At 72.4% G+C, this 229,385-nt stretch carries 200 protein-coding genes, 7 tRNA genes, 1 pseudogene and 1 riboswitch (2 of these 209 cut by a window edge); of the genes and pseudogenes, 126 read left to right on the forward strand and 82 right to left on the reverse strand.

The features are described from left to right. Positions 1-983, forward strand: the 3' portion of a protein-coding gene (locus tag CG736_RS09075; protein WP_100585684.1) for a valine--tRNA ligase. 1,657 nt of this gene lie to the left of the window's left edge; only the last 983 of its 2,640 coding nucleotides appear in the window; its start codon lies off the left edge, out of view; the stop codon is at positions 981-983. A gap of 276 nt (positions 984-1,259) precedes the next feature. Further along, positions 1,260-1,778, forward strand: coding sequence for a hypothetical protein (locus CG736_RS09080; protein WP_100585685.1), 519 nt, complete (start codon positions 1,260-1,262; stop codon positions 1,776-1,778). Between the two features lie 63 nt (positions 1,779-1,841). On the opposite strand, the gene CG736_RS09085 is transcribed toward CG736_RS09080, so the two are convergent. Beyond that, the gene (locus CG736_RS09085; protein ID WP_100585686.1) at positions 1,842-3,386 is read right to left on the reverse strand and encodes a chitinase; all 1,545 of its coding nucleotides are present in this window, start codon (positions 3,384-3,386) and stop codon (positions 1,842-1,844) included. A gap of 175 nt (positions 3,387-3,561) precedes the next feature. On the opposite strand from CG736_RS09085, the gene CG736_RS09090 reads away from it, so the two are divergent. From CG736_RS09090 to CG736_RS09185, 19 genes are all read left to right on the forward strand, one after another. Next, positions 3,562-4,956 carry a folylpolyglutamate synthase/dihydrofolate synthase family protein gene (locus CG736_RS09090; RefSeq protein WP_043913984.1) on the forward strand — a complete coding sequence of 465 codons (1,395 nt, stop codon included), beginning with the start codon at positions 3,562-3,564 and terminating at the stop codon, positions 4,954-4,956. Between the two features lie 6 nt (positions 4,957-4,962). Further along, the gene (locus tag CG736_RS09095; protein ID WP_100585687.1) at positions 4,963-5,319 is read left to right on the forward strand and encodes a DUF4233 domain-containing protein; all 357 of its coding nucleotides are present in this window, start codon (positions 4,963-4,965) and stop codon (positions 5,317-5,319) included. An 84-nt stretch (positions 5,320-5,403) separates the two neighbouring features. Beyond that, entirely contained in the window at positions 5,404-5,817 is a 414-nt protein-coding gene (ndk, locus tag CG736_RS09100) for a nucleoside-diphosphate kinase (RefSeq protein ID WP_043913981.1), read from the forward strand. Between the two features lie 335 nt (positions 5,818-6,152). Next, positions 6,153-7,178: a rod shape-determining protein gene (locus CG736_RS09110; RefSeq protein WP_043916362.1), complete on the forward strand. Its 1,026-nt coding sequence runs from the start codon at positions 6,153-6,155 to the stop codon at positions 7,176-7,178. 88 nt (positions 7,179-7,266) lie between these two features. Beyond that, positions 7,267-8,202 (forward strand): rod shape-determining protein MreC, encoded by a 936-nt coding sequence (gene mreC, locus CG736_RS09115; protein ID WP_043913979.1) that lies wholly within the window; start codon positions 7,267-7,269, stop codon positions 8,200-8,202. Continuing rightward, positions 8,202-8,849, forward strand: a complete 648-nt coding sequence (mreD, locus tag CG736_RS09120; protein WP_100585688.1) for a rod shape-determining protein MreD — start codon at positions 8,202-8,204, stop codon at positions 8,847-8,849. Before mreC ends, mreD begins: the two co-directional genes overlap by 1 nt. Before the next feature lie 22 nt (positions 8,850-8,871). Next, positions 8,872-11,106 carry a penicillin-binding protein 2 gene (mrdA, locus tag CG736_RS09125; RefSeq protein WP_100585689.1) on the forward strand — a complete coding sequence of 745 codons (2,235 nt, stop codon included), beginning with the start codon at positions 8,872-8,874 and terminating at the stop codon, positions 11,104-11,106. Next, positions 11,103-12,302 (forward strand): rod shape-determining protein RodA, encoded by a 1,200-nt coding sequence (gene rodA / locus CG736_RS09130; protein ID WP_100585690.1) that lies wholly within the window; start codon positions 11,103-11,105, stop codon positions 12,300-12,302. Before mrdA ends, rodA begins: the two co-directional genes overlap by 4 nt. A gap of 83 nt (positions 12,303-12,385) precedes the next feature. Continuing rightward, positions 12,386-14,314 carry a TIGR03960 family B12-binding radical SAM protein gene (locus CG736_RS09135; RefSeq protein WP_100585691.1) on the forward strand — a complete coding sequence of 643 codons (1,929 nt, stop codon included), beginning with the start codon at positions 12,386-12,388 and terminating at the stop codon, positions 14,312-14,314. A 281-nt stretch (positions 14,315-14,595) separates the two neighbouring features. Further along, positions 14,596-15,369, forward strand: a complete 774-nt coding sequence (locus CG736_RS09140; protein WP_043913969.1) for a TIGR03936 family radical SAM-associated protein — start codon at positions 14,596-14,598, stop codon at positions 15,367-15,369. Positions 15,370-15,732: 363 nt separating this feature from the next. Further along, positions 15,733-19,182, forward strand: coding sequence for an Rne/Rng family ribonuclease (locus tag CG736_RS09145; RefSeq protein WP_100585692.1), 3,450 nt, complete (start codon positions 15,733-15,735; stop codon positions 19,180-19,182). 237 nt (positions 19,183-19,419) lie between these two features. Then, positions 19,420-19,737, forward strand: coding sequence for a 50S ribosomal protein L21 (gene rplU, locus CG736_RS09150; RefSeq protein WP_043913967.1), 318 nt, complete (start codon positions 19,420-19,422; stop codon positions 19,735-19,737). Between the two features lie 39 nt (positions 19,738-19,776). Continuing rightward, positions 19,777-20,034, forward strand: a complete 258-nt coding sequence (gene rpmA / locus CG736_RS09155; protein ID WP_014135732.1) for a 50S ribosomal protein L27 — start codon at positions 19,777-19,779, stop codon at positions 20,032-20,034. 102 nt (positions 20,035-20,136) lie between these two features. After that, entirely contained in the window at positions 20,137-21,597 is a 1,461-nt protein-coding gene (gene obgE / locus CG736_RS09160; RefSeq protein WP_100585693.1) for a GTPase ObgE, read from the forward strand. 284 nt (positions 21,598-21,881) lie between these two features. Continuing rightward, complete coding sequence (gene proB / locus CG736_RS09165; protein WP_100585694.1) at positions 21,882-23,018, forward strand: glutamate 5-kinase; 1,137 nt, start codon at positions 21,882-21,884, stop codon at positions 23,016-23,018. A gap of 80 nt (positions 23,019-23,098) precedes the next feature. Continuing rightward, the gene (locus CG736_RS09170; protein WP_052509560.1) at positions 23,099-23,551 is read left to right on the forward strand and encodes a hypothetical protein; all 453 of its coding nucleotides are present in this window, start codon (positions 23,099-23,101) and stop codon (positions 23,549-23,551) included. Positions 23,552-23,625: 74 nt separating this feature from the next. Then, a complete protein-coding gene (locus CG736_RS09175; protein ID WP_100585695.1) occupies positions 23,626-24,933 on the forward strand; it encodes a glutamate-5-semialdehyde dehydrogenase in 1,308 nt (435 codons plus the stop codon). Between the two features lie 66 nt (positions 24,934-24,999). Beyond that, positions 25,000-25,569 (forward strand): hypothetical protein, encoded by a 570-nt coding sequence (locus CG736_RS09180; RefSeq protein ID WP_157815489.1) that lies wholly within the window; start codon positions 25,000-25,002, stop codon positions 25,567-25,569. 93 nt (positions 25,570-25,662) lie between these two features. Beyond that, positions 25,663-26,724 carry a hypothetical protein gene (locus tag CG736_RS09185; RefSeq protein WP_100585697.1) on the forward strand — a complete coding sequence of 354 codons (1,062 nt, stop codon included), beginning with the start codon at positions 25,663-25,665 and terminating at the stop codon, positions 26,722-26,724. Positions 26,725-26,736: 12 nt separating this feature from the next. Here the strand turns inward: CG736_RS09185 and CG736_RS09190 are convergent, their stop codons facing one another. Next, positions 26,737-27,804: a M48 family metallopeptidase gene (locus CG736_RS09190; protein ID WP_100585698.1), complete on the reverse strand. Its 1,068-nt coding sequence runs from the start codon at positions 27,802-27,804 to the stop codon at positions 26,737-26,739. Positions 27,805-28,017: 213 nt separating this feature from the next. On the opposite strand from CG736_RS09190, the gene CG736_RS09195 reads away from it, so the two are divergent. From CG736_RS09195 to CG736_RS09265, 15 genes are all read left to right on the forward strand, one after another. Beyond that, a complete protein-coding gene (locus tag CG736_RS09195; RefSeq protein WP_043913958.1) occupies positions 28,018-28,218 on the forward strand; it encodes a hypothetical protein in 201 nt (66 codons plus the stop codon). Positions 28,219-28,450: 232 nt separating this feature from the next. Next, positions 28,451-28,600, forward strand: coding sequence for a hypothetical protein (locus tag CG736_RS36985; RefSeq protein WP_167349406.1), 150 nt, complete (start codon positions 28,451-28,453; stop codon positions 28,598-28,600). A gap of 100 nt (positions 28,601-28,700) precedes the next feature. Further along, positions 28,701-29,366, forward strand: coding sequence for a nicotinate-nucleotide adenylyltransferase (gene nadD / locus CG736_RS09205; RefSeq protein WP_100585699.1), 666 nt, complete (start codon positions 28,701-28,703; stop codon positions 29,364-29,366). A 17-nt stretch (positions 29,367-29,383) separates the two neighbouring features. After that, a complete protein-coding gene (locus tag CG736_RS38545; RefSeq protein ID WP_100585700.1) occupies positions 29,384-31,543 on the forward strand; it encodes a LytR C-terminal domain-containing protein in 2,160 nt (719 codons plus the stop codon). Between the two features lie 137 nt (positions 31,544-31,680). Next, entirely contained in the window at positions 31,681-32,118 is a 438-nt protein-coding gene (gene rsfS / locus CG736_RS09215; protein WP_043913955.1) for a ribosome silencing factor, read from the forward strand. Continuing rightward, positions 32,115-32,762 (forward strand): histidine phosphatase family protein, encoded by a 648-nt coding sequence (locus tag CG736_RS09220; protein WP_232733923.1) that lies wholly within the window; start codon positions 32,115-32,117, stop codon positions 32,760-32,762. The genes rsfS and CG736_RS09220 overlap by 4 nt, the downstream gene beginning before the upstream one ends. A gap of 132 nt (positions 32,763-32,894) precedes the next feature. Beyond that, positions 32,895-32,967, forward strand: a tRNA-Ala gene (locus tag CG736_RS09225). 38 nt (positions 32,968-33,005) lie between these two features. Then, a tRNA-Ala gene (locus tag CG736_RS09230) sits at positions 33,006-33,078 on the forward strand. Between the two features lie 170 nt (positions 33,079-33,248). Beyond that, a tRNA-Ala gene (locus CG736_RS09235) sits at positions 33,249-33,321 on the forward strand. A 92-nt stretch (positions 33,322-33,413) separates the two neighbouring features. After that, complete coding sequence (locus tag CG736_RS09240; protein WP_100585701.1) at positions 33,414-34,706, forward strand: hypothetical protein; 1,293 nt, start codon at positions 33,414-33,416, stop codon at positions 34,704-34,706. Between the two features lie 387 nt (positions 34,707-35,093). Next, positions 35,094-37,967 (forward strand): leucine--tRNA ligase, encoded by a 2,874-nt coding sequence (gene leuS, locus CG736_RS09245; RefSeq protein ID WP_100585702.1) that lies wholly within the window; start codon positions 35,094-35,096, stop codon positions 37,965-37,967. 482 nt (positions 37,968-38,449) lie between these two features. After that, a complete protein-coding gene (locus CG736_RS09250; protein ID WP_100585703.1) occupies positions 38,450-39,229 on the forward strand; it encodes a hypothetical protein in 780 nt (259 codons plus the stop codon). Between the two features lie 117 nt (positions 39,230-39,346). Continuing rightward, positions 39,347-40,273 carry a DegV family protein gene (locus tag CG736_RS09255; protein ID WP_100585704.1) on the forward strand — a complete coding sequence of 309 codons (927 nt, stop codon included), beginning with the start codon at positions 39,347-39,349 and terminating at the stop codon, positions 40,271-40,273. A gap of 112 nt (positions 40,274-40,385) precedes the next feature. Next, positions 40,386-41,570 (forward strand): ComEA family DNA-binding protein, encoded by a 1,185-nt coding sequence (locus CG736_RS09260; protein ID WP_232733895.1) that lies wholly within the window; start codon positions 40,386-40,388, stop codon positions 41,568-41,570. A gap of 242 nt (positions 41,571-41,812) precedes the next feature. After that, positions 41,813-44,635, forward strand: coding sequence for a ComEC/Rec2 family competence protein (locus tag CG736_RS09265; RefSeq protein WP_100585706.1), 2,823 nt, complete (start codon positions 41,813-41,815; stop codon positions 44,633-44,635). 152 nt (positions 44,636-44,787) lie between these two features. Here CG736_RS09265 and CG736_RS09270 read toward each other — a convergent pair whose 3' ends face one another. Further along, positions 44,788-45,051 carry a hypothetical protein gene (locus CG736_RS09270; RefSeq protein ID WP_100585707.1) on the reverse strand — a complete coding sequence of 88 codons (264 nt, stop codon included), beginning with the start codon at positions 45,049-45,051 and terminating at the stop codon, positions 44,788-44,790. Between the two features lie 151 nt (positions 45,052-45,202). On the opposite strand from CG736_RS09270, the gene holA reads away from it, so the two are divergent. Next, positions 45,203-46,198, forward strand: coding sequence for a DNA polymerase III subunit delta (holA, locus tag CG736_RS09275; protein WP_100585708.1), 996 nt, complete (start codon positions 45,203-45,205; stop codon positions 46,196-46,198). Between the two features lie 75 nt (positions 46,199-46,273). On the opposite strand, the gene CG736_RS09280 is transcribed toward holA, so the two are convergent. From CG736_RS09280 to CG736_RS09290, 3 genes are all read right to left on the reverse strand, one after another. Then, a complete protein-coding gene (locus tag CG736_RS09280) occupies positions 46,274-47,098 on the reverse strand; it encodes a hypothetical protein (protein WP_157815490.1) in 825 nt (274 codons plus the stop codon). A 415-nt stretch (positions 47,099-47,513) separates the two neighbouring features. After that, positions 47,514-47,777 carry a 30S ribosomal protein S20 gene (gene rpsT / locus CG736_RS09285; RefSeq protein ID WP_100585710.1) on the reverse strand — a complete coding sequence of 88 codons (264 nt, stop codon included), beginning with the start codon at positions 47,775-47,777 and terminating at the stop codon, positions 47,514-47,516. Positions 47,778-47,941: 164 nt separating this feature from the next. Then, positions 47,942-48,247: an antibiotic biosynthesis monooxygenase gene (locus CG736_RS09290; protein ID WP_100585711.1), complete on the reverse strand. Its 306-nt coding sequence runs from the start codon at positions 48,245-48,247 to the stop codon at positions 47,942-47,944. A 103-nt stretch (positions 48,248-48,350) separates the two neighbouring features. On the opposite strand from CG736_RS09290, the gene lepA reads away from it, so the two are divergent. Further along, on the forward strand, positions 48,351-50,219 hold the full coding sequence (gene lepA, locus CG736_RS09295) for a translation elongation factor 4 (RefSeq protein ID WP_100585712.1): 1,869 nt from the start codon (positions 48,351-48,353) through the stop codon (positions 50,217-50,219). A 146-nt stretch (positions 50,220-50,365) separates the two neighbouring features. Here the strand turns inward: lepA and CG736_RS09300 are convergent, their stop codons facing one another. The 3 genes from CG736_RS09300 to CG736_RS09310 form a co-directional block, all read right to left on the reverse strand. Next, entirely contained in the window at positions 50,366-51,436 is a 1,071-nt protein-coding gene (locus CG736_RS09300) for an NAD(P)/FAD-dependent oxidoreductase (protein WP_232733896.1), read from the reverse strand. Positions 51,437-51,518: 82 nt separating this feature from the next. Then, positions 51,519-52,421 (reverse strand): RNA polymerase sigma factor SigJ, encoded by a 903-nt coding sequence (gene sigJ, locus CG736_RS09305; protein ID WP_100585713.1) that lies wholly within the window; start codon positions 52,419-52,421, stop codon positions 51,519-51,521. A 107-nt stretch (positions 52,422-52,528) separates the two neighbouring features. Continuing rightward, positions 52,529-53,077 carry a MarR family winged helix-turn-helix transcriptional regulator gene (locus CG736_RS09310; protein WP_100585714.1) on the reverse strand — a complete coding sequence of 183 codons (549 nt, stop codon included), beginning with the start codon at positions 53,075-53,077 and terminating at the stop codon, positions 52,529-52,531. 104 nt (positions 53,078-53,181) lie between these two features. On the opposite strand from CG736_RS09310, the gene CG736_RS09315 reads away from it, so the two are divergent. Further along, positions 53,182-54,282 (forward strand): EamA family transporter, encoded by a 1,101-nt coding sequence (locus CG736_RS09315; protein WP_100585715.1) that lies wholly within the window; start codon positions 53,182-53,184, stop codon positions 54,280-54,282. 7 nt (positions 54,283-54,289) lie between these two features. On the opposite strand, the gene CG736_RS09320 is transcribed toward CG736_RS09315, so the two are convergent. Both CG736_RS09320 and CG736_RS09325 read right to left on the reverse strand, forming a co-directional pair. After that, the gene (locus tag CG736_RS09320; protein WP_100586008.1) at positions 54,290-56,188 is read right to left on the reverse strand and encodes an ABC transporter ATP-binding protein; all 1,899 of its coding nucleotides are present in this window, start codon (positions 56,186-56,188) and stop codon (positions 54,290-54,292) included. 296 nt (positions 56,189-56,484) lie between these two features. Further along, complete coding sequence (locus CG736_RS09325; RefSeq protein WP_100585716.1) at positions 56,485-58,221, reverse strand: ABC transporter ATP-binding protein; 1,737 nt, start codon at positions 58,219-58,221, stop codon at positions 56,485-56,487. 275 nt (positions 58,222-58,496) lie between these two features. Between CG736_RS09325 and CG736_RS09330 the strand changes: the two genes are divergently transcribed. The 4 genes from CG736_RS09330 (at position 58,497) to CG736_RS09345 (ending at position 63,171) form a co-directional block, all read left to right on the forward strand. Then, positions 58,497-60,398 carry a long-chain fatty acid--CoA ligase gene (locus CG736_RS09330; RefSeq protein WP_100585717.1) on the forward strand — a complete coding sequence of 634 codons (1,902 nt, stop codon included), beginning with the start codon at positions 58,497-58,499 and terminating at the stop codon, positions 60,396-60,398. Positions 60,399-60,457: 59 nt separating this feature from the next. Continuing rightward, the gene (gene hemW / locus CG736_RS09335) at positions 60,458-61,687 is read left to right on the forward strand and encodes a radical SAM family heme chaperone HemW (protein ID WP_100585718.1); all 1,230 of its coding nucleotides are present in this window, start codon (positions 60,458-60,460) and stop codon (positions 61,685-61,687) included. Positions 61,688-61,855: 168 nt separating this feature from the next. Then, entirely contained in the window at positions 61,856-62,509 is a 654-nt protein-coding gene (locus CG736_RS09340; protein WP_100585719.1) for an RNA polymerase sigma factor, read from the forward strand. Further along, complete coding sequence (locus tag CG736_RS09345; protein ID WP_100585720.1) at positions 62,506-63,171, forward strand: hypothetical protein; 666 nt, start codon at positions 62,506-62,508, stop codon at positions 63,169-63,171. Before CG736_RS09340 ends, CG736_RS09345 begins: the two co-directional genes overlap by 4 nt. 7 nt (positions 63,172-63,178) lie before the next feature. Here CG736_RS09345 and CG736_RS09350 read toward each other — a convergent pair whose 3' ends face one another. From CG736_RS09350 to htpX, 3 genes are all read right to left on the reverse strand, one after another. After that, complete coding sequence (locus CG736_RS09350) at positions 63,179-64,012, reverse strand: DUF3097 domain-containing protein (protein WP_100585721.1); 834 nt, start codon at positions 64,010-64,012, stop codon at positions 63,179-63,181. Positions 64,013-64,078: 66 nt separating this feature from the next. Next, positions 64,079-64,666 (reverse strand): hypothetical protein, encoded by a 588-nt coding sequence (locus CG736_RS09355; RefSeq protein ID WP_043913931.1) that lies wholly within the window; start codon positions 64,664-64,666, stop codon positions 64,079-64,081. Positions 64,667-64,700: 34 nt separating this feature from the next. After that, positions 64,701-65,624 carry a zinc metalloprotease HtpX gene (htpX, locus tag CG736_RS09360; RefSeq protein ID WP_100585722.1) on the reverse strand — a complete coding sequence of 308 codons (924 nt, stop codon included), beginning with the start codon at positions 65,622-65,624 and terminating at the stop codon, positions 64,701-64,703. A 271-nt stretch (positions 65,625-65,895) separates the two neighbouring features. On the opposite strand from htpX, the gene hrcA reads away from it, so the two are divergent. The 16 genes from hrcA (at position 65,896) to CG736_RS09430 (ending at position 81,363) form a co-directional block, all read left to right on the forward strand. After that, on the forward strand, positions 65,896-66,969 hold the full coding sequence (hrcA, locus tag CG736_RS09365) for a heat-inducible transcriptional repressor HrcA (protein WP_043913928.1): 1,074 nt from the start codon (positions 65,896-65,898) through the stop codon (positions 66,967-66,969). 69 nt (positions 66,970-67,038) lie between these two features. Then, entirely contained in the window at positions 67,039-68,178 is a 1,140-nt protein-coding gene (gene dnaJ, locus CG736_RS09370) for a molecular chaperone DnaJ (protein WP_100585723.1), read from the forward strand. Positions 68,179-68,268: 90 nt separating this feature from the next. After that, a complete protein-coding gene (locus CG736_RS09375; protein WP_100585724.1) occupies positions 68,269-69,012 on the forward strand; it encodes a 16S rRNA (uracil(1498)-N(3))-methyltransferase in 744 nt (247 codons plus the stop codon). A gap of 211 nt (positions 69,013-69,223) precedes the next feature. After that, a complete protein-coding gene (locus CG736_RS09380; RefSeq protein ID WP_100585725.1) occupies positions 69,224-72,427 on the forward strand; it encodes a S41 family peptidase in 3,204 nt (1,067 codons plus the stop codon). 91 nt (positions 72,428-72,518) lie between these two features. Continuing rightward, entirely contained in the window at positions 72,519-72,872 is a 354-nt protein-coding gene (locus CG736_RS09385; protein ID WP_043913922.1) for an HIT domain-containing protein, read from the forward strand. Positions 72,873-72,875: 3 nt separating this feature from the next. Further along, positions 72,876-73,793, forward strand: a complete 918-nt coding sequence (locus CG736_RS09390) for a ribonuclease Z (protein WP_100585726.1) — start codon at positions 72,876-72,878, stop codon at positions 73,791-73,793. Positions 73,794-73,967: 174 nt separating this feature from the next. Beyond that, positions 73,968-75,071, forward strand: a complete 1,104-nt coding sequence (locus CG736_RS09395; protein ID WP_100585727.1) for a PhoH family protein — start codon at positions 73,968-73,970, stop codon at positions 75,069-75,071. A gap of 14 nt (positions 75,072-75,085) precedes the next feature. Beyond that, positions 75,086-75,580, forward strand: a complete 495-nt coding sequence (ybeY, locus tag CG736_RS09400; protein ID WP_043913920.1) for an rRNA maturation RNase YbeY — start codon at positions 75,086-75,088, stop codon at positions 75,578-75,580. A 13-nt stretch (positions 75,581-75,593) separates the two neighbouring features. Then, positions 75,594-76,922: a hemolysin family protein gene (locus CG736_RS09405; protein WP_198520417.1), complete on the forward strand. Its 1,329-nt coding sequence runs from the start codon at positions 75,594-75,596 to the stop codon at positions 76,920-76,922. A gap of 115 nt (positions 76,923-77,037) precedes the next feature. Further along, positions 77,038-77,277: a hypothetical protein gene (locus CG736_RS36050; RefSeq protein ID WP_157815491.1), complete on the forward strand. Its 240-nt coding sequence runs from the start codon at positions 77,038-77,040 to the stop codon at positions 77,275-77,277. Next, the gene (locus CG736_RS09410) at positions 77,277-77,816 is read left to right on the forward strand and encodes a DUF4383 domain-containing protein (protein WP_100585728.1); all 540 of its coding nucleotides are present in this window, start codon (positions 77,277-77,279) and stop codon (positions 77,814-77,816) included. The genes CG736_RS36050 and CG736_RS09410 overlap by 1 nt, the downstream gene beginning before the upstream one ends. An 84-nt stretch (positions 77,817-77,900) precedes the next feature. Then, the gene (locus CG736_RS09415; protein WP_100585729.1) at positions 77,901-78,887 is read left to right on the forward strand and encodes an aldo/keto reductase; all 987 of its coding nucleotides are present in this window, start codon (positions 77,901-77,903) and stop codon (positions 78,885-78,887) included. Positions 78,888-78,985: 98 nt separating this feature from the next. Then, positions 78,986-79,339 carry a cytidine deaminase gene (locus tag CG736_RS09420; RefSeq protein ID WP_100585730.1) on the forward strand — a complete coding sequence of 118 codons (354 nt, stop codon included), beginning with the start codon at positions 78,986-78,988 and terminating at the stop codon, positions 79,337-79,339. 96 nt (positions 79,340-79,435) lie between these two features. After that, positions 79,436-79,597 carry a hypothetical protein gene (locus CG736_RS36055; RefSeq protein WP_157815492.1) on the forward strand — a complete coding sequence of 54 codons (162 nt, stop codon included), beginning with the start codon at positions 79,436-79,438 and terminating at the stop codon, positions 79,595-79,597. 47 nt (positions 79,598-79,644) lie between these two features. Beyond that, complete coding sequence (gene era, locus CG736_RS09425) at positions 79,645-80,577, forward strand: GTPase Era (RefSeq protein WP_369880022.1); 933 nt, start codon at positions 79,645-79,647, stop codon at positions 80,575-80,577. Positions 80,578-80,649: 72 nt separating this feature from the next. Beyond that, positions 80,650-81,363: an alpha/beta fold hydrolase gene (locus CG736_RS09430; RefSeq protein ID WP_100585731.1), complete on the forward strand. Its 714-nt coding sequence runs from the start codon at positions 80,650-80,652 to the stop codon at positions 81,361-81,363. 36 nt (positions 81,364-81,399) lie between these two features. On the opposite strand, the gene CG736_RS09435 is transcribed toward CG736_RS09430, so the two are convergent. Then, entirely contained in the window at positions 81,400-81,666 is a 267-nt protein-coding gene (locus tag CG736_RS09435) for a protealysin inhibitor emfourin (protein ID WP_100585732.1), read from the reverse strand. 376 nt (positions 81,667-82,042) lie between these two features. Between CG736_RS09435 and leuA the strand changes: the two genes are divergently transcribed. The 4 genes from leuA (at position 82,043) to CG736_RS09455 (ending at position 86,595) form a co-directional block, all read left to right on the forward strand. After that, positions 82,043-83,827, forward strand: coding sequence for a 2-isopropylmalate synthase (gene leuA, locus CG736_RS09440; protein ID WP_100585733.1), 1,785 nt, complete (start codon positions 82,043-82,045; stop codon positions 83,825-83,827). A gap of 403 nt (positions 83,828-84,230) precedes the next feature. After that, positions 84,231-84,776 (forward strand): TerB family tellurite resistance protein, encoded by a 546-nt coding sequence (locus CG736_RS09445; RefSeq protein ID WP_369880024.1) that lies wholly within the window; start codon positions 84,231-84,233, stop codon positions 84,774-84,776. Between the two features lie 236 nt (positions 84,777-85,012). Continuing rightward, on the forward strand, positions 85,013-85,759 hold the full coding sequence (gene recO, locus CG736_RS09450; RefSeq protein WP_100585735.1) for a DNA repair protein RecO: 747 nt from the start codon (positions 85,013-85,015) through the stop codon (positions 85,757-85,759). Positions 85,760-85,761: 2 nt separating this feature from the next. Beyond that, positions 85,762-86,595 carry an isoprenyl transferase gene (locus CG736_RS09455; RefSeq protein WP_100585736.1) on the forward strand — a complete coding sequence of 278 codons (834 nt, stop codon included), beginning with the start codon at positions 85,762-85,764 and terminating at the stop codon, positions 86,593-86,595. Between the two features lie 118 nt (positions 86,596-86,713). Here the strand turns inward: CG736_RS09455 and CG736_RS09460 are convergent, their stop codons facing one another. From CG736_RS09460 to CG736_RS09475, 4 genes are all read right to left on the reverse strand, one after another. Further along, a complete protein-coding gene (locus tag CG736_RS09460) occupies positions 86,714-87,136 on the reverse strand; it encodes a Fur family transcriptional regulator (protein WP_043913902.1) in 423 nt (140 codons plus the stop codon). 35 nt (positions 87,137-87,171) lie between these two features. After that, positions 87,172-88,224, reverse strand: coding sequence for a metal ABC transporter permease (locus tag CG736_RS09465; protein WP_100585737.1), 1,053 nt, complete (start codon positions 88,222-88,224; stop codon positions 87,172-87,174). Next, complete coding sequence (locus CG736_RS09470; RefSeq protein ID WP_232733897.1) at positions 88,221-89,048, reverse strand: metal ABC transporter ATP-binding protein; 828 nt, start codon at positions 89,046-89,048, stop codon at positions 88,221-88,223. Before CG736_RS09470 ends, CG736_RS09465 begins: the two co-directional genes overlap by 4 nt. 149 nt (positions 89,049-89,197) lie before the next feature. After that, a complete protein-coding gene (locus tag CG736_RS09475; RefSeq protein ID WP_100585738.1) occupies positions 89,198-90,157 on the reverse strand; it encodes a metal ABC transporter substrate-binding protein in 960 nt (319 codons plus the stop codon). Between the two features lie 413 nt (positions 90,158-90,570). Between CG736_RS09475 and CG736_RS09480 the strand changes: the two genes are divergently transcribed. After that, entirely contained in the window at positions 90,571-91,953 is a 1,383-nt protein-coding gene (locus CG736_RS09480) for a glycine--tRNA ligase (RefSeq protein WP_043913898.1), read from the forward strand. Between the two features lie 191 nt (positions 91,954-92,144). On the opposite strand, the gene CG736_RS09485 is transcribed toward CG736_RS09480, so the two are convergent. The 3 genes from CG736_RS09485 to CG736_RS09500 form a co-directional block, all read right to left on the reverse strand. Then, a complete protein-coding gene (locus CG736_RS09485; RefSeq protein WP_157815493.1) occupies positions 92,145-92,879 on the reverse strand; it encodes a hypothetical protein in 735 nt (244 codons plus the stop codon). Positions 92,880-94,097: 1,218 nt separating this feature from the next. Continuing rightward, positions 94,098-94,673 carry an NADAR family protein gene (locus CG736_RS09495; RefSeq protein WP_100585741.1) on the reverse strand — a complete coding sequence of 192 codons (576 nt, stop codon included), beginning with the start codon at positions 94,671-94,673 and terminating at the stop codon, positions 94,098-94,100. Positions 94,674-94,796: 123 nt separating this feature from the next. After that, positions 94,797-96,230, reverse strand: coding sequence for an MFS transporter (locus CG736_RS09500; protein ID WP_100585742.1), 1,434 nt, complete (start codon positions 96,228-96,230; stop codon positions 94,797-94,799). A 101-nt stretch (positions 96,231-96,331) separates the two neighbouring features. Here CG736_RS09500 and CG736_RS09505 point away from each other — a divergent pair, with 101 nt between their 5' ends. Next, positions 96,332-97,183, forward strand: coding sequence for a helix-turn-helix transcriptional regulator (locus CG736_RS09505; RefSeq protein WP_100585743.1), 852 nt, complete (start codon positions 96,332-96,334; stop codon positions 97,181-97,183). A gap of 460 nt (positions 97,184-97,643) precedes the next feature. Here the strand turns inward: CG736_RS09505 and CG736_RS09510 are convergent, their stop codons facing one another. After that, positions 97,644-98,144: a hypothetical protein gene (locus CG736_RS09510; RefSeq protein WP_100585744.1), complete on the reverse strand. Its 501-nt coding sequence runs from the start codon at positions 98,142-98,144 to the stop codon at positions 97,644-97,646. Between the two features lie 135 nt (positions 98,145-98,279). On the opposite strand from CG736_RS09510, the gene CG736_RS09515 reads away from it, so the two are divergent. The 8 genes from CG736_RS09515 (at position 98,280) to CG736_RS09550 (ending at position 107,542) form a co-directional block, all read left to right on the forward strand. Then, a complete protein-coding gene (locus CG736_RS09515) occupies positions 98,280-99,551 on the forward strand; it encodes a sensor histidine kinase (protein WP_100585745.1) in 1,272 nt (423 codons plus the stop codon). Continuing rightward, the gene (locus CG736_RS09520; protein ID WP_043913889.1) at positions 99,539-100,186 is read left to right on the forward strand and encodes a response regulator transcription factor; all 648 of its coding nucleotides are present in this window, start codon (positions 99,539-99,541) and stop codon (positions 100,184-100,186) included. The genes CG736_RS09515 and CG736_RS09520 overlap by 13 nt, the downstream gene beginning before the upstream one ends. Positions 100,187-100,371: 185 nt before the next feature. Then, entirely contained in the window at positions 100,372-101,322 is a 951-nt protein-coding gene (locus CG736_RS09525) for a hypothetical protein (protein WP_100585746.1), read from the forward strand. A 94-nt stretch (positions 101,323-101,416) separates the two neighbouring features. Beyond that, a complete protein-coding gene (gene dusB / locus CG736_RS09530) occupies positions 101,417-102,523 on the forward strand; it encodes a tRNA dihydrouridine synthase DusB (protein WP_100586012.1) in 1,107 nt (368 codons plus the stop codon). Positions 102,524-103,089: 566 nt separating this feature from the next. Then, complete coding sequence (gene ppdK / locus CG736_RS09535) at positions 103,090-105,798, forward strand: pyruvate, phosphate dikinase (protein WP_100585747.1); 2,709 nt, start codon at positions 103,090-103,092, stop codon at positions 105,796-105,798. 271 nt (positions 105,799-106,069) lie between these two features. After that, a complete protein-coding gene (locus CG736_RS09540; RefSeq protein ID WP_100585748.1) occupies positions 106,070-106,585 on the forward strand; it encodes a ribonuclease in 516 nt (171 codons plus the stop codon). Positions 106,586-106,700: 115 nt separating this feature from the next. Beyond that, on the forward strand, positions 106,701-107,213 hold the full coding sequence (locus CG736_RS09545; protein WP_157815494.1) for a hypothetical protein: 513 nt from the start codon (positions 106,701-106,703) through the stop codon (positions 107,211-107,213). Further along, the gene (locus CG736_RS09550; RefSeq protein WP_100585750.1) at positions 107,210-107,542 is read left to right on the forward strand and encodes a transcriptional regulator; all 333 of its coding nucleotides are present in this window, start codon (positions 107,210-107,212) and stop codon (positions 107,540-107,542) included. Before CG736_RS09545 ends, CG736_RS09550 begins: the two co-directional genes overlap by 4 nt. Positions 107,543-107,769: 227 nt before the next feature. Here CG736_RS09550 and CG736_RS09555 read toward each other — a convergent pair whose 3' ends face one another. Next, a complete protein-coding gene (locus CG736_RS09555; RefSeq protein WP_100585751.1) occupies positions 107,770-108,525 on the reverse strand; it encodes a GNAT family N-acetyltransferase in 756 nt (251 codons plus the stop codon). Between the two features lie 651 nt (positions 108,526-109,176). Between CG736_RS09555 and CG736_RS09560 the strand changes: the two genes are divergently transcribed. The 3 genes from CG736_RS09560 to CG736_RS09570 all read left to right on the forward strand — a co-directional run bounded on the left by CG736_RS09560 (position 109,177) and on the right by CG736_RS09570 (position 113,207). Further along, positions 109,177-110,118 carry a PAC2 family protein gene (locus CG736_RS09560; RefSeq protein ID WP_100585752.1) on the forward strand — a complete coding sequence of 314 codons (942 nt, stop codon included), beginning with the start codon at positions 109,177-109,179 and terminating at the stop codon, positions 110,116-110,118. Then, positions 110,119-111,060, forward strand: coding sequence for an SGNH/GDSL hydrolase family protein (locus CG736_RS09565; RefSeq protein WP_232733898.1), 942 nt, complete (start codon positions 110,119-110,121; stop codon positions 111,058-111,060). Positions 111,061-111,281: 221 nt separating this feature from the next. Beyond that, positions 111,282-113,207: an SEL1-like repeat protein gene (locus tag CG736_RS09570; protein WP_157815495.1), complete on the forward strand. Its 1,926-nt coding sequence runs from the start codon at positions 111,282-111,284 to the stop codon at positions 113,205-113,207. 189 nt (positions 113,208-113,396) lie between these two features. Here the strand turns inward: CG736_RS09570 and CG736_RS09575 are convergent, their stop codons facing one another. Together CG736_RS09575 and CG736_RS09580 are read right to left on the reverse strand one after the other, a co-directional pair. Continuing rightward, the gene (locus CG736_RS09575) at positions 113,397-114,785 is read right to left on the reverse strand and encodes an MFS transporter (protein WP_100585754.1); all 1,389 of its coding nucleotides are present in this window, start codon (positions 114,783-114,785) and stop codon (positions 113,397-113,399) included. Then, entirely contained in the window at positions 114,782-115,405 is a 624-nt protein-coding gene (locus CG736_RS09580; RefSeq protein WP_100585755.1) for a helix-turn-helix domain-containing protein, read from the reverse strand. Before CG736_RS09580 ends, CG736_RS09575 begins: the two co-directional genes overlap by 4 nt. A 192-nt stretch (positions 115,406-115,597) precedes the next feature. Between CG736_RS09580 and CG736_RS09585 the strand changes: the two genes are divergently transcribed. The 3 genes from CG736_RS09585 to CG736_RS09595 all read left to right on the forward strand — a co-directional run bounded on the left by CG736_RS09585 (position 115,598) and on the right by CG736_RS09595 (position 120,289). Further along, entirely contained in the window at positions 115,598-116,872 is a 1,275-nt protein-coding gene (locus tag CG736_RS09585; RefSeq protein WP_100585756.1) for a deoxyguanosinetriphosphate triphosphohydrolase, read from the forward strand. Between the two features lie 65 nt (positions 116,873-116,937). Beyond that, positions 116,938-118,848 carry a DNA primase gene (gene dnaG, locus CG736_RS09590; RefSeq protein WP_100585757.1) on the forward strand — a complete coding sequence of 637 codons (1,911 nt, stop codon included), beginning with the start codon at positions 116,938-116,940 and terminating at the stop codon, positions 118,846-118,848. A gap of 208 nt (positions 118,849-119,056) precedes the next feature. Then, positions 119,057-120,289, forward strand: coding sequence for an RNA polymerase sigma factor (locus CG736_RS09595; RefSeq protein ID WP_100585758.1), 1,233 nt, complete (start codon positions 119,057-119,059; stop codon positions 120,287-120,289). A 31-nt stretch (positions 120,290-120,320) separates the two neighbouring features. Here CG736_RS09595 and CG736_RS09600 read toward each other — a convergent pair whose 3' ends face one another. From CG736_RS09600 to CG736_RS09610, 3 genes are all read right to left on the reverse strand, one after another. Then, positions 120,321-121,733 carry a glutamate decarboxylase gene (locus CG736_RS09600; protein ID WP_100585759.1) on the reverse strand — a complete coding sequence of 471 codons (1,413 nt, stop codon included), beginning with the start codon at positions 121,731-121,733 and terminating at the stop codon, positions 120,321-120,323. A 98-nt stretch (positions 121,734-121,831) separates the two neighbouring features. Next, positions 121,832-123,271, reverse strand: coding sequence for an FGGY family carbohydrate kinase (locus CG736_RS09605; protein ID WP_100585760.1), 1,440 nt, complete (start codon positions 123,269-123,271; stop codon positions 121,832-121,834). 142 nt (positions 123,272-123,413) lie between these two features. Continuing rightward, entirely contained in the window at positions 123,414-123,707 is a 294-nt protein-coding gene (locus CG736_RS09610; RefSeq protein ID WP_100585761.1) for a hypothetical protein, read from the reverse strand. A 301-nt stretch (positions 123,708-124,008) separates the two neighbouring features. Between CG736_RS09610 and CG736_RS09615 the strand changes: the two genes are divergently transcribed. Further along, positions 124,009-124,081, forward strand: a tRNA-Asn gene (locus CG736_RS09615). Positions 124,082-124,086: 5 nt separating this feature from the next. Then, positions 124,087-124,159, forward strand: a tRNA-Asn gene (locus CG736_RS09620). 152 nt (positions 124,160-124,311) lie between these two features. Here CG736_RS09620 and CG736_RS09625 read toward each other — a convergent pair. After that, on the reverse strand, positions 124,312-125,073 hold the full coding sequence (locus CG736_RS09625; protein WP_157815496.1) for a serine protease: 762 nt from the start codon (positions 125,071-125,073) through the stop codon (positions 124,312-124,314). A 700-nt stretch (positions 125,074-125,773) separates the two neighbouring features. Here CG736_RS09625 and CG736_RS09630 point away from each other — a divergent pair. Then, positions 125,774-125,847, forward strand: a tRNA-Ile gene (locus tag CG736_RS09630). Positions 125,848-126,309: 462 nt separating this feature from the next. On the opposite strand, the gene CG736_RS09635 is transcribed toward CG736_RS09630, so the two are convergent. Then, entirely contained in the window at positions 126,310-128,619 is a 2,310-nt protein-coding gene (locus CG736_RS09635) for a collagenase (protein WP_100585763.1), read from the reverse strand. Positions 128,620-129,049: 430 nt separating this feature from the next. Here CG736_RS09635 and CG736_RS09640 point away from each other — a divergent pair, with 430 nt between their 5' ends. Together CG736_RS09640 and CG736_RS09645 are read left to right on the forward strand one after the other, a co-directional pair. Beyond that, positions 129,050-129,676: an ankyrin repeat domain-containing protein gene (locus CG736_RS09640; RefSeq protein ID WP_100585764.1), complete on the forward strand. Its 627-nt coding sequence runs from the start codon at positions 129,050-129,052 to the stop codon at positions 129,674-129,676. Between the two features lie 254 nt (positions 129,677-129,930). Beyond that, positions 129,931-130,896, forward strand: a complete 966-nt coding sequence (locus tag CG736_RS09645) for a 1-aminocyclopropane-1-carboxylate deaminase/D-cysteine desulfhydrase (protein ID WP_100585765.1) — start codon at positions 129,931-129,933, stop codon at positions 130,894-130,896. On the opposite strand, the gene CG736_RS09650 is transcribed toward CG736_RS09645, so the two are convergent. Both CG736_RS09650 and CG736_RS09655 read right to left on the reverse strand, forming a co-directional pair. Then, positions 130,883-132,487, reverse strand: a complete 1,605-nt coding sequence (locus tag CG736_RS09650) for an LCP family protein (RefSeq protein WP_100585766.1) — start codon at positions 132,485-132,487, stop codon at positions 130,883-130,885. The genes CG736_RS09645 and CG736_RS09650 overlap by 14 nt on opposite strands. Before the next feature lie 228 nt (positions 132,488-132,715). After that, entirely contained in the window at positions 132,716-133,180 is a 465-nt protein-coding gene (locus CG736_RS09655) for a MarR family winged helix-turn-helix transcriptional regulator (protein ID WP_232733899.1), read from the reverse strand. Between the two features lie 94 nt (positions 133,181-133,274). On the opposite strand from CG736_RS09655, the gene CG736_RS09660 reads away from it, so the two are divergent. Beyond that, positions 133,275-134,294, forward strand: coding sequence for an NADP-dependent oxidoreductase (locus CG736_RS09660; protein WP_100585767.1), 1,020 nt, complete (start codon positions 133,275-133,277; stop codon positions 134,292-134,294). A gap of 291 nt (positions 134,295-134,585) precedes the next feature. After that, positions 134,586-135,080: a DUF3145 domain-containing protein gene (locus CG736_RS09665; RefSeq protein WP_100585768.1), complete on the forward strand. Its 495-nt coding sequence runs from the start codon at positions 134,586-134,588 to the stop codon at positions 135,078-135,080. A 67-nt stretch (positions 135,081-135,147) separates the two neighbouring features. On the opposite strand, the gene fabF is transcribed toward CG736_RS09665, so the two are convergent. From fabF to CG736_RS09690, 5 genes are all read right to left on the reverse strand, one after another. Continuing rightward, entirely contained in the window at positions 135,148-136,416 is a 1,269-nt protein-coding gene (gene fabF / locus CG736_RS09670) for a beta-ketoacyl-ACP synthase II (protein ID WP_043913836.1), read from the reverse strand. Positions 136,417-136,545: 129 nt separating this feature from the next. Continuing rightward, positions 136,546-136,788 (reverse strand): acyl carrier protein, encoded by a 243-nt coding sequence (locus tag CG736_RS09675; protein ID WP_073812203.1) that lies wholly within the window; start codon positions 136,786-136,788, stop codon positions 136,546-136,548. Positions 136,789-136,870: 82 nt separating this feature from the next. Then, the gene (locus CG736_RS09680; RefSeq protein WP_100585769.1) at positions 136,871-137,899 is read right to left on the reverse strand and encodes a beta-ketoacyl-ACP synthase III; all 1,029 of its coding nucleotides are present in this window, start codon (positions 137,897-137,899) and stop codon (positions 136,871-136,873) included. Beyond that, positions 137,896-138,834 carry an ACP S-malonyltransferase gene (locus tag CG736_RS09685; protein WP_100585770.1) on the reverse strand — a complete coding sequence of 313 codons (939 nt, stop codon included), beginning with the start codon at positions 138,832-138,834 and terminating at the stop codon, positions 137,896-137,898. The genes CG736_RS09680 and CG736_RS09685 overlap by 4 nt, the downstream gene beginning before the upstream one ends. 90 nt (positions 138,835-138,924) lie before the next feature. After that, entirely contained in the window at positions 138,925-140,121 is a 1,197-nt protein-coding gene (locus CG736_RS09690) for a CdaR family transcriptional regulator (RefSeq protein WP_043913828.1), read from the reverse strand. A 247-nt stretch (positions 140,122-140,368) separates the two neighbouring features. Between CG736_RS09690 and CG736_RS09695 the strand changes: the two genes are divergently transcribed. Next, on the forward strand, positions 140,369-141,193 hold the full coding sequence (locus CG736_RS09695; RefSeq protein WP_157815497.1) for a pirin family protein: 825 nt from the start codon (positions 140,369-140,371) through the stop codon (positions 141,191-141,193). Between the two features lie 11 nt (positions 141,194-141,204). Here CG736_RS09695 and CG736_RS09700 read toward each other — a convergent pair whose 3' ends face one another. Continuing rightward, positions 141,205-142,032, reverse strand: a complete 828-nt coding sequence (locus tag CG736_RS09700; protein WP_100585772.1) for a serine hydrolase — start codon at positions 142,030-142,032, stop codon at positions 141,205-141,207. Positions 142,033-142,146: 114 nt separating this feature from the next. Between CG736_RS09700 and CG736_RS09705 the strand changes: the two genes are divergently transcribed. Both CG736_RS09705 and CG736_RS09710 read left to right on the forward strand, forming a co-directional pair. Beyond that, entirely contained in the window at positions 142,147-142,659 is a 513-nt protein-coding gene (locus CG736_RS09705) for a MerR family transcriptional regulator (RefSeq protein WP_100585773.1), read from the forward strand. Beyond that, positions 142,656-143,666, forward strand: coding sequence for an aldo/keto reductase (locus CG736_RS09710; RefSeq protein WP_100585774.1), 1,011 nt, complete (start codon positions 142,656-142,658; stop codon positions 143,664-143,666). Before CG736_RS09705 ends, CG736_RS09710 begins: the two co-directional genes overlap by 4 nt. 7 nt (positions 143,667-143,673) lie before the next feature. Here CG736_RS09710 and CG736_RS09715 read toward each other — a convergent pair whose 3' ends face one another. The 7 genes from CG736_RS09715 to CG736_RS09745 all read right to left on the reverse strand — a co-directional run bounded on the left by CG736_RS09715 (position 143,674) and on the right by CG736_RS09745 (position 150,588). After that, positions 143,674-144,864, reverse strand: coding sequence for an alpha/beta hydrolase (locus CG736_RS09715; protein ID WP_100585775.1), 1,191 nt, complete (start codon positions 144,862-144,864; stop codon positions 143,674-143,676). Between the two features lie 144 nt (positions 144,865-145,008). After that, entirely contained in the window at positions 145,009-145,344 is a 336-nt protein-coding gene (locus CG736_RS09720) for an MmcQ/YjbR family DNA-binding protein (protein ID WP_100585776.1), read from the reverse strand. 67 nt (positions 145,345-145,411) lie between these two features. Further along, positions 145,412-146,620, reverse strand: a complete 1,209-nt coding sequence (locus CG736_RS09725) for an acyltransferase (RefSeq protein WP_100585777.1) — start codon at positions 146,618-146,620, stop codon at positions 145,412-145,414. A gap of 22 nt (positions 146,621-146,642) precedes the next feature. Beyond that, the gene (locus CG736_RS09730; protein ID WP_100585778.1) at positions 146,643-147,737 is read right to left on the reverse strand and encodes an alpha/beta hydrolase; all 1,095 of its coding nucleotides are present in this window, start codon (positions 147,735-147,737) and stop codon (positions 146,643-146,645) included. 138 nt (positions 147,738-147,875) lie between these two features. Beyond that, positions 147,876-148,550 carry a response regulator transcription factor gene (locus CG736_RS09735; RefSeq protein ID WP_100585779.1) on the reverse strand — a complete coding sequence of 225 codons (675 nt, stop codon included), beginning with the start codon at positions 148,548-148,550 and terminating at the stop codon, positions 147,876-147,878. Between the two features lie 24 nt (positions 148,551-148,574). Beyond that, positions 148,575-149,834: a sensor histidine kinase gene (locus tag CG736_RS09740; protein WP_232733900.1), complete on the reverse strand. Its 1,260-nt coding sequence runs from the start codon at positions 149,832-149,834 to the stop codon at positions 148,575-148,577. Positions 149,835-149,922: 88 nt separating this feature from the next. Beyond that, positions 149,923-150,588, reverse strand: coding sequence for a TetR/AcrR family transcriptional regulator (locus tag CG736_RS09745; protein WP_043913817.1), 666 nt, complete (start codon positions 150,586-150,588; stop codon positions 149,923-149,925). Positions 150,589-150,715: 127 nt separating this feature from the next. Between CG736_RS09745 and CG736_RS09750 the strand changes: the two genes are divergently transcribed. Then, the gene (locus tag CG736_RS09750; RefSeq protein ID WP_100585781.1) at positions 150,716-152,302 is read left to right on the forward strand and encodes an MFS transporter; all 1,587 of its coding nucleotides are present in this window, start codon (positions 150,716-150,718) and stop codon (positions 152,300-152,302) included. 209 nt (positions 152,303-152,511) lie between these two features. Here CG736_RS09750 and aceE read toward each other — a convergent pair whose 3' ends face one another. Continuing rightward, positions 152,512-155,262 (reverse strand): pyruvate dehydrogenase (acetyl-transferring), homodimeric type, encoded by a 2,751-nt coding sequence (aceE, locus tag CG736_RS09755; RefSeq protein ID WP_100585782.1) that lies wholly within the window; start codon positions 155,260-155,262, stop codon positions 152,512-152,514. 458 nt (positions 155,263-155,720) lie between these two features. Here aceE and CG736_RS09760 point away from each other — a divergent pair, with 458 nt between their 5' ends. The 3 genes from CG736_RS09760 to CG736_RS09770 all read left to right on the forward strand — a co-directional run bounded on the left by CG736_RS09760 (position 155,721) and on the right by CG736_RS09770 (position 157,512). Then, entirely contained in the window at positions 155,721-156,158 is a 438-nt protein-coding gene (locus CG736_RS09760) for a DUF3052 domain-containing protein (RefSeq protein ID WP_043913813.1), read from the forward strand. 193 nt (positions 156,159-156,351) lie between these two features. Further along, the gene (locus CG736_RS09765; RefSeq protein ID WP_043913812.1) at positions 156,352-156,810 is read left to right on the forward strand and encodes a peroxiredoxin; all 459 of its coding nucleotides are present in this window, start codon (positions 156,352-156,354) and stop codon (positions 156,808-156,810) included. 126 nt (positions 156,811-156,936) lie between these two features. Further along, positions 156,937-157,512: a TerD family protein gene (locus CG736_RS09770; RefSeq protein ID WP_043916337.1), complete on the forward strand. Its 576-nt coding sequence runs from the start codon at positions 156,937-156,939 to the stop codon at positions 157,510-157,512. 58 nt (positions 157,513-157,570) lie between these two features. Here the strand turns inward: CG736_RS09770 and CG736_RS09775 are convergent, their stop codons facing one another. Then, complete coding sequence (locus CG736_RS09775; protein WP_100585783.1) at positions 157,571-159,913, reverse strand: PQQ-binding-like beta-propeller repeat protein; 2,343 nt, start codon at positions 159,911-159,913, stop codon at positions 157,571-157,573. Between the two features lie 393 nt (positions 159,914-160,306). On the opposite strand from CG736_RS09775, the gene CG736_RS09780 reads away from it, so the two are divergent. After that, on the forward strand, positions 160,307-160,882 hold the full coding sequence (locus CG736_RS09780; RefSeq protein ID WP_043913808.1) for a TerD family protein: 576 nt from the start codon (positions 160,307-160,309) through the stop codon (positions 160,880-160,882). 48 nt (positions 160,883-160,930) lie between these two features. Further along, positions 160,931-162,019, forward strand: a complete 1,089-nt coding sequence (locus CG736_RS09785) for a DUF475 domain-containing protein (RefSeq protein ID WP_100585784.1) — start codon at positions 160,931-160,933, stop codon at positions 162,017-162,019. A 71-nt stretch (positions 162,020-162,090) separates the two neighbouring features. Here CG736_RS09785 and CG736_RS09790 read toward each other — a convergent pair whose 3' ends face one another. Then, positions 162,091-163,176, reverse strand: a complete 1,086-nt coding sequence (locus CG736_RS09790) for a DUF2637 domain-containing protein (protein WP_100585785.1) — start codon at positions 163,174-163,176, stop codon at positions 162,091-162,093. Between the two features lie 235 nt (positions 163,177-163,411). Between CG736_RS09790 and CG736_RS09795 the strand changes: the two genes are divergently transcribed. After that, positions 163,412-164,155 (forward strand): Tellurium resistance, encoded by a 744-nt coding sequence (locus tag CG736_RS09795; RefSeq protein ID WP_100585786.1) that lies wholly within the window; start codon positions 163,412-163,414, stop codon positions 164,153-164,155. Between the two features lie 4 nt (positions 164,156-164,159). On the opposite strand, the gene CG736_RS09800 is transcribed toward CG736_RS09795, so the two are convergent. Next, on the reverse strand, positions 164,160-165,182 hold the full coding sequence (locus CG736_RS09800) for a TerD family protein (RefSeq protein WP_100585787.1): 1,023 nt from the start codon (positions 165,180-165,182) through the stop codon (positions 164,160-164,162). Positions 165,183-165,517: 335 nt separating this feature from the next. Between CG736_RS09800 and CG736_RS09805 the strand changes: the two genes are divergently transcribed. From CG736_RS09805 to CG736_RS09815, 3 genes and pseudogenes are all read left to right on the forward strand, one after another. Beyond that, positions 165,518-166,699, forward strand: a complete 1,182-nt coding sequence (locus CG736_RS09805; RefSeq protein ID WP_100585788.1) for an HpcH/HpaI aldolase/citrate lyase family protein — start codon at positions 165,518-165,520, stop codon at positions 166,697-166,699. Between the two features lie 237 nt (positions 166,700-166,936). Beyond that, positions 166,937-169,471: pseudogene (locus CG736_RS37580) on the forward strand (phosphoribosyltransferase). A 30-nt stretch (positions 169,472-169,501) separates the two neighbouring features. Continuing rightward, the gene (locus tag CG736_RS09815; RefSeq protein ID WP_100585789.1) at positions 169,502-170,347 is read left to right on the forward strand and encodes an HAD family hydrolase; all 846 of its coding nucleotides are present in this window, start codon (positions 169,502-169,504) and stop codon (positions 170,345-170,347) included. Between the two features lie 22 nt (positions 170,348-170,369). On the opposite strand, the gene CG736_RS09820 is transcribed toward CG736_RS09815, so the two are convergent. Further along, complete coding sequence (locus CG736_RS09820) at positions 170,370-170,585, reverse strand: zinc ribbon domain-containing protein (protein ID WP_100585790.1); 216 nt, start codon at positions 170,583-170,585, stop codon at positions 170,370-170,372. A 59-nt stretch (positions 170,586-170,644) separates the two neighbouring features. Then, positions 170,645-171,898: a hypothetical protein gene (locus CG736_RS09825; protein ID WP_100585791.1), complete on the reverse strand. Its 1,254-nt coding sequence runs from the start codon at positions 171,896-171,898 to the stop codon at positions 170,645-170,647. A 181-nt stretch (positions 171,899-172,079) separates the two neighbouring features. Here CG736_RS09825 and CG736_RS09830 point away from each other — a divergent pair. Continuing rightward, positions 172,080-172,151: transfer RNA gene (locus CG736_RS09830), tRNA-Val, on the forward strand. Positions 172,152-172,501: 350 nt separating this feature from the next. Here CG736_RS09830 and CG736_RS09835 read toward each other — a convergent pair. Next, positions 172,502-173,152 (reverse strand): response regulator transcription factor, encoded by a 651-nt coding sequence (locus CG736_RS09835; protein ID WP_100585792.1) that lies wholly within the window; start codon positions 173,150-173,152, stop codon positions 172,502-172,504. After that, entirely contained in the window at positions 173,140-174,384 is a 1,245-nt protein-coding gene (locus CG736_RS09840) for a sensor histidine kinase (RefSeq protein WP_100585793.1), read from the reverse strand. The genes CG736_RS09835 and CG736_RS09840 overlap by 13 nt, the downstream gene beginning before the upstream one ends. A 328-nt stretch (positions 174,385-174,712) precedes the next feature. On the opposite strand from CG736_RS09840, the gene CG736_RS09845 reads away from it, so the two are divergent. The 3 genes from CG736_RS09845 to CG736_RS09855 are packed head-to-tail and all read left to right on the forward strand — an operon-like array spanning position 174,713 to position 177,044. Continuing rightward, a complete protein-coding gene (locus CG736_RS09845) occupies positions 174,713-175,774 on the forward strand; it encodes a hypothetical protein (RefSeq protein WP_100585794.1) in 1,062 nt (353 codons plus the stop codon). 53 nt (positions 175,775-175,827) lie between these two features. Next, the gene (locus CG736_RS09850; RefSeq protein WP_100585795.1) at positions 175,828-176,430 is read left to right on the forward strand and encodes a flavoprotein; all 603 of its coding nucleotides are present in this window, start codon (positions 175,828-175,830) and stop codon (positions 176,428-176,430) included. Then, positions 176,409-177,044 (forward strand): class IV adenylate cyclase, encoded by a 636-nt coding sequence (locus CG736_RS09855; protein ID WP_100585796.1) that lies wholly within the window; start codon positions 176,409-176,411, stop codon positions 177,042-177,044. Before CG736_RS09850 ends, CG736_RS09855 begins: the two co-directional genes overlap by 22 nt. Here the strand turns inward: CG736_RS09855 and CG736_RS09860 are convergent. After that, the gene (locus tag CG736_RS09860; RefSeq protein WP_100585797.1) at positions 176,990-178,336 is read right to left on the reverse strand and encodes an acyltransferase; all 1,347 of its coding nucleotides are present in this window, start codon (positions 178,334-178,336) and stop codon (positions 176,990-176,992) included. The two genes, CG736_RS09855 and CG736_RS09860, sit on opposite strands and share 55 nt — an antisense overlap. 338 nt (positions 178,337-178,674) lie before the next feature. Between CG736_RS09860 and CG736_RS09865 the strand changes: the two genes are divergently transcribed. After that, positions 178,675-180,240 (forward strand): APC family permease, encoded by a 1,566-nt coding sequence (locus tag CG736_RS09865; RefSeq protein WP_100585798.1) that lies wholly within the window; start codon positions 178,675-178,677, stop codon positions 180,238-180,240. Between the two features lie 170 nt (positions 180,241-180,410). On the opposite strand, the gene CG736_RS09870 is transcribed toward CG736_RS09865, so the two are convergent. Next, positions 180,411-181,061 carry an NAD(P)-dependent oxidoreductase gene (locus tag CG736_RS09870; RefSeq protein ID WP_100585799.1) on the reverse strand — a complete coding sequence of 217 codons (651 nt, stop codon included), beginning with the start codon at positions 181,059-181,061 and terminating at the stop codon, positions 180,411-180,413. A 433-nt stretch (positions 181,062-181,494) separates the two neighbouring features. Between CG736_RS09870 and CG736_RS09875 the strand changes: the two genes are divergently transcribed. Further along, the gene (locus CG736_RS09875; protein ID WP_100585800.1) at positions 181,495-182,310 is read left to right on the forward strand and encodes a serine protease; all 816 of its coding nucleotides are present in this window, start codon (positions 181,495-181,497) and stop codon (positions 182,308-182,310) included. A 63-nt stretch (positions 182,311-182,373) separates the two neighbouring features. On the opposite strand, the gene CG736_RS09880 is transcribed toward CG736_RS09875, so the two are convergent. After that, positions 182,374-183,789 (reverse strand): aldehyde dehydrogenase family protein, encoded by a 1,416-nt coding sequence (locus tag CG736_RS09880; protein ID WP_232733902.1) that lies wholly within the window; start codon positions 183,787-183,789, stop codon positions 182,374-182,376. A gap of 64 nt (positions 183,790-183,853) precedes the next feature. Here CG736_RS09880 and CG736_RS09885 point away from each other — a divergent pair, with 64 nt between their 5' ends. Continuing rightward, positions 183,854-184,516: a TetR/AcrR family transcriptional regulator gene (locus CG736_RS09885; RefSeq protein WP_100585802.1), complete on the forward strand. Its 663-nt coding sequence runs from the start codon at positions 183,854-183,856 to the stop codon at positions 184,514-184,516. 27 nt (positions 184,517-184,543) lie between these two features. Here CG736_RS09885 and CG736_RS09890 read toward each other — a convergent pair whose 3' ends face one another. After that, a complete protein-coding gene (locus CG736_RS09890) occupies positions 184,544-185,539 on the reverse strand; it encodes a TIGR01777 family oxidoreductase (protein WP_100585803.1) in 996 nt (331 codons plus the stop codon). A 108-nt stretch (positions 185,540-185,647) separates the two neighbouring features. Between CG736_RS09890 and CG736_RS09895 the strand changes: the two genes are divergently transcribed. From CG736_RS09895 to CG736_RS09905, 3 genes are all read left to right on the forward strand, one after another. Beyond that, positions 185,648-186,244: a TetR/AcrR family transcriptional regulator gene (locus CG736_RS09895; RefSeq protein WP_100585804.1), complete on the forward strand. Its 597-nt coding sequence runs from the start codon at positions 185,648-185,650 to the stop codon at positions 186,242-186,244. Next, positions 186,244-187,884, forward strand: a complete 1,641-nt coding sequence (locus tag CG736_RS09900) for an isovaleryl-CoA dehydrogenase (RefSeq protein WP_100585805.1) — start codon at positions 186,244-186,246, stop codon at positions 187,882-187,884. Before CG736_RS09895 ends, CG736_RS09900 begins: the two co-directional genes overlap by 1 nt. Before the next feature lie 92 nt (positions 187,885-187,976). Continuing rightward, entirely contained in the window at positions 187,977-188,462 is a 486-nt protein-coding gene (locus CG736_RS09905; protein ID WP_043913757.1) for a membrane protein, read from the forward strand. On the opposite strand, the gene CG736_RS09910 is transcribed toward CG736_RS09905, so the two are convergent. Then, a complete protein-coding gene (locus tag CG736_RS09910) occupies positions 188,431-188,667 on the reverse strand; it encodes a DUF2277 domain-containing protein (RefSeq protein WP_043913756.1) in 237 nt (78 codons plus the stop codon). The genes CG736_RS09905 and CG736_RS09910 overlap by 32 nt on opposite strands. Positions 188,668-188,826: 159 nt before the next feature. Then, positions 188,827-189,486 (reverse strand): 4'-phosphopantetheinyl transferase superfamily protein, encoded by a 660-nt coding sequence (locus CG736_RS09915; RefSeq protein ID WP_100585806.1) that lies wholly within the window; start codon positions 189,484-189,486, stop codon positions 188,827-188,829. A gap of 166 nt (positions 189,487-189,652) precedes the next feature. Here CG736_RS09915 and CG736_RS09920 point away from each other — a divergent pair, with 166 nt between their 5' ends. Next, the gene (locus CG736_RS09920; RefSeq protein WP_198520421.1) at positions 189,653-191,017 is read left to right on the forward strand and encodes a choice-of-anchor A family protein; all 1,365 of its coding nucleotides are present in this window, start codon (positions 189,653-189,655) and stop codon (positions 191,015-191,017) included. Positions 191,018-191,091: 74 nt separating this feature from the next. On the opposite strand, the gene kynU is transcribed toward CG736_RS09920, so the two are convergent. Both kynU and CG736_RS09930 read right to left on the reverse strand, forming a co-directional pair. Beyond that, the gene (gene kynU, locus CG736_RS09925; protein ID WP_100585808.1) at positions 191,092-192,336 is read right to left on the reverse strand and encodes a kynureninase; all 1,245 of its coding nucleotides are present in this window, start codon (positions 192,334-192,336) and stop codon (positions 191,092-191,094) included. Then, positions 192,333-193,160 carry a tryptophan 2,3-dioxygenase gene (locus CG736_RS09930; RefSeq protein ID WP_100585809.1) on the reverse strand — a complete coding sequence of 276 codons (828 nt, stop codon included), beginning with the start codon at positions 193,158-193,160 and terminating at the stop codon, positions 192,333-192,335. The genes kynU and CG736_RS09930 overlap by 4 nt, the downstream gene beginning before the upstream one ends. A 165-nt stretch (positions 193,161-193,325) precedes the next feature. On the opposite strand from CG736_RS09930, the gene CG736_RS09935 reads away from it, so the two are divergent. Continuing rightward, positions 193,326-193,760, forward strand: coding sequence for an Lrp/AsnC family transcriptional regulator (locus CG736_RS09935; RefSeq protein ID WP_043913751.1), 435 nt, complete (start codon positions 193,326-193,328; stop codon positions 193,758-193,760). Between the two features lie 7 nt (positions 193,761-193,767). On the opposite strand, the gene CG736_RS09940 is transcribed toward CG736_RS09935, so the two are convergent. Both CG736_RS09940 and CG736_RS09945 read right to left on the reverse strand, forming a co-directional pair. After that, positions 193,768-194,406 (reverse strand): MarC family protein, encoded by a 639-nt coding sequence (locus CG736_RS09940; RefSeq protein WP_100585810.1) that lies wholly within the window; start codon positions 194,404-194,406, stop codon positions 193,768-193,770. Positions 194,407-194,423: 17 nt separating this feature from the next. Continuing rightward, the gene (locus tag CG736_RS09945) at positions 194,424-194,741 is read right to left on the reverse strand and encodes a barstar family protein (protein ID WP_100585811.1); all 318 of its coding nucleotides are present in this window, start codon (positions 194,739-194,741) and stop codon (positions 194,424-194,426) included. 118 nt (positions 194,742-194,859) lie between these two features. Between CG736_RS09945 and CG736_RS09950 the strand changes: the two genes are divergently transcribed. From CG736_RS09950 to CG736_RS09960, 3 genes are all read left to right on the forward strand, one after another. After that, the gene (locus CG736_RS09950; protein ID WP_100585812.1) at positions 194,860-195,423 is read left to right on the forward strand and encodes a DoxX family protein; all 564 of its coding nucleotides are present in this window, start codon (positions 194,860-194,862) and stop codon (positions 195,421-195,423) included. 29 nt (positions 195,424-195,452) lie between these two features. Next, positions 195,453-195,983, forward strand: a complete 531-nt coding sequence (locus CG736_RS36060) for a hypothetical protein (RefSeq protein ID WP_157815498.1) — start codon at positions 195,453-195,455, stop codon at positions 195,981-195,983. 269 nt (positions 195,984-196,252) lie between these two features. Next, complete coding sequence (locus tag CG736_RS09960) at positions 196,253-198,052, forward strand: glycosyl hydrolase family 18 protein (RefSeq protein WP_100585814.1); 1,800 nt, start codon at positions 196,253-196,255, stop codon at positions 198,050-198,052. Between the two features lie 110 nt (positions 198,053-198,162). On the opposite strand, the gene CG736_RS09965 is transcribed toward CG736_RS09960, so the two are convergent. Next, complete coding sequence (locus CG736_RS09965) at positions 198,163-198,726, reverse strand: MarR family winged helix-turn-helix transcriptional regulator (protein WP_100585815.1); 564 nt, start codon at positions 198,724-198,726, stop codon at positions 198,163-198,165. A gap of 139 nt (positions 198,727-198,865) precedes the next feature. On the opposite strand from CG736_RS09965, the gene CG736_RS09970 reads away from it, so the two are divergent. Further along, on the forward strand, positions 198,866-200,140 hold the full coding sequence (locus CG736_RS09970; RefSeq protein WP_100585816.1) for an MFS transporter: 1,275 nt from the start codon (positions 198,866-198,868) through the stop codon (positions 200,138-200,140). An 82-nt stretch (positions 200,141-200,222) separates the two neighbouring features. On the opposite strand, the gene CG736_RS09975 is transcribed toward CG736_RS09970, so the two are convergent. Continuing rightward, the gene (locus CG736_RS09975) at positions 200,223-201,263 is read right to left on the reverse strand and encodes a MerR family transcriptional regulator (protein WP_232733903.1); all 1,041 of its coding nucleotides are present in this window, start codon (positions 201,261-201,263) and stop codon (positions 200,223-200,225) included. A 275-nt stretch (positions 201,264-201,538) separates the two neighbouring features. Here CG736_RS09975 and CG736_RS09980 point away from each other — a divergent pair, with 275 nt between their 5' ends. From CG736_RS09980 to CG736_RS09990, 3 genes are all read left to right on the forward strand, one after another. Next, on the forward strand, positions 201,539-203,122 hold the full coding sequence (locus CG736_RS09980; RefSeq protein WP_100585818.1) for a dolichyl-phosphate-mannose--protein mannosyltransferase: 1,584 nt from the start codon (positions 201,539-201,541) through the stop codon (positions 203,120-203,122). 15 nt (positions 203,123-203,137) lie between these two features. Further along, complete coding sequence (locus CG736_RS09985) at positions 203,138-203,935, forward strand: ABC transporter permease (RefSeq protein ID WP_100585819.1); 798 nt, start codon at positions 203,138-203,140, stop codon at positions 203,933-203,935. A gap of 218 nt (positions 203,936-204,153) precedes the next feature. Beyond that, positions 204,154-204,741 (forward strand): TMEM165/GDT1 family protein, encoded by a 588-nt coding sequence (locus CG736_RS09990; protein WP_100585820.1) that lies wholly within the window; start codon positions 204,154-204,156, stop codon positions 204,739-204,741. Positions 204,742-204,766: 25 nt separating this feature from the next. On the opposite strand, the gene CG736_RS09995 is transcribed toward CG736_RS09990, so the two are convergent. Further along, complete coding sequence (locus CG736_RS09995) at positions 204,767-206,107, reverse strand: peptidoglycan-binding domain-containing protein (RefSeq protein ID WP_100585821.1); 1,341 nt, start codon at positions 206,105-206,107, stop codon at positions 204,767-204,769. 127 nt (positions 206,108-206,234) lie between these two features. After that, positions 206,235-207,182, reverse strand: a complete 948-nt coding sequence (locus tag CG736_RS10000; RefSeq protein WP_100585822.1) for an AraC family transcriptional regulator — start codon at positions 207,180-207,182, stop codon at positions 206,235-206,237. Between the two features lie 132 nt (positions 207,183-207,314). On the opposite strand from CG736_RS10000, the gene CG736_RS10005 reads away from it, so the two are divergent. Beyond that, positions 207,315-207,812 (forward strand): DUF1772 domain-containing protein, encoded by a 498-nt coding sequence (locus tag CG736_RS10005; protein ID WP_100585823.1) that lies wholly within the window; start codon positions 207,315-207,317, stop codon positions 207,810-207,812. 7 nt (positions 207,813-207,819) lie between these two features. On the opposite strand, the gene CG736_RS10010 is transcribed toward CG736_RS10005, so the two are convergent. The 4 genes from CG736_RS10010 to CG736_RS10020 form a co-directional block, all read right to left on the reverse strand. After that, positions 207,820-208,968: a methyltransferase domain-containing protein gene (locus CG736_RS10010; protein WP_100585824.1), complete on the reverse strand. Its 1,149-nt coding sequence runs from the start codon at positions 208,966-208,968 to the stop codon at positions 207,820-207,822. A 1-nt stretch (position 208,969) separates the two neighbouring features. Next, complete coding sequence (locus CG736_RS37000; RefSeq protein ID WP_198520422.1) at positions 208,970-209,125, reverse strand: hypothetical protein; 156 nt, start codon at positions 209,123-209,125, stop codon at positions 208,970-208,972. A gap of 134 nt (positions 209,126-209,259) precedes the next feature. Next, on the reverse strand, positions 209,260-210,102 hold the full coding sequence (locus CG736_RS10015; protein WP_100585825.1) for a helix-turn-helix transcriptional regulator: 843 nt from the start codon (positions 210,100-210,102) through the stop codon (positions 209,260-209,262). Then, entirely contained in the window at positions 210,099-210,851 is a 753-nt protein-coding gene (locus tag CG736_RS10020; protein ID WP_100585826.1) for a DUF6879 family protein, read from the reverse strand. The genes CG736_RS10015 and CG736_RS10020 overlap by 4 nt, the downstream gene beginning before the upstream one ends. A 157-nt stretch (positions 210,852-211,008) precedes the next feature. Between CG736_RS10020 and CG736_RS10025 the strand changes: the two genes are divergently transcribed. From CG736_RS10025 to CG736_RS10035, 3 genes are all read left to right on the forward strand, one after another. After that, positions 211,009-211,641, forward strand: a complete 633-nt coding sequence (locus CG736_RS10025) for an RNA polymerase sigma factor (protein ID WP_198520423.1) — start codon at positions 211,009-211,011, stop codon at positions 211,639-211,641. After that, positions 211,638-212,693, forward strand: a complete 1,056-nt coding sequence (locus tag CG736_RS10030) for a CU044_5270 family protein (RefSeq protein ID WP_100585828.1) — start codon at positions 211,638-211,640, stop codon at positions 212,691-212,693. Before CG736_RS10025 ends, CG736_RS10030 begins: the two co-directional genes overlap by 4 nt. Positions 212,694-212,771: 78 nt before the next feature. Beyond that, a complete protein-coding gene (locus CG736_RS10035) occupies positions 212,772-213,086 on the forward strand; it encodes an antibiotic biosynthesis monooxygenase (protein WP_043913727.1) in 315 nt (104 codons plus the stop codon). Positions 213,087-213,122: 36 nt separating this feature from the next. Here CG736_RS10035 and CG736_RS10040 read toward each other — a convergent pair whose 3' ends face one another. Further along, positions 213,123-213,944 (reverse strand): MerR family transcriptional regulator, encoded by an 822-nt coding sequence (locus tag CG736_RS10040; RefSeq protein WP_157815499.1) that lies wholly within the window; start codon positions 213,942-213,944, stop codon positions 213,123-213,125. 206 nt (positions 213,945-214,150) lie between these two features. On the opposite strand from CG736_RS10040, the gene CG736_RS10045 reads away from it, so the two are divergent. Beyond that, entirely contained in the window at positions 214,151-215,623 is a 1,473-nt protein-coding gene (locus tag CG736_RS10045) for an alpha/beta hydrolase (protein ID WP_100585830.1), read from the forward strand. A gap of 27 nt (positions 215,624-215,650) precedes the next feature. Here the strand turns inward: CG736_RS10045 and CG736_RS10050 are convergent, their stop codons facing one another. The 6 genes from CG736_RS10050 to CG736_RS10075 form a co-directional block, all read right to left on the reverse strand. Then, on the reverse strand, positions 215,651-216,466 hold the full coding sequence (locus CG736_RS10050; protein ID WP_100585831.1) for an ECF transporter S component: 816 nt from the start codon (positions 216,464-216,466) through the stop codon (positions 215,651-215,653). Further along, entirely contained in the window at positions 216,463-218,064 is a 1,602-nt protein-coding gene (locus CG736_RS10055) for an ABC transporter ATP-binding protein (protein ID WP_100585832.1), read from the reverse strand. The genes CG736_RS10050 and CG736_RS10055 overlap by 4 nt, the downstream gene beginning before the upstream one ends. After that, entirely contained in the window at positions 218,061-219,200 is a 1,140-nt protein-coding gene (locus tag CG736_RS10060; protein ID WP_198520424.1) for an energy-coupling factor transporter transmembrane component T, read from the reverse strand. Before CG736_RS10060 ends, CG736_RS10055 begins: the two co-directional genes overlap by 4 nt. A 2-nt stretch (positions 219,201-219,202) precedes the next feature. Beyond that, positions 219,203-219,880, reverse strand: a complete 678-nt coding sequence (locus tag CG736_RS10065) for an SCO2322 family protein (RefSeq protein ID WP_100585833.1) — start codon at positions 219,878-219,880, stop codon at positions 219,203-219,205. After that, entirely contained in the window at positions 219,877-221,313 is a 1,437-nt protein-coding gene (locus CG736_RS38550; RefSeq protein WP_100585834.1) for a prenyltransferase/squalene oxidase repeat-containing protein, read from the reverse strand. Before CG736_RS38550 ends, CG736_RS10065 begins: the two co-directional genes overlap by 4 nt. 92 nt (positions 221,314-221,405) lie before the next feature. Then, positions 221,406-221,485: riboswitch (cobalamin riboswitch) on the reverse strand. A gap of 63 nt (positions 221,486-221,548) precedes the next feature. Next, positions 221,549-222,214, reverse strand: coding sequence for a TetR family transcriptional regulator (locus CG736_RS10075; protein ID WP_100585835.1), 666 nt, complete (start codon positions 222,212-222,214; stop codon positions 221,549-221,551). A gap of 267 nt (positions 222,215-222,481) precedes the next feature. Here CG736_RS10075 and CG736_RS10080 point away from each other — a divergent pair, with 267 nt between their 5' ends. The 3 genes from CG736_RS10080 to CG736_RS10090 all read left to right on the forward strand — a co-directional run bounded on the left by CG736_RS10080 (position 222,482) and on the right by CG736_RS10090 (position 225,682). After that, positions 222,482-223,801, forward strand: coding sequence for a glycosyltransferase family 4 protein (locus CG736_RS10080; protein ID WP_100585836.1), 1,320 nt, complete (start codon positions 222,482-222,484; stop codon positions 223,799-223,801). A 64-nt stretch (positions 223,802-223,865) separates the two neighbouring features. Then, positions 223,866-224,606 carry a class I SAM-dependent methyltransferase gene (locus tag CG736_RS10085; protein WP_100585837.1) on the forward strand — a complete coding sequence of 247 codons (741 nt, stop codon included), beginning with the start codon at positions 223,866-223,868 and terminating at the stop codon, positions 224,604-224,606. Beyond that, positions 224,603-225,682, forward strand: coding sequence for a prenyltransferase (locus tag CG736_RS10090; protein ID WP_198520425.1), 1,080 nt, complete (start codon positions 224,603-224,605; stop codon positions 225,680-225,682). The genes CG736_RS10085 and CG736_RS10090 overlap by 4 nt, the downstream gene beginning before the upstream one ends. 107 nt (positions 225,683-225,789) lie before the next feature. Here CG736_RS10090 and CG736_RS10095 read toward each other — a convergent pair whose 3' ends face one another. From CG736_RS10095 to CG736_RS10105, 3 genes are all read right to left on the reverse strand, one after another. Beyond that, positions 225,790-226,767, reverse strand: coding sequence for a DUF5336 domain-containing protein (locus CG736_RS10095; protein ID WP_198520426.1), 978 nt, complete (start codon positions 226,765-226,767; stop codon positions 225,790-225,792). A gap of 202 nt (positions 226,768-226,969) precedes the next feature. Beyond that, positions 226,970-227,950, reverse strand: coding sequence for an N-acetylmuramoyl-L-alanine amidase (locus CG736_RS10100; RefSeq protein WP_100585839.1), 981 nt, complete (start codon positions 227,948-227,950; stop codon positions 226,970-226,972). Positions 227,951-227,957: 7 nt separating this feature from the next. Continuing rightward, positions 227,958-229,385 carry the 3' portion of a hypothetical protein gene (locus CG736_RS10105; protein WP_157815500.1) on the reverse strand. The gene runs 135 nt beyond the window's last position, so the window shows 1,428 of its 1,563 coding nt (coding positions 136-1,563); the start codon falls outside the window, past its right edge; its stop codon occupies positions 227,958-227,960.

A 229,385-nucleotide genomic window follows, 5' to 3' on the forward strand; every position in this document is an offset into this window, starting at 1 on the left:
CCTACGGCGCCGACGCCGTCCGCTTCACGCTGGCCCGCGGCGCCAACCCCGGCGCCGACGTGCCGATCGGCGAGGACTGGGTCAAGGGCTCCCGGAACTTCTGCAACAAGATCTGGAACGCCACCCGCTTCGCGCTGATGAACGGCGCCACCGTCGAGGGCCCGCTGCCCGCGCCGGAGGAGATCACCGCCGCGGACCGCTGGATCCTGTCCCGGCTGAACGCCACCATCGCCGAAGTCGACGCGCTGTACGAGGACTTCGAGTTCGCGAAGGTCTCCGACACGCTGTTCCACTTCGCCTGGGACGAGGTCTTCGACTGGTACGTCGAGCTCTCCAAGACCACCCTGGGCAAGGGCGGCGCGCAGGCCGACCACGCCCGCCGGGTGCTCGGCGAGGTGCTGGACGTGACGCTGCGCCTGCTGCACCCGATCGTCCCGTTCGTCACCGACGCGCTGTGGACGACGCTCACCGGCGCCGAGTCGGTGGTGATCGCCGAGTGGCCGAAGGACTCCGGCTACCGGGATGCCGACGCCGAGTCGGAGATCGCGCAGCTCCAGCAGCTGATCGTGGAGATCCGCCGGTTCCGCGAGGCCCAGGGCCTGCGCGACACCCAGAAGGTCCCGGCGCAGCTGGAGCTGGCCGGCCACCGGCTGGAGGCGCACGAGGCGGCGATCCGCTCCCGGGTGCGGCTGACGCAGCCGGAGGAGGGCTTCCACGCCACCGCCTCGCTGCCGATCGCCGGCACCACCGTCTCGCTCGACCTGTCCGGCACCATCGACGTGGCGGCCGAACGCAAGCGCCTGCAGAAGGACTTGGCGGCGGCCGAGAAGGAGAAGGCGCAGAGCAACGGCAAGCTCGGCAACGAGGCCTTCCTGGCCAAGGCGCCGGACGAGGTGGTCGCCAAGATCCGCACCCGGCTGGCGGCCGCCGAGGCGGACATCGCCCGGATCACCGCCCAGCTCGCGGCGCTGCCGCAGGGCTGACCGCGCGTCAGGAAGGGTCGCCGCTCCCGCATCGCGCGGGCGGCGGCCCTTCGCCTTTCCCGAGTTGGCCCCGACGGCTTGTCAATTCCCTTGGCCGCGCGTCGTCGTAACGGTTTCGCTGCGGCTATTCGTCCGGTATTCCCGGCAATTGGCGCACTCCGCCAAAGGGAATACAACGGGTTGCCGCCCCCCGCGCGTTCAGCGAACTTCGCACATCGAATGTGTACGGTGGGCGGAGTTCCCATTCGGGCGGGGCATCGAACGGAGGGCAGACGCATGGTGGCGACCAGGGAGTTGGCCGACGAACTTCCGATGGAAGAGGTGGAGGCGGCCAAGGCCCGGGCGGCGACCCTCCTGCTGGCATTCCGGCACGGAAACCAGCTCGCCTTCGACACCGAACTCGACCTGCTGCTCGCCGAGGACGCCGAGCGCGAGACGACCACCCTGCTGGTGTGGATCGCCGCCGAGGCGGTCCGCAAGGCCTACGCCCCCGACGTGGCCGACCGGGTGCTGCGCGGCCTGGCCCGGCGCGCCCCGTACGGCGCCTGCGAGGTCGCGGTGGACGAGGAGGCGGCGAGCGCCGCGCTGCTGCTGGAGGCCGTCGCGGACGGGGACGTCGCCGCGGTCCGCGCCCTGGTGGCCGGCACGGCCGACACCACCTACCTGCTGGGCGGCCTGGTGCAGGCGGTGGCGATGATGCTGCCGCTGCTGCCGGACGGCGAGGCCGAGGAGATCGCCGCCGAACTGCGCCGCCGCCACGCCGCCCGACTGCCCACGCCCCGCGTCACGACGTGACGGATCGTCACTGCCGGGGCCCGGCGCGGAACCTCCCGCGCCGGGCCCGGTGCTGACCCGCCGTTACGGCATGGCGTGCAGGTGGGAGCCGACGGTGCCCGCGATGCCGCCGCCCGCGAGGGCGTCCCAGTTGGTGGACCAGGTCATCGCGCCGCCGATGCCCGGCCAGGTCTTCGACGGCTTGAAGGAACCGCAGTTGGTGCCGGCGGCCAGGCAGTCCAGGGCCGCGTTCACGGTCGCCGGGCTGGTGTAGCCGCCGCCGGCCGCGCTGGTCGAGGCGGGCACCCCGAGGCCGACCTGGCTGGGGTCGAGGCCGCCCTGCAACTGGATGCAGGCCAGGCCGGTGAGGAAGTTCTCGGTGCCCTGCGAGTACACGCCGCCGTCGCAGCCGAGCATCGCGCCGGAGTTGTAGTACTGCATGTTGACGATGGTCAGGATGTCCTTGGTGGCCAGCGCCAGCTTGAAGTACTCGGTGCCGGTGGACTGCATGTCGATGGTCTGCGGCGCCATGGTGAGCACGAACCCGGTCCCGACCTTGGCCGCCAGGGTGTGCAGCGCCTGCGCCATGTAGGTGGCGTTGACGCCGTTCTCCAGGTCGATGTCGATCCCGTCGAAACCGTAGGTCTGGATCAGGCTGTACGCGGAGTTGGCGAAGTTGCTCGCCGCGGCCGAACTCGCCACCGAGATCGTGCCGTTCTGCCCGCCGACCGAAATGATCACCTTCTTGCCGGCCGCGTGCTTGGCCGCGATGTCGGCCTTGAACTGGGCGTCGGTGTAGCCGTTCAGCTTCGAGGACAGCGCCGGGTCCAGGGTGAAGGAGATCGCGCCCTGGGTGCCGGTGGCGTCCGCGAAGGCCACCGCGATGATGTCGTACGCCGCCGGGACGTCACTGATCCGCTGCGGCGTCGCCCCGTTGTAGAAGTTCTGCCAGTAGCCGGTCAGCGTGTGCTTCTGCTTGGGCGGCTGCGTGGTGGTCGAGCTGCTCGGCGACGGCGACGAGGAGGTGGACGTCGACGGGGACGGCGAGGCGGAGTCGGACGGCTTCGGCGACACCGAGGACGAGCCGGAGGCGGACGGGCTGGGCGAGCCGGTGCCCGGGCCGACCATCGTCACCTTGTCCACCAGGTACGCGGACTGGCCGTACCAGCCGTGGAACCACACCTGCACCGAGGTGGTGGCGGCGCCCGTGGTGAAGGTGCTGCTGAGCGTGTTCCACCCGGTGTTGGAGCTCCAGGTGGACGGGTCGGTGCCGCCGGTGCCGGTGGCGCCCAGGAATACGTACGTGCCCTGCACCGCCGCGGACAGGGTGTACGTCGAGTTGGGCAGCACGGTGACCTGCTGGCTGCAGTTGGCGTAGTCCGAGCCGGCCGGGGCGCCCTGCAGGTCCCAGCCGGTGGCGGGGTTGTTCACCGCGGTGACGGTCGGGCCGCAGGTCCACGGAGCGATGTGGTTGCCGGCCGAGAAGTCGCCGTTCTGGATCACGTCCACGTTGGCGGCGGTGGCCGTGCCGGTGCCGGTCAGCACCATGCCGACCAGGGCCAGCGCGGCCGACAGCAGCCCGGCGAGCAGGGCCCGCGCGCCGCGCGGGTGTCGATGTGGTGCACGCATGCCATCTCCATGTGGGGGAGTGTCGATGGGGGTGCGGTGCGGGGGAGCCGAGGAGCGGGACGAGCGACTCACACGGTGGAGTAGACCAATTCCGGTGTCAAGAGGGCCCGGGCCGGTTCGCCGGCCTCCGGGGTGGCCGTCGGGGCCCGGCGTCGGGAGTCCTTAGACTGGCGGGGTGAGCGACAAGGCCGAGCCCAACCCCTACACCGTCCGTCCCGCCGACGCAGGCGGCACCGACTCCGAACTGCGCGCCGTCGAGGCGGAGCTGGCCACCCGCTGGCCGGAGAACAAGCTGGAGCCCTCGCTCGACCGGATCGAGGCGCTGATGGACATCCTGGGCCAGCCGCAGCGCTCCTACCCGTCCATCCACATCACCGGCACCAACGGCAAGACCTCCACCGCCCGGATGATCGAGCAGCTGCTCGGCGCCTTCGAACTGCGCACCGGCCGGTACACCTCCCCGCACGTGGAGTCCGTCACCGAGCGGATCAGCCTGGACGGGGCGCCGATCAGCCCGGAGAAGTTCGTCGAGACCTACCGCGACATCGAGCCGTACGTGCAGATGGTGGACGCGGCGCAGCCGGTCGCGATGTCCTTCTTCGAGGTGCTCACCGGCATGGCGTACGCGGCCTTCGCGGACGCCCCGGTGGACGTCGCGGTGGTCGAGGTCGGCATGGGCGGCTCCTGGGACGCCACCAACGTGATCGACGCCCAGGTGTCGGTGATCACCCCGATCGGCCTGGACCACACCGACAAGCTCGGCGACACCACCGGCAAGATCGCGGTCGAGAAGTCCGGGATCATCAAGCCGGGCGCGCTCGCCGTGGTAGCCCAGCAGCAGCTGGACGCCGCCGAGACCATCCTGCGCCACGCCGTCGAGGTGGACGCCACGGTGGCCCGCGAGGGCATGGAGTTCGGCGTGCTGCGCCGCGAGGTCGCGGTCGGCGGCCAGCTGGTCACCCTGCGCGGCCTCGGCGGCCACGAGTACCAGGACCTCTTCCTGCCGCTGCACGGCGACCACCAGGCGCAGAACGCGGCCCTCGCGCTGAGCGCCGTCGAGGCGTTCTTCGGCGTCGGCCAGGGCGGCGCCGAGCACCTGGACGAGGACAAGGTCCGGCAGGCGTTCTCCGGCGTCTCCTCCCCGGGCCGCCTGGAGGTGGTCCGCCGCAGCCCCACCGTGATCCTGGACGCCGCGCACAACCCGCACGGCGCGCAGGCCGCGGTCTCCGCGCTCGGCGAGGCGTTCGGCTTCACCAAGCTGGTCGGCGTGATCGGCACCAGCGGCGACAAGGACGTCACCGGCCTGCTGGAGGCCTTCGAGCCGATCCTGGCCGAGGTCGTCATCACCCAGAACTCCACCCACCGCGCGATGCCCGTCGACGAACTGGCCGCGCTGGCCGTCGAGGTGTTCGGCGAGGACCGGGTGCAGGTCGAGCCCCGACTGGACGACGCCATCGACGCCGCGGTCACCCTCGCCGAGGAGGAGGACCTCGGCGGCGCCGGCGTCCTGGTCACCGGCTCCGTCATCACGGTGGGCGAGGCGCGCCTGCTGTTCGGAAGGAAGAAGTAGCCGCCGATGCGCACCCTGTGCTCCTCCACCCTGATCGGCGAGGCACTGCTGATCATGTTCGCCGGCCTGGTCGCGATGAAGCTGACCGACGTCGGCACCGGCACCATCTGGGCGGTCAGCGGCGTCGCCATCCTGCTGTGCGTGCTGCTGTGCGGCGTGATCACCCGGCCCGGCGCGGTCTGGGTCGGCTGGGCGCTGCAACTCGGCGTGCTGGCCAGCGGCCTGGTGCTGCCGACGATGTACGCGTTCGGCGTGGTGTTCGGCGGCCTGTGGTGGTGCTCGGTGCACTACGGACGCAAGATCGACGAGTTCAAGGCGCAGCGCGCCGCGGCCGCCGAGGCGCCCGCCCCGGCCGCCGCCTGACCGGGCTGGGCGCGGGGGCGGCCTCCCGCCCGGGGTAGTGTCAGGTGCACACACCGCACCACCGACCTCCTCAGGAGCCGCCCCGTGTCCCAGCGCACTCTCGTCCTGCTCAAGCCCGACGCCGTCAAGCGCGGCCTGGCCGGCGAGATCATCAGCCGGATCGAGCGCAAGGCCGGCTGGCGCTTCGCTGCGATGGAGCTCCGTACCTTCGACCGCGGCACCCTGGAGCAGCACTACGCCGAGCACGTCGGCCGCCCGTTCTACGAGCCGCTGCTGGAGTTCATGACCTCCGGCCCGTCGATCGCGCTGATCGTCGAGGGCGAGAACGTGATCCCGGGCATCCGCGCGCTGGCCGGCGCCACCGACCCGCTGCAGGCGGGCGCGGGCACCATCCGCGGCGACTACGCGACGATCACCCGCGAGAACCTGATCCACGCCTCGGACTCCCCGGAGTCGGCCGAGCGCGAGATCAAGATCTTCTTCCCGGCCCACGTCTGAGGACGCAGGGCGAGGACCCGGTAGGAGTCCTGCACGACCCCGGTGCCCCTGCCTCGGCAGGGGCACTTCGCCCAACTGGGCGTTAATCCTCAAATCACGGAACCCTACTCTCCGACACGGCGTCCCAATGCCAGGAGAAGCCGATCCGGCCCCGGAGAATGGGCGGCACGCCGTACCCGCCGCTCGCACTGTTCGGCGTGATTACGATGGACCCCAACTCACGGGCGCGGAGCGGCTGCTCAGCCGCCGTCAGCCCGTCGGGCCCGCGCGGCGGCGCTCTCCCCCCGCCCTTGATCCACATTCGGGAAGGCACTCGACATCCCATGGCGAACAACCTGTCGTTCCTCGGCCGGGACCTGGCGATCGACCTCGGCACCGCGAACACACTGGTGTACGTCCGGGGCAAGGGCATCGTGCTGAACGAGCCGTCGGTGGTCGCGGTGAACACCAACACCGGCGGCATCCTCGCGGTGGGCGCCGAGGCCAAGCAGATGATCGGTCGCACCCCCGGCAACATCGTGGCGATCCGCCCGCTGAAGGACGGCGTGATCGCCGACTTCGAGATCACCGAGCGGATGCTGCGGTACTTCATCCTGAAGATCCACCGCCGCCGCTACCTGGCCCGCCCGCGGGTCGTGGTCTGCGTGCCGTCCGGCATCACCGGCGTCGAGCGCCGCGCCGTGGTGGAGGCCAGCATGCTGGCCGGCGCCCGCCAGGTGCACATCATCGAGGAGCCGATGGCCGCCGCGATCGGCGCCGGCCTGCCGGTGCACGAGCCGACCGGCAACATGGTCGTCGACATCGGCGGCGGCACCACCGAGGTCGCGGTGATCTCGCTCGGCGGCATCGTCACCGCCCAGTCGCTGCGGGTGGCGGGCGACGAGCTGGACAACGCGATCGTCCAGCACATCAAGAAGGAGTACAGCCTGCTGCTGGGCGAGCGCAGCGCCGAGCAGATCAAGATGTCGATCGGCTCCGCGTTCGGCCTGGAGGGCGAGAAGGACGAGCACGCCGAGATCCGCGGCCGCGATCTGGTCTCCGGCCTGCCGAAGACCGTGGTGATCTCCGCCGCCGAGGTCCGCGCGGCCATCGACGAGCCGGTGAACTCGATCATCGACGCGGTGAAGACCACCCTCGACCAGTGCCCGCCGGAGCTGGCCGGTGACGTGATGGACCGCGGCATCGTGCTCACCGGCGGCGGCGCCCTGCTGCGCGGCCTGGACGAGCGGCTGCGCCGGGAGACCGGCATGCCGGTGCACATCGCCGAGAACCCGCTCGACTCGGTCGCCCTGGGGGCGGGCAAGTGCGTCGAGGAGTTCGAGGCACTGCAGCAGGTACTCGACGCCCAGCCGCGTCGCTAGACAACTTTCCAACTGAAGAACAGACAGAGCTGACAGAGCTGATGGACCAGCAGATGGACAATCGGCACGAAGGGGCGGCACCAGCACCGTGAGGGACACCCGACAGAGTCGACTACTGCTGGTCCTCCTGGTCGCGCTCGCATTCGCCCTGATCACCGTCGACATCAAGGGCGGCCAGGACTCGCCGCTCGGCGCCCCGCGCCGGGCGGCGGCTTCCGTGCTCGGCCCGGTGGAGAACGCCGCGGCGGGCGCCGTCGACCCGGTCGCCGGATACATCCGGGCGATCCGCGACGCCAGCACCCACCAGCAGCGCCTGGACCAGATCACCCGGGAGAACACCGAGCTGCGCCAGAAGCTGGCCTCCTCGGACGCCGCGGCCGGCCGCACCAAGCAGCTGGACGACATGCTGCGCACCGCCGGCACCGGCGGCTACACCATCAAGGCCGCACAGGTGATCGCGGTCGGCGCCGCCCAGGGCTTCTCCTGGACCATCACCATCGACGCCGGCAGCGACGACGGCCTGACCCGCGACATGACCGTCATCGACGGCCAGGGCCTGGTCGGCCGGATCACCACCGTCGCCCCGACCACCGCCACCGTGCTGCTGGCCTCCGACCCCGGCTTCACCGCCGGCGTCCGGCTGGAGGGCAACAACGAGATCGGCTTCGCGGCCGGCCAGGGCGCCTCGCCGATGAAGATCGAGCTGCTCAACGGCCGCGCCCAGGTGAAGGCCGGCGACCGGCTGGTCACCTTCGGCTCGCAGAGCGGACGCCCGTTCGTCCCCGGCGTGCCGGTCGGCACCGTCAAGGAGGTGCAGGCCACCCCGGGCCAGCTCACCAAGACCGTCCTGGTCGAGCCGTACGTGCAGTTCACCCGCCTGGACCTGATCGGCGTGGTGGTCGTCCCGCCGCGCACCGACCCGCGGGACGCCGTGCTGCCGCCGGTCCCCGCCCCGTCCGCCGGCGCCGCGGGCAACCCGCAGGCGCCGATCGCCGCCGCACCGCCCACCACCGGGGGGAACTGATGTTTCGTCCGTCTCGGATCCTGCTGTCCGCCGTCCTGCTGGTGCTCGCCCTGGTGATCCAGGTCAGCGTCCTCGGCCGGCTCCAACTGCCCGGCGCCACCCCGGACCTGCTGATGCTGGTGGTGGTCGGCCTGGGCCTGGTGTACGGCTCGACCGGCGGCTGCCTGGCGGGCTTCTCCGCCGGCCTGCTGGCCGACCTCGCCCCGCCGTCCGACCACGCGGTCGGCCGGTACGCGCTGGTGCTCTGCCTGGTCGGCTACGGCGCCGGCCTGCTCCGCCCGGAGGGCGGCCGGCAGCGCTCCGCGCTCAGCGCGATCGGCGTGGTCGCGGTCGCCGCGGTGGTCTCCACCCTGCTGTACGCCACCGTCGGCGCCCTGGTCGGCGACACCGCGGCCCGGCACGTCGGCCTGACCGGTCTGGTGATCAGCGCCCTGCTGTACGACGTGCTGCTGGCCCCGTTCACGGTGCCGCTGGTGATGCTGATGGCCCGCCGCTTCGACGGCGACCGGGTGGTCAACGAGACGGTGCGCGGCGCGGACGGCGGCTCCGGCCTCGGCGCGCTGGCCCGCTACCGGACGACCCGCGATCCGTCGTCCACCGCGTCCTACAAGAAGAGGCGCGCGCTCGGCCTCGCCAAGCGCCCCTGAGTCCGGGACGGAGTCCGCACACGTGACGAACATTCCCGAGACCGGTCGCACCCGACGGGTGACGATCCGGCTGGTGGTGCTGCAGATCCTGGTGCTGTCGCTGCTGGCGACCCTCGGCGGCCGGCTGTGGTACCTGCAGATCCGCAACGGCAAGGAGTTCACCGCCAAGGCCGAGGGCAACCACATCCGCGAGGTGGTGGAGCCCGCGGTCCGCGGCGAGATCCTGGACGCCTCCGGACGGATCCTGGCCGGCAACGAGACCAAGCTGGTGGTGTCGGTGTCCCGCACCGCGCTGATGCAGCAGAAGGACCACGGCAAGGCGGTGCTGACCAGGCTCGCCGACGTCCTCGGCGTGCCCGCCGACGACGTGAAGAACAAGGTCCGGCTGTGCGACGCGAAGACCCCGCAGCCGTGCTGGAACGGCTCCCCGTACCAGCCGATCCCGGTCACCCAGCAGGCCACCACCCAGCAGGCGATGCAGATAATGGAGCGCCGCGAGGACTTCCCCGGCGTCACCGCCCAGCCGACCGCGCTGCGCCGCTACACCGGCGCGGAGGGCGCCAGCGCCGCCCAGATCCTCGGCTACCTGTCGCCGGTCACCGACGAGGAGGTCACCAAGACCGCCGACAAGTCCGGCCGCGAACGCCGCCTGCCGTCCGACCAGATCGGCCGGGCCGGCCTGGAGTCCGTCTACGACGACGACCTGCGCGGCACCACCGGCGTCGACCGGCTGGAGGTCGACAACCTCGGCCGGGTGATCGGCAGCGCCGGCACCACGCCCGCGCAGTCCGGCAACAACCTGGTCACCTCGATCGACGCCCGGGTGCAGAAGGTGGTCGAGGACCAGCTCAACCAGGCCATGGTCGAGGCCCGCAAGGTCTACGACAAGGAGACCAGCAAGAACTACGTCGCCGACTCCGGCGCGGCCGTGGTGATGGACGTGCACACCGGCCGGATCGTCGCGATGGCCAGCGCCCCCACCTACGACCCCAACCTGTGGGTCGGCGGCATCACCGCCAAGGACTACGAGGCGCTGAACAGCAAGGACTCCAACTACCCGCTGATCAACCGGGCCATACAGGGTCAGTCCGCCCCCGGCTCGACCTTCAAGGTGATCTCCACCACCGCCGCCGTGCAGGCCGGCTACGACCTCAACGGGCACTACCCGTGCCCGAAGTCGCTGACCATCGGCGGCCGCGAGTTCAAGAACTTCGAGTCCGAGCAGTTCGGCGACATCTCCCTGGAGAAGGCGCTCGAAGTCTCCTGCGACACCGTCTTCTACGGCCTGGCCTACGACCAGTGGATGAAGGACGGCGGCCTCAAGCCCAAGAAGGACGCCCCGGACTGGTTCTTCAAGACCGCCCACGAGTTCGGCCTCGGCGCCAAGACCGGCGTCGACCTGCCGGGCGAGGTGGCCGGCCGGGTCCCCGACCGGCAGTGGAAGCAGTCCTACTACGACGCCATGAAGCAGTCCTGGTGCGACCAGGCGGCCAAGGGCGGCCACGAGTACACCGACGAGATCGCCCGCGAGAACTGCGCGGACGGCAACCAGATGCGCGCCGGTGACATGGTCAACTTCGCCATCGGCCAGGGCGACACCCTGGTCACCCCGCTGCAGATGGCCCGGATCTACTCGGCGCTCGCCAACGGCGGCACCCTGTACCGGCCCACCGTGGGCAAGGCGATCGTCAGCCCCGACGGCACCCTGGTGCGCGACATCGCCCCGCACGAGGACGGCAAGATCCCCGCCCAGGGGCAGCTGCTCGAGTACATCGACCAGGCCACCGCCGGCGTCGTCACCGCCGGTACCGCCGCCTGGAAGTTCACCGGCGCCGGCTGGCCGCAGGGCAAGATCGAACTGCACGCCAAGACCGGCACCGCCGAGGTCGTCGGCAAGCAGACCACCTCCTGGCTGACCACCTACAGCAAGGACTACGCGGTGGTCATGACGATAAGCCAAGGTGGCACCGGCTCCGGCGGCTCCGGCGACTCGGTGCGCCGGATCTACCAGGCGCTGTACGGCGTCGACGACAAGGGCAACATCGACAACGCCAAGGCGCTGCTGCCCCGGCCGCAGGCCGAACTGCCCAAGTTCAACCCGGACGGCACCGCGATCGTCCCGACCGCGTACACCTACGAGGGCGACCGGACCTTCCTGGACCCGGCCCGCCCGGCCCAGGCCGACCCGGCCACCGCGGTGGCGCTGGCCGCGCTCGAACCCAACCGGGCCGGAAGCAACGGAAGGGGCCGGTCATGACCTCCTACGGCTCGTACCGCACCGTCCGGCTCTCGCCGCGGCGCTCGTCGCTGTCCCGGGCGCTGGCCAAGGACTCCCCGCTGCGCCGGCTCGACTGGATCATGATCCTGGCGGCGCTGGCGCTCTCCCTGATGGGCTCGCTGCTGGTCTGGTCCGCCACCCGCGGCCGCGACTCGCTGACCCACGGGGACCCGCAGTACTTCCTGTACCGGCACCTGACCAACCTGGTGATCGGCATCGGCCTGTGCGTCGCGGTGATCGCGCTGGGCACCCGGCGGCTGCGCACCGCGGTGCCGTTCGTCTACCTGGCCGTGGTCCTGATGCTGTTCGCGGTGCTCAGCCCGCTCGGCTCGACCATCAACGGCGCGCACTCCTGGATCCAGTTCGGCGGCGGATTCTCCATCCAGCCCGCCGAGTTCGCCAAGCTGGCGATCGTGCTGGGGATGGCCGTGCTGCTGTCCGCCCGGGTGGACGCCGGCGAGCGCGAGTACCCGCCCACCCGCAGCGTGCTGCAGGCGCTGGCCGTGGCGGCGTTCCCGATGGGCGTGGTCATGTTGATGCCCGACCTCGGCTCGGTGATGGTCATGGCCGTCACCACGCTCGGCGTGCTGACGGCCTCCGGCGCCGCCAACCGCTGGACGCTCGGCCTGCTGGCGGGAGGTGTGGCCGGCTCCCTCGCGGTGTGGAAGCTCGGCGTCCTCGACCAGTACCAGATCGACCGGTTCGCGGCCTTCGCCAACCCGGCGCTCGACCCGTCCGGCGTCGGCTACAACACGGCCCAGGCCCGGATCGCCATCGGCTCCGGCGGCCTGACCGGCATGGGCCTGTTCCACGGCACCCAGACCACCGGCCAGTTCGTGCCCGAGCAGCAGACCGACTTCGTGTTCAGCGTGGCCGGCGAGGAACTCGGCTTCATCGGCGCCCTGGTGATGATCGGTCTGCTCGGCGTCATCCTGTGGCGGGCCTGCCGGATAGCGCGTCAGGCTACCGACCTGTTCGGCACGATCCTGGCGGCCGGCGCGGTTACCTGGTTCGCCTTCCAGGCCTTCGAGAACATCGGCATGAACCTCGGCATCATGCCGGTCGCGGGCATCCCGCTGCCGTTCGTCTCCTACGGCGGCTCGTCGATGTTCGCGGTGTGGATCGCGATCGGACTGCTGCAGTCCGTCCGCTCGCAGCGGCCGATAGCGATCTGACCCTCCACGCGGCGAAACAGTGACCCTCGGGGCTCGGCTACCCTGAAGGGTCACTGCTTTTTCTGCCGTAAAGGTCCTTGCGCATGACTGTCGAATCGGTCTTCCCACGCCTGGAGGCCCTCCTCCCGCACGTCCAGAAGCCGATCCAGTACGTCGGTGGCGAGCTCAACTCGACCGTCAAGGACTGGGACGCCTGCGACGTCCGCTGGGCGCTGATGTACCCCGACGCCTACGAGGTCGGGCTCCCCAACCAGGGCACCATGATCCTCTACGAGGTGCTGAACGAGCGCGAGGGCGTCCTCGCCGAGCGCAGCTACAGCGTCTGGCCCGACCTCGAGGCCCTGATGCGCGAGCACGGCGTCCCGCAGTTCACGGTCGACGCGCACCGCCCGATCAAGGCCTTCGACGTGTTCGGCCTGTCGTTCTCCACCGAACTCGGCTACACCAACATGCTGACCGCGCTCGACCTGGCCGGCATCCCGCTGAACGCCGCGGACCGCACCATGGACGACCCGGTCGTGCTGGCCGGCGGCCACGCCGCGTTCAACCCCGAGCCGATCGCCGACTTCATCGACGCCGCCGTCATCGGCGACGGCGAGCAGGCCGTCCTCGACATCACCGACATCGTCCGCGCCTGGAAGGCCGAGGGGCGCCCCGGCGGCCGCGACGAACTGCTGCTGCGCCTCGCCAAGACCGGCGGCGTGTACATCCCGCGGTTCTACGACGTCGAGTACCTGCCGGACGGCCGGATCGGCCGCGTCGTCCCCAACCGCCCCGGCGTGCCGTGGCGGGTCTCCAAGCACACCGTCATGGACCTCGACGAGTGGCCCTACCCCAAGCAGCCGCTCGTCCCGCTCGCCGAGACCGTGCACGAGCGGATGTCCGTGGAGATCTTCCGCGGCTGCACCCGCGGCTGCCGTTTCTGCCAGGCCGGCATGATCACGCGCCCCGTGCGGGAGCGAAGCATCACCGGCATCGGCGAAATGGTCGAGCGCGGCCTGAAGGCCACCGGCTTCGAGGAGGTCGGCCTGCTCTCGCTGTCCTCCGCCGACCACTCCGAGATCGCCGACGTCACCAAGGGCCTCGCGGACCGCTACGCCGAGGACAAGATCGGTCTCTCGCTGCCCTCCACCCGGGTCGACGCCTTCAACATCGACCTCGCCAACGAGCTCTCCCGCAACGGCCGCCGCTCCGGCCTCACCTTCGCCCCCGAAGGCGGCTCCGAGCGGATCCGCAAGGTCATCAACAAGATGGTGTCCGAGGAGGACCTCATCAACACGGTGGCCACCGCGTACGGCAACGGCTGGCGCCAGGTGAAGCTGTACTTCATGTGCGGCCTGCCCACCGAGACCGACGAGGACGTCCTCCAGATCGGCGCGATGGCGAAGAACGTCATCGCCAAGGGCCGCGAGGTCACCGGCACCAACGACATCCGCTGCACCGTCTCCATCGGCGGCTTCGTCCCCAAGCCGCACACCCCCTTCCAGTGGGCCCCGCAGCTGTCCGCCGAAGCCACCGACGAGCGGCTCACCAAGCTCCGCGACTCCATCCGCGGCGACCGCAAGTTCGGCAAGAACATCGGCTTCCGCTACCACGACGGCAAGCCCGGCATCGTCGAAGGCCTGCTCTCCCGCGGCGACCGCCGCATCGGCGCCGTCATCCGCGCCGTCTACGAGGACGGCGGCCGCTTCGACGGCTGGCGCGAGCACTTCTCCTACGACCGCTGGATGGCCTCCGCCGAGAAGGGCCTGGCCGGCACCGGCGTCGACGTCGACTGGTACACCACCCGCGAGCGCACCTACGAGGAGGTCCTCCCCTGGGACCACCTCGACAGCGGCCTCGACAAGGACTGGCTCTGGGAGGACTGGCAGGACGCCCTCGAAGAGGTCGAGGTCGAGGACTGCCGCTGGACCCCGTGCTTCGACTGCGGCGTCTGCCCCCAGATGGACACCCACATCCAGGTCGGCCCCACCGGCAAGAAGCTCCTGCCCCTGACGGTCGTCAACAACTGACGTCCCCGAAGCGGAAGTTGGCCCCCGTCGCACTCGTTGCGGCGGGGGCCTCGCGCGCTGTGTGCGGCGGACCTCGCGGAGCGCGGCGGAGCCCGGTTCGGTCCGCTGGGCGTTCGGGGCGGGAGCAGGCCCGGCGCGGGTGGGGTGGGGTACCGCGTACCCTTGGAACGACAGAGTTCGGCCGGAGCCGCAAGCGGTGCGAGGCCGGACGGGGACACACTGACGAAGGACTGAGCTCCCTGGCACGCCGCACGCCCGACGGTCCGCCGCCCGCGCCGACGGTGCAGCGCATCCGTCTGCGCTACACCAAGCGCGGCCGTCTGCGCTTCACCAGCCACCGGGACTTCCAGCGGGCGTTCGAGCGCGCGCTCCGCCGCTCGGCCGTCCCGATGGCCTACTCCGCGGGCTTCACCCCGCACCCGAAGGTCTCCTACGCGAACGCTGCCCCGACCGGTACCGCCAGTGAGGCCGAGTACCTGGAGATCGGCCTCGCCGCTGCCCGCGACCCGGAGGCGCTGCGTCGCCAACTCGACGAGTCGCTGCCGCCCGGTCTGGACATCACCGACGCCGTCGAGGTCCGCACCAGCAACTTCGTCGAGCGGCTGGAGGCGTCCGAGTGGCTGCTGCGCCTGCCCGGCGTGGAGCCCGCGGAGGCCGAGCGGGCCGCCGGCGTCTTCCTGGCCGCCGAGGCGGTCGAGGTGCAGCGGATGACCAAGAACGGCCTGCGCACTTTCGATGCGCGCGCCGCCGTCGCCGCCATGGAACTGCTCCCGGAAGGCTCCGTGCAGGTCGGGATCGGTGACGACACACTCACCCAGGGTGCGGACGATGTTCGTACGGCTGCTCCCTGTGCGATACTGCGCCTGGTAGTACGACACGCCACACCCGCCGTACGACCCGACGACGTATTGTCCGGCCTCCGTTCGACGGCCGACCTCGCGCCGCCGGTCCCCGCAGAGGTGACCAGGCTGGCGCAGGGGCCGCTCGACGAGCAGACCGGCACGGTGACCGACCCGCTGGCGCTCGACCGCGCCGCGGCCGAGGTCGGCCGGTAGGCCGCCCCGCCGCGCGCATCCGCCGTCCGCCGAGTGGGCGGGAGCGCAGGCACGGAGCTCAGCTCCGGGCCTGCGGCTCCCCGGCCTCCGCGGCTCCCCAGGGGAGCGAGCGTCGTTGCGTGCAGGCCCGGCCACCTTCGGCCCGGCCGCTTGAAAACTGAGAAGACTGGTCAGACCAGAAGACTTTTCGACTTCCCGCGCCGTGCGGGGGTCGAGCGAGACTACGAGCCCCTGTGCGGCCTCGCGTCCGAACGACGGCACCGTGGGAGCCGGAACCGCCCGAAAGGCGCGGCCGGCTGGTGAAAGCGGTGGCACGTCGTGCCCGGATGCGGAGCCCGGGGGCCTGACGGGAGACACACCCGCATGCTCGAAAACACCGAACCGCAGTCCGCTGCGGCCGACAACACCGACGACGGCGCCTCCGCCGCCCCGCCGCGCCGCCGCCGCCGGGCGGTCTCCCGCCCGGCCGGCTCCCCGCAGGGCGCCGCCACCGAAGGCGCCGAGACCGTCGTCGCGGCCGCCCCGGCGAGCGCCGAGGAGCCGCCGGCCGCCGAGAAGCCCGCCCGGGCCCGGCGCACCCGCAAGCGCGCCGAGTCCCCGGCCGGTGCGCCGGAGACCGCCCCCGTCGCCGCCGAGCCGGTCGTCGAGGAGCCCGCCGCCGAACCGGCCGCGGAGGAGAAGCCCGCTCGTGCCCGCCGGGCGCGCAAGCGCGTCTCCGCGCCCGCCCAGAGCCCAGTCGCGGCCGAGGAGCCGGTCGTCGAGGAGCCCGCGGCCGAGGAACCGGCCGAAGAGCCGGTCGTCGAAGAGAAGCCCGCTCGTGCCCGCCGGGCGCGCAAGCGCGTCTCCGCGCCCGCCCAGAGCCCCGTGGTCGCCGAAGAGCCGGTCGTCGAGGAGGAGCCCGAGGCCGAGCCGGTCGTCGAGGAGCCGGTCGCCGAGCCTGTCGTCGAGGCCTCCGCCGAGCCGCCGCGCGCCCGCCGCCGTGCCGTCCGCCCCTCCACCGCGATCTTCCAGGCCCCGGTCTTCCAGGAGCCCGCGCCCACTGCCGCCGCCGCCAAGGCCGCGCCCGCCGCCAAGGCCGAGCCGGCCCAGGCCGCCGCGCCGCAGGTCGAGGACGAGGGCGAGGGCGACGACGAGTTCGAGTACAGCGGCGTCGGCCGCCGCCGCCGGGTGCGCACCCAGGTGCGCGTCCAGCAGGCCGCGAAGGGCGGCAGGGGCGCCAAGGCCGCCGCTCAGCCCGCCAAGGCCGCTGCCCAGCCCGCCAAGGCCGCGGAGCCGGTGAAGGCCGCTCCGCCGGCGAAGGTTGAGGCCCCGGCCGAGGTCGAGGCGCCCGCCGCCGGACCGGAGCAGGATTCGGAGTGGGAGGACGACCGTCCGTCCCGCCGTCGCCGTCGGGGTGGCCGCCGCCGCCGTCGCGGTGACGCCGAGGACGCGGGCGAGCCGACCGAGACCGTCGAGACCGAGGTCGAGGACGCCCACGAGGAGCCCGAGGCCCAGGACGGCCACGACGAGGACGATGACGAGGACGACCTGGCCGCCGGCCTGTCCTCCTCGCGCCGCCGCCGTCGCCGTCGCCGCCGCAGCGGCGAGGGCGGTGCCGACGCGGGGGAGACCACCGAGGACGGCGTGCGCACCGTGGTGAAGGTCCGCGAGCCGCGCCGCCGCTCCACCGAGCCCGCGTTCGACCCGGACGAGGTGCAGTCCATCAAGGGCTCCACCCGCCTGGAGGCCAAGAAGCAGCGCCGCCGCGAGGGCCGCGAGCTGGGCCGCCGCCGGGTGCCGATCATCACCGAGGCCGAGTTCCTGGCCCGCCGCGAGTCCGTCGAGCGGGTCATGGTGGTCCGCCAGACCGGTACCCGCACCCAGATCGGCGTGCTCGAGGACGGCGTGCTGGTCGAGCACTACGTCAACAAGGAGCAGGCCACCAGCTACGTCGGCAACGTGTACCTGGGCAAGGTGCAGAACGTGCTGCCGTCGATGGAGGCCGCGTTCGTCGACATCGGCAAGGGCCGCAACGCCGTGCTGTACGCCGGCGAGGTCAACTTCGGCGCGCTCGGCGGCCACAGCGGCCCGCGCCGGATCGAGTCGGTGCTGAAGTCCGGCCAGTCCGTGCTGGTGCAGGTCTCCAAGGACCCGATCGGCCACAAGGGCGCCCGCCTGACCAGCCAGATCTCGCTGCCCGGCCGCTACCTGGTGTACGTGCCCGAGGGCTCGATGACCGGCATCTCCCGCAAGCTGCCGGAGAACGAGCGGGCCCGCCTCAAGCAGATCCTCAAGAAGATCGTCCCGGACGACGCGGGCGTGATCGTCCGCACCGCCGCCGAGGGCGCCTCCGAGGAGGAGCTGACCCGCGACGTCCAGCGCCTGCAGACGCAGTGGGAGGAGATCCAGAAGAAGGCCGCCTCCGGCAACGCCCCGGCGCTGCTCTACGGCGAGCCCGACATGACGGTGCGCGTGGTCCGCGACATCTTCAACGAGGACTTCACCAAGGTCATCGTCAGCGGCGCGGACGCGTGGAGCACCATCCACGACTACGTCTCCAACGTGGCCCCCGACCTCACCGAGCGCCTGCAGAAGTGGACCTCGGACGTCGACGTGTTCGCCACGTACCGGATCGACGAGCAGCTGATGAAGGCGCTGGACCGCAAGGTCTGGCTGCCCTCCGGCGGCTCGCTGGTGATCGACCGGACCGAGGCGATGGTCGTCGTCGACGTCAACACCGGCAAGTTCGTCGGCCAGGGCGGCAACCTCGAGGAGACCGTCACCCGCAACAACATCGAGGCGGCCGAGGAGATCGTCCGCCAGCTGCGGCTGCGCGACCTCGGCGGCATCATCGTGATCGACTTCATCGACATGGTGCTGGAGTCCAACCGGGACCTGGTGCTGCGCCGCCTGCTGGAGTGCCTGGGCCGCGACCGGACCAAGCACCAGGTGGCCGAGGTCACCTCGCTCGGCCTGGTCCAGATGACCCGCAAGCGGGTCGGCCAGGGCCTGCTGGAGTCCTTCTCCGAGCCCTGCGTGCACTGCAACGGCCGCGGCGTGATCGTCCACATGGACCAGCCGCACAGCCACGGCGGCGGCGCCGCCGCGGCGACCACCACCACCGCTGCGGGCGAGGGCGGCGGCAAGCGCCGTCGCCGGGGCCGCGGCGGGGCCGGGCAGGCCGAGGCGGAGGCCGTCGAGACGGTCGAGAGCATCGAGCCGGTCGAGGCCGTCGAGGAGCCCGTCGTCGAGGTCGAGGTCGAGGAGATCGTCGAGCCGGTCGCGGTCGAGGAGCCCGTGGCGGCCGAGCCGGTCGTCGAGGAGAAGCCGAGCCTGGTGGAGATCCCGCCGGCCGCGGCGGCCCCGGCTCGCACCCGGCGCCGCGCGGTGCGCAAGGCCACCGCTCCGGCCGGAGCGTCCGGCGAGGCCGAGATCGTGGTGCTGCAGGCCCGCGCCGAGGCCGCGATGGAGGCCGCGCTGAGCGCCGCGGAGAAGTCCGCCGCCGAGCAGCCGGTCGCCGAGACCGCTGCCGAGGTGACGGTCGAGGCCGTGGCCGCGGTGGAGCCCGAGGCCGAGGTCGCCGTGGCGGTCGAGACCGAGGAGCCCGTCGAGGAGCCGGCGCCGAAGAAGCGGGCCCCCCGCAAGGCGGCCGCCAAGACGACGGCTGCCAAGACGACGGCCGCGAAGAAGACCACCACCGCCAAGAAGGCCGCGGCGAAGAAGACCACCACCGCGGCCGCCAAGAAGACCACCGCCCGCAAGACCGCCACCAAGCGGACGAGCGCGGCGGCCAAGAAGGCCGCGGCCGCCGAAGGTGACGGCGCCGCAGAGTGAGCCCCGGGGCCGGGACCACCACCGATCCGGTGGCGGTCCCGGCCCGCTGTACGGCCCGGTTTGTCTTCGGCTGGACCGGTCCGTATTCTTGACCCTCGGCGTGTTGACGCCATGCTCCTGAGCACCTCACCTCCTGGACGAGGGCCGGTTCCGGCCCTTTTCGGGGGAGGCGGCCTGTGTCCATACCCAGGCTGCTGGCATCCGGAGCTCCGACCGAGTTAGGAAAGTAGGTACCGCATGTACGCGATCGTTCGCGCCGGCGGCCGCCAGCACAAGGTTGCCGTGGGCGACGTGCTGGAGATCGACCGTATCGAAGCCAAGCCGGGTGACTCGGTCGAGCTCTCGACCATCCTCATCGTCGACGGTGAGTCCATCACCTCCGACCCGTGGGTGCTCGGTGGCGTGAAGGCCCACGCCGAGGTCGTCGACCAGACCAAGGGCGACAAGATCGTCATCCTGCGCTACAAGAACAAGACCGGCTACCGCCGTCGTCAGGGCCACCGCCAGAAGTACACCGCGGTGCGCATCACCAGCATCGACTCGGTCAGCAAGTAATCACACTTACTGCGGTCTTCCTAGAAAGGGGATAGCCAGATGGCACACAAGAAGGGTGCGAGTTCCACTCGCAACGGTCGTGACTCGAACGCTCAGCGCCTCGGCGTGAAGCGCTTCGGTGGTCAGGTCGTCTCCGCCGGCGAGATCATCGTTCGCCAGCGTGGCACCCACTTCCACCCGGGTGCGAACGTCGGCCGTGGCGGCGACGACACCCTGTTCGCCCTGACCGCCGGTGCCGTGCAGTTCGGCAACCGTCGCGGCCGCAAGGTCGTCAACATCGTGGCCGTCGAGGCCTGAGTCTGTACAGACTCGCTGTGAAGGGTGGGCCGGGACTATCCGGGCCCACCCTTCGTGCTTTACCAGCAGGACCATTTTTCTCATCGCACAGGAGGCAGACACATGACCACCTTCGTGGACCGCGTCGAACTGCACGTCGCCGCGGGTAACGGGGGCCACGGCTGCGCCTCCGTGCACCGTGAGAAGTTCAAGCCGCTCGGCGGCCCCGACGGGGGCAACGGCGGCGAGGGCGGCTCGGTGACGCTGGTGGTGGACTCGCAGGTCACCACCCTGCTCGAGTACCACCACTCGCCCAAGCGCAAGGCCACCAACGGCAAGCCCGGCGCCGGCGGCCACCGCACCGGCGCCGAGGGCCAGGGCCTGGTCCTGCCCGTCCCGGACGGCACCGTCGTCCTCGACCGCAGGGGCAACGTGCTGGCCGACCTGGTCGGCCACGGCACCACCTTCGTCGCCGCCCAGGGCGGCCGCGGCGGCCTCGGCAACGCCGCGCTGGCCTCCGCCCGCCGCAAGGCCCCCGGCTTCGCCCTGCTCGGCGAGCCCGGCGAGGCCCGCGACATCGTGATGGAGCTCAAGTCCGTCGCCGACGTCGCGCTGGTCGGCTACCCGAGCGCCGGCAAGTCCTCGCTGATCTCGGTGCTCTCCGCCGCGAAGCCGAAGATCGCCGACTACCCGTTCACCACCCTCGTCCCCAACCTCGGTGTGGTGACCGCCGGTTCGACCGTCTACACGATCGCCGACGTGCCCGGCCTGATCCCCGGCGCCAGCCAGGGCAAGGGCCTCGGCCTGGAGTTCCTGCGGCACGTCGAGCGCTGCGAGGTGCTCGTCCACGTCCTCGACTGCGCCACCCTGGAGCCGGGCCGCGACCCGCTCACCGACCTGGAGACCATCGAGGACGAACTCGCCCAGTACGGCGGCCTGGAGGACCGGCCGCGACTGGTCGCCCTCAACAAGATCGACGTCCCGGACGGCCAGGACATCGCCGACCTCACCCGCGCCTCGCTGGAGGAGCGCGGCTACCGGGTCTTCGAGGTCTCCGCGCTCGCCCACAAGGGCCTGCGCGAACTCTCCTACGCCCTCGCCGACATCGTCTCCGCCGCCCGCGCGGCCAAGCCGGTTCAGGAGAACACCCGCATCGTCATCCGGCCGACCGCCGTGGACGACGCCGGCTTCACCATCGAGGAAGAGGACGGCGCGTACCGCATCCGCGGCGTCAAGCCCGAACGCTGGGTCCGCCAGACCGACTTCGCCAACGACGAGGCCGTCGGCTACCTCGCCGACCGGCTCGCCCGCCTGGGCGTCGAGCAGGAACTCTGGAAGGTCGGCGCCAAGGAGGGCGACACCGTCATCATCGGCCCCGACGAGAACGCCGTGGTCTTCGACTGGGAGCCCACCATGGCCTCCGGCGCCGAGATGCTCGGCCGCCGCGGCGAGGACCACCGCTTCGAGACCCAGCGACCCGCCGTCGACCGCCGCCGCGAGAAGCAGCGCGGGCGCGATGCGGCGGAGCAGGAGTACCTGGACTTCGAGGCGCTCAGCTCCGGCCGCGAGGAGCTGGAGCAGTAAGGAGCGCACCTCCAGGGAGAGCGCATCCAGGGGCGCGGGGAACTGCGCGCAGCGGAAGGCACCCGTCAGCGAGATCGCGACGCAGGGCAACGACTTGCACGTGTTCGCGACCTTGCTGACGGTGCGTGGCCGCTCGCGCAGTTCCCGCGCCCCCGACTTTGCGCCCGCCTGCGCTTGCACCCACTTGCGTTCGCCCTGTCTCACGCCTTGCACCGATTTCGTACCACGCCTGCCGAATGGCTACATTGCGGGCGTACCTGCGTCATGTCGGAAGGGTCGGACTGATGGTGGATCAGTTGCTCCGCGAGGAGGTCGTCTCGGCGCGGCGGATCGTGGTGAAGGTCGGTTCGTCGTCGTTGACCACCGCCGCCGGCGGGCTGGACGCGGACCGGGTGGACGCCCTGGTGGACGCGCTGGCGAAGGTGCGGACGGGGAAGGACGCGCCGGAGATCGTGCTGGTCTCGTCCGGGGCGATCGCCGCCGGCCTGGCGCCGCTCGGGCTGGAGAAGCGGCCCAAGGACCTGGCCCGGCAGCAGGCGGCGGCCAGTGTCGGGCAGGGCCTGCTGGTGGCCCGCTACACGGCGTCGTTCGCGCGTTACGGGGTGCGGGTCGGGCAGGTGCTGCTGACCGCCGAGGACGCCAGTCGGCGGGCGCACTACCGGAACGCGTTCCGGACGCTGGAGCAGCTGTTGACGATGGGCGCGATGCCGATCGTCAACGAGAACGACACGGTGGCCACCGCCGAGATCCGGTTCGGCGACAACGACCGGCTGGCGGCGCTGGTGGCGCACCTGGTGCGGGCCGACCTGCTGGTGCTGCTGTCGGACGTGGACGGCCTGTACGACGGCGACCCGGCGAAGCCCGGCAGCAGCCGGCTCGACGTGGTGCGCGGCCCGGCGGACCTGGCGGGCGTGGAGGTCGGCAGCGCCGGCCGGGCGGGCGTCGGCACCGGCGGCATGGTGACCAAGGTGGAGGCGGCCCGGATCGCCACCGGTGCGGGCATCCCGGTGGTGCTGACGGCGGCCAGCCAGGCGGCCGACGCACTGGCGGGCCGGCGCACCGGCACGCTGTTCCTGCGGACCGGCAGCCGCTCCGCGGACCGGCTGCTGTGGCTGGAGCACGCCTCCACGCCGCGCGGCACGCTGACCCTGGACGACGGGGCGGTGGCGGCGGTGGTGCACGGTGGGAAGTCGCTTCTCCCGGCCGGAGTGACCGGGGTGGAGGGGGAGTTCGTCGCGGGTGATCCCGTCGACCTTCTTGGCGAAAACGGTCACATCGTCGCCCGCGGACTGGTCAACTTTGATGCGAGGGAGTTGCCCCGTCTGCTCGGTCGGTCCACGCGAGACCTGGCCCAGGAGCTCGGTGCCGCGTACGAACGCGAGGTCGTCCACCGTGACGACCTGGTGGTGCTGCGCGGCTGAGCGCTGGTGGCGGGGCCGGTACGGGGGGTGGGAGCAGCGGGCCGGGGGGCCCGCGCGACACGCTGAATGGGAGGCCGCCGGTGGTTCGCAGGCGGGAGGAAGCGCTGCCGGGACAGAAGTCCGAGCGGCGGCTCACCAGCATCGAGGGCGGCCGGGGCGTCGAGGAGCAGGAGGACGTGCAGGAGCCGGAGCAGGGCCGGCTGTGGCACGTGGTGCTGAGTGTGGCCGGGGCGGCGACGCCGTTGCCGGAGCTGCGGGCGGCGCTGGAGAAGCTGGCGCACGACCACTCCTTCTTCCTGACGGCCCGCTACGCCGCCGACCACGCCGAGGTCCGGTACTGGGAGGAGGCGCGGGACCTGCACGACGCGGCGGCGATCGCGCTGCGGCTGTGGGGCGAGCACAAGGCCAGTGCCAAGCTCCCGGCGTGGGAGATCGTCGGCCTGGAGGTGGTGGACCGCCCGACGTACCACAAGCGGGTCGCGGAGGGTTTCGGCGGCCCACTGCCGCAGCTGGGCGGGGTGTACCCGTACTGACCGGCCCGGGGAGCCGCGTCTCAGCGGGCGAAATGTTCCCCGGGGCGGGGTGGGTGTCTCGCTAGGCTTGGCGCATGAGCGACCTCACCGCCACTGCCGACAGCCCCGTCCTCGCCGCCGCGCGCCGTGCCCGGGAGGCGGCCGCCGCCCTGGCGCCAGTGCCGCGTTCGGTGAAGGACGCCGCGCTGCTGGCGATCGCGGACGCGCTGGTCGCCCGGGCCGGGGAGATCACCGCCGCCAATGCGGAGGACGTCGCCCGGGCCCGCGAGGCGGGCACCCCCGAGTCGGTGATCGACCGGCTGACGCTCACCGAGGAGCGGATCGCCGCCATCGCGTCCGACGTGCGCAGTGTGGTCGGCCTGCCCGACCCGGTGGGCGAGGTGGTGCGGGGCTACACCCTGCCGAACGGCCTCGACGTGCGCCAGGTGCGGGTGCCGCTCGGTGTGGTCGGCATCATCTACGAGGCCCGGCCGAACGTCACGGTGGACGCCGCGGCGCTCTGCCTGAAGTCAGGCAACGCGGTGCTGCTTCGCGGCTCGGGTTCGGCGTACCGCTCCAACACGGCGCTGGTGGAGGTGCTGCGCGCGGCGGTCGCCGGGGCGGGCCTGCCGGCCGACGTGATCCAGCTGGTGCCGGGGGAGAGCCGCGAGTCGGTGCAGCAGTTGATGCGCGCCCGCGGCCTGGTGGACGTGCTGATCCCGCGCGGCGGCGCCTCGCTGATCCGCACCGTGGTGGAGGGCTCCACCGTCCCGGTGATCGAGACCGGCACCGGCAACTGCCACGTGTACGTGGACGCGCAGACCGACCTGGCGATGGCCGTCGGCGTGCTGCTGAACTCCAAGGCCCAGCGGGTCAGCGTCTGCAACGCCGCCGAGACCCTGCTGGTGCACCAGGACGTCGCGGACGCCTTCCTGCCGTTGGCGCTGGCCGCCCTCGCCGAGGCGGGCGTCACCGTGCACGGCGACGACGCGGTGCTGAAGGCCGCCGAGGGCACCGCCGTGACGGCCGTCCCGGCGACCGAGGAGGACTGGGGCACCGAGTACCTGTCGCTGGACCTGGCGGCCGCCGTGGTGCCCTCGCTGGAGGCCGCCGTGGAGCACATCCGCCGCTGGTCCTCCGGCCACACCGAGGCGATCGTCACCACCTCGCAGGCCGCCGCCCGCCGCTTCACCCAGCTCGTCGACTCCACCACGGTGGCCGTCAACGCCTCGACCCGGTTCACCGACGGGAGTGAGTTCGGCTTCGGCGCGGAGATCGGCATCTCCACCCAGAAGCTGCACGCCCGCGGCCCGATGGGCCTGCCGGAGCTGACCAGCACCAAGTACATCGTCACCGGCGACGGCCACGTGCGCGGCGAGGCCCGGCAGACCGTCGGCGGCTGAGCGCCGGAGCAGACCCGATCGGCCCGACCCACAGACAAAAGCCCCGACCGGTAATACATTGAGTCCGTGGCTGAGGATGTGGGGGGCTCGCCGTACTCCGACGGCGCCGACCACGGTGGTGCGGACGACGAGTTCGCCACCGTGGTCTTCGACGAGAGCTTCGTCCGCTCCGCCGCCGTGCACGAGCCGAGCGCCCGGGAGCGGCAACTCGCCGCCGCCGAGACCAGGTTCGAGCCGGATCAGGCCGGAGCGGCCCGGAGCTACGAGTTCACCTCCGGGAGCGAGGTGCTGCCGTTGGAGCTGCGCCCGCTGCCCGGCGGACTGGACGACGACCGCTTCTACCCCGACCCGTGGTCGGGCGGCGACCGCCAGCACCGGCGCACCCGCCGCTCGCGGCTGCGGGCCTTCGACCCGCTGCGCGGCGGCATGGTCGCCCAGCAGCGCTGGCACCGGCCGGTGGCCTGGGTGCTGGCCCTGGTGATGGGGGTCGGCGTGGTCGCGCTGGCCGTCGCCGCCGTGTACCGGGGCGTCGGCGGCAGTCCGGAGTCGCCGGCCCGGCCGTCCAGCGGGACCAGCAGCCCCGGCACGACGCCTTCCGCGCGCCCGGTCGTGACGGTGGCCGTTCCGGCGGGCTGACCGTCCCGCGGGCTGCTGTCGATCACCCACCGTGGCAGTCTCGTTACCCTCTCACCTCTCGTCGCGGGCGGCGGGCGAGCCTACCCTGGTCACATGGGTGACCCGCGCGAGCCTCCCGAGGGCACGCCCGAGGGTGGTTCCAATGATGACGAGTTCCGATCCGTCGTCTTCGACGAATCGTTCGTGAAAGCTGCCCGGATCCAGGAGCTGTCCGCGCAGGAGCGGCTGGCCGGTGCGTTCGGACGGGCCACCCGGAGACGCGGCTGGGGCTGGTTCGGGTCGCTGCCCCGGCAGGCCGTGATCCTCCTGCTGCTGGTGACGATGGCGTTCGCCGCGGCCGTCTACTTCGGCATCAGCTCGCCGCACGGCCAGGTCGTGCCGCCCAGCGGCACCCAGCTGACCGCCGCCGTCACCCCGCTCAGCCCGCCCGGCACGGTCGGCGCCGTCCCCGACCCGGCCCACCCGTTCGCGGCGCTGCCACCCGGCTACGCCGACGGCCAGGCCGGCCTCGGCATGCCGCCCGCCTCGCCCACCTCGCACTTCGCCGGGACCGACGTGCAGCGCGCCCTGGACTCCGTCCAGCACTACCTGGTGGTCTCCGAGCTGACCCCCGCCACGTTGACCGCCAACGAGACCGGCCAGGTCCGCGAGCTGCTCACGTCCGGCGAACTCGCCCAGTACGACGCAAGCGTCAACACGCCGCGCGACGATCAGCAGCACGCCGCCACCGGCTGGATGGTCCGCTTCGACCCCGGGCAGATCGCGCTGGCCACCGACACCGTGAAGGTCACCGGCGCGGTCCAGGTCGGCGAGGCCGACTCCGGCACGCTGGAGATCACCGCCGACCACACCCTGGTCTACGCGCTGCGCCCGGCCGGCACCACCAGCGACCCCTCGGTCACCCTGTACGCGGTGCGCCGGGAGGTGCGGATCGACGTCGACCGGGCCGACCTGGACGCCGGCCGCGTCCGGGTGGTCGGCTCCACCGTCCAGGCCGGGCCCACCTCGTGCGGCACCGTGCAGAGCGACTACCTGCAGCCGATGCTGGCCACGGCGAGCGGCGTGCAGCCGAGCACCCCGCCCGCCGTGAACCCGACCGACCACAGCCGGCCGGCCTGGCAGACCTGCGGAGTGCTCGGGCCGATCACCCGCTGAAGCGCTCCCGGATCAGTCCTGCTGCTCGCCGCCGCTGCCGTTGCTCCCGTTGCTGCGGCCGGCCCCCGTGAAGGTGTCGCGGAGCTTGCCGCCGACCGTGCCCACGCCGTTGCCGAGGTCGCGCAGCAGGCCCATCAGCGGGTCCTTGCTCTCCTTCACCGACTGCGAGTACGAGTCGGCGGCGGCCTTCCACTGCGCGCCGATCGAGGTGTCCGGGTCGTCGCCGCGGCGCGGGTACGCGCCCGCCAGGATCGAGCGGTAATCCTCGCTCTCCGCCCACTTCTTCAGCTGCGCCACCCGCACCACCGCGAACGGGTGGGTCTGCGGCAGCACCTGCAGCAGCTTCAGCACGCTGTCGCGGAGGTCGCCCGCCTTGTCGTACTCGGCGGCCTGCTCCAGGAACGCGTCCACGTTCATCTCGGCCATGTTCGCGCCGCCGGCCAGCTTCATCAGGCCGCGCATCGACGCCTGCAGGTCCTGGCCGGCCAGCAGACCGGCCCGGTCGCTGGACAGCTCCGCCTTGCGGAACCACTCCTTGAGCGCGGTGATCACCGCCGTGATCGCCAGGTTGCCCAGCGGCAGCCAGCCGATCCGGGCCGCCAGGTTGGTGAGGATCAGCAGCATCGTCTGGTACACCGCGTGCCCCGACATCGCGTGACCGACCTCGTGGCCGATCACCGCGCGCAGCTCCTCCTCGTCCATCAGGTCGATCAGCCCGGTGGTCACCACGATCACCGGGGTGTCCATGCCGATGCAGTACGCGTTGACCTTCGGGTCCTGGGTCACGTACAGGTCCGGGACCTTCTCCAGGTCCAGCACGTACGCGGCGTCCCGCACCATGTCGTACAGCTCCGGGAACTGCCGCTCCGACGTCTTGACCGCCGTGGCCAGGAACAGCAGCCGCACGCTGCGCTCGGACACCAGCCCGGCCAGCTTCTTCAGGATGTCGTCGAAACCGCTCAGCCTGCGCAGTGCCACCAGCCCCGAGCGGTCCGCCGGGTGCTCCCAGGCGCGGGTGGAGATCTCCGGGAACCGCTGGCGGCGGCGGCTCGGCGCGTTGCCCTTGGTCATGTCGGTCATTGAGTACCCTCCTGGATCGACGCCGGCACCGGCTCCCGTGGCCGGCCCCCGCTGCTTTCCTCTTAACGTCGCTGTGTCCGTACTCGTCCCCGGACGTCACGGTACGCCGTCGGCCCGCAGTGCCCCCGGGCGGGCGTACGGGGCGGGGTGCGGAGCGGGAGCGGCGATAAACGGGTCTACCCTGGCTGTGCCGTACCGAAAAGGAGCCCCGTGATGTCCCCTGCCGACCTGGTCCAGCTCGCCGGACCGATCTCCAGCGAGAACGGCCCCGGCCTGTTCCTGAGGATCATCGTGATCGCCTCCTTCGTCGGAGTCGGCCTGCTGGTGTGGGCGATCGCCCGGGCGAGCCGCGACGGCGACAAGCGCGAGGCCGCGCGCGAGCAGGCCCGCGCCGAGGCCGCCGAGCAGAGCTGAACCCGGGGGCCGGGCAGGGTCTCGTACCGGGGCCGGGCCGGGCTGAACCGGAGCCGGTACCGCCTCGGGCGGCGGGCCCGGCGGCCGGGCCCGGGCCCGGGACGGCTCACGGACGGTCAGACGCGGTGGGCCGCCGCGCGGTTGCGTGTCAGGCCCCCGTACGATGAGCCCGCGGGCCGCACGGTCCGTGACCGCCTGGTCCTCACACCGAGCCGAGAAGGTCCCGCCGATCATGACCTCTGCTGCCCTGCCCACCCTCGTCCACCTCGCCGAGGAGGGCGGTAACCACGACAGCCTCAACCCCTTCCTGACGGGCGGCGCGGCGCTGGCCATCCTGCTCCTGCTGCTGTTCGTCACCACCCGCTTCAACCGCGACCGCTGACCCGGCCGCGCCGCCGTCCGCGGCGACCGGACACGGAGCGCCCGGGGCCCGCGAGCGGGCGGAATCCCCGGGACATCCGGGTCGCGTAAGGTGTGGCGCCATGAGAGAGCAGGTCGACACCTCCGGGACGGACACGGCGCCGGGCACTCCCGCGCCGGGCAGTGCGCCGCGCGGGCGACGCCGGCTGGGCGTGATGGGCGGCACCTTCGACCCCATCCACCACGGGCACCTGGTCGCCGCGAGCGAGGTGGCCAGTGCCTTCCACCTGGACGAGGTCGTCTTCGTCCCCACCGGCCAGCCCTGGCAGAAGTCCGACCGGGACGTCTCGCCGGCCGAGGACCGCTACCTGATGACGGTGATCGCCACCGCCGAGAACCCGCAGTTCTCGGTCAGCCGGATCGACATCGACCGCAACGGCCCCACCTACACCGTCGACACCCTCCGTGAGCTGCAGGCCCTGCACCCCGACGCCGAGCTCTTCTTCATCACCGGCGCCGACGCCCTCGCCCAGATCATCTCCTGGCGCTCCTCCGAGGAACTCTTCGACCTCGCCCACTTCATCGGCTGCACCAGGCCGGGCCATACTCTCTCCGACACCGGCCTGCCGGTCGGCGGCGTCTCGCTGGTCGAGGTGCCCGCCCTCGCCATCTCCTCCACCGACTGCCGGATGCGCGTCGCCAAGGGCGAACCCATCTGGTACCTGGTGCCGGACGGCGTGGTCCGTTACATCCACAAGCGGGCGCTGTACGCGTCGGCCCGGCCCTGATCCCCCGGAGGGAAGGCATGACCGGAACGTCCGACGACGAACAGTGGTACGGCCGCCAGCCCCAACCGCCCTACCAGCAGCAGCCCGGGTACTACCCCCCGCAGGGGTACGAGCAGCAGCCGGTCGAACAACAGCCTTACCAGCAGCAGTCGTTCGAGCAGCACGGCTACGACCAGGGCGGGTACGACGCATCGGGGTACGACGCAGCCGGGTACGACCAGAGCGGGTACGGCCAGGCCGGGTACGGGGGTGCCGGGTACGGGCAGCAGACCGGGCAGCACGGGCAGCAGGGGTACGGGCAATCGGGGTACGAGCAGCAGCAGTCGTACGGGCAGGCCGATCCGTACGGTGGGTACGACCAGCGGGGCGGGCAGCAGGCCGGGCAGCCCGGGGTGTACGCGCCGGACCCGTACGGCGGCGACCGCGGCGACCGGCCCGGGTACGGGCAGCAGGCCGGGTACGCGCAGCGCGGCGGCCATGAGACCCAGGCGTTCGAACAGGGCGGCTACGGGCAGCAGTTCGGCGGCCGGGAGGGGGCCGGGCAGTCGCCGGCCGGGGACGTCTACGGGCAGCAGACCCATGACTCCTACTACGGGCAGCAGCCCGCGCAGGGGTTCTACCAGCAGCAGTCGCAGTTGCCCGGGCAGACGCCGGGCACGCAGACGTCAGGCACGCAGACATCGGGCGGGCAGACGCCGGGCGGGCAGGTGCTCGACGGCCGGGTGCCGACGCAGGCCGGTGCCGCCGGGCGGGCGGTGCCGCCGGTGAGTCCGGTCGCGGCGCCGGCCGGAGCGGGGATGCCGCCCCGCGCGCGAGCGGCCGCGGCGCCGGTGCCGGAGACCGAGGCGGTGCCCGAGCCGTCCGAGATGGTCGGCGGGCGGGCGGCTGCCGCGGCGGCGGCCCGGGCCAAGGGCGCGGCCGACGACTCCTACACCACGGGCGAGTTCAACTTCGTCGACGAGGAGACGGAGGACTCCGAGGACGCCATCGACTGGCTGAAGTTCGCCGAGTCCCGCAGCGAGGTCCGCGCCGAGCGGCGCCGACGGCTGCGCAACCGGCTGATCGCGCTGCTGGTGGTGCTGGCAGTGCTGGCGGCCGGCGCGGTGGGCTACCTGTGGTGGTCCGGCAAGTTCGGCGACGACAACGACGCGAACAAGGCGGTCGGCGGTCGGTACGTCAACGTGGTGCACCTGATCGACCCGCAGGGCAAGATCACCACCGCGCTGCTGGTCGACGACCGGGACGGGCAGAAGGCGACCGTACTGCTGCTCCCCGACACCCTCCAGCTCCCGAGCAACGGCGACATCACGACCGTCGGCCAGGCCCCGACCGCGATCGGCGCCTCCGCCACCCGCGACGGCCTGTCCTCCGTGCTCGGCGCCAAGGTGGCCGGTACCTGGCGGCTGGACACCCCCTACCTGCAACTGCTGGTCGCCCAGCTCGGCGGCGTCCGGGTGGACACCAACGCCGAGGTGCGCGAGAACAACAAGCCGGACGGCAAGGTGATCGCCACGGTCGGCAAGGACGTTCTGCTGAGCGGCCGTGCCGCCGTCGACTACGCCACCCTGCAGGCCCCCGGCGAGACCCGGGACGCCCAACTCGCCCGCTTCGGTCAGGTGATGGCGGCCGTGATCAACACGATGCCGGTCACCATGGCGGACGCCACCGAGGACGTGCACCGGATGAACTCCGTCCCCGACCCGTCGCTGCCGGAGAGCGCGCTCGCCGGCGTCCTGGTCAACCTCTCCAAGCAGGCCAAGGCCGGCCACCTGTCCACCACGGTGCTCACCGCGAAGCCGGACGGCACCCTGGACGACGCCACCGCCGGCAAGCAGGTGAAGGACATCCTCGGCGGCGCCATCGGCAAGGCCAAGCGCACCGGCAACTCCACCCGCGTCACCGTGGTCGACGCTTCCGGCAGCGACACGGCAGCCGCAGCGAAGGTGGTCGTCACCAACGCGGGCATGGACCCGCTGCCGTCCACCGCGAAGGCTCCCGCGCAGGCGACCTCGGAGATCCGCTACACCGACGACGAGAAGAAGCCCGCGGCGCTCAGCCTGGCGACCAGCCTGGGTCTGCCGGACTCGGTGGTGAAGAAGGTCACCGATACGCAGAACGCGGACCTGGTGCTGATGCTCGGCAAGGACTACCAGCCGCCGCAGAAGTCCGTGCAGTAGCGCGGACGGTCGGACGGTCCGCCGCGCGGTCGGTCGTGCGGTCGGCGGTGCGGTCGGGGCCCCGGGGTGGAAATCACTCCGGGGCCCCGGCGTGTTCGTGAGATCCTGGGAAGGTATCCCCACAGCCNAAGAGCATCGTGACCGTCACCGACCGAAGCCAGGAACTGATCACCGTCGCCGCGCAGGCGGCGGCCGACAAGCTGGCGCACGACATCATCGCCTTCGACGTCAGCGAGGTGCTGTCGATCACCGACGCCTTCCTGATCGCCTCCGCCGCCAACGACCGCCAGGTCCGGGCGATCGCCGAGGAGATCGAGGACCAGCTGCGCGAGAAGCTCGACGCCAAGCCGGTGCGCCGCGAGGGCGAGCGCGAGGGCCGCTGGATCCTGCTCGACTACCTGGACATCGTGGTGCACGTCCAGCACTCCGAGGAGCGCTCCTTCTACTCGCTCGACCGCCTGTGGAAGGACTGCCCCGAACTGCCGATCCCCGCGGACGCGCTGGCGACCCGCAACCGGCCCGAGAACGCCGTCACCGACGCCGCCGGCAATGCCGTCTCCGGAGGCGACCTCTGAGCCGGTCGGCGGGGCGGCCGCGCATCGTCCTCTGGCGGCACGGTCAGACGTCCTGGAACCTCGAATCGCGGTTCCAGGGCACCACTGACGTCGATCTCACCGAACAGGGGCTGTTCCAGGCGCAGCGGGCGGCCCGGCTGCTCGCTGCGCTCCGCCCCGACCTGCTGATCTCCTCCGACCTGACGCGGGCTCGGCGCACCGCCGCCGAGCTGGCCGCGCTCACGGATCTGGAGGTGCACCACCACGAGGGTCTCCGCGAGACCTTCGCGGGGGAATGGCAGGGGCTCACCAACTCCGAGATCCGGGCGCGGTATCCGGAGCAGTACGAGGCCTGGGCCCGTGGTGAGCCGGTGCGGCGCGGTGGCGGTGAACTCGCCACCGAGGTGGCCGACCGGGCCGTTCCGGTGGTGCTGGACGCCGTCGGCAAGCTGCCCGAGGGCGGCACCCTGGTGGTGGTCAGTCACGGCGGCACCATCCGCACCATGATCGGCCGACTGCTCGGCATGGAGCCGCAGTTGTGGGAGCGCTTCGGCGGTCTCTCGAACTGCTGCTGGTCGGTGCTCGGCCAGGACGCGCGCGGCTGGCGGCTCCTCGAGCACAACGCGGGCACGCTTCCTCAGCCGGTCATCGGCGACGAGACCTGAGGCGTGACCGGGGGCGCGACTGGGGGGCCGCGCAACCCGGATTTCACAGTTCCGGCTCTGACCAGCTAGAGTCTTCCTCGTTCGCAGTGAGGAACGCAGACGGGAAACCGAAGGCGGGAGTCGCGGAACTGCGGGGCTATAGCTCAGTTGGTAGAGCGATTGCATGGCATGCAATAGGTCAGGAGTTCGATTCTCCTTAGCTCCACTCCGCACCGATGGTCCGTGAGTGGTCATCAGTGTTGCGGGGCTATAGCTCAGTTGGTAGAGCGATTGCATGGCATGCAATAGGTCAGGAGTTCGATTCTCCTTAGCTCCACAGCAGTTCCGCGAGGCCGCTACCCGAGACGGGTGGCGGCCTTCGGCGTTCCCGGGGCCGCCTGCGGAGCGCCCGGAACGGATTAGGGCCTGGACCGTCGACCGTGTACAGTTATCGGTGTCGCCAAGGGGAACCGCAAGGGAAACTGCAGGTGAAGGCAGTAACAGCATGGGGCTATAGCTCAGTTGGTAGAGCGATTGCATGGCATGCAATAGGTCAGGAGTTCGATTCTCCTTAGCTCCACAGTAATCCGAAGGCCGTCCCGCAAGGGGCGGCCTTCGGTCGTTCATCCGACTCCCCTGCCACGCGGGGCGCGGGGCCGCTACCGTCGTGCCATGGCCGATCTGGCGCGAAAACGGAACGACGAGCTCGCCCGGATACTCCACCAGCTGGGATGGAGCCCGGAGCGGCTGGCCCGCGAAGTGAACGCGGTGCTGCCGCCCGGCATGGCGATCAGCTCGACCGCGCCCTACAAGTGGCGCGACCGGGGCATGGTGCCGCGCTCGCCGCACGACCAGACCGTCTGCGAGGTCCTCGGCCGCTGCGTCGGCATCGCCGTCACCTACGAGCAGCTGTGGGGGCAGATGGGCTCCAACCGGGGCGCCAAGATGCTCTCGCCCCGGCTGCTGACGGATCCGTGGACCGCTGACACCGCGCAGACAGCGCTCCGCGAGGCCGGCGCGGACGGCGCCCCGGTCCGGCTCACCGACCTGTTCCGCGGCGACGAGCTGGAACAGGCGGCCCGGCACTGGGCCTCGCCGCCACCGCCCGTCACCGGCGGCGAGGGCGCGCTCCGGATCGCCCCCGAGCAACTGGCCGACCTGCGGCTCTCCTACGACTCCAAGCAGCGCCTGGAGCGTGCCTACGGCGGCGGACTGATCCTCGACCTCGCCAAGGCCGAACTCGCCATGGTGGGGAAGCTGCTGGAGCTCGGCAGCTACGACGAGCCGCTCGGCAGGGAACTGTACGGAGCCGCCAGCAGGCTGGCCCGGCTGGTCGGTTGGGCGAACTACGACATGGGCAACGACGCCGCCGCGCAGCGCGCCTTCGTCGCGGCCCTGCGCGCCGCCCACGTCTCCGGCGACCCGCGGCTCGGCGTCGGCGTAGTCGGCTGCCTCGCCGTCCAGGCGACCTACAACTCCGGAGGGCGGGGCCTGGACCCGGTGGCGATGCTGTCCACCGCGCTGCGCGCCGCCGACGACGTGCTGACACCCCGTGAGCGGGCCCTGCAACTCGGCCGGATCGCCCGGGCGCACGGCCGCAAGGGAGAGCAGATCAGCGCCGAGGCGGTCGCCGAGCGGGCGTTCCGGGTGCTGGAGGGGCTGGACGGACACGACCAGGAACGCGCCGACCTGGAGGGCATGATCGGCGAGGGCTTCCTGCTGCTCGGCGAGCACGAGCAGGCCCGGGGCCTGTTGCAGCGCGCGATCGAGGCGCTCACCGCGGAACGCGCCCGGGTCAAGGCGCTGCTGATGGTGCGCCTCGCCGACTCCTACCGCCGCACGGGCGAACGCGCGGAGGCCGAGGACATCGCCGACCGGGCCCGCCGGCTCGCCGCCGGCATGCAGTCCGCCCGAGTGGCGCGAGCGCTGCGGGACTTCGACTCCGCGATGCGCGCGGAGGCGTAGTGGCAGGTCGGACGGCCGGCTGGGCGGGGCGGGCAGTCGGTCGGGGGGAGCGGGTAGGGCGGGCAGCAGGTTGGAGGGAATGAGCAGTCGGTTGGAGGGAGCGGGCGGGGGAGTGGCCGGAGATCCGACTGTGGCTTTGGTCGTGGTCGAGGGGGTGACGGGAGATCCGGCCACGGCCGTGGTCGGGGGATTGACGCGGTGACGCGAAAGGGTGTTGAAGGGGTGCGGTACCCTGAGCCCATGCGAACTGTGCGCCTGCTTCTTAGCCGGCCGCGCTGACCAGGACCGGCTTGGGTGCCGGAGTCGGCGTGGCGTCCCCTCCTGCGGAGGGGTTTTCTGCTTTCTACGGCCTGTTCGCTGACTGATGACGATGGAGCCTGAAGGACCATGAGCGAGACGACCCCCGCTTCCGGCGCGGCCGAAGCCGCCACCGAGCCTTTCCGCTACGGCGCCGCGCTGGCCGCCGAGATCGAGTCCCGTTGGCAGGACCTGTGGGAGAAGGAGGGGACGTTCAACGCCCCCAACCCGACCGGCCCGCTGGCCGACGGGTCGGCCGTCGCCGCGAAGCCCCACAGCTTCATCATGGACATGTTCCCGTACCCGTCGGGCACCGGTCTGCACGTCGGCCACCCGCTGGGCTACATCGCCACCGACGTGTACGCCCGCTACCAGCGGATGACCGGCCACAACGTCCTGCACACCCTGGGCTACGACGCCTTCGGCCTGCCCGCCGAGCAGTACGCCGTGCAGCACGGCGTGCACCCGCGGGTGTCCACCGAGGACAACATCGCCAACATGCGCCGCCAGCTGCGCCGGCTGGGCCTGGGCCACGACTCGCGCCGGTCGATCTCCACGATCGACCCCGAGTACTACCGCTGGACGCAGTGGATCTTCCTGCAGATCTTCAACGCCTGGTACGACGAGGCGGCCGGCAAGGCCCGCCCGATCTCCGAGCTGGTCGCCCAGTTCGAGTCCGGCGAGCGCGAGGTGCCGGGCGGCCGTGCCTGGGCCGAGCTGACCGGCGTCGAGCGCGACGAACTGCTGGGCGACTACCGGCTGGCGTACTCCAAGGAGGTGCCGGTCAACTGGTGCCCCGGTCTGGGCACCGTGCTGGCCAACGAGGAGGTCACTGCGGACGGCCGCTCCGAGCGCGGCAACTTCCCGGTGTTCAAGTCCAACCTGCGCCAGTGGATGATGCGCATCACCGCCTACGCGGACCGCCTGATCAGCGACCTGGACCTGCTGGACTGGCCCGAGGCGATCAAGCTGCAGCAGCGCAACTGGATCGGCCGCTCCGAGGGCGCCCGGGTCGACTTCGGCGTCGGCGGCGACACCGTCACCGTCTTCACCACCCGCCCCGACACCCTGTTCGGCGCGACCTACATGGTGCTGGCCCCTGAGCACGCCCTGGTCGACACCGTCGTCCCGGCCGAGTGGCCGGCCGGTACCCGTGACGAGTGGACCGGCGGCGCCGCGACCCCGGCCGAGGCCGTCGCTGCGTACCGCGCAGCCGCCGCCGCCAAGTCCGACGTGGAGCGCCAGGCCGACGCCAAGGTGAAGACCGGCGTGTTCACCGGCGCGTTCGCGACCAACCCGGTCAGCGGCGAGCAGATCCCGGTGTTCATCGCCGACTACGTGCTGATGGGCTACGGCACCGGCGCGATCATGGCCGTCCCCGCGCACGACAGCCGCGACTTCGCGTTCGCGCAGGCGTTCAACCTGCCGATGCGCTGCGTCGTCCGGCCCACCGACGGGCGTAGCGAGGACCCGCACACCTGGGACGACGCCTTCGATACCTACGACTCGGTGCTGATCAACTCCGAGCGTGACGACGTCTCGCTGAACGGCCTGTCCGTGGTCGACGCCAAGGCCCGGATCACCGCCTGGCTGGCCGAGCAGGGCATCGGCGAAGGCACCGTCAACTTCCGTCTGCGTGACTGGCTGTTCAGCCGCCAGCGGTACTGGGGCGAGCCGTTCCCGATCGTCTACGACGAGAGCGGTGCGATGCACGCGCTGCCCGAGTCGATGCTGCCGGTCGAGGTCCCCGAGGTGGACGACTACTCGCCGCACACCTACGACCCCGACGACGCCACCTCCTCGCCGAAGACCCCGCTGTCCCGCAACGAGGACTGGGTCAACGTCGAACTGGACCTGGGCGACGGCCCGAAGACCTACCGCCGCGAGACCAACACCATGCCCAACTGGGCGGGTTCCTGCTGGTACGAGCTGCGCTACGTCGACCCGGTCAACTCGACCTCGGTCGTCGACCCCGCCAACGAGGCCTACTGGATGGGCCCGACCGCCGAGAAGCCGGCCGGCGGCGTCGACCTGTACGTCGGTGGCGCCGAGCACGCGGTGCTGCACCTGCTGTACGCCCGTTTCTGGCACAAGGTGCTGCACGACCTGGGCTACGTCTCCTCGGTCGAGCCGTTCCACAAGCTGTTCAACCAGGGCATGATCACCGCCGACGTCTTCCGCGACGACCGGGGCTTCCCGGTGCCGGCCGCGGAGGTCGAGGAGATCGACGACGAGTTCTTCTGGAACGGCGAGAAGGTCCGTCGCGAGGCGGGCAAGATGGGCAAGTCGCTGAAGAACGCGATCGCCCCGGACGAGTTCGCCGACGAGTACGGCGCGGACACGCTGCGCCTGTACGAGATGTCGATGGGCCCGCTGGACGTCTCCCGCCCGTGGGACGCCCGCGCGGTGGTCGGCTCCTACCGCTTCCTGCAGCGGCTGTGGCGCAACATCGTCTCGGAGATCACCGGCGAGCTGGTGGTGACGGACGAGGCGCCGGACGAGGCGACGCTGCGGGCGCTGCACAAGACGATCGACGGCATCCGTGGCGACATGGCCAACCTGCGGTTCAACACCGCGGTGGCCAAGGCCATCGAGCTGAACAACTTCCTGGTGAAGCGCGGTTCCACGCCGCGTTCGGTCGCCGAGCAGATCGTCCTGCTGATCGCCCCGCTGGCACCGCACATCGCCGAGGAGCTGTGGCGCCGCCTGGGCCACGAGCAGTCGCTGGCCTTCGCCGACTACCCGGTCGCCGACCCGGCGTACGTCGTCGACGACACCGTGACCTGCGTCGTACAGATCAAGGGCAAGGTCAAGGCCCGCCTGGAGGTCTCGCCGGCCATCTCGGACGCCGAGCTGGAGGCGCTGGCCCTGGCCGACCCCACTGTGGTCGCCGCCATCGGCGGTGCTGAGGTGCGCAAGGTCATCGCCCGCGCGCCGAAGCTGGTGAACATCGTCACTGGCTGACGTCGCCTCTGCTGAGCGATCGTCGGATCGGCAGGGCCGGTTGTCCCGAACACGGGGCGGCCGGCCCTTCGCCGTCTGTGGGTGCGGGAGGGTGCACTCCCGGGTGGCGGCGCAGGCGAGAACGAGCGCGAACAGGAAGGACAGGGGCAGGAGGCGAAGGATCCGCAGGGTCGGTGCGGCTCGTACGGTCCGGGTCGTTCGTGGGGCGTGGCAGGTCTGTCGGACTCGTCGGACGGGCCGGAGACGGTGGAAGAGCTCGAACAAGGTGGCTCCGTTCTTCGTAGGGTGTGTTGATCGCGTGGCGTGTACTGGCGGTCTCCGGGTGATCGCTTGGGGGACATCCCTGAGCTGTCCCTGATCTCCGCTCTCCAGGCGGTTGAACGTCTGCTGCCCGCTGCCGGGCCGAGCTACGGTGGAGACCGGTGGACAGGCGGGCCGCATTCGGCGGGCCGCCGCCGGTCACGGGCGGAGGTGGGCTCCCGATGGAAGCGCTCGGTGTCGTCGTAGCGCTGGTCGCGCTGCTCGGAGTGACGCTGCTGGTGATGGCGGTGGTCGGGACGGTCAAGGCGGCGAAGGCCGTGGCCGCCAAGGTCGAGCGGCACAGCTCCAATGCCCAGCGGGCGGTGGAGAACGCCACCCTCCGGGCGAAGACCATCACCAAGCCCGGCGACCAGGGCCGGATCGCCGGCCTTCGCCTGTCCCTGCGTACCGCGCTGGATTCGACCCGCCAGGTGCTGCAGGGCGGCCTCCCGCAGGACGGTCAGCTCGGTGACGCGCTCCAGCTCCTCGCCCGCCTCGACTCGCACGCAGCCGAACTCGACACCGAACTGCGCCTACTGGAACGCGAGCCGATGAACAGCCGCGTCGCCGCCAAGCTCCCCGAACTGCGCGAACGCACCGAGCGGATCACGCACTCCGCGGACTCCCTGCGCTGGGCTGCCCAGGACCGAATGCGCCGCTTCGCCGACGACGAGCTCGCCCGCCTCAGCCAGGAGTGTCGGGACGAGGCCGGAGCGCTGCGGCACTGGACTCCTGCCGAGCCTGCCGCCGACCGCGGCTCCGAATTCGCCGCCGGCCCTGCGTCTACCGCCGATGCCCGGAGCGCCGCCGCTTCCGCCGATGGCCCCGCCGACCGTCGGAAGGGAATCGGCACCGGACGCCAGAGCAGTGCCGAGGAGTTGCTCGGGCTGGCTGCCGAGCCGCTCTCCCGCCTCGCCGACCGCCTGCGCAAGCCGAACCCGGCCGGACCCAACCGCCCGTAACCCCGCGTCACGGAGTGGTTGCGTTCCGTGGCGTGAAAGTTACCCGCCGTTGTGGAGGTCAAACCGCCACAGGACGGGCACTGTCATCCTGGCTCTGCGGAGGGTAACCTCCGCCTCATGCTCGGCCACCTCGCACTTGTCACGGATTCCACCGCGTATCTGCCCCAAGAAGCGGTGGACCGGCACCGCATCCAGGTGGTACCGCTCAGCGTCGCGGTCGGTGACGAAGTCTTCGCGGAAGGCGTCGAGATCTCCCCGAAGGATGTCGCCGAGGCCCTGCGCGCCAAACACCGGGTGACCACCTCCCGGCCCAGCCCCGAGACGTTCACGGCCGCCTATCGGGCCGCCGCCGAGGCCGGCGCCAGGGGAATCGTCTCCATCCACCTGTCCGCCGAACTGTCCGGCACCGCGGAGGCGGCCCAGCTGGCGGCCGCCACGGCACCGATTCCGGTCAGGGTGGTCGACAGTCGGCTGGTCGGCATGGCGCTGGGAAGCTGCGTGCTGGCCGCCGCCGAGCTCGCCGATGCCCTCGATGCCGCTCGGGCCGCGGAGCCGGCCGGTGATGTGGGCGTCGAGGTGGACGGCGACAGCACTGAAGCGGACCTGGATCGGGTGGTCTCCGCTGCCGAGCGGCGGGCCGAAGTCACCAACGGTTTCTTCTACGTCGACACCTTGGAACACCTGCGGCGCGGAGGCCGGATCGGAACCGCCCAGGCGCTGGTCGGCTCTGCGCTGGCCGTGAAGCCCCTGCTTCACCTCGCCGGTGGTCGGATCGAGCCGCTGGAGAAGGTACGCACCGCTTCCCGCGCCATTGCCCGGCTCGAGGAGATCGCTGTCGAGCACGCCGGGGCACAGTCGGTGGACATCACCGTCCACCACCTGGTCGCGGAGCAGCGGGCCGAGGCGTTGGCCGAGCGGCTGCGGGAGCGGGTGCCGGCAATCAACGAGCTCTACGTCAGTGAAGTCGGTGCTGTCATCGGTGCGCACGTCGGCCCCGGCCTGCTGGCGGTCGTCGTGGCACCGGTCGTCGCGTCCCCGTGCTGAGCGACGCCAAACTCACTCGTCCGAGCGACGAGAGTTATCCACAGGCCCGGGTTGTCCACAGGGGCGGGCCAATTCTCTGACCGGGTGCCAGGTCGGCCCTACTGTCCTCGCCATGAGGACCATCACCACACCCCAAGCCCGCCGTCGTCAGACCGTCGCCACTGCCAGAGCCCGCCTCGGCCTGCTTTTCCCGCCCGCCCTGCCCACCGACCTCAACCCGACCACCGATTCAACGACCGAGTCGGTGTCCCGGGCTCCGGAGCCCGTGAGGGCCGCAGAAGTGGGCAGTGGCGAGTCGTCGGCGTCTGCGGACCATGAGGCGATCAGCGCTGCTCCAGAGCCTGAGCTGGCAGCGGCACGTGCGACAGCCGCTCCCGATCCGCCGTACGCACTGTCGTCGCCGCGCGTCCTGGCGATGTACGGGGTGGCCGCGCGCTCGGCCGGCACGGCTGCCCCGCGCTCCACCGACCGGGCCACCGGACAGCCTGCGATTCGGCATGGTGCGGTCCCGGAGCGAGATCCGCCCGCGGTGTCCGACATCGACTCGTCAACGCTTGCCGATCCCGATTCCCTGCTGGACGACTGGGCCGACCTCCAGTCGTATTCGGACCCGCCCCGGCCCGACACCCCGTCAGCTCCCGAACCTACAGCCGTGTCCCACCAAACCGACCAGCCACGACTTCCCCTGCGGTTCCGCCTCCCCGCAGCCTTTGCCCTCGACCGCCGCGCCGTTCTCGGCCTCGCTGTCCTGCTCGTTCTCGCCATCGGCTACGCCGCGCAGCACTTCTGGTTCGGACGGCCACACCCTGTTGCCGTTCCCGCCATTTCCATCGCCGATTCCACCACCGACCTCGCCACCGAAGGAGCACCCACTCACCATTCAGCCCGGCCGTCCCTGGTCATCGACATCGCCGGCAAGGTCCAGCACCCCGGCCTACGAACCCTCCCCGCAGGTTCACGGGTCGCCGATGCCCTGACCGCCGCCGGCGGCCCGATCCCCGGGACGGACACCAGCCCTCTGAATCTCGCCCGTCCACTCACTGATGGAGAGCAGATCCTCGTAGGTGCCGAAAACGTCATCGGCGGAGTACCTGCCGCTCCCGCCGGACCAGTCAGCCTCAACCACTCCAGCGCCGAACAACTCGACTCGCTACCGGGTGTCGGGCCCGCCCTGGCCCAGCGCATCCTCCAGTACCGCCTGACGCACGGCCCCTTTCAGTCCCTCGACCAACTTCGTCACGTCCCCGGCATCGGCCCCCGAAAGTACGAGGACCTCAAGCCACTGCTCACGCTGTGATCCCCACCGCCCGTCTCCCGCAAGGAGGCTGTCCGATGCTCTAGCCCCCAACCTGAGCGGCTCCCCACCCCCTACCCGCTGAGGAGGCTCAGTCGCTCGCGCGCTGCTCTGTCCGGGCCTGACCCGCCGCCACCCACTACTCGCCCACCAGCTGTCCGGTTAACGCGGCACGGCCGTGCCGTCGTGCCGCAAGCCGCCAAATCAACAAGTCGACCAACGAACACGCCGAGAGGAGATGCCCGATGCCGGCCCTGCCCTCCGCCGCCCCCGACCGAACCGACTACCGGCTTCTCCTCCCGGCCATCACCGCGTGGCTGGTCACTGCCGTCGTCCTCGACCTGGACACCCGACACCGCCCGGCGCTGCTCCTGAGCGCTCTGGTGGGCGGCGCGACGGCCTTCGGCCTCCTCACCTCGAAGGGACCTCATCGCTCGATCCACCGACTTGCAGCCGCCGTCCTGCTCACCGCAGCAGCGGCGGCGACCACGACCGTCCTCCACACCGCCGACCTGCACCGGGGCCCGCTGCCCGCCCTGGCGCATCCAACGCCGACATCTGCCCGGGGAGAGCCGGACTCCCCGGGCAGCCCGGAGCTGGCCCCCTACGCGGATGGGCAGCCCGCTCGGTCCGACTCCGGAGACGGGCCGACGTCACGATCCCTCTCCGGAGACGGACGAACAGCCAAGCCGGAGGTCACCGTTGAAGCGACCATCACCGGCGACCCCAAGCTGCACGGATCGCACACCCGGGGCAGCGCCCTCTCTCAGCCGACCCTCACCGTCTCCGCCCTCGTCACCCGCGTCCGCCCAGCAGCCGGCGTCGAGCAGGCAGGCGCGGTCGCCACCGTGACCAGAACGCCCGTCACGCTACTGATCCGCACGCAGAACGCGGAGCAGTGGCAGCAATTGATCCCCTCCACCCAACTGGAAGTGCAGGCAGAGGTGTTGCCGGAGCAACCGGTCAACCCTTCTGCGGGGGCGGGCTCGGCCGCACGGCCCCGGACCGACTCGGCGGCACTGCTCGCCCCGCAAGGGCAGCCCAGGATCCTTGCGCAGCCCAGTCTCCCGCAACGCCTTGCCGCCCAGCTCCGCAGGGGGCTTCGCGATGCCTGCGACCACCTGTCGTCGGACGTTCGCGGCTTGCTCCCCGGACTGGTGGTGGGCGATGTGACGAGGCTTCCGGACGACCTGGCGGACGCCTTCCGGTCCACCGACCTCGGGCACCTGGTGGCGGTGAGCGGGGCCAACCTGGCGATCATCCTGGCGGTTCTGGTCGGAGGCACCCCCGCCGACCCGGACGTGCCGGGGCGCGGCGGGCTGGCCGGGCTGCTCGGCCTCTCCTTCCGGACGACGGCACTGCTCGGAACAGGACTGACGCTGGCCTTCGTCACCATCTGCCGACCAGACCCGAGCGTGCTCAGAGCGGCCGCCACCGGCCTGATCGGACTGCTGGCCCTCGCCACCGGCAGACCGAGACGGGGTTTGCCCACACTGGCCGGCGCCGTGCTGATCCTGGTCCTGGTGGATCCCTACCTGGCCCGCTCCTACGGGTTCCTGCTCTCCGCGCTCGCCACGGCAGGGCTCCTGATCCTGGGCCCGAGATGGACCGCCGCGCTGCGTGCACGCCGCTGGCCGCACCACCTCGCATCGGCGGTCGGTGCCACCGCGGCGGCGCAGGCGTTCTGTTCTCCCGTCACTGTCCTGTTGGCACCGCGGATCAGCCTGGTCGGAGTTCCGTGCAACCTGCTGGCTGAGATCGCGGTCGCACCCGCCACGCTGCTCGGCTTCGGTGCGCTCGCGGTCGCGCCCCTCTCGAAAGGAGCGGCGGAGTTCCTGGCGGACCTTGCCGCGTTGCCCGTCGGATGGCTGGCCGTCGTGGCGCGCCGGGGCGCCGAGCTTCCCGGTGCCGAACTCGCCTGGCCTGGCGGCATGTTCGGCTCGGCACTGCTGGTGGTGGTCATCGTCGCGCTGGCCTGGGCGCTGCCGCCACTGCTGGGCGGGCGGCGGCGGTCCGGACGTCGGCGCCCCAGGGTGTGGTCCGTGATTGCGGTCACCGTTCTGTTGCCGATCGTCCTGCTGCGTCCACCCGTCGTCAGCCGGCTGGCGACCGGGTGGCCGGTCCGGGGCTGGCGGTTGGCGATGTGCGACATCGGCCAGGGTGACATGACTGTCCTGCCGGTCGAGCCCGGCAGCGCGGTGGTGGTGGATGCCGGGCCCGACCCCAAGTCAGCCGATGCCTGCCTGCGGGAACTCGGGGTGACCAGAGTGCCGGTCCTGATCCTCACGCACTTCCACGCCGACCATGCGGAGGGCATTCCCGGGGTGCTGCGCGGCCGGGAGGTCGGTGCGATCGAGGTGACTGCCTCGAACGAGCCGGAAGGCGAACGGAGCAGGGTGCTGCGCTGGGCAGCCGACGGCCGAGTCCCGGTGCTGCGGGCCGAGCGGGGCGAGCGCCGAACGGCGGGGGCCCAACTCGCCTGGCAGGTGGTGTGGCCCACGTCGCCGCCGGCACCGGACGCGACCGGTCCCAACAACTCCAGCATCGCGATCCTCGCCACCCTCGGCCCACCCGCCGCCCCGATCCGGGTAGCCCTGCTGGGCGATCTGGAACCTCCGGCTCAGGCAGCCCTGCTCACCCTGGGCCTGCCGCCGACGCCCCGACCCGACGAGCGGGCTCCACCCCCGCTTGCGGGCACGGAGCCGACAGCGGTGCACGGTACGGTTCGGACGCTCGACGGCCGGGCTGCGACAGTGAACGCCGCCGACTCGGTCGATCGCTACGGCGGGCCCGGCCCTCCCAGGTTGGGGCGGGTGGACGTCCTGAAGGTGGCGCACCACGGATCGGCGAACCAGGACTGGGCGTTGATGGCCATGCTTCGCCCGAGGCTGGCCCTGATCTCCTGCGGTATCGGCAACCCGTATGGGCACCCGGCGCCCCAGACGGTGAGCGGGCTCAGGGCGCTGGGGGCGACGGTGGTTCGCACCGACCGGGTGGGTGACATCGCGGTGCTGGGAGATGCGCCGTCCCTGGCGGTGGCATCCCACCTGCGCTCCGCCCACGGCTGACGCCCGGGCAGCTCGGGCGGGCTGTCGGCGATGGCGGAAGGGGCCTGAACCGAGAGGCCGAGCGGTGCAGACAGAGCGCCCGTCCGAGCAGGTGGGTGCGCCTCGCTCGGACGGGAACCAGGCCAAGCCCGGCGGGCCGATGGTGGGGCAGGTCAGTCCTGCTCGCGCCACCCGTCCTGCTCGGCGACGAGCCGGTCGAGTTCGGACAGCAGCTGCGGCGTCCAGCCCTCGTCCTCGGGGGCCTCGACGACCACGATCCACTGGGCGTCCTCGGCGTCGTCCTCGCCGGCGAGGGAGTCCCGGACCACCTCCACCTCGCCCAGGTCGGGCCAGCGCGCACTCAACTCCTCGGCAATCTCATCCGCCGCGTCGCGCTCAGGAAGGACGAGCAATTGACGGTCATTGTTCTTGATCACGGCATCATTCTCCCCAGCCCGCCAGGCGGTGCGGCGGCGGCCCCGACCCATGTTCCGTCCCGTCGTGCCGGGCTGGCGGACGGTGCTGGCGGAGAGCTGCGGGGACGCGCCGGAGCAGGCCTGTCGGCACGGCGTGCGATCCTGGTAGGCGATGGCCAGGAAGAGTGCACCCGACGACCTGCTCGCCCCGCTGACCGTTGCGGTCGGCCAGGAGGAGCTGCTGCTGGACCGTGCGGTCGCCGAGGTGGTGGCGGCGGCGAGGGCGGCGGATCCGGAGACGGACGTACGCGACCTCGCGCCGGGGGCGCTGCAGGCCGGGCAGTTGGCCGAACTCACCACCCCCTCGCTCTTCGCGGAGCGGAAGGTGATCGTGGTTCGGGCCGCGCAGGACCTCGCGGCCGACGCGGTCAAGGAGGTCAAGGCGTACCTGGAGTCGCCGGTCGAAGAAGTGATCATGGTGCTGGTGCACGCGGGCGGCGCCAAGGGCAAGGGCCTGCTGGACGCGGCGAAGAAGGCGGGCGCGCGGGAGGTCCTGTGCGCCAAGCTCACCAAGGCGAGCGAGAAGCTGGCGTTCATCCGCAACGAGTTCCGCACCCTGGGCCGGGCCGCCAGCCCGGAGGCGTGCCAGGCGCTGCTCGACTCGCTGGGCAGCGACCTGCGCGAACTGGCGGCCGCCTGCAGCCAGTTGACGGCCGACATCGAGGGTCCGATCGACGAGACCGCGGTCGCGAAGTACTACAGCGGACGGGCCGAGGCGACCGGCTTCGAGGTGGCGGACCTCGCCGTCACCGGCCGGGCCGCCGAGGCGCTGGAGCGGCTGCGCTGGGCACTGGCCGTCGGCCAGCCGCCCACGGGCATCACGTATGCGCTGGCCTCCGGGGTCCGCAGCATCGGCCGTCTCGCCAGCGCCGGCCGCAATCTGCGTCCCGCGGACCTGGCCCGCGAACTGGGCATGCCGCCCTGGAAGGTGGACCGGGTCCGCCAGCAGATGCGCGGCTGGACGGGCGACGGCGTGGCTGCCGCCCTCACCGCTGTCGCCGAGGCCGACGCGGCCGTCAAGGGCGGCTCCGACGATCCCGCGTACGCCCTGGAGCGTGCCGTGGTCGCCGTGGCCCGCGCCTCTCGGGCCGGCTCGCGCCCCTACTGAGCCACCCCGACGGCGCTGCCGAAGCAGCTCCCTCCGGGGATGCCGGGGGAGGCCCCGTCAGGTCCCCGGATTCGGTCAGGCGGATCCGCCGAGGGTGCGCAGGAGTTCGCGGGTGTCGGACAGCAGCGCGGTGCGGACCTGGTCGCGGTCGGGGGCGGTGCCCCTGCCGTCCTGGTAGGACGCGGACCAACTGGTGTAGCAGGTCATGCCGCCCTGACGGACGTACAGGACTTGGGTGAGGTAGTGCCGGCCCGGGCTGCTTCGGTCGGGGTCGTCGAGGTAGCCGACGTAGGCCGCGTCGCCGAGGCCGGGCACCGTGCTGATCAGGTAGCGGCGTTGGGCCAGCCCGTCGCGCTGCGCGTCGAACTCCGGGCGCGGGTCCACCTCGTGGTGGAGCTGTACCTGCAGGTAGAGGGTGTAGAGGTCCTGGTCGCCGCCGACCTTCTTGCGGTACTGGCTGCAGTACATCTCGTCCAGTGCCCGGTGGCGCGTCGTGTAGTGGTAGGGGCTGCCCGACGGAGCGGGATACAGCTGGCCGAAGGTGGTCAGGCGGGCCGTGGTGCACAGGTCGTCGACCACCCGGTAGCCGGCCACGCTCGGGGAGCCCGACGTCGAATCGCCGTTGATCAGCGAGGGGACCGTCAGGACGGTTGCCGCCCACACCACCGAAGCGGCCAGGGCGCCGCCGATGCCCCACCACAGCCCGTGCCCGGAACGGCTCCGGCGAGGGGCGCCCGGGCCCGTTCCGTCGGGGCTGCCGCCGTCGACGGAAGGCCCGTCCGGGCCGATGGTGGTGACCGTGCCCGCCCTGACGCCGGTCGTCGAGGAGGTGCGGGTGCTGCGCGAGAAGCTGCTGGTGGAGCGGTGGCCCTGGAGCTGATGCGGCGGCGGAGTCGACATCGTTCCCCCGAGTAGTTGGTCACGCACGGGCAGTGTCAGGCACCCTGCACCCTACCCCGCCGCACCGTTCGCGCCGATGCCCTTTCCTGTCACGGTGGTTGAGCGCCCCAGCCGCCGAGGGCAGTCGTCGTTCGGGGCCGGAAACGCGAACTGCCCGCCCGGTGGAGACCGGGCGGGCAGTCGGAGGAAGTGCCCTGAGCGGGGACTTCCGGTGGTTCATCGGGTACCGCACCCGCGTGGCGAACGCAGGCCGCGTGCGGTACGGGTCGTGCAGCTCATCGGAAATCCGGGTAGAGGGCCGGATTCCCGGGAGCGGACGGTCGGCGGTGGCGGGTAGAGGGCCGCTGATTCACGCCGTCCTAGGTGGTGCCGGAGCACCGAGTCGTACGGCCGGGCCGTACGGGAAGGACCAGGATCAGGCAGCGGTGTTGACGCGCTTGGTGATCGCCGACTTCTTGTTGGCGGCCTGGTTCTTGTGGATGATGCCCTTGCTGACGGCCTTGTCGAGAGCCTTGGAGGCGGCGCGAGCCAGCTCGGTGGCCTTCTCGTTCTCACCGGCGGCAGCGGCCTCGCGGGCCTTGCGCAGAGCGGTCTTCAGCGAGGACTTGACGGCCTTGTTGCGCAGGCGCGCCTTCTCGTTGGTCTTGTTGCGCTTGATCTGGGACTTGATGTTCGCCACGAAAGAGCCTCAGTCTGTGTGAATCGGCAGTTCAACGGGTTGCACCGCCCGCCGTTGGGCCTGCTGAGAGGGCATGCCGAGGGCGGAGTGCAGCGGCCCACGCTACCAGGGCCGCCCCGCACCGCCCAAACCGGACCGGCCCGGTCACGGGCGGCCGGAGTCCGTCAGACGGAGATCAGCGGTTCGCCGTAGTGCTCGACCGTCGGGAACGGGTCGTAGTAGTGGTGCAGCAGCTCGCGCCAGCGCCCGTACTCGGGGGAGCGGCGGAAGCCCTCGGTGTGGTCCTCCAGGGTCTCCCACTCGACCTGCAGCAGGAAGCGCGAGGTGCTGCCCTCGTCCAGGCAGCGGCGCAGCCCGAGGGAGCGGAAACCCCGCTGGGCGGCGATCAGCGGCCGGGCCTCGGCGAAGGCGGCGAGGAAGTCGTCCTCCTGGCCGGGGCGGACGTCGAGCAGGGCGCTTTCCAAGATCATGTGGGGATCCTGCCGGATGCCCGCCCGGGCGGAAAGACCGGTCGGGCCTCGGGCATGGGAGGATGGGCGGAACCATATTGATCGGATCAGAAATCGGACCAAGGTGCCCGCGACCCCCAGCAACGTGCCAGAGCCCAGCCGTACTGACCCGGCGGTGATTCGCAACTTCTGCATCATCGCCCACATCGACCACGGCAAGTCGACGCTCGCCGACCGGATGCTGCAGATCACCGGCGTGGTGGACCCCCGGCAGATGCGCGCCCAGTACCTCGACCGGATGGACATCGAGCGCGAGCGCGGCATCACCATCAAGTCGCAGGCAGTCCGCCTTCCGTGGGCGCCGCGGACCGGTGAGAACGCGGGCAGGACGCACATCCTCAACATGATCGACACCCCCGGCCACGTGGACTTCACGTACGAGGTGTCCCGCTCTCTCGCAGCCTGCGAGGGAACCGTCCTGGTGGTCGACGCGGCCCAGGGCATCGAGGCGCAGACCCTCGCCAACCTGTACCTGGCGCTGGAGAACGACCTCACCATCATCCCGGTGCTCAACAAGATCGACCTGCCGGCCGCCCAGCCCGAGAAGTACGCGGCGGAGATCGCGCACATCATCGGCTGCGACCCGAACGACGTGCTGAAGGTCTCCGCGAAGACCGGCCTCGGTGTCGAGGACCTGCTCGACCACGTGGTCGAGAAGATCCCGGCCCCGGTCGGCGTCAAGGACGCCCCGGCCCGCGCGATGATCTTCGACTCGGTGTACGACGCCTACCGCGGCGTGGTCACCTACGTGCGAGTGGTCGACGGCCAGCTCACCAAGCGTGAGCGGATCGCCATGATGTCCACCGGCGCGACCCACGAGCTGCTGGAGATCGGCGTCATCTCGCCGGAGCCGAAGGTCGCCGACGGCCTCGGCGTCGGCGAGGTGGGCTACATCATCACCGGTGTGAAGGACGTCCGGCAGTCCAAGGTCGGTGACACCATCACCTCGCAGCACAAGGGCGCCACCGAGGCGCTCGGCGGCTACAAGGACCCGCGCCCGATGGTGTTCTCCGGCCTGTACCCGCTGGACGGCTCGGACTACCCGCTGCTCCGCGACGCCCTCGACAAGCTGCGCCTGAACGACGCCGCACTGGCCTACGAGCCGGAGACCTCGGTCGCCCTCGGCTTCGGCTACCGCTGCGGCTTCCTCGGCCTGCTGCACCTGGAGATCATCCGGGAGCGACTGGAGCGCGAGTTCAACCTCGACCTGATCTCCACCGCCCCGAACGTGATCTACCGGGTGATCATGGAGGACGGCACCGAGCACACCGTCACCAACCCGAGCGAGTTCCCCACCGGCAAGATCGCCGAGGTGTACGAGCCGGTCGTGCGCGGCACCATCCTGGCGCCCAACGAGTTCGTCGGCGCGATCATGGAGCTCTGCCAGTCCCGCCGAGGCAACCTGCAGGGCATGGACTACCTCTCCGAGGACCGGGTGGAGCTGCGCTACACCCTGCCGCTGGCCGAGATCGTCTTCGACTTCTTCGACCAGCTGAAGTCCAAGACCCGCGGCTACGCCTCGCTGGACTACGAGCCCATCGGCGAGCAGTCCGCCAACCTCGTCAAGGTCGACATCCTGCTGCACGGCGACGCGGTGGACGCGTTCTCCGCGATCGTGCACAAGGACAAGGCCTACAACTACGGCGTGATGATGGCCGGCAAGCTGCAGAAGCTGATCCCGCGCCAGCAGTTCGAGGTGCCGATCCAGGCCGCGATCGGTTCCCGGGTTATCGCCCGTGAGACGGTCCGCGCGATCCGCAAGGACGTTCTCGCCAAGTGCTACGGCGGTGACATCTCGCGTAAGCGCAAGCTGCTGGAGAAGCAGAAGGAAGGCAAGAAGCGGATGAAGATGGTCGGCCGGGTGGAGGTCCCGCAGGAGGCCTTCATCGCCGCGCTGTCGACGGACGCGGAGCCGCCGAAGGAGAAGAAGTAGCTCCTACGGTCGGCCACACGGGCCGGGGTCCCCGCACAGGGGGCCCCGGCCCGTCGCCGTTTCCCGACGCCGACTCGGCGCCGTCGGCCACCCTGATGCCGTCGACGTCGATGCCGTCGGGGTGACTCGCCGATCAGGACGGACGGTCAGCGCAGGGACAGCGGCAGGACGTTGACGATGACCGACTTGACCAGCCGCCCGGCCGCCCCGGTCACCACCCGGGGCTTCATCGAGTCGTCGCCGTTGATCAGCTGAACCAGCGCCTCGCCGCGGCCCAGGCTCAGGCACTGGGTGAGGTAGCGGAACGCGAACGGCTTGTCGGTGCGTCCGGTGAGCAGCTTGCCCAGGTAGCGGCCCTGCGGCTGGGCGGTGGCGCAGGCCATCCGCAGGTGTCCGACGCCGGGCAGATCGACGGAGGCGGCGTCCCCGGCCACGTACACGTCGGGGTGCGACACCGAACGCAGGCGGTCGTCCACCACGGCCTGGCCGCGGTCGGTGACGGCCAGGCCGGATTCGGCGGCCAGCGGGTGCGGCTCCAGCGAGCCGGCCCACACCACCACGTCGGCGGGGACCGGGCCGGCCACGGTCTCCAGTCCGGCCGCGGTGACGGCGGTGACCTGGTGCGCTTCGTCCACCCGGACGCCGAGTCGGCCGAGCACCGACAGGACGTGCGCCCGGCCGCGCTGCGACAGCCAGCCGCCGACCGGGCCGGACGCCACCAGCCGGACCTGCCAGTCGGGGTGCGCCTCGGCGAGTTCGGCGGCCAGTTCGATGCCGGTCGCGCCGCCGCCGACCACCGCGATCGTTCCGGGCGCCGGCGCGCCGGTGATCCGGCGGTGCAGTTCCTCGGCGTTCTCCGCCGAGTACGCGTGCTCGGCGGCGCCGGGCACGCCGCTCCAGGCGACCCGGCTGCCGAGCGCGTAGACCAGGGTGTCGTAGGCGATCCGATTGCCGTCCTCGGTGACCACCTTCCGCCCGGCCAGGTCGAGTTCGACGACCCGAGTGGCCAGGTGGGTGACCTTGCGGCCGCGCAGTACGTGGGAGACCTCGGGCTGGGAGACCCGGCGGCCGACGGCGATCTCGTGCTGGCGCACCCGGTGCGCGAAGCGCTGCTCCGGGGCGATCAGGGTGACCTGGTTCGGCCCGCGGCCGATCCCTGCGGCGGCGGACAGTCCCGCGTAGCCCGCGCCGATCACCACGATGTGCTTGCCGGTCATCTCGTCCTCCTTCACGGACCCCGCCAGGTGGCGGTACGGAAGGGGGACGGAGCGGCCCGCAGGAGTGTGACCGTGAGCTGCGTCACGCCGCCGAGAGGTGGGCGAGCTTCTCCGGGTTGACCATCGCGTACGCGGAGGTGATCCGGCCGTCCGCGACGGTGAACGCCAGTACGCCGCCGACCACGCCTGGTTCGGCGTACCAGACCGCGCCCAGCTCGCCGTTGACCAGCATCGGCACCAGCGGGCGCTGGGCATCCAGCGAGCGCTCGGACAGCTTGCGCACCAGCCGGCCGACGTGGATCGCGCCGAGCAGCGGGCGGCGGCCCGCGCTGACGATGCCGCCACCGTCGGCGTGCCAGACCACCTCGGGGTCGAGCACCTCCATCAGCGTCATCAGATCGCCGCCGGTCGCCGCGGCGATGAACGCCGTCACGACCTGGCGGTGCTCGGCCGGGTCGACGGTGCTGCGCCGGCCGCCGTCCCGCACCCGGCGGCGGGCCCGCGAGGCGAGCTGGCGGGTGGCCTCGGGCGAGCGGTCCAGCGCCGAGGCGATCTCCTCGAAGCCCACCGCGAACACGTCGTGCAGCACGAACGCCGCCCGCTCCGCCGGGCTCAGCTGCTCCATCACCGCCAGCATCGCCACCGACACCGCCTCGCCGACCTCGGCCAGCTCGGCGGGGGAGTCCTCGGCGTTCAGCAACGGCTCCGGCAGCCACTCGCCGAAGTACGCCTCCCGACGGGCCCGGGCCGAACCCAACTGGTCGTAGCAGAGCCTGGTCACCACCGTGGTCAGGTAGGCGCGCGGCTCGGCGATGTCCGAGCGGTCGGCCGACTGCCAGCGCAGCCAGGCCTCCTGCAGCACGTCCTCGGCGTCGGCGACCGAGCCCAGCAGGCGGTAGGCCACCGCGGCCAGGTAGCGGCGCTCGGCCTGGAAGGCGTCCACGGGGGCGGACGGCGCGGAGTCGACCGCGGTCGGATCGGGCATTCGCCAACGGTAGCGCGCCGAACCGCCGGAGCAGCACGGGGCGCTGATCCGGCGTCAGGGGCGCGGCAGCCGCGCGACCGTCGACGGCCGCGCGGCTGCCGGGACCGTCAGAAGCGGGACGGCGCCGGACGCGAGGTGCTCTCCACGCTGTGCAGCAGATCCCGGAGCAGCGTGTTCAGCTCGGACAGTCGCTGCTCGCCCAGCCGGTCGAGGATCCGCTGCTGGACGGCGGTGCCCGCCGCCACCGCCCGGTCGACCGTCTCCCGGCCGAGGTCGGTGAGGGTGATCCGCAGGCCGCGCCGGTCGTTCGGGTCGGGGGAGCGGGTGACCAGGCCGGCCCGCTCCAGCTTGTCCAGCCGGCCGGTCATCCCGCCGGTGGTGAGCATCAGGGTGGCGGTCAGCTCGCGCGGCGACAGCGAGAACGGCTCCCCGGAGCGGCGCAGCGTGGCCAGCACGTCGAACTCGCCGTTGCCGATGCCGAACGGCGCGTACGCCTGCTCCATCAGGTCGCTGACCGCGCGGGAGACCCGGTGCACCCGGCCGAACGCGGCCATGGCCTCCGTCCGGTCGGCGAGGTCGGGGCGCTCGTGCCGCCACTGGTCGGCGATCGCGTCCACGGGGTCGTGCGCAGTGCTGCGAAGGTCCACTCGGTCCATTCAGCCAGTCTGGCACAGGGCTGCTCGGGAGTGAGTGGGTGAGCGCCGAGATTTCTTTCGTTAATTGACTCGACAGCAAGTAGCTTGGCGCTAAGCTATCTCCCATGCGAACCGTAGCTCTCACCGCGCTCGCCCCGCTCGCGTGGGGCTCCACCTATGCCGTGACGACCGAACTGCTCCCCGCAGACCGGCCGTTGCTCACTGCGACTCTGCGCGCCCTGCCCGCCGGCCTGGTGCTGCTGGCCGTCACCCGCCGACTGCCCAGCGGCTCCTGGTGGTGGCGCTCGGCGGTGCTGGGCGCGCTCAACATCGGCGTCTTCTTCGCCCTGCTCTTCGTCGCCGCCTACCGCCTGCCCGGCGGAGTGGCCGCCGTCCTCGGCGCGATACAGCCGCTGCTGGCCGCCGGGCTGGCCGTGCCGCTGCTGGGGGAGCGGTTCGGGCGGCGGGCCCTGCTGGCCGGCACTGTCGGCGTGTTCGGCGTGGCCCTGGTGGTGCTGCGCGCCACCGCCCGGCTGGACGCCATCGGTGTGTTGGCCGGCCTCGCCGGAGCCGGGGCGATGGCCGCCGGCACGGTGCTCACCAAGCGCTGGGGCCGCCCGGAGGGTGTCGGCCCGCTCGCTCTGACGGGCTGGCAGCTCACCGCCGGTGGTCTGCTGCTGCTCCCGGTCGCCGCCCTGGTCGAGGGCGCCCCGCCGGCGCTCAGCGGCACCAACCTGCTCGGGTACGGCTACCTCGCGGTGGCCAACACCGCGCTGGCGTACTGGGTCTGGTTCCGTGGCATCGGTCGCCTGCCCGCCACGTCGGTCGCCTTCCTGGGCCTGCTCAGCCCGGTGTCGGCGGCAGTGATCGGCTGGGCCGCCCTCGGCCAGTCCCTCAACGCGGTGCAGCTGCTGGGCATGGCCCTCGCCCTCGGCTCCACCCTGCTCGGCCAGCGGTCGGCGGGTCGACCCGCCACCACCGTGGTCGCCGCCTCGGGCAGCGCTTCCACCAGCCCGACCGCCACCACCTCGACGGCATCCGCCCCGGCTGCCCCGGCTGCGGCAACCCTGGCCGCTCCCACTGTCACCGCCACCGCCGTCCCCGCCGTCCCCGCCGCCCCCGTCCCGGCTCTCGCCCTCGCCGCGATACGCGAGGGGGAGGCCCGCGGTGCGGACCTCCCCCAGGGCGGCGGACCGGTCGAGCCGGTAGGCCGGGTAGCGCGCTGACGCTGTGTCAGTCGACCTCGGCCACCGCCTGAGCGAACTGCGCCTGGTACAGCCGGGCGTAGGCGCCGTCGGCAGCGATCAGCTCGTCGTGGTTGCCCTGCTCCACGATCGAACCGTTCTCCATCACCAGGATCACGTCGGCATCCCGGATGGTGGAGAGACGGTGGGCGATCACGAAGGAGGTGCGGCCGGTGCGCAGCTCCGCCATCGCCCGCTGGATCAGCACCTCGGTGCGGGTGTCGACGGAGCTGGTCGCCTCGTCCAGCACCAGGATCGAGGGCTGGGCGAGGAAGGCCCGGGCGATGGTGATCAGCTGCTTCTCGCCCGCGCTGACGCCGGTGCCCTCGTCGTCCAGGACGGTGTCGTAGCCGTCGGGGAGGGTGCGCACGAAACGGTCCACGTGCGCGGCCTTCGCCGCCGCGATCACCTGCTCGCGGGTGGCGGATTCGGCGCCGTAGGCGATGTTCTCGGCGATGGTGCCGCCGAACAGCCAGGTGTCCTGGAGCACCATGCCGATGCCGGAACGCAGCTCCTCGCGGGACATCGCAGCGATGTCCACGCCGTCGAGGGTGATCCGGCCGCTGCTCACCTCGTAGAAACGCATCAGGAGGTTGACCATGGTGGTCTTGCCGGCGCCGGTCGGTCCGACGATGGCCACGGTGTGGCCGGGTTCGACCTTCAGCGACAGGTCCTCGATGAGCGGCTTCTCCGGGTCGTAGCGGAAGGCGACGTCCTCGAAGGCGACGCGGCCGTGCACCTCGGCGGGGCGCTGCGGGTGCTGCGGCTCGGGGGACTGCTCGTCGGCGTCGAGCAGCTCGAAGACCCGCTCGGCCGAGGCGACACCGGACTGCACCAGGTTGGCCATCGAGGCGACCTGGCTGAGCGGCTGGCTGAACTGACGGGAGTACTGGATGAACGCCTGGACGTCACCGATGGACAGCGCGCCGCTGGCCACCCGCAGGCCACCGACCACCGCGACCAGCACGTAGTTGATGTTGCCGACCAGCATCATCGCGGGCTGGATGATGCCCGAGATGAACTGCGCACGGAAGGAGGCTTCGTAGAGTGCCTGGTTCTCCTGCTGGAAGAGTTCCCTGGCCTCCTTCTGGCGGCCGAAGACCTTCACCAGGCTGTGCCCGGTGAACATCTCCTCGATGTGGGCGTTCAGCTTGCCGGTGGAGCCCCACTGCTTGATGAACTGAGGCTGGGCCCGCTTGCCGACCTTGGCGGCGACCACCACCGAGACCGGGACGGAGATCAGCGCTATCAGGGCCAGCAGCGGGGAGATCCAGAACATCATCGCCAGCACGCCGACGATGGTCAGCAGGGAGTTGATGACCTGGCCCATGGTCTGCTGCATCGACTGGTTGATGTTGTCGATGTCGTTGGTGACCCGGCTCAGCACCTCGCCGCGCGGCTGGCGGTCGAAGTAGCTGAGCGGCAGCCGGGCCAGCTTCGCCTCGACCTCCTCGCGGAGTCGGAACACCGCGCGGTTGATCGCCAACGCGGACAGCCGGCCCTGGACCACACCGAACACCACGGCGGCCAGATAGATGCCCAGAACCCAGAGGAGGATGGTGCCGATGGCGCCGAAGTCCATGCCCTGGCCGGGGGTGAAATCGATCGAGGCGAGCAGGTCGGCGATGCTGCCCTCGCCCCTGGCGCGCAGGCCGTCGAGCACGGCCTGCTTGCTCGGGGCTCCGGCGAAGCGCGGCCCGGTGGCTCCGGCGACGATCAGGTCGGTCGCCTTGCCGAGCACCCGGGGGCCGACCACCGCGCAGCCGACGGAGAGCACGCCGAATCCGAGCACGGTGAACAGCAGCCTGCGCTCCGGCTTGAGCAGGCCGAGCAGGCGCTTCGCGGAGCCGCCGAGGTTCTTGGCCTTCTCGGTGCCCTGGGCGCCCATGAACCGCGCGGGTCCGGGCCCACCGCGGCGGGCTGCCGCCTCCTGCGAGGTCGAGGCGGCGTCCTGCTCCTTGTCGCTCTCCTCGGTGGCGGCCTTGCCGAGGTCGGCCTTTCCGGCCTTCGACCCGGCCGTATCGGCCTTGGCCAGGTCGGGAGCGGTCACACCGGTCGCGGTGGATCCGCCCGCGGCAGACGGGGCCGTGGCGGGCCCGGTCGCAGCGGCTCCGGTCGCGGCGGGCACGGTGATGTCGGGCACGGTGACGTCGGGGTCGGTCACGTCGGGGCTGTCGGGGGTGGTCACGCCGCCGCCTCCTGCTCGGTGAGCTGGGAGAGCACGATCTCCCGGTACGTCGGGTTGTCGGCCATCAGCTCCTGGTGGGTACCGGTGCCGACGACGGCGCCCTCGTCGAGGACGATGATCCGGTCGGCGTCGCGGATGGTGGAGACGCGCTGGGCGACGATCACCACGGTGGCGTCCCCGGTCTCGCCCGCGAGCGCGGCGCGCAGTCGGGCGTCGGTGGCGTAGTCGAGGGCCGAGAAGGAGTCGTCGAACAGGTAGATCTCGGGCTGGCGGACCAGGGCCCGGGCGATCGCCAGGCGCTGGCGCTGGCCGCCGGAGACGTTGGTGCCGCCCTGCGCGATCGGGGCGTCCAGGCCCTCGGGGAACTTCTCGACGAAGTCCTTGGCCTGGGCGATCTCCAGGGCGTGCCAGAGTTCCTCGTCGGTGGCCTCGGGCTTGCCGTAGCGCAGGTTGGAGGCGACGGTGCCGGAGAACAGGTAGGGCTTCTGCGGGACGAGGCCGATGACCTCGGAGAGCTTCTGCGGGTCGATTTCCCGGACGTTCACGCCGTTGACCAGCACCTCGCCGCCGGTGGCGTCGAAGAGCCGGGGGACGAGGCCGAGCAGGGTGGTCTTGCCGGAGCCGGTGGAGCCGATGACGGCGGTGGTCTCGCCGGGCCGGGCGGTCAGGTCGATGCCGCGCAGCACGGGCACCTCGGCGCCGGGGTAGCGGAAGTCGACGTCGCGCAGCTCCAGCGTTCCGTGGGTGCGCAGTTCGGTGACAGGGGAGAGCGGCGGGACGACGCTGGAGGAGGTGTTCAGGACCTCCTGGATGCGCTCGGCGCAGACCTCGGCGCGCGGCACCATCATGAACATGAAGGTGGCCATCATGACGCTCATCAGAATCTGCATCAGATAGGAGAGGAAAGCGGTGAGCGCACCGATCTGCATGCCGCCGCTGTCGATGCGGTGCGCGCCGAACCAGAACACGGCGACGCTGGAGATGTTCACCACGCCCATGACAATCGGGAACATCAGCGACATCAGTCGGCCGACGCGCAGCGAGTAGTCGGCGAGTTCGCCGTTGGCGCCGGTGAAGCGCTGCTTCTCGTGGTCGTCCTTGACGAAGGCGCGGATGACCCGGATGCCGGTGATCTGCTCGCGCATGATCCGGTTGACCGAGTCGATGCGGGTCTGCATGCCGCGGAACTGCGGCCGCATCTTGCCGACCAGCACGGTGACGACGGCGCCCAGCGCGGGCACCACGGCCAGCAGCAGGCCGGACAGCGGCACGTCCTGGTTCAGCGCCATGACGATGCCGCCGACGCACATGATCGGCGCGGCGACCATCAGCGTGAAGGTCATCATCGCCAGCATCTGGACCTGCTGGACGTCGTTGGTGGTGCGGGTGATCAGCGAGGGCGCACCGAACTGGTTGAGCTCGCGGGCGGAGAACTCCTGCACCCGGGAGAACACCCCGGCGCGCAGGTCGCGTCCGACGGCCATGGCGGTGCGGGCGCCGTAGTAGACCGCGCCGATCGAGCAGACGGCCTGGGCGAGCGAGACGCCGACCATCACGCCGCCGACCCGCAGGATGTAGCCGGTGTCGCCCTTGAGGACGCCGCTGTCGATGATGTCGGCGTTCAGTGTCGGCAGGTACAGCATGCCGATGGTGGAGACCAGCTGGAGGAGCACCAGCACTGTCACGTCGCGGGAGTAGGGGCCGAGGTGGGCCCGTAGAAGTCTGAAAAGCACCGTGCCACTCTCGTCTGCGAGGGGGACGCACGCATCCCAAATTCGGGTACCTGTGAAAAAGCTTCACCCGTGGACCGGGCCTGTACTTCGGGTGTCCACTCTGCCTGCACTGCCGCCCCGTGAGTGTGCCAGCTCACGTAACCCCCTTACGGAACGGCTTTTCACCCCCTAGGCTGCTGATTGCCCTCTTGTTACTCACCGGTTAAGTCGGTTGCCGGCCGCCCCCACGGCCGTCGCTCACCCACTCTCGGTCCACCCGCCCCCGGAGGTCCTCGTTGAGTTCCGCGCAGTCCATGATCGAGCGGCGTCCGCCCTCTGTGGCGCATCTTCTGCTCAGCAGGGTAAAGGCCACCCCGAACGGTGAGGCCTACCGGTACCCGGTCCCGGTGGACGAGCAGGCTGCGGACAGTGCGCCGGGCGCGGAGCAGTGGCGGTCGCTGACCTGGGCCCAGGCCGGCGAGCGGATCCGCGCGGTCGCGGCGGGCCTGATGGCGCTGGGCATCCGGGCCGAGGACCGGGTCGCGATCGCGTCCGCCACCCGGATCGAGTGGATCATCGCCGACCTGGGCAACATGTGCGCCGGCGCGGCCACCACCACGGTCTACCCGAGCACCAACGCCGACGAGACGGCGTTCATCCTGGCCAACTCCGGCAGCCGCGCGCTGTTCGCCGAGAACGCGAGCCAGCTGCGCAAGGCCGTCGAGCAGAAGGCCGAGCTGCCCGCGCTGGAGTACGTGATCCTGTTCGACGCGGCGGGCGAGGACGCGCCGTCGGCCGACGGCCTGACCGTGCTGACGCTGGCCGAGCTGGAGCAGCGCGGCGCCGCGTACCTGGGCGAGAACCCGGACGCCGTCGACAAGGCGATCGACTCGCTCGACAAGGAGCAGCTGGCCACCCTGATCTACACCTCCGGCACCACCGGCCGTCCCAAGGGCGTGCGCCTGGTGCACGACTGCTGGTCGTACGAGGGCGTCGCGCAGGAGGCGAGCGGGCTGCTGCGCTCCGACGACGTGCACTTCATGTGGCTGCCGCTGTCGCACGTGTTCGGCAAGACGTTGATCTCCGGCCAGATCGCCACCGGCCACGTGATGGCGGTGGACGGCCGGGTGGACCGGATCATCCACAACCTGCCGGTGATCCGTCCGACCCTGATGGCGTCCGCGCCGCGGATCTTCGAGAAGGTCTACAACGGCATCGCCGGCAAGGCCCGGGCCGAGGGCGGCGTCAAGTACAAGATCTTCATGTGGGCGGCGCAGGTGGCCCGCGACTACGCGCAGACCATCCAGGCCAACATGGTCGCGCACGGCCACGAGAGCGCCCCGCTGGGCCTGCGGCTGAAGCACGCGCTGGCCGACAAGCTGGTGTACACCAAGATCCGGGCGGCGTTCGGCGGCCGGCTGCGCGGCGCGGTGTCCGGCAGCGCGGCGCTCGCCCCGGAGATCGGCTACTTCTTCAAGGGCGCGGGCGTCCCGGTGCTGGAGGGCTACGGCCTGACCGAGACCTCGGCCGGTTCCACCGTGAACCGGGCGGAGGACTTCCGGGTCGGCACCGTCGGCATCCCGCTGCCCGGCACCGAGGTGCGGATCGCCGAGGACGGCGAGATCCTGCTGCGCGGCCCGGGCGTCATGCGCGGCTACCACGAGCTGCCCGAGCAGACCGCGGAGGTGCTGGAGCCGGACGGCTGGTTCCACACCGGAGACGTCGGCGAGCTCGGCGCGGGCGGCTACCTGCGGATCACCGACCGCAAGAAGGACATGTTCAAGACCTCCGGCGGCAAGTACGTCGCGCCGAGCGAGGTCGAGGGCAAGTTCAAGGCGATCTGCCCGTTCGTCAGCAACATCCTGGTGATCGGCAACGGCCGCAACTACTGCACCGCGCTGATCGGCCTGGACGAGCCGGTGATCATGCCGTGGGCCGCCGAGCACGGCATGGCCGGGAAGTCGTACGCCGAGGTGGTGGCGGACCCGGCCACCGTGGAGCTGATCGACGGCTACGTGAAGCGCCTCAACGGCGAGCTGCAGCGCTGGCAGACGATCAAGAAGTTCACCCTGCTCCCGCGCGACCTGGACATCGAGCACGGCGAACTCACCCCCAGCCTGAAGATCAAGCGCCCGGTGGTGGAGAAGACCTACGCCGACCGGGTGACCGCGATGTACGCGGGTGCCAACGAGGCCTGAGCACCCACGGTTCCGGTACGGCCTTCGGACTTTCGCGGGCCGTACCGGACAATGGGCACATGCCCTCCGCACTCCCCGACGGCGAACCGGTGCCGTCCGACGGCTCGCTGCCCGCCCACGCCCTGGACGGACTCGGCGCCCGGCCGTTCGGTTTCTACCTCCACGTGCCGTACTGCGCCAGCCGCTGCGGCTACTGCGACTTCAACACCTACACCGCCACCGAACTGCGGTCCTCGGGCACGGTCGCCTCGCAGGACACCTACGCGGACAACGTGATCGCCGAGATCCGCCTCGCCCGCCGGGTGCTGGGCGACACGGACCTGCCGGTGCAGACGGTGTTCCTCGGCGGTGGCACCCCCACCCTGCTGCCCGCCCGCGACCTGGTGCGGATGCTGGCCGCGCTGCGCGAGGAGTTCGGCCTGGCCGAGGGCGCGGAGGTCACCACCGAGGCCAACCCGGAGTCGGTGGACCCGGCCTACCTGGCCGAACTGCGCGAGGGCGGCTACAACCGGATCTCCTTCGGCATGCAGAGCGCCCGCCCGCACGTGCTCAAGATCCTGGACCGCCACCACACCCCGGGCCGCCCGGAGGCGTGCGTCGCCGAGGCCCGCGCGGCCGGCTTCGAGCACGTCAACCTGGACCTGATCTACGGCACCCCCGGCGAGTCCGACCAGGACTGGCAGGCCTCGCTGGACGCCGCGATCGGCGCCCGCCCCGACCACGTCTCCGCGTACTCGCTGATCGTCGAGGACGGCACCCGGCTGGCCGCCCGGGTCCGGCGCGGCGAGCTGCCGATGATCGACGACGACGTGCACGCCGACCGCTACCTGATGGCCGAGCAGGCGCTCGCCGCCGCCGGGTACTCCTGGTACGAGGTCTCCAACTGGGCCACCACGCCGGAGGGCCGCTGCCGCCACAACGAGCTGTACTGGACGGGCGCCGACTGGTGGGGCGCCGGCCCGGGCGCGCACAGCCACATCGGCGGGGTCCGCTGGTGGAACGCCAAGCACCCGGCCGCGTACGCGCAGGCGCTCGCCGAGGGCCGCACGCCCGCGCTCGGCCGCGAGGTGCTGGCCGGCGAGGACCGCCGGGTCGAGCGGATCCTGCTGGAGCTGCGGCTGATCGAGGGCTGCCCGCTCGACCTGCTCACCGACACCGGCCGCAAGGCCGCCGACCGGGCCCTCGCCGACGGCCTGCTGGAGCCCGGCCCGTACGCCCTCGGCCGGGCCGCGCTGACCCTGCGCGGGCGGCTGCTGGCCGACGCGGTGGTGCGCGACCTGGTCGACTGAGCCGGGCCGCCGGTCGGGACGGAACGCGGGTCGGGGAGGGGACGGGACGAGCCGGTCGGGCGTCAACGTGGCGACCGGCGGACCGGACCGGCGTGAAACGCTCCGCGGGGCTGCGGCCAAGTACTCGGTGAAGGGACCCACCGGGTTCCCCCGACCGAGGAGGGACGCATGCGCATCCGTGAGCACCCTCGCCACGAGGCGCGCCCCGAGGACCGTCCACCGGAGCTGACCACTCCGGACGGCTTCGGCGTGTTCTACCGCCAACACGTCAACGCCATACTCGACTTCGTCACCCGCCGGGTCAGCGATCCGCACCTGGCGGCCGACCTCACCGCGGACATCTTCGTCGCCGCGCTGGAGGCCGCCGGCAGTTACCGGCCCGAGCGCGGCACCGCGATCGGCTGGCTGTACGGCATCGCCCGGTACGTCATCGCGGGGCACCGGCGCGGCGACCACCGCGAGCGCCGGGCGATCGGCCGGCTGTCCGGCCGCCGGCTGCTCGACGAGGAGGACATCCTCGCCCTGGAGGAGCGGATCGACGCCCAGCGCGCCGTCCGCGACCTCGCGCAGCGGCACGCGGGCCTCAGCGCCCCGCTGCGGGAGGTCCTCGACCTGGTCGTCATGGACGGTCTGAGCACCGCCGAGACCGCGCAGGTGCTGGGCATCTCGCAGGCCACCGTCCGGGTGCGCATGCACCGGGCCCGCCGCCGGCTGGGCGCCGAACGGCAGCCCGCCCGCAAGGACCTGCCCCGTCCCGGCACCGCCCTGCTGATGCCCCGCCGGAGCACCCCCGCCGACCCGATGATCGAGGTGTCCCCGTGAACAGCACCCGCCGCACGCCGTCCACCAGCAACTTCGAGCAGAAGCTCGGCGAGGAACTGCTCGCCCTCGCCGCCGAACGCGGCGCCGCCACGTCTCCCGCCGGGCGCCCGAGCGTGCTGCGCCGCCGCCCGCTGACGGCCGCCGTCGCGGTCGGTGCGGCGGCCGTCGTCACCGCGCTGGTGCTGCCCGCGGTGCTGGGCGTCGAGCACGGCGGGAACGCCGCGTACGCCGTCACCCAGGAGTCCGACGGCACCATCGCGCTGCAGCTGCGCGATCCGGCGGCGCTGTCCGACATGGTCGCCACCCTGCAGCGGTACGGCGTGCGGGCAGCCGGCCTGGAGGAGGCCAGGACGCCCGAGGAGTGCACACTGCCGGAGCCGAACGGCACCCGCGCCCAGCCCGACCGGGTGCGGCCCGGCGACGGCCCGGGCATGGTGCGGATCGACCCCAAGCTCGTCCCGCCCGGGTCGACGGTGCTGCTGACGGCGGGCCGGACCCGGATCGGCGGCGGGGTGGTGACCACCTTCCGCGCCGTCGTGGTGGAGGCCGTGCCCGCCTGCGTGCCCGCGCCGCGGATCTTCGCGCGGAACACCGCCGACCCGTCCGCCCCGCCGAACGCGACCCCGACCCCGACCGTCCTGCCGTCCGCGACGTCGTCCTGAGCGGCCGTCAGGCGCTGCCGGGCTGAGTGACGAAGTCGATCAGCTCCTCGACCCGGCCGAGCAGTTCGGGTTCCAGGTCCTTCCAGCCGTCGACCGAGGCGAGGATCCGCTTCCAGGCGGCGGGGGTGTCCACCGGCCAGCCGAGACGGCGGCAGACGCCCTCCTTCCACACCTCGCCGCGCGGCACCTCGGGCCACGCCGCGAAGCCGAGGCCGGCCGGTTTGACGGCCTGCCAGACGTCGACGTACGGGTGGCCGACGACCAGCACGTGGTCGCCGGTCACCCGGCCGGCGATCCGGTGCTCCTTGGTGCCCGGCAGCAGGTGGTCGACCAGCACCCCCAGCCGGCGGCCCGGACCCGGGGCGAACTCGGCGACGATCGCGGGCAGGTCGTCCACGCCCTCCAGGTACTCGACCACCACGCCCTCGATCCGCAGGTCGTCGCCCCAGACCCGCTCGACCAGTTCGGCGTCGTGGCGGCCCTCAACGTAGATCCGCGACTCGCGGGCCACCCGGGCGCGCGCACCCGGCACCGCGACCGACCCGGACGCCGTCCGCCCCGGCCCGCGCTGCGCAGCCGGACCGGTCGGCCGGACCAGCGTCACCACCCGCCCCTCCAGCAGGAACCCGCGCGGCACCAGCGGAAACACCCGGTGCTTGCCGAACCGGTCCTCCAGGGTGACGGTGAACCCCTCCGCGGTCCGCTCGCACCGCACCACCGCCCCGCAGAACCCGGTCGCGGCCTCCTCCACCACCAGATCCCGCTCCGCCGCCACTTCCGGCGCGGGCTGCTGCCGCTTCCACGGCGGGGTCAGATCCGGCCCGTACTCCCTGCTGCGCATGCCCCGCAGTCTACGAAACCGCCCCCGACGACCCGTCAGCCGCTGTGCGGCGCCGCCACCGGGTGCTCAGTCGTCCAGGCCCGGGGCGCCCCAGACCGGGAACCAGCGGGAGAGGTCGGGCTCGATGCGGAGGTCGTTGCGGAGGAGGTTGGAGATCTCGATCTCCAGGGGGTTGTTCCGCTTCTCCTGGCCGGGGAGCTTGCACAGGGGGTAGAAGGTGCCGCGCTTGTAGAGGTAGACCAGGCCCAGGGAGCGGCCCTCGGGGTCGCGGAAGGCGACGATCGAGCAGAGCAGTTGGGGGCCGAAGCCGTTGGCCTCCAGTTCGCTGTTGACCGCGTGGAGGTCGTTGACCAGGTCGGGGAGCTCCTCGGGGGTGTGCCGGGCGAGCAGCCAGGAGTACCCGTAGTCGTCGCGGGAGGCTTCGACGGGGGTGCCGCCGCGTTCGGTGTCGGCGTCGAGGAGGGCCCGCACCTGCTTCTGGACCTCGGCGAACGCGCCGCCCTCGACGGCCGCGAAGCAGACCGACCCGAGGCCGGTGGGGAGGAATCCGGTGGCGGCCTGCAGGGTGAGCGCGGCCGACGGGATGCCGAACAGCTGGTCGAGGTCGGGCTTCACCGGCTTGCTGCGGCCGAACAGGGCGTCCAGGAATCCCACGCGGAGTGCTCCTTGCTTCAGGGGTGGGGCGGGGTCACTGCCCGAGTTCGGCGGAGATCTTCGACAGCTGGGTGAGGCGCTGCTCCAGCGAGGGGTGGGTGGAGAACAGCTGCGCGGCGGTCTCCTTGGCGCTCAGCGCGGGCGCGAAGTAGAAGGCGTTGTAGGGCTGGGCCTTGCGCAGGTCCTCGGTGGGGATGGCGGCGATCTGCCCGGTGACCTTGGTCAGGGCGGAGGCCAGTGCGCTGGGCCGTCCGGTCAGCTGGGCGGCGGCCCGGTCGGCCGCGAGTTCGCGGTAGCGGGACAGCAGCCGGGTGAGCAGGAAGCTGATCGCGTAGACCACCATCGAGGCCAGCGGGACGATGATCATCGCGATGGCGGCGTTGGAGTCGTTGCTGTTCCGGTTGCCGCCGCCCATCATTCCGCCGTACAGCGCGATCCGGGTCATCGCGCCGGCCAGCACGCCGAGGAAGCCGGCGATCGTCATCACCGCCACGTCCCGGTGCGCGACGTGCGAGAGCTCGTGCGCGAGGACGCCCTCCAGCTCCTCCGGTTCCAGTCGGCGCAGCAGGCCGGTGGTCACGCAGATCACCGCGTTCTGCGGGTTGCGGCCGGTGGCGAAGGCGTTCGGCATGTCGTTGTGGGCGACCGCGACCCGCGGTTTGGGCATGTCGGCGAGCGCGCACAGCCGGTCCACCGCGCCGTGCAGCTGCGGGAACTCCTCGGGGCTGACCTGGTGGGCGCCCATGGCCCGTTCGGTGATCTTGTCGGAGAACCAGAACTGCGCGACGAACAGGCCGCCGGAGATCAGCACCACCAGCGGCCAGGCGCCGCGCAGCAGCACGATCAGCAGCCCGGTGAAGCCGACGTAGAGCAGGCCGATCAAGAACATGGTGGTGACCATCCGACCGGTCAGGCCGCGGTCGGGGGTGAACCGGGAGTGCTGCCGTGACGCCGACATCGCTGCTCCTCCTTCGCCTCTTCGCCTTCGATGCTGCCACCGGCAGGCCCCGCGGGCACCATCCGAAACGATGGGAATCCGATGGGAATGCGGCCGGGGCGGCCTCCGGGCGTCGGCCGGTCCGGTATTCGGTCGAGGATCACGTCGGCGGACCGTTCCTGCCATCAGGCCCGGGCCGTACACTGGCAGATACGGTTCTGGCACTCTGCCCAGTTGAGTGCCAGAGTGGATCGACCACCGGTACAACGGACGACGACGGAGGTGCGCACCGATGCCGGACGACGGCAAGCCCGACGGCCGCCTGATCGACACGCGTTCGTCCGTGCGCCCGCTGGACGAGCGCCGGCTCGCCGTGCTGCGCGCGATCGTCCAGGACTACGTGGGCACCGAGGAGCCGGTCGGCTCCAAGGCCCTGGTGGAGCGCCACAACCTGGGCGTGTCACCGGCCACGGTGCGCAACGACATGGCCGCGCTGGAGGAGGACGGGTTCATCCACCAGCCGCACACCAGTGCGGGGCGGATCCCGACCGACAAGGGCTACCGGCTGTTCGTCGACCGCCTCGCCGAGGTGAAGCCGATGACGGCTCCGGAGCGCCGGGCGATCCGGCACTTCCTGGAGGGCGCGGTCGACCTGGACGACGTGGTGGCCCGTACGGTGCGGCTGCTCGCGCAGCTGACCCGGCAGGTCGCGGTGGTCCAGTACCCGTCGCTGACCCGTTCCACGGTGCGGCACATCGAACTGGTGTCGCTCACCCCGACCAAGCTGATGCTGGTGCTGATCACCAACACCGGCCGGGTCGAGCAGCGGATGGTGGACTGCCCCGGTCCGGTCGGCGAGAGCCTGCTGGCCGAGCTGCGGGCCAGGCTCAACGGCACGGCGGGCGGCTGTCGGCTGCCCGAGGTGCCGACCCTGCTGGAGGACCTGCCGGCCGGTTTCGAACCGGCCGACCGGCCCTCGGTCAGCACCGTGCTGACCGTCCTTTTCGAAACGCTCGCCGAGCAGAACGAGGAACGGATCATGCTGGCGGGCACCGCCAACCTGACTCGTTTCGGCCACGACTTCCCGCTGTCCATCCGTCCGGTGCTGGAGGCACTGGAGGAGCAGGTGGTGCTGCTGCGCCTGCTGGGTGAGACCGGGGACTCCGCGATGACGGTCCGGATCGGCCACGAGAACGCCTACGAGGGCCTGAATTCCACGTCGGTGGTCTCCGTCGGTTACGGTTCGGGCGACCAGAGCGTGGCAAAGCTGGGAGTGATCGGTCCGACCCGGATGGATTACCCGGGCACAATGGGGGCGGTGCGAGCGGTGGCACGGTACGTCGGCCAGATCCTGGCCGAGTCATAGCAAGGCTGCGTGAATCCCTCACGCAGCCGTCGCAAGCACTTCTAGAGGCGGAACAAACCGGAGCATTTGGTGGCCACGGACTACTACGCGGTACTCGGCGTCCGACGCGACGCGGGGCAGGACGAGATCAAGAAGGCGTTCCGACGCCTCGCCCGTGAACTGCACCCGGACGTCAACCCGGACCCGAAGACGCAGGAGCGGTTCAAGGAGATCAACGCCGCCTACGAGGTGCTCTCCGATCCGCAGAAGCGTCAGGTCTACGACCTGGGCGGCGACCCGCTGTCGCCCAACGGCGGCGGCGCGGGCGGTTTCGGCGCCGGTGCGGCCGGGTTCGGCTTCTCGGACATCATGGACGCCTTCTTCGGCGCCGCGACCGGCCAGCGCGGCCCGCGTTCGCGGACCCGCCGAGGCCAGGACGCGATGATCCGACTGGAGATCACCCTGGAGGAGGCCGCGTTCGGCACCACCAAGGAACTCCAGGTCGACACCGCCGTCACCTGCACCACCTGCAGCGGAGAGGGCGCCGCGCCCGGCACCTCCGCGCAGACCTGTGACATGTGCCGCGGCAAGGGCGAGGTCTCCCAGGTCACCCGGTCCTTCCTGGGCCAGGTCATGACCTCCCGCCCCTGCCCGCAGTGCCAGGGCTTCGGCACCGTCGTCCCGACCCCGTGCCCGGAGTGCGCGGGCGACGGCCGGGTCCGGGCCCGCCGCACCCTCACGGTGAAGATCCCCGCCGGTGTCGACAACGGCACCCGGATCCAGCTGGCCGGCGAGGGCGAGGTCGGCCCCGGCGGCGGCCCGGCCGGCGACCTGTACGTGGAGATCGCCGAGACCAGCCACGCCGTCTTCCAGCGCCGGGGCGACGACCTGCACTGCACGGTCACCATCCCGATGACGGCCGCGGCGCTCGGCACCCAGGTGCCGCTGCAGACCCTGGACGGCCTGGAGGAGGTCGACATCCGGCCCGGCACCCAGTCCGGCCAGTCGATCCCGCTGCACGGCCGCGGCATCACGCATCTGCGCGGCGGCGGCCGGGGCGACCTGATAGTGCATGTCGAGGTGCAGACGCCCACCAAGCTCGACCCGGAGCAGGAGGAGCTGCTGCGGCGGCTCGCCGTGATCCGCGGCGAGGAGCGTCCGTCCGGCCAGTTCGCCCCTGGCCAGCAGGGCCTGTTCTCCCGGCTGAAGGACGCCTTCAACGGCCGGTGAGACCTGTTCCTTCCGGGCCGGGAGTGGTGCACGCCACCGCTTCCGGCCCGGGTTTTTTGTTGCTCCAGACGTGAGAGGGTTCCTGTTCCGATGACCGCACCGGTGTTCGTCGTCGACGACCTGGCGGGCGCCACCCCCGGCGCCACCGTCCGCCTCGACGGCCCCGAAGGACGGCACGCCGTCGCCGTCAAGCGCCTGGAACCCGGCGAGGCCGTCACCCTCGCCGACGGGCGCGGCCGCGGCGCGGACGGCACCGTCGCCGCGGTGCACGGCAAGGACGCGCTGGACGTGCTGGTGGCCGCCGTTCGCGAGGAGGCTGCGCCCGCGCCCCGGATCACCGTCGTCCAGGCGCTGCCCAAGGGCGACCGCGGCGAACTCGCCGTCGAGACCATGACCGAGGTCGGCATCGACGCGGTGGTGCCGTGGGCGGCCTCCCGGTGCATCACCCAGTGGAAGGGCGAGCGCGGCACGAAGGCCCTCGCCAAGTGGCGGGCGACCGCGCGCGAGGCGGGCAAGCAGGCGCGGCGGCTGCGCTTCCCCGAGGTGCACGACCTGATGACGACCCGTCAGCTGCTCCCGCTGCTGTCCGGCGCCTCCTTCGCCGCCGTCCTGCACGAGGACGGGTCGCTGCCGCTGGCCACGGCGGAGCTGCCCGCTTCCGGCGAGATCGTGCTGATCGTCGGGCCGGAGGGCGGGGTGTCCCCGGACGAGATCGCCGCGTTCGCGGAAGCCGGCGCGAAGCCGTACCGACTCGGGGCGTCCGTCCTGCGCACCTCCACGGCGGGGGTCGCGGCGGGAGCGCTGCTGCTCGGCCGCACCGGTCGCTGGGGGTAAAGGAGCGCAGCGACAGGGGCGCGGGGAACTGCGCGAAGGGGAACGCATCCGTCCGCAAGATCGCGACGCAGGACAATGACCTGCACTTGATCGCGACCTGGCGGACGTGGTGTGCGCTTGTCGCGCAGCTCCCCGCGCCCCTGTCCTCGCACCCCTCCGCTCTCGCGGAAATTGCCCCTCACCCCTGAGTTCGCACCCCTATGGTGGCCGGGTGACCGATTCGACGCGCGGGTATCTGCGCCACCCCCATCTGCATGGCGATGTTGTCGCCTTCGTTGCCGAGGACGACGTCTGGCTGGCCCCCGTCGAGGGCGGGCGGGCCTGGCGATTGACGGCGGATCAGGTGCCGGTCGGCGCCGTGCGCATCTCGCCGGACGGGCGGACGGTGGCGTGGACGTCGCAGCGGGACGGGGCGCCGGAGGTGCATGTCGCGCCGGCGGCCGGCGGGCAGGCGCAGCGGTTGACGTACTGGGGGAGCCCGTTCACGGCGTTGGTGGGGTGGAGCGGCGACGGGCGGCCGATCGCGATCACCACCGCGGGGCAGCAGACGATCCGCCGGACGTGGGCGTTCGCGGTGCCGTTGGACGGCGGTGAACCGGAGCGGCTGCCGTACGGGCCGATCGGGTCGCTGGCGTTCGAGGCGGTGCCGGCGGGGGCGACCGGCGGGCGGGTGCTGCTGGGGACGCACAACCGGGAGGCCGCGCACTGGAAGCGCTACCGGGGCGGCCGGGCGGGCAAGCTGTGGGTCGGCGGGGCCGAGTTCGAGCGGCTGCACGCCGGGTTGGACGGCCAGCTGGAGTGCCCGATGTGGGTGGGCGACCGGGTGGCGTTCCTGTCCGACCACGAGGGGGTCGGGCGGCTGTACTCCAGCCTCCCGGACGGCGCCGATCTGCGGGCGCACGGCCCGGCGGACAGCGGGTTCTACGCCCGGCAGGCGTCCACCGACGGCACCCGGGTGATCTGGCAGAGCGCCGGCGACCTGTGGCTGCTGGACGATCTGGAGGGCGCCGAGCCGCGCCGGCTGGACATCGACCTGGCGGGTCCGCGCAGCAGCCGCCGACCGCACCCGACCCGGGCCGACGGGCAGGTGGAGTCCGCGGCCGCGGACCGGACCGGCCGGGCCGCCGCGGTGGTGGTGCGCGGCACCGTGCACTGGGTGACGCACCGCGAGGGCCCGTCCCGGGTGCTGGACGAGACCCCGGGGGTGCGCAACCGGCTGGCCCGGGTGGTGCCCGGCGAGGACGGCGCACAGGGCGCGGTGTGGGTGACGGACGCGGACGGCGACGACGCGATCGCGTACGCGCCGTCGGTGCTCGGCGCGGAGCGGCGCCGGCTGGCGGCCGGGCAGCTCGGCCGGGTGCTGTCGCTGACGGTCTCGCCGGACGGGCGGCAGCTCGCGGTCGCCTCGCACGACGGCCGGCTGCTGCTGGTGGCGCTCAGCGACGGCGCGGTGCACGAGCTGGCGCGCAGCGGCGAGGGCGAGGTCAGCGGGCCGGTGTTCAGCCCGGACTCGGGCTGGCTGGCCTGGTCGCAGCCGGTGCTCGGGCCGTGGTCGCTGCGGCAGATCATGCTGGCCGACCTGACCTCGCGCACCGTCAGCGAGGCCACCCCGCAGCGGTTCCACGACTATTCGCCGGCCTTCACCTCGGACGGCAAGCACCTGGCGTTCCTGTCGGTGCGGAACTTCGACCCGGTGTACGACGAGCACGTCTTCGACCTGTCGTTCCCCGGTGGCACCCGCCCGTTCCTGCTGACGCTGGCCGCCGACACCCCGTCGCCGTTCGGGCCGCAGCGGGCCGGGCGGCCGGTCGGCGGCGAGGACGAGGACGGCAAGGACGGCGACAAGGGCGACTCCGGGGCGCCGACCACCAAGGTCGACCTGGAGGGCCTGGCCGACCGGATCGTGGCGTTCCCGGTGGCGGCCGGGCGGTTCGGTGCGCTGCGGGCCGCGAAGGACGGCGTGCTGTGGGGCCGGATCCCGTTCAGCGGTGAACTCGGCGACAGCGCCGCTTCGTTGGACGACACCCCGGCCGGGACGGCGCTGGAGCGCTACGACCTGAAGAAGCGCAAGGTGGAGGAGCTGCTCACCGGCGTCGACACGTTCGCGGTCTCCGCCGACGGAGCCCGGCTGGCGGTGCTGGAGGACGGCAGCCTGCGGATCGTCCCCGCCGACCAGAAGGCCGACGACAGCGAGGACACCGAGGTCGACCTGGACCGGGTCCGGGTCACCGTCGACCCGGCCGCCGAGTGGCGGCAGATGTTCGACGAGAACGGCCGGCTGATGCGCGACAACTTCTGGCGCGCCGACCTCGGCGGCGTCGACTGGGCGGGTGCGCTGGCCCGCTACCGTCCGCTGGTGGACCGGGTGGCCTGCCACTCGGACCTGGTGGACCTGCTGTGGGAGACGGTCGCCGAACTCGGCACCTCGCACGCCTACGTGATCCCGCCCGGCCGGGGCGTCGAGGCGGCCCGCCGGCAGGGCCTGCTCGGCGCGGACCTGGTCCGCGACGGCGAGGTGTGGCGGGTGGCCCGGGTGGTGCCGGGCGAGTCCTCCGACCCGCGGGCCCGCTCCCCGCTGGCGGCGCCCGGCGCGGCGATCCGCCCCGGCGACGCGATCCTCGCCGTCAACGGCCGCCCGGTCGACCCGGTGACCGGCCCCGGCCCGCTGCTGGCCGGCACCGCCGACCAGCCGGTCGAACTGACCGTCAGCGGCAAGGACGGCGGCGAGCGGCACCCCGTGGTGGTGCCGCTGGACGACGAGGAGGCGCTGCGCTACCACGACTGGGTGGCCGGGCGGCGGGCCGCCGTCCACGAGCTGTCCGGCGGCCGGCTCGGCTACCTGCACGTGCCCGACATGCAGAGCGCCGGCTGGGCGCAGCTCCACCGCGACCTGCGGATCGAGATGGCCCGCGAGGGCGTGGTGGTCGACCTGCGGGAGAACCGCGGCGGCCACACCTCGCAGCTGATCGTGGAGAAGCTGGCCCGTCGGATCGTCGGCTGGAACCGCGGCCGCGACCTGGACCGGCCCGAGCCGTACCCGGTGGACGCCCCGCGCGGCCCGGTGGTGGCGGTGGCCAACGAGTTCTCCGGCTCGGACGGCGACATCGTCAACGCCGCGATCCAGGCGCTCGGCATCGGCCCGGTGGTCGGCACCCGCACCTGGGGCGGTGTGATCGGCATCGACAACAAGTACGACCTGGTGGACGGCACGGCGGTCACCCAGCCCAAGTACTCCAGCTGGCTGGAGGGCTACGGCTGGGGTCTGGAGAACGGCGGCGTCACCCCCGACGTGGAGGTGCCGGTCACCCCGCAGGACTGGGCGGCGGGCCGCGACCCCCAGTTGGAGACCGCCGTCCGGATCGCCCTGGAGTCGCTGGCCGTCACCCCGGCCAAGGTCGCGCCGCCGATCGACTGAGGCAGCAGGGGGCGCGGGTCCGCCGTGGCCCGCGTCCCCTCCCTGTAAGGTCGACGTCACCAGTGACGGGTGTTCAGAAGGAGTGCGGGAGATGGCCGGGGAGCCGCAGGCGGACTGTGTGTTCTGCAAGATCGTGTCGGGGGACATCCCGGCGACGGTGGTGCGCAGGGGCGGGCGGACGCTGGCGTTCCGGGACATAAACCCGCAGGCGCCCACCCACCTGCTGGTGATCCCGCACGTGCACCACGCCAACGCGGCCGAACTGGCCGCCGCGGAGCCGGAGATCGCGGCGGAGCTGCTGGTCGAGGCGGGCGAGGCTGCGAAGGGCGAGGGCCTGGAGTCGTACCGGCTGATCTTCAACACCGGCGCGGACTCCGGTCAGACGGTGTTCCACGCGCACGTGCACGTGCTGGGCGGGCGCAAGCTCGCCGAGGGGCTGGTCTGAGCGTTGTCGCAGCGTGAACTCGTCGTCCTCGGCACGGCCAGCCAGGTGCCGACCCGGCACCGGAACCACAACGGGTACCTGCTGCGCTGGGACGGCGAGGGGCTGCTGTTCGACCCGGGGGAGGGCACCCAGCGGCAGATGCTGCAGGCCGGCGTGACCGCCACCGGGATCACCCGGATCGCGGTGTCGCACTTCCACGGCGACCACTGCCTGGGCCTGCCGGGCGTGGTGCAGCGGATCAACCTGGACCGGGTGCCGCACCCGGTGGACGCCTACTACCCGGCGTCCGGCCAGGTGTTCTTCGACCGGCTGCGGCACGCCAGCGTCTACCACGCCACCGCCGACCTGCGGGAGCGCCCGATCGCCGGGCCGGGCCCGCTGGAGGCGCCTGGCGCGCCGTTCGAGCTGTCGGCGGTGCGGCTGTCGCACCCGGTGGAGTCGTTCGGCTACCGGCTGACCGAGCCGGACGGCGTCCGGCTGCGCCCCGAGCGGCTGCGCGAACTGGGCCTGCGCGGACCGCTGGTGGGGCAGTTGCAGCGCGACGGCCGGGTCGAGGTGGACGGCCGGACGGTGCTGCTGGCGGAGGTCGCGGAGACCCGGCCCGGGCAGCGCTTCGCCTTCGTGATGGACACCCGGCTGTGCGACGGGGTGGCCGAACTCGCGGAGGGCGCAGACCTGTTGGCGATCGAGGCGACCTTCCTGGAGGCGGACGCCGCACTCGCCGAGGAGCACGGCCACCTGACCGCCGCGCAGGCCGCCCGGGTGGCCGCCGAGGCGGGGGTGCGCCGACTGGTGCTGACCCACTTCTCGCAGCGCTACCCGGACCTGCAGGCGCACCGCGCGGAGGCCGAGAAGCACTTCGACGGCGAGGTCGTGATCGCCGAGGACCTCGCCAGGATCCCCGTCCCGCCGCGCCGTTGAGCGCCCCCGGGGCGCACGACGGCGGAAAACCGCTCGCACATCGGGGCGACAGCCTCCACCATCGAAGCCGCCGCGCCGCTCCGGCGAACATGCGCGCGGCGTACCCTGGTGGCCTGGAGAGCACTGGCCACACGACACGACGGATTGGGATGAGGCAGGCCGTAGCGCCGACCCATGACTGACACACCGCAGACCCGCACCGACGGACAGCGGCGCCCCGATGCGGCGGCCGCCAGCACCCGGATAGTCATCCCGGAGAAGCACCCGATGGTCACCCTGCTGGGTGCGGCCGACTCGCTCCTGCGAGTGATCGAGGGCGGCTTCCCGGATGCCGACATCCATGTGCGAGGAAACGAGGTGACGGCCACCGGCTCTCCCGCCGAGGTCGCGCTCGTCAAGCAGCTCTTCACCGAGATGATGCTGGTGCTGCGCACCGGCCAGCCACTGACGGAGGACGCCGTGGAGCGCTCCATCACCATGCTCAGGAGCGCCGCCGAGGACCCGGCCCACCCGGCCCCGTCCGAGGTGTTCACGGCGAACATCCTGTCCAACCGGGGCCGCACCATCCGCCCCAAGACGCTCAACCAGCAGCGCTACGTCGACGCCATCGACAAGCACACCATCGTCTTCGGCCTCGGCCCGGCCGGCACCGGCAAGACCTACCTGGCGATGGCCAAGGCCGTGCAGGCGCTGCAGGCCAAGGAGGTCAACCGGATCATCCTGACCCGGCCGGCCGTCGAGGCGGGGGAGCGGCTGGGCTTCCTGCCCGGCACCCTCTACGAGAAGATCGACCCCTACCTGCGGCCGCTGTACGACGCGCTGCACGACATGATGGACCCGGACTCGATCCCGCGGCTGATGGCCGCCGGCACGATCGAGGTCGCTCCGCTGGCGTACATGCGCGGCCGCACCCTGAACGACGCGTTCATCATCCTCGACGAGGCGCAGAACACCTCGCCCGAGCAGATGAAGATGTTCCTGACCCGCCTCGGTTTCAACTCCCGGGTGGTGGTCACCGGCGACACCAGCCAGATCGACCTGCCGGGTGGCACCCGCAGCGGTCTGAAGGTGGTCCAGGAGATCCTGGTCGACGTGCCCGACATCCACTTCTCGGTGCTGACCAGCACCGACGTGGTGCGGCACAAGCTGGTCGGCCGCATCGTCGACGCGTACGAACGCTGGGACGCCCGGCAGGAGGCCGAGGAGTCCGGCGACCGCAAACCCGTCCAACGGCGGGGCGCCCGGGCGCCCCGGCAGTCCCATCGCACCGAAAGCTGAGTACTGAGCCCTCCATGTCGATCGACATCGCCAACGAGTCCGGGTGGGACATCGACGAGGAGTCCATCCTCGACGTCGCCCGCTACGCCCTCGACAAGATGCGGATTCACCCGCAGTCCGAGCTCTCCGTGATCCTCTACGACAGCGAGTCGATGGCGGAGCTGCACGTCCAGTGGATGGACCTGCCCGGTCCGACCGACGTGATGTCCTTCCCGATGGACGAGCTGCGTCCGGGCAAGGAGGGCGAGGACCTGCCGGAGGGCCTGCTCGGCGACATCGTGCTCTGCCCCGAGGTGGCCCAGCAGCAGGGCCTGGCCGCCCCGACCAAGCACTCCATGGACGAGGAGCTGCAGCTGCTCACGGTCCACGGGGTGCTGCACGTGCTCGGCTACGACCACGAGGAGCCCGACGAGGAGCGCGAGATGTTCGCGCTCCAGAAGCGGATCCTGGACGACTGGCGGGCCGGCCGCGGGCTGACCGGGCTGTCGCCCGCGCCGACCGTCCACTGAGGGCCGGCCGTCTGTGAGTGGTGAGAGTACGACCTTCCTGGTCGGGGCGCTGCTGCTGGTGGTGCTCGGCTGGCTGGCCGCGTGCGCCGAGGCGGGGATCTCCCGGATGTCCCGGTTCCGCGCCGAGGAGGCGGTCCGCTCGGGCCGCCGCGGTTCCGGGCGGCTGCTGACGCTGGCCTCCGACAACATCCGCTACCTGAACCTGGCGACGCTGATCCGGGTGGCCGCCGAGATGGCCGCCGCGGTGCTGGTCACCGTGGTGTGCGTGCGCAGTTTCCAGCAGACCTGGCTGGCCGTGCTGGTGGCGTTCGCCGTGATGGTGCTGGTGTCGTTCGTCATGGTCGGGGTCTCCCCGCGCACGATCGGCCGCCAGCATCCGCTGAGCACCGTCACCGCGGCGTCCTACGTGCTGCTGCCGCTGGCCCGGATCCTCGGGCCGATCCCGCGGCTGCTGATCCTGCTGGGCAACGCGCTGACGCCCGGCAAGGGCTACCGGGAGGGCCCGTTCGCCTCCGAGGCGGAGCTGCGGGCACTGGTCGACCTGGCCGAGAAGGACGACCTGATCGAGGACGAGGAGCGCCGGATGGTGCACTCGGTCTTCGAGCTGGGCGACACCATCGTCCGCGAGGTGATGGTGCCGCGCACCGACCTGGTGATGATCGAACGGCACAAGACGGTCCGTCAGGCGCTCACCCTGGCGCTGCGTTCGGGCTTCTCGCGGATCCCGGTGGTCGGCGACAACGAGGACGACGTGGTCGGCATCGTCTACCTCAAGGACCTGGTGCGGCGCACCCACATCAACCGGGACGCCGAGTCGGAGCAGGTGGACTCGGTGATGCGCCCGGCGGTGTTCGTGCCGGACTCCAAGCCGGCCGCGGACCTGCTGCGCGAGATGCAGCAGATGCGCTCGCACGTGGCGATCGTGATCGACGAGTACGGCGGCACCGCCGGCCTGGTCACCATCGAGGACATCCTGGAGGAGATCGTCGGCGAGATCACCGACGAGTACGACCGGGAGATCGCCCCGGTCGAGGACCTCGGCGACGGCTCGTACCGGATCACCGCCCGGCTCACCGTGGAGGACCTCGGCGAGCTGTTCGGCATCGAGCTGGACGACGAGGACGTGGAGACCGTCGGCGGTCTGCTCGCCAAGTGCCTGGGCCGGGTGCCGATCCCCGGCTCGTCCTGCGAGGTGCCGGTGCCGGAGGGCAGCGGGCTGGCCGCGATCAGCCTGACCGCGGAGAGCTCCGCGGGCCGCCGCAACCGGATCGGCACCGTGGTGGCCGCGCCGGTGTGGGCCGAGGAGCACGTCGAGGAGTCGGCCGAGGAGCACGCACCGTAGTTCCCCGTACGCACAGCGGGCCCTGGACGGGCCGTCCCAACCGGCTTGCCGGGTCGGACGGTTCGGCCCGGGGCCCGTTTGCCTGACCGCCCGGGGCGCGCCGACCATGGGAGACATGGCACATCTACTGCGCGCGGAATACGGCCCCACCGGGCCGGCCGGCGGGGTGGCCAGGTGGCATGTGGTCCGTGACACCGACCTCTCGCACGGCATGTGCGGCGCCGAGATCGCCTCGGACGCCGAGAGCAAGCCGGAGGAGGCCTGGGGCACCGGGCTGCACTGCTGCCAGCAGTGCGGGTCGCTGTACCTGCACGAGGTGCCGTTCCTCCGGTCCGACCATGCGGGGAGGACCTGATGAGACTCCACGACGAACTGCCGGTCGACCACCGGCTGGGCCAGGTGTACCGCTACGGCGCCGGACTGGGCGGACTGTTCCTGGTGGCGTTCGGCATCCTCGGGCTCACCGGCGGCAGCCCCGGCTTCATCGACACCACGGGCAAGCAGGTGCTGGGCATGTCCAGCAACGGCGCGCTGAGCGTGCTGTCGCTGGTGGCCGGCGGAATCCTGATCCTGGGCGCGATCATCGGCGGCAACATCGCCTCCGACATCAACATGATCATGGGCGTGCTGTTCGTGCTGGCCGGCTTCGTCGGCCTGATGGTGCTGGACTCCAGCGCCAACCGGCTCGCGTTCCACATCGGCAACGTCGTCTTCAGCTTCATCTTCGGCTTCGTGATCCTGACCTTCGGCATGTACGGCCGGGTCAGCAGCCACCTGCCGCAGGACAACCCGTACTGGAAGCGGCGGCACGAGCACGACGCCGAGCGGCCGGACGGCCCGCCGGTGCTGGTGAAGGTGCTGCGCCCCGGTCCGCCGAACCCCACCGGACACTGATCGTCCCGTCGTAGAGTGAGCTGTCATGGCCCGACGGATCGTCAGATCCGTTGGGCCGCAGCATGCTTGGACGGGGAGAACGGGATGACGGAGCGCATGCTCGGGTCGCTGGCCGGGTCGTCGATCGGGTTCGGGGCGATGGTGCTCTCGCCCGGTGTGTACGGCGAGATCGACGAGCAGCGCGGCCGGGCCGCCCTGCACGCCGCGGTCGACGCCGGCGCCCGGATGATCGACACCGCGGACGGCTACGGCCGCGGGCACAACGAGCAGCTGATCGGCCGCGCCCTGGCGGGTCGGCGCGACGAGGTGGTGCTGGCCACCAAGTTCGGCCTCTGCATCCCGGAGGGCGCCGAGGCGCACCGCTTCCCGGTGCACTTCGCGTTCGAGGAGCTGGCGGTGAACTGCGAGCCCAAGTACGTGCGTGGCTACGCGGAGCAGTCGCTGCGCAACCTCGGCACCGACGTGATCGACCTGTACTACCCGCACTTCCCGGACCCGCAGGTGCCGTTCGAGGACACCGTCGGCGCGGTCGCCGAACTCGTCGCGGCCGGGCTGGTGCGGCACCTCGGGCTCTCCAACGTGACGGCCGCGCAGCTGCGCGCCGCGCACGCGGTGCACCCGGTGGCGGCGGTGCAGGTGCAGTGGTCGATGTGGCAGCCGATCGACCCGGAGCTGCTGGCCGCCACCCGCGAACTGGGCGTCGGCGTGGTGGCCTGGAGCCCGCTCGGCGGCGGCTTCCTGACCGGCGCCGTGCAGCAGGTCGCCGAGGGCGACTTCCGGCAGAACATCGCCCGGTTCTCCGCCGAGAACCTGGCGGCGAACAACGACCGCTACGCCCCGGTGCGCGCGATCGCCGCCGAGCTGGGGGTCACCCCCGGCCAGTTGGCGCTGGCCTGGCTGCTGCGGCAGGACGACCACGTGGTGCCGATCCCCGGCAGCCGGACCCCGGCGCACATCGTGGAGAACCAGGCGGCCGCGGAGCTGGTCCTGGACGACGCCGTGCTGGCCCGGATCGACGCGGCGCTGGCGGAGTTCGTGCCGGCCGGCGAGGGTGCGCTGCTCAAGGACTGAGCCGTCGGCGAGGGGCGCTGTTCAAGGGTTGAGCCGGTGAATGGCCGAGGGTCGGGACACCCTGGCTGGCACGCCGGTGGGGCACCTATGCTCGGGCCATGACCGAGATTTCCGAGCTGGACCCCGAGGACAAGAAGATCATCACGCTGGCTCGCTCGGCCCGCGCCCGCAACGGCGTGGCCGAGGGCGCCGCGGTCCGCGACGAGACCGGCCGCACCTACGTGGCCGGGACGGTCGCGCTGGAGTCGCTGCAGCTCAGCGCGGTGCAGACGGCGGTGGCGATGGCCGTGGCCAGCGGGGCGAAGAGCCTGGAGGCGGCCGCCGTGGTCTCGGCCGCGGACGAGCCCGCGGCAGCCGACCTGGCGGCCGTGCGGGACTTGGGCGGGGCCGGGACCCCGCTGCTGCTGGCCGGACCCGACGGGACGCTGAAGGTCGCCGCCGAGGCGCGCTGAGGCCCTGCCGGGCGCGGTGTTCGTGGCCCTGGACAACCCCCTGGCCGGTGCGATAATCGCATCGGCCAGGGGGTTGTCCAGGGCAGGGGAGGGGTCATGGGGATCGCCGCGTTCTTCTGCGGACTGCTGCTGTGCGTCATGGGCTTCGGCCGCTGGCACGAGACCGGATCCCCGTGGTGGCTGGCCGGCACCCTGGTGCTGCTCGCCCTGGTCCTGGTCGGCGGCATCGTGGGCGGCGGGAAGAAGAAGGCCGGCTGAACCCCCGATGGCCGGGTCGCCCCGGCGGATCGGGGACAATGGGTGCCATGAATGCCCCTTCCTCCCCGTACCGCTCCGGGTTCGCGTGCTTCGTCGGCCGTCCCAACGCGGGCAAGTCGACCCTGACCAACGCCCTGGTCGGGACGAAGGTCGCGATCACCTCCGACCGCCCGCAGACCACCCGGCACACCGTGCGCGGCATCGTGCACCGCCCCGACGCCCAGCTCGTGCTGGTGGACACTCCCGGCCTGCACAAGCCCCGCACGCTGCTCGGCGAGCGCCTCAACGACCTGGTCCGCAGCACCTGGGCGGAGGTCGACGTGATCGGCTTCTGCGTGCCCGCCGACCAGAAGCTCGGCCCCGGCGACAAGTTCATCGCCAAGGAACTCGCCGAGATCAAGAAGTCCACCCCGAAGGTGGCGCTGGTCACCAAGACCGACCTGGTCGACTCCAAGCGGCTCGCCGAGCAGCTGATCGCCGTCCAGCAGCTGGGCGCCGAGCTCGGCATCGAGTGGGCCGAGATCATCCCCGTCTCCGCCGTCGGCGACAAGCAGGTGGACCTGGTCGCGGACCTGCTGACCAAGCTGCTGCCGGAAGGCATGCCGCTGTACCCGGACGGCGACCTCACCGACGAGCCCGAGCAGATCATGGTCGCCGAGCTGATCCGGGAGGCCGCGCTGGAGGGCGTGCGCGACGAACTGCCGCACTCGCTGGCCGTGGTGGTCGAGGAGATGATCCCGCGCGAGGGCCGGCCCGCCGACCGTCCGCTGCTGGACATCCACGCCAACGTGTACATCGAGCGGCAGAGCCAGAAGGCCATCGTGATCGGCGCCAAGGGCTCCCGGCTCAAGCACGTCGGCACCACCGCCCGCAAGCAGATCGAGGCGCTGCTCGGCACCCCGGTCTACCTGGACCTGCACGTCAAGGTCGCCAAGGACTGGCAGCGCGACCCCAAGCAGCTGCGTAAGCTCGGCTTCTGACGGGACGTCGGGCCGCCGAACGGGCGGACCGAGCCGGGCAGGGCCGAGAAGGCGGACAGGGGAGGGCCGGTCGTGAGACTGCACACCCACGAGTGGGGCGGGGGCGACCGGACCGCCCTGCTGATCCACGGCATCCAGTCCGACCACCGCACCTGGCGGGTGATCGGCCCCGCCCTCGCCGAACGCGGCTACCGGGTGATCGGCGTGGACCTGCGCGGCCACGGCGCCTCGCCGCGCGGCGAGGGCGCCACCCCCGCCGACCGGTACGGGCCCGAGCAGTTCGCCGAGGACCTCGCCGAGACCCTGCCCGCCGGGGCCGCGCTGGCCATCGGCCACTCGATGGGCGCACTCGCGCTGTGGCGGGCCGTGGACCGGCTCAAGCCGGACCGCGCCGTCTACAGCGACCCCGCGTTCGTCTACGACCGCCCCGGGATCGGGCCGGAGCCGTTCGTCGGCTTCAAGCGCTTCGGGACCCGGCAGTTCATCACCACCATGCACCCCGGCTGGGCCGAGGAGGACGTGGACGCCGAACTCGCCGGCCTCGCCGTCTGGGACAGCGACACCGCCGTCGGCCTGTGGGCGCACCCCGAGCTGTCCGTGCTGCCGGGCGCTCCCGCCGTCCCCTCGCTGGTCCAGCTCGCCGACCCCAGCGTGCTGGTGACGCCCGAGGAGGCCGCGGAGCTGCGCCGCCGCGGCTTCGAGGTGCGCACCGTCGCGGGCGCCGGCCACTGCATCCACCGGGACGACCCGGCCGGGTTCCTGGCCTCGCTGGACGGCTGGCTGTGAGCCGCCCCGGGCCCCGGGGCGTCGGCCGGGCGGCCGTCAGGCGCCTTCGCGGAGTATCAGGCTGACCAACTCGCGCTGGGAGTCGGTCAGTTCGGGGTCCGCGCAGTGGACGGTGCGGCCGTCGACGGTGATCTCGTAGTGGAAGCCGTCGGGCACGCCGTACGCGGGCGCGCGCAGCCCGCCGGCCATCGCCTCGCGCGCCAGCGCGTGCACGTGCGGGGCGTCCGGGCGCTCCTGGGTGTCCATCTCGGCATACCGGAGCAGGCCGGCGAACCCGCCGGTGCGGGTGACCTGGATACGCATGGATGTCAGTGTGCAGCGCGGCGAACGGGTTTGCCGAGGCTTTTCACCAACTTGCCGCACCGGTCGGGCAGCTGTTCCGGATCCGTTGTCCCGGGCAGGTCCGGCAGCCGGACGCCGTCTCACTGGGTGGGATCGTGGCGGTGGTCACTGCGGCCGGGTCGCCGCCCGGGTTACAGTGACGACATCATGCGTATCCGGCTGCTTCTTCTTAGCTGCCGCGGCGAGGGCCTGTAGTCCAGTGAAGGCCGGCCCCCTCGTCGCGGGGAGCCGTGTTGCGCTCAGCACCAGCTGTCGCGGCGCATCGAGTCGGCCGAGTCGGGTGTCCTGATCCCCGACCGCAGACCGCCTTCGACAAGGGAAGCCGAGAGCCCCAGCCATGACCGAACAGTCCTCCGTCGCCCGCGCGTTCGTCGACCGTCCCACCCCGATCACCGCCGCGAGCGTGCAGCAGAAGCCCTCGGGGATGCCGTTCCGGCGGTACGTACCCTTCGGCACCGTGGACCTGCCGGACCGCACCTGGCCGAGCAAGGTGATCACCCAGGCCCCGCGCTGGCTGTCCACCGACCTGCGTGACGGCAACCAGGCCCTGATCGACCCGATGTCGCCGGCCCGCAAGCGCAAGATGTTCGACCTGCTGGTGAAGCTGGGCTACAAGGAGATCGAGGTCGGCTTTCCGTCCTCCGGCGCCACCGACTTCAACTTCGTCCGCTCGCTGATCGAAGAGGACGCGATCCCCGAGGACGTCACCATCTCGGTGCTGACCCAGGCCCGCGAGGACCTGATCGAGCGCACCGTGGAGTCGCTGAAGGGAGCCCCGCGGGCCACCGTCCACCTGTACAACGCCACCTCGCCGATGTTCCGCCGGGTGGTGTTCAAGGCGAGCAAGGACGAGATCAAGGCCATCGCGACCGACGGCACCCGGCTGGTGGTGGAGTACGCCGAGAAGATCCTGGGCGACGGGACCGTCTTCGGCTACGAGTACTCGCCGGAGATCTTCATCGACACCGAGCTGGACTACGCGCTGGAGGTCTGCGAGGCGGTGATGGACGTCTGGCAGCCCGGCGAGGGCCGCGAGATCATCCTGAACCTGCCGACCACCGTCGAGCGGTCCACCCCGAACGTCTACGCCGACAAGATCGAGTGGATGTCGCGCAACCTGTCGCGCCGCGAGTTCGTCTGCGTGTCCGCGCACCCGCACAACGACCGCGGCACCGGCGTCGCCTCCGCCGAGCTGGCCGTCATGGCCGGCGCCGACCGCGTCGAGGGCTGCCTGTTCGGCCAGGGCGAGCGCACCGGCAACCTGGACCTGGTCAACGTCGGGATGAACCTGTTCTCGCAGGGCGTCGACCCGATGATCGACTTCTCCGACATCGACGAGATCCGCCGCACCGCCGAGTACTGCAACCAGATGCCGGTGCCCGAGCGCCACCCCTACGCCGGCGACCTGGTCTTCACCTCCTTCTCCGGCTCGCACCAGGACGCCATCAAGAAGGGCTTCGACGCCCTGGAGGCCGACGCCGCCGCAGCCGGCGTCCCGGTCGGCGAGCACACCTGGGGCGTGCCCTACCTGCCGATCGACCCGAAGGACGTCGGTCGCAGCTACGAAGCGGTCATCCGGGTCAACTCGCAGTCCGGCAAGGGCGGCATCGCCTACGTGCTGAAGAACGACCACAAGCTGGACCTGCCGCGCCGGATGCAGATCGAGTTCTCGAAGATCATCCAGGCCAAGACCGACGCCGAGGGCGGCGAGGTCACCCCCGGCGACATCTGGGCGGTCTTCCAGGACGAGTACCTGCCCACCCCCGCCAACCCGTGGGGCCGGATCTCGCTGAGCGGCTCCCGCAGCCTGACCACCGAGGACGGCCGCGACGCGCTGTCCACCGAGGCGGTCGTCGACGGCACCCCCGTCACCCTGACCGGCACCGGCAACGGCCCGGTCTCCGCCTTCGTGCACGCGCTGGCCTCGATCGGCATCGACGTCCGCGTCCTGGACTACGCCGAGCACGCGCTGAGCGAGGGCGGCGACGCGCAGGCCGCCGCGTACGTCGAGTGCGCCGTGGGCGACAAGGTGCTGTGGGGCGTGGGCATCGACGGCAACACCGTGCTGGCCTCGCTGAAGGCTCTGGTCAGCGCCGTCAACCGGGCCGCGCAGCGCGACTGACCCGCCGTCGGTCGGGCCGCGCGGCGCGCGGCCCGACCGGTGGCCAACAGGCCGCGTGGAGCGGCTTGCTGACGTACCGTCAGGTAACGTCGGGGCCATTCCCGGAGGGTGTGGCCCCGGTCACAAATTTTCCCCTCGGCACCCGTTCAGGGTGCTGACACGAGCCGGTAACCATGGCAACATCGACGGACCGGAACCGGGGTCGGTGGGACGACCACGGCGTCCGGTCGCGTGACCTGCCCGTTGACGTGCAGGCCGCCTGCCATGTCTGGGGAGTGGCGCCGTGACAGGGTTGTGGGGTGTCCGCCCTCGCTGGCGGACGGATGTCCTCGGTGAATTCTTCTGCCCGGGCTGCGGCGGGGACCGCAACTACCGTCGGCAGCACGGCCGGCGGTGGCTGCGGTTGTTCGGCACCCCGGTCCTGCCGCTCGGCGGGGTGGTCCGCAGCGTCCAGTGCACCTCCTGCCGAGGCCGCCACAGCACCGAATCGCTGGAGCAGCTGACCTCCGGCCGGCTCGGCGCGATGCTCCGCGACGCGCAGTACACCATCGCCCTGGCCGCGCTCGCCGCCGGCGGCACCGGCAGTCGCAGCGGACGCGAAGTCGCCTGCGCCGTCATCAAGGAAGCCGGCTTCGACGACTGCGGCGAGGCCCAGGTGCTGGCCTCCCTCGCCGCACTCTCCGGGCACAGCGGCGGCGAACCCCTCGACGTGGACGTCGAGGGCGGCGGCCTGGCCGTCGAACTGCACGCCGCGCTCGAACCGCTCGCCCCGCACCTGCTGCTCCAGGGCCGCGAACGCCTCCTCACCCTCGGCGCGCTGGTCGCCCTCGCCGACGGCCGCTACCTCCCGCAGGAGCGGGCCGCGCTCGCCGTGGTCGGCCGCTGCCTCGACCTCGGCACCGCCCAGGTCGACCGGCTGCTGGAGGCCGCGACCCGCGCCCCGCACTGACGGCTCCGCCCTGCCGTCCTCGGCTTTCCTCGTCGTCCTGTCCGTTGCACCGTTCCGCTGTTCCCACTGAGCCGGGCCCGTACTCCCCCCTCCCGGGCCCGCCGTGTCCCGCACCGCACGGGTGAATGCCCTGCAGCCCCGGTGCGGGCTCACGGCTGCGCGCCGCGGGTCCCTGCCGTCCGCCGGTGTCGAACGCGGCCGTCCTGTCGGTGGGGTACGGGACAATGGGAACCACCATGAGTCTCTTCCGCGACGACGGCATCGTGCTGCGCACCCAGAAGCTCGGCGAGGCCGACCGGATCATCACCTTCCTGACCCGCCAGCACGGCAAGGTGCGGGCGGTGGCGCGCGGCGTGCGACGGACCAAGTCGAAGTTCGGAGCGCGTCTCGAACCGTTCTCGCACGTCGACATCCAGTTCTTCAGCCGGGGCAGCGAGCTCGTCGGCCGCACCCTGCCGCTGTGCACCCAGGTGGAGACCATCGCCCCCTACGGCGCCCGGATCGTCGACGACTACACCCGCTACACCGCCGGCACCGCGATGCTGGAGACCGCCGAACGCTTCGCCGAGAACGAGGGCCAACCCGCCGTCCAGCAGTACCTGCTGCTGGTCGGCGGCCTGCGCACGCTGGCCGACGGCACCCACCAGTCGCACCTGGTGCTGGACGCCTTCCTGCTGCGCTCGCTCGCCGTCAACGGCTACGGCGCGAGCTTCACCGACTGCGCGCGCTGCGGACTGCCCGGCCCCAACCGGTTCTTCTCCCTCCAGGCGGGCGGTGTGCTGTGCGGCGACTGCCGGGTACCCGGAAGTGCCGTACCCTCCCCTGAGACACTGGTACTGCTCGGCGCGCTGCTGTCCGGGGACTGGCGGACCGCCGACTCCTGCGAACCGCGGTACTGGCGCGAGGGCAGCGGGCTGGTGGCCGCCTACCTGCAGTGGCACTTGGAGCGGGGCATCCGCTCGATGAGATACGTGGAGAAGTGAACATGGTCGCGCGACGGCTGTTCGGCAGCAAGCGGACGTACGAAGTCCCCGCCCCGCACCCGAGCGGTGCGAAGCCGCCGAAGATCCCCGGCGACCTGGTCCCGAACCACGTTGCGGTGGTCATGGACGGCAACGGCCGCTGGGCCAAGGAGCGCGGCCTGCCCCGCACCGAGGGCCACAAGGTCGGCGAGGGCGTCGTCCTCGACGTGCTGCGCGGCTGCCTCGAGGTCGGCGTCAAGAACCTCTCGCTGTACGCCTTCTCCACCGAGAACTGGAAGCGCTCACCGGAGGAAGTGAAGTTCCTGATGAACTTCAACCGGGACGTCATCCGCCGCCGCCGCGACGAGATGGACGCCATGGGCATCCGGATCCGCTGGGTCGGCCGGATGCCGAAGATGTGGAAGAGCGTCGTCCAGGAACTCCAGGTCGCCCAGGAGCAGACCAAGAACAACGACGCCATGACGCTGTACTTCTGCGTCAACTACGGCGGCCGGGCCGAGATCGCCGATGCCGCCCTGGCCATCGCCCGTGACGTGGCCGCCGGGAAGCTCAACCCGGAGAAGGTCAACGAGAAGCTGTTCGCGAAGTACCTCTACTACCCGGACATGCCGGACGTGGACCTCTTCCTGCGTCCCAGCGGCGAGCAGCGCACCTCCAACTTCCTGGCCTGGCAGTCCGCGTACGCCGAGCTCGTGTTCCAGGACGTGCTCTGGCCCGACTTCGACCGCCGTGACCTGTGGCGCGCCTGCGAGCAGTACGCCCGCCGCGACCGCCGCTTCGGCGGGGCGGTGCCCAACGACTCGGCCGCCGGCGCCGAGGTGCCGCCGCAGCGCTGACGCGGGGCGGGGGCGGGTGTGATGCCCGCCATTCGCCCGTGGACGGCGAGGGCCCGGATCGGACTGTTCCGATCCGGGCCCTCGGCGCTGTGCTCTCGGTGCTGTGCGGGCAGCGGTGTTACTGCGGCGTCTGCTGCTTCGCGGCACACTCGCCGCAGGTGCCGAAGATCTCCAGGGTGTGCGCGATGTCGCTGAAGCCGTGCTCGGCGGCGACCGCGTTGGCCCAGCGCTCGACCGCCGGGCCCTCGACCTCGACGGTCGCCCCGCAGTGCCGGCACACCAGGTGGTGGTGGTGCCCGCTGCTGCAGCGACGGTAGACCGCCTCGCCCTCGGCGGTGCGCAGCACGTCCACCTCACCGGCCTCGGCGAGGGACTGGAGCGTCCGGTAGACGGTGGTCAGCCCCACCGAGTCGCCCCGGTGCTTGAGCATGTCGTGCAGTTCCTGCGCGCTGCGGAAATCCTCGATCTCGTCCAGAACCGCCGAGACGGCGGTGCGCTGCCGAGTCGATCGCGCGCGCGGCGACGGGCCTGCGGTGGTCACCGGGGTCCTCCTGCTGGTCGGCTGGGTTTCGCACATCATTGTGCCAGCCCCCGACTTGACAGCGTCTCCCCCGACAGCGGCGCCTTCACCGCCGTGCCCGCCGTTGCGCGGGTGGTGTCCGGTGCGTTTTCCTTGCCGTCCGCGTTCAGCGTTCCGGCACTCGGGCCCTGGGCGCTCAGGCTCTGGGCGTTCGGGTTCTGGGCGTTCGGGTTCTGGACGGGCAGGGCGACGTCGCAGACCGCCGGGCCGTGTTCGGCGGCGGCCCGGTGCCGGTGTCGGCGCTTGGCGAGTGGCGCGGCGATCGCGCTGAACAGGGCGAAGGTCAGGATGGCCAGGATCACGATGGTGGGGCCGGAGGGCAGGTCGGCCTCGTAGGAGGTGCCGACGCCGAGCAGGGCCGTGACCACGCCGACGCTCACCGCGGCGGCCTGGGTGGCCGCGAAGGAACGCGTCAGCTGCTGGGCCGCCGCGACCGGGACCACCATCAGCGCGCTGACCAGCAGCAGGCCGACCACCCGCATGGCGACCGTCACGGTGACTGCGGCCATCACCGCCAGCAACAGGTTGAGCACCCGCACCGGCAGGCCGGTGACCCGGGCGAACTCCTCGTCCTGGCACACCGCGAACAGCTGGCGGCGCAGGCCCGCGGTGACCGCGACGACGACGGCCGCCAGGCCGCCGATCACCGCAAGGTCGCCGGGGGAGACGGTGAGGATGGAGCCCCACAGGTAGCTCTCCAGGCTGCCGGAACCGGCCTGGCTGCTCATCGAGACCAGCAGCTTGCCGCCGGCCATGCCGCCGTAGAACAGCATCGCCAGGGCGATGTCGCCGCGCTGGTTGCCGCGCGCGCGGACCAGCTCCATCACGATCGCGCCGAGCACGCAGACCAGCACGGCCATCCAGATCGGGTTGGCCTGGAACAGGAAGCCGAGGCCGACACCGGTCAGCGCGACGTGCCCGATGCCGTCGCCCATCAGCGCCTGGCGGCGCTGCACCAGGTAGATGCCGACCGAGGGGGCGGTGATGCCGACCAGCAGGGCGGCGAGGAACGCCCGCTGCATGAAGTCGGGTTGGAACATCTCGATCATGCCAGCAGCCCCTGGGTGGTGCGGTGGTGGTGGTCGTCCGCGTGCGGGTGGACGTGGTCGTGGCCGGGCAGCGCGTGCTGGCCGACGCCCCGCGGCGGCGGCCCGTCGTGCGCGACGCAGCCGTCGCGCAGCACCACGGCCCGGTCGATCAGCGGCTCCAGCGGGCCGAGTTCGTGCAGCACCAGGAGCACCGCGCAGCCGCGCTCCACCTCGCTGCGCAGGATGTCGGCGAGCACCTGCTGGCTGTCCACGTCGACGCCGGCCATCGGCTCGTCCATGATCAACAGGTCGGGCAGTCCGACCAGGGCACGGGCGATCAGCACCCGCTGGTGCTGCCCGCCGGACAGGTTGGTCACCCCGTCGCCGGCCCGGTCCAGCATGCCGACGGAGGCCAGCGCCCGGTCCACCGCGTCGCGGTCCTTGCGACGGAACGGCAGCAGCCCGTGCTGCGGCAGCCGACCGGTGGAGACCACCTCGCGGACCGTGGCCGGCACCCCGCCGGCCGCGGTGGTGCGCTGCGGCACGTACCCGATCCGGTGCCAGTCCCGGAACCTGCGCAGCGGCCGCCCGAACAGCTCCAGACCGCCCTGCTCCAGCGGCACCGACCCTATGACGCTCTTCACGGTGGTGGACTTGCCGGATCCGTTGGCGCCCAGCAGCGCCACCACTTCGCCCGGCCGGACGGTGAGATCGACGCCGCGCAGCACCGGCCGACCACCGACGGTGGCGACCGCGCCCCGGAGGCTGACGACCGCCGGCCCGGTGTCCTCACCGGAGGACGGCCGCAGCCGGTCGGAGTCTGCCGTGGAGATGACAGTACTCATGGTGTTCCTCGCTCGGCTCGCGCCGCTTGGTCTCGGGTCGATCGGCCGGGTGGGGTCGGTCGGATGTTCGGATCTGGGGTCGGTTCGGGTGGCCGGTGTGATCTGCGGTGGCCGGTCCGCCGGTTGGGCGGTCGGGCCGCTCGGACCGGTCAGCTCGCGCCGAGGGCGGCCTTCAGGTTGTCGAGGTTCTGCCGCATGACCGAGAAGTAGTCGTTCTTGGTCGGCTCCTTGATCCCTTCCAGGGGATCGAGCACGGCCGTCTTCAGACTGAGGTCGGCAGCCACGGTGTCGGCCAGCTTGGGACTGACCAGGGCCTCGAAGAACACGGTGGTCGCACCGTTCTCCTTTGCGGCGCGCTGGATCGCGGCCAGCCGGGACGGGGTGGGCTCGGCCTCCGGGTCGACGCCGTTGATCGCCACCTGGTTCAGGCCGTAGTGGTCGGCGAGGTAGCCGAAGGCGGCGTGGCTGGTGATGAAGGTCTTGGTCTTGACGTTCTGCAGACCGTCCCGGAACTCCTGGTCCAGGGTGGCCAGTTGGGCGACCACCTGGTCGGTGTTGCGCTGGTAGTCGGCGGCGTTCGCCGGGTCCACCTGGGCGAGTTCCGCGCCGACGCTCTTCGCGACCGCCGCGTACCGGGTCGGGTCCAGCCAGATGTGCGGGTCGCCGGCGGCGTCGGTGTGCTCGTGCTCGCCGTCGTGGCCGTCGGCCTCGCTGGTGCCCTCGTCCAGGTGGTGGTCCACCAGCGGGGAGGCGGCGGTGGCGTCCACCACATGCTTGGGGTGGGTCTGCGCCACGGCCTTGTCCACGGTCGGCTGCAGGCCCTTGAGGTAGATCACGGTGTCGGCCCGCTGCACGGCCGCGACCTGCTTGGCCGTCAGCTCCAGGTCGTGCGGCTCCACGCCGGCGGCGGTCAGACCGGTGACCTTGACGTGCTCGCCGCCGATCTGCCGGGCCAGGAACTCCATCGGGTAGAACGACGCCACCACGTTCAGCTTCCCGCCGTCGCTGCCGGCCGCGCTGCTGGTGCCACCGCAGGCGGAGAGCAGGAGCGCGCCGACCGCTGTCGCGGCGGTGAGGGCTATCGAGGTCGACAGGCGGCGAATCTTCATGACAACGATTCTCATCTTATGTGGAAATGATTGTCAACTTGCGTTCGGGGGGATCGGGGTCACACTTCAGCCCCGGCGACCTTCCGCGAGCCGGTGCCGACAGTCCCGTGCGCCGCCGTCCGCCGCCTGCGCGCCGCCCGCGGGCCGGGCTGGAGCGGGACCTGGAGCGGGACCTGGAGTGGGGCCCGGGGCGGGATCGGGGCCGGGGCCGGAGTCGCGACCGGAATCGGCACCTGTGACCGGCGCCAACACGCCGGAACGCACACGGCTGTTCACTGCGATACGGCCTCCCGGCCGTCTGTCTGCGCCACTATCGAGTTGAATCCCGCCCCCGCATCCCCGGTACCCTGAGTTTCTTCGGGCGCGCGCAACCAGCCGCGCCCTGACCGTGCCGTCGTACTGAAGAGAGCACTGTGGCCGCCGACAAGATCGACACGATCGTCAGCCTGAGCAAGCGCCGTGGCTTCGTCTACCCCTGCAGCGAGATCTACGGCGGTACTCGCGCCGCCTGGGACTACGGTCCGCTGGGAGTCGAGCTCAAGGAGAACATCAAGCGCCAGTGGTGGCGTGCGATGGTCACCGCTCGGGAGGATGTCGTCGGTATCGACTCCTCGGTGATCCTCGCCCGCGAGGTCTGGGAGGCCTCCGGTCACGTCGCCACCTTCAACGACCCGCTGACCGAGTGCCTCTCCTGTCACAAGCGCTTCCGCGCCGACCACCTGGAAGAGGCCTACGAGGCCAAGCACAAGAAGCTCCCGGCCAACGGCCTGGCCGACATCAACTGCCCGAACTGCGGCAACAAGGGCGCCTTCACGGAGCCCAAGGAGTTCTCGGGCATGCTGAAGACGCACCTCGGTGTCACCGAGGACGCGTCCGGCCTGGCCTACCTCCGCCCGGAGACCGCGCAGGGCATCTTCACCAACTTCCGCGCCGTGCAGACCACCTCGCGCAAGAAGCCGCCGTTCGGCATCGCCCAGGTCGGCAAGAGCTTCCGCAACGAGATCACGCCCGGCAACTTCATCTTCCGCACTCGCGAGTTCGAGCAGATGGAGATGGAGTTCTTCGTCAAGCCGGGCGAGGACGAGACCTGGCACGAGTACTGGCTCGAGCAGCGCTGGAACTGGTACGTGGACCTCGGTCTGCGCACCGAGAACATGCGCTTCTTCGAGCACCCCAAGGAGAAGCTGTCCCACTACGCCAAGCGCACGGTGGACATCGAGTACCGCTTCAACTTCGGCGGCAGCGAGTTCTCCGAGCTCGAGGGTCTCGCCAACCGCACCGACTACGACCTGACGGTGCACAGCGAGGCCTCCGGCCAGGACCTGAAGTACTTCGACCAGGACGCGAACGAGCGGTACTACCCGTACGTCATCGAGCCCGCCGCCGGCCTCAACCGCGCCATGCTGGCCTTCCTGATCGACGCCTACTTCGAGGACGAGGCGCCGAACGCCAAGGGCGTCATGGAGAAGCGCGTCGGCATGCGGCTCGACCCGCGCCTGGCCCCGGTCAAGGTCGCGGTGCTCCCGCTGTCCCGCAACGCCGACCTCTCCCCGAAGGCCCGCGGCCTGGCCGCCGACCTGCGTTCCGCCTGGAACGTCGAGTTCGACGACGCCGGTGCGATCGGCAAGCGCTACCGCCGCCAGGACGAGATCGGCACGCCGTTCTGCGTCACCGTCGACTTCGACACCCTCGAGGACAACGCGGTGACCGTTCGCGAGCGTGACACCATGGCGCAGGAGCGTGTGTCGCTCGACCAGGTGAAGTCCTACCTGGGCGCCCGCCTGATCGGCTGCTGACGCCGCAGCACTCGGTGCATCCCACCGACTGAGCATCACCCCCGGCTCCCGGCCCGCGAATTCGAGTTCGCAGGCCGGGAGCCGCGGTGTTTCCGGTAGGGGGCGTTCTCCTGTGCCGGGGGCGGCGGCAGCCGGGGTGTTCACCGATGCCTGGTGTCCGACGGTCGGTGCTTCGGGCGCCGACCGGCAGGTCAGCGGCGCTGGCGGGACCGGGAGCGGGGACGCGGCGCCGGTTGGGTCGGCAGCCCACCGGTGCGCAGCGCGGCGAACACGCTGCGGGCCCGGCTCTCCTCCAGGTCGTCGGCGGCGAACAGCAGGGTGTCGTACAGCTCGGTCGCCCCCTGGATCGCGGCGCCGAACCTGCCGATGTCGCTCGCGGACCGCAGCCGCACCAGCTCGCCGACCAGCTCCATCGCGGTTTCCTCGTTCAACGCGCCGGCGATCGCGGCGACCTCGTTGATCGGCCGACCTGCCGCCTGCCGCAGCAGGTGGCGCACGTCGTCGGTCCGCCCGGCGGCCTTCAAGTGCTGTGCCAGCTCGGCGAGTTCCTCTGCCGGTGCGGAGGCGCGCTCCCACAGCAGGGTCTGGCCGTCGGCCGACTGGCCGGACTGCTCCAGGGCGGCCAGCAGTGCCGGCAGGGCCGCCGAACTCGCCGACCACAGCGTGTGGAAGAGGTCGGCCGCCTCGTCGATCATCCCGTCACGACGCAGTACCGCGAGTGTGGCCGCCGCATGCTCCGGGGCGCCGGCGGAGACCGAGCGTGCCAGGTAGGTGGAGGAGCCCGTCGGGCCGTTCTCCTGGAGCAGGGTGGCCAGCCGAGCCACGTCGTCCGGCGTGATCATCACGGCCACCTGGCGCACGATGGCCGCCGACTCATGTGTGGCGCCTCGCTGGTGCAGTCCGCTGATGCGCTGCACCAGGGCCACCAGTTCCACCGTCGTCCGCAGCCGCAGTTGGCCGGGCGGCGGTGTCGGGTCTTCGACGCCGTGGGGCCCGCCCTGGTTCGGGGCGGCGGGGCCGCGCCCCGGGGCGGCCGGGCTGTGTCCCGGGTCGGCGGGGCCGTGTCCTGGGGCAGCCGAGCGGAAGCGATCGCCGTTGTGGTCGACGGTCTGCGCCGCCGGGGCGGATGCCCTGCCGGCGGGTGCGGCACCTGCTGCGGCACCGGCTTCGGAGGATCGAGGGTTCCACGCGCCGGCGGCGCCCTGGGGCTGAGTGAGGCGTTCTGCGTGCGGACGTTCCGCGCGGGGGAACTCGGCGTCGGCGGGGCGCGGGCTGCCAACGGCCTGGCCCGGTATGCCGGTTCTGGCCCAGGAGGCCTGTTCCGTCGCCGCCTCGCGGCGGTCGGCGCCGAGGCGGGCACGGTTCGGAACGGTCCCGGCGGTCGGAGCGGCGGCCCCCGGGCCCGGTCGTCCGGCGGGCACGCCGCGTCCGACGGGCGTCCCGGGGTGGTTCGCGTCGAAGCGGGCGGCGGGCGAATGCGGCCGCTGTTGAGGGATCGGAGAGGCGCCCCAGCCCGCAGGGGCGTTCGTGCGCTGCGGCTCTGCGGAGCCTGTCGGGATGTGGCCCGGGTGGCGGGGCGGCTCGGCGAACGACCGGCCGGTCAGCAGGCGGTCTTCTGCCGCCAGCAGTCGGTCACTCAGTTCGAGGCAGCGTGCACCGAGGCCTTCGCGAAGGTTCTGGGCCTGGGCAAGTTGCCGGAGCAGTTCGGGGTCGGGCTGGCGGGACGGGCGGCCGGACCCGGGGGCGTGGTCGGATTCGTGGCCGGCCCGGAGCGCTTCGCTGAGCCTGCGTTCGCGCTGTGCGGCGAACTGCCGTGCTCTGAGCAGTTCGTCCAGCTCGGCTCTGAGTGTCTGGACATCGGCCGACTCCGGCCCCCGATCGCCTACGGTCATCGCGCCCCGCCCTGGCCTTTCCACGGGGTCCCCCGATTGGCCCCCGCCACTACGACTGGTGGCCATCCTGGTGCTGCCGTACGGCGGCCACGTTACGGGAGTAAGTCATAACGTTTTCGAGACGGAAATGCGAGTGGCGATGCACCCGGAGACCGACGAGTTTTGCGGACGGCGGTCAACTGCCGTCCGAATCGCCCCACTTGCGGGGATAAGGGCCACTATTCACAGCTGTGAAAACGGGTTGATGAGGCGTCAGTTCGCCAGTCGGGCCCGCGCTTCCATCAGTGCGAAACCGAGCAGGTTCAGCCCGCGCCACTGCGACGGCGAAATCGCCTGCTCGCTGTCGGCAGCCAGCCCGATGCCCCAGATCCGGTCGAGCGGGCTGGCCTCCACCAGGACACGCGTCCCGGTGCGGAGCAGGTAGTCGCGAAGCCGCTCGTCCTGTCCGAACTTGGCGACGTTGCCTGTCACCACCAGTTCGAAGCGGTGCGCCTCCCAGGCGTCCTGGTCGAAGTCCTTGACCAGGCGGCCCAACTTCTGGGCCTCGGCGGGCGTCCGAGCCCGGAGGATGCGCGGGACGCTCTCCTCGTCGCCGAACAGCCGCGCCTTGCCGGCCATCATCCAGTGCTCGGCGGTGAGGTACTCGACCCCGTCGACGGTGAACGGCGACGGGGTCCACTGGCTGAAGACACCGGCCCCGATCTGCCCGTTCCCCTGCGGCTGGTGGCGCCAGAAGAACAGGTACTTGGGGCTGCTCCCGGACTCGATCGCGGCCACCAGCTGCTCGCGGGTCCGTGCGTCGCTCGTAAGGGTGGTCGGATTCGCCATAGCGCCATCCTTGCACCGCCGCGGCGGCCGGGCCCGGCATTATTCGCGGGCCACGGCCTCCGCCGGTTCGGCCCGTCGTGGGCCCGGTGTTCGCTCCGATCCCGGCTCGGCAGGGTGCGGACATCAGCCGACCGAGCGCGGCAGGCGGATGCTCAGCCAGCAGATGACGAGGGAGCCGAGCGCCTGGATACCGAGCACCAGAGCCAGCGCGTTCGCCATTCCCAGAGTGGGGGCCATGGCGATGAAGAGAGTTCCGAGCGTGGCCACTCCCAGGGCCAGGCTGGACTGCTGAGTGGTCGCCAGCACCCCGCTGCCCACCCCCGCGCGATCGGCGGGAACCCGGGAGAGCACCACCCGGAACAGGGGCATGCTCACCAGGCCCTGACCGATGCCGGCGAGTGCCACGCCGGGCAGCATCCGGAGCGGGGAGAAGTGCGACCAGTCGCCGAGTGCCGTGGCGATCAGAGTGATCAGGCCGAGGCCCTGGATCACTGCGCCGCCTGTGATGACCCGGCTGCCGAAGCGGCCGACCAGCCGCGGCCCGGCCAGCGAGGCACCGAAGTAGCCGACCGCCATCGGCACCAGGGCCCAGCCCGCGGCGACCGGGCCCCGGTGCAGCCCGTCCTGCAGCAGCAGGGCGATCACGAACATGAAGCCGCCGAATCCGGTGAAGTAGGGCACGGCCACGCCGAGGCCGCGCCGCATCTCCGGAATCCGCAGGAGCGAGAGCGGGACGAGAGGAACCCGCCCTTCCCGCTCGGCCCGTCGCTCCACCGCCAGGAATGTTGCGGCGAGGACGGGGAACGCCGCCAGGGACACCCAGGTCCAGAGCGGCCAGTCGAGGGCCCGGCCCTCCATCAGGGGTACGAACAGCGCCAGCAGAGCTGCTGTGAGCAGCAGGGTGCCGGGGAGGTCCACGCCGGCGGCCCGTTCCGCCCGGCTCTCCGGGACATGACGCGCCGCCAGGACCGCCGTGAGCAGCGCGAAGGGGACGTTCAGCAGGAACACGGCGCGCCAGCCGGTGCCGAAGAGGTCCGCCGAGACCAGGAACCCGCCGAGTACCTGGCCGATCACCACCGAGATGCCGCCGACGGCTCCGTAGATGCCGAGGGCTCGGGCGCGCTGCTGACCGCTGGTGGTGGCGGTGATGGTGGCGAGGACCTGGGGGAGCAGCAGAGCGGCGGAGGCGCCCTGGGTGACCCGGGCGGCAACCAGGGTCCATGCGGTGGGAGCGACACCGCAGGCGAGTGAGGTGACGGTGAAGGCGGCGGCTCCGGCGATGAACAGTCGCCGTCGGCCGAAGGCGTCGCCCAGCCGCCCGCCCAGGACGAGCAGGACGGCGAAGGCGATGCCGTAGCCCGCCGCCACGAGTTCCAGGACGGCGGGGCCGGCGACCAGATCGTGGTCGATGGTCGGCAGCGCGACGTTCACTATGAAGAAGTCAAGCAGCGGAAGGAAGGCGCCCAGAAGGACGATGATCAGGCCGGCGGCACCCAGTCCGGGCGCCGCGGGCCGGGCCGGCGACGAGATCTGCGGTAGCAATGTCTGCTGAGTCACAGGTACTACGATGAGGCTCCCCTCAGCCTGGTACCAGGCGGTGTTTATCCAGGTATAAGCAGTACCTGGCAACAGGATCTGTGGTGGTCCACCCTGGTGTCATGGCTATCTCCACGGACCTTCACACCCCCGCCGACGACAGGCGGCAGGAACTGGCCACGTTCTTGCGGAGCCGCCGGGAACGCATCTCGCCCGAACAGGTCGGCCTGCCTGCTGTCGGACGCCGTCGCACCCCGGGGCTGCGTCGCGAGGAGGTCGCCGGTCTCGCCGCGGTCGGGGTCACCTGGTACACGTGGCTGGAACAGGGGCGGGACATCCAGGTGTCGGTCCAAGTCCTGGATGCGGTGGCCCGGGCTCTGCTGCTCGATCGCAATGAGCGGTCGCACCTGTTCGCGCTGGCCGGTGCCGAGGACCCGACGCCGGTGAAGGAATGCTCCACCGTCTCCTCGGCGATCCGGGCCGTGGTCGACCAACTCGACCCGTTCCCGGCCGTGGTGATCAGCAGTCGGTTCGACATCCTCGCGTACAACCGGGCGTACACCTGGCTCGTCGGGGACTTGGACACGATCCCCGAAGAGGATCGCAACATCATGTGGATGATCTTCACTGACACTCCAATCGCGAGGAACCTGGCGGACCTGGCGGCCGCCAGAGCAGGGGTGGTGGCGCGCTTCCGGACCGTGATGGCCGACCATGCGGCGGAACCCGCCTGGAAGACGCTGGTCGGTCGGCTGCGCAAGGTCTCCCCGGATTTCGAAGAGGCCTGGGAACGCCACGAGGTGGCGGGGATGGTCAACGGGTTCAAGCAGTTCGTGCTGCCCGAGGTCGGCCTGCTGCGCTTCGAGTACACGAACCTGTGGCTGGGCCCCAGGAGCGGTACTCGGCTGGTCGGGTACGTGCCCCACGACCAGGACACCCGGGACCGGCTCCACCAACTGGCCAGTGCCCGCTGACCGCTGACCGCGCGCCGAGGTGCGGACGGCGAACCGCCCGCACCCGGGCCGGACCGTCCGAGCGCCACCGAACAGCACAGGGCGGCGAGCGGAAGCTCCGCGCAGACGGCCATCAGCAGGGCCGCCACCAGCTCGGGCCCGGGTGCCGCCGTCGCCACGTCGCAGCCGGCATCGGCGACCAGCAGCACGACAGCCGTCCAGGCCGTCCAGCGCGGACGCCGGCCCTGCCGAAGCAGGACGGCGCTGGACGACAGCGCCGCCGACTCGACCACGTCGAGCACGGCCCAGGTCGACCCGCCCGGCAGCGTGGCCAGCAGCGCGGCCCAGGGCAGCAGGACCACCCCGCAGCCCAGGAGCAGCAGTTCCACCCATACCGGCACCGGCCCGACCCGCAGGCCCAGGCCCTCGGGTCGGACCGGACGCACGCCGCCGGCTCGGACGAGGATCGAAGCGAACGCGCTCATGCCGCCCTCCCCGACTCCGGGCGCTCCGCGTGGCCCGCCGGCCCGCAGACCTGGGCCCAGCGGAACTCGCCGGCGGCCGAGGCGAACCAGAAGCGCCCTGCCGTCCGCACGACATCGGCCTGCACCGCGCGGCGGCGCAGCCCGCCGGCGCGGAAGAGCACCGGCCGGGGTGTGGCGCCCGGTGGCCATCGGCCCCATGCGCACGAGACCGACCCTTCGTCCGGTCCACCGGCCCGGCCGCGCCGCGCGCCGCGCAACTGGGCGTCACCGAGCGAGGACTCGACCACCACGTCGAGCAACTCGCCGTACTCGTAAACCTCCATGGCCGTTCGGCGGCCGGCGCGCAGGCGTACCGACCAGGGGCCGACCGCGGCGAGCAGGCCCATCGGGCCCGCGCCGTCGATGAGTTCGGGACCGGCCGGGGGGAACTCCAGGGCGGTGCCACCGGCGGCACCGAGCGGGCTGCGACCACAACGCATCAGGTTCGTATTCGTCATGCCGTCAAGAATCCTGTGGTGCAACGATCTTGTCGGTAGCGTGCGGCTCCGTCTTTGGGGTGTAGCCAGGTACACCCCAAAGACGGAGGCCCGGGCCATGGAAGCCGAGATCGGCGCGGCCCTACGCTGTGCCGCATGTTCCAGTCGAAGATCCAGTCGCAGCCCGTTCGGGCAGCCGACCTCGGCGCGGTCGGCCCCGCAGTGCTCCGTGCTGTCCGGGAGCGCGCGCCATGGTCCGCGGGCACTCGACGGGATTCGCTGTTCCTGGCAGCCGGCCTCCCGCTGGGCCTGCCCTGCATCATCGTCCTCAGTCTGCCGGGGACGTCACTGCTGGTCGGGCTGCTCCTGCTGGTGGTCCTGCTCGACCTGGCGACCACTGTCCAGCGCAGCCGGGTCCGCACCCTGCGCGGCCTGGAGATCCCCGGCCGACTGCCGCCGGGCGCAGGCTGGTTGCCCCGCCTTCGCGCCGGGTTGACGTGGCGTCAGGCCATCCACCACTTCCTCGTGGCACCGCTCCAGACCTTCTGCGCCGCTCTCGTCCTCAGCCTCTGGGGCACCTCCCTCGTGCTGCTCAGTTTCTTCGGCTGGGTCTGGCTGCTTCCGATGGGCAACCCGCTGCGGTCCGGAGCCGGTTGGACGATCGAGGGGGCGGTGATCACCTTCGGCGGCCTCCTCCTGCTGTTCCTCACCCCATGGCTGGTCGCCCTGCTCGCCGCGCTCGACCTCTGGACGGTCCGCGCACTGCTCGGCCCCAACCGCGCGGAGGTGTTGGAACGCCGCGTGGAGCACCTCGCCCAGAGCCGGGTGGACGTGGTGGACGCCGCCGACGCCGAACGCCGCCGGATCGAACGGGACCTGCACGACGGCGCACAGCAACGACTGGTCTCGCTCGCCATGAACCTCGGCCTCGCCCGGCGCACCCTCAAGGACATCCCACCCGAGGCGATGGAGGTCATCGTCACCGCCCACGAAGAGGCCCAGGCCGCCATCAAGGAACTGCACGACCTGGTCCGAGGCCTGCACCCCGCCGTCCTGGAGGACCGCGGGCTCGATGCGGCCCTCTCCGGCGTCGCCGCTCGCAGCCCCGTCCCCGTGCACCTCGCGGTCGACCTGCCGGGCCGGATAGCCCCCACCGTGGAGGCGGTCGCGTACTTCACGGTCTCCGAGGCGCTGGCCAACGCCGCCAAGCACGCCAAGGCCTCCCGGGTCGACCTCGTCCTGCGCCAGGCCGCCGGCCGGCTGCTCATCACCATCGCCGACGACGGCATCGGCGGCGCGGACGCCACCCGCGGCACCGGGCTCGTCGGCCTGCGCAAGCGCGCCGCGTCCGTGGACGGATCACTTGCCATCATCAGCCCCCGTGGGGGCCCCACCACTATCACCATGGAGCTGCCATGCGAGCTGTGATCGCCGAGGACTCCGTCCTGCTGAGGATCGGCATCGTCAAGGTGCTGGAGAGCGAAGGCTACGAGGTGGCCGCGGCCGTCGAGGACGCCGAGGCGTTGCTCGCCGCGGTCGAGGAGCACCGCCCGCAGATCGTCGTCGCGGATGTCCGGATGCCACCCGGATTCACCGACGAGGGAGTCCGCGCCGCCCTGATGATCCGCCAGCAGTGGCCGGACACCGCGGTCGTGCTGCTCTCCCAGTTCGTCGAGGAGCGTTACGCGGCCGATCTGCTGGCCAAGAACACCAGCGGCGTCGGCTACCTGCTCAAGCAGCGGGTCGCCAACGTCGACGAGTTCGTGGAGGCGCTCCAGCGAGTGGCCGAGGGCGGCACCGCCCTCGACCCCGAGGTGGTCGCCCAGCTGTTGCTGCGCCGCGACCGCGATCCGCTGCACCGGCTGACGCCCCGCGAGCGGGACGTACTGGCGCTGATGGCCGAAGGGCGCTCCAATACGGCGATCGCCGAGTCCCTGGTGGTCAGCGACAGCGCGGTCTCCAAGCACATCAACTCCATCCTCACCAAGCTCGACCTCCCGCCCGCGGAGGACACGCATCGGCGCGTCCTCGCGGTGCTCCGGTTCCTGGAGATCAGCCAATGACCCGACGATCCGCCACGGGGCCGGAGCCGGAACCGAGGTCTGGGCGTGGGCCGGGTCCGGGTCCGGGTTCGAAGCCGCACCCGGACGACGAGGGCCGCCTCGCCCGGTGGCTGCCGACACCCGGTCCGGACGTCCCGGCTGCCGGGCTGCGTCCGGGGGAGCGCCGCATCTGGCGAGTCATCGGGGTGCTGGCACTTGCCTGCGCCCTGGTGGGCGGTGCCGCCACCACCGGTGCCGCGCTGGTCCAGCAGGACACCGTTCGGGAGCGGTCGTACTTCGAAGCGATCGACCGGCTCGACATCGACTCCGGGCCGGCCCTGGTCACAGTGCGGGCCGGCGGCACCGATCGGGTGATCGTCACCGAGCGCGTGGGCTGGTCCCTGCGCAAGCCCACCGTGAACGAGCAGATCGAAGGGGACACGCTGTCGGTGTCCGTCGACTGCCTGGCGGCGAGCCGGCTGTTCGGCTGTGCCGTCGTCCTGGAGATACAGGTCCCGGCGGCGACGGCGGTCAAATCCCGCAGCGGTTCCGGACGGACGGAGATACTCGACATCTCGGGGGACACCTCGGCGGAGACCGGTTCCGGGCAGATCGAACTGAGCCGGGTCAGCGGTGCCATCTGGGCCAAGAGCGGCTCCGGTCAGATCATCGGCACCGGGCTGACATCGACGGAGACCAGAGCGTTCTCCTCCTCCGGTCAGGTCACCCTGCAGTACGACCGGCCGCCGACCTCGGTGACGGCCCGGCTGGCCTCCGGCAACCTCGTGCTGCAAGTCCCCGACGATCGCAGTCAGTACCGGATCGGCCTCAGCAACGCAGGGGGCGACCAAGTGATCGATCAGTCCCTGCCGACTCGTCCTCGTCGAGGGTGCTCGACGTCGTCACCGCCTCCGGCACCGTCACCATCAACCGGATGGGCGACCGCCACTGACCGGGCGCCCCGCCGGTGCCGGCACGGTGGACCTCGCTCCAGGTCTGCTTCCATCCCGGCCGCTTCCGACCGACCGCTTCTGATCGTCCGAGCCCGAGTCGTCCGAGCCCGAGCGGGGCTGTCCGACTGGGGCGGGCGGCCCGCTCGGCCGGTGGGGGAGAATGGAGAGTCCGGAACTCCCGCCGTTGGGGCCCTACCCGTTTGAGGATCTGCCGCGCATGACCATCACGCCCGACTCCGCCCAGGCAACTCCGGCAGCACCCGAAGCGCCGGAGTTCGCCCCGCTGAACATCGGGCCGATGCAGGTGTGGCCGCCGGTGGTGCTGGCCCCGATGGCCGGCATCACCAATGCCCCGTTCCGCACCCTGTGCCGGGAGCAGAGCGGTGGCCGTGGCCTGTACGTCTCCGAGATGATCACCACCCGGGCGCTGGTCGAGCGCAACGCCAAGACCATGCAGTTGATCAAGTTCGACCCGAGTGAGAAGCCCCGCTCGATCCAGCTGTACGGCGTGGACCCGGAGACCGTCGGCAAGGCGGCGCGGATGATCTCCGAGGAGGGCCTCGCCGATCACATCGACCTCAACTTCGGCTGCCCCGTCCCCAAGGTGACCCGCAAGGGCGGTGGCTCGGCGCTGCCGTACAAGCGCAACCTGCTGCGTGACATCCTGCGTCAGGCGGTCGGCAACGCGGGTGACCTCCCGGTCACCATGAAGATGCGCAAGGGCATCGACGACGACCACCTGACCTATCTCGACGCCGGCCGGATCGGCGCCGAGGAGGGCGTGGCCGCGATCGCCCTGCACGGCCGCACCGCCGCCCAGCACTACGGCGGCACCGCCGACTGGTCGGCCATCGCCCGGCTGCGCGAGTCCGTGCCGGCGGGCATCCCGGTGCTCGGCAACGGAGACATCTGGTCCGCCGACGACGCGGTGCGGATGATGCGCGAGACCGGCTGCGACGGCGTGGTGGTCGGTCGCGGCTGCCTCGGCCGCCCGTGGCTGTTCAGGGACCTGGTGTCGATCTTCGAGGGCGACGTCGACTACGCCCGCCCCACCTTCGCGTACGTGGCCCGCGCCATGGTCCGGCACGCCCAACTGCTGGGGGAGTGGCTCGGTGACGAGGCCCGCGGTGTCATCGACTTCCGCAAGCACGTCGCCTGGTACACCAAGGGATTCTCGGTCGGCTCCGAACTGCGGGTGAAGCTCGCCAGTTCCAGCTCGCTCTCCGAACTCGACGAGACCCTCGCGCTGGTCGACCAGGAGCAGAGCTGGCCGCTCGGCGCCGACGGCCCGCGAGGCCGTACCAGCGGCAACAACCGGGTGGTCCTGCCCGAGGGCTGGTTGGACGATCCGTACGAATGCGCCCGACTCGGCGAAGACGCCGAATCGGACACATCTGGCGGCTGATCTGTACGGCCTGGCAAAAATTGCCTCGACCGACGGCTGGCCGAACCGGCCCAGGGGAGTTGTCCAAGATGGACAATAGGGCTCCTCAAAGGCGAAATTCCGCCACACAGAGCAATGGGCCTGTCAACAGAAAGCGACGGCAGGCGTAGGGATGCTCAGCTTGACAGCTGAGATGCGCCCGTGACGCTGGCCACATATCGTGGCGAGTGACGGCCAGTCAGCGGACTTCGCCAAGCTGTACAAGTCCGGATCGCTTCCCGAACGGGTCCTGCGGCGGATGGCGGTGGCTGGTTGCAGGAAATCAAGCCGGGGAAACGCGGTGGGGCGGATGCCGTCACTGTGTGTCCGGTTCGTATGAGCTTCGCGTGGCGACGCCTTCACTTCTTGAAGGCTTGCAAGCGTCACCCGGACGATTTCGGCAACGCAGGCAATCGTCCCGCCGGGCATTCGATCTGCTGGTCAACGGCCCGCTTCGCAGCTCGTACGACCTATTCGCTCCCCTAAACAGCCTTCGAAATGGGTATGTTCTCCGGCGTCAGGGCAACCGTGTGCGAGGAGAACCACCCGTGGCGGCGCAGCAGAAGTTTGTTTACTCCTTCACCGAAGGAAACAAGGACCTCAAGGATCTTCTCGGCGGGAAGGGTGCGAACCTCGCCGAGATGACCAACCTGGGCCTCCCCGTCCCTCCGGGGTTCACCATCACCACCGACGCCTGCAAGGTGTTCCTGGAGACCGGCACCGAGCCGGGCTCGCTGAACGAGGAGATCACCGGCCACCTGGTCGCCCTCGAGGCCCAGATGGGCAAGCGGCTCGGCCAGGCGGACAACCCGCTGCTGGTCTCGGTGCGGTCCGGTGCCAAGTTCTCCATGCCGGGCATGATGGACACCGTCCTGAACATCGGCCTCTCCGACGCCTCGGTGACCGGGCTCGCCGCCCAGTCCGGCAACGAGCGCTTCGCGTGGGACTCCTACCGCCGCCTGGTCCAGATGTTCGGCAAGACCGTGCTGGGCGTCGACGGCGAGCTGTTCGAAGAGGCGTTGGACGAGGCCAAGCACGCCAAGGGCACCGTCAACGACCTGGACCTCACCGCCGAGGACCTCAAGAAGCTGGTCGAGACCTTCAAGGCGATCGTGCTCCGGGAGACCGGCCGCGAGTTCCCGCAGGAGCCGCGCGAGCAGCTGGACCTGGCGATCCACGCGGTCTTCCACTCCTGGAACGGCGACCGGGCCCGCCTGTACCGCCGCCAGGAGCGCATCCCGAACGACCTGGGCACCGCCGTCAACATCTGCACGATGGTCTTCGGCAACCTCGGCGAGGACTCCGGCACCGGTGTCGCCTTCACTCGCGACCCCTCCACCGGCACCCAGGGCGTCTACGGCGACTACCTGCAGAACGCCCAGGGCGAGGACGTGGTGGCGGGCATCCGCAACACCCTCCAGCTGGCCGACCTGGAGCAGCTCGACAAGAAGTCGTACGACCAGCTGATGTCCATCATGCAGACCCTGGAGAACCACTACCGGGACCTGTGCGACATCGAGTTCACCATCGAGCGCGGCAAGCTCTGGATGCTGCAGACCCGGGTCGGCAAGCGCACCGCCGCTGCCGCGTTCCGGATCGCCGTCCAGCTGGTCGACCAGGGCCTGATCGACCTGGACGAAGCGCTGCACCGGGTCACCGGCGGGCAGCTCGCCCAGCTGATGTTCCCGCGCTTCGCCCCCACCTCCGAGACCCGGCCGGTCGCCTACGGCATCGCGGCCTCGCCCGGTGCGGCGGTCGGCAAGGTGGTCTTCGACTCCTACACCGCAGTGAAGTGGTCGCGCTCCGGCGAAAAGGTCATCCTGGTCCGTCGCGAGACCAACCCCGACGACCTGGAAGGCATGATCGCCGCCGAGGGCATCCTCACGTCGCGCGGCGGCAAGACCTCGCACGCGGCCGTGGTCGCCCGCGGCATGGGCAAGACCTGTGTCTGCGGTGCCGAGGAGCTGGAGGTCGACACCAAGAACCGCCGGTTCACCACCTCCGACGGCCAGGTCGTCCACGAGGGCGACGTGGTGTCCATCGACGGCGCCAACGGCAAGGTGTACCTGGGCGAGGTCCCGGTGCTGCCGTCCCCGGTGGTCGAGTACTTCGAGGGCACCCTGCACGCCGGCGCCGACGTCCAGGGCGGGCTGGTCCAGGCCGTACACCGGCTGATGTCGCACGCCGACGGCCGCCGTCGTCTCGCGGTCCGTGCCAACGCCGACAACGCCGAGGACGCGAACCGCGCCCGCCGGTACGGCGCCCAGGGCATCGGCCTGTGCCGCACCGAGCACATGTTCCTCGGTGAGGAGCGCCGCAAGGAGGTCGAGCACCTGATCCTGGCGGACAACGACAAGGACCGCGAGGCCGCGCTGTCCAGCCTGCTGCCGCTGCAGAAGGGCGACTTCCTGGAGCTCTTCCAGTCGATGGACGGGCTTCCGGTGACGGTCCGGCTGCTCGACCCGCCGCTGCACGAGTTCCTGCCCGACTTCACCGAGCTGTCGGTGCGCGTCGCCCTCGCCGAGGCCCGCAAGGACCCGAACGAGAACGACCTGCGCCTGCTCCAGGCCGTCCACCGCCTGCACGAGGCCAACCCGATGCTGGGCCTGCGCGGCGTCCGCCTCGGCCTGGTCATCCCCGGCCTGTTCGGGATGCAGGTCCGGGCGATCGCCGAGGCCGCGGCCGAGCGCAAGATGGCCGGCGGCGACCCGCGCCCCGAGGTGATGATCCCGCTGGTCGGCACCGTCCAGGAGCTGGAGCTGGTCCGCGACGAGTGCGAGCGGGTGCTCGCCGAGGTCTGCGCCTCCACCGGCGTCAACCTCGACATCAAGCTCGGCACCATGATCGAGCTGCCGCGTGCCGCCGTCACGGCCGGGCAGATCGCCGAGGCTGCGGACTTCTTCTCCTTCGGCACCAACGACCTGACCCAGACCGTGTGGGGCTTCTCCCGCGACGACGTCGAGGCCTCGTTCTTCACCGCCTACCTGGAGAAGGGCATCTTCGGCGTCAGCCCGTTCGAGACCATCGACCGTGACGGCGTCGGCTCGCTGGTCCGGAGCGCCGCGCAGGCCGGCCGGGCCACCCGCCCCGACCTGAAGCTCGGCGTCTGCGGCGAGCACGGCGGCGACCCCGACTCGGTCCACTTCTTCCACGAGGTGGGGCTGGACTACGTATCCTGCTCTCCCTTCCGGATTCCGGTGGCGCGCCTGGAGGCAGGCCGCGCCGCCATCGAGACGGCGGGAAGCGACTCGCGCTGACACGAAGCAGCGCGGATCACTGACCGCACCCCTCCGCACCGGAGGGGCGTACGGCGGAGCTCGGCGCAGGAGAGCCGCCGTACGGAGCAGCCGGGGCGGGAACGGACAATGGCGTCCGTCCCCGCCCCGGCGGCATTTCTCCGGAACCGATCCACCACGTCCCGCGGCCCGGCGCCGACCCTCTCCGATCGACGGGCGCCGGACGCGACGCTCGCCCGGGTGCGCGCCGGCTTGCGCCGTTCGGGTGAGGCGGTACGGCAAGCTAGAGGCCATGAGCAGCCGCAATCGCCTGATCAGCCTCATCGTCCTGGTAGTCGCCGGCCTCGTCGCCACAGTGGTCGCCCTGCTGGACGGCGGGGGTGACGCCGGCAACCCGAGCGCCGTGAAGTCCCCGTCCGCGCCTGCCGCCACGGCGACCCGGAGCGGCGCCACGAGCGCCCCCAAGCCGTCCGCCCCGGCGAAGTCGCCCACCGACCTGCCGACCTGGGTGCCCACCAACACCGCGCTGGCCGACGTCTGCCGCAGCAAGCTGCCCTCGCAGGCCCTCGACACCCTCGGACTGATCGCCAAGGGCGGGCCCTACCCGTACCGCTCGGACGGCATCGTCTTCGAGAACCGGGAGAGCCGGCTGCCCCGCCAGAGCAACGGTTACTACCACGAGTTCACCGTGGTCACCCCTGGGTCGGACGACCGCGGCACCCGGCGGGTCGTGACCGGCGGCGCCGGTGAGCAGTACTGGACGGCCGATCACTACGCCTCCTTCCAGGAGATCGACTCGCGCTGTTGACCCCATTGCTGACGGTCCGTCGGAAAATTACTTTCCATCGCGGAAAGTATGTGCCAGAGTGGCAGCACTTGATCCGGCAGTGGGCCGGGTCCGACGCACTCTGCTCGGGGGTTCGATGGCTGAGGACAGGCAGTTCACGCACGGAGACGCCGAAGGGATCCCGCCCGGAGGCACCCTCACGCCCGCCGAGGCGCTCGCCATCGCCGGGCGGGCCGAGGCCGCGGCCCGGCGGCCACAACCGCTGCCCTGGTGGTACGGGCCGGGCGTGGGTCTCTCGCTCGCTGCCTACGGGGCGGCGCTCGGGCAGTCCTTCGAGCGTCAGGCCCAGTGGCTGATACTGCTGTGCCCGCTCGGGCTGGTGCTGGTGCAGGCCGCGATAGTGCGGGTAGCCGTCCGCGCCCGCGGTGTCGCCGGGCTCGTCGAGCGCGGCTTCCCACCGCACGCCGTGCGGGCGCTCGGTGCCGTCGTCCTGGTGGCGGCGCTGTCCGGCCTCGTCGCCTGGTTCGCCACCGGAGACCAGGGCTGGGTCGGAGCGGCCGTCGGCGCGGGCGGCGGCCTGACGCTGTGGGCCGCCATCGTCCTGATCAACCGCCACGTCAAGGAGCAGAGCATGAGCGACGCGCAGTGAACGGGCTCGACCCGGTTCTCCACCAGCCGACCAAGCTCACCGTCCTGGCCTTCCTCAGCGGGTGCCAGGAAGCGGAGTTCTCCGTGGTCCGTGACTACTGCCAGGTCTCGGACTCGGTGCTCAGCAAGACCGCGGCGAGCCTGGAGGCGACCGGCTACCTGCGGGCCCGAAAGGGCTACGTGGGGAAGCGGCCGCGCACCTGGCTCTCCGCGACCCGGGACGGTCGCGCCGCGCTGGCCGCCCATCTTGCCGCTCTCCAACAGTTGGCCGCCGCCGCGGAGGCAGCCGGCTCGGAGACCGGCACCGAGGGCGACCGGCAAGAGGACTGAGGTGGAGGCCGGGCGAGAGTCAGACCTGGCGGAGTGTCAGAAGGATCACACCCGGAATCGGAGGTGGAGCCAAACAGTGTGCGGCCCACGCTCCTTGACAACTCGACAGAGCGTCGAAGCTCCATCGCGGCAGAAAGCCGTCCGGGGCGGGTGAGCGGGGGCCGACCCCGTCGCACACCCACCCCGGACGGGCCGGCCCCCGCCGGAGCGGGAGCCGGAAGGCCGTCTCAGGCGGCCGGGAGCAGCGAGCTGCCGATCACAGGCTCGCCGACCAGGGAGCCGCCGTGTCTAAGGCACTCCTGGTTGAGCGGCGCCGGATCCGGCGCGCTGGGCGAGGTCGCGGCGGCGATCCGCAGCTCGATGATGTCGCGGACGGCCGGCCACTCCTCGTCCAGGATCGAATAGAACGCAGTGGACCTGACCACTCCGTCCAGGCCGCGCGAGTGCGCCCGGCGAATCCCCTCGGAGGTGGCGCCCAGCCGTTCGATGGCGATCCGGGAGCGGGCGTTGCGGGCATCGGCCCGCAGCGAGATCCGCTGCACGCCCCAAGCCTCGAAGGCGTGCCGCAGCATCAGCAGCTTCGCCTCCGTGTTGATGCCTGTGCCCTGCGCCCGCGGAGAGAGCCAGGTGTTCCCGATCTCGGCGGCGTCCGGCACCGCTTCCAGCGGATCGCCGTACGGGATCCCCGGCACGGGCGGCCAGACCAGCGGCCCCTGCCAGTAGTCGAGTTCCAGGAACCGGGTCGAGCCAACGACCCGATTGTCGGCCGTACTCACGGTGGCGTACGGCATCGACCGGCCCGCCGCCTGGTCGGCGAGGGCGCGGGCGATGTACTCCCGCGCGGCTTCCAGGCCGTGCGGGACAGGGGTGAAGGCGTAGGTCGTACGGTCCTCAGCGCCGGCCTCGGCCAGGGCCGCGGCGTGGTGCTCGGCGAGGGGCTCCAGCCGCACGGTGCGGCCGTAGAGGGTGACGGGTACGGGCACGGATCCTTCGGTCCTTCGGCTGTCGTCGGGGCCCGCGTGCCGGGTTCGCGGCGCGTGGGCAGTGGTCGTTCGCCCCAGCTCCGGACAACGGCCGCCCGGGCGCGCTACGCCAGAGGCTCGGGCGTGCGGTGGGTCGGCAGCCCGGAGGCGGGCAGCGCGGTGCCGGTACGGACACGGGTCGACGGACCGATCCGGCGGGATGAGCGACGGGACAGTGTGCGTCCGCGAGATGGCCGAGAGAGAAACGAGATCACGAAGCGAAGCAGGCGGCCAGATGAAGGCAAGGTGCGCAATGGATGGCTGGCAGCACAACGGACCGGGGCGTGGCCCACGACGTGACAGACGGCGTGGCGCGACGACGCGACGATGCGAGGCAGCGAGAGGACGATACCCGCCAGAAGGCGGTGCGTCACTTCGCGGCGCGCCAACGGGGACGCGCGGGTCCTTTCGGCACGCCGAGACGCCCCGTCATATTACCGCTCGACCCCTCCGGCACGTCCACGACCAGCGGCTTTTCCGGAGGGTGAGAGGATTCCCGAGACGGAGTGAAGACGCGTGCGCGGACGGGAATTCCGGCGAGCCGTCGCACGCTGGACAGAGCAGATCCGGAAACATTCGGAGACAACGAGACAGAACGGGGTTGGGTGCGCTGTGCGTGATCCCAAGGAGCTGTACAAGCTGGAACCGCAGGGCGTGACCGCCCTGGCGGCGGCCCGCGCCGCCGCGGAGGCCGGTGCCGGCCTGGTGCTGCTGTACCACTTCGAGGGCTTCATGGACGCCGGCGAGGCGGGCGGCCAGGTCGTGGCGCACCTGCTGGAGCACGGTTCGCCCCAGGTGGTCGCCAGGTTCGACCACGACCGGCTGGTCGACTACCGGGCCCGTCGGCCCGCAATGACCTTCGACCGGGAGAGCTGGACGGACTACGACCCGCCGGAGATCCTCCTCCAGTTGGTGCACGACTCCGTCGGTGCGCCGTTCCTGGTGCTCACCGGCCCCGAGCCGGACACCGAATGGGAGCTGTTCACCGCCGCCGTACGGGATTTGGTGGAGCGGTTCGAGATCCGCCTGGCCGTCTCCTTCCACGGCATCCCGATGGGCGTGCCGCACACCCGGCCGGTCAGCCTCACCCCGCACGGAAACCGGATCGACCTGGCGGCCGGCCACCCCAAGTGGTTCGACCAGGCGCAGGTCCCCGGCAGTGCACAGGCACTGGTCGAGTACCGGCTCGCCGAATCAGGCCACGACGTGCTGGGCTTCGCCGCGCACGTACCCCACTACATCGCGCGCTCCGCGTACCCGGCGGCCGCGGTGGTGATCCTGGAAGCCGTGCAGTCCGCGACCGGTCTGGTCATGCCCGGCAGCGAGCTGCGTGCGCGGGTCAATGAGGTCTACGCCGAGATCGAGGACCAGCTCTCCCAGGGAGACGGCGAACTGCGCTCCGCCATCCAGGGCATGGAGAGCCAGTACGACGCGGTCTCCGGCGCGGTCGACCGCGAGAGCCTGCTGGCCGAGACCACCGACCTGCCCTCGGCCGACGAGCTCGGCCGCCGGTTCGAGGAGTTCCTCGCCGAGCACGAGCGCGGCGCGGACTAGGTGCGCCGCCGCCTGCTGGCCGCCACCGCCGCGGTGCTGATCGGCACCGCGGCGTGCAGTGCCGCCGAGACCTCCTCGAAGCCGGGCCCCGGTACGGCGGCATCACCGAGTCCTTCCGCGACGCCGATCACGGGGCCGTACGTGGCCGTCGGGGACTCCTACACCTCCGGCCTGAAGATCCCGCCGCAGAACGGCTCGCCCCTGGGCTGCGGTCGTTCCGGGGTCAACTACCCGTCCCTGGTGGCCCGACAGCTCGGCCTGCAGGGCTTCACCGACGTCAGCTGCAGCGGCGCACGGACCGGAGACCTGACGTCCGCCCAGCGGACCGACAACGGGGTCAACCCTCCCCAGCTGGACGCGCTCGGCCCGGCGACCCGGCTGGTCACGGTCGGTATCGGCGGCAACGACGCCGGCTTCCTCGACGTCCTGGGCCGCTGCGCGCTGGAGAACGTCCGGTACAACCTGATCGGTGGGAACAGTGACGCACCCTGCCGCAGCTACTACACCACCGGCGCCGGGCGGGGCGAGGTCCAACGGAAGGTGCAGGACACCGGCGAGCGGCTCACCACCGCGCTCGGTGAGGTCAAGCGGCGCTCACCGCAGGCCAGGATCCTCCTGATCGGCTACCCGGCGCTACTGCCGCAGGATCCGGCCCGATGCGCGACGACACTCGGGGACGGGATCGCGGCCGCCGACATCGGATTCGTCGCCGAGCAGGAGCAGCAGCTGAATGCCATGCTCCGCCAGCGGGCCGAGGCGGCGGGAGCGACCTTCGTCGACACCTATGCGTCGTCCGCCGGCCACGACATGTGCGAGGCGGAGGGCACCCGCTGGATCGAACCCCTCGGTGCAACGGGCGGCCTGGCCCCGATGCATCCGAACGCGCAGGGTCAGCAGGGCATGGCCGAAGCCGTCCTGACATCCCTGCGGCAGCGGCACTGACCCGGTCGCCCGGCCCGTGGTCGGCAAGGGCACGGGAGAGACGCGGCCCGATCATGACGGCCCGAGACTCCTATAGCAGGTCAGGGGCTCGGATGGGGGCAGGATCACCGATCCCGTAGCTGATTCCCGGAGAACTAGGTACGACGGGGTGGCGGAGTGCGTACCCTGCACGCAGAGGGGCAGATCCGAAGATCCGTCCCAAGTCCGGCCGGGGAGCTGGCATGGCAGTTGACGTGCGGGTAAGGGGCCGTGTCGCCCACTCCCGGGTGCTGCGCGAACTGCTCCTGCTCTGGGAGGCTGCCCGCCAGGCCGACGGACGGACGATCACTCGGAAACGGTTGGCCGGGCTGGGTGGGATCGGCCCATCCACTCTCAACGGCTGGCTGTCCGGCCGTTCCGTGCCCCGCGACATCGACCGACTCACCATCGTGGCGGGGGAACTGTCCCGCGCGGCCGGTCGCCCGGTGCGAAACGCCCGCTACTGGGCTGCCCTGATGGAAGCCGACCGGGCGCACCGCAGCCCAACTACGGTGACGTCGAGCCCGGCCGAGCGGCAGGTGACAACGGGCTTCCCGCACGCTGCCTCGTCCCCGACCGGCAACGGCGCGCGGCCCTCCGTCGAGGACGGAGACGTCGAAGCGCTCTGCCGGTGCGCCGAAGGCCGCACGGGCGAGATCGCTGCGGCACTGGAGCGTTCCGAAACGGAGACCGAAGCCGGCCACCTGGCCGCCCGTGATGGTGCCGGGCAGCCGGTCGTCGGGCTCGACCGCGCGGACGAGGCCATGAGCCGGTTCGAGTGGGCGCCGGTCGACGGACATCCCGAGGTGCCCGCCCCCCGCGCCGGGATCTGCGCGGTGGTCGGGAGAACGGACCAGGCGATCGCCTGGTGGGAACGTGCGTGGGAACAGGGGGTCACCACGATGCACGAGGCAGCAGACGTATGGGCAGCAGAAGTGTGGGCGGCGACGGGCCGGATCGGCGAGACGGTCTGGCACGAGGCCGCGGCACTGTCCGCCGGACACGGTCAGTTCGGTGACCTGCCCCGGTTCGGGCACATCGGCGACCACGTGACCCTGCGGGAGCGTGGCGAACAGTGCGAGCGGGACGGCGACCTGGTCGAGGCGCTGAGCTGGTACCGGAAGGCAGCCGAGGCGGGCAGCGAGGCGGCCCTGTTCCAGGCGGCCGACATGCTGGAACGGAACGGCGACCGCGATCGGGCGGTGCACTGGTACGAGCTCGCCGCCCATCGTGGCGACACCTACGCGATGCGTGAACTCGGCCGGTTGCTGGGCGAACTCGGCCGGTCACGGGAGTCCATCAGCTGGTACCGCGCCGCCGTCAGGGCGGGCGACCGGCATGCGCTGCCCGAGGTGGTCCACGTGGTCGAGCAGCTCGACCGGCGGTCGGCGACGGCGTCCGACCGTCCTCGCTCCCGTCCCCGGCCGCTCCTCGGAGCGGCCGAAGAGGCCGAGGGCGGTGCGGTGGTGCCGCGGTCCGCGACGGATCGGGGTTCCGCAGGCACCGCGCTGGTGCCGGATGCGGTGGAACTGCTGAAAGACGCCGGTCGGTACTTCGAAGCGGATCTGCTGCTGCGTTCGGCTGACCGTCCCGAGTCGGACCGGTTGCGCGAGGCGTCCCGGATGCTGTCCGGGTCGGTGAGTACGGACGAGGCCATCGAGTGGGTGCAGCGGTTCGCCGACACCGGAGATCTGCAGGCCGTGTCCGAAGCGGCCGAGATGCTGGAGAACCGGGGCCGGATCGACGAAGCGCTCGACTGGTACGCGCGGGCCGCCGGCGCCGGCGACCGGGACGCCCTGCTCGCGGCCGCCCGGATGCTGGCCGATCGTCACCAGATCGAGCGCGCCCTGGATTGGTACGGGCGGGCTGCGGAAGCGGGCGTGCCGTCGGCGTACCGCGAGGCGGTGATGTTCCGTCAGCAAGTCGATGCGGCCGAGGCGGCGGACACCCAGCGGAATCTGCAGGTCCTGTCCGCCGCGCCAATGGTGCCCACCCAGCGGGGGCAGGCCATGGCGGAGGCCGGCAGCCCCCACCTCGGAGCCGAGCCCGCCGTACCTTCCGTGCCCGCGCCGGCCCGTCGGGTCCGAGCCCCACGCAAATCGGCCGCCTCCACCCCGCGCCAGCGCTGACATCCGGGCGGTACCGGCAGTCGAAGTGCTGCGTCGCCGAGGTCCCGGGCCGTCCAGCCGCAGGTTCTGATCGCGGTCCGTGCGGCTCGGCAGTGCCGTCCGGGCGGGGTTCGGCGTCCAGCCCCTCAGTGACCCCCTGATGCCGGCAGGGGATCACAGTTCGGCAGTGGCACCCGAAGTGAGGGGAAGTCAGCTCGTGGAGGCCGGAGTGACGGGCAGGTCGGCGCCGTTCAGCGTCCGGCGTTCGGTGGGAAGGTCGCGGACGCGGCGCATCGGGGAGCACCAGAGGATCAGTGCGGCCAGCGGCACACCGATGGTCATCAGCCACATCGCGGGGCGCACACCCAGCTGGGTGCCGAGGAAGCCGGCCAACAGGGCGCCGAGCGGGATGGAGCCGAAGTTGAGCACGGCGCTGCTGGCGGAGAGCCGGCCGAGCAGTTCCGGCGGGCAGTAGCGCTGCTGGAAGGTCGACTTGATGACGTTGCCGGCGACCACACCGGCGGAGGCGCCGAAGCCGCCGATCAGGTACCAGGCCAGTCCGAGCCCGCGGCCGGTGAGCGGGATGAGGACGGTCAGGGCGGGCAGGACGAGTTCGAGCATCAGCATGGCGCGGGAGGTGCCGAGCCGGGCGGCGACCCGGCGGGCGAAGGCCGCGCCGACGATGCCACCGGTGGAGGCCAGGCCGACCAGCAGGCCGACCGTGCCCTCGCCGATGCCGACCTCGCGGATCAGGAAGACCACCAGCAGGGACTGGTAGCCCGTCAGCACGAGGTTGGAGGCGGCGCCGAACAGGGTGAAGGTGCGGAACCAGACGTCGGAGCCGAGCAGCCGCAGGCCCTCGCCGATCTCCTGGCGCAGCGCTCGTCGCGGTCGGTCCGTGCGGTCGGTCTCGCGGTGGTCGATCCGGGCGGTGCACCAGAGCGAGAGCAGGAACGTCGCGGTGTTGGCGAGCAGTCCGTTGACGGGGCCGGCGAGTTGGGCGATCAGGCCGCCGCTGCCGAGTCCGACGATGCTGGCCGCGGAGGCGCTGCCGTGCAGTTTGGCGTTGCCCTCGGGCTGGTCCGCGGGGTCGAGCAACTGCGGCAGGTACGCGGTGTACGCGGTCTGGAAGAACACCCCGGCGGCCCCGGCGAGCAGGGCCACGGCCAGCAGGTGCCCGAGGGTGAGCGTTCCGGCGAGGGCGGCCAGCGGCACGGTGGCGTACAGCACCAGTGAGACGGCGGTCGCAGTCAGCATGATCGGGCGGGAGCGCAGCCGGTCCACCCACACCCCGGCGGGCAGGCCGATCAGCAGCCAGGGCGCCCAGCCCGCCGCGCCGAGCAGGCCGACCTGGAAGGTGCTCGCGTTCAGTGTGCTGACCGCGATCAACGGCAGGGCCAGACCGGTGACGGCGGAGCCGTACTTGTTGGCGGTCTCACCGATCCACAGCAGCCGGAAGTCGCGGTGGCGCCGCAGCAGTCCGGCGGGCCGACGGACGGTCGGGCCGGTGACGGCGGGCTCCGGGCGACGCGGCCCGGCGGTGACGGGACCGGCGACCGGCTCGGCGGGGTGGGACTCGGTGGAGGCGGTCGACGTCATGGCCGGTCGGGTTCCTTTCGCGGCAGTACCTGGATCTGGACGATGGCCGGTCGTGCGTCAGGGTCGGGGGCGGCGGCCGGGTCGGGCGTGTGGCGGGCGACGACCGCGGCCAGTTCGTCGCTGAGGGCGCGAAGCTGATCCGGCGTCAGGCGCAGGTTGCTCCAGTCGCTCACGAAGCCCACGCTGCGCCAGTCGCCCTCCCACTCGGCTGCCAGCGAGTCCGCGACCCGCTGGTACTGACGGCGCAGGTTCTCCGCCTGGTAGACGGAGACCGCCGCCTTGGCGCCGGGGTCCTGCTCGAAGTCGGTGGCGGAGAGCGAGATCGCGCCGGGCATGGCACGCCACCAGCGCTCCCGCTTGGTGCCGCGCCCGGCCTCCTCCTCGATGAACCCGTGCTCGGCGAGGTGTCGCAGGTGCCAGCTGATGGTGCCGGTGGACTCGCCGGTGCGGTCGGCCAGCCGGGCGGAGGTCGAGGGGCCGTGCAGCCGGAGTTCGTCCAGCAGCCGCATGCGCAGTGGGTGGGCCAGCCCGCGGAGGCTGTTGGCGTCGAGTCGGCGTCGCGGGTGCTCGCCCTCCGGGGCGGGGGTTGCGGGGTGTTCGTCGGGGCGGTGCTCGTTCATGGGGGCAACACTAGAGTGCAGAGGCTTCTCTGCATAGAGTTCTTTGCAGAGAAGCCTCTGCACTTTCTCAGGCCGCTCCGAAGCGCCCGTCCGACCCCCCGGTGCGCGCGGCGCACGCGACAGGCGCGCGACTCCCGGAGTTTGCGCGGCGCACGTCCGAATGTCCGTCACCCGGCGTACGGTGGCTGATATATGAAGACCACCACTCCGTACGATCCGCAGTCCGAGGCCCGCTGGGTGCCCGAGCCCGACAAGCGGCCCGGCCGCACCGCCTTCCAACGCGACCGTGCCCGGGTACTGCACTCGGCCGCGCTGCGTCGCCTGGCCGGGACGACCCAGGTGGTCGCGCCGATGCGCCGCGACTTCCCGCGCACCCGGCTCACCCACTCGTTGGAGTGCGCGCAGGTCGGCCGGGAGCTGGGCGCGGCCCTCGGCTGCGATCCGGACCTGGTGGAGACCGCCTGCCTGGCCCACGACATCGGCCACCCGCCGTTCGGCCACACCGGCGAGGAGTCGCTCGACCAGGCCGCCGAGGCCTGCGGCGGCTTCGAGGGCAACGCCCAGTCGCTGCGCATCCTGACCAGGCTGGAGCCCAAGCGGTTCGCCCCGCTCGACGAGCCCGAGGTCCGGCTCGCCCCGTGGCCCGGCCGCAGTGTCGGCCTCAACCTGAGTCGGGCCGCCCTGGACGCCGCCACCAAGTACCCGTGGGCGCGCGGCGGCCACCCCACCGACCCCGCCTCCACCAAGTACGGCGTGTACGGCGACGACCTGCCGGTCTTCCGCTGGATGCGCACCGGCGCGCCGGACGGCCGGCGGTGCTTCGAGGCCACCGTGATGGACTGGTCCGACGACGTCGCCTACTCCACCCACGACGTGGAGGACGGCCTGCAGGCCGGACACATCGACCCGGCGGCGCTGCGTGCCCCGCAGGAGCGGGCCGAGCTGTTCGCGATCGCCGAGCGGTTCGCCGCGGAGACCGGGCCGGAGGAGTTCGGCGCCGCTCTCGACCGGCTGCAGGCCGAGGAGTGGTGGCCCGCCTGGTACGACGGCACAGCCCGCGCCCGGGCCGGCCTCAAGGACTTCACCAGCCAGCTGATCGGCCGGTTCTGCCTGGCCGCCGAGCAGGCCACCCGGGCCCGCTACGGTCCGGGCCCGCTCACCCGCTACGCCGCCGAACTGGTCGTCCCGCGCACCGTCCGGCTGGAGTGCGCGGTGCTCAAGGCGGTCGCCGTCCGCTACGTGATGCAGCGGGACGAGCAGGCCCAGCTCCGCTCCCGCCAGCGGGTGGTGATCGCCGAACTCGCCGACGCCCTGCTGCGCACCGCCCCGGACGGGCTGGACCCGGTGTTCGCCGCCCAGTACGCCGAGGCCGAGGACGACCGCGCCGCGTTGCGCACCGTGATCGACCAGATCGCCACCCTGACCGACGCCTCCGCCCTCGCCCTGCACACCAAGCTGGTCGGCTGAGCCCGGTGTCGTGCGACCGCCCGCACGGCAGCTTCGTACGAACGCCGCTCCCGTAGACTTTCCCAGTGGCCGGGAGGATCAGGGACGAGGATGTGCAGGCGGTGCGTGCCGCTCTGCCGATCGACGCCGTGGTCGGCGACTACGTGCAGTTGGCCAATGGCGGCGGCGCCCAGCTGAAGGGCGTGTGCCCGTTCCACGACGAGAAGTCCGCGTCGTTCTACGTGCACCCGGGCAAGGGCGTCTTCCACTGCTTCGGCTGCGGCGAGTCCGGCGACACGATCACCTTCCTGATGAAGATCGAGCACTGCTCGTTCGCGGAGGCGGTCGAGCGGATGGCCGCCCAGGCGGGCATCACGCTGCGCTACGAGGAGGGCGGCTACAGTCCGCGGCACCAGCAGGGCGAGCGGACCAGGCTGATCGAAGCGCACAAGGTCGCCGCCGCCTGGTTCCAGGAGCAGCTGGCCACGCCCGAGGCGGAGATCGGTCGGCGCTTCCTCTCCGAGCGCGGCTTCGACGAGGCCGCCGCCAAGCACTTTGGGGTGGGCTACGCCCCGGTCGGCTGGGAGCACCTGGTGCGCTTCCTGCGCGGCCGCGGTTTCACCGACAAGGAGATCTCGGTCGGCGGCCTGGCCTCGCAGGGCCAGCGCGGCGGCCTGATCGACCGCTTCCGGGGCCGCCTGGTCTGGCCGATCCGGGACAGCTCGGGCGACGTGGTCGGCTTCGGCGCCCGCCGGCTGCGCGAGGACGACAACGGTCCGAAGTACCTGAACACCCCCGAGACGCCGATCTACAAGAAGTCGAACGTCCTGTACGGCATCGACCTGGCCCGCAAGGAGATCGCCAAGTCCGGTCGGGCCGTGGTGGTCGAGGGCTACACCGACGTGATGGCCTGCCACCTGGCGGGCGTCACCACGGCGGTGGCCACCTGCGGCACCGCGTTCGGCGAGGACCACATCAAGATCATCCGTCGGCTGTTGATGGACACCTCCACCTACCGCGGTGAGACGGTCTTCACCTTCGACGGTGACGCCGCCGGGCAGAAGGCCGCCCTGCGCGCCTTCGAGGACGACCAGAAGTTCGCCGCCCGCACCTCCATCGCCATCACCCCGGGCGGAATGGACCCGTGCGACCTGCGCCTCGCCCAGGGCGACGAGGCGGTCCGCACCCTGGTGGCGAACCCCGTCCCGCTGTTCGAGTTCGCGCTCCGCTCGGCGGTCGCCCGGCACCGGGTGGACACCGCCGAGGGCCGCGCCGCCGCGCTCGAAGAGGCCGCCGGGATCATCGTCAAGATCAAGGACCGCTCGATCCAGCACGAGTACGCGGTCCAGCTGGCCGGCATGGTCGGCATCCTGGACGAGCAGTTCGTGGTCCGCCGGATCTCCCAACTCGCCCGCTGGCAGCGGGAGAACCAGCAGAACGGCCAGCGGCAGCCGCTGCGCCGCGCCGCACCCGCGGAGCAGCAGCCGGCCCGTCCGGAGCGCCCGGTGTTCCGGCTCAACCCGCGCGACCCGGCGCAGTTCGTCGAACGCGAGCTGCTCAAACTCGCCCTCCAGCACCCCGATCTGGTCAGCCCCGCGTTCGACCAGTACGGCGAGGACGAGTTCCCCACGCCGCCGTACCAGGCCGTCCGCCGCGCCATCGGCCAGGCCGGCGGTGCTGCGTACGGCGCGAGCCTGCCGGACTTCACCGCTGCCGTCCGCGAGGCCAGCCCGGACGACCAGGTCCGCGGCCTGGTCACCGAACTGACCGTGGAGCCGATCCGCTCCCGGCGCAAGGCCGACGAGGTGTACGCGGGCGAGTTCCTGGTCAAGCTCCGCCTGCAGGCGGTGGACCGGCGGGTCGACGAGGTCCGCGCCCACCTGCGCCGGCTGGGCGACCGGGCCGGCGCCGAGGAACTGCACCCGGTGCAGAGCGAACTGTGGGCCCTGCAGCAGTACGGCCAGCAGCTGCGCTCCCGCGGCGTCGCCGCCCTCTGACCGCCTCCCCGCACCTCCTGGCTGCCTCCGGCGCCTCCTGACCCCCCGTCACGCCCTCGGCCGCCCCCGCCCGTCCGATGGCACCCGCGCGTGCGCCGGGTGCCGCAGGTGTGGCTCGCGGCCGCCCGCAGGTGCCCGGGCACGCCGGGCTGGGTATCCCCTCCGGTGTGGCGCGGCAACCCCCAGGCCGCGCGCGGCCCCTGGAGGGATGCCCGTGGAGCTCTCAGTCGCCCGCCCGCACCGCACCGCCCCCGTCCGGGACGCCGCCGCGATCCCACTCCGGCCCGCCGGCACCGAACTCCCCACCGGCACCGAACTCCCCGCCGCCGCCGAATCGCAGCCCGGAACCGCCTCCGCCTCCGCCTCCGCCTCCGCCTCCGGGCTCGGAACCGAAGCCGAATCCGAAACCGCTGCCGGAACCGAAACCGCCGAGAGCGCCGCCGAGACCGAGACCGAGCCCCAATCCGAGCCCACCGCCGAGGATCTCGCCGACGAGCCCCCGGAAGTCGCCCTGGACGAGGGCACCGGCCCGGCCGCCGACCTGCTGCGGCAGTACCTGCGCGAGATCGGGCGGATCCGGCTGCTGACCGCCGCCGAGGAGGTCGAGCTGGCCTGCCAGATCGAGGCCGGCCTGTTCGCCGAGGAGGCCCTGGACCGCACCACCCCGGGCGAGGACGAGCGGCTCGCCGACGACCTGGACCGGCTGGTCGTGCTCGGCCGGATCGCCAAGCGCCGCCTGATCGAGGCCAACCTGCGGCTGGTGGTCTCGGTCGCCAAGCGCTACGTCGGCCGCGGCCTGACGCTGCTCGATCTGGTCCAGGAGGGCAACCTCGGCCTGATCCGGGCGGTCGAGAAGTTCGACTACGCCCGCGGCTACAAGTTCTCCACCTACGCGACCTGGTGGATACGCCAGGCGATGAGCCGGGCCCTCGCCGACCAGGCCCGCACCATCCGGGTGCCGGTGCACGTGGTCGAGTTGATCAACCGGGTGCTGCGGGTGCAGCGCGCCCTGCTGCAGGAACGCGGGGTGGAGCCCACCGCCGCCGAGGTCGGGCTGGTGCTCCAACTGTCGCCGGAGCGGGTCCGTGAGGTCCTCAAGCTGGCCCAGGAACCGGTCTCGCTGCACACCCCGGTCGGCGAGGAGGACGAGGTGGCCCTCGGCGACCTGATCGAGGACGCCGACGCCGCCTCCCCGCCGGAGAGCGCCGCCTTCCTGCTGCTGCGCGAACACCTGGAGGCGGTGCTGGCCATCCTCGGCGAGCGCGAACGCCAGGTGGTCCAGCTCCGCTACGGTCTCGACGACGGCCGTCCCCGCACCCTGGAGGAGATCGGCCACCTCTTCGGCGTGACCCGGGAGCGGATCCGGCAGATCGAGGCGAAGACCCTTCGCAAGCTGCGCGAACACGCCTTCGCCGATCAGCTCCGCGGCTACCTGGACTGACCCGGGCCCGATCGGCCGCCCAGCCGGCCCGTCAGTGGTGGAAGCCGCTGCGCTGCGGCATGCCCAGCTCGCTGAGCGGCGCAGGCTGGCGCTCCAGCTCGGGCAGCACCCGCCGCAGGTCGTTGAGCAGCAGGTCCGCCAGGTCCCGGGTGAACCCGTTGCGGCACACCACCCGCAGCACCGCCAGGTCGGTCCGCCCCTCCGGGAAGGTGTACGCGGGCACCTGCCAGCCGCGTTCGCGCAGCCGTCGCGACACGTCGAAGACGTCGAACGGGCTGTCCTCGACGGTGGTGAAGGCGAACACGGGCAGCTGGTCGCCGCGGGTGATCAGCCGGAACGGGCCGAGCTTCTCGATCTGCCCGGCCAGGTACTCGGCGACGTCCCGGCAGGCCTGCTGGACGGCCTGGAACCCGGCGCGTCCGAGCCGCAGGAAGGTGTAGTACTGGGCGACCACCTCCGAGCCCGGCCGGGAGAAGTTCAGGGCGAAGGTCGGCATCTCGCCGCCCAGGTAGTTGACCTTGAACACCAGTTCCTCGGGCAGTGCCTCGCCGTCCCGCCACAGCGCCCAGCCGACGCCGGGGTAGACCAGTCCGTACTTGTGGCCGGAGGTGTTGATCGACGCCACCCGGGGCAGCCGGAAGTCCCACTTCAGGCCCGGGTCCAGGAACGGCGCGACCATGCCGCCGGACGCCGCGTCGACGTGCACCGGAACGTCGAGCCCGGTGCGCTGCTGGAGTTCGTCCAGGGCGGCGCAGATCTCGGCGATCGGCTCGTAGGAGCCGTCGAAGGTGGAGCCGAGGATCCCGACCACGCCGATGGTGTTCTCGTCGCAGTGCGCCGCGGCCTGATCGGCGGTCAGGTGGAAGCGGTCGCCCTCCATCGGCACCAGCCGTGCCTCGACCTCCCAGAAGTTGCAGAACTTCTCCCAGCAGACCTGCACGTTGATGCCCATCACCAGGTTGGGCCGCGCCCCGGCCGCGTACCGGTCGGCGTTGCGCCGCATCCAGCGCCGCTTGAGCGCCATCCCGGCGAGCATGCAGGCCTCGCTGGAGCCGGTGGTGGAGCAGCCGACCGCCGCACCGGGGTCGGGCGCGTGCCACAGGTCGGCGAGGATCGCCACACAGCGCCGCTCCAGCTCGGCGGTCTGCGGGTACTCGTCCTTGTCGATCATGTTCTTGTCGCGGCACTCGGCCATCAGCCGGTCGGCGTGCTCGTCCATCTGCGTGGTGACGAAGGTCGCCAGGTTGAGCTTGGCGTTGCCGTCCAGCATCAGCTCGTCGTGGATCAGCTGGTACGCGACGGGCGGCGGGATCGGGATCTTGGGCAGCCGGTGCAGCGGCGGGGCCACCTGCATCGCGCCCAGCGGGTCGGTCAGCACGTGCAGCGGGCTGAACGGCAGCCGCCGATCGTCCTGCTCGTGTCCCTGCCCCTTGTGCAACGCCATGACGAACCGTCCCTCCAGTCGTGGAGCCCCCACGCTGCCACTCCGCGGTCGCTGACGCATCCTCAGCAGTCGCTCGGCCGCAGGTTCCGGACGGTGGGTCAGGTGTTCGCGGCGGTCTCCGGGTGGTGCTGCTCACGCATCGCCGCGAACTGCTGGCGCACCGCGTTGCCCACCGCCAGGTCGTGCTCCTGGTCGGGGGTCAGCAGGGTGACGTCCGGCAGCTCCCAGTGCGGGGGCTCGGCCGTTCCGGCGAGCGCCCAGGCGGCCTGGCGGGCCGCGCCGCGCGCCGCGTGGTCGCCGCGCGGCGGTATGACCACGGGCAGCCCGAACACCAGCGGGGCGATCTGCTGGACGGCGGGCAGCCGGCCGGCCGTCCCCAGCAGGAACACCCGGTTCACCGCGACGCCGTGCCCGCGCAGCACGTCCAGGGCCTCGGCCAGGTTGCACAGCATGCCCTCGACGGCGGCCCGCGCCACGTGCTGCGGCGCCATCGACTCGGCCCGCAGCCCGGTCAGGGTGCCTGCCGCCTGCGGCAGCTTCGGGGTGCGCTCGCCGTCCAGGTACGGCAGGAAGACCATCCCGTACGCGCCCGGCGAGGACTGCAGGGCCAGGTCCGACAGGCCCTCCAGGTCGGTGCCGAGCATCCCGGCGGTGGAGCGCAGCACCTGCGCGGCGTTCAGCGTCGCCACCATCGGCAGGTGTCGGCCGGTGGCGTCGGCGAAGGAGGAGACCAGCCCGGACGGGTCGACCACCGCCCGGTCGTGCACCGCGAAGATCGTGCCGTTGCCGCCCAGCGACACCACCGCGTCGCCCGGGCCCAGCCCGAGGCCCAGCGAGGCCGCCATGTTCTCGCCGGTGCCGGCCGAGATCAGCAGCCCCTCGGGGGTGTGCCCGGCGGGCTCGGCCGGGCCGAGCACGTCCGGAACCTTCAGCTCGTGGCCGAACGCCAGCTTGATCAGGTCCTGCCGGTACTCGCCGGTGATCGGCGACCAGTAGCCGGTGCCGGAGGCGTCGCCGCGGTCCGTGGTGCGCCGCCGGGCGCCGCCCAGCAGCTGGGAGACCAGCCAGTCGTGCGGCAGCAGCACCTCGGCGATCCGCTGCGCCGACACCGGCTCGAACTCGGCCAGCCAGCGCAGCTTGGCGATGGTGTACGTGGGCCCCGGGACGGCGCCGATCGCCTCCACCCAGGGCTCCGCCCCGCCGAGCGCGTCCAGCAGCGCGGCCGCCGAGCCCGCCGAGCGCGGGTCGTTCCACAGCAGCGCGGGCCGTACCAGGACACCGCCGGCGTCCAGGCCGATCAGCCCGTGCTGCTGGGCGGACACCCCGATCGCCCGGACGCTCTCCAGCAGGCCCCCGGCGGCGGCGTCGCCGAGCGAGTGCAGCCAGGTCTGCGGGTCGACCTCGGTGGAGCGGGCGTCGTCGCCCTCGGGCAGCGGATGGGGGGCCCGGCCCTGTCGCAGCACGGCGCCGGTGTCGGCGTCGCACGCGACGATCCGGGTGCGAGTGGTGGAGCTGTCGATGCCCGCGACGATGGCCATGCCGAGATCATGCCGCAGTCGGCGGCCGGGGCGGGCCCGACTGCCGCAAGTGTTGCCCAGTCGGTACCGGAACCAGCCCCGCCGCCGACCGTCCGTGCCTGGTCGGGGGCGTTCCGTGCCCGGTCGGGGACGTTCGCCGCGATCAGGGGCGGACGGTGCCCCAGCCGTCGTCCTCGCCGTTGTGCTTGGCGAAGTACGGGACGCGTTCGGTCAGCGAGTTCGGCAGCTTCTCGCCGACTTTGTCGGCCACCGCTCCGGCGGCCTTCCCGGCGACCGCGCCCGCCTGCTGCTTGGCCTTGCCGGCCGCGCCCTGCACCCGCGGGTTCTCCCGCAGCTGTCGGGCCGCACCGGCCAGCTGGTCGTACCGTTCCCGCCCGGCCCGGGCGCCGAGGACGTACCCGATCCCGACGCCCACGATCAACGAGACCTTCCACATGCCCTGGTTCCACCCTTCGTCGCCGCGCGATTGTGTGCCGCGTCTACCCGTCCGGCCGGGCCGTGAACCGCCCTGCCGGTGGCGGGTCCGGGCCAGCCGGAGCCGCCGTGCACCAGCATCCCCGTCCGCCCCGTACGGCGCGCGCGGGGCGCGCCGGACCGGCCCGCGGCCGAGGTGGGGGAGGCCGCTGCCGAAAGCGATTGGCGGAACACCCCCCTGAGTGCGCTAATGTATGTCCCGCAGCGAGCACCGTGGGCCCCGGAGAGATCCGGAGACCGGGGTGGGCGAGGCGGAAGCACGATCCTCCATAGCTCAATTGGCAGAGCAGCCGACTGTTAATCGGCAGGTTATTGGTTCGAGTCCAATTGGAGGAGCGCGGTCCCCCATAGCTCAATTGGCAGAGCAGCCGACTGTTAATCGGCAGGTTATTGGTTCGAGTCCAATTGGGGGAGCTTCACCGGACGTCACGGTGATCAGTACAGAGCGAAGGCCCTTCGGTGAGACCGAGGGGCCTTCGTGTTTCCCCCGCGCCGCCCGGGCCTGCCTCCTGCGCCGCCCGAGCCGCGGGCCGACCAGTGGGCGGGCGAGGGTGGGCGTGGGCGGCTCAGCCGCCGGCCTGCCGGTAGAGGTCCGCGAGACGGTCGCCGAAGGCCACGCTGTAGGAGACCTCCGGGCTGTTTCCGCCCTGCTGGTAACCCCCTATCACTCCGATCACCTGGCCCTTATCGGTTACCCACGGGCTGCCGCTGGTGCCGTCGGTGAATCCGGCGCAGTCGAATCGCTGCTGGGTGTTGCTGCGCGAGGTGGTGCGGCCCGCGCAGGTGATCGGGGACACCGCGCTGTTGGGATAGCCGGTGACGGTGACCTCCAGGCCGAAGCCGAGACCGGTGGCGAGCGGGTAGGCGCCCATCACGTCCTCGATCTGCCGGCCGTTCAGCGGGCCGACAGTGAGGAACGCCACGTCGTACCCCTCGTTCTCCTCGGGCCCCCAGCGCGGGTCCACCACCACTTCGGTGACCGGCCAACTCCCGTGCGGGGAGCGTCGGTCGCGGTAGCCGGGGGCGAACACCAGGTCGTCCAGCGGGACGCCCCGCGGGGCCGCGCAGTGGGCGGCGGTGATCAGCAGGTTGCGGCCGCGACTGTGCACCACGGCGGCCGTGCAGGCCCGCATGCCGTCGGTGTCGTCCACGAACAGCGGCCCGATCCGGTCGCCCACCGGGTCCGCGGGCGCGGGGTGGGCGGTGGGAATCGCGTTGTCGGCCGGCCCGGCGGACGTGCAGCCGGTCACCGCCACCGCCAGTGAGAGCAGCAGTGCGCAGGCCGCGGCGGCCGGACCACGGCCGGTTCGGGGGGAGGTGCGCGGCACCGTCACTCGCTTCCGCTCGGCGGCCCGCCCGGGAGGAGCCGGGCGGTGGATGCAGCAAGATCTACCAGGGCCCGCGCCGCAGCGGCAACCGCCTCGGCGTTCGGCCGCCCGAGCGGGCCAACCGTCCCGTTGGCGGGAGTGCTCGACCGGGCATCAGGAATGCTTGCCCGCAGGGCGCCTGTACCTGATTGCCGCCGAAACTGCGGTACGGGACGTCGGCGGTGCTGCCGCCTTGCCGGTGGCCGCCGATCGTCCCTACCGCGGTGCCGGAGCGGCAGTGGCGATGCCGATCGGCCGGACACCTGACGGCATGTCATCCGTGGGCGGCCTGGGACGAACGCCGGGCCCGTGCGGGAGCTGCCGACGGCCGGGCCGACCGGGCGATGCGCCGCCGCCGCGACCGGGCTGTCGACCGCGTCGGCGGTACCGGCGTGGTCGCCGCCCGCAGCCCGGGTCCGGCTCCAGCCGTGCGCGGAGGCCGGTGGCCGTCGCTGCCCTGCTCGTTCGCTCGTCGGGGTGTCCGTCGGACGGGTGCGACCGGGGCCACGAACGGGCGACGCGGACGGGGCGGGAGCGGGCGGACCCGGATGCGCCCCCGGCGCGCACCACGGGTGACCGACCGGCTATGCTGCCGGGGGCGTCCCTGAGGGGCCGTCTGCTGCTGCCAGGACCGCACGTCGGCCCCGGCGGGTCGAGTCGGGGGGCGGTAGCTCAGCCGGTTAGAGCAGGGGACTCATAATCCCTTGGTCGTGGGTTCGAGTCCCACCCGCCCTACCTCGGCCGCTGACCGACCGTCAGCCCATGGGGCTCCCTGACCAGGCGAAACGCCGGACTTGTTGAGCTCTGAGCGTAGATTAGCGCCCACGGCAGCTCCTGTGCGCAGCGCCGCGAGCGGTCACCGAGGAAATTCCGGGGAACTCGGGCAGGGCCCGGACCCCGGGCGGTGCTTCCGGGTGGCCCCGGCGACCTGGGCCGCACCGCCGTCCGCCCTCGGCGGAGCCCGTGGTTCCCCCGGGACGCCGAAACGGTCCGGCGGTTGGGTGCGGCGGAGAGATTCACCCCATCGGGAATTGCTGCGCGGTGACCGTTCGGGCGCGCACGAATCGGTACGGGTACTCCTGGGGGCAGGGGCCGCGATCGCCGGGCGCGGCGGCCCGGGGAGTCCGGCGCCCGAGCCGGATGCGGCGCGAGGCCCGCGGTCCTGGGATCCGCGGGCCTCGGGTGTCACCGGGCGGGTCAGTACTGCGTGGTGACGGTGACTCCGGAGAAGGAGCTCTGGGCGTAGAGGCTGAAGTACACCCAGCCCGCGGGCGGGTTCGTGATGGTCAGGGTCTCACCGTTGCCGCTGTTGGTGGACTTGGTGGCGTAGGAGCCGGTGGTGGCCCAGGCGCCGGGGTTCCAGTAGAGGTCCGCGTTGCCGGTGCCGCCGGTGGTGGTGATGGTGAGCTGCTTCACGCCGGCCGGCAGGTTGAGGAAGCTGTAGCTGTAGTTGCCGGAGGTGGCCGCGACGTTGTCGCGGCGGCAGTTCTGCCCGTACGAGCGGGTGTCCGGGTTGGCGCAGAGCGGGGCGGCGGGTGCCAGGGTGCCGCAGTTGCCGGTGCCGCAGGCGGCCAGGTAGGTGGCGAAGTCGGCGTCGTACTTGGTGCCGATGCCGGTGAGGACGGCGCGGGCGCCGGTGAAGTCGCCGGTGCGGGTCTTGGCCAGGTAGGCGGCGACGTCCTGCGGGTGCGACTGCAGCATGTACCGGACGGCCAGGTAGCCCCAGTTGTAGGTCCGGGTGGAGTCGGTGTTCTGGTAGGTGGTGTCGAACAGCGTGCTCAGCTTGTAGGTGCCCTTGGCGGCCTGCGCGATCGCGTCGTCGTAGCGCACGTCCCGGTAGGTGTAGGACATGTACTCGGCGAAGCCCTCGATCCACCAGATGTTGGGGACGGTCTGCCCGGCGTCGAAGTCGCCGTAGAAGTTGAAGCGGCCGTCGAGGTAGTGCGCGTACTCGTGGTTGAGGTTCCAGATCGAGAACGCCGGGCGCAGCCACTCCGCCTCGTGGGCGATGAAGCGGGCCTGGTTGCCGGCCTCGTCGGGCTTGCCCTCCAGGTACATGCCGCCGTTGTCCACCTCGATGTCGAACATCGACCAGGCGTACAGGCGGTAGTCGTAGGAGGAGTCGTAGACCACGACCTCCAGCTGGGTGTTGAGGTCACCGGGGACGGGGCCGTTGTCCTTGACCACGCTGTGGAACAGGGCGTCCTCGTTGGCCAGGCTGGAGCAGGTGCTGTCCAGTTCGGCGGTGGTCAGCGCCTGGGCGCGGATGTGCAGGGTCGGGCTGCAGATGCGGTCCACGGTCAGGACCAGCGGGGCGAGCCGGGTCGGCAGGTCGCACAGCCCGTAGTAGGAGCAGTGGCCCTCGTCCTTCTTCTCGGTGAACCAGGCGAGGTTCATCGTGAGCGGGCCGGTGGCGCCGATCAGCGGGAAGGCGTTGACCAGGTCCTTGACCAGCGGGCGGGCCTGGGCCTGCAGCACCGGCTGCTCCAGGAAGGAGCCGAGGTCGATGCCCAGGCCGGTGGCCAGGTCGCTGCCGTTGAGCATCTTGCCGTTGCGCTTGACGAAGGCGGAGATCGAGGTGGCCACGGACGGGTCGGCGGCCAGCGCGGCGTTGAAGGAGTCGGTGCCGAGGCCGTTCTCCAGCACCAGCTTGGTGTTGGAGACGGCGTCCCACATGCCGCCGGTCCAGGAGCCGGTGTAGCGGTCCAGCAGGTCCTTGATCACGCCGGTGTAGCGGGCGTTCTCCTGGGCGGAGTCGATCAGGATGACCGCCTCGGAGAGGATCTGGCCGTTGGCCTCGGTGACGTCCTTGGCGTGCGGGGCGGCGTAGAAGGCGTCCAGCGCGCCGCGGATCGAGGTCTGCAGGGCGGTGCCGTACGGGCCGACCGCGTCGGGGTGGTACCACTGGACGTAGTAGCCGGCCCGCAGGAAGGCGATCAGCTGGGCGGCGGACGTCGAGTCCGTGCCGTCGTAGCCCGCCGAGGCGGTGCGCAGGGCGTCGGCGACGGCGACCATCTGCGGCTCGCGGAAGGTGCTCTTCGCGTCGGTGCCGGTGATCGAGTAGAGCTTGCCCAGGCAGTCCAGGCCGGCCGACTTGACCGTGTTGACCAGGGCGGTGCCGCCGGCGGAGCCGAACGACGAGGTGTCGCAGCCGCCGGCTTCGGCGGCGCGCGCGCCGAGCTTCTTGGCGGTGGGCGCCTGGGTGGCCTGCCGCGGTGCGGACTTGGTGCCGGTCTCGACCTGACCCGGGGTCGGGCGGGCGTCCTTCGGCTCGTCGGCCGACTTCGGGACGGGGTGCGAGACGGGGGCGGTGTCGGCGGGGGTGGCACCGGTGGCGGGCTGGGCGGGGGCGGCGAAGGCGCGGCCCTGCGGGGCGAACAGTCCGACGGTGAGAACCAGCGCAAAAGCGAGCGCGAGCAGCCGACCCAACTGGGCGGCGGATATCCGGATATGACGCACGGTGGGGGACTCCGAGCGGTAGTGGCCGGGCTGGGGGGCGCCGACCATCTGACGTGTGACATGTAAAATGGCACAGAATATCGACGGGCGGAAGAGGGAGATCACGATGGTGATCGAATCTCCACGTACGCGGCCCCGCCGGGTCTTCTCGGTCGCCCCGCCTGCGTCGACCTCTCAACGCCCGGCCGGTGTCGGCCTCTTGTGGCGGATCGTCAGTACCGTCGACTCTGCATCGGGTGCCGGAGCCGGCCCTCGCGGACGTCGCGCATCGACTGATCGGATGACGTCGGTATCAGCCGGAAGGCTCGCGGGAACTGGCCGGTTCGACGACGAATCGAGCCCGGGGGCGGGGCAAATATGGAGGTGAGAGGTTCGTCGGAGTCACCCGGCGGGCCCACCCTTCGGCCCGGCCCGACCTCGCCTGTGCACCGAGGACTGCCCGTGCCGTACCTGCCGCCCCTTCAGGAGGAGGACCGCGATGACGACCGCAATCGACCAACGCCTGCTCGGCGCTGCGCACACCGGCGACCTCGCCGCCGCCAGGGCCGCCCTGGCGGCCGGCGCCAACCTGGAGGCGCGCGATCCGCAGGGGCGGACGGCGCTGCTGACGGCCGCGCTCGCCGACCAGGTGGCCGTAGCCGAGTTCCTGGTCGCGGCCGGCGCGGATCCGGACGCGCAGGACCACCGGGAGGACAGCCCGTGGCTGGTCACCGGCGTCACCGGCAGCGTCGCCATGATGCGGGCCCTGCTGGCCGCCCGGCCGGATCTCGGGCTGACCAACCGGTTCGGCGGCGTCAGCCTGATACCCGCCGCAGAGCGTGGCCACGTCGCCTACGTGCAGGCGGTGCTGGAGGAGACCGACATCGACGTCGACCACGTCAACCGCCTCGGCTGGACGGCCCTGCTGGAGGCCGTGATCCTCGGCGACGGCGGCCGCGCGCACACTGAGATCGTCCGCCTGCTGCTCGCCGCGGGCGCCGACCCGCAGCTCGCCGACGCCGACGGCGTGACCGCGCTCCAGCACGCCGAGCGCCGCAGCTTCGGCGGCATCGCGGCCGTGCTCCGCGGGGCCGTGTCCGATCCGAGGAAGGGAGTTGCCGAATGACCATCCGTCGACAGCGCCGTGTGCCGCTGCTGATGGCCGTCGTGTCCGCGCCGGCCGCGCTTCGGGCCGGAGCGGAGCCACGAGCGAGGCGGCGCGGTGGGGGCCTGGCAGGGGCATCCAGCGTGGCGGGAAAGGCATGGTCGGGCGGGGTGCCGTAGCCGATCAGCGGGCCATCGCGCGGCGGCCCGGCGCGGTCGGGGTGTCGGCGCACAGGGGCCGGCGGGGTGCTGCCGGTCCCCGGCTAGGGTGAGTGGATGCTCGTGCCCGCTGACCTGCCCACGCCGTTGACGGTGGTCGACGACCCGGAGCTCGCCGCGGCGGGGGTGGAGCTCCGGCTGAAGCGGGACGACCTGGCGCATCCGACGGTGCCCGGCAACAAGTGGCGCAAGCTCGCACCGAACCTGGAGCGGGCGGTCGCGGACGGCTGCCGGGCGCTGCTCACCTACGGCGGGGCGTACTCCACGCACGTGCGGGCGGTGGCAGCGGCGGCGCGGGCGCTCGGGTTGGAGAGCGTCGGGGTGATCCGCGGGGCCGAGCTGGCCGGGATGCCGCGGAACTGGTCGCTGGCCCGGGCCGAACGGGACGGGATGGCGCTGGAGTTCGTCGAACGCTCGGTCTACCGCGAGATCGCCTCCGGGCGGCAGGAGCGGCGCGCCGGGCACTTCGTCCTGCCCGAGGGCGGGTCGAACGCGGCGGCGGTGCGCGGGGCCGCGGTGGTCGCCGAGGAGCTGGCGGCGCAGCTGCCGGACCTGGGCGCCCGGGACGTGGTGTGCTGCGCGGTCGGCACCGGCGGGACGGTGGCCGGGATCGCCGCCGGCCTGCCGTCGGGTGCGCAGGCGCTCGGCGTGGCGGTGCTGCGCGGCGAGGGCTACCTGGAGCGGGAGGTGGCGACGCTCCAACTCGCCGCGTACGGGCGGGAGTCCGGTAACTGGCGGCTGGCGCACGACTGGCACGGCGGCGGGTACGGCCGGGTGCCGGAGGAGCTGGAACGGTTCGCGGCCCGGTTCGAGAGCCGGCACGGCGTCCCGGTGGAGCGGCGGTACGTGGCGAAGGCCCTGTCCGCGGTGTACGGCCTGGCCCGGGCGGGCGAGTTGACGGACCGTCGGGTCACCCTCGTGGTGACGGGCGTCCCGGACCCGGACCCGGAGGCGGCCCCGGCCGCACCCCCGTTCGCGGGAGGGCGGCCGGAGCGGGGCCGGTCCGGGGTCAGCCGAAGCTGAGGTCGCTGCAGAGGTCGCTGTCGGCGGGGCGGGTGTTCTCCGTGATGCCGCTCGGGATGTCGGACGGGATGGCGGTGCCCGCGGAGGCCCCGGGGTCGGGGGCGCCGAGGGCGTCGGTGCCGGCCCGGTCCTGGCCGAGGGTCAGGACGATGGCGTCGCTCTTCGGGACGGCGCGGAGTTCCGCGCCGGGGTAGAGCTGGGCCAGACGATCGGCGGCGGGGCGCAGGTCGAGCGGGTACTCGATCAGCGTGGTGCTCCGGGCGGAGGTGTTCTGGCCGATGGTGATGTTCCGGTAGCCGTTGCTGCGCAGCGCGAGGGCCGTCCGTCCGGCCAGCCCGGCGGACTTGCCGGCGTTGTGGACCACGATCGGCACGTCCAGGTTCGCGCTGTCGGAGCCGCCGCTCGCGGACGGCCCGCCGGACGCGCCACTCGACGGGGAGGCGGACGCGCCGGCGGAGGGGCTTCCGGACGCACCCGCGGACGGGCTGCCCGACATGCTGCCCGACGGGCCGCCCGAGGGTCCGGCGGACGGGTTCGCGAGGTCGCCGGTGAGGCGCCCGTCCAGGGTGCGGTCCTGGCGGATCAGGTTCCACAGGATGTCGGCGTCGGGCTGCACGACGGCGACCCGGGCGCCCTGGAAGCGCCAGGGCAGGGTGACGAACTGGATGTCGGCGAGCTTGATGTCCTTCAGCGACTGGGCGAACTCGGCGAGCTTGTACGGCGAGCCGAGGTCGGGGTCCACGGTGAGCGACTTGGTGGCGGCGTCGGCCAGCGGCAGCAGGGTGGTGAGGTCGAAGCCCTCGCCCTGCACCTTCTTGATCAGCGAGGACATGAACGCCTGCTGACGGCGCATCCGGCCGATGTCGGAGCTGTCGCCGAGGCCGTGCCGGGCGCGGACGTAGTCGACGGCCTGCTGCCCGGCGACGGTTTGGCGGCCCTTGGTCAAGTGAATGCCGTAGGAGTCGACGTCGTTGGGGACGCAGACGTCCACGCCGCCGACGGCCTGGGTGATGGAGGCGAAGCCCTTGAAGTCGACGACCAGGGTGTGGTCCACCCGCAGGCCGGTCAGCTCCTCCACGGTGTTCTGCGTGCAGGCGGGGTTGCCGTTCTTGAACTCGCCGATGGTGAACGCCGAGTTGAACATCTGATTGGCTCGGGCGGTGGTCCACCGGCCGTCCGCGAGCCGGCACGGCGGGATGGTGACCAGGGTGTCCCGGGGGATCGACACGCCGACGGCGTGTTTGTGATCGGCGTAGACGTGCAGCAGGATCGCGGTGTCGGAGTGGCCGACTCCCTCGTCGCCGCCGCCGAGGTCGCTGTTGCCGTCGCTCCGGGTGTCGGAGCCGAGCAGCAGGACGTTGACGGGGTGGCCGCCGGCGGGAGCGGGAGGCCCGGCCGGCGGGCGGCTGGACGCGATGCCTTCCGGGGCGAAGGTCGTGATGTTGTGGTCGAGCCGCTGGTAGTACCAGGTGCCGAGTCCCGCGGCGACGACCACCAGGACGGCGGCGGTCGCTCCGAGCCCCTGGGCTATTCGGCGGCCTCTTCGGCCGCGGGGCGGGGCCGCGGCAGGACTCTGGGTGGCGTCGGTCATCGGTCCGGGATCTCTCTGCGCGCAACGGGAACTGGTGCCCGAGGGCAGGCACTTGCCGCCTCCACGGCACTGCGGAGGGGGCGTTCGTCACCACTTAGACGGCGCGGCGACGGGAATGGTTACACGCGAACCATCATTTCCGAGAGATTTTTCGAACCTCGAACCGGGGTGCCTCCGAACCGTCCGGCCGGCGGTCCGACCGGCGGCCCGGAGGACGGTTCGGCGGGGTCAGTCGCGGGCCGAGGAGTCGAGCATCCGCCGCAGCAGGTCCCGCAGTTGGGCCCGCTCGGAGGCTTCCAGCGCGGCCAGCGGCTCGCGGGCGAAGTTCAGCGATTCGCGGAGCTCGGACGAGGCGGACAGCCCCGTTTCGGTGGCGACCACCAGCTTCACCCGGCGGTCCTGCGGGTCGGACTCGCGGGTGACGAAACCGCGGCCCTCCAGCCGGTCGACGATGCCGGTGACGTTGGACGGCTCGCAGGAGAGGGTCTGCGCGATGTGCCGCATCGGCATCGGGCCGCGGCGCAGCAGCGCCAGTACCTTGGCCTGCGCGCCGGTCAGCGAGCGGGCGGCGGCGGCCTCCTCGTACTCGCGGTGGAAGAGTCCGACCAGGCGCGCCATGAGGTCGACGACCTCCACGGTGATCGGGTCGGCGGTCGGGACCGATGCCTGCTCCATGACCTGCTCCTTCTCCATGGTGTCGAGTCTAGCTGAACAGTTGACAACATGAACCTTTCATCCACAGGATTACTTGAGTCAGTGAACTTTTCAGGTTGATGAGGAGTGTGTGATGGCAGAGCAGGACCTTCCCGCCACCGGCCGCGAGTGGCACCTGGCCGCCCGGCCGCAGGGCTGGCCGGTGGCGAGCGACTTCGCGCTGGTCGAGGCCCCCGTCCGGCAGCCCGGCCCGGGCGAGATCACCGTGCGCAACGCCTACCTGTCCGTCGACCCGTACATGCGCGCACGGATGAACGACGTGAAGTCCTACGCGCCGCCGTACGCGCTCGGCGCGCCGATGGACGGCGGCGCGGTCGGCCACGTGGTCGCCAGCAACGCGGAGGGCTTCCGGGTCGGCGACGCGGTGCAGCACTGGCTCGGCTGGCGCGAGTACGCCACCCTGGACGCCGCGCACGCCGTCAAGGTCGACCCCGAACTCGCCCCGCTCTCCGCCTACCTGGGCGTGCTCGGCATGCCCGGGCTCACCGCGTACGCCGGACTGCTGGAGGTCGCCTCGTTCCGCGAGGGCGACACCGTGTTCGTCTCCGGCGCGGCCGGCGCCGTCGGTTCGACGGTCGGTCAGATCGCCCGGCTCAAGGGGGCGAAGCGGGTGATCGGTTCGGCCGGCTCCGCCGAGAAGGTCGCCACCCTGGTCGACGAGTACGGCTTCGACGCCGCCTTCAACTACAAGGACGGTCCGGTCGCGGAGCTGCTCGACCAGGCCGCCCCCGACGGCATCGACGTCTACTTCGACAACGTCGGCGGCGAGCACCTGGAGGCCGCGATCGGCGCCCTGCGGGTGCACGGCCGGGTCACCCTGTGCGGGGCCATCGCCCAGTACAACGACACCTCCGCCCCGGCCGCGCCGCGCAACCTGGTGCTGGCCATCGGAAAGCGGCTGCGCCTGCAGGGCATGCTGGCCGGCGACCACGCCGCGCTGCGCGGCCGGTTCGTCGAGGAGGTCGGCGGCTGGCTGCGGGACGGCTCGCTGCGCTACGGCGAGACCGTGGTCGAGGGCGTGGAGAACACCGCGGAGGCCTTCCTCGGCATGCTGCGCGGCGCCAACACCGGAAAGATGGTCGTCCAGGTCTGAGGATCCGACGATGTGACGGTGTGTCGAATGACGCTCCGTCAATCCGCCCCCACCGGAAGCGCGATCCGGTGGGGGCGCGCGTTTAGGTCCGTTCGGGGGAGGTGGGCGCTGTGGGGGTAGACCTCCCGGGGGAACCGACTAGCATGGGGTGAAAGCTTGTCCGTTTTGCTCGATTTGATGACCTAATGTCGAATAAGTTGAGCGTCACGGGGTAGCCACTCGTCAGTACCTACCGGCGACGGCGCGAGGCAGCTGGGGAAGGCGACCCTCGTCCACAGCCAGGAGGTCCCGGTGACGACACGTGGTGTGCTCTACGTCCACTCCGCGCCACGCGCGCTGTGCCCGCACGTCGAGTGGGCGGTGGCAGGCGTCCTCGGCGTGCGGGTCAACCTCGACTGGATCCGGCAGCCCGCCGCGCCCGGCCACTGGCGGTCCGAGCTCTCCTGGCAGGGAGAGCCCGGCACCGCCTCCAAGCTCGCCTCCGCGCTGCGCGGTTGGCAGTTGATGCGCTACGAGGTGACCAGCGAGCCCTGCGCCACGGCCGAGGGCGAGCGGTACTCCTCCACGCCCGGCCTCGGCATCTTCCACGCCGTCACCGGCATCCACGGCGACATCCTGGTCCCCGAGGACCGGCTGCGGGCCGTGCTGCTGCGCTCCCGCAGCGAGGGCAGCGACCTGGAGGCGGAGATCGGGCGTCTGCTCGGCAAGCCGTGGGACGACGAGTTGGAGCCGTTCCGGTACGCGGGGGAGGGCGCGCCGGTCAGGTGGCTGCACCAGGTGGTGTGACGGGGACGGGACCGGCCCGGCACTCGCTGGGAGTGCCGGGCCGGTCGCGCAGTGCCGCGCGCGGGTCTCAGACGGTGCGGAAGGCCAGCACCACGTTGTGGCCGCCGAAGCCGAAGGAGTTGTTGAGGGCGGCGATCCGACCCTCGACCGGGAGCTTGCGGGGCTCGTCGCGGACGATGTCGGCGTCGATGTCGTCGTCCAGTTCGACCACGTTGATGGTCGGCGGGGCGATCCGGTGGTGCAGGGCGAGGACGGTGGCGACCGTCTCGATGCCGCCGGCGCCGCCGAGCAGGTGGCCGGTCATCGACTTGGTGGCGGAGATCGCCACGTGCTCCAGGTGCTCGCCGAGTTCGCGGCTGAGCGCCTTGATCTCCGCGGTGTCGCCCTGCGGGGTGGAGGTGGCGTGCGCGTTGACGTGCACGACCTCGGCCTTGTCCAGCTCGTTGCGGTCGAACAGGTCGGCGATGGCGCGGGACACGCCGGCGCCGGTCGGCTCCGGCTGCGCGATGTGGTGGGCGTCCGAGGACAGGCCCTGGCCGATCGCCTCGCAGTACACGCGGGCGCCGCGGGCGGCGGCGTGCTCGGCGGACTCCAGCACCACGACACCGGCGCCCTCGCCGAGGACGAAGCCGTCACGGGCCTTGTCGTACGGGCGGGAGGCGTGCTCGGGGTCGTCGTTGTTCTTGGACATCGCCATCATGTTGGAGAAGGCGACGATGGGCAGCGGGTGGACCGCCGCCTCGGTGCCGCCGGCCACCACGACGTCGGCGCGGCCGCTGCGGATCATCTCGATCGCGTAGCCGATCGCCTCGGCGCCGGAGGCGCAGGCGGAGACGGGGGTGTGCACGCCGGCCCGGGCGCCGACCTCCAGGCCGACGTTGGCGGCCGGGGAGTTGGGCATCAGCATCGGGACGGTGTGCGGGGAGACCTTGCGGACGCCCTGCTGCTTGAGCACGTCGTACTGGTCGAGCAGGGTGGTGACGCCGCCGATGCCGGAGGCGATGACCGTGCCCAGGCGCTCGGGGGCCAGCTCGTTGGTGTCGGCGGTGGCCGGGCCCTCGAAGCCGGCGTCCTTCCAGGCCTCGCGGGCGGCGATCAGCGCGAACTGGGCCGAGCGGTCCAGCTTGCGGGCCACCGGGCGGGGCAGGATCTCGGACGGCTCGACGGCGACCTTGGCGGCGATCCGGACGGGCAGCTCGGCGGCCCACTCCTCGGTGAGGGCGTGGACCCCGGACCGGCCGGCCAGCAGGCCCTCCCAGAATGTGGCGGCGTCGCCGCCCAGCGGCGTGAAGGCGCCGATACCCGTGACGACCACGGTGCGGTTTTCAGCAGTCACTGGTTTCTTCTTCTCTCACGTTGAGCATCGAGCGGAGGGCCGGACGGGCCGGAGGGCCGGAACGAGCCGGGGGAAAGGGGGACGGCCGGGGCGCGACGGACGCGCCCCGACCGGCAGCCTGACGGCTGGTCAGACGTTGGCGACGATGAAGTTCACCGCGTCGCCGACGGTCTTCAGGTTCTTGACCTCGTCGTCCGGGATCTTCGCGCCGAAGCGCTCCTCGGCGGCGACGACGACCTCGACCATGGACAGCGAGTCGACGTCCAGGTCATCGGTGAAGGACTTGTCGAGCTCGACGTCCTCGACCGGAATGCCGGCGATCTCGTTCACGATCTCGGCAAGGCCTTCGAGAACCTCGGTCTGGGTAGCCATATCGGCTGCTCCTCTTCGTGTTGACGCGTGCGGTCAGGCGGACCGCCGCGGGTTTTCTTGGGGTGGTGCGGAGAAAAAACGCCTAGGGGAGAGTAACGACTGCTGCGGCGTAGACCAGTCCGGCCCCGAAGCCGATGATCAGCGCGAGGTCGCCGCTCTTGGCCTGGCCGCGCTCCAGCATCCGCTCCATGGCGAGCGGAATGGACGCGGCGGAGGTGTTGCCGGTCTCGACGATGTCGCGGGCCACCGGGACCTCGGCGGGCAGCTTCAGCGTCTTGATCATGGCGTCGATGATGCGCATGTTGGCCTGGTGCGGGATGAACGCGCCGAGCTGGTCGGCGGTGATCCCGGCGGCGTCCAGCGCCTGCTGGGCGACCTTCGCCATGTCGTACACCGCCCAGCGGAAGACCGTCTGGCCCTCCATCCGCAGCGCGGGCCACTTGATCTCCTCGCCCGCGCCGTTGACGGCGTCCGGCTTGGCGAAGGCGGTGTCCCAGGCCCGGGTCTGCGAGATCACGTCGGCCTGCGAGCCGTCCGAACCCCAGACGACCTTGCCGATGCCGGGCGTGTCGGACGGGCCGACGATCGCCGCGCCCGCGCCGTCGCCGAAGATGAACGCGGTCGAGCGGTCCGACTTGTCGGTCAGGTCGGAGAGCCGCTCCACGCCGATCACCAGCACGTACTCGGCGCTGCCGCCGCGCACCATGCCGTCGGCCAGGCTCAGGCCGTAGCCGAAGCCCGCGCAGGCGGCGGAGATGTCGAACGCGGGGGCGGTGCCGCAGCCGAGCCGCTGGGCGATCTCGGTGGCGATCGCCGGGGTCTGCTTCAGGTGCGAGACGGTGGCGACGATGACGCCGCCGATCTGCGCCGGAGCGATCCCGGACATCGCGATGGCCTTGGCGGCCGCCTGCACCGACATCTCGGCGACGGTCTCCTCCGGACCGGCCCAGCGGCGCTCCGCGATGCCGGACCGGGACCGGATCCACTCGTCCGAGGAGTCGATCCAGTTCAGCACCTCGGCGTTCGGGATCACCCGGGTCGGGCGGTAGCCGCCGACACCGTGGATGCGCGAGAACTGGGCGCCGGTGACCGGCTTGATGGTGGCACTCATGCGGACTTCTCCTGGCTGCCGTGCTCGGCCACGAGCTCGCGGGCCCGGTCGAGATCGGCGGGGGACTTCAGGGCCAGCGTTGCGACGCCCTTGACGTTCCGCTTGACCAGATTGGTGAGGGTGCCGGCGGGCGACAGCTCGATCACGGCGGTCGCGCCCAGCTGCTGCAGGGTCTCCATGCACAGGTCCCAGCGGACCGGGTTGGACACCTGCGCGACCAGACGGGCCAGCACCTCGGCGCCGTCGCCGACCACCTCGCCGTCCCTGTTGGACACGTACGCCACCGTCGGGTCGGCCACGGTCAGCGTCGGCGCCAGCTTCTCCAGCCGGGCCACGCCCGGGGCCATGTGCTCGGTGTGGAACGCGCCCGCGACCTTCAGCGGGATCAGCCGCGCGCCGGCCGGCGGGTCCGCCTTCAGCGCGGCCAGCTGCTCCAGCGTGCCGGCCGCGACGATCTGCCCGCCGCCGTTGTTGTTCGCCGGGGTGACCCCGTGCGCGGCGAGCTTCTCGGCGACCGCCTCGGGGTCGCCGCCGAGCACCGCCGTCATGCCGGTCGCGGTGGCCGCGGCGGCCTCCGCCATGCCGAGGCTGCGCTCGCGGACGAAGGCCAGCGCGTCCTGCTCGGACAGCACTCCGGCCAGCGCGGCGGAGGTGATCTCGCCCACGCTGTGGCCGGCCAGCGCGCCGACGGACGCCGGAACGCCCTGCGGCAGCAGCGCCTGAGCGGTCACCAGGCCGGCGGCCACCAGCAGCGGCTGGGCCACCGCGGTGTCCTTGATCTCCTCCTCGGAGGCCTCGGTTCCGGCGTGCACCAGGTCGAGACCGGCCACCTCCGACCACTGGCGCAGCCGGTCGGCGACGCCGTCCAGTTCGAGCCAGGGGTTGAGGAAGCCGGGAGTCTGGGCACCCTGTCCAGGGGCGACGATAACGAGCACGGTTCAACCCTCTCTCGCCGGACGCCGTGGGGCGGGTAGGCGACGATGACGAAGAAAAGCACGTCGGATTGTGGATTCCCTACAGTTCGATCAGCCCTGATCAGGCCCGGAACCGAGACGCCCCAGGGCAAGGGCGATGCGCAGGGTGAACGCCGAACGCACGTCCGACGGAGCATAGCCGGTGACATCAGTCACACGACGCAGCCGGTAGCGGACGGTGTTCGGGTGGACGAAGAGCATCCGGGCGGCGCCCTCCAGGGAGGACGCCTGCTCCAGATAGACACTCAGCGTCTCCAGGAGTGCCGAACCGGCCTCCTCCAGAGGTGTGTAGATCTCCTCCACCAGCTGACGGCGCGCCACCTCGTCGCCCGCCAGGGCGCGTTCCGGCAGCAGGTCGTCGGCCAGCACCGGGCGCGGCGCGTCCGGCCACGCCGCGCACGCCTTCAGGCCCTGCGCGGCGGCGTGCGCCGAGCGGGTCGCCGACAGCAGGTCGCCGACCGTCGGGCCGACCACCACCGGGCCCGGCGCGAACTGGCCGATCAGCGCCCGCGCGGCGTGCACCGGCTCCTTGTCGCCGCCGACCACCACCACCAGGCGGCGGCCCAGCACCCCGGTCAGCACGTGCAGCTTGGCGTACCGGGCGGCGCGCCGGATGGCCTCGACCACCAGCTCGCTGTCGCCGTCCGGGGCGCTGCCCATCACCACCCGCACCTGGCTCGGCTGGCCCCAGCCCAGCGCCGCCGCCCGGGACAGCACGCCCTCGTCGGCGTCCCCGGACAGCAGCGAGTTCACCACCAGCGCCTCCAGCCGGGCGTCCCACGCGCCGCGCGCCTCCGCGGCCTGCGCGTACACCTGGGCGGTGGCGAAGGCGATCTCCCGGGCGTAGACCAGCACCGACTCGCGCATGCCCGCCTCGTCGCCGGGCGCGGCCACCTCCTCGATGGCCTCCTCCATCACCTCGATCGTGGTGCGGATCAGCTCCACCGTCTGCCGCAGCGTGATCGCCCGGGTCAGCTCCCGGGGCGCGGTGCCGAACACGTCGGTGGAGATCGCCTGCGGCGCCTCCGGGTGCCGGTACCACTCGGTGAACGCCGCGATGCCCGCCTGCGCGACCAGGCCGATCCACGACCGGTGCTCCGGCGGCATCCGCCGGTACCAGGCCAGTTGATCGTCCATCCGGGCGATCGCCGCGGACGCCAGCTTGCCCGCCGACTTCTCCAGCCGCTTCAGCGTCGCCGCCCGCAGCTCGGCCCGGTCCGCCGCGAGCCGGCGCTCCTCGGCGGTCATCCGGCCGCGGCCGGGCACCGCGGCGGCACGGGCCGGCTGCGCCGGACGTCTGGCGGACCTCTTCTCCGGGCCCCGGTCGGCGGGCCGCTCCGGGGCGGGGGGCTCGCCGGACGTCCGGTCGGATGCTTTGTCGGGTTTCGCTGAAGCGGATGGCACGGCACTAGCCTGCCTCACGTGGACGGGTGCTCGTGCACACCCCGCGCCGAGAAGACCGGTGGCACCGGTCACACCGGCTACCGTGGTGCCCGTGAGCGTGGATTCCTCGGCCCGGGACGGGCACCCCTTCGAAACCTCCGAACCCGCCTCCGCGGCCGGACGGAAGGAGCGCGGACGCGCCGATCTGCGCCGCACCGGCGAGCGTTACCTGTCGGAACCCGCCGAAGGCGTCACCACCCGGCACGCATTCTCCTTCGCCGGCCACTACGACCCGAAGAACACCTCGTTCGGCGCACTGCTCGCCTGCAACGAGGAGACCCTCGCCCCCGGCGCCGGGTACGACGCCCACCGGCACACCGACACCGAGATCGTCACCTGGGTGGTCGACGGAGCACTGGCCCACCGCGACGACGCGGGCCACGCGAGCGTGGTCCGGCCCGGCATGGTCCAGGTCCAGTCCGCGGGGGCGGGCATCACCCACACCGAACGCAACCTCGGCGGGGCGACGGAGCCGGTGACATTCCTCCAGATGTGGCTCCAGCCCGACCGGTTCGGCGTCGAGCCGGGCTTCGGCATCCGTTCCGTCCCGGCCGCGGACGGACTGACCCTGCTGGCCTCGGGACGCCCCTCGGACGACGCGCTGCGACTTCGGCGCACCGACGCGGCCCTCTGGCTGGTCCGGGCCGGCGCGTGGGCGGCGCTGCCCGGACTCCCCGCCGCCCCCTACCGCTACGTGCACGTCGTCGCGGGCTCGGTCGGCTACCGCACCGTCCCCGGCCCGCAGGGCGGCGGGCGCTCGGCGAGCGCCGGCGACGCGATCCGGATCACGGGAGACGCGTTCGCGGACCCGACGGCGGGCGGGAACGGCGTCGAGCTGCTGCTGTGGGAGATGGGCTCGCCCTTGCAGTTCGGCTGAGCGCCGCCCGCCTAGATCTCGGCGAGGACCGCGTCGCTGAGCTGCGGCCACACCTCCGCCGCCCACGGGCCGAAGTCGCGGTCGGTGAGGGCGAGGCAGGCGAGGTCCGCGGTGGGGTCGACCCAGAGGAAGGTGCCGGACTGGCCGAAGTGGCCGAAGGTGGCGGGGGAGTTGGCGGTGCCGGTCCAGTGCGGGGTCTTGTGGTCGCGGATCTCGAAGCCGAGGCCCCAGTCGTTGGGGCGGCGGTGGCCGAAGCCGGGCAGGACGCCGTTGGTGCCGGGGAAGGCGACCTCGCGGGTCGCGGTGTGCAGGGTGGCCGGGTCGAGCAGCTTGGGGGACTGGAGTTCGGCCGCGAACCGGGCGAGGTCGGCGGCGGTGGAGAGGCCGCCCGCGCCGGCGGGCGCCCGGTGGGCGGTGTTGATCATGGTGGCGTGCATGCCGAGCGGCTGGAAGACGGCCTCGGCGGCGTACTGGGCGAACGGGATGCCGGAGGCGTGCTCCAGGGTGGCGGCGAGGACGTCGAAGCCGGCGTTGGAGTAGAGGCGGCGGTTGCCGGGGGCGGCCATCACGCGGTGCTCGTCGAAGGCCAGGCCGGAGGTGTGGGCCAGCAGGTGGCGGACGGTGGAGCCGTCGGGGCCGGCCGGGTCGTCGAGCTCGAAGACGCCTTCCTCGACGGCGATCAGCACCGCGTAGGCGGTGAGCAGCTTGGTGACGGAGGCCAGCGGGAACAGGTGGTCCTGCGGTCCGTGCGCGCCGAGCAGGGCGCCGTCGCTTCCGCGTACGACCGCCGCCGCTGCGTTCGGTACCGGCCAGTCCTCGATCGTGCGCAAGCTCTGCATGGGCCGAACTCTAAACGACGGGTGGGGAGATCCGTTGTGCCAGGCTTGCTTGGAGTGCACTCCAACTGAGTAGCGTCGGAGTCGTCGTCGCCGAGACCGGGGGTCGAGTTCCAGATGGCAGCGTCGGAGCAGTGGAGTGAGCGGCTGTCGGGGTGCGAGCGGGCGTTCGGTGCGCCGAGCGCGGTGCCCGACCGGACGCCGCGGCACGGGATCAGCGAGGTGTCCGCGACCAGCGGACTGTCGGCGCACACGCTGCGCTGGTACGAGCGGATCGGTCTGCTGGACCCGGTGGACCGCTCGCACGCGGGCCAGCGCCGGTACAGCGACGCGGACCTGGCCCGGCTGGCGTTCCTGACGAAGCTCCGGCTGACCGGGATGCCGGTGGCGGACATGGTCCGGTACGTCGAGCTGGTGCGGGACGGGGACGCCACCCGGGCGGAGCGCCGGCAGCTGCTGGTCGACCACCGGGCGGAGGTCCGGCAGCGGCTCGCGGACCTGCACGCCACGCTCGCCGTGATCGACCGGAAGATCGACCTCTACGGCGAGCCGCCCGCGGCCGGTACGGACGGCGACGACACGACGGAGACCACGGGGCATCGCCCGATCGAGGACAGGAAGAGCGCATGAGCAGCATCGAGACCACCCGGCTCGGCAGCAACGGCCCCGTCGTGGGCGTGCAGGGCCTGGGATGCATGGGGATGAGCGAGTTCTACGGGCCGACCGACACCGAGGAGGCGCTGGCCACCCTCGGCCGGGCGCTGGAGCTCGGGGTGACCCTGTTCGACACCGCCGACATCTACGGTTCGGGCGCCAACGAGGAACTGATCGGCCCGTTCGTCCGGGCGCACCGCGACCAGGTGGTGCTGGCCACCAAGTTCGCCATCGAGCGGCGCGCCGACGACCCGGGCCACCGGGGCGTCAACAACGACCCGGCGTACATCCGGCAGGCCGTGGACGCCTCGCTGCGCCGGCTCGGCGTGGACGAGATCGACCTGTACTACATGCACCGGCGCGACCCCGGGGTGCCGCTGGCCGAGTCGGTCGGGGCGATGGCCGAGCTGGTCGCGGCCGGCAAGGTGAAGCACCTGGGCCTGTCCGAGGTGACCGGTCCGGAACTGCGCGAGGCGTACGCGGTGCACCCGATCGCGGCGCTGCAGTCCGAGTGGTCGCTGTTCGCCCGGAGCCTGGAGCGCACCGCGGTGCCCGCGGCGGCCGAGCTGGGCGTGGCGCTGGTGCCGTACTCGCCGCTCGGCCGGGGCTTCCTGACCGGGGCGTTCGCCGACGCCGCGCAGCTGGGTTCGGACGACTTCCGGCGGTACCTGCCGCAGTTCACCGGCGAGAACGCGGCCGGGAACGCCGAGCTGGTCGCGCCGATCCGGAAGATCGCCGCCGAGCGCGGGGTGACGGCCGCCCAGGTCGCGCTGGCCTGGGTGCAGCAGCGGGCCGAGGTGCACGGCCTGACGGTGGTGCCGATCCCGGGCACCCGCAAGCGCAGCCGGCTGGAGGAGAACGCCGCGGCCGCCGCGCTGAAGCTGACGGCGGAGGAGCTGGCCGAGCTGGACCTGATCGGCGGCCGGGTGCAGGGCACCCGCTACGCGGACATGAGCAACACCTCGGACGCCCGCGAGGTCTGACGAGTCGTCAGTTGCCGAAGGTCACCGAGCGGCTGACGTCGCTGTAGTGGCCGAGGGCGATCGCGGCGAAGTTGTGCCGGCTGGCGGTGCCCTCGGCCAGGTAGCCGTTGTGGCCGCTGGCGCCCGCCGAGGAGACGGCCGTCGCGCCGAACGCCTGGGTGGTCGGATCGGCGCCGTGGCCGAGGCCGCCGACCTCCAGGTACGGCACGTTGCCGATCCAGTCGCCGGGGTTGCGGGCCGCCCAGACCTGGACGCCGGTGCCGAGTTCGGCGGCCGACTCGACGCCCATCCCGGGGCTGCCGAACGCCACCAGGTCGGTGGGCTGCGCGCCGTGCACGGACGGCGCGGCGGCGCCGCACACCACCGAGCCGTAGGAGTGGCAGAGCAGCGCGGGCGGCGCCTCCGGCCGGCTGGTCTGCCGCAGGCCGGCGAGCAGGCGCTCCAGGCGCGGCGCGGCGGCCTCGGCGAGCCGGGAGGTGGCCGCGTCCGGGCCGAGGCCCTGCGGGGTGACGTAGCCGGTCCAGGCGACCACCGCGGTGCGGGTGCCGGGGGCCTGGGCGCGCTCCTCGGCGTACAGGGCGCGGCCCATGCCGGCGGGGGAGCGGAGCGGTTCGACGGCCTGGTCGAAGTGGCCGAGGTCGGCGTCCGAGCCGGGCACCAGGACGGCGACCCGCCGGGCGCTCGCCAGGTCGCCGTAGACCTCGGTGACCAGGCCGCGGCCGCGCGGGTCGAAGGCCAGGATCTGCCGGCCGGGGGCGAGCAGCGCCTCGGAGTCGTTGGCGCGGGAGACGGCCAGCGCGCGGGCGGCCGGGTCCAGGGTGCGGTCCTCGGCGCGCTGCCGGGCCCGGTCGCGTTCGGCGGCGACCGCCTCCCGGTTGGCCCGGTACCGGACGGCCAGCGGCGCGCCGTCCAAGTTGCCGACCACCAGCGGGTATTCGAGGATCAGCCGGTCGAGGTCGGCCTTCGTCAGCGAGGCGAAGAAGGCGGCCACGGCGGCCGGGTCGGCGGTCGCCGGGTCCGGCAGGGCGCGGCCGAAGGTGCCGTCGGCGACCCAGGCGGCGCTGCCGGCGGGCGGGGTGGTGATGGCCAGCTGCTCACTGGACGCGGTGGCCTGGGCGACCGCGGCCCCGGCGTCCACCAGCGCCGCGCAGCCCGCGAACACGCCGATCAGGATCCGCTTGACCCGCCTGCGGTGCATGGCGTCCACTCCCTCGGGCCGGGACATCGCAGCGGGACGGGCCCGATGGTGCTACGACTGCCAACTACTAGTCAGCCAGACTAGAGGGCGGCAGACGCGCCGGGCAGGGAGCAAACAGTGTTCCGCGTCACATTCCCCCGGACGCTACCCCTCGTACCCCTCCCGGACGCGTTTCGGGGCGACCGAGCGCCACGCCTCGGTGAGCAGCTCGCGCAGCTCCTCCGGCCCCACCCGGGCGAGTTGCACCCGCACCCAGCCGAACCGGCCGGTGTACGGGGCCACCGAGTACACCTCGGGCGCGGCGGCGATCAGTTCGGCCTGCTCGGAGACCGTGGCCTTCACCGAGACCTGCCCGGACTCCGGGTGGCCCATCGCGAAGATCTTCCGGCCCACCCGGAACGTCTCCTGCTCCCAGGTGGTCTCCCGGTGCGCCTGCGGCAGCCGCAGCGCCAGCGCGATCAGTTCGTCGAAGGTCGCCATGGCCGCCAGGGTAGGGCCCCGCACCGACAGGGAGCGGGTGATGACGCGTCGACGGATTGACGCGGCGTCAGACCGCACCGAAGGCGTACACCGCGAACAGCGCCGCGCCCGCCGCGGCCGCCGCCCGCCAGGCGCGGGACCGCCACGGGCCGTCGAAGCGCCGGGCCCAGCGGCCGATCAGCGCCAGCACCACCGCGAACACCGGCAGCCAGGCCAGCCGGGCGAGCGCCCACAGGCCGGAGTCCGGGGCGGTGGTCAGACCGGGCACCGCGCCCAGGTGCGAGCCGGCCAGCGCGGTCAGGAACATCGCGGTCTGGTGCCAGCAGAAGATCGTCATCGCGCCCAGGTTGACCACCACCACCGGCAGCCACAGCAGCGGCCGGCGCAGCGCCCGGCCCAGCCGGTCCTTCAGCAGCATCGCCGCGCCGCCCTGCACCGAGGCCAGCGCCAGCACCAGCAGGGACGGCGGGTGCGAGTTGGTGCGGGCCGCGCCCGGCACGCCCACCATGCTCGCCGGGTAGTGGAACACCAGCAGCAGCACCGCGAACAGCGCCGCCCCGCCGAGCGCCGTCAGCCACGCCCCGGCCCGGGAGATCCGGCCGTGCGCCCAGTCCACGCCCAACTGGTAGGCGAACAGCCAGCCCGGCAGCAGGTTCAGCAGGCTCAACCACCCCGGCATCGACGCGCCCCACGGCCCGTACCGCAGCAGGTCCACCGCCGCGACGGCCGCCAGCAGCGCCGCCGAGGCCCAGCCCCGGCTCCAGGAACCGAACCTGACGCACAGCGGGGTGAGCGCCGTCAGCACCAGGTACATCGCGATGTACCAGAGCGGCTGCACCATCAGCACCGCCCCCGTCCGCACCGTGTCCGCCGGCACCCCCAGCCCGCGCAGCACCGGGATCAGCGCCGCCCACACCGCGGCCACCCCCAGCACCGGCCGGGCCAGCCGCAGCACCCGGCCGCGCAGCCACTCCCCGGCGCCCACCCCGCGCTCGGCCGACCGCCGCAGCGACAGCGCCGACGCCCGGCCGCCGACCAGGAAGAACACCCCCAGCATCTGCAGCACCCAGCTCAGCGGCGCCATGAACGACAGCGCCGCCAGCGGGCTCGCGTTGTGCAGCACGTTGTCGGAGACGGTGAACCCGCCGAGCAGCCAGTGGCCCAGCGGCACCGAGAGCAGGGCGACGGCGCGCAGGCCGTCCAGCGCGCGGTCGCGGGTGGCGGGGGTCTTGGCATCGACGGTCGCCGCGGCGCGACGAACGGAAACAGGCAGCATCGGACGTCTCCTCGACAGATCGTCAGGCGGTGGTGGGGGAGCCGGTCGCGGCGAGAGCGGCGAACGCCGCCAGCGAGGCCGAACCGGGGGCGAAGTAGTCGCTGTGGCCGTGCGAACCCGTCGACGGCAGCAACTGGGCGCCGAAGCCGGGGGACGTCGGGTCGGCGCCGTGCCCGAACCCGAGGAACGAGACGTTCGGCACGTTCGAGATCCAGTCCTCCGGATTGCGGACCACCGCCCACACCGGCACCCGCACCTCGTCCGCCCGATCCAGGCCCAGGCCCGGCGAGGCGAGCACCACCAGCCCCGCGACCTGCGCCGGATCCGGCGCGGACCGCCCGCACACCACCGAGCCGTAGCTGTGGCAGAACAGCGTCACCGGCCCGGTCACCGGGGCCAGCCCCGCCACCAGCCGCCCCAACCGTGACGCCCCCGCCCGGGCGAGCTCCTCCCGGGCCGCGTCCATCCCCACCCCGACCGGCGTGGTGTACCCCACCCACGCCACCACGGCGACCTTCTCGCCGCTCTCGGCGCGCAGCGCCTTCGCCATCGCGGCGAGCCGGTCGGCGGTTCCGAGGTCGACGTCCGAGCCGGGCACCAGGACGGCGGTGCGGGTGTCGTGCGTCAGGTCGCCGAAGACCTCGGCGAGTTGGCCGCGGCCGCGGGGATCGAACGCCAGGAGCCGGCGGCCGGCCAGCTCGCGGTAGCGGGCGGCGTGCTGCGCGGCCAGTTCGCGCTCTTCCGCGGTCAGCGCCGGATTGTCGGCGCGGGACTGCTCACGGGCGCCCTCCTGGGCGACGGCGAGCGAGTTCGCCAGGTAGCGGAGATCGATCGGCGCGCCGTCCAGGTTCCCGACCACCTGGGGGTGCCGGAACGCGAGCTGCCGCTGCTGCTCGGGGGTCAGCCCCGAGAAGAACGTCGCCACCTCGGCCGGCGAGGCCTTCGCCGGATCCGGCAGCCGCACCCCCAGCCCACCGTCCGCCACCCACTCCGCGGACCCCGGCGGCGGCCCCGTCAGCGGAGTCTGCGCATCCGCCGACGCCCACGACCCCACCCCCAGCACCGCCACCAGCACCAACCCCGCAACGGCCGTCCTTCGACGCAGACGCGACAGCACCGCTTCCTCCTCCCGTTCGGCAACAGGGAGGAAAGTAGGAAGAGGGTGACCGAGGGGGCGTCAACCTGCGGAGCCAAGCGGGGAGTCATACCGGGGTGGGAGCGAGACCAGTGGGAGCACCGGTCTGTCTCCCACCCTCTACCCGCCGGGCTGGACCAGGCCGCTCTCGTAGGCCAGGACGACTGCTTGGGCGCGGTCGCGGAGGTTGAGTTTGGCGAGGATGCGGCCGATGTGGGTCTTGACGGTCTGTTCGGCGAGGACCAGGTGGGCGGCGATCTCCTGGTTGGAGAGGCCGCGGGCGATGAGTTCGAGGACTTCGGTCTCGCGCGGGGTGAGGCCGTTGAGGCGGAGGCGGGGGTCGCGGCGGGGGGTGGGCCGGTTCTGGGCGAAGTCGGCGATCAGGCGGCGGGTGACGGACGGGGCGAGGAGGGCGTCGCCGGCGGCGACCACGCGGACGGCGTTGATGAGGTCGGCGGGCGGGGCGTCCTTGAGGAGGAAGCCGGAGGCGCCGGCGCGGAGGGCCTCGTAGACGTAGTCGTCGACGTCGAAGGTGGTGAGCATCAGGACGCGCGGGCGGTGGACGGTGCCGGGCGGGGGGTCGAGGAGGCGGCGGGCGGCTTCGAGGCCGTCCATCTCGGGCATGCGGACGTCCATCAGGACCACGTCGGGGTGGGTGTGCCCGCTGACCTCCAGCGCCTGGCGGCCGTTCGCGGCGTCGCCGACCACGTCGATGTCGGCCTGCGCGTTGAGCAGGGCGGCGAAGCCGGCCCGGACCATCGCCTGGTCGTCGACGATGAGGACGCGGATGGTCATGCGGTGTTCTCCCCTGGGGCGGCGTCAACCCGCGGTGGCGGGACGGTCGATCGGCAGGACGGCGGCGACCCGGTAGCCGCCGGCGGCGGTCGGGCCGGTGTCCAGGGTGCCAGCCAGCAGCCGGACGCGCTCGCGCATTCCGGTCAGACCGTGCCCGGTGGAGGCGGAGGTCTCGACGGCGGGGGCCTTGCCGGGCGCCGGGTCGTTCTCGACGTCCACGGTGAGCGCGCCGTCGGCCGCCGCGACCCGGACCCGGGCGGTGGCGCCGGGCGCGTGCCGGACGACGTTGGCCAGCGCCTCCTGGACGATCCGGTACGCGGACAGGCCGACGGCCTCGGGGACGGGGTCGAGCCTCCGGACGTCGTCGGCGAGGTCGAGCTCGGCGTGGACGCCGGCCTGGGCCACGGTGGCGAGCAGGCCCGGCAGGTCGGCGAGGCCGGGCTGCGGGGCCTTGTCGGCCTCGGTCTCGGCGGCCCGGAGCACCCCGAGCAGGCGGCGCATCTCGGTGAGCGAGCCGCGGGCGGCGGTGGCGATCTGCCCGAACTCGGTGACGGCGGGCTCGGGCAGGCCCTCGATCCGGTACGGGGCGCTGTCGGCCTGGACGGCGATCACCGACATGTGGTGGGCGACCACGTCGTGCAGCTCGCGGGCGATCCGGGCGCGCTCCTCCAGCAGGGTGCGCCGGGCGCGTTCGGTCTCGGAGATCTGCTCCTGGGCGGCGAGCAGCCGTCGTGCCTCGCCGCGGCCGCGCAGGCTCCAGCCGAGCAGCAGGATCACCCCGGAGAGCGCGGTGACCACCACGGAGGTGCCGTCGAAGTAGTCGGCGAAGACGGACCAGCTGAGGCTGTTGCCGACGAAGGTGACCGCCCAGACGGCGAGCAGGGTCCGTCCGCGTTCCCGGATCGCCAGGAACACCATCAGGAACAGGTAGCTCAGCAGGGTGGTGACCGGCCACGGCCAGGCCTGGGTGGCGGCCTCGCCGTGGGTGACGATCGCGCCGACCAGCACCGACGGCGCCACCAGTTGCCAGGCGGTCAGCGGTCGGACCAGCGCCAGTGCGAGCGCCCCGGCCTGGACGGTGGCCAGTGCGGCGGCGAGGCCCCCGTTCACCCCGTAGAACCTGGTCAGCGCGACGATGCCGGTGGGCAGCAGCGCACCGATCATGGCCAGGACCACCACGAAGGGCAGCGCCCGGACCCATGCTCTGCGGGCGTCGGCCAGCGGCGGCCGGTTGTTCGGGACGGGCTCGACGAGGGCGCTGAGGAAGGTCTTCCAGGTGGTCACCGGCCCGAGAGTAGGGCGAGGTGGGGCCGGTGTCCTCATACTCCGGTCGGGCGCGGCCCTGATACCGCAGTACTACCGGGGCCCGGGGTCAGCGCCAGGAGCCGGCCAACGCCGGTCCGAGCTGGTCGAAGTGGCGCTCGATCAGGGACAGCATGCCGTCCATGCAATGGCCGTGCTGGTCGGGCGCGGCGGCGTACGACAGGTGGGAGAGCCGCACCACGGTGCCGAACACGGCGGCGAGCAGCCGGGGGCGCAGGTCGACCGCCGGGTCGAGGCCCTCGCGGTCGGCGAGGACCCGGGCCACCTCGACCTCCTGGTGCAGGGTGTGCCGCAGGTGGGCGGCGAGCAGGGTGGGGGTGGACTCGATCAGTTCGAAGAGTTCCAGCGCGCCCGTGACGGTGCCGCGTTCGGCGACCCGGCCCTGGTCGAGCGAGTGCCACACCTGCCGGACCGCGCCGCGCATCGCCTCCAGCGGGCTCTCCGCGGCGGGCCGGCCGCGCAGCAGCTCCAGGAAGGTCTCCTCGGCGTCGGCCAGCACCGCCAGGGCGACCTCCTCCTTGTTGGCGAAGTACCGGAAGAAGGTGCGCTGGGAGACCTCCACCGAGGCCGCGATCTCGTCGACCGTGGTCTTCGCGTAGCCCTGCTGCAGGAACAGCCGGTGGGCGGCGTCGACCAGCGCGTCGCGGGTCTTCTGCTTCTTGCGTTCGCGCAGGCCAGCGGAGTGCGGGTGGACGGCGGAGACGGGGGTGGCCATGGTTCAACGATAGCGGTCTGCCACTTGTCATCAAGTGACACGAGTCACCGCTTGTCGATTGTCAGCGACTGACATAATGGCCGAGCCGCTCTCTCGTCACACCATACGAACGGGGATGTCCCGAGCCATGAGCCAGTCCGTCGTCATCGACAAGGAAGCGGCCCCGGCCGCCGGAGGGAAGCTGCGGGGACACCCCTGGCTGACCCTGCTCACCGTCGCCGTCGGCGTCATGATGGTCGCCCTCGACGGCACCGTCGTCGCCATCGCCAACCCGGCGATCCAGACCGACCTGAAGGCCAGCCCCGCCGACATCCAGTGGGTCACCTCCGGCTACCTGCTGGCCCTGGCGGTCTTCCTGATCACCGCCGGCAAGATCGGCGACCGGTTCGGCCACAAGTCCACCTTCCTGGTCGGCGCGGTCGGCTTCGCCGCCACCTCCGCCGCGATCGGCTTCGCCGGCTCGATCCAGCAGGTGATCTTCTTCCGCGTCCTGCAGGGCCTGTTCGGCGCGCTGCTCCAGCCCGCCGCGCTCGGCCTGCTGCGCGGGGCCTTCCCCGCCGAGAAGCTCAACATGGCGATCGGCATCTGGGGCGGCGTCATCGGCGCCTCCACCGCGGCCGGCCCGATCGTCGGCGGCCTGCTGGTCGAGCACGTCAACTGGGAGTCGGTCTTCTACATCAACGTCCCGGTCGGCGTCGTCGCGGTGCTCCTGGGCGTGCTGATCCTCAAGGACGTGCGCTCCGAGAAGGCCGCCAAGTCCTTCGACATCCCCGGCATCGTGCTGCTCTCCGGCGCGATGTTCATGCTGGTCTGGGGCATCATCAAGGCCCCCACCTGGGGCTGGGGCGACCCCGCCACGCTGCTCTTCCTCGGCGGCGCGGTGCTCGCCCTGGTGGCGTTCGCGGTCTGGCAGAACTTCGCCAAGGAACCGCTCGTCCCGCTCGCCCTGTTCCGCTCGGTCCCGCTGTCGGCCGGCACCCTGCTGATGGTGCTGATGGCGTTCGCGTTCTTCGGCGGCATCTTCTTCGTGACCTTCTACCTGCAGAACGTCCACGGGATGGCCCCGGTCGACGCCGGCGTCCACCTGCTGCCGATGACCGGCATGATGATCGTCGGCGCCCCGGTGGCCGGCTTCCTGATCGGGAAGGTCGGCCCGCGCATCCCGATCGTCGGCGGCATGCTGCTCACCACCGGCGCGATGCTCGGCATGTCCACCCTGGACATCCACTCCGGCAACGGCGTCATGTCGCTCTGGTTCCTGCTGATGGGCCTCGGCCTCAGCCCCGTCATGGTCGGCGCCACCGAGGTCATCGTCGGCAACGCCCCGCTGGAGCTGGCCGGCGTGGCCGGCGGCCTCCAGCAGGCCGCGATGCAGGTCGGCGGCAGCCTCGGCACCGCGGTGCTCGGCGCGGTGATGGCCTCCAAGGTCACCAGCGCGCTGCCCGGCAAGTGGGCCGCCACCGGCGTGCCGTTCCCGGACGGCGAGCAGGGCGAGCAGCTCAAGCAGGCCGCGCAGCTCGGCATCGCCCCGCCGCTGCCGGAGGGCACCCCCCAGCAGGTCGTCACCGGCATCGCGGACGCCGTCCACTCCTCCTTCGTCAGCGGCATGGGCGTGGCCTTCACCGTCGCCTCCGTCGTCGCCCTCGCGGCCGCGGGCCTCGGCCTGCTCACCAAGCGCGGCGCGAACGAGGCCGGTCCGGCAGTCCACATCTGACGCATCGCCAGAAGGCCCGTCCGGGGAGGGGAGTTCCCTTCCTGGACGGGCCTTCCGTCTGTGCCTTCCGCCGCGAAGCGGGAGGGCAGAACGCCGAAGATCCGCCCGGGGAGGGGATTCCCTTCCCAGGGCGGATCTTCGGCGTTCTGCCCTACGCCCCGCGCCCTTGCAGGGCGCGGGGACGGTGGAGCGGGTGGAGCGGCCGGCGCTTAGGCGTCGCCGCCCGCGGCACCCGGCTCGGCCGCGGCCACGTCGAGGAGCTGGTAGCGGTCGATCGCGGACTTGAGGACCGAGCGGTCGATCTTGCCCTGCTTGGCCAGCTCGGTGAGGGTGGCCAGGACGATCGACTGGGCGTCGATGTGGAAGAAGCGCCGGGCCGCGCCGCGGGTGTCGGCGAAGCCGAAGCCGTCGGCGCCCAGGGACTGGTACTGGCCGGGGATCCAGCGGGCGATCTGGTCCGGGACGGCGCGCATCCAGTCGGAGACGGCCACGAACGGACCCTCGGCCCCGGAGAGCTTGGAGGTCACGTACGGGACGCGCTGCGGCTCCTCCGGGTGGAGGAGGTTGAACTCCTCCGCCTCGACGGCGTCGCGGCGCAGCTCGTTCCAGGAGGTGGCCGACCAGACGTCCGCCTTGACGTTCCACTCCTCGGCGAGGATGCGCTGCGCCTCCAGCGCCCACGGCACCGCCACGCCGGAGGCGAGCAGCTGGGCGGGGATCTGGCCGGCGGCGCCCTCGGAGAGCTTGTAGATGCCCTTGAGGATGCCGTCGACGTCGACGCCCTCCGGCTCGGCCGGCATCTTGATGGGCTCGTTGTAGACGGTCATGTAGTAGAAGACGTCCTCGCCGTGCGGGTGCTCGGCGGAGGAGCCGTACATGCGGCGCAGACCGTCCTGGACGATGTGGGCGATCTCGTACCCGTAGGCCGGGTCGTAGGCGACCACACCGGGGTTGGTGGAGGCCAGCAGCTGCGAGTGGCCGTCGGCGTGCTGGAGGCCCTCGCCGGTCAGCGTGGTGCGGCCGGCGGTGGCGCCGATCACGAAGCCGCGGGCCAGCTGGTCGGCCATCTGCCAGAACTGGTCGCCGGTGCGCTGGAACCCGAACATCGAGTAGAAGACGTAGACCGGGATCAGCGGTTCGCCGTGCGTCGCGTAGGACGAGCCGGCGGCGATCAGCGAGGCGGTGCAGCCGGCCTCGGAGATGCCGTCGTGCAGCATCTGGCCGGACGGGGACTCCTTGTACGCCAGCAGCAGCTCGCGGTCGACCGACTCGTAGGTCTGGCCGAGCGGGTTGTAGATCTTGGCGGACGGGAAGAGCGAGTCCATGCCGAAGGTGCGGTACTCGTCCGGCGCGATCGGCACGAAGCGGTTGCCGATGCCCTTGTCCCGCATCAGGTCCTTGAGCACCCGGACGAACGCCATGGTGGTGGCGATGGTCTGGTTGCCGGAGCCCTTCTTGACCGCCTTGTACGCGTCGTCGCCCGGGAGTTCGAGCTTGCGCGGGCGGACCTTGCGGGTGGGCACGTAGCCGCCGAGCTCCTCGCGGCGGTCGTGCATGTACTGGATCTCTTCCGAGTTGCGGCCCGGGTGGTAGTAGGGCGGGTAGCCCTCGTCGAGCTGCTTGTCGGTGATCGGCAGGTGCAGCCGGTCGCGGAAGCGCTTCAGGTCCTCGACCGTCAGCTTCTTCATCTGGTGGGTGGCGTTGCGGCCCTCGAAGTTGGGGCCCAGCGTCCAGCCCTTGACGGTCTGCGCCAGGATGACGGTCGGCTGGCCCTTGTGCTCGCGGGCGGCCTTGAACGCGGCGTAGACCTTGCGGTGGTCGTGGCCGCCGCGGCCCAGGTGCTGGATCTGGTGGTCCGTCATGTTCTCGACCATGGCGCGCAGGCGCAGGTCGCCGCCGAAGAAGTGCTCGCGGATGTACGAGCCGGACTCGGTGGCGTAGGTCTGGAACTGGCCGTCCGGGGTGGTGTTCAGCTTGTTGACCAGGACGCCGTCGCGGTCCTGGGCCAGCAGCGGGTCCCAGGTGCGGTCCCAGACCAGCTTGATGACGTTCCAGCCGGCGCCGCGGAACTGCGACTCCAGCTCCTGGATGATCTTGCCGTTGCCGCGGACCGGGCCGTCCAGGCGCTGCAGGTTGCAGTTGACCACGAAGGTCAGGTTGTCCAGGCCCTCGCGGGCGGCCAGGGACAGCTGGCCGAGCGACTCGGGCTCGTCCATCTCGCCGTCGCCGAGGAAGGCGTACACCTGCGAGTCGGAGGTGTCCTTGATGCCGCGGTGCTCCAGGTAGCGGTTCATCCGGGCCTGGTAGATCGCGCCGAGCGGGCCGAGGCCCATCGAGACGGTCGGGAACTCCCAGAAGTCCGGCATCAGCCGCGGGTGCGGGTAGCTGGACAGGCCGAACGGCGCCTTGGACTTCTCCTGGCGGAACGCGTCGAGCTGCTGCTCGGTCAGTCGGTCCAGCAGGAAGGCGCGGGCGTAGATGCCCGGCGAGGCGTGACCCTGGAAGAACACCTGGTCGCCGGACTCGCCGTCGGCGTCCTTGCCGCGGAAGAAGTAGTTGAAGCCCACGTCGTACAGCGACGCGGAGGAGGCGAAGGTGGCGATGTGGCCGCCGACGCCGATTCCCGGGCGCTGGGCGCGGGAGACCATGACGGCCGCGTTCCAGCGCGTCGCGTTGAGGATCTTGCGCTCGATCTCCTCGTTGCCGGGGAAGAACGGCTCGTCCTTGGTGGCGATGGTGTTGACGTAGTCCGTGCTGCGCATCTCGGGCACGGCGACACGCTTTTCACGGGCGCGCTCGATCAGCCGCAGCATCAGGTAGCGGGCACGCTCGCGCCCACGCTCGTCGATGGCAGCGTCAAGCGACTCCAGCCACTCCGCGGTCTCCTCGGGATCGAAGTCCGGGACCTGGCTCGGGAGGCCGCCAATGATGATCGGGTTGCGATCGGATCCGGAAGCCACGCTGTTCCTTCACTGTCGGTCGAAACTGAGTTGTCGCGCCGCCTCCATCGTGCTACCGCGTTCGGAGATCCGTCATCTCTACCGATCGGTAACCGTTCCGCCGGTTGGGCGGTACGGTCAGGAGGTGGTCCGACCTGGGACCCCGGTCGGTGGATGGCCGCCGGTCGGGGTGAGGGCCAACAGAAGACTTTACGCCCGCACACGGGGCTGGCCCGAATGCCGTTCGCATCTCGGGCAGGCGTACGGCCTGTGCGAGGGTGGGAGACGAAGCGTCCTGGTCCGGTACGGATACGGACATTTCGGTGTGATTGGCCACACGGAGGGCGGCGTGTCGGCCCTCGACGCGTCAACCTTTGGGTGGGATCGGGGGTCGGGTACTTGCGCGAACCGCCGCTCCCGTGTGGACTACGGCCACAGCCTCGGCATGGATGCCGAGCCGAATACTGGAGGTTATTCCCGTGAGCGCGACCGCGGACCCCGCGGACAAGTCCAACCCGGCGCTTCGTCTGGGCTTCGAAGAGGGCCAGATCATTCAGGAGCTCGGGTACGACGACGACAGTGACCAGGAGCTCCGCGAGGGCATCGAGGACATCACTGGCACCGAGCTCGTCGACGAGGACTACGACGACGTCGCCGACGGCGTCCTGCTGTGGCACCGCGACGAGGACGGGGATCTCACCGATGTCCTGGTCGACGCCCTGGAGTACCTGGCGGAGGGCGGCCTGATCTGGCTGCTGACGCCGAAGACCGGCCGTGACGGGCACGTCGAGGCGCACGAGATCGCCGACGCCGCGAAGACCGCGGGCCTGTCGCAGACCAGCTCGGTGGCGATCGCCAAGGACTGGGCGGGCACCCGCCTGGCCACCCCGAAGGCCTCGAAGACCGGCAAGCGCTGAGCTTCGAATCGTGACGCGGGCCCCGGCGGAGTTCCTCCGCCGGGGCCCGTGTGCGTCGCCCCGCCACCGTGTTCGCTCAGGGCTGAACGGTACGTCGAGCGGCCCGACGTCTCCCCCGAACGGCCGAACGGGCGCGCGCGGATGCGAAGATTTCCCTGCCCGCACCATCACGTCCCGGCAGGAAGGTTCCACCATGGCCATCGAGATCGGCGCCCAGGCCCCCGACTTCGAGCTGAAGAACCAGCACGGCGAGTCGGTGAAGCTGTCCGACTTCCGCGGCGAGAAGAACGTCGTCGTGGTCTTCTACCCGTTCGCCTTCACCGGCGTCTGCACCGGCGAGGTCTGCGAGATCCAGAAGGAGCTGCCGCGCCTGCAGAACGACGAGGTGCAGGTGCTCGCCGTCTCCGCCGACTCGCCGTTCTCGCTGCGGGTGTTCGGCGACCAGCAGGGCCTCGAGTACCCGCTGCTGTCGGACTTCTGGCCGCACGGCGAGGTCGCCCGCGCCTACGGCGTCTTCAACGAGGAGAAGGGCTGCGCGGTGCGCGGCACCTTCGTGATCGACAAGGAGGGCGTGGTCCGCTGGAGCATCGTCAACGGCCTCCCGGACGCCCGCGACACCCAGGAGTACCTGGCCGCCGTCGGCGCGCTCTGACGCCCCCTCGGCCCGGCGGGCGCCGATTTCCGGCACCCGCCGGGCCGAGTCGCCGCCGAGGTCCGGGAACCCCGCACTACGATCGGGCCGTTGACGGATCGGGAAACCGACTTCTTGGAGGACCACGTGGGTGTCAGCCTGAGCAAGGGCGGCAATGTCTCGCTCACCAAGGAGGCGCCGGGCCTGACGGCCGTGGTCGTCGGCCTCGGGTGGGACGTACGCACCACCACCGGCACGGACTTCGACCTGGACGCCAGCGCGCTGCTCTGCACCGAGCAGGGCCGGGTCCGCTCCGACGCCGACTTCATCTTCTTCAACAACCTGAAGAGCGCCGACGGTTCGGTCGAGCACACCGGTGACAACCTCACCGGTGAGGGCGAGGGCGACGACGAGCAGATCAAGGTCCACCTGGACGGCGTCCCGGCCGACGTGGCCAAGATCGTCTTCCCGGTGTCGATCTACGACGCGGAGAACCGGCAGCAGAGCTTCGGCCAGGTCCGCAACGCCTTCATCCGGGTGGTGAACCAGGCCGGCGGCGCCGAGATCGCCCGCTACGACCTCTCCGAGGACGCCTCCACCGAGACCGCGATGGTCTTCGGCGAGCTGTACCGCAACGGCGCCGAGTGGAAGTTCCGCGCCATCGGCCAGGGTTACGCCTCCGGCCTGCGCGGCATCGCGCAGGACTTCGGCGTCAACGTCTGAGGTCGCGCCGGGCACGGTGCGGGCCGGGTCCGTCCGCGGAGCCGGCCCGTCGCCGTCGCTACTCCGGCGGCAGCGCCATCACCCGGTCGCCCTGGACGGCGATCAGCAGGTCGTCGTTGCCGGCCAGGTGCCAGGGCAGGTCGGCCGGGGCGCCGGTCTGGAAGGTCCAGCGGAGCTTGCGGTCGACCACGTCCACCGCGTGGATGCCGCGGTCCGCGGTGGGCACGAACAGGGTGTCGCGGACCAGCACCGGGCTGTCCATCAGCACCTCGGTGGGCAGCTCCAGGCGCCACAGCTCGGTGCCGTCGGCCGCGTTGAAGGCCACCACCCGGCTCGGGGCGGTCGGGGTGTAGGTGGTGCCCTGGACGGTCATGGTCAGGCCGCCGAGCACCGCGTACACGACGTGCTTGCCGGCTGCGGGCGGCGAGTACCACAGGCGGGTGGAGCGGTCGGAGGTCTTCGCCCACACCTGCTTGCCGTCGGAGACCCGCACGCCCTGCAGGCCGTTCGGCCCGACGGAGCAGAACACCAGGCCGTCCTGCAGCACCGGCTGGTAGGTGGAGCGCGAGTCGGTGGTGGCGAACCAGCTCTGGGCGCCGTCGGCCAGTGAGCGGGCGACCAGGTTCTCCTTGCTGTCGGTGTACAGCAGGGTGTCCGAGGTCAGGTCGGAGCTGACCAGGTAGTCGGCGGTCCGGTTGCGGTGCTGGTTCCACAGCATCGAACCGTCCTTGCGGGACAGCGCCATGATGCCCTTGCCGGTCTTCGCGCCGGAGTCGGGCAGGCCGGACGAGTCCAGCGACAGGTAGGCGCACATCGCGTACACGGCGCGGTCGTCGGCGGCCAGCACGGTGTCCGAGGCGATCTGGGTGCCGTTCGGCTTCGGCGGCTCGGGCCGGTACTTCCACAGCACCGCGCCGGAGCCGGCGTCCACCGTGATCAGGTCGGCGATGGTGCCGTAGGAGACCGAGCCGCCCGCGACGGCCAGGTGGTAGGCCATCGCGTCCTTGGTGATCCACTTCTCGCTGCCGTCGGCCAGGTCCACCGCGACCAGGTCCGCGCCGCCCAGGTGCAGCAGGCCGGGGGAGAACGCCATGCCGAGGCTGCCGGCGCTGCTCGACGACAGCCGGTACGTCCACAGCGGGGCCGGCGGCACGCCCGGGGCGCGGGTGCTGCGGGCCGGGGACGGGGAGGCGGAGCCACTGGACGGCGGCGCCGGGTCGGGGTGCGGAGCGGCGCCGCGGCGGCCCAGCGCCCAGGCGGTCAGGCCGCCGGCGCCGGCCAGCACGGCCGCGCCGCCGCCCAGCAGCAGCGCCCGGCGGGACGGGCGGGCGGCCGCGGCGTCGACCGGCTCGGTGGCCGGACCGTCCGGGGCGGCGGGGGCCGGGGTGCGGACCCCGAGCCGGACGGTGCCGGTCGGGGAGTCGGAGACCTCGGTCGGGGTGCGGACGGCCGGGGCGCGGCGCGGGTCGACGGGGGCGGCGACCCGGACGGGGTCCTCCAGGTCCATCACCTCGGCGGCGCGGGTGGCGATGTCGGAGGCGACCGCGACGGGCAGCCAGCCGGAGCGGGCCGGGGCGACCGACTCGCCGAGCAGTGCGCGGAGTTCGGCGGGTGAGGGCCGCTGCGCCGGGTCCTTGGCCAGGCAGGCGGTGACCGCGGGCCGCAGCGGTTCGGGCAGCGCGGTCAGGTCGGGGCGGTCGTGCACCACCCGGTACAGCAGGGACGCGGCGGACGGCGCGCCGCCGTCCTCGGCGTGGTCGAACGGGGCGCGGCCGGTGGCGGCGAGCACCAGGACCGAGCCTAGCGAGAACACGTCGGAGGCCGGGCCGATCGGGCGGCCGCCGGCCTGTTCGGGGCTCATGTAGCCGGGCGAGCCGACCACCACGCCGGTGGAGGTCATCCGGTCGCCGTCCAGGGCCCGGGCGATGCCGAAGTCGATCACCCGGGGGCCGTCGGCGGCCAGCAGCACGTTGGACGGCTTGAGGTCGCGGTGCACCAGCCCGGCCGCGTGGATCGCCGTCAGCGCCTGCGCCAGGCCCACGCCGAGGGTGCGGACGCTGTCGACGGGCAGCGGCCCGTGGTCGTCGACCGCGTCGACGAGCGCGGGGCCGAGCACGTACGCGGTGGCCAGCCAGGGGGTCTCGCCGTCCTGGTCGGAGTCGACCACCGGGGCGGTGAAGGTGCCTCCGACGGAGCGGGCGGCGGTCACCTCGCGGCGGAAGCGCTCGCGGAAGTCGGCGTCGTGGGCGAGTTCGGCGCGCACCACCTTGACCGCGACGGTCCGGCCGCCGGCCGAGCGGGCCAGGTAGACCCGGCCCATGCCGCCGACACCGAGTCGCGCCAACAGGCGGTAGGGGCCGACGGATTCGGGGTCGGTGCCCTCGAGCGGTTCGAACGGCATCGTGGCGATGCTCCCTCTGTTCGTCCTGGTGCGTCCGTGCCCGCGCGACGGTTCGTTCGGCGGCGGGGGCAGCGTACCGGGCGGGTTCCGGCCGGTTCCGGTCGGCGGGGAAACGGATGCGCGCTTGATAGATTCGGCCGCGATCCGCCCCCGGCCGGGGCGCTTGCGCGGACGGTTTCGGGCCCGCGGGGCCCACCGGTCGGGCCCGGCGGTGAGCGGAGTTCAGGAAGTTCAGTCGGGTGTGCAGCACTGCAGGGCCGTCGAGGGGCGTAGATCTCTTGGGGTGCGTCCTTCGGACGTGCCCGGTCGGACCGGCCCTCCCGGGCGGTCCGACGGCCGACCACCGCAGCACACCCCGGGAGCCCCGGAGACGGGAGCTGGGAGGAAAGTCCGATGACCGTCACCCTTGCCAAGGGCGGAAACGTCTCGCTGACCAAGGCCGCGCCGAACCTGACGCAGGTCCGGATCGGCCTCGGCTGGGACGCCCGGTCCACCACCGGCGCGCCGTTCGACCTGGATGCCAGCGCACTGCTGTGCTCCGCCGGTCGAGTCCTCGGCGACGAGTACTTCGTCTTCTACAACAACCTGCGCAGCCCCGAGGGCTCGGTCGAGCACCAGGGCGACAACCTCACCGGCGACGGTGACGGCGACGACGAGGTGGTCGAGGTCCACCTGGACCTGGTGCCGGTGCAGATCGACAAGGTCGTCTTCGCCGTGTCCATCTACGACGCCGACGCCCGGCTGCAAAGCTTCGGGCAGGTCTCCAACGCCTACATCCGCGTGGTCAACGTGGGCGACGGCAGTGAGATCGCGCGCTACGACCTCTCCGAGGACGCGTCCGGCGAGACCGCGATGATCTTCGGCGAGCTCTACCGCTACCAGGGCGAGTGGAAGTTCCGTGCCGTCGGCCAGGGCTACGCGTCCGGCCTGCGCGGCATCGCGCTCGACTTCGGCGTCAACGTTCAGTAAGCAGCCCGGAATCGGTCAATTCCGGTAGCCAGAAAGGTAACTGACCCCGTGTTCCTCCGTACGTTCGGATGGTCCTTCGCCATCACGATCGCCGGCCTGATCGCCGCCGGCCTGATCTGGGGGGCCGAAGGATTCGGCGTCGTCCTGATCCTCTCGATCCTCGAGATCTCCCTGTCCTTCGACAACGCCGTCGTCAACGCCACCGTTCTCAAGCGGATGAACGCCTTCTGGCAGAAGATCTTCCTCACGGTCGGCGTGCTGATCGCGGTCTTCGGCATGCGGCTGGTCTTCCCGCTGCTGGTGGTGGCGCTGACCGCGCACCTCAACCCGGCGACCGTGGTCCAGCTGGCGCTGGACTCCAGCAAGACCCACGACGGCCACACCTACGCGCAGTACCTGGAGATGGCCAACCCGGCGATCGCCGCGTTCGGTGGCATCTTCCTGCTGATGATCTTCCTCGACTTCATCCTGGAGGAGAAGGAGTTCAACTGGCTGCGCTGGATCGAGAAGCCGCTGGAGAAGATCGGCAAGCTGGAGGCCCTCTCCTCGGTCATCGCGCTGGTGCTGCTCGCCCTGTCGGCCCGGCTGTTCGCCGGTGACCGTGCCGAAACGGTCCTGCTGGCCGGTGTCTGCGGTCTGGCCACCTACCTCGCCGTCAACGGCCTCTCCGGGGTCTTCGAATCCGGCCTGGAGGAGCAGGAGGAGGCCGAGCACGAGGCCGAGCGCAAGGGCAAGTCGATCGTCCAGGTCGGCGGCAAGGCCGCGTTCTTCCTCTTCCTCTACCTGGAGGTCCTGGACGCGTCCTTCTCGTTCGACGGCGTGGTCGGCGCGTTCGCCATCTCGCAGGACATCTTCCAGATCACCCTGGGCCTCGGCATCGGCGCGATGTACATCCGCTCGCTGACCGTCTTCCTGGTCCGCAAGGGCACCCTGGACGACTACGTGTACCTGGAGCACGGCGCGCACTACGCGATCGGCGCGCTGTCGCTGATCCTGCTCGCCTCGATCAAGTTCCACGTCCCGGAGATCGTCACCGGCCTGATCGGCGTCGCCTTCATCGGCGCGGCACTGGCCTCCTCGATGATCCGCAACAAGCGGGAACAGACGCTGGAGGGCGCCGAACCGGCCGAGAGCTAGCCGGCGCCGCCCAACGAGAGAGCCGCCCACCGGGACGTCCCGGCGGGCGGCTCTCGTCGTGCTGCGGAGGATCAGCCGAGCTGCTGCTCGATCGCCCGGAGCTTGCGCTCCAGCGAGTCCAGCTTCGGCATCGACAGGGTGTCCTCGTCCATCGTCAGGTCGATGCTGGACGAGTACGAGCTGCCGGTGGAGGGCGATTCGACGGCGGCGCGGGGGCGGCGGCCGGCGTTCAGGGCGGCGGGCTCCAGGGCGGAGGGGCCGACCCGGTCGAGGGTGGTTTCCTCGGCGGCTAGGGCAGGCTCCGTAGCGGACGACGGGGAGTCGCCCGCGGCGGCCAGAGCAGGCACCTGACGGCCGTGCCGGGCCCGGCCAAGCATGCCGGTCTGCCGGGAGATCGCCTTCAGCTCGGCCCGCTCGCGGCGGTCGGCGCTGCGGGCGCGGACCTTGGCGTCCAGCTTGGCCTGACGCTCCTCGCGGACCTCCTCGACGGCCTCGTCCAGGCTGCGGACGTTCTCCAGCAGCATCAGCGACCAGGCGGCGTAGGTCTCGCGGGGGGCGCGCAGCCAGCGGACCACGCGGATCTGCGGCAGCGGGCGGGGCACCAGGCCCTGCTCGCGCAGCGCCGCCCGGCGGGTCTGCTTCAGCGCCCGGTCGAACAGCACGGCCGCCGAGATCGACATGCCGGCGAAGAACTGCGGGGCGCCGTCGTGCGCGCCGCCGCGCGGGGCGTGCACCCAGTTGAACCAGGCCGAGGCGACGGCGAACAGCCACACCAGCATGCGGGAGCCGAGCGCCGCGTCACCGTGGCTGGCCTCGCGCACCGCGAGCACCGAGCAGAACATCGCGGCGCCGTCCAGGCCGAACGGGACCAGGTACTCCCAGCCGCCGGACAGGTTCAGGTTCTGCTGGCCGAAGCCGACCAGGCCGTGGAACGACAGCGCGGCTGCGACACCGGCGCAGCAGAACAGCAGCACGTACGACGCGCCGCCGTAGACGGCCTCCTTGCGGCGGCGGCGCTCCTCGCTGCGCTCCCAGGAGTCGTCGGACCCCTCGGCCTTGTTGTTCTTGAAACGCAGGAAGGCCACCAGGATGGCGGTGAACAGCAGGGCTGCGCCGCCGACCACGGCCCAGACCAGCTGTATGGAGGAGAGGTTCATCGCGGGGAGGGCCTCGGCTTTCCGCAGGGCAGGGGAAGTTGGAGGTGACGTGGCGCACGGGACAACGCACGGGACACCTGTGCGGAGAGACGATATCGCGTCCGAGGAGCGGGCATCGTACGGGAGTGACGAACCCTCTGCCAGCGGGCTCCGCCGGAGGGTTGACGTTGACTCAGGGACCGTCGGGTGGGTATTGGAGAGGCTGAGGACAGAACCGGCGCTGGGGGAGGACACGATGGTCTCGGTGTGGGAGTTCCTGAAAGGGGACCGCAGTGACAGCTTCGACACCGGAGGGCAGTTCAAGGTCACACTGACCAAGTCCCAGCCGCAGCACGCCATCACGGGCTCGGCCGCCACCACCGGCTACCTGTACATCAACCTGCACTGGTCGACCCGCGGCGCCGAACGCCCCACCGTGGGCCGCACGCTGCGCCGGTTCTTCGACCCGCGCATCCTGCGCCCGCTGGAGCCCGCCACCGCCGGCTCCGCCCCGCAGAGCGTGGACCTCGACCTGGCCTGCATGTACGAACTCGCCGACGGCAGCCGGGGCGTGGTGCAGCCGCTCGGCCGACTGTTCGGCGACCTGAACAAACCGCCGTACATCAAGCTCTCCGGTGACGACGTGTCGGGCGCGTCGTCCGGCGAGACCATGCACATCAACCTGGAGAAGAAGGACCAGTTCAAGCGGCTGCTGGTGTTCGTCTACATCTACGACGACACCCCGGCGTTCGACCGCACCCAGGCGGTGATCACGATCGTCCCGCAGAGCGGCCCGCGGATCGAGATCGAGCTGGACGAGCGGGCCGCGGCGGCCCGCTCGTGCGCGGTGGTGCTGATCGAGAACGACGGCGAGGGCAAGCTGTCGATCCGCCGCGAGGTGCGGTACGTGCACGGCTTCCAGTCCGACCTGGACCGGCTGTACGGCTTCGGCATGCAGTGGGAGCGGGGGTACAAGACCGCCGAGAAGCCCGGAAGTTGACGGCTCAGCGCGGCTGGAACTGCGGGCCCTGCGGCGGCAGCGCGAACGGCGCGCCCGGCTGTGGGGGCGCCGGCTGCTGCACGGGCTGCTGAACGGGCGGTGCGGGCTGCTGCTGCGGGTAGCCGTAGCCTGCGGCCTGCGGCTGGCCGTACCCGCCGGCGGCGGCCGGCTGGGGGTAGCCGTAACCGCCCGCCTGCGGCTGCGGGTAGCCGTAGCCCTGCGGTTGCGGTTGCGGCTGCTGCTGCGGGTAGCCGTAGCCGGCGGGCGGCCGGTCGCCGGTCTGCGCGGCGTGGTGGACGGTCGGCGGCAGCGCGGGCGGCGGCGGGGCGAGGATCGGGGCCGACGCCTGGGTGGGCAGCGCCGGGGCGAGCGTCCAGTCGTCCTCGTCCACCGGGGCCGGCGCGGGCCGCTGCGGCGGCTCGGGGGCGGCGGCCGGTCCGGGCAGCCGCGGGTCGGCGGCCAGCGGGGCGCCGCCGTCGCCGCCGGAGTCCTCCACGGTGATGCCGAAGTCGGTGGCCAGCGCGATCAGTCCGTGCACGTACCCCTGGCCGACGGCGCGGAACTTCCAGCCGCCCGAGCGGCGGTACAGCTCGGCGGCGACCAGCGCCGTCACCTGCTCGTGCTCGTCGACGGCGAACTCGGCCAGCGCGGGCGTCCCTTCGGGCGCGCCGACGTCGAACAGCAGCACCCGCAGGTTCGGCACGGCGGGGAACGCCCCGCCCTCGGCGGAGCCGGCCAGCACCACCCGGTCCACCCCGGCGGGCAGCTTCGCCAGGTCGATCTCCACCGCGTCCCGGATCCAGCCGTCCGCGGCCTGCTTGGGCAGGTGGCGGACCAGGCCGGACGGGTGCCGGGGCTGGTTGTAGAACACGAAGTCCAGGTCGTCGCGGACCCTGCCGTCCTCGGCCAGCAGCAGGGCCGAGGCGTCCACGTCCGGGATGCCCGGGGTGTCCGTCCAACGCAGGACGGCACGGACGGCGTTGGCCGTCAGCGGGATGTTGGCGCCCTTCGCCATCACATGCGTCATAGCGCACCATCCTGCCGCCTGCCCGGGGCCCGGGACAACGCGGGCGCGGCGTCGGCGGGCTCGGGCGACGGGGCGGCGGGCTCGGGGCGGTCGGGGCGGCAGGCCGGGAGCGATGTCGGACGACGGGGCCGAAAAGCTTGTGGGAATTCGATGTTTCGAACTGCTTCGCCGGCCTCGTCCGGCCGTACGATGGGCGGCCGGCGGCCCGGTGCTCCCGACTCCGCACGGTGACCGCGCCCCGGCGAACTATCCGGCCGCGCCAACCGTCCATGTGTCGAGGGGGCAGCCGTCACCGGCCCCCCAGCGGGTCCCACAGATCAGAGCGGGAGAGCACTTTGCGCCACTTCGGGCATCTCGCGGACGACGTCCGCAGCCGGCTCTTTCACGAGCAGCCCGTCGCCTTCGACCGGGACAGCGGGGCGGACGTCCTGGCCACCGCGCTCGGCGCCACGCTCTACAGCCCCGCCACCCGTCCCACCCTGGCCCGCGACGTCCGCCGACAAGCCGCCCGCGGCGTGATCTCCATGGTGCTCTGCCTGGAGGACGCCATCGCCGACCACGAGGTCGACGACGCCGAGCACAACCTGGTCGCCCAGCTCGCCGAGCTCGCCGGGCCGGCGGGCCAGGACGCGGCCGCCGAGCTTCCGCTGCTGTTCGTCCGGGTCCGGTTCCCCGAGCAGATCACCGACCTGGCCCGGCGGCTCGGCCCCGCGCTGCGGCTGCTCAGCGGCTTCGTGGTGCCCAAGTTCACCGAGGACAGCGGGCGGCCGTTCCTGGAGGCGCTGACCCGCGCCGAGGAGGCCGGCGGGCAGCGGCTGTTCGTCATGCCGGTGCTGGAGTCGCCCGAACTCGCCCACCTGGAGAGCCGCCGCGAGCAGCTCTTCGGCATCGCCCGGCTGCTCGACAAGCACCGCGAGCGGGTCCTCGCCGTGCGGCTCGGCGTCACCGACCTGTGCTCCGCGTACGGGCTGCGCCGCTCGCCCGACCTGACCGCCTACGACGTGTCGCTGGTGGCCCAGGTGATCGGCGACGTGGTCAACGTGCTCGGCCGCGCCGACGGCACCGGGTTCACCGTCACCGGCCCGGTCTGGGAGTACTTCCCGCTCCAGGAGCGGATGTTCAAGCCGCAGCTGCGCCGCACCCCGTTCGCCGAGGCCACTCCACCCGCCGACCGGGTCCGGCAGCGGCTGATCGAGCACGACCTGGACGGGCTGATCCGGGAGATCGAACTCGACCGGGCCAACGGGCTGTTGGGCAAGACCTGCATCCACCCCAGCCACGTCGCCGCCGTGCACGCGCTGTCCGTGGTGACCCACGAGGAGCTGTGCGACGCCCAGGACATCCTCCAGCAGCACCGCGGCGGCGGCGGGGTGAGCCGCTCCGCGTACACCAACAAGATGAACGAGGCCAAGCCGCACCGGGCCTGGGCCGAGCGGGTGCTGCTGCGCGCCGAGGTGTTCGGCGTCGCGCGGGCCGAGGTGTCCTTCGCGGAACTGCTCTCCGCCTGCGTCTCCTGAACCCGGAACCTCCCGGGAGCTGACTGCGCGTCAACCGATCGGAGGAGGCCGGCCTCCACCGGGCGGTCACCGGATCCTCACCGATCGGTACGCGAAGCGTCGCCGGTCGGTCGATCCACGGGCCTCGGCGCGCCCCGTACGCTCGAACCCGGACGTGCAGCCCTGCGTCCTCACCGAGCACCACCAGCATCACCAGCACCACCGGCACCATCCGTCGCCGTGAGGAGAGGAGTCCCGATGACCGTCGACACCACCGCCCCCGGGCCGGTCGGGGCCGACCCCTGGACCGGCCAGTGGGTCACCGACCGGCTGGGCGTGCGCCTCACCGGCGGGCCCGAACTCACCGCGCTGATCGGCCTCGCGCTGCGCCGCAACCCCAAGCGCGCCCACCTGCTGGTCTCCCAGGTGCTGGGCAAGCACGTCCCGCAGCGGCCCGAGGTGGTGCACGGCGCCGGGCTCGACCTCGGCCGCCGGGTGGCCGCGCTGCTCGGCCCGGCGGAGACCGCGCGCGCCGTGGTGCTCGGCTACGCGGAGACCGCCACCGCCCTCGGCCACAGCGTCGCCGACGGCCTCGACGCGCCCTACCTGCACTCCACCCGCCGCCCCGTGCCCGGCCTCGCCCCGCTCGGCGGCTTCGAGGAGGAGCACTCGCACGCCACCAGCCACCTGCTGCTCCCGGAGGACCCGGAACTCCTCGCCGGCGACGGCCCGCTGGTGCTGGTCGACGACGAGTTCTCCACCGGCACCACGGTCCTCAACACCATCCGCGCCCTGCACGCCGCCCACCCCCGCGAGCGGTACGTGGTGGTCGCCCTGGTCGACCTGCGCACCCCCGCCGACCGCTCCCGCCTGGCGGCCGCCGCCGCCGAGCTCGGCGCCCGGGTCGACCTGGTGGCCACCGCCGACGGCGGCGTCCACCTTCCCGCGGACGTCCTGGACCGCGCCCGCGCCCTCATCGAGGCCGTCCCCGAGCAACCCCAACCCGTCGCGCCGCAGGGCGAGCTGACGCGCCTCCCGCTGCCCTGGCCGGACGGCCTGCCGGACGGCGGCCGGCACGGCTTCACCGCCGCCCACCGCCGCCGGCTGGACGAGACGCTCCCCGCCCTGGGCGCCGCCCTCGCCGACGCCGTCGGCCCCCGGGCCCGCCGCGTCCTGGTGCTCGGCTGCGAGGAGCTGATGTACGCCCCGCTGCGCCTCGCCGACGCCCTGCAGCGCCGACTCCCGGACGCCGAGATCCGGTTCTCCACCACCACCCGCTCCCCGGTGTTCGCCCACGACCACCCCGGCTACGCGATCCGCACCCGGCTCGCCTTCACCGCCCACGACGACCCGGCCGGCGACGACTCCACCGAGCGCTACGCCTACAACGTCGCCCCCGGCAGCGACCCGGCCCGCCGGTTCGACACCGTCGTCCTGGTCGTCGACGACCCCGCCGACACCCCCGCCCTGCACCACGGCCCCGACGCCCTGCTGCCCCGCCTGCGCACCGCCACCGACCACGTGGTGCTCGCCGTTCTCCCGTCGTACCGCCCGGCGCCACCCGCCTGACGCCCCACCGACCGCCCGCTGCCCGAGCATCACCCCTGCGCACCCCACCGAAGGCCCGGCATGACCGCACACACCGCCCCCTCCCCGCCCGCCGCCCGCCCGCTGCACGGACCGGCCTTCTCCAGCTACCCGGCCGCCGACGTCACCTGGCTGCTCAAGGACCTCTCCGGCGTCCACCTCGAAGCACCCACCGAGGAACGCGAGGAGGCCGTGCAGTCCGGCGGCGCCCACTACGCCGAGTCGCTGCCGGTCGAGTACCAGCCCAGCCCCGAGTACCAGCAGCTGTTCCGCACCGCGCTGGCCGCCTCCGCGACCCGGCTGGCCACCGCCGTCGGCGCGGTCGCCGAAACCCTGCTGCGCGAACGCGGACCGCACCTGGTGCTGGCCTCGCTGGCCCGGGCGGGCACCCCCGTCGGCATCCTGATCCGCCGCTGGCTCGCCCACGCCCACGGCCTCGACGTGCCGCACTACACCGTCTCCATCGTCCGCGGCCGCGGCATCGACCGGGTCGCGCTGCGCCACCTTGCCGCCCACCACCGCGCCGCCGACGTGGTCTTCGTCGACGGCTGGACGGGCAAGGGCGCCATCACCCGGGAGCTCGACCGGGCACTGGCCGGCACCGGCTTCGACCCCGACCTCGCCGTCCTCGCCGACCCCGGCAGCTGCGTGCGCACCTACGGCACCCGCGACGACTTCCTGATCCCGTCCGCCTGCCTCAACTCGACCGTCTCCGGCCTGGTCTCCCGCACCGTGCTGCGCGCCGACCTGACCGGGCCGGACGAGTTCCACGGCGCCAAGTACTACCGGCACCTGGCCGACGCCGACGTCTCCACCCGGTTCGTCGACACCGTCGCCGCCGCCTTCCCGGCCGTCGCCGACGCCGTCGCCGCCGAAACCGCCCGCCTCGCCACCGCCGACCGCACCCCCAGCTGGGAAGGCTGGGCCGCCGTCGAGCGGATAAGCGCCGAGTACGGCATCGACAGCGTCAACCTGGTCAAGCCCGGCGTCGGCGAGACCACCCGGGTGCTGCTGCGCCGCGTCCCCTGGCGGATCCTCGCCCGCCGCGGCGCCGGCCCCGACCTCGACCACATCCGGCTGCTCGCCGCCCAACGCGGCGTCCCCGTCGAGGAGATCGACCACCTGCCGTACAGCTGCGTCGGCCTGATCCACCCGCGCTACACCCGCGGCGCCACCGGCGCGGACGGCACCGCCGTCCACACCTGACCCTGCCCCCGAACGAAGGAGATCCCGCCCGTGCCGCAGTTCCTGGTCGCCAGCGACCTCGACCGCACCCTCGTCTACTCCAACCGCGCGCTCGCCCTGGACGTGCCCGACCGGCTCGCCCCGCGACTGCTCTCGGTGGAGGTGCACGACGGCAAGGCGCTCTCCTTCATGACCGAGACGGCCGCCGAACTGCTCGCCGAACTCGCCGCGCAGACCCCGGTCGTCCCGATCACCACCCGCACCCGCACCCAGTACGAGCGGATCAACCTGCCCGGCCCCACCCCCGGCTGGATCCCGCCGTACGCGGTCTGCTCCAACGGCGGCCACCTGCTCGTCGACGGCGTGCCCGACGCCGACTGGCAGCGCGAGATCCGCGCCCGGCTGGCCGCGGCCAGCGCCCCGCTCCCCGAGGTGGTCGAACACCTCGCCCTGACCGCCGACCCCGAGTGGACGCACAAGCGGCGGGTCGCCGACGACCTGTTCGCCTACCTGGTGGTCGAACGCGCCGAACTCCCCGCCGGCTGGATCGACGACCTCACCGCCTGGTGCGCCGACCGCGGCTGGACGGTCTCCCTCCAGGGCCGCAAGGTCTACGCGGTGCCCGCGCCGCTCTCCAAGAGCGCCGCGCTCGCCGAAGTCCGTCGCCGCACCGGAGCGGAGACCGTCCTCGCCGCCGGCGATTCACTGCTCGACGCGGAGTTGCTGCTCACCGCCGACCACGGCTGGCGGCCCGGCCACGGCGAACTCGCCGAGACCGGGTGGGAGGCCGACGGCGTCACCGCGCTCACCGAGATCGGCGTCGCGGCCGGCGAGGAGATCCTCCGGCAGATGCTGGCCCGGGTCCGCGCCGGGGCGGTGGTGCCGGTCACCGGCTGACCGGCGACCGGCCGATGCCCGGTCAGCCGCAGCAGCCGCCCCCGCAGCAGCCGCCGCCCCCGCCGCTCGGGGCCGGGGCGGCCGCGCCGCCCGCGCCGGTGACGGCGACGGTCGACAGCAGCTTCACGGTGTCGGGGTGACCCTCCGGGCAGACGGCCGGGTCGTTGGCCCGGGCCATCGGGCGGCTGAGTTCGAACGTGGCTCCGCAGGAGCGGCAGCGGAAGTCGTAGCGAGGCATGGTCAGCAGCGTACCCAGGCCCGGCTGCGCGCCGGTGCCCCCCTCGGTCGCGCCTCCGCTCAGTGACCGCGGATCATCGTGACGACCTCGGCCGCCGTCTCCCGGACCGCCGCCAACTCGGTCAGGAACTGCCAGTAGTCGGGGTGCCGACCGGCCTGCTCCAGCGAGGCGACCGCACGGTCCAGGCGGCCCACCGCCGCGTCCAGCGGCCCCGCGTGCCGCGGGTCCGGCGCCTGCCGGCCGGCCATCGCCAGCCGCTGGGCGTCGCGCAGCGCGAACCGGGCCCGCTCGATCTCGCGCTGCGGATCGTGCTGCACCTCGTTCAGCTGCCGCAGCCGCTCATTGACGGCCGTCACCGAGCCCTCGGCCGTCTCCAGCAGCGCCCGCACGGTGCCGATCGCCGACGTGGCGTCCGCCCACCGCTGGTCGCCCCGGGCCCGCACCGCCTCCGTCAGCCGGGACCTGGCGCTGCGCACCGCGTCGGCGGTCTGCGCCGGCACATTCTGCAGGTCCTGCCAGCACGCCGTCGAGAACCGCCGCCGCAGCTCGCTCAACGCGGGCTCCACCGTGCCGGCCCGGTTCTCCAACGCGTCGATCCTGGTCCGCAGCGTGCCCACCCGGCGGTCGATCTCACCGGCCCGCTCCGGCAGCTGCGCCGCCTCCGCCCGCACCGCCTCGGCCCGCCGCGCCACATCCTCCGCACGCTGGAGCGTGGCCGGCACGCCGTGCTGCGAGACGCCCTGGTTCAACCTGCTCAGCTCCGGCGCGAGCTCGGCCAGCCGCGCCGCCAGATCGTCCGCCTTCAACCCCGCGCCCCGCGCCTGCTCCAACGCGACGGTCGCCGCCAGCAGCGCCTGCTTGGCCCGCTCCACCGCCGGCGTCACCCGGATCAGCTGCGCCTCGGCATGCTCCACCAGCGGCTGCAACCGGCCGACGAAGGTGCCGAGCTCGGTCCGCTTCGCGTCCAACTCGCGCTTGGCCTGCTCCAACTGCTGCTTGGCCCGGAACGCCGCCGACGGGTCCAGCTCGGCCGCCTCCAGATCGACCGCGTCCAGCGCCCCCAAGTAGGCCACCGTCACCTGGTCGATCCGGGCCACCAGGTCCGCGTACTCCTGCTCCACCCGGCGGGAGGTGGCCGGCTCGCCCGCCGACTTCACCGTCTCCACCGCGAGCAACGCGTCCCGCTGCGCCGAATCCAGCTCGTAGAACGACTCCTGTGCCGCCTCCCGGGCCGCCCTGGCGTCCGCACGCGCGCCGTCCCGCCGGCCGCCGCCCCACCAGCCGCCCCGACCCCCGCCACCGCCGCCGGCCACCCTCACCACGTGCTCCCTGCTCCGTCCCGTCCCACCACTCCGACCGCCATTCTTGCCGATCACCCACCCCACCCGGCACCCCCCGACGACACCCCCGTCCCCACAGGGCGGCGAACCACTCCCAGGACCAGGTAGTCTGTCCACTCGTCGTGCGACCGGCCCCACCGGTCCACCTCGACGCGGGCGCATAGCTCAGCGGTAGAGCGCCGCCCTTACAAGGCGGATGTCGGCGGTTCGAAACCGTCTGCGCCCACACTGAAGATGCAGGTCAGAGGCCCTTCCCCCGAATCCGGCGGAAGGGCCTTCGGCGTTGCGGCGCACATTCGGAACACACCTCGGTCCGCAGCGGGTCCGGACGGCCGGGCAGAGGTGACCGTACGCGGCCGGGCCCGGCATCGCGGTTCCGAGGCTGCCGGCACGGAGCCGGCCGCCCCGCGCACGTCTCCGCCGACACCCACTGCCACCGCGGTCACCGATCGGCAGGCCCGCCGGCACCTCGCCGTCGACGTCTGCTCCGTCCGTCCCGAAGCCGAGCAGGCCGAGATTCTTCACATCGGCGCTGCCCGGTACTCCGGCCGTAGATCGTGATCACGGACGGGAGGGTCAGGCCCGGGACACGCCGAGGAACCGCAGCACGGCCAGGACGCGGCGGTGGTCCGCGTCGACCACGGGCAGGTCGAGCTTGGCGAAGATGTTGTTGATGTGCTTCGCCACGGCGCTCTCGCCGACCACCAGCGCCTGCGCGATGCCGGCATTGGAGCGCCCCTCGGCCATCAGGCCGAGCACCTCCCGTTCGCGGGGGGTCAGCCGTGCGAGCGGGTCGCTGTCGCGGCGCAGCAGCAACTGGGCGACGACCTGCGGGTCCAGGGCCGTGCCCCCGTCCGCCACCCGCCGGACCGCCGCCACGAAGTCGGCGACATCGGCGACCCGCTGCTTGAGCAGGTAGCCCACACCGCTGGTGTTCGCAGACAGCAGGTCGGCCGCGTACCGCTCCTCCACGTACTGCGAGAGCAGCACCACCGGCGTCCCCGGCCAGCGCCGACGGATCTCCATCGCCGCCCGCACCCCCTCGTCGGTGAAGCCGGGCGGCATCCGGACGTCGATCAAGGCAAGTTCGGGCCGGTGCTCCGCCACTGCCGCCAACAGCCCCTCCGCGTCGCCGGCTTCCGCGGCGACCTGGAACCCGCCCATCTCCAGCACCTTGATCAGGCCGACCCGCAACAGCACCGAATCCTCGGCGATCACCGCGCGCACGGCAGCTCCGCGGTGATGGTGGTGGGCCCGCCGACGGGGCTGCTGACGTGGAAGGCCCCGTCGAGGGAGCCGACCCGCCTGGCCAGCCCGGTCAGCCCCGTGCCGGCGGCGTCGGCGCCGCCCAGCCCGTCGTCGGTGACGCGCACTCGCAGCACCTCGCCGACCTGACGGACGATCACCTCTGCCTGCATCGCGCCGGCGTGCTTCGTCGCATTGGTCAGCGCCTCGGAGATCACGAAGTACGCGACCGACTCCACGGTGGGCGCCATCCGCCCCTCCAGATCGACCCGCAGCCGCACCGGCAGGGGCGTGCGGGCAGCCAGCCCGGACAGCGCCGCGTCCAGCCCCCGGTCTTCGAGCACGGCCGGGTGCAGCCCCCGCACCAGGTCATTGAGTTCGGCGATCGCCTCCTTCGCGTCCAGGTGCGCTCTCGTGATCACCTCGCGGGCATCGCTCGGCAGGTCCGGGCGGGTGGCGATGGCCAGACCCAGGTTGACCGCGAGAGACACCAACCGCTGCTGGGTGCCGTCGTGCAGGTCGCGCTCGATCCGGCGGCGCTCCGCGTCGACGGCCTCGATCAGGTCGGTCCGGCTCACGGCCAGCTGATCGACCCGCGCCTGGAGCCGCTGCGCGCGGCTGGGCCCGAGCAGGCCCGACGCCAGCCGTGCCTCGGCCCGGGCCACTGCCCGCGCCGTCCAGGGCAGGGCGCACAGGAGGAGGAGCCCGGCCGCTGTGCAGGCCGGCAGCTGGATCAGGTAGCCGAACCAGTCCTGGCGGATTCCGGCCGGCAGCGCCCATGCCCAGGCGTAGGCGACGGCGCCCGCCAGGCCCGCCCCTGCCACCGCGAGCACCAGCAGCTCCAGCAGCGCGAGCAGCGGGCCCAGCACGAGGTGGTAGCCGATCTTGCGCCAAGGCCGCGTCGCCGCGAGCCACCGGGCGGTCGAGGCCCACGTCCGTCGTTCCGGCGCGATGGGGGTGGGCCGGGGGACGTCCACACCCATGAGCACCCGGTAGCGAGCCCGCTGAACGGCCGTCAGCACCGGGGCGCCGAGCAGGACCAGGGCGGCCGACACGGAGACCGTGAGGAGCCAGTTCCCCGTCCTGGCGGTAGTCGTCGCCGCCCAGGACCACACGGGCACCAGCGCCAGGTGCGGCAGCACACCAGCAGCAAGAAAGCCGGTGTCCCGCTGCGCCCGGAGGACCGTGCGCCTCAGTCCAGCTGGAATCGTCATGGCACGACGCTAGGGCACCGCGGGAGGACGGTGCCATGAAGCCTGTACCCGATTTCATGGTGAACCCAGTACCACCACTAGATCTTGATCCCGGCCTGTGGGCGGACCGCATCCCTGGTCGGCAGGTGGACCGGGCCTGCGGCCTGGATGGTCATGCGGGGAGCGTAGCCGGGCAGGCCCGGCCGGTCGACACGGCGTCACACCGGCTGCGCGTCAAGGGCGTTCAGGTTTGCGAACGGGTATTCCGTGCACGAAGTCTCTGTGCCATGATCATCCCGCCGGTCCGCGGCGACCGGCCACCGCGCTCCTCACGGAATCCGAGGCCTTCATGTCACAGCGTCGTTCGCCCCTGCACGCCCGCGCCGCGATGGTGGTCGCCACCGTGGCCGCCGCCACGCTGGGGACCCTCGTGGTGCCGGCCCAGGCCGAGACCGTGACCGCGGTCGAGAACGACCTCAACGGGGACGGCGAGGCCGACCTCGTCGTGGTGGGCAACCAGGGTTCGCTCGCCCCCGGTCTCTGGCTCGCGGCGGGGACGGCGGGCGGCGGGCTCGCCGGCACTCCGAGCAACATCGGGGCAGCCGGAGTAACGGGCGTGGGCGGGTCCAACCCGAGCCCCGCGGGCTACAACGGTCTGCAGGTGGTGGTCGGCCACTTCCGCTCCGGGTCGGGCCCCAACGACGTCCTGCTCTACGACCCGGCCCACGGACTGGGCAAGCTGCTCTACGGCACCGGCGACGGGTCTCCGCTCAACGAGTTGGTCGGCAAGGGGGTCCTCTCCGGCACCTTCACCTCGCGCACCACTCACGCGAATGCCACCTCCATAGCCAACGCCGGCCGGCTCTACACCACGGCGGCCCAGGGCGAGCCGAACCCCTTCCCGGCGCTGCTGAGCGTTCTCGACGGTGCGCTGTGGCTTCAGCCCACCTCGGCTCAGTCCGGCGGGTTCTTCCCGGCCGAGGTGGTTCTCGCCGACACCAACCCCGCCGGCACCGGCAACTGGAACGGCTGGAGCATCACGACGGCACTGGTCGACGACATGCCCGCCCTGTTCGCCCGCTCCGAGGCGGGCGGTCAGCTGTACTACTACAGCCCGGCCGCGCTGCTGAGCCTGACCCTCGGCAGCCCTGCCGCGCCGGTCCTGGTCGCCGCCCAGGGCTGGGACGCCGCGGCGAAGCCGGTCGTCCAGGCCGCGGACGTCGACCACGACGGCATCGTCGACCTGCGGGCGGTCGACCCGTCCGGCAACGCCGCCGCCTACCGGTTCGACGGGGCGACCCTCACCGCTCTGGGCAGCCACAACCTGCTCACCGGCGCGGACACGGCTCCGGGCGGGACCACGACGGCGCCCGGGCGGCACCCGCACAAGCCCGAGCCGCACAGGCACTGACGGCTCGCGGGAAGGGATTGCGGCGGCCGCCACCGGCCCGGTTGCATGGCGGGATGGAACGCAGCAGCGGGGCCGGGCGGCCGGTGGTGTACCTGTTCGGGGCGGGAGCGGGGGCGGTGTTCGGGCTGCCCGATGCTGTGCGGGAGGCCCGGGGGCGGGGGTGGGAGGTGGCGGTCGGGCTGACGCCGGTGGCGCGGGGGTGGTTGGAGGCGCTGCTGCCGCGGCTGGAGGAGGAGACCGGGTACCCGGTGAAGTCGGCGTACCGGTGGCCGGGCCAGCCGGATGTGCTGCCGGTGCCGGATGCGGTGCTGTTCGCGCCGGCGACGTTCAACTCCGTCAACAGTCTGGCGCTGGGCCTCACCACCTCCTGGGTGGTCGGTTATGCGGCGGAGGCGCTCGGCAAGGGCATCCCGGTGCTCGTGATGCCCTGCGTCAACACGGCGCTCGCCGCGCATCCCCAGTTCGCCCGCAGTGTGGCGACCCTGCGCGAGGCCGGCGTGCACGTCCTGCTCGGCGAGGAGGGCTTCGTGCCGGATGAGCCGGGCGTCGGCGACGCCCGCCCGTACCCGTGGGACGCGGCCCTGCGGGCGGTGGAGCGGGTGTTGGGCGAGCGGGGAGCGGGGGCTGAGCCGGCGTGGCGATCGAGGCGGAGCTGAAGGCCCGGGTGCGGGAGCCGGAGCGGCTGGTGGCGGGATTGTCCGCGTGGGCGGGGGCGGCGGGGCGGGTGGAGGTGTACCGGGACGTGTACTTCGACCGTCCGGGTGGGGAGTTGACGGCGGGCGGGACCGAGCTGCGGGTGCGGACGGTGACGGGGGAGGCCGGGGCGCGGACGGTGCTCACGTACAAGGGGGCGGCCGTCGACGAGGCGTCGGGCTCGAAGCCGGAGACCGAGACGGCGGTGGCCGATCCGGTGGCGCTGCGGGCGATCCTGCGCGGCAGCGGCCTGGTCGAGACGGTCGCGTTCGAGAAGCGCTGCCGGAACTGGGAGCTGCTCCTGGACGGCCGTCCGCTGCTGGCGACGGTGGTGGAGGTGCCGGAGCTGGCCGGGGTGTTCCTGGAGGTGGAGACCCCGGCCGGCGACGAGGCGGAGCTGCCGTCCGCGCCGGCGGCCGTCCGGCTCGCGCTGCGCCGGCTCGGCGTCGCGGACGCGGACCTGACCACCGAGCTGTACACGGACGCCGTGGCCCGGGCGAGGAGCCGGGTCCGACGCGGAGCTCAGAGCAGCTTGCGCGGACCGACGGCGGGAAGCGGGTCGGACGGCTCGCGGTAGGCGTGCAGCAGGTCGTGCGCGCCGCGCAGCGTCGCGGCGAGGCGGGTGGGGAGGACCACCGTGTAGAGCAGCCCCTCGCCGCCGGGGCCTTCGACCAGCCAGGAGCTCCACGGCAGCTGGAGGGTGGCGGCGGGGCTGAAGGCGATCGGGCGCAGGCCGGTCAGCGGGAGGTCGTGCAGTCCGAGGCGGCACCAGCTGGAGAGGGTGAGGGTGCGCCGCGCGGGGTCGAAGCCGACGGGGACGCAGTCGGCGATCCGGTCCCGGCCGATGCGCCGCAGGAAGTTCAGGTTGCTCCGGGTGGAGAGGTGCTTCCCGGTGAACTCCTCGACGGCGGTGCGCAGCTCGGCGGCGTACCGGGCGGGGGTGGTGCCGGGCCGCCAGGGCAGGCGGATCTCGCCGAGCAGGTTGCCGAGGGCGCCGTCGGGCAGGCCGAGCGGGCGGCGCAGGTTGACCGGCATGGTGAGGGTCTGTTCCTGGTCCCGGTGGCCGTCGAGTTCGCGCAGGACGTGCATCAGGTGGGCGCAGAGCGCGTCGTTGACGGAGAGCGGGCGGCCGGCCTCGGCGGCGAGGGCGGCGCGCAGGCGCTGGGTCTCGGCGGGGGCGAACCAGATCTGCGCGGTGCGGTTGGCGAGGCCGGCGGCGGCGACGGTGCGTCGCAGTTCGGCGGCCTCGGCGGGTTCGGGCAGCCGGAGCGAGGGGACGCCGCTGTCCTCGGCGGGAAGGTGGGCGTCGAGCTGGAGTTCGCGGTCGGCGGTGGGGGCGAGGGCGGGCGGTTCGGCGCCCTCGGTGCAGGCGGACCAGGTGCGCAGCAGCAGGGCGAAGGTGTGCATGTCGCCGACGGCGTGGTGCCAGGAGATGCCGAGGGCGCAGGTGCCGTCGGTGAGGAGGTTCAGTCGGACGGTGAGCAGCGGCAGGGGTTCGCGCCGGGCGTCGGTGGCCCGGACGTGGTCGACCAGGCCGCTCGCGGGCAGTGCCATCCGGTCGAACGCCTCGGTGAGGGTGTGGGGCGCGTCGGCGACGGTGAAGGGGACGCCGGAGTCGTCGGTGTCGATGAAGAGGTCGCCGTCCGCGGCGGTGCGCAGGCGGCCGGCGAATTCGGGCAGCCGGGCCAGGGCGCGGGCGAGGCCGGTGGCGAGGGCGTCGGCGTCGAGCGGCCGGTCGTAGAAGAGGACCACGGAGACCGGAAGGTCGGCGAGCAGCAGGTCGCCGACGGAGCAGCGGACCGGTCCGGGGCCGGGTCGTCCGGCCCGGACGGTGCGGATTTCGGTGTCGGACGTCAGTGCGCCGGTCATACCGGTCCCCTCCCTGGAGTGACGGGGGAACCATAGGGGCCCGCGGGCGGGAGAAACCAGAGGTGTTCGAACGGTTGCTGACGTGTCGTCCGGGCCGCCGGTTCCGTTCCGGGCAGGTATGTGGTGTTTCTCATACTGATGCCCGAAAGGGCCGGAACGGGGTGATGTGCGGTTTTCGTCCCCGGGTGAAAGGCCGTTAACAGAGCTGAAATAAAGGCAATCTCACCCAAAGGATCATGTAATCAACGGAAACCAAGCCTACCAGCGGATGAAACGCAGGCGAACGGTCGGCTTCTGCCGTGGTCTGCTGCGGAAACAGTGGGGGTTACGGTTCCCGCATGGTTCAGCTCGACAATCGCCCGGGAGCCGGCGCCGACGTCGCCACCGGCTCGGACGCCCCTGGCGGCGTCCGCTCAAAGGGCCTCAACAGCAATTCGGTAGGTCTGCTCGGCAACGCCGTGATCGGCGTCTCCACGGTCGCCCCGGTGTACTGCCTGACGACGACGCTGGGCACCACCGTGGCCGCCGTCGGCCTGCAGATGCCGGCCCTCTTCCTGGCCGGCTTCCTGCCGATGATGCTGGTGGCCTTCGCCTACCGGGAGCTGAACAAGGCGATCCCCGACAGCGGCACCTCCTTCACCTGGACGGTGAAGGCGTTCGGCCCGAAGATCGGCTGGATGTGCGGCTGGGGCCTGGTGATCGCCACGATCATCGTGCTGTCCAACCTCGCGGGCGTCGCCACCGAGTACCTGTACCTGCTGCTCGGCGAGATCACCCGCAGCGACTCGGTCACCGCGCTCAACGACAACAAGCTGGTGCACGTGGTCACCTGCCTGGCGCTGATCGCGATCGCGACCATGATCAGCTACCGCGGCATGACCGCCACCAAGGGCGTCCAATACGCCCTGGTGGGCCTTCAACTCGTCGTCCTCGGCCTGTTCGGCGTGATGGCGATCGTCAAGGCCACCGGCCACGGCGCCGCCGGGTCGCTGCACTTCTCCTGGAGCTGGCTCAACCCGTTCGCGGCCAGCTCCTTCACCGCGTTCGTGGCCGGCCTGTCGCTCTCGCTGTTCATGTACTGGGGCTGGGACGCCTGTCTGAGCGCCAACGAGGAGACCGGCGGCAGCGACAAGACCCCCGGCCGCGCCGCGATGCTCGCCATGGTGGTCCTGGTCGGCTCCTACCTGTTCACCGCCGTCGCGGTGCAGATGTACGCGGGCGTCGGCACCACCGGCACCGGTCTCGGCAACCCCGCGACCTCCTCCAACGTGCTCGCCGTGCTGGCCGGCCCGGTGATGGGCCCGGTCCTCGGCGTGCTGCTGTTCGTCGCGGTGCTGGCCTCCGCCTCCGCCAGCCTGCAGACCACCTTCATCCCGGTCAGCCGCACCGTGCTGGCGATGAGCGTGTACGAGGCGCTGCCGTCCTCCTTCACCGAGGTCAACGAGCGCTACAAGACCCCGGGCCGGGCGATCATCACCGCCGGCGTCGGCACCGGCGCGTTCTACACCGTGATGACCATGGTCAGCTCGCACGTGCTGGCCGACACCATCGCCGCGCTGACGCTGATGATCTGCTTCTACTACTCGCTGACCGCCTTCGCCTGCGCCTGGTACTTCCGCGGCGACTTCCGTAACTCGGTCCGCGACGCGGTGCTCAAGGTGATCTTCCCGCTGATCGGCGGGCTCACCCTGGCCGCGATCTTCAGCAAGTCGCTGGTCGACATGATCGACCCGTCCTACGGCAGCGGCAGCTCGGTGTTCGGCGTCGGCTCCGTCTTCGTGGTCGGCGCGGGCCTGCTGGCGCTCGGCCTGGTCGTGATGGCCGTGATGACCCGCCGCAGCCCGGCGTTCTTCCGCGGCGAGGTGCTCACGCGTGAGACCCCGGCCCTGGTCATCCCCGACTGAGCCGAAGCAGGGGCTGCGCCGACCGGGGCGCGGTGGACTGCGCGACAAGCGCAGGCCTGTCCGTCAGGTCGCGATCAATGGCAGGTCCTTGCCCGCGTCGCGATCCTGCGGTCGGCGCCCTCCGCTTCGCGCAGTTCGCCGCGCCCCGGTGTGTTCCGCGTCGGCCGCCGTCAGTAGGCGACGGTGAAGCGCTCGCCGATGTGCTTGGGCTGCTCGATCTCGTCGACGAGGGCCACCGCGTAGTCCTCGGTGGAGATGCGGCTCTCGCCGTCGGCGCCGATCAGCAGGTCTTCGAGGGCCTCGCGGTAGACGCCGGTGCGCTCGCCGGGGGCGATGGTGCCGGCGGGGGAGAGGTTGGTCCAGCGCAGGTCGGTGACGGTGCGGAGGAAGTCCAGGGCGTCGCCGTGGGCGTGCATGATCTGCAGCAGGAACTCCGGCAGGCCCTCGGTGTCCCACACCTGCTTGCCGTCGGGGGTGCGCAGGGAGCCCGCGCCGCCGACCGTGACGAGTCGCGGGGTGTCGGTGCCGAGCGTGCGCAGGCCCGCCACCAGGGACTCGAAGGACGGGGCGATCAGGGCCTGGTGGCCCGGTCCGTCGCCGCCGCCGACCGCGCTGACCACCACGGCGGAGCCCTTGGCGTGCTCGGCCACCGACGCCGGGTCCAGCACGTCGCCGACCGCGACGGTGAGCGCCGGGTGGGTGACCGTCAGCTTCGCGGGGTCGCGCACCACGGCGGTGACGGTGTGGCCGCGGCGCAGCGCCTCGGCCAGTACGCGGGAGCCGATGGTGCCGGTGGCGCCGTACAGGGTGATGGTGCTCATGGGGGTGTCTCCTCTTGCCGTTTTCCGTCTGCTGTTCGACCGTACGGCGGGTGTCTGCGGGTCGGCGAGGTGCCGGGCCGACAGGCCGTGGTGAAAAACGGACAGCGGGGGAGAGGGGCAGTCGAGGCGGACGAGGGGGCCGTGGCCGGCGGTCACGATGGCGGCCAGGTCGGCGAGGCCGAGGGCCGGGCCGAGGCGGGTGCGGGTGAGCTGCGGCGCCGGCGCTGGTCGAGGGGGCCTCGCGGAGCGGGCCGCGATCGTCGACACGGTGCGCACCCAGTTGTGCCTGATCACCCTGGGGAGGCGTCACTGGGGGGCGAGTTGACGAACTGTTGAGGGAATTTCGGGCATGCGATGACTCTTGACATCGTGTCATGGGCGCGCCAATTTAGGGGAACTCCAGTGGGACCCCACACCCCGAGAGGCAACCCTCATGAAGAAGCCGCTCATCGGCGCGCTCGGCACCGTCCTGCTCGCCGGGACCGCCCTGGTCACCGCGACCCCGGCGTCCGCCGTCACCGTGAACCTGGCCGGGACGGTCGCACTCAGCAACTGCTCCGGCTCGCTGATCCGGATGCCCGGCTCCGTGGACACCGACCCCGGCCTGATCCTCACCAACGGCCACTGTCTGGAGACCGGCATGCCGGCCGCGGGGCAGGTGATCACCGACAAGGCGTCGACCCGCAGCTTCACCCTGCTCAGCGGCAGCGGCAGCAGCCTCGGCACGGTGCGCGCCAACCGGATCGTCTACTCGACGATGACCGACACCGACATCACCATCTACCGGCTGAGCACCACCTACGCGAGCATCAAGAAGACCTACGGGATCTCCCCGCTGACCATGTCCACCACCCACCCGGTGGCCGGCAGTGCGATCAAGGTGCCTTCCGGTTACTGGAAGACCATCTACTCCTGCAACGTGGACGGCTTCGCCTACCAGCTCAAGGAGGGCGGCTGGACCTTCAAGGACTCCGTCCGCTACACCTCCGGCTGCAACATCATCGGCGGCACCTCCGGCTCCCCGGTGGTCGACGTCAACAGCGGCCAGGTCGTCGCCGTGAACAACACCATGAACGAGGACGGCCAGACCTGTACGTTGAACAACCCGTGCGAGGTCGACCAGAACGGGGCGGTGACCATCCACCCCAACATCGGCTACGCCCAGGAGACCTACACCATCCCGAACTGCTTCGCCCCGGGCAACGTGTTCGACCTGACTCGGGCAGGCTGCGTGCTGCCCCGCCCGTAGCCGAGCCCGCCCCGCGCGCAGCCACCCGCGTACCCCTCCGCGGGTGGCTGCGCGCGATCGGCGTCACATGAAGCGGCGCAGCAGCCGGGACTTGCCGGACGTGAACGGCGGGTAGGCGAGCCGCAGGGTGTCCAGCGCCAGCGGCTTGGACAGCACCGCCTTGGTGTGGCTGAACGTCTCCACCGAGAGGCGGCCGTGGTAGCCGCCCTGGCCGCTCTCGCCGACCCCGCCGAACGGCAGCCCCGGCACGGAGAGGTGGGCGTTCGGGATGCCGAAGGCCAGCGCCCCCGAGGAGGTCTCGGCGGTCAGCCGGCGCCGGGTCTGCGCGGAGGACGTGAAGGCGTACAGCGCCAGCGGCTTGTCCCGGGCGGTGATGAACGCGATCGCCGCGTCCAGGTCGGGGACCCGGACGATCGGCAGCACGGGGCCGAAGATCTCGTCCCGCATCACCGGCGACTCCGGGTCGACGTCGGCCAGCACCGTCGGCGCGAGGTAGCGGGTGGCGCGGTCGTGCTCGCCGCCGGCGACGGTCCGCCCGTCGGCCAGCAGCGCCGTCAGCCGGTCGAAGTGGCGCTCGTTGACGATCCGCCCGTAGTCCGGGCTGCCGGCCGGGTCCTCGCCGTACATCTCCCGGATCGCGGCGGCCAGTTCGGCCTCCAGCGCCGGGCCGGTGTCGCCGATCGCGAGGACGTAGTCGGGGGCGACGCAGGTCTGGCCGGCATTCATGAACTTGCCCCAGACGATCCGGCGGGCCGCGGCCGCCAGGTCGGCGCCGGGGTCGACGACCGCCGGGCTCTTGCCGCCCAACTCCAGTGTCACGGGCGTGAGATGACGGGCGGCGGCGGTCATCACGATCCGGCCGACCGTGCCGTTGCCGGTGTAGAAGACGTGGTCGAAACGCTGCTCCAGCAGGGCGGTGGTCTCCGGCACGCCGCCCTCGACCACGGCCACGGTCTGCGGGTCGAGGACCCGCGGCAGCCAGTGGGCGAGCGTCGCGGAGGTGGCCGGGGCGAGCTCGCTGGGCTTGACCACCGCGCAGTTGCCCGCGGCGATCGCACCGACCAGCGGGGCCAGCGCCAGTTGCAGCGGATAGTTCCACGGGCTGATCACCAGCACCGTGCCCAGCGGCTCGCGCACCGTACGGGCCCGGGCGGGCGCCAGCGCCAGCGGCACCGAGACCCGGCGCGGGCGCAGCCAGCGGGCCAGGTGGCGCAGGGTGTGGTCGATCTCGTTGACGGTGAAGCCGATCTCGGTGAGGTACGCCTCGGTCGGGCTCTTGCCGAGATCGGCCTTCAGCGCGGCCGCGAACACCTCCTCCTGCTCGACCAGCAGGCGGCGCAGCGCGCGCAGTTGGGCCTTGCGCCAGGCGAGCGGCCTGGTCCGGCCGGTGGCGAAGGCGGCGTGCAGGCGGGCGACGGTGGTGGCGGCGTCGGCGGGGTGGGGCGCGGTGGGCGTGGAAACGCCGGTGGAAGCGTTCATGCCGTTGAGCATAAACGAAACGAAGTGATTTCGTTTCGTTTTGCGCCCGTCGTAGGCTGAGGCCATGACCCGCACCGCACCCCCCGCCTCCCCGGACGACCCGCGCACGCTCCGGCGGCCGGCGGCCGAGACCGCGCCGCGAAGGGGCCGCCCCCGCGACGCCGCGCGCGACCGGGCCATCCTGGACGCCACCCTGGCCGTCCTCGCCGAGAGCGGCTACCGGGCGCTGACCACCGCCGCGGTCGCCGCCCGCGCGGGCGTCTCCACCGCCACCCTCTACCGCCGCTGGTCCTCCAAGGACGAGCTGGTGATCGCCGCCGCCGCCACCCACGTCGAGGACGTCCGCACCCAGCCCGACACCGGCACCCTGGCGGGCGACCTCCGGGTCCTGCTGCGCGACAAGGCCGCCGCGCTCACCGGCGAGGCCGGCCGCCTGATGCAGGCCCTGGTCGGCGAGGCCGCGCAGAACACCGCCCTGGCCGACGCCCTCACCGCGGCGTTCCTCGAACCCGTCCACCGCCGGGTCGGCGAGGCCGTCCGGCGGGCCGCCGAACGCGGCGAGATCGACTCCGTCCCGGACGCGGACCTGCTCGGGGCGGTGGTGGTCGGGCCGCTGATGAGCCGCTTCCTGCTGATGCCGCGCCCGGACCAGGTGGACGCGGCGACGGCGCAGGCCACTGCGGACCGCTTTCTGCCGTTCGCGCTGCGAGCTGTCGGGGCGAGCTGACGGAAGGGGCCCGAGGCGGCGGAACGCTCAGCGCCCCGCTGGCCGTCGGTGCTCCTGGCCCCGCCGCTCCCCGGGCCCCTGATCGCGGCCCCTGACTGCCCGGACCAGGGCGGCGGCCGTTTCGGGCCAGCGGGTGTGGTCGAAGCGGAAGCCGGCGTCCAGCAGTCGGCCGGGGGTGACCCGGCGGCTCTTGAGCAGCAGTTCGGTGTCCGAGCGGAGGGCGAACGCGCCGAGTTCGGCCATCCAGCGGGTCGCCGGGAGGCCCACCGGGATGCCCCGGGCGGTCCGGATCGCGTGCATGAAGTCGCGGTGGGGGACGGGGTTGGGGGCGGCGAGGTTCACCGGGCCGGAGAGGTCCTCCCGGGCGGTCAGGAAGTCGAGCGAGCGGACCAGGTCGCGGCCGTGGATCCAGGACATGTACTGGGCGCCGCCCGCGATCGGGCCGCCGAGGCCCAGGCGCGCCAGGCGCAGGACGAGGTCGAAGGCTCCGCCGCGTTCGGGGCTCATCACCATCGCGGTGCGCAGCGCGACCTTGCGGGTCCGCGGGGTGTCCGCCTCCTCCTGGGCGCGTTCCCAGGCCTTGGCGATCTCGACGCTGTAGGCCCAGTACGCAGGGACGCCCGGTTCGGCGCCGCCGAGCTGGCCGGTGGCTTCGTCGTTGGGGGCGTCGAAGCGGTGGGCGTAGATGGTGGCGGTGCTCATCTGGAGCCAGGTCCTGGGCGGTCGGGCGGCGCCCGCGATGGCCTCGCCGACGATCCGGGTGGAGTCCACGCGGGAGTCCATCATGGTCCGGAGGTTGGCCGGGGTGTAGCGGCAGTCGACGCTCCGTCCGGCGAGGTTGACCACCAGGTCGCTGCCGTCGACGGCCGCGGCCCAGGGGCCGAGGGTGCGGCCGTCCCAGTGGATCTCCCGGCCGCGGTCCGGCCCTCTGGTCAGGATCAGCACTTCGTGGCCGGCGGCGGTCCACTCGCGTTCCAGCAGTCTGCCGACGTGCCCGGTGCCGCCGGGCAGCACGATCTTCATGGAAGCCCTCCCTCGGTGTCTCCGGGGTTGAGCCTAGCGAAAAGTGAACACGTTCAAAACCTGTCGCAGGCCTTTCTGAAGAGCTGAATCGGTGCTTCAATCCTTGGTATGGCCTATCGACGCACCGCCGCCGTCCAGGCCCGGCTCGACGGTCAGCGCGAGGCCGTCCTGCGGGCCGCCGTCGCCCTGCTCGCCGAACGCGGCTACGCCGGCTGCTCGATGGCGGCCGTCGCCGACCGGGCCGGTATCGCCACCGGCAGCATGTACCAGCACTTCGACGGCAAGGCCGATCTCGCCGTCACCCTGTTCCGCACCGTCTGCGGCCGGGAGATCGCCGCCGTCACGGAGGCCGCCGAGCGGGCCGCCGACCCGCTGGACGGGGTCGCGGCAGTGGTCTCCACGTTCGCCGCCCGTGCGCTGAAGTCGCCCCGGCTGGCGTACGCGCTGCTCGCCGAACCGGCGGACCGGGTGGTCGAGGCCGAACGCCTGGTGTTCCGGCGGGCGTTCCGGGACTTGATCGCCGGCCGGATCGACCGGGCCGTGGCGAAGGGGCAACTCCCCGTCCAGCGCGCCGAACTGACCGCCGCCGCGATCGTCGGCGCGGTCGGCGAGGCGCTGGTGGGGCCGCTCACCGACGGGCAGCCGCCGGAGACCGTCCTGCCCGAGCTCGTCACCTTCACCCTGCGCGCCCTGGGAGGGCACTGATGGCAAGCACGCACGAGGTCACCAACCAGGTCCCCGACCCGTACGGCCACGACGTCGCCGAGGACCCCACCCTGCTGGCCGCCCTGGACCGGGCCGGCGCCGGCTGGGCCGCGGACGAACTGCACGCCCTCGGCCGCCTGGCCGGCACCGAGCAGGCCGCCGACTGGGCCCGGCTCGCCAACGACAACCCGCCGGTGCTGCACACCCACGACCGCTACGGCCACCGCGTCGACGAGGTCGAATTCCACCCGTACTGGCACGAGTTGATGCGCACCGCCGTCGAACACGGCCTGCACGCCGCGCCCTGGCAGGACGAGCGGCCCGGCGCGCACACCGCCCGCGCCGCCAAGTTCTACGTCTGGGGGCAGGTCGAGGCCGGGCACACCTGTCCGATCTCGATGACGTACGCCTCGGTGCCCGCCCTCCGCACCAGCCCCGAACTCGCCGCCGCCTACGAGCCGTTGCTGGCCGCCCGGGAGTACGACTTCGGGCTGCGCGAGCCGCACGGCAAGCGCGGGCTGATCGCCGGCATGTCGATGACCGAGAAGCAGGGCGGCTCCGACGTCCGCACCAACACCACCCGCGCCGTCCCCGCCGGCGACGGCACGTACCGGCTGGTCGGCCACAAGTGGTTCACCTCCGCCCCGATGTCCGACCTGTTCCTGACGCTGGCCCAGGCCCCCGGCGGGCTGTCCTGCTTCGTGCTGCCCCGGGTGCTGCCCGACGGCAGCCGCAACGCGCTGCGTCTGCAGCGGCTCAAGGACAAGCTCGGCAACAAGTCCAACGCCTCCTCGGAGATCGAGTACGAGGACGCGGTCGGCTGGCTGGTCGGCGAGGAGGGCCGCGGCGTGCGGACCATCATCGAGATGGTCAACATGACCCGCCTGGACTGCACCGTCGGCGCCGCCTCCGGGATGCGGTACGGCGCGCTGCGCGCCCTGCACCACGCCACCCACCGGCGGGCGTTCGGCAAGGCGCTGGTCGAGCAGCCGCTGATGCGCAACGTGCTGGCCGACCTGGTGGTCGAGTCGGAGGCCGCCACCGCGATCGCCATGCGGCTCGCCGAGGCCACCGACCGGGCGCTGGCCGGCGACCAGCAGGAGGCCCGGTTCCGCCGCCTGGGCCTGGCCGTCGCCAAGTACTGGGTGTGCAAGCGCGGCCCCGGGCATGCCGCCGAGGCCCTCGAATGCCTGGGCGGCAACGGCTACGTCGAGGAGTCCGGGATGCCCCGGCTCTACCGCGAGGCGCCCCTGGTGTCGATCTGGGAGGGCTCCGGCAACGTCGCCGCCCTCGACGCGCTGCGCGCGATGGCCCGGCAGCCCGAGTCGGTGGCCGCCGTGTTCGCCGAACTCGACGCCGCGAGCGGACTCGACCGCCACTTCGACACCGCCGTCGCCGACCTCCGCAAGGACCTCGCCGACCCCGACCACCTCGAATACCGCACCCGCCACCTGGTCGAACGCCTCGCCCTCACCCTCCAGGCCGCCGCCCTCCTCCGCCACGGCCACCCCGCCGTCGCCGAGGCCTTCACCGCCACCCGCCTCGCCGGCCGCTCCGGCCTCGCCTACGGCACCCTCCCCACCGGCCTCGACACGCAGGCGGTCCTCTCCCGGATCCCGTCCCTCCCGACCGGCGCGTGAGCCCCCGCCGGGGCCCGGCAGGGCCCCGGATAAGCGCTGCTAGCGTGGCGGACGATTTCTTTCCGGTGGTTTTTCGAAGGGTTGCGGCGGCGATGGCCAAGTTCCTGCTGAGTCTGCATCTGGTGGTCGCCGTGCTGGCCGTCGGTCCGGTCGCGGTGGCGGTGAGCATGTTCCCGCGGAAGGCGAAGGCCGCCCTGGTGGCGGGGCCCGAGCAGGCGACGGCGCAGGCGTCGGTGCGGTTGCTGCACCGGATCAGCAACATCTACGCGCTGATCGGGATCGCGGTGCCGCTGCTGGGCGTCGGTACGGCGCAGGCGATGCACGTGCTGGGGAACGGCTGGCTGATCGCGTCGATCGTGCTGACGGCGATCGCGGCGGGTGTGCTGCTGCTGTTCGTGCTGCCCGGTCAGCAGGCCACCGTGGACGCGCTGGACGCGACCGAGAACCAGGAGGCGGAGACCACCCGGGCCACCGGCATGCTGAAGATGCTGCCGATGACCGCGGGGCTGTTCAACCTGCTGTGGGTGGTCGTGCTGGTGCTGATGGTCATCCGGCCGGGGTCGACGAACGGGGCGTGACGCCGCGCACCTCCAGCCCGGCCAGCAGTTCGGCGGTGGCGGCCGCGACGGCGGCCACCGCCGCGTCGAACACCTCCCGGTTGTGCGCGGCGGGCGCCCGGAACCCGGAGATCTTCCGGACGTACTGGAGTGCCGCCGCGTGCACGTCCTCGGGGGTGGCGTCGGGCGTCATCGGCGGGCGGAGCGTCTTGATGCTTCGGCACATGCCTCCAGTCTGCTCCGCCCCGCCGACAACGGGCCGGGCCGCTCTCAGCCCGGTGCTACGGCTCCACCGAGCGGGACGGCTGCCGCCCCGACTCCCGGGCGCTGCCGGTGGACGCCGAGAAGCCGGGCACCGCACCCGAGCCGGCGGAGCAGCGGCGGTTCAGAGCTCGCCGAGCGTCGTCGGCAGGGTGGCCGCCGCCGTGAACACCACCTGTTCGGTGGTGAGTTCGAGGTAGTGCAGGTCGCCGTGCCGGTGCTGGGCGGGCGGGTCGAGGGGGAGTGCGGACAGGTCGATTTCGGGCAGGCTGTCGAGGGTGGCCCGCCCGAGCTTGATCAGGGCTTCCTTGCGGACCCACTGGCGGAGGAACGCCCGGGTCGGGTCGGGGTGGTCGCGGATGAGCGCGGCCTCGGCGGGGCTGAGCACGTGGCTGAGCGAGGCCGGGTCGGTGGTGCGCGGGCCGAGGTGTTCGACGTCCACGCCGATCGGGACGGGGCCGGCCGCGGCGGCGATGACCCCGCCGGTGTGGGACAGGCTGAGGTGGGTGCCGGGGCGGTCGGTGAGCAGGGGCCGGCCGTGTCCGGTGCGGCCGCAGCCGGGGCACTGCTGGCCGAAGGCGACGTCGGCGGGGTCGATGCCGAGGTGCGCGGCCGCGCAGTACCGGACCAGCAGGTGGGCGGCGACGTAGTCGTCGCGGTCGGCGGGGCGGCGGAAGCGGTCGGCGCGTTCGCGCTCGTAGTCGGCGAGCAGCCGTTCGTCGGCGTCCGGCCGGGCGAGGACCTCGGCGGTGGTGGCGAGCAGGGCGAGCGGATGGTTCGACACGGGTCTCCTTGTCCAGGCGGGCGCCGTCATCGGTGCACCAGCAACTTAGTCCGTTCGAGTGATCTTTCTGCGCGTCAGTTGTCAGACGGTCGGATTTTTCCGCTAACACCACTTTGCTGGCCGGGGTTCGCTGTCTGCTGACCCACCGTCAACGAAAGGGGTGTCCGTGCGACACGGCGCTCGTCCCAAGAACCGGCTGGTCCGGTATGCGGCGGTGGCGGCCCTCGCCGCCGCCCCGCTCGTCACACTGGCCTCGATCGGGCAGGCGGACCAGCTGGCCCCGCCGCTCGGTCCGTGCGTCGGCGACTGTCCGAACCCGTTCCCGGTGCCGGTGCACAACGGCCCGCCGGCGGGCACCGACGACACAATCAACGTCTTCGTCGGCGGCAACTACACGGTGGAGGGCCGGGCCGCCGAGGTCGAGGGGAAGGTCGTCACGGTCAAGGACCTGACCGTCGACAAGAACGGCGGCGGCCTGTTCAACATGGGCGTGGTCGGCGTCGGCTCCCAGGTCGCGCCGCCGCCCGGCACCGACCACGTGACGGTCGGCGGCGCCGTCGACGTCGTCACCGGCAACCGGGTGCAGATCGGCGGCGGCGACCCGGCCCGCTGGGGCAACCTGGCCTACGGCACCACCGAGAGCGGCATCATCGAGTTCTCCGGCCCCGGCGCGGCGCGCCAGGACCCGGCGGCGATCGACCCGTTCCTCGGCCTCACCACGGTCATCAAGGACGACTCGACCTGCATGGCCGAGCAGACCGCCACCGGCACGCTGAGCGTCGAAGGCAACCTGTACACCTTCACCGGCGACGGCCACAGCATGCGGCAGATCTTCAACGTCGACCGGAACATCGGCAGCGACACGGCCGCCGCCGACCTGGTGTTCGCCGGCATCCCGGCCGGCGCGACGGTGATCGTCAACATGGTCGGCCCGGACCCGGTGCTGATCCGCACCAACACCGGCTCCGGCTTCCCCGGCGACCAGCTCACCGACATGCAGCCGCTGCTGATGTGGAACTTCCCCACCGCCGCCGACGCGACGGTCAGCGGCAATGCCCAGTTCCAGGGCTCCATCATGGCGGGCAACGCGGCGGGCACCGTCACGCTGTCCAACCCGGGCACCAACGGCCGCGTCTACGTGGCCGGCAACCTGGTGCAGACCGGCACCTCCGGGTCGGAGATCCACGCCTACCCGTTCAACGGCGACCTGCCGACCTGCGGGCAGAGCCCGTCGCCCTCGCCCTCGCCGTCGCAGAGCGAGAGCACCTCGCCGTCGCCGTCGCCCTCGGCGAGCGAGTCGGAGAGCCCTTCGCCGTCGCCGTCCGAGAGCGGGGGCCCCGAGCCGTCGGAGAGCGTCGAGCCCACCCACGGCGAGCGCCCGGAGCCCGGGCAGAGCCACCGGCCCGGTGGCGGGCTGGCGAACACCGGTAGCAGCCTGGTCGCCCCGCTGGCCGGCGGCGCCGCGGTGCTGCTCGGCCTCGGCGCGGCGGCCGTGACGCTGGCCCGTCGCAACCGCGGCCGTCGCCACTGACGCCCCGCGGCCGAACCGCCGAACGGCCGGAGCCCCCACGGGCCCCGGCCGTTCGGCCTGCGGTCGACGCGCCGTCAGGTGACGTCGCCGCGCCGGGCGAACCGGTCCTGCCGCCACTCCCCGGAGGCCAGCACCTCGCGCAGCGCCGTCGCCGCGTCGTGCACGTCCGCCCGGGACAGGTACAGCGGGGTGAAGCCGAACCGCATCAGGTCGGGCGCCCGGAAGTCGCCGATCACGCCGCGGGCGATCAGCGCCTGGACGATCCGGTGGCCCTCCGGGTGCCGCAGCGCCACCTGGCTGCCGCGGCGCTCGTGCTGACGCGGCGTCACCGGCTCGACGTCCAGATCGGCCGTCAGCTCCAGGAACAGGTCGGAGAGTTCCAGGCTCTTGGCGCGCACCGCCGCCGGATCGGCCAGCTCCCACACGTCGAGCGAGGACTCCAGCGCGGCCAGGCCGAGCACCGGAGGCGTCCCGGTGAGGAACCGGGTGATGCCCTCGGCGGGCCGGTAGCCCGGCTCGAAGTCGAACTGCCGGGCGTGGCCGAACCAGCCGGTCAGCGGCTGCCGGGCCGCCGCGTGGTGGCGCTCGGCCGCGTACAGGAACGCGGGCGCGCCCGGCCCGCCGTTCAGGTACTTGTAGCCGCAGCCGACCGCGAAGTCCACGTCGGCCGCGTCCAGTCCGATCGGCAGCGCCCCGGCGGTGTGGCACAGGTCCCAGACGGCGAGCGCCCCGGCCCGGTGGATCCGCCCGGTGACGGCCGCCATGTCCAGCAGCTCGCCGGTGCGGTAGTCGACGTGCGAGAGCAGCACCACCGCGGTGTCCGCGTCGAGCACCGCGTCCAGCTGCGCCGCCGAGTCCACCAGCACCGGCCGGGCGCCCGGGTGCAGCCCGGTCAGGCCGTCCGCGATGTACAGGTCGGTGGGGAACGCGTGCCGCTCGGCGACCACCGCGCCGCGCCCGGGGCGCAGCCGCAGCGCGGCGCCGAGCACCTTGAACAGGTTGACGGAGGTCGAGTCGCAGACCACCACCTGCCCGGCCGCCGCGCCCAGCAGGTGCGCGCCGAGCCGGTCGCCGAGCCGCCCGGGCTGGTGGAACCACCCGGCGTCGTTCCAGGACCGGATCAGCCCGGCGCCCCACTCCTCGGCGACCACCTTCGCCAGGTGGCCGGGCGTACGGCGGGGCAGCGCGCCGAGCGAGTTCCCGTCGAGGTACAGCACGCCCTCGGGCAGTTCGAAGTGCTCGCGCAGCGGGTGCAGCGGGTCGGCGGCGTCGCGGGCGACGCAGTCCTCGCGGGTGGGAGCCGCGGTGTGAGTTGTCACAGTTCGTTCCTGACGGACCACAGTTCGGGGAAGACGTCCTGGTCGGCGGAGTGCTTCAGCCAGCTCAGGCCGGAGGAGCCGCCGGTGCCGGGCTTGCCGCCCATGGTGCGCTTGACGGCGGAGTAGTGGCGCTGGCGCCAACGGGTGACCCGCTCGGCGGTGTCGAGCAGCGCCTCGCCGAGCCGGGCCAGGTCGGCGAGCGCCGGGTCGGTGTACACGGCCCGCCAGGCGGCCTCGACGGCGTCGTCGTGGTCGCGGCGGGCGGCGGCGGGGGCCGCGGGTATCTCCAGGCCGCGGCGGGCCAGCACGGCCAGCGCCTCGTCGTACAGGCTGGGGGTGCGCAGCTCGGTGAACAGCTCGTCGTACTCGGCGGGGGAGTCCTGGTACATGGTCAGCAGGCGCTCGCTCTTGTTGCCGAGCAGGAACTCCAGCCGCAGGAACGCCGAGGACTGGAAGCCGGACGCCTCGCCGAGCACCGGCCGGAACGCGTTGAACTCGGCCGGTGTCATGGCGGCCAGCAGGTCCCAGGAGGAGACCAGCACGTCCTGCGCGTGCAGTCCGCGGCGCAGCGCGTCGCGGGCGGCGGTCAGGTCGTCCTCGCGCAGCGCGGCGCGGGCGGCGGTCCACTCGCGGTGCAGCAGGTCGAAGAGCAGCTCCATCACCTGGGTGGCGACGATGAACGTGTACTCCGCGGGCTCCGCGGAGCGCGGCTGCTGGAGCGCGTGCAGCTCGGTCAGGTGCACGTACTGCGCGTAGGGGGTGGACGTGCCGCCCTTCTGGTCGCCGCCGAAGGTCAGGTGGGGCCGGTGGGTCTGCCCGGTCATGGCCGGTACCTCCTGGTTCCGCCCGCTCCGGGGTGCGGCGGGCGCCACCATTGTGCGGCGCGACGGCCTGCTCTTGAATGGGCGTCGTAGCCCGGTTGGCGGCATTGGCCTGCCGTTCGCAAGGTGCTGCGCCCCGATCGCCTGACGAACGCAAAGGAGCCGCCGATGGACGCGGTGGACCGGCTGCTGCTGGCCGAACTCCAGGCCGATGCGCGCCTGTCGTACAACGAGCTGTCCCGGCGGGTGAACCTGTCGCCGCCGGCGGTGGCCGAGCGGGTGCGCCGGCTGGAGGCGGACGGGGTGATCACCGGCTACCACGCGCACCTGGACCCGGCGAAGGCCGGGGCGGCGGTGATGGCCCTGGTGACGGTGCAGTGCTACGGCCCGCGCTGCGTGCTGCGCGACCCGGAGGTGGCGCACTGGCCGGAGGTGTTCCAGCTGCACCGGGTGACCGGCGGGGCGTGCTGCGTCCTGCTGGTCGGCGTCCCGGACATGCCGGCCTTCGAGCGGTTGACCGACCGGCTGGGCGGCTACGGGCAGCCGACCAGCTCGATGATCCTCTCCAGCCCGGTGCCGTGGCGGGCGATCCGGGCGTCCTGACGGGATCTCAGTAGCCGTTCTTGGACGGGGCCAGGTGCACGCCGAGGCTCTCCAGCCCGTACAGGAACATCTCGACGCCGACGGCGGCCAGCAGCAGGCCGAGCAGCCGGGACAGCACCTCCAGCGAGGTGCGCCGGCTGGCCCGCAGCAGCGGGGCGAGCAGCAGGACGGACACGCAGTCCACGGCGATCACCGCGACGTACATGGCGGCGACCGTGGAGTGCCATTCGAGGGTGTCCCGGGTGAGCGACTCGACCAGCAGCGCGGTGATCGCCAGCGGGCTGGCCACGTACGGCAGCAGCAGTTCGCGGATGCCGTCGGCGAGGGGGTTGTCGAGGTGGCCCTCGCTGCTGCCGCCGCCGAGGTGGACGCCGAGCACCAGGGCGACGGCGTAGATGAAGAAGATCACCCCGCCGGCGATCTGCAGCGACTGGTCGGAGATGTGGAACAGCGCCGCCATGACGTCCGCGGTGTACGCCAGCACCAGGCCGACCACGGCGGCGACCACCGAGGACACCAGGGTGAGTTTTCGCAGTTCGGCCGGGGTGCGGCTCTGGCTGAGCTGGGCGAAGGCCAGCAGCACCTTGGGCGGGCCGACCACGGCGAAGAAGGTGACGAAGACGGTGCTCAGGTTGATCGCCGACATGCGCCCATGATGGGCGGTCAGCGCAGCCGGACGGTGACGCCACCCTGGCGCAGGACGTCGAGGACGGCGTCGAAGTAGGAACGCTCCTCGTCGTCGGGGCCGATCACCCGGCGGGTGAGCCCCTGGGCGGAGACCAGGGCGTGGCGCCAGATCAGCACGTACGGCGGCTCGGGGGTGAAGCCGCCGCGCAGGACGTCGGCGAGGGCGTCGAGGTTCTTGCCGTAGTAGTCGCCGGGGGCGTGCACGGCGCGGCCGAGTTCGGCCCAGAAGCTCGGCTCGTCGGTGACCCGGTCGCCGTGCAGGACGTACTCGGGCGGCTGCGGTGCGGTGGGCATCGGGAGTCTCCCTGCGGGGTGGGTCGGGTCGCCCGGATGGGTTCGCCGGGTCGAGCGGGGCCGGTGCGCACGCTGGGATGGGCCCTACGGTCTTCTCTTCACACCCAGGGGCAACACCATGTCCAGTCTGCACCGCAAGGATCTCGGTCTGTTGGCACTGCGCTCGGTCGTCGGCGGTGTCCTGTTCGCGCACGGCGCGCAGAAACTGTTCGGCTGGTTCGGCGGCGGCGGCCCGGAGGCCACCGCCCAGGCCATGGAGCAGATGGGCTTCGAGCCGGGCGAGCGCAACGCCCTGGCGGCGGGGCTGGGCGAGGCGGGCGGCGGTGCGCTGCTCGCGGTGGGCCTGGCCACCCCGGTGGCCGGGTCGGTGGTCGCCGGGACGATGGCGGGCGCCATCGCGGTGCACTACCCGGCGGGCTTCTTCGCGCACGGCGGCGGCTACGAGTACCCGGCGCTGCTCGGCGCCTGCGGCCTGGTGCTGGCGGTCTCCGGCCCGGGCGCCTACTCGCTGGACGCGGCCTCCGGGCACGCGCTGGGCCGCCCGTGGGTCGGTGTGCTGGCGTTCGCGGCGAGCGCGCTGGGCGCCGTCGCGGTGGTGTCGCGCCGTCAGGACGCGATGCGCAGGCGGGAGGCCCGGGCCGCGGACGAGGCGGCGGGCGAGAACGGCACCGGGCTCTCCTGAGCGCCGCGACGAGACAGGGAGATTCACTGATGGAGCGACAGATCCGGGTCGCCGCGGGCTGGACCGCGGCCGTGCTGGTGGGCGCTGCTGCGCTGGCCGGCTGTACGTCGAGCGGAAAGCCGGCCGGAACGGCGTCCTCGGCGCTGGAGGGCGGCAAGTCGGCGGTGGCCTCGGCCGCGGAGTCGGCGCTGGGGTCGGCCACCGCCGCGATCGGTTCGGCGGCGGCCTCGCTGGGCGCCTCCGCGCAGGCCGCGGCGTCCTCGGCGCTGGCGAGCGTCAAGGGCGGGCTGAACGTGAAGGGCGACGTGGCGCTGGGGTCGGTGACCACCGAGTCGGACGGCAAGCTGTCGGTGCCGGTGACCGTCACCAACCACGGTTCCCAGGCGGGCAAGTACACGATTCAGGTCAACTTCGACGACGCGTCGGGGAACCTGCTGGACGCCACCGTGGTCACGGTGCCGGAGGTGGCTGCCGGGGCGACTGCGCAGGCCACGGCGCACAGCAATCGGTCGCTGAACACTCCCGTGACGCCTGTGGTGGCGAATGCGCTGCGGTACTGATCGGTCACCGAACCTTAAGCGGGGCGTAAGCGTCAGATCCCGCTCTTGACGGCCGAGTTGGTCTAGTCCATTTTACTTGGCAGGTGCAGGGAGCCCCTGGGCCGGCGCCGGTGGTTCAGACCACCGGCGCCGGTTCGGCTTATCCCGTACCCGGCGTTTTTGCAGGCCAACGCTCGATTCCCCCTGTCATGCCCCTGGCTGTGCGGCCCCACCTCGCACGGTTCGTATCCGGGTTTGTCAGGACCCCCACAACCAGGAGTCACGCAGCCATGCTTCGTACCGTTCCCCAGTCGCCCTCGCGGCGGCGCCCCAAGGGCTGGGCCGCGCTCGCGGCCGGCACCGCGGCGTCCCTGCTGCTCGGCGGCACCCTGGCGCTGTCCGGCGGCACCGCCCAGGCGGCCCCCACCAACTCGACCGGCGCGCCCGCCACCAGCGGTGGCATCAAGGTGGCCTACTTCGACCAGTGGTCGATCTACACCAACGGCTACTACCTGAAGACCATGAACGACACCGGCGCCGCCGGCAAGCTCGACTACCTGATCTACGACTTCGGCAACATCGACCCCACCAACCTCACCTGTTTCGAGGCCAACAAGGCCGCGTCGCAGAACGAGGACGACCCCAACGCGGGTGACGGCGCGGGCGACTCCTTCGCGGACTACCAGAAGAGCTTCGGCGCCGACATCTCGGTCGACGGCGTGGGCGACACCTGGAACCAGCCGATCGTGGGCAACTTCAACCAGCTGAAGAAGCTGAAGGCGAAGAACCCCAACCTCAAGGTGCTGCTGTCGATCGGCGGCTGGACCTACTCGAAGTACTTCTCGGACGCCGCGGCCACCGACGCGTCCCGCAAGAAGTTCGTGTCCTCCTGCGTCGACCTGTACATCAAGGGCAACCTGCCCGTGCAGGGCGGTTACGGCGGCCCCGGCACCGGCGCCGGCATCTTCGACGGCATCGACATCGACTGGGAGTACCCGGGCGGCAACGGCCACACCGGCAACCACTCCTCGCCGAACGACAAGCAGAACTTCACCTCGCTGCTCGCCGAGTTCCGCAGCCAGCTGGACGCCCAGGGCAAGACGGACGGCAAGACCTACAACCTGGCGGCCGCGGTCGGCGCCGGTCAGGACAAGATCAAGTACGTCGAGACCGACAAGATCGGTCAGTACCTGACCTTCCTCGACATCATGACGTACGACATGCACGGCGGTTGGGAGGCCAAGGGCCCGACCAACCACCAGGCCCCGATCTACACCAACCCGAACGACCCGATGAACCCGCTCCCGGGCGGCAACGGGAAGTACTCGCTGGACAACGCCATCAAGGCGTACACCGTGGGTGACCCGCAGTACGGCATCGCGGGCGGCTTCCCGGCGAAGAAGATCAACGTCGGCGTCCCGTTCTACTACCGCGGCTGGACCGGCGTCACCGCCGGCAACAACCACGGCCTGTTCCAGCCGGCGACCGGCCCGGCGGCCGGCGGCTCCTACTCGGGCAACGTCGCCGGCATCAAGATGTACAAGGAGCTGAACGGCTTCGTCGACAACCCGTCCTACACCTACTGGGACGACGCCGCGAAGGCCGCGTACTTCTACGACGGCACCACCTTCTGGTCGGGCGAGAACGCCCAGTCGATCCAGGCCAAGCTGGACTACGCGCACTGCAACGGCCTCGGCGGCTCGTTCGCCTTCTCGATGTACGACCTGGGCACCCAGACCGCGCTGTTCGACAAGATGGTGACCGCGACCAACGGCTCCGCCGCGAACTGCCCGGCCGCCCCGAACTCCCCGTCGCCGTCGGCCTCCGCCTCGCAGTCGGCCAGCCCGTCGCCGTCCACCTCGGCCTCCTCCTCGGCCTCGGCGTCCCCGTCCTCCTCCGCCTCCCCGTCGCAGTCCGCCACCTCCGGCACCTGCTCCGGTGCGCCGAGCTGGAACGCGGGCACCGTGTACGCCACCGCCACCAAGGTCTCCTGGAAGGGCCACTACTACACCAACAAGTGGTGGACCACCGGCGAGGACCCGAGCCTGAGCGGCCAGTGGGGCACCTGGACCGACAACGGCGCGTGCTGAACCCCGGCTGACCGGCAGTAGCCCTTGAACGCGAGGGGCGCAGGGAGATCACTCTCCCCGCGCCCCTCGTCGCGTTTCCCCGGCCGCCGCCTTCCCGCCGCAGCGGCGGGTCAGCAGGTCAGGTCGTCGGTGCGGCCGAGGGCGTCCGGCTGGGACTCCTCGATCCGGCGCAGCATCCGGGTCAGCGTCGCGGCCAGCTCGGGACGGTCCTCGCCGGGGACGTCCTGGAGCAGGTCGCCCTCGAAGACGGCGGCCATCCGCATCAGCTCGATCCACTTGTCGCGGCCGATCGGGGTGAGCTCGATGATCACCCGGACCCGGTTGGCCTCGTCGCGATCGCGGGTGACCAGGCCCTCGGCGACCATCCGGTCGATCCGGTGGGTCATCGCGGCCGGGGTCAGGCCGAGCCGCTTGGCGAGCTCGCCCGGGCCGAGCCGGTACGGGCTGCCGGCGAACACCAGCGCCTTGAGCACCTCCCACTCGGCGTTGGTGATGCCGAGGGTGGCCAGCTGGCGGCTGTAGGCCACGTTCATCCGGCGGGAGAGTCGGGAGAGGGTGGAGACGATGGTCTCCACCTGGGGATCCACGGTGGGGAACTCCCGCTGGTAGAGGGCCACCTGTTCGGCGATGCCGAGTTCGGTGGCGGAGTCGGGCTCCGCTCTGCGTGCGCTCATACGGTCATTGTTCCACGCATGGTGCAGCTGTTAAGCCTTTGACTCGTTAAGGTTTCTATGCGTAGACTTTAGGTCTGAAATCTTACGGGGTAAAGCGAGGGCCGCAGGGCCTGCTTTCGGAGTCTTCGAGGGGTGCCAAGTGAAGGAGTGGGGCGGCCGACTGCGTCGCGTCCAGATCGGCAACGCGCTCAGCGCGTTCGGCAGCGGCTTCACGCTGCCGTACATGTTCGTGTACGTGAGCGAGGTGCGCGGCCTCGGCTCCGCGGCGGCCGGCGCGGTGTTCACCGTGTTCGCGCTCGCCGCGCTGGCCGTGCTGCCGTTCACCGGCCGCGGCATCGACCGGTACGGCCCGCGCCCGGTGCTGCTGGCCGGCACCGCGATGGCCGCCGCCGGCGCGTTCGCCTTCGGCCAGGCCGCGAGCACGCCCACGCTGCTGATCTCCTCCTTCCTGTTCGGCGCCGGCGTCACCACCTGCCAGCCCGCACTCGCCACGATGATCGTCCGCTGCACCCGCAAGGCCGAGCGCTCCCGCGCCTTCGCGCTCCAGTTCACCCTGGTCAACCTCGGCATGGGCATCGGCGCGCTGGTCGGCGGCCAGGTCGTCGACACCGCCGACCCGGCCAGCCTGACCAGGCTCTTCACCATCGAGGCGCTGACGTTCCTCGGCCTGGCCGCCGTCACCGGCACCGCGAGGATGCCCGCGACGGAGGTCGAGCCGGCCGGCTCGACCGCGGCCGGGAGGAGCAGCGGGCTGCGGACGCTGGTCGCCGACAAGGCGATGCTGCGGCTGTGCCTGCTCGCCGGGCTGATCTTCTTCACCTGCTACGGCCAGTTCGAGTCCGGCGTCGCCGCGTTCGCCACCGACACCGTCGGCACCGCGCCCTCCACCCTGGGCCTGGCGATCGGCGCGAACGCGCTGACCATCGTGCTGCTGCAGATGTTCGTCGTCCGGATCACCGAGCGTCGCCGCCGCACCACCGCGATGGCCGCCGCCGGCGTGGTCTGGCTCGCCGCCTGGGGCATGGCCCTGGTCGCCGGCCTGATCCGCGAGGACGCGATGGCCGCGACGATCGCCATCGTCGCGATCTACGCCCTGTTCGGCGTCGGCGAGTCCCTGCTCGCCCCCACCATGGGCCCGATCGTCGCGGACCTCGCCCCGGCCCGACTGCTCGGCACCTACAACTCCGGCTACGCCCTGGTGAAGCAGACCGCCGTCGCGGTCGGCCCCGCCGTCGGCGTCCTGCTGGTCGGCTCCGGCACCTGGCCGCTCTACCTCGCCTCGATGGCGCTCTGCACCCTGCTGATCGTCGCCCTGGCAGTCCGCCTCCGCGGCTACCTGACGCCCGCACAGGACAACGTCCGGGTGCTGAACGTCCCGCAGCACGAGCTGCGCGAGCTGGAGGCCGTGGCCTGACGCGAAAGCGGCCTGACCCGAAACCGGCCGCCCGCCCGGGAGTCCTTCCCGGGCGGGCGGCCTTTTCGGGTCCGCGGGCGGGTCAGCGGCGGGTGGGCATCAGGAGGGAGAAGGTGTCCTCGCGGGCCGGGAAGCGGATGGCCAGTGGGGCGATCGGGCCGGTCAGTTCGAGGACCAGCTGGTCGGCGCCGCCCACGGCCTCCAGCAGGAAGTCCCGGTTGACGTGGACCAGCAGCTCGGCCGGGTCGGTGCCCGGGAGGGCGTCGGCGGCGGTGGCGGTGAGGGGAGCGACGGGGAAGTCGACGCCGTCCTGGGAGCGGGTCACCACGGACGGCTCGGTGGCGGCGAGCATGCTGCGCAGCTGGTCGGCCGTCAGCGTGAGGCGGTGGGTCGGCTCCAGACGGACCAGGCGGCGGTAGTCCGGGAAGTCGTGCTCGACCCGCTCGCCGGAGAGCTCGCGACCGGCCGCGCGGACGGTGAACTGCTCGCCGTCCAGGACCAGTTCCGCCTCCTCCGCATCCGCGAGCAGGGCCCGGGCGGCGTCCGTGAGGGCGGTCGGGAGCAGCGCGGAGACGGCCGGGCCGTCCAGCACGGCCGGGCAGTCGGCGACCGCCAGCCGGTAGCGGTCGGTGGCGACCAGGTGCAGCACGCCGTCCTCCGCGTCCAGGAAGATACCCGCCACGGCGGGCACCGAGGCGTCGGACGGGGCGGCGAAGCGCACCGCGTCCAGCGCGGCGGCAAGGCGGTCGGCGGGAACGGTCAGTCGGGTCTGCGGCACGGGGAACTCCCTCGAATCGAGCGCGGCACGGACGGCGGAGAGCTCACGGCGGGCATCGGACAGGCCGTCCTCCAGCCGCCGCACATGCGCGTCCAGCTCGGCCCGGGCCTCGGCCGGCGTACCGGTCAGCACCCTGGTGATCCCGGCCAGCGGCATGCCCACGCGACGCAACCTCGCCAGCAGGCGGGCGTCCGGCAGCTGCTCGTCCGCGTACCACCGGTACCCCGACCGCGGGTCCACCACGGCGGGGGCGAAGACGCCGGCGCCGTCGTAGAACCGCAAGGCGCTGACGCTCAGTCCGCTGGCGCGGGCCGTCTCGCCGATGCTGCGCAATCTGCTCTCCACGCGGTAGACCCTGATGCCTCGACCTGGTCGAGGGTCAAACGTAAGGGGTGAGGGGAACCGCGTGACGAGCGCACGGCCCGTCCGCAAGGCCGCGATCACGGGCACGTCGTCGTCGGGCGTCGCGACCTGCGGTCGGGTGCGCTCCCCTCCGCGCAGTTCCGCCCCCTCGGCTTCGCCCGGGGGTACCCCCGGCGCCCGCCTATGCATCCCTGCGCTTCTTGGCCGTTAGGATGCGGACATTGCGGACATGTCGTCAACTTGCGGACGGGAAGGGTATGGCGCTGGCGGTCGAGTCGCGGCAGGCGGTCGTGGGGGTCGCGGTGAGGCGGGACCGGTTCCGGTGGTGGGGGCCGGTCGGGGTGGCGGTGTTCGCGGGGGTGCTGCGGCTGTGGGACCTGCCGTACCCGAATGCGTTCGTGTTCGACGAGACGTACTACCCGAAGGACGCGTGGTCGCTGCTGCAGCAGGGCTACGAGGGGGTCTGGCCGGACAACGCGAACCAGCTGATCCTCGGTGTGCCGCAGGTGATCCCGCTCAGCGGGGCGCCGGCCTTCGTCGCGCATCCGCCGCTCGGCAAGTGGGTGATCGCGGTGGGGGAGCACTTCTGGGGCCTGCACCCGTTCGGCTGGCGGATCGCGGTGGCCGTGCTGGGCTCGGTGAGCGTGCTGATGCTGGCCAGGATCGGGCGCCGGCTGTTCCGGTCGACGCTGCTGGGGTGTGTCGCGGCGCTGCTGACGGCCGTGGACGGGCTGCAGTTCGTGATGAGCCGGGTCGGTCTGCTGGACGGCATCTCGGCGTTCTTCGTGCTGGCCGCGTTCGGCTGTCTGCTGATCGACCGGGACCGCACCCGCGACCTGCTGCGCGCAGCGCTCGCGGAGGGGGGCCGGGCCGGCGACGAGGTCCGGCTCGGGGTGCGTCCGTGGCGGGTGGCGGCCGGGGTGCTGCTGGGCGCGGCGTGCGCGGTCAAGTGGAACGGCCTGCAGATCCTGGCGGTGTTCACGGTCCTCGTCCTGCTGTGGGACCAGGCGGGGCGGCGGGCGGCGGGTGCCCGCCGGGCCTGGCGGTCGATGCTGCGGCGCGACCTGTGGCCGGCCGCGCTGTCGATGGTGGGCAGTGCGCTGGTGGTGTACGTGGTGGCGTGGAGCGGCTGGCTGGCGACCACGGGCGGCTACGGCCGGCAGTGGGCGGACGGCCGGGCGGGGCTGTCCCCGGCCCGGACGCCGCTGGTCGACATTCCGCTGCCGCAGGTGTCGATGAGCTGGGTGCCGGCGCCGCTGCGCAGCCTGTGGCACTACCACGCACAGATGTACGACTTCAATACCGGCCTGTCGTCCCCGCACAGCTACCAGTCGAACCCGTGGAGCTGGCTGGTGCAGGGCCGCCCGGTGTCCATGTACTGGGAGCAGGTGCCGGACGGGCAGCGCGGCTGCACGTCCGCCGAGGGCTGCGCGAGCCAGATCCTGGCGCTGGGCACCCCGTTCCTGTGGTGGACGGCGTGCTTCGCGCTGGCGTACGTGCTGTACCGGTGGTTCTTCCGGCGGGACTGGCGGTCCGGCGCGATCCTGGCCGGGGTCGCCGGGGTCTACCTGCCGTGGTTCCAGTACCAGCAGCGGACGATCTTCTCGTTCTACATGGTGCTGCTGGTGCCGTTCCTGTGTCTGGCGGTGACGCAGATGCTGGGGGCGATGCTCGGGCCGGAGGGCTGCCCGCCGAGCCGCCGCCGGTGGGGCGCGGCCGGGGCCGGGCTGATCGTGCTGGCGATCGTGGGCTGTTTCGCGTACTTCCACCCGCTGTACACGGCGGAGGTGATCCCGATGTCCGAGTGGCGCGCCCGGATGTGGTTCACCAGCTGGATCTGACGGAACCCACAGAACGTGAGAACGCTTTCCGCAGGCGCGGGTTCGCAGTTGCTGCCGGTCACCTGGCCGCTCGGCGTGGCGTGCGCGGTGCTGCTCGCGGTGGCCGCGCTGGTCGCCGGACGGGGTGGGCTCGGGCACGGGCGGGCGGTGCTGCGGGCCGGGGTGCGGGCAGCCGTGCAGCTGGCGGCCGTCGCGCTGGTGATCGCCTGGGTGGTGCGTTCGCTGTGGGCGTCCGCGCTGTTCGTGGTGCTGATGTTCGCCGTCGCCGTGCGCACCGCCGGCCGGCGGACCGGCGAGGGCCGGGCGGGGCCGGGCGGCCGGTGGGAGTGGGCGTGGGCGGCGGTGCCGATCGCCGCCGGGGTGCTGCCGGTGCTGCTCCTGCTGGCCGTCACCGGGCTGCTGCCGCCGAAGGGCCTCAGCGTGATCCCGGTCGCGGGCATCCTGATCGGCGGGGCGCTCACCGCGACCTCGCTGGCCGGGCGGCGGGCGCTGGACGAGCTGCGGCTGCGGCACGGCGAGGTGGAGGCCGCGCTGGCCCTCGGGTTCGAGGAACGCGACGCCCGGCTGGAGATCTGCCGGACGGCCGCCGCGACCTCGCTGGTGCCCGCGCTCGACCAGACCCGCACCGTCGGCCTGGTCACCCTGCCCGGCGCGTTCGTCGGCATGCTGCTCGGCGGCGCGACGCCCGTCCAGGCCGGGGCGGTGCAACTGTTCGTGCTGGTCGCGCTGCTGGCGGTGGAGGCGGTGGCGGTCACCGCCGTACTGGAACTGGTCGGCCGCGGGCTGGTCGGCGGCCCGGGCGGCAGCCGGTAAACTCGCCGGGTTGTTGAAGGGGAGTAGCCCTCCACCGGACCGTCGACATACCGGCCCGTCCCTCGCGGACGTGCCCGGCGCCCGGGGCACCTCACGGGGTGTCGGCGAGACCTTCGGCCGCAGTGCTGTGACCATGAACCAGTGCTGCCGGGCCGAGGCGTCCCCTTCTGCGGGTGCCCGGGGCGCGGCGGCCCGAGACCGAGAGACCCCCGTATCCGATGAACAGCCTGACCATCGCCGCGCTCACGTTCGGCATCATCTTCCTCTCCGAACTGCCGGACAAGACCGCGCTGGCCAGCCTGGTCCTCGGCACCAAGTACCGGGCGGGCTACGTCTTCGCGGGCATCGCCGCCGCGTTCGCCCTGCAGGTCGCGCTCGCCCTGGTCGCGGGCAGTCTGCTGGCGCTGCTCCCGCAGCGCTGGGTGGAGGGCGTCTCCGGCGTCCTGTTCCTGGTCGGCGCGGGCATGCTGCTGTGGCACAAGGAGGACGAGGACGAGGAGGGCGAGGCCAAGGAGCCCGCGAACAGCTCGTTCTGGAAGGTGGCCGGCACCAGCTTCGTGATCGTCGCGGTCGCCGAGTTCGGCGACCTCACCCAGATCATGACCGCCAACCTGGCCGCCAAGTACGCCGACCCGCTGGCCGTCGGACTGGGCTCCTGGCTGGCGCTGTGCGCGGTCGGCGGCATCGCCATCGTCGGCGGGCAGAAGCTGCTCCAGCACGTGCCGATGAAGGTCATCGTCCGGGTCGCCGCGCTGGCGATGATCGCGCTGGCCGGCTTCAGCCTGTTCAAGGCGATCGCGGGCTGACGGTGCGTCAAGCGAGGTGCACGGGTCAGCAGTTGGGGTTCTGTGCCATCGACTCCAGCAGGGCTCGGGTCTGCGGGTCGTAGACACCCCGCTCGATGCCCTTCAGCGTGCTGCGGTTCTGCTGCTGGAAACCGGCCAGCGCGGTCTCCGTCCAGAAGCCGAAGCCGACCTGGTTGCTGCTGGTCCTGTCCCTGTCGAGATCGCCGATCCGGTTGCAGCCGACCGCCATCAGCAGCCGCTGGAGCTGCACCACGTCCGGCCCGGTGTCGTTCCGCCGGAGGGTCCGGATCGGGGCGGACGAGGACGGCTGGGCGGTCGGGGAGGCGGACGGGCTGTTCGTGGCCGGGGCGGTGGTGACGGGCGCGGCCATCGGCTGAGTGCTGATGACGGGCTGGGACGGCCGGGCGGAGGTGCGGGTCGGCGACGGGCTGTTCGCGCTCGCCGACGCGTCCGGGGACGCCTCGACGCTGGGCAGTGCGCTCGGGGTGCCCTCGGCGGACGAGGCCACCGCCGGGCCGCTCGGCACGGGCAGCGCGTTGTCGACGGTGCTCGGCGAGGAGGACAGCAGCATCGCCAGGCTCGCGCCCAGCGCCGTCACGCCCACCGCGCCGCCCGCGATCACCAGCCGCTTGCGGTCGGCGCTGCGCCGCCGCTGCGAACGGCGCTCAGCCCGGCTGACCGGCGCGGCCGACTCGTCGTCGTGGAAGCTGAACATGCCCAGGTCGGCAGGCGGACGTGCCGAGCCCGGGGTCGGGGGGACCGGCATGGCGGCCGGGTCGGGGCCGGCGGGCACCGGCGGGAGCAGCGCCGTGGCGGGTTCGGGGCCGGCGGGTATCGGCGGGATCAGCGCGGTCGGCGGTTCGGGCTGCGGCTGCGGCGGCGGTACCACCCGGCCCAGCGGGAACGGGACGCCCTGCTCGGTCTGCACGAACCGTCCGGGCGCGGCCGTTCCCTGCGGCGGGACGGGCGGCAGCAGCTGCGTCGCGGCGGCGTCGGGCAGGTCGGGGAGGGGCGGCTGCGGCGGCGCGAACGGGCCGGCGGCCTGCGGGACGTGCGGCGGCAGGCCGGGCGCCGACGGCGGGACGGCCCCGGGAGCGGACGCCTGCGGCGGCACGAACGGCGGCCGGTCCGAGGGCGACTGCGCGGTGATCGGCTGCACCGAGGGCGGGCCGACCCGGGTCGCGAACGGGTCGGCGGCCGGGTTGCCGGGCTCCACCACGGGGGTGCCGGCGACGTACGGGCGCACCAGGTGCGGGCCGTCCAGCGGCGGGAGGACCGCGGTCTGCTCGGCCGGGGAGAAGGCGTGACACGCGCAGCTGCCGGCCGGCCCTACGGTGCCGCAGCGGGGGCAGCGGTCTGCCGGCATCGGCCGGTCCTCCTCGGGTCGGAAACGAACGGGGTGATTATGCAGGACCATCCCACGGGGCAACAGGGACGCCCGGCGTCGGGGTGCGTCCTGGCCGGTGCGAGCGGCCGGCCGGGCGCCGGGTCCGTCAGCCGGCCGCGGCGCCCGCCAGCTCGCGGAACTGCTGCGGGCTGACCCCGCGGACCCGCTTGAACGCGGCGCTGAGCGCGAAGCCGCTGCCGTAGCCGACCCGGCGGGCGACCGCGGCGAGGGTGGCGTCCGGTTCGGCCAGCAGGTCGGCGGCCTGGGCGAGCCGCCAGTTGGTCAGGTACGCCATCGGGGGTTCGCCCACCAGGTCGGTGAAGCGCCGGGCGAGCGCGGCCCGCGAGACGCCCGTCTCGGCGGCCAGCTCGTGCACCGTCCAGGCGCGCGCCGGGTCGGTGTGCAGCAGGCCCAGCGCGCGGCCCACCACCGCGTCGGCGTGCGCCCGGTACCAGGCGGGGGCGTGTCCGGCGTCGCGGGCGAACCAGCTGCGCAGCGCGGAGATCAGCAGCAGGTCGAGCAGCCGGTCCAGCACCACGTCCTGGCCCGGCTCGTCCCGTCCGATCTCCGCCTCCAGCAGGGCCACCAGCGGCGAACTCCACTCCTCGGCGGCCAGTCGCAGCACCGGCGGCAGCGCCCGCAGCAGCCGTCCGCTGACCTCGCCGTGCAGCTGGTAGGTGCCGCTGAGCAGCACCGTCGCGGCGTCCCCGGCGGTGCCCCAGGTCCGCACGCCCTGGTCGAGCTCCTCGCACATCCGCTCACCGTCGACGGTGGTCGACACCTGCCCCGGGTGGATCACCACCTGCGGCGCGGTCTCCGGCCGGTCGGCGACGGTGTACGGCTCCGGCCCGCGGACGATCGCCAGGTCGCCGACCCGCAGCGGCACCGGCGGCGCGCCGTCCGGGACGATCCAGCCGTCGCCGCGCACCGTGGTCAGCACCGTCAGCGGCGCCCGGTCCTCGATCCGGATCGCCCACGGCGGGTCGAACACCGACCGCAGCAGGAACGCCCCTTGGGCCCGGGGACCGGTCAGCAGTGCGGCGAGCGCGTCCATGGCGGCCAGCGTAGACGTCCGGCGCCCGGCCGGGTGGACTCTCGCGCATGCCAACGAGCTTCTGGGCCATGGATCTTGGCTCACCCGCCGAGTTGACTGTCCGTCATGACCGCACGAACGGGGGCCCACGGCATGGCAGTTCTTCGCACGGTGACGCTGGTCGGGGCGACGCTCGCCGCAGGGCTCAGCGCGGGCCTGTTCTACTCCTACGCCTGCTCGGTGATGCCGGGCCTCGCCAAGGTCGAGGACCGAGCCTTCGTCGACACCATGCAGCGCATCAACGTGGCCATCCTGAACGGCTGGTTCATGCTCGGCTTCGTCGGCGCGCTGGTGCTCATCGTCGCCGCGGGCGTCCTGCAGTGGCGCGGCGGAAACCGAACCGTCCTGCTGTGGATCGGCGCCGCCGCCGTCCTCTACCTCGCCATGTTCGTCATCACCAGCGCCGTCAACGTCCCCCTCAACGACAGGCTGGCCGCCGCCGGCGCCCCCGACAGGCTCACCGACCCGGCCGCCGTCCGCGCCGCCTTCGAGGACGTCTGGGTCCGCTGGAACGTCGTCCGCGCCCTCACCGCCACCGCCGCCTTCGCCTGCCTGACCTGGGCGCTGGCCCTGTCCGGCCGCCACTCCTGACCTGCCGTCATGCCAACCGGACGGTGTGCGTGCCGTCCGGCGTGATGGTGAGCTCGAACTGCTCGAACCCCGGGCGGCCCCGGGCGTCCCACCACCGCCACGCGGCCTCCACCTCGTCCCACAGCCGGCGCGGGCCGGACTGCACCACCTCGAACTCCGCCCGCCCCGGCTCCCGATCGGCCGTCGCCCACGAGGTGACGGCCGTGTCGTGCAACCAGAGCGTGTAGGACCCGTCCGGGTACCGTTCCGTCAGCGGGAAGACCCCCGGCACCCGGGCGCCGATCGCGAACATCGCCCCCCAGCCGCCGAGTTCGTCCGGCGAGAGGGTGGTGGTGGACCGGGCCCCGTCGGCGGGCCACGGCGCGGACAGGTAGGCGAGACTGCTCGGACGACTGGTGCGCTGGGCGCGCAGCCGCATGAACGCCGACGAGTGGACGAAGCTGCCGCGGGCGCTGCCGTCCGGCTGGGTCGTCAGCCTCACGACGGCCTCGCCGCCGTACTCCGGCCCCCAAGGAGCGACGATCACCGCGCCCGGGCGGCACTGTTCGATCCAGGCGCGGGGCACCTCCCGCACCGAGCAGGTGGCGATCACCCGGTCGAACGGCGCGGCCGGCGGATGCCCGGCCGCGCCGTCGCCGACCACGGCGACCGGGGCGTACCCCGCTCGGGCGAGGCGGCGGCCGGCGTCGGTGGCCGTGGTTCTGTCGACCTCGACGGTGGCGACGTTCGCCGAGCCCAGACGGTGCGAGAGCAGCGCGGCGTTCCAGCCCGTCCCGGTGCCGATCTCCAGCACGCGGTGGCCCTCGGTGACGTCCAGTGCCGCGAGCATCGTGAACACCATCGTGGGCATCGAACTCGACGAACTCGGTGCGGCTCCCCGGGAGTTGCCGAGGTGCGCCCCGTCGTCCCACTGCGTGGTCAGCGGCACGTCCGCGTACACCGCCCGCCACCACGCGGCCGCGTCCTCCCGCCGGCTCACCGCGTCGCCCTGCCGCACCCCGTCCGCCATCCCCGGCCACACCGTGTCCGGCACGAACAGGTGGCGGGGAACGGCGTGGTACGCCGCGAACCAGTCGGACCGCAGCGAACCGTTGGCGATGAGCGCGGAGGCCAGCCGCTCGCGACCCGACTCCGCAAGCTGACGTGCCGTCACCATGTCAGCGCCCCGCCGCCGGTCCCTGGCCGTCGGAGGTGTTGCCGCCTTCGTCGCTGCCACCGCCGCCGTGCTTGTTGCCGCTGCTGCTGTCGTCCTGCTGGCCGCCACCGGCTCCGTCGCCGTTGCCGCCGCCGTGCTTTCCGTCGAACGTGGGCATGGTGTCTCCTTCTTCTCACCCGGAGTTGACGGGCTTTCCGTCCGTCCGCGCTCCACGCTAGGAGCCCGGGACAGTGGCGAGCGCGCCTGATTCTCGGTAATTCCTCTGGCGGCGCGAGGAATTCGCGGACGGGCTCAGGTGACGTCCAACGCCTGCCGACACCGGGCGATCACCCGCTGGGCGGCCGGGCCGTGGACGGCCGCGCGGTTCAGCGACTCCCACACGCGCAGGTAGAGGGCCACGCTGTCGGGGGCGTCCAGCCAGAGTTCGGCGTGCCAGTCCTCGGCGATGACCAGGCGCTCGTCGTGGATCCAGAACCCGTTGGCGGGCGGCAGCTCGACGGGGGCGTCGAACGGCACGATGCCGAGAGTGACGTTGTCGAGGCCGATCACACCGCTGAGACGGTCGAGTTGGGCGGCCATCACGCTCGGCGGGCAGATCCTCGCCCGCAGCGCGGCCTCCCACATGACGATGTGGAAGCGCTTGCCGCGCCGGTACAGCAACTCCTGGCGGCGGATGCGGGCTTGCACCGCCTCGTCGATGTCGCGGGGGGAGCGGTGGAGGCGGACGTAGGCCTCGAAGACATGCCGGGCGTAGTCGGGGGTCTGGAGCAGGCCGGCGATCAGCGCGCTTTCCCACGCCCGTAGTACCGACGACGACTCGCACTCGACCGCCAGCCGGTCCTGCACCGGTCGATGACCGGCGGCCAACTGCCGTCGCCAGGAGCGGGACTGTGTTTCGAACGCGCGAAGGCGGGCCGACAGCTCGGCCGCCGCCTCGGGCTGCCCGACACCGTCCGCCCAGGCCCGAAGGTCCTCGTGGGTGGCGGTCTGGCGGCCGGTCTCCAGCTTGCTGACCTTGGACTGCGTCCATCCGAGCCGGTCGCCCAGTTTGCGACCGGTGAGACCGCCCTCGGTCCGCAGCTCACGGAGCCGCAGACCGAGGGCGTAACGGGCCTGTTGGAAATCGGTGGTCACTCGCCGGACGGTACCCCAGCCCGGAACTCGCGGTGCGGCACGGCGAAGTGCCAGGCGGCGTCCCGCTCCTGGCAGGCGCGGTTGACCCGGACCGGGTCGGTGATCACCTCGATGTCGGTCAACACGTCGTCGGCGTCGAAGTGCAGCAGCGCGATCACCCGGGAGTCGAACACCCAGGCGTCCTCCAGGGGAAGGCCCAGCCGGTCGGCGTCCTCCCGCCACAGGTAGCGGACGTCCTCGCCCACCGTGCCGATCTGTTCGGCGTTGTCGAGCAGGTAGCGCTGGCCGAGGGTCGGCGGGTTGTCCATGATCCGCACCCGTTCGAACCGCTTGCCCTGCGCGGACTGTGCACGACGGTTGCGCGCCCAGTCGTCGTCCATGTCCCACCCGGGATCCTCCCCGGCCACGAACCGGCGGTAGGTCTCGGTCTGCTCGTCCGAGCTGTACTGGCGGCGGGTCTCCAACCGGAAGGCCGTGTGCTGGAAGGTGTGGAACATCGACTCGAACTCGTCGTAGTCGATCAGCACCGGCTCGCGCTCGGCGGCGCGCGGTGCGAAGTCCGCGAGCAGGACGCGGGGTACGGTCACGAACCCCTCGCCGGGCTTGATGTTGCGGAACTGGGCTACTTCCGCCGGGTCCGTGACGAGGTCGCCCTGCACGATCACCTGCCCGGTCTCCTCGTCCTCGTACAGTGTCGGGCAGCCGCTGTGTCCCGAGTTGCTTCCGATGTAGCGCAGTCGACGGGTCATCTGTCTGCTCCTCCCGTGGATGGTCGGCCCCAGAATGCCCGGGCGTCCGGCGGGGCAGGACGCTGATTCGCGAATATTCGTCCGGAGGGGCTGGCGTGACGGGCGTCACGGGAACCCGTGGGTGGGTGCCGGACAGCTCATAGGAGTGATCACAGATATGCGAACCCGGGTGCGGGCCGGGGACCCGAGCGTGTTCGGGGAGTTGTTCGACCGCTATGCCCGGGCCGTCTACAACCATGCGTTCCGGCTGACGGCGGACTGGTCGGTCGCGGAGGACGTCATGTCGGCGACGTTCATGGAGGCGTGGCGGTTGCGGAGCAGGGTGGCCGAGGAAGGCGGGTCGTTGCGGCCGTGGTTGCTGGGCGTCGCGACGAACCTGGCGCGCAACCACTGCCGCAGCAACCGGCGTTACCGTGCGGCGGCCGCGGCGCTCGCCGCGAGCGGGGCGTCGGTGGTGGAGGTGCCCGACCATGCCGAGGAGGTGGTCGGGCAGGTGGACGACCGGCGGCGGCTCGCGGCGACGATGGCCGCGATGGGCGCGCTGCGGCGTGCCGAGCGGGAGGTTCTGGTGCTGTGCCTGTGGGACGGGCTGGAGTACGCCGAGGCGGCCGAGGCGCTCGGCATTCCGGTCGGGACGGTGCGTTCCCGGCTGTCGCGTGCCCGTACCAAGCTGCGCAAGCTCGCGGATTCGGAACTGGCGGCGGAAAAACGGGAACCCGCCCGCCGCCCTCGACAGATGAACGGGGACCGCGCGACAGCGGTCCGGCCCGTACCGGAAGGACACCGATGAACGCCAGCCCCTCCCAGCCGCGCCCGGCTGACCGGCCGGAGACCGATGGTTTCCTGCCGACCGTGGAGCGGGATCTGCCGACGGGTCGCCACCAGTTCCACAAGGAGCGCCTGATGGCCCAGATCCACGAAGACCTCGCCGTTCCCACCCCCGCCGCCCGGCGGCGCAACCCGTTCCTGCGCCGCGTCGTCCTGCTGCCGGTGGCAGCGTGCGTGCTGGCCGGCGCCGTCGTGGTCGGTGCCGGCCTGAGCCGGGGCGGTGACCCGGTCCGGTCCGCCGCCCCCGGCACCGGTCCCGTCCTGACCACCGACATCCGCCCCGCGGACGCGCAGGGAGCCGTCCAGTTGCTCGACCGGATCTCGCTGGTCGCCCAGGAGACCACCGCCCCGCAGGCACGTGCGGGCCAGTACGTCTACATCGAGTCGAAGGTCGCCGGCACGTCCGTGTGGTCGGTCAACGGCAAGGAGTCGGCGGTCGGCGAGGCCCTGGACACCCGGCGGAGCTGGAAGTCGGTGGACGGCCACAAGGGTTGGCTGATCGATCGGCGGAACAAGGACGGCATCACCCTGGACACGACGGAGGCGCCGGGGCTCAACGCGCCGTCCTACGACTACCTGGCCGCCCTGCCCACCGACCCCGACGTCCTGCTGAAGAAGATCTACACGGAGACGGCGGGCCACGGCCCCGGCCCCGACGCCGAGGCGTTCACCACCATCGGCGACCTGCTGATCGAGAGCTACCCGTCCCCGCAACTCGCCTCCGCGCTCTACCGGGCCGCCGCCAAGATCCCGGGCGTGACCAAGGTGGACGACGCCGTCGACGCCGCCGGCCGCCACGGGATCGCGGTGGCCCGGTTCGAGCAGAAGACCGGCGTGCGCACCGAGTGGATCTTCGACAAGTCCTCGCTCGCCTTCCTCGGCGAACGCACCGTCCAGGTCGAAGGCACCTCCGGCAACGGCCTGATCAAGCCCGGCACGGTCATCTTCACCAACGCGATCACGGCCCGCGCCGTCGTCGACGGCGTGCAGCAGACCTCCGCGCAGTCGGCCTGACCGCTGCCGTCTCCCGCCACCCCCGCCGTCCTGCCGGGCCTTCGGGTTCGGCGGTGTGAGGTGGGGGAGGATGGAGGCATGAGCGTTGTGAAGATCAATGTGCTGACTGTTCCTGCGGAGCAGCGGGAGGTGTTGGAGCAGCGGTTCGGGTCGCGGGCCGGGGCTGTCGAGGGTGCGGACGGGTTCGAGTGGTTCGAGCTGCTGCGGCCGGTGGAGGGGACGGACCAGTACCTGGTGTACACGCGGTGGCGGGACGAGGCGTCGTTCCAGGCGTGGATGGAGGGCCCGATGAAGGCGGCACACCAGGGCGGGGGCGACCGGCCCAAGCCGGCGGCGACGGGGTCGACGGTGTGGTCGTTCGAGGTGGTGCAGTCGGCCGGGCCGAAGGCGTAGGGGACGTGCGGGGGCCGGTCCTGGGGGAGGCCGGCCCTACGCGGGGTGGAACGGGACGGCGATGTCGGCCACGTGCTCGTCCGGGCCGGCGGTGGCCCAGTTCGGGTAGTAGACCTCGCGGTTGGAGGCGCTTCGGGCGTAGCCGCGCAGGGTGATCCAGGTGCCGACGGCGTCGTGGGCGGCAGCCATGGCCGCGAAGCCCGCCTGGCTCTTCGTGCGGGTGAGGTAGGCCTCGCGGTGGGCGGGTTCGATGCGGACGCCGATCTGCCCGGCGGGTCCGACCGCGTCGCGGGTGGGGGCGCAGACCTCGACGGGGCCGTCGGAGTCCTCGCTGACCAGGCCGTCGAAGACGGCGAAGATCGGTCCGGACAGGCAGGCTCCGGTTTCGCGCAGGTGGGCGAGGAGCAGTTCGGTCGACGAGGCGAGGACGGCGGGGAGGTTCGCGGCGGTGACGTGGCACCGGGTGAACAGGACTTTCTGCTCCGCCACTTCGCGTTCGGCGATCTCGTTCATGGCCGGGCTCCTTCCGGTGAGGACTTCTCGGGCGTAGCCCACCGCGTCCCGGCGGGCCGTGTGCGCGGATTCCTGCTCGCGCCAGTACACGGCGAGCAGCGCGGCGGGCTCCGCGCCGGGGGAGTCGAGCACGGTCGCGATGAGGGCCAGCGGCATGCCGATGGCGCGCAACAGGGCGATCCGGCGGGCGCGTTCGACCTGGGCGGGGCCGTAGCGGCGGATGCCGGTCCGCGGATCGGTCCGGGCGGGCGGCAGCAGGCCGCGGTCGCCGTAGAGCCGTAGGGCCTTGAGGCTGAGCCTGGTTGCGGCCGCGAGTTCCCCGATGGTGATCAGATCCTCTTGCACGGGGATCACTGTGCCCGCTGCCCCTGGGGGAGGGGCAAGCCGCCGCGTCCGGAGGATGACCCGGGTGGGACCGTGGCGGGACGTCAGGGCCCGGTTGTACGCCGCAGGTTGGAGACCGGGGCCATCCTGCGGCGGTACGTGGGGCGGGGGTGGCGGAACGGAGACTGGAGGTGATCCGGGGGACTGATTCTGCACAGAGGACGGGCATGGTTCTGCGAGACGGGCGAACGACTTCCCTGCTGACCGTGGGGGCGGTGACGGCCGCGCTGGCGGCACTCACTCCGGTGACGGCGTTCGCGGCGGGGGACCCGCTCCAGCGGTACGCGCAGCAGGAACTCCGGTGGGAGCGCTGCGAGATGGACGGGCTGCCGTCGTTCGAGTGCGCGAAGGTGAAGGTGCCGCTGGACTACGCGAGGCCGACGGGCCGGACGATCGAGGTCGCGATCTCGCGGGTCAAGGCGGCCAGCGCGAAGCAGCGGCACGGGGTGCTGCTGATGAACCCCGGGGGGCCGGGCAGCCAGGGGCTGACGATGCCGGTGGAGTTCGAGCCGATGCTGCCGGCGGAGGTGCGGGCGCAGTTCGACCTGGTCGGGTTCGATCCGCGCGGGGTCGGGAAGAGCTCGCCGGTCGGCTGCGACCTGACGGAGGACGAGCGCAGCATCCAACACCCGTACCGGGAAGCCACGTTCGGCAAGGACGTGGAGCGGGCCCGGTCGGTGGCCGACAAGTGCTGGGAGAAGGCGGGGGACGTGCTGCCGCACATCACCAGCCGCAACACGGCGCGGGACATGGACATTGTCCGGGCGGTGCTGGGCGAGCGGCGGATCTCCTACTTCGGGTACTCGTACGGGACGTACCTGGGCGCCGTCTACACGCAGCTGTTCCCGCAGCGGTCGGACCGGATCGTGCTCGACAGCGCGCTCGACCCGAAGCTCGCCTGGCGGGGGACCTTTCGGGGCTGGTCGACGGCGGCCGAACTCGCCTTCACCCGCTGGACGGAGTGGGCCGCCGAGCGTAACGCCACCTACGGGCTGGGGGCCACCGCGGCGGAGGTGCGCAAGACGTACTGGGACTTGGTGGAGCAGGCCGGTCGGACGCCCGTCCCGACCGACGACGGGAAGGCGCTCGACGGCGACGCCATCCGTTCGGGGTACCGCGCGTTCGTGCAGGTCGAGGCCGTCACGCCGTGGATCGTCGCGCTGAAGGCCGCGGCCGCGGGCGGGCCGGCCGCGCCGGGCGTCCCGCCGGGCGTCGTGGACGACAACCAGACGGCCGTCACCTGGGCGGTGTTCTGCGGCGACACCCGCAGCTGGCCGCGCGACCCCGAGCAGTACCGGCGGGACGCGATCGCCGACCGGGCCGCGTACCCGCTGGCCGGCGACCTGGGGGCGAACATCCAGCCGTGCGCGTTCTGGAAGTCGGCGGCGGTCGAGCCGGCCACTGCGGTCGACAACGACGTCGACGCGCTGATCGTGCAGAACCAGTGGGACCCGCAGGCGACGCTCGCCATGGCCCAGGGCATGCGGCGGGCCCTGCACGGCTCCCGGATGGTCACGGTCGCCGACGGCGAGGGCCACGGCGTGGTGGTGGCCGGCCCGTCCTGCGCGGACGGCGCCTTCACGCGCTACCTGACCACGGGCCGGCTGCCCGCGAAGGACCTCACCTGCACCAACCGGTGACCCGCGCCGATCGGTGACCCGCAGTACCTAGTGGAAGGCCGCGCGGCGCGTCGCGCGGCGGAGGGTGCGCAGCAGGGGGCCGCCGACGGTGAGGCAGAGGACGGCGGTGAGGGCGGCGCGGGGGAGGTCCCAGCCGAGGGAGGTGGTGAGGCAGTAGAGGGCGAAGCGGGTGAGGTTGGCGGGGAGGGGGTCGCCGGGGACGAAGGAGATCGAGGTGGCCAGGCCGCCGATGTAGGGCCAGCCCTGAAGGTTCATCACGGTGCCGTAGCCGACGGCGGAGACGACGCCGTAGAGGGCGAGCACCAGGAGTTCGGCGCGGCCGCGCAGGCGGGCGGCGCCCGGGAGGAGGCCGGCGCCGAGGCAGACCCAGCCCATGGCGAGCATCTGGAACGGCAGCCAGGGTCCGACGCCGCCGGTGAGCAGGCCGGAGGCGAACATGGAGAGCGCGCCGAGGACGAAGCCGAAGCCCGGGCCGAGGGCGCGTCCGGAGAGCACCATCAGGAAGAACATCGGCTCCAGCCCGGCGGTGCCCGCGCCGAGCGGGCGCAGCGCGGCGCCGGCGGCGGCCAGGACGCCGAGCATGGCGACGGCCTTGGCGTCCAGGCCGGGGGCGCCGGCGGCGGTGCGGCCCTCGGAGAGCTGGGCGACCAGGACGGCGAGCAGCAGCGGCAGCAGCAGGGCGAACAGCCAGGGCGCGTCGGTGGAGTGGCCGACCAGGTCGGAGTCGCGGGCGGCGAGCAGCGGCCAGCCGAACGCGGCGACGCCGACCGCGGAGACCAGGGCGAGCGCGAGCACCGAGCGCCGTCCGAGCGGCACGGGGCGGGCGAGTTCCCCGGAGGTCATGGCAACTCCCTGAGGGCGGCGGCGACTTCGGGGACGGTGAGGTACGGGGGGAGGATCTTCGCGGTCTGCGGGGCGAAGGTGGGCGAGGCGAGGACGACTTCGGGCGTGGGTCCGTCGGCGACGATCTCGCCCTCGGCCAGGACGGCCGTGCGGTGGGCGAGTTCGGCGGCGAGTTCGACGTCGTGGGTGGCGAGCATGACGGTGTGGCCGTCGGCGGCGAGGGCGCGCAGGATCTCGACGAGGCGGGCCTTGGCGGCGTAGTCGAGGCCGCGGGTGGGTTCGTCGAGGAGCAGGACCGGCGGGCGGGCGGCGAGCACCACGGCGAGCGCGAGGGTGAGGCGCTGGCCCTCGGAGAGGTCGCGGGGGTGGCACCGGTCGTCGATGCCGGGGAGCAGGGCGGCCAGGATGCTCCGGCAGGCGCCGGGTTCGGCGCCGGCGTCCTGGTCGGCAGCGGTGCACTCGTCCGCGACGGTCTCGGCGTACAGCAGGTCGCGCGGGTCCTGCGGGACCAGGCCGACGGAGCGGATCAGGTCCTTGGGGCGGGACTTGTGCGGCGTGCGGCCGTTCACCCGGACGGTCCCGGAGTCGGGGGCGTGCAGGCCGACCAGACTGCCCAGCAGGGTGGACTTGCCGGCGCCGTTGCGTCCCATGAGCGCGGTGATCTGCCCGGGGAACAGGGCGAGTTCGACGCCGCGCAGGGCCGGGACGGGGCCGCGGGAGACCACCAGTCGGGAGACGGTGGCGATCGCGGGGGCGGTCGGCGGGGCGGGGGCGGGGGCCGGCGCGGGCAGCCGTTCGCGCAGCGTCGCCGCGCGCCGCCGGGCGTCCCGGACGGTGAGCGGCAGCGGGTCCCAGCCCGCCAGCCGGCCGAGGTCGACCACCGGGGGGCGGACGGGCGAGCGGGCCATCAGCGCGGCGGGGTCGCCGAGCACAGGCGGCTCGCCGGGCCCGGGCAGCAGCAGGACCTGGTCGGCGTACTGGACGACGCGCTCCAGGCGGTGCTCGGACAGCAGGACGGTGGTGCCGAGGTCGTGCACCAGCCGCTGCAGGACGGCCAGCACCTCCTCGGCGGCGCCCGGGTCGAGCGCCGAGGTGGGCTCGTCCAGCACCAGCACCTTGGGGTGGACGGTCAGCACCGAGCCGATCGCGACCCGCTGGCGCTGGCCGCCGGAGAGCGCGGAGAGCGCCCGGCCGCGCAGCTCGGCGAGGCCGAGCAGGTCGAGGGTCTCCTCGACCCGGCGCCGCATCACGGCGGGCGGCAGGCCCAACGACTCCATGCCGTAGGCGAGTTCCTCCTCGACCGTGTCGGTGACGAAGTGCCCGGCCGGGTCCTGGCCCACGGTGCCGACCACGTCGGCGAGTTCACGCGGCCGGTGGGTGCGGGTGTCGCGGCCGGCGACGGTGACCCGGCCCTCCAGCACGCCGCCGGTGAAGTGCGGCACCAGGCCGGAGACGGTGCCCAGCAGGGTGGACTTGCCGGCGCCGGACGGGCCGACCAGCAGGCAGAGTTCGCCCTCCGGAACGGTCAGGTCGACGCCGCGCAGGGCGGGTTCGGCGGCGTCGGCGTACCGCACGCCGACCTGCTCGAAAGTGATCACCTGGTGCTCCGGGGCGGCTCGGGGGTGACGAAGGCGGGCAGCAGGCCGATCAGCGCGGCCGCGGCGGGCAGCAGCGGAAGCCGGGGCGCGGTCGGCGGCACCACCGACGGCGTCAGGGCCTCCGGCCAGCGGCCCGCGTACCAGATCAGGGCGGCCGCGACCAGTGCGCCCGAGGCGGCCGTCAGCCACTCCGGGAGCGCCCACGGGTCGGGCCGGTAACGCGTTCGGACGGAGCGCCGGCCGCCCAGGGCGAGCCCGGCGGCGGACGCGGCGACGCCGGCCAGCAGGACGGGCAGCGCCCAGGCGTGGCTGCCCGCGGTGAGCAGGCCGTAGGTGGCGCAGCACACGCCGAGCAGCCCGGCCAGCGTCAACGCCCCGGCGGTGCGCACCAGTCGGCGCGGCACGTCGGCGGTGCGGCCGAAGCCGCGGGTGTCCATCGCCGCCGCCAGCGCCACCGAACGCTCCAACGCGCCCTCCAGCACCGGCAGTCCGACCGACAGCACCGCGCGCACCCCCCGGTCGGTGCGCCCGCGCAGCCGCCGGGCCGCGCGCAGCCGGCGGACGTCCGCGACCAGGTTCGGCGCGAAGGTCATCGCCACCACGGCCGCCACCCCCGCCTCGTACAGCGCGCCCGGCAGCGACCGCAGCAGCCGCGACGGGGAGGCCAGCGCGTTCGCCGCGCCCACGCAGGCCAGCAGCACCGCGAGACGCAGGCCCTCGTAGAGTGCGAACAGGATGCCCTCCAGGCTCACCGAACCGCCCAGCCGGACGCCCTGCGCCCAGGAGGGGAGCGGGAGTTGGGGCAGGGTGAACAGGACGTGGGTGCCGCCGACCGGGGAGCCCAGCACGACCGCGAACACCACCCGGGCGGCCAGCACCAGCAGGCCCAGGCGCAGGAACGCCGCGTACGAGCGGGCCCACGGGGCGTCGCCGCGCCGGGCGGCCACCACGAAGCCCGCCACTGCCAGGATCAGCAGCAGGAGCACCGGATTGGTGGTCCGGCTGGCCGCCGCGGCGAGGCCCAGCGACCACAGCCACCAGGCGCCCGGGTGCAGCTGCCGGGGCAGTGAACGGCTGTGCACCGCCCCCGAGTTCGAGACCTCGGGGGCGGTGCGGCGCAGACGGTCAACGGACATGGTCAGCGGGTGCGGCGGCGACGGGCCTGCCAGAGGGCGCCGGCGCCCAGCAGGACCACCGCGCCGACTCCGGCGATCACGCCGACGGCCGGTCCGCCGTCGCCCTTGTCGGCCGGACCGTCGGACCCGGTGGCGGAGTCGGAGCCCGCCGCGACCTGCTCGCCGCAGCCCGCGCGCGGGTAGCCGGCTATCGCGCACAGCAGCCCGCCGGAGTCGTAGCGCAGCGGCGCGGCCACCGCGGCCAGCACCTCCGCGGAGTTCGCGGCGGTCGGCACCGAGGCGCACACCGAGCGGGCCTCGGCGGGCTTCTCACCGTTCGGCGCGTCCTTCGCGGTGCCGAAGTCGAGCACCACGGCGACCCGCTTGTGGCCGCCGGCGGGCGCGGTGTTCGCGCAGATCGCGGCGGAGTCGGCGGGCAGCGACGGCCGCGGCGCGTCCTGGCCGCCGTCCGGGCTGAGCACGAACCGCCAGCCGTCCACCGCCCCGTCCGCCGGCACGTTCCCGGTCGGGCCGACCTGCTGGAACGCCCAGCCCTCGGCGCCGCCCTTCCAGAACGACCAGTACCGGTAGTCCGCGGCGTGCGCGGACCCGGCGGCCGGGCCGAGCAGCGCCGCCAGCACACCCAGCAGGGCGACGACCGCCGCCGCGGGCAGGGGAGTCCGGCGGACCCGCCCGGTCACCGGTCCTGCTCCGGCTTCTCGTCCGACGAGGCGCCGCCGGTCGAGGCGCCCCCGGTCGGGGCGTCGCCGGACGCGGCGCTCGCAGCAGCGGCGGCGTTGTTGCGGCGGCGGTTGAGGCTGAGCAGGATGCCGGCGCCGATGCCGACGAGCAGGCCGACGGCGATCAGCCAGCCGGCCGAGAAGCCGCTGTTCTCGTCGGGTTCGGTGATCGCCGAGCCGGGCGCCCGGGTGGCCTGCGGGTCGCCCCCGACGGGGCCGACCTTCGGCTTGGGGCCGGAGTCGGCCAGCAGCTGCACCAGGTTGGCGCCGCCGAAGTTGTACGGGTCGAGCTTGGCGGCGCGGGCCGTCAGCACCAGGGTGGCGGTGGCCGACGGGTCGGTGCCGCTCTTGCCCTGCGCGGCCCAGGCGTAGCCGTTGCCGGCCAGCCAGTCGGCGGCGCTGGCGGCCTCGGCGGGGTGGCCGGTGGCGACCAGGCCGAGCACCGCCCAGGCGGTGGAGTTGTAGTCGGCGGTCGCGGCCGCGCCCGGGGTGTCCAGCATCAGGCGGTGCCCGCCGGCGGCGAGCCGGCCGGCCAGCCAGGCGGCGTCCGCCTCGGCGGAGTCGGCGTGCGCGACGGGGCCGTCGCCCGGGGTGTCCGGGCAGGTCAGGGCCTTCGGCGCGGTGTCCTTGCGGTCGGAGGTGGTGACCGGCAGGTGCCCGCCCGCGGAGGCCAGCAGGGCCTGCGCGGCGGCGAGCGTGTTGGGCGCGGCCGGGGCGCCCGACACCGGCTGGTAGACGAACGCGCCGCGCTGCTCGGTGGGGGACCAGCAGCCCAGCTGGAAGGAGGCCAGCCCGGCGTAGGCGGACTGCCCGCCCGGGACGGACGTCGCGGCCGGGTCGAGACCGGCGGCCAGCAGCGCGTTCACCGCCAGCGCGGTGGAGTTGGCGTCGCCGGGGGCGCCCGGGTTGTACGCCCAGGTGCCGTCCACGGTCTGCTTGGCGCGCAGCCAGTCGGTGCCGCGGGTGACCTGTTGCTGGTGGTTGCCGAGCACGGTGAGCGCCTGCACGGCCATCGAGGTGGCGTTGGAGTCCTCGGCGGCGGGGGTGCAGGCCACGCCCTCGACCCGGTACGACGGCCAGCCGCCGTCCTCGCACTGCTGGTCGAGCAGCCACTGCACGGCCGCGTCGGCGGGTTCGACCCGCTCCTGGTGCAGGGCGATCAGTGCCAGCGACTGCCGCCACACGCCGTCGTACTGCGGGTCGCCCTTGCCGTACAGCCCGGCGGGCACCCCGGGCGTCGCGGGCGGGGCGGAGGCCGAGCCCGAGGCCGAACCGGACGGGGAGCCGGAGACGGACGCGTCGGGGGAGGGGTCGGCGAGGGCGGGCGCGGCGGCGGCGCCGGCGAGCAGGGCGCCGGCCAGTGCGGCGGCGCCCAGGCGGGCAGCGGTCAGCATGGGGAGAAAGCCTTTCGGGAGCGGTCGCAGCGGACCCGAAGGCACGGGCCGCCCGTAGACCCACGACGGAGGGGGGCCGCTCGTCTCCGGCCGGGCAGTCCGACTGCGCCGCGCCGGTCGAACGGCGCGGCTCACGGTTGCGGGTCAGTGCCGGAATCGCACCGGCTTCCCCCGGCCTCGGAGGCGGATGAAGTTGTCGGCGGTCCGGTGGGGGCCATTCCGCGCCCCCACGACTCTAGCCGCCGACCCGCGCGGCACCCCCGGGAGGTGGTGGAACCGGTTGCAGTTCGTCCTCGGCCGGGGCGGGCGTGGCGAGGGTGAGCAGCCGGGCGGCGGTGTGCAGGTCGGCCCGGACCTCGGCCAGCGAGGACCGCCCCGACAGCCAGGCCAGCAGGGTGGCGTGCCAGGTGTGGGCGACCACCCGCAGCGCGGCCTGCTGGCCGGCCGTCGGCGGGTCGGGGAGCCGGGCGGCCGCCAGCACGATCGCCGAGGTGACCTGGGCGACCTCGTCCACCTCGCTGCCCACCGAGCGGTCCGCGAAGGACAGCGCCCGCACCATCGCCTCCGCCAGCCGGGGCTCGCGCTGCAGCGCGTGGAAGGCGTGGGTGAGCGCCTCGGCGACCCGGGCCGCCGGGTCCGCCCCGGTCGGCGGACGCCGCCCGACCTGCTCGTGCAGCCGTTCCAGCTGCTCGCGCATCACCGCCACCAGCAGGTGCACCTTGGACGGGAAGTAGCGGTACAGCGTCCCGAGGGCGACCTGCGCGCTCTCCGCCACCTCGCGCATCTGCACCGCCTCGAAGCCGCCCCGGGCGGCCAGCGCGGTGGCCGCCCGCAGGATGCCCCGGCGGCGCTCGGCCTGGCGCGGTGTCAGCGGCCCGGCGGCGGTGTCGTTCGCGGTCACGTTCACTCCCGGGGCGGAGGATCGAAAGGGCGGGTGGCCGGGACCGTGGTAACCGGCGGTAACAGCGGAGGGGCGGGCGGCTGAACAGCGTGGCGTGAATCACCTGCCACGGCTCCTGACGGCAAGCTACGGCCCGGTAATCTTCGAGGTCCCTCGTTGTCCGCTTTCCCCGACGGCGAGCCTGCACCACTGTGAAACGTGATCTACTTTACCGGTCGGCGGCCCCGCTCGTCGCCGGTCCCGGTGAGTTGGAAAGAGGGGCCCCGGATGACCGCGTTGCCGCCGCCGTCGCTGCGGATCGCCCTGCTGTCGTACCGCGGCGACCCGTTCTGCGGCGGCCAGGGTGTGTACGTGCGCCACCTGTCCCGGGAGCTCGCCCGGCTCGGCCACCACGTCGACGTGATCGGCGCGCAGCCGTACCCCGTGCTCGACGAGGTCGAGGGCCCCGGCTCGGTGCGCCTGGTGGAACTGCCCAGCCTCGACCTGTACCGCGCCGACGACCCGTTCCGCACCCCCGCCGCCGGCGAGTTCCGCGGCCCGGTGGACCTGCTGGAGTTCGCGGTGATGCGCACCGGCGGCTTCCCCGAGCCGCTGACCTTCTCGCTGCGCGCCCGCCAGTACCTGGCCCGGCACAAGGGCCGCTACGACGTGGTGCACGACAACCAGACCCTCGGCTACGGCCTGCTCGGCCTGGCCCGGCACGGCTTCCCGCTGGTCACCACGGTCCATCACCCGGTCACCGTGGACCGGCAGTTGGAGATCGACGCGGCCGCCGGCCGGCTGGAGCGGCTCGGCAAGCGCCGCTGGTACGCCTTCACCCGGATGCAGCAGCGGGTCGCCCGCCGGCTGGAACACGTCATCACCGTCTCGGAGAGCTCCCGCGGCGAGATCGCCGACCACCTCGGCGCCGCCCCGCACGCCATCTCGGTCGTCCCGATCGGCGCCGACACCCGCCTGTGGTCGCCGTCCGACGCCGTCGCCCGGGTGCCCGGCCGGATCGTCGCCACCTCCAGCGCCGACGTCCCGCTCAAGGGCCTGGTGCACCTGGTCGAGGCGCTCGCCAAGGTCCGCACCGAACGCGACGCCCACCTGGTGGTGGTCGGCAAGCCGCAGAAGGACGACGGCCCGGTCGCCGACGCGGTGCGCCGGTTCGGCCTGGAGGAGCACATCGAGTTCCGCACCGGCCTGACCGACGCCGAACTCGTCGACCTGTACCGCTCCGCCGAGGCCGCCTGCGTCCCCTCGCTGTACGAGGGCTTCTCGCTGCCCGCCGCCGAGGCGATGGCCACCGCCACCCCGCTGGTCGCCACCACCGGCGGCGCGATCCCCGAGGTCGCCGGACCCGACGGCGAGACCTGCCTGGCCGTCCCGCCCGGCGACGCCGGGGCGCTCGCCGCCGCACTCGGCCGACTGCTCGACGACCCCGCGCTGCGCGCCCGGCTCGGCGAGGCCGGACGGGCCCGGGTGCTGGAACGGTTCACCTGGGCCCGCGCCGCCGAACTCACCGCCGACCGCTACCGGGCCGCCATCGCCACCGGAACGGGCGCCGCCGCCCGCTCCGGGCCCGGCTGGCGCTACGTCGGCTGACCGGACCCGTTCGGCCGACAGACCGTCAACACCCGTACCACCCTTCGTGAATGGGAGCCCCGCAGTGCTGACCGTCGACTTCTCCCGCTTCCCGCTCGCCCCAGGCGACCGGGTGCTCGACCTGGGCTGCGGCGGCGGCCGGCACGCGTTCGAGTGCTACCGGCGCGGCGCCAACGTGGTCGCCCTGGACCAGAACGGCGAGGAGATCGCCGAGGTCCGCAAGTGGTTCGCCGCCATGGAACAGGCCGGCGAGGCGCCCGCCGGGGCCAGCGCCACCGCCATGGAGGGCGACGCGCTGAACCTGCCGTTCGACGACGACACCTTCGACCGGATCATCATCTCCGAGGTGATGGAGCACATCCCCGACGACAAGGGCGTGCTCGCCGAGATGGTCCGCGTCCTCAAGCCCGGCGGCCTGCTCGCCGTCACCGTGCCCCGCTACCTGCCGGAGAAGATCTGCTGGGCGCTGTCCGACGAGTACCACGAGGTCGAGGGCGGGCACATCCGCATCTACAAGGGCGACGAACTGGTCGAGAAGGTCCGCGAGGCCGGCCTGGAGCCCTACGGCAACCACCACGCGCACGCCCTGCACTCCCCGTACTGGTGGATCAAGTGCGCGATGGGCGTCAACAACGACAAGGCCCTGCCGGTGCGCGCCTACCACCAGCTGCTGGTCTGGGACATCGTCGGCACCCCCGTCATCTCCACCCTCACCAAGGCCGCGGAGAAGGCCCTCAACCCGGTGCTCGGCAAGTCCTTCGTCGTCTACGCCAGCAAGCCGCACCAGCCCCGGACCGGCGCGTGAGTGCCGCCGTCCCCGCGGCCCTGCTGCTGGACGGCGTCCTCGACGCCGCCCAGGCCGCCGACACGGTGCGCTCGATCCTCGCCCACCAGCAGAGCGACGGCGCGATCCCCTGGTTCCACGGCGGCCACCTCGACCCCTGGGACCACACCGAGGCCGCGATGGCCCTCGACACCGCCGGCGAACACGCCGCCGCCGAAGCCGCCTACCAGTGGCTCGCCGACCGGCAGAACCCCGACGGGTCCTGGTACGCCGCCTACGCCTACGGGCAGGACGGCATCGCCGACGGCACCGCCACCGACCGGGCCCGCGAGACCAACTTCTGCGCCTACCTCGCCGTCGGCGCCTGGCACCACCACCTGTCCACCGGCGACGACCGCTTCCTGGAACGGATCTGGCCCACCGTCAGCCGCGCCCTCGACCACACCGTCCGGCTCAGCCTCCCCGGCGGGGCGATCGCCTGGCGGCAGGACGAGGACGGCGCCGCCGCGACCGACGCGCTGCTCACCGGCTCCTGCTCGATCCTGCACGCCCTGCGCTGCGGACTCGCCATCGCCGACCACCTCGACCGGCCCCAGCCCGACTGGGAGCTCGCCGCCGGCCGCCTCCGCCACGCCATCGCCCACCACCCCGAGCGGTTCCTCGACAAGGACCGCTACTCGATGGACTGGTACTACCCCGTCCTCGGCACCGCGCTGCGCGGCGAGGAGGCGACGGCCCGGCTGGCCGCCGACTGGGACCGGTTCGTCGTCCCCGGCCTCGGCGTCCGCTGCGTCAGCGACCGCCCCTGGGTCACCGGCGGCGAGAGCGCCGAGCTCGCCCTCGCGCTGTGGGCCGCCGGGCAGTCCGACCGCGCCGTCGAGATCCTCCGCTGGATCCAGCACCTGCGCCACCAGGACGGCTCCTACTGGACCGGCTACGTCTTCGAGGACGACGCGATCTGGCCCGAGGAGCGCACCACCTGGACGGCCGGCGCGCTGCTGCTCGCCGTCGCGGCCCTCGGCGGCGACCACGCGACGGTCAGCGTCTTCGGCGGGGAGCACCTGCCGGCCGGGCTGGTCGTCGGCGACTGCTGCTGAGCCCGGAGCAGCCGAAAGGTCCGCCCGAGGAGGGGAGTTCCCTCCTCGGGCGGACCTTTCGGTGCGAGCGGGGTCGCTCGCGCGGTTCCCCGCGCCCCAGGGGGCGCTCAGCCGCGCTGGATGCCCGTGGTGTCGTTCAGGACGCCGTGGGTGCCGTCGGGCAGCTGGGCGACGAGCGCCGCGCCGCGCTGGTCGACCGCCAGGTACCAGGTGCCGGGGACCAGTTCGCCGACCGGCGGGCCCATCGGGTTGTCCTTGTTGGCCAGCTGACGGACCGCCGGGACGGCGAACCAGAACGGGGCGAACGGGGCGGCGGCGGCCTGCGGCGGGACCTGGTCCTGAATGGCCGGCTGAACGGCCGTGGGCTGCTGCGCGGCCGGCTGCGGGGCCGGGGCGGCCGCCTGCGCGGGCGCCGGGTAGCCGTACCCGCCGGCCGGCTGGCCGCCGAACTGCTGGGCGGGCGCGGGCTGGTCGGCGTGCGGCTGCGGCTGGCCGGGGAACGGCTGCGGCTGCTGCTGCGCGCCCGGGTAGCCGTACGCGCCGGGCTGCGCGGGCTGGCCGGGCTGACCGGAGGTGCCGGGCTGGCCGCCGTACGGCGGGAACGGCTGCGGGACGGTCTGCGCCGCCGGGGTGCCGGAGACCAGCGGACCCTGCAGGGCCGGGACCAGCGGACCGGCGATCACCGCGCCCGCCAGCACCAGGGTGGAGAGCAGCGCCAGGTAGGCGCCCGCACCGTTGGACAGGCCCTTCTGGACGCCGAGCAGCGTCCACAGGCAGCCCCAGAACGAGACCACGGACAGCGCCGTGCCCCACTGGTCCAGCCGCAGGCCGACGACCTGCTTGGTGCCCCAGTTCTCCTTCTGGAGCCGGAACAGCAGGATCAGCGCCGCGCCGATCAGGCCGGTCAGGATGACCGAGGGCAGCACCGGGAACAGGTCCGAGGACCAGCCGTTCCGGGACAGGCTCGTCGGGCAGTACTTGCCGGAGCAGTCGACCGCCACGAAAGGCAGGAAGGACGAAATCAGGAGCAGTACCGCCGCACCGGCGACGGCGGCGTCTCCCCTGGTGAGAGCGCGCAGATTCACTGACGTTCCCCTCATTGGTGTAGTCGTGGTCGGCGGGCGGTGACCGAGCCCCCGTGGTACCGGAGCGGTACAACGGGGCAAAAGCCTAGGGCCAAGGCGACGCCGTGTGCACAGCGCCCTCCGGATCCGGTACGAACCGGACGGCCCGGCAGGGCGGCCCGCACGGGGCAGAACAGGTCTTGACGGTGGGTCTGCTGGTGAATCACCCCGTGAGGTAGCTGGTCAGGGCATCGGCGACGGCCTGCGCGGCGCGCTGGCGCCACTCCGGGTCGGACATCCGCCCGGCGTCACCGGTGTTGCGCATGTTGCCACACTCGATGAACACCTTCGGGACCTTCGACAGGTTGAGTCCGCCCAGGTCGCTGCGGGTGTCCAGGCCCTGCTGGCCGATGTAGGTGGAGGTCGGCTCACCGGTTCCGGCCTTGAACGTGTCGCGCAGCAGCACGCCCAGCCGGTGCGACGGGTCGACGATCGCGGAGGTGTCGGCCGGGCCGGCCACCACCTTGGCGGGCATGATCACGTGGAAGCCGCTGCCGGAGGCCGGCGCGCCGTCCGCGTGGATCGACACCGCGGCGTCCGCCTTGGCCTCGTTGCCGATCCGGGCCCGCTCGTCGATGCACGGACCCCACGGCCGGTCACCGTCCTGGGTGAGCACCACGGTCGCGCCCCGGTCCTGGAGGATCTGCCGGGCCCGGTGCACCACGTCCAGGGTGTACTCGGCCTCCGAGTAGCCCACGTTGGTGGAGGTGCCGGTGGTGTCGCACTCCTTGCGGCTGTTGCCGATGTCCACCTTCCGGTTGATGTCGGCGGTGTGCTTGGCGTTGCCGGTGTTGTGCCCCGGGTCGAGCAGCACCGTCCGCCCGGCCAGCGGGAGGTTCGCCGTGCCCGCGGCCGAGGCGGACGGCGACGGCGCGCCCGCGGACGGCGAGCCCTCCGGGGAGGCGGCGCCCGACGGGCCGTCCGCATCCACCCGGTCGCCCTCCGCGTAGTGCGGCGAGACCGCCGGGTGCGAGGTGACGTCCCGGGTGCTGTTCGCGACCGCCTGCCAGCTCAGCCAGCCGATCAGACAGACCGGCAGCACCACGCTCGTCAGCTTCGCGGCCCGCCGCAGGCGGACCGCGCGCCGCTCCCGACCGGAGTGCGGGTCGGGCTCGACGGGGGGCGGGGTGGTGCGGCCGGTCACGAGTTCCTCAGATCCTGTCCCAGGTGCGCGCCGTCAGACCGTAGGTGTCGGCGATCGGTTTCCACTTCGCCACGAAGTCCTTCTTGGACTGGGTGGCCTGCGGGTTGAGGTCGTTGGCCCGGCCCAGATCGGCGGTACTGGGCGCGGTGTTGTTGGCGCAGCCCTGGGCGGAGACGGCGCGCGCCCACGCCGCGTACGCCCGGTCGATGTCCCCGGACGCCTGCCAGGCGCCCTTCAGCTTCGCCGCCGCGTCCGCCCCGCCCGGCAGGTTGTCGGTGTGCAACTGGGCCAGCTCGGCGAGCAGTTGGTCGCGCTGCTGGGCGCCCGCGTCGAACACCTTCGCGGCGTTGTCGATCTCCGTCTTCGGCGGGCAGCTGCGCACCTTCGCCACGGCGTTGCCGATCGGCGCCTTCGCGTTCTCGCCCTTGGTCAGCAGCGCGTCCAGCGCCTTCGCCTCGGCCGCGGCGTCCGGACCGGCCGAGGGCGAGCCCGACGCGGACGGCCCGGCGCTGCTCGGCGCGGAGGCCGCCGGCGAAGCGCCGCCGCCGCCCGGGACGCTCTGCGACTGGTCCGGCGCCGGGACGGAGCTGCCGCCCTTCGACTGGGACGACGTCCCGCTGTCGCTGTTCTGCACCGCCCACACCACGCCGACGCCGATCACCACCAGCAGCGCCACCGCCGCGCCGATCAGTACCGGGGTGCGCCGCCGCCGCGGGTCGTCCTCGTAGTCGAACTCGGGCTCCTGCCCGCCGTACCCGCCCGGGCCGTTCGGGAACTGCTGCCCGCCGAAGGTCTGCTGCCCGCCGTAGGAGGGCGGTGGGCCGCCGAACTGAGGCTGCCCGAACTGCTGCTGCTCGAAAGGCTGTTGACCGTACGGCTGCTGGTCGAACTGCTGCGGGCCGCCGTAGCTCTGGCCCTGCGGCGGCTGGGGCGGGAACTGCTGCCCGCCGAACGTCTGCTGCGGACCGCCGAAGCCCGGCTGACCGCCCTGCGGCGGCGGCGGAGCGCCGAACTGCTGCTGCTCGAACTGCTGCTGGCCGTACGGCTGCTGGTCGAACTGCTGCGGGCCGCCGTAGCTCTGGCCCTGCGGCGGCTGGGCCGGGAACTGCTGCCCGCCGAACGTCTGCTGCCCGCCGTACGAGGGCTGCGGGCCGGGCGGGGCGGCGGGCGGCTGCTGGGCCACCGGGGGCTGCGGGGCGGCGGGCGGCTGTTGGACGGCGGGCGGCTGCTGGGCGGTCGGGGGCGCGGGGGTCGGCTTCGGGGCGCGGGGCGGGGTCGCCGGACCGGTGGCCGCGGCGACGCGCGGCGCTTCGGGCTGCGGCGGCTGGGGGACGATGGGTGCGACCGGGGCGACAGGGGCGACAGGGGCGACGGGCGCGACCGGCGCGACAGGGGTGATCGGGGCGGCGGGTGCGACCGGGCCGGCCGGGATCTT

The organism is Kitasatospora sp. CB02891 (assembly GCF_002803145.1).
GTDB classification, from domain to species: Bacteria; Actinomycetota; Actinomycetes; order Streptomycetales; family Streptomycetaceae; genus Kitasatospora; species Kitasatospora griseola.

Excerpts from the sequence above, each read along its gene's own strand:
- CG736_RS09080 (WP_100585685.1), top strand. The coding sequence starts at position 1,260 with ATGGTGGCGACCAGGGAGTTGGCCGACGAACTTCCGATGGAAGAGGTG.
- CG736_RS09085 (WP_100585686.1), bottom strand. The coding sequence starts at position 3,386 with ATGCGTGCACCACATCGACACCCGCGCGGCGCGCGGGCCCTGCTCGCC.
- CG736_RS09095 (WP_100585687.1), top strand. The coding sequence starts at position 4,963 with ATGCGCACCCTGTGCTCCTCCACCCTGATCGGCGAGGCACTGCTGATC.
- mreD (WP_100585688.1), top strand. The coding sequence starts at position 8,202 with ATGTTTCGTCCGTCTCGGATCCTGCTGTCCGCCGTCCTGCTGGTGCTC.
- rodA (WP_100585690.1), top strand. The coding sequence starts at position 11,103 with ATGACCTCCTACGGCTCGTACCGCACCGTCCGGCTCTCGCCGCGGCGC.
- CG736_RS09135 (WP_100585691.1), top strand. The coding sequence starts at position 12,386 with ATGACTGTCGAATCGGTCTTCCCACGCCTGGAGGCCCTCCTCCCGCAC.
- CG736_RS09145 (WP_100585692.1), top strand. The coding sequence starts at position 15,733 with ATGCTCGAAAACACCGAACCGCAGTCCGCTGCGGCCGACAACACCGAC.
- rplU (WP_043913967.1), top strand. The coding sequence starts at position 19,420 with ATGTACGCGATCGTTCGCGCCGGCGGCCGCCAGCACAAGGTTGCCGTG.
- rpmA (WP_014135732.1), top strand. The coding sequence starts at position 19,777 with ATGGCACACAAGAAGGGTGCGAGTTCCACTCGCAACGGTCGTGACTCG.
- obgE (WP_100585693.1), top strand. The coding sequence starts at position 20,137 with ATGACCACCTTCGTGGACCGCGTCGAACTGCACGTCGCCGCGGGTAAC.
- proB (WP_100585694.1), top strand. The coding sequence starts at position 21,882 with ATGGTGGATCAGTTGCTCCGCGAGGAGGTCGTCTCGGCGCGGCGGATC.
- CG736_RS09175 (WP_100585695.1), top strand. The coding sequence starts at position 23,626 with ATGAGCGACCTCACCGCCACTGCCGACAGCCCCGTCCTCGCCGCCGCG.
- CG736_RS09185 (WP_100585697.1), top strand. The coding sequence starts at position 25,663 with ATGGGTGACCCGCGCGAGCCTCCCGAGGGCACGCCCGAGGGTGGTTCC.
- CG736_RS09190 (WP_100585698.1), bottom strand. The coding sequence starts at position 27,804 with ATGACCGACATGACCAAGGGCAACGCGCCGAGCCGCCGCCGCCAGCGG.
- CG736_RS09195 (WP_043913958.1), top strand. The coding sequence starts at position 28,018 with ATGTCCCCTGCCGACCTGGTCCAGCTCGCCGGACCGATCTCCAGCGAG.
- CG736_RS36985 (WP_167349406.1), top strand. The coding sequence starts at position 28,451 with ATGACCTCTGCTGCCCTGCCCACCCTCGTCCACCTCGCCGAGGAGGGC.
- nadD (WP_100585699.1), top strand. The coding sequence starts at position 28,701 with ATGAGAGAGCAGGTCGACACCTCCGGGACGGACACGGCGCCGGGCACT.
- CG736_RS38545 (WP_100585700.1), top strand. The coding sequence starts at position 29,384 with ATGACCGGAACGTCCGACGACGAACAGTGGTACGGCCGCCAGCCCCAA.
- CG736_RS09240 (WP_100585701.1), top strand. The coding sequence starts at position 33,414 with ATGGCCGATCTGGCGCGAAAACGGAACGACGAGCTCGCCCGGATACTC.
- leuS (WP_100585702.1), top strand. The coding sequence starts at position 35,094 with ATGAGCGAGACGACCCCCGCTTCCGGCGCGGCCGAAGCCGCCACCGAG.
- CG736_RS09250 (WP_100585703.1), top strand. The coding sequence starts at position 38,450 with ATGGAAGCGCTCGGTGTCGTCGTAGCGCTGGTCGCGCTGCTCGGAGTG.
- CG736_RS09255 (WP_100585704.1), top strand. The coding sequence starts at position 39,347 with ATGCTCGGCCACCTCGCACTTGTCACGGATTCCACCGCGTATCTGCCC.
- CG736_RS09260 (WP_232733895.1), top strand. The coding sequence starts at position 40,386 with ATGAGGACCATCACCACACCCCAAGCCCGCCGTCGTCAGACCGTCGCC.
- CG736_RS09265 (WP_100585706.1), top strand. The coding sequence starts at position 41,813 with ATGCCGGCCCTGCCCTCCGCCGCCCCCGACCGAACCGACTACCGGCTT.
- holA (WP_100585708.1), top strand. The coding sequence starts at position 45,203 with ATGGCCAGGAAGAGTGCACCCGACGACCTGCTCGCCCCGCTGACCGTT.
- CG736_RS09280 (WP_157815490.1), bottom strand. The coding sequence starts at position 47,098 with ATGTCGACTCCGCCGCCGCATCAGCTCCAGGGCCACCGCTCCACCAGC.
- CG736_RS09290 (WP_100585711.1), bottom strand. The coding sequence starts at position 48,247 with ATGATCTTGGAAAGCGCCCTGCTCGACGTCCGCCCCGGCCAGGAGGAC.
- CG736_RS09300 (WP_232733896.1), bottom strand. The coding sequence starts at position 51,436 with ATGACCGGCAAGCACATCGTGGTGATCGGCGCGGGCTACGCGGGACTG.
- sigJ (WP_100585713.1), bottom strand. The coding sequence starts at position 52,421 with ATGCCCGATCCGACCGCGGTCGACTCCGCGCCGTCCGCCCCCGTGGAC.
- CG736_RS09310 (WP_100585714.1), bottom strand. The coding sequence starts at position 53,077 with ATGGACCGAGTGGACCTTCGCAGCACTGCGCACGACCCCGTGGACGCG.
- CG736_RS09315 (WP_100585715.1), top strand. The coding sequence starts at position 53,182 with ATGCGAACCGTAGCTCTCACCGCGCTCGCCCCGCTCGCGTGGGGCTCC.
- CG736_RS09320 (WP_100586008.1), bottom strand. The coding sequence starts at position 56,188 with ATGGGCGCCCAGGGCACCGAGAAGGCCAAGAACCTCGGCGGCTCCGCG.
- hemW (WP_100585718.1), top strand. The coding sequence starts at position 60,458 with ATGCCCTCCGCACTCCCCGACGGCGAACCGGTGCCGTCCGACGGCTCG.
- CG736_RS09340 (WP_100585719.1), top strand. The coding sequence starts at position 61,856 with ATGCGCATCCGTGAGCACCCTCGCCACGAGGCGCGCCCCGAGGACCGT.
- CG736_RS09350 (WP_100585721.1), bottom strand. The coding sequence starts at position 64,012 with ATGCGCAGCAGGGAGTACGGGCCGGATCTGACCCCGCCGTGGAAGCGG.
- htpX (WP_100585722.1), bottom strand. The coding sequence starts at position 65,624 with ATGTCGGCGTCACGGCAGCACTCCCGGTTCACCCCCGACCGCGGCCTG.
- hrcA (WP_043913928.1), top strand. The coding sequence starts at position 65,896 with ATGCCGGACGACGGCAAGCCCGACGGCCGCCTGATCGACACGCGTTCG.
- CG736_RS09375 (WP_100585724.1), top strand. The coding sequence starts at position 68,269 with ATGACCGCACCGGTGTTCGTCGTCGACGACCTGGCGGGCGCCACCCCC.
- CG736_RS09385 (WP_043913922.1), top strand. The coding sequence starts at position 72,519 with ATGGCCGGGGAGCCGCAGGCGGACTGTGTGTTCTGCAAGATCGTGTCG.
- CG736_RS09395 (WP_100585727.1), top strand. The coding sequence starts at position 73,968 with ATGACTGACACACCGCAGACCCGCACCGACGGACAGCGGCGCCCCGAT.
- ybeY (WP_043913920.1), top strand. The coding sequence starts at position 75,086 with ATGTCGATCGACATCGCCAACGAGTCCGGGTGGGACATCGACGAGGAG.
- CG736_RS36050 (WP_157815491.1), top strand. The coding sequence starts at position 77,038 with ATGGCACATCTACTGCGCGCGGAATACGGCCCCACCGGGCCGGCCGGC.
- CG736_RS09410 (WP_100585728.1), top strand. The coding sequence starts at position 77,277 with ATGAGACTCCACGACGAACTGCCGGTCGACCACCGGCTGGGCCAGGTG.
- CG736_RS09415 (WP_100585729.1), top strand. The coding sequence starts at position 77,901 with ATGACGGAGCGCATGCTCGGGTCGCTGGCCGGGTCGTCGATCGGGTTC.
- CG736_RS09420 (WP_100585730.1), top strand. The coding sequence starts at position 78,986 with ATGACCGAGATTTCCGAGCTGGACCCCGAGGACAAGAAGATCATCACG.
- CG736_RS36055 (WP_157815492.1), top strand. The coding sequence starts at position 79,436 with ATGGGGATCGCCGCGTTCTTCTGCGGACTGCTGCTGTGCGTCATGGGC.
- era (WP_369880022.1), top strand. The coding sequence starts at position 79,645 with ATGAATGCCCCTTCCTCCCCGTACCGCTCCGGGTTCGCGTGCTTCGTC.
- CG736_RS09435 (WP_100585732.1), bottom strand. The coding sequence starts at position 81,666 with ATGCGTATCCAGGTCACCCGCACCGGCGGGTTCGCCGGCCTGCTCCGG.
- leuA (WP_100585733.1), top strand. The coding sequence starts at position 82,043 with ATGACCGAACAGTCCTCCGTCGCCCGCGCGTTCGTCGACCGTCCCACC.
- recO (WP_100585735.1), top strand. The coding sequence starts at position 85,013 with ATGAGTCTCTTCCGCGACGACGGCATCGTGCTGCGCACCCAGAAGCTC.
- CG736_RS09455 (WP_100585736.1), top strand. The coding sequence starts at position 85,762 with ATGGTCGCGCGACGGCTGTTCGGCAGCAAGCGGACGTACGAAGTCCCC.
- CG736_RS09465 (WP_100585737.1), bottom strand. The coding sequence starts at position 88,224 with ATGATCGAGATGTTCCAACCCGACTTCATGCAGCGGGCGTTCCTCGCC.
- CG736_RS09470 (WP_232733897.1), bottom strand. The coding sequence starts at position 89,048 with ATGAGTACTGTCATCTCCACGGCAGACTCCGACCGGCTGCGGCCGTCC.
- CG736_RS09475 (WP_100585738.1), bottom strand. The coding sequence starts at position 90,157 with ATGAAGATTCGCCGCCTGTCGACCTCGATAGCCCTCACCGCCGCGACA.
- CG736_RS09495 (WP_100585741.1), bottom strand. The coding sequence starts at position 94,673 with ATGGCGAATCCGACCACCCTTACGAGCGACGCACGGACCCGCGAGCAG.
- CG736_RS09505 (WP_100585743.1), top strand. The coding sequence starts at position 96,332 with ATGGCTATCTCCACGGACCTTCACACCCCCGCCGACGACAGGCGGCAG.
- CG736_RS09510 (WP_100585744.1), bottom strand. The coding sequence starts at position 98,144 with ATGACGAATACGAACCTGATGCGTTGTGGTCGCAGCCCGCTCGGTGCC.
- CG736_RS09515 (WP_100585745.1), top strand. The coding sequence starts at position 98,280 with ATGTTCCAGTCGAAGATCCAGTCGCAGCCCGTTCGGGCAGCCGACCTC.
- CG736_RS09520 (WP_043913889.1), top strand. The coding sequence starts at position 99,539 with ATGCGAGCTGTGATCGCCGAGGACTCCGTCCTGCTGAGGATCGGCATC.
- dusB (WP_100586012.1), top strand. The coding sequence starts at position 101,417 with ATGCAGGTGTGGCCGCCGGTGGTGCTGGCCCCGATGGCCGGCATCACC.
- CG736_RS09540 (WP_100585748.1), top strand. The coding sequence starts at position 106,070 with ATGAGCAGCCGCAATCGCCTGATCAGCCTCATCGTCCTGGTAGTCGCC.
- CG736_RS09545 (WP_157815494.1), top strand. The coding sequence starts at position 106,701 with ATGGCTGAGGACAGGCAGTTCACGCACGGAGACGCCGAAGGGATCCCG.
- CG736_RS09570 (WP_157815495.1), top strand. The coding sequence starts at position 111,282 with ATGGCAGTTGACGTGCGGGTAAGGGGCCGTGTCGCCCACTCCCGGGTG.
- CG736_RS09575 (WP_100585754.1), bottom strand. The coding sequence starts at position 114,785 with ATGACGTCGACCGCCTCCACCGAGTCCCACCCCGCCGAGCCGGTCGCC.
- CG736_RS09580 (WP_100585755.1), bottom strand. The coding sequence starts at position 115,405 with ATGAACGAGCACCGCCCCGACGAACACCCCGCAACCCCCGCCCCGGAG.
- CG736_RS09585 (WP_100585756.1), top strand. The coding sequence starts at position 115,598 with ATGAAGACCACCACTCCGTACGATCCGCAGTCCGAGGCCCGCTGGGTG.
- CG736_RS09595 (WP_100585758.1), top strand. The coding sequence starts at position 119,057 with ATGCCCGTGGAGCTCTCAGTCGCCCGCCCGCACCGCACCGCCCCCGTC.
- CG736_RS09600 (WP_100585759.1), bottom strand. The coding sequence starts at position 121,733 with ATGGCGTTGCACAAGGGGCAGGGACACGAGCAGGACGATCGGCGGCTG.
- CG736_RS09605 (WP_100585760.1), bottom strand. The coding sequence starts at position 123,271 with ATGGCCATCGTCGCGGGCATCGACAGCTCCACCACTCGCACCCGGATC.
- CG736_RS09610 (WP_100585761.1), bottom strand. The coding sequence starts at position 123,707 with ATGTGGAAGGTCTCGTTGATCGTGGGCGTCGGGATCGGGTACGTCCTC.
- CG736_RS09635 (WP_100585763.1), bottom strand. The coding sequence starts at position 128,619 with ATGGTCGGCGCCCCCCAGCCCGGCCACTACCGCTCGGAGTCCCCCACC.
- CG736_RS09640 (WP_100585764.1), top strand. The coding sequence starts at position 129,050 with ATGACGACCGCAATCGACCAACGCCTGCTCGGCGCTGCGCACACCGGC.
- CG736_RS09645 (WP_100585765.1), top strand. The coding sequence starts at position 129,931 with ATGCTCGTGCCCGCTGACCTGCCCACGCCGTTGACGGTGGTCGACGAC.
- CG736_RS09650 (WP_100585766.1), bottom strand. The coding sequence starts at position 132,487 with ATGACCGACGCCACCCAGAGTCCTGCCGCGGCCCCGCCCCGCGGCCGA.
- CG736_RS09655 (WP_232733899.1), bottom strand. The coding sequence starts at position 133,180 with ATGGAGAAGGAGCAGGTCATGGAGCAGGCATCGGTCCCGACCGCCGAC.
- CG736_RS09660 (WP_100585767.1), top strand. The coding sequence starts at position 133,275 with ATGGCAGAGCAGGACCTTCCCGCCACCGGCCGCGAGTGGCACCTGGCC.
- CG736_RS09675 (WP_073812203.1), bottom strand. The coding sequence starts at position 136,788 with ATGGCTACCCAGACCGAGGTTCTCGAAGGCCTTGCCGAGATCGTGAAC.
- CG736_RS09680 (WP_100585769.1), bottom strand. The coding sequence starts at position 137,899 with ATGAGTGCCACCATCAAGCCGGTCACCGGCGCCCAGTTCTCGCGCATC.
- CG736_RS09690 (WP_043913828.1), bottom strand. The coding sequence starts at position 140,121 with ATGACCGCCGAGGAGCGCCGGCTCGCGGCGGACCGGGCCGAGCTGCGG.
- CG736_RS09700 (WP_100585772.1), bottom strand. The coding sequence starts at position 142,032 with ATGCAGAGCTTGCGCACGATCGAGGACTGGCCGGTACCGAACGCAGCG.
- CG736_RS09705 (WP_100585773.1), top strand. The coding sequence starts at position 142,147 with ATGGCAGCGTCGGAGCAGTGGAGTGAGCGGCTGTCGGGGTGCGAGCGG.
- CG736_RS09710 (WP_100585774.1), top strand. The coding sequence starts at position 142,656 with ATGAGCAGCATCGAGACCACCCGGCTCGGCAGCAACGGCCCCGTCGTG.
- CG736_RS09715 (WP_100585775.1), bottom strand. The coding sequence starts at position 144,864 with ATGCACCGCAGGCGGGTCAAGCGGATCCTGATCGGCGTGTTCGCGGGC.
- CG736_RS09720 (WP_100585776.1), bottom strand. The coding sequence starts at position 145,344 with ATGGCGACCTTCGACGAACTGATCGCGCTGGCGCTGCGGCTGCCGCAG.
- CG736_RS09725 (WP_100585777.1), bottom strand. The coding sequence starts at position 146,620 with ATGCTGCCTGTTTCCGTTCGTCGCGCCGCGGCGACCGTCGATGCCAAG.
- CG736_RS09735 (WP_100585779.1), bottom strand. The coding sequence starts at position 148,550 with ATGACCATCCGCGTCCTCATCGTCGACGACCAGGCGATGGTCCGGGCC.
- CG736_RS09745 (WP_043913817.1), bottom strand. The coding sequence starts at position 150,588 with ATGGCCACCCCCGTCTCCGCCGTCCACCCGCACTCCGCTGGCCTGCGC.
- CG736_RS09750 (WP_100585781.1), top strand. The coding sequence starts at position 150,716 with ATGAGCCAGTCCGTCGTCATCGACAAGGAAGCGGCCCCGGCCGCCGGA.
- CG736_RS09765 (WP_043913812.1), top strand. The coding sequence starts at position 156,352 with ATGGCCATCGAGATCGGCGCCCAGGCCCCCGACTTCGAGCTGAAGAAC.
- CG736_RS09775 (WP_100585783.1), bottom strand. The coding sequence starts at position 159,913 with ATGCCGTTCGAACCGCTCGAGGGCACCGACCCCGAATCCGTCGGCCCC.
- CG736_RS09780 (WP_043913808.1), top strand. The coding sequence starts at position 160,307 with ATGACCGTCACCCTTGCCAAGGGCGGAAACGTCTCGCTGACCAAGGCC.
- CG736_RS09790 (WP_100585785.1), bottom strand. The coding sequence starts at position 163,176 with ATGAACCTCTCCTCCATACAGCTGGTCTGGGCCGTGGTCGGCGGCGCA.
- CG736_RS09795 (WP_100585786.1), top strand. The coding sequence starts at position 163,412 with ATGGTCTCGGTGTGGGAGTTCCTGAAAGGGGACCGCAGTGACAGCTTC.
- CG736_RS09800 (WP_100585787.1), bottom strand. The coding sequence starts at position 165,182 with ATGACGCATGTGATGGCGAAGGGCGCCAACATCCCGCTGACGGCCAAC.
- CG736_RS09820 (WP_100585790.1), bottom strand. The coding sequence starts at position 170,585 with ATGCCTCGCTACGACTTCCGCTGCCGCTCCTGCGGAGCCACGTTCGAA.
- CG736_RS09840 (WP_100585793.1), bottom strand. The coding sequence starts at position 174,384 with ATGACGATTCCAGCTGGACTGAGGCGCACGGTCCTCCGGGCGCAGCGG.
- CG736_RS09845 (WP_100585794.1), top strand. The coding sequence starts at position 174,713 with ATGTCACAGCGTCGTTCGCCCCTGCACGCCCGCGCCGCGATGGTGGTC.
- CG736_RS09850 (WP_100585795.1), top strand. The coding sequence starts at position 175,828 with ATGGAACGCAGCAGCGGGGCCGGGCGGCCGGTGGTGTACCTGTTCGGG.
- CG736_RS09860 (WP_100585797.1), bottom strand. The coding sequence starts at position 178,336 with ATGACCGGCGCACTGACGTCCGACACCGAAATCCGCACCGTCCGGGCC.
- CG736_RS09865 (WP_100585798.1), top strand. The coding sequence starts at position 178,675 with ATGGTTCAGCTCGACAATCGCCCGGGAGCCGGCGCCGACGTCGCCACC.
- CG736_RS09870 (WP_100585799.1), bottom strand. The coding sequence starts at position 181,061 with ATGAGCACCATCACCCTGTACGGCGCCACCGGCACCATCGGCTCCCGC.
- CG736_RS09875 (WP_100585800.1), top strand. The coding sequence starts at position 181,495 with ATGAAGAAGCCGCTCATCGGCGCGCTCGGCACCGTCCTGCTCGCCGGG.
- CG736_RS09880 (WP_232733902.1), bottom strand. The coding sequence starts at position 183,789 with ATGAACGCTTCCACCGGCGTTTCCACGCCCACCGCGCCCCACCCCGCC.
- CG736_RS09885 (WP_100585802.1), top strand. The coding sequence starts at position 183,854 with ATGACCCGCACCGCACCCCCCGCCTCCCCGGACGACCCGCGCACGCTC.
- CG736_RS09890 (WP_100585803.1), bottom strand. The coding sequence starts at position 185,539 with ATGAAGATCGTGCTGCCCGGCGGCACCGGGCACGTCGGCAGACTGCTG.
- CG736_RS09895 (WP_100585804.1), top strand. The coding sequence starts at position 185,648 with ATGGCCTATCGACGCACCGCCGCCGTCCAGGCCCGGCTCGACGGTCAG.
- CG736_RS09900 (WP_100585805.1), top strand. The coding sequence starts at position 186,244 with ATGGCAAGCACGCACGAGGTCACCAACCAGGTCCCCGACCCGTACGGC.
- CG736_RS09905 (WP_043913757.1), top strand. The coding sequence starts at position 187,977 with ATGGCCAAGTTCCTGCTGAGTCTGCATCTGGTGGTCGCCGTGCTGGCC.
- CG736_RS09910 (WP_043913756.1), bottom strand. The coding sequence starts at position 188,667 with ATGTGCCGAAGCATCAAGACGCTCCGCCCGCCGATGACGCCCGACGCC.
- CG736_RS09930 (WP_100585809.1), bottom strand. The coding sequence starts at position 193,160 with ATGACCGGGCAGACCCACCGGCCCCACCTGACCTTCGGCGGCGACCAG.
- CG736_RS09935 (WP_043913751.1), top strand. The coding sequence starts at position 193,326 with ATGGACGCGGTGGACCGGCTGCTGCTGGCCGAACTCCAGGCCGATGCG.
- CG736_RS09940 (WP_100585810.1), bottom strand. The coding sequence starts at position 194,406 with ATGTCGGCGATCAACCTGAGCACCGTCTTCGTCACCTTCTTCGCCGTG.
- CG736_RS09945 (WP_100585811.1), bottom strand. The coding sequence starts at position 194,741 with ATGCCCACCGCACCGCAGCCGCCCGAGTACGTCCTGCACGGCGACCGG.
- CG736_RS09950 (WP_100585812.1), top strand. The coding sequence starts at position 194,860 with ATGTCCAGTCTGCACCGCAAGGATCTCGGTCTGTTGGCACTGCGCTCG.
- CG736_RS36060 (WP_157815498.1), top strand. The coding sequence starts at position 195,453 with ATGGAGCGACAGATCCGGGTCGCCGCGGGCTGGACCGCGGCCGTGCTG.
- CG736_RS09960 (WP_100585814.1), top strand. The coding sequence starts at position 196,253 with ATGCTTCGTACCGTTCCCCAGTCGCCCTCGCGGCGGCGCCCCAAGGGC.
- CG736_RS09965 (WP_100585815.1), bottom strand. The coding sequence starts at position 198,726 with ATGAGCGCACGCAGAGCGGAGCCCGACTCCGCCACCGAACTCGGCATC.
- CG736_RS09980 (WP_100585818.1), top strand. The coding sequence starts at position 201,539 with ATGGCGCTGGCGGTCGAGTCGCGGCAGGCGGTCGTGGGGGTCGCGGTG.
- CG736_RS09990 (WP_100585820.1), top strand. The coding sequence starts at position 204,154 with ATGAACAGCCTGACCATCGCCGCGCTCACGTTCGGCATCATCTTCCTC.
- CG736_RS09995 (WP_100585821.1), bottom strand. The coding sequence starts at position 206,107 with ATGCCGGCAGACCGCTGCCCCCGCTGCGGCACCGTAGGGCCGGCCGGC.
- CG736_RS10000 (WP_100585822.1), bottom strand. The coding sequence starts at position 207,182 with ATGGACGCGCTCGCCGCACTGCTGACCGGTCCCCGGGCCCAAGGGGCG.
- CG736_RS10005 (WP_100585823.1), top strand. The coding sequence starts at position 207,315 with ATGGCAGTTCTTCGCACGGTGACGCTGGTCGGGGCGACGCTCGCCGCA.
- CG736_RS10010 (WP_100585824.1), bottom strand. The coding sequence starts at position 208,968 with ATGGTGACGGCACGTCAGCTTGCGGAGTCGGGTCGCGAGCGGCTGGCC.
- CG736_RS37000 (WP_198520422.1), bottom strand. The coding sequence starts at position 209,125 with ATGCCCACGTTCGACGGAAAGCACGGCGGCGGCAACGGCGACGGAGCC.
- CG736_RS10020 (WP_100585826.1), bottom strand. The coding sequence starts at position 210,851 with ATGACCCGTCGACTGCGCTACATCGGAAGCAACTCGGGACACAGCGGC.
- CG736_RS10025 (WP_198520423.1), top strand. The coding sequence starts at position 211,009 with ATGCGAACCCGGGTGCGGGCCGGGGACCCGAGCGTGTTCGGGGAGTTG.
- CG736_RS10030 (WP_100585828.1), top strand. The coding sequence starts at position 211,638 with ATGAACGCCAGCCCCTCCCAGCCGCGCCCGGCTGACCGGCCGGAGACC.
- CG736_RS10035 (WP_043913727.1), top strand. The coding sequence starts at position 212,772 with ATGAGCGTTGTGAAGATCAATGTGCTGACTGTTCCTGCGGAGCAGCGG.
- CG736_RS10045 (WP_100585830.1), top strand. The coding sequence starts at position 214,151 with ATGGTTCTGCGAGACGGGCGAACGACTTCCCTGCTGACCGTGGGGGCG.
- CG736_RS10050 (WP_100585831.1), bottom strand. The coding sequence starts at position 216,466 with ATGACCTCCGGGGAACTCGCCCGCCCCGTGCCGCTCGGACGGCGCTCG.
- CG736_RS10060 (WP_198520424.1), bottom strand. The coding sequence starts at position 219,200 with ATGTCCGTTGACCGTCTGCGCCGCACCGCCCCCGAGGTCTCGAACTCG.
- CG736_RS38550 (WP_100585834.1), bottom strand. The coding sequence starts at position 221,313 with ATGCTGACCGCTGCCCGCCTGGGCGCCGCCGCACTGGCCGGCGCCCTG.
- CG736_RS10080 (WP_100585836.1), top strand. The coding sequence starts at position 222,482 with ATGACCGCGTTGCCGCCGCCGTCGCTGCGGATCGCCCTGCTGTCGTAC.